This is a genomic window from Gryllotalpicola reticulitermitis, assembly GCF_042651345.1.
GTDB classification, from domain to species: Bacteria; Actinomycetota; Actinomycetes; order Actinomycetales; family Microbacteriaceae; genus Gryllotalpicola; species Gryllotalpicola reticulitermitis.
On sequence record NZ_JBHSCN010000005.1, the window covers coordinates 679,833 to 905,740 of the forward strand.

Here is a 225,908-nt window from a genome sequence, read left to right on the forward strand (position 1 = left end):
ACATACGCGGTCGCAGCACCACGAGCGGCCGCGAACGGCTCGATGCGATCGCGCAGCTTCGCGTAGGCGGTGGCGGAGCCGTCTTCACTCAGGTCGCCGCTCACGACGACGAGCCCGACCCCCTCGATGACCGCGGCACGCTCGAGAACGCGGTCGAGGGCGGCCGTCGTGTCGACGCCGTTGTGGCGCGCGTCGGCGTCGGCGAGCAGGTGCGTGTCGGAGAGGTGGAGGATGCGCAAGCTCATGGGCCGCACGTTAGCGCGTGCCGGTGACATTGCGGGCCGGAGTCACCGGCAGGCGTCGCGGGCGACGGTCACGGCGCTCAGCGCGTGGGCAGCTCCGAGTGCTGAACGACCCACGCGTGCATGGCGATGGCCGCGGCCGCACTGGCGTTGATCGAGCGGGTCGAGCCGAACTGCGCGATCTCGACGACCGCGTCGGCGGCGGCGATCGCGGCGTCCGTCAGGCCCGGACCCTCCTGCCCGAACAGCAGCACGCACTCGCGCGGCAGCGTGAACGTCTCGATCAGCACGGAACCGGGCACGTTGTCGATCGCGATGATGGGCAGCGAGCGATCGGACGCCCAGGCCACCAGGTCTTCGATCGTGTCGTGGTGCAGCACGTGCTGGTAGCGGTCGGTCACCATTGCGCCGCGCTTGTTCCATCGGCGGCGCCCGACGATATGCACGGTGTCGGCAAGGAACGCGTTCGCGCTGCGCACGATCGAGCCGATGTTGAGGTCGTGCTGCCAGTTCTCGATGGCGACGTGAAACGGATGCCGGTGCGCGTCGAGGTCCGCGACGATGGCCTCCATCGTCCAGTAGCGGTACCGGTCGATGACGTTGCGGGTGTCGCCGCTGCGGAGCAGCTCTGCGTCGTATTCCGCCCCCGTAGGCCAGTCGCCGACCCACGGTCCCACGCCGTGCGTCGTGAGCTCTGGCGTGGGGGACGGCTCGGGGGTGGTCACCGACTCAGGGTAAGGGAGAGCTTCGCTACGCTCGTCGTATGCGCGAACGCGGCGAAGTCGTCTCCTGGCTCACCGACATGGACGGCGTGCTCGTCCACGAGAACAAGGCGCTGCCGGGTGCGGCCGACCTGCTCGCGCAGTGGCAGGCCGATGGCACGGAATACCTGATCCTGACCAACAACTCGATCTTCACGCCACGCGACCTCGCCGCACGTCTGCGGCAGTCGGGCATCTCCGTGCCGGAGGAGCGCATCTGGACCTCGGCGCTCGCCACCGCCGACTTCTGCTCGAGCCAGATGCCCGGCGGCAGCGCCTTCGTCATCGGCGAGGCCGGTATCACGACGGCCCTGCATGAGGCCGGGTTCATCATGACCGAGACCGACCCCGACTTCGTGGTCGTCGGCGAGACCCGTAACTACAGCTTCGAGGCGATCACGAAGGCGATCCGCCTCATCATGCGCGGATCGCGCTTCATCGCCACGAACCCCGATGCGACCGGCCCGAGCACCGAGGGCCCGATGCCCGCGACGGGGGCGATCGCCGCGCTCATCACGAAGGCGACGGGCCGCGAGCCGTACATCGTCGGCAAACCGAACCCGATGATGTTCCGCTCGGCGATGAACAAGATCGGCGCCCACTCCGAGACGACGGCGATGATCGGCGACCGCATGGACACCGACATCGTCGCCGGCATCGAGGCGGGCCTCTACACGGTCCTGGTCATGTCGGGCATCACGGCCGACGACTCCGAGATCTCGAAGTACCCGTTCCGACCCGACGAGGTGCTGTCAGGAGTCACCCAGCTGGTGCGCGCGGCCGAGTAGGCAATGCGCCGCGGTCCACCGATCGGTGGATGCCGGATTCCACCACTCAGGCGCTACCGAACCGAGTGCCCGCGGAGCACTCTGGTCGCATGGCATCCGAATCCGTCATCGAAGTCTCCGGGCTGCGCAAGAGCTACGGCGTCGGCCAGAGCGCGGTGCTCGCGGTCGACGGCATCGACTTCAGCATCGGCCACGGCGAGGTCTTCGCCCTGCTCGGGCCGAACGGCGCGGGCAAGTCGTCGACGGTCGAGATCCTCGAGGGCTATCACGATCGCAGCGGCGGCGAGGTATCCGTGCTCGGAGCCGACCCGCAGCACCTGCGCGGCCGCGCCCTGCTCGACTGGAAGGCGCGCATCGGGATCGTGCTGCAGTCGACCAACGACGAGAACGTGCTCACCGTGCGGCAGACGCTCGCTCAGTTCGCCTCCTTCTACCCGCGCCCGCGCGACGTCGACGAAGTGATCGCGGCCGTCGGCCTCACCGAGAAGGCGAACGCGCGGGTGCAGAAGCTCTCGGGCGGCCAGCGGCGCCGCATCGACGTCGCCCTCGGCGTCATCGGGCGCCCTGAGCTGCTGTTCCTCGACGAGCCGACGACCGGTTTCGACCCGGTGGCACGCCGCGAGTTCTGGGGGCTGGTCAAGGGCCTGCAGGCCGAAGGCACGACGATCCTGCTCACGACGCACTACCTCGACGAGGCCGCGCAGCTGGCGAACCGTGTAGGGATCATCGCGGCCGGAAAGCTCGTCGATATCGGGCGCGTCGACGAGATCGGCGGAGCGGAGGCACGGGTGCCGTTCGTGCGCTGGCGTGAGGGCTCGGAGGTCCGAGAGCAGCGCACGCACGAGCCCGGCCGTCTCGTCACCGAGCTCGCCGCGCGCTTCGACGGCGAACCGCCAGGGCTCGAAGTGATCAGACCGAGCCTCGAGGACATCTACCTCGAGCTGATCCGGCACACCACAGACGATCCGCAGCATGATTCGCAGCACAGTGAGGAGCTCGTGGCATGAGTACCGTTTTCTCTGCGCTCGGCACCGCCGAGCGCGCCGAGGCGGCGCGATCATGAGTACCGTTTTCTCTGCGCTCGGCACCGCCGAGCGCGCCGAGGCGGCGCGATCATGAGTATCGTTTTCTCTGCGCTCGGCACCGCCGAGCGCGCCGAGGCGGCGCGATCATGAGTGTCGTCAACCTCGGCGCCGTCCGCACGAAATACGAGTTCATCTCCTACTTCCGCGAATTCGACGCGGTCTTCTTCACCTTCCTGTTCCCGGTCATCATGCTCGGCATCTTCTCGGCCGCATTCGGTGCGATGGGCGGCATCGGGCCGCGCGGCCACGAGGTCAACTTCGCGACGTATTACCTGCCGGCCATGGTCGCTGCGGGTATCTTGCTCTCAGGTGTGCAAAATCTTGCGGTGAGCATCGCGCAGGAGAAGAGCAACGGCACGCTCAAGCGTCTCGGCGGGACGCCGCTGCCGCCTCTCTCGTACTTCATCGGCAAGCTCGCGTCGACCTTCGTCACGGGCGCGATCCAGTTGCTCGTACTGCTCGCGTTCGCCGCCGTCGTCTTCGGGGTCAAGCTGCCGACCGAGCCGGCCAAGTACCTGCAGCTGCTGTGGATCTTCGTGCTCGGCCTGCTCGCCTGCGGCCTGCTCGGAATGGCGCTCTCGGCCGTGCCGCGCAGCGGCCGCAGCGCCACGGCGGTCGTGATCCCGCTGCTGCTCTTCCTGCAGTTCATCTCTGGCGTCTACCTGCCGTTCTCGCAGCTGCCGAGCTGGATGCAGACTGTCGCCAGCTTCTTCCCGCTGAAGTGGATGGCGCAGGGCATGCGCTCCGTCTTCCTGCCCGACCAGTTCAAGTCGCTGGAGGTCGGCGGCCAGTGGCACCTCGGCTACATCGCGCTCGTGCTCGCCGGCTGGCTCGTCGTGGGTCTCGTCGTGACCAGGTTGACCTTCCGCTGGATCCGGAAGGATGCCTGACTAGACGCATGATCGTTCAAGCGCGCTGGTGGGACGGCGTCATGGCCGCGGGGCTCATCGCCTGCGCCGTGCTGCTCGCCGCGTCGTCGCCGTTCAACCGCAGTTTGGTCAGCTGGGGCGCGCTCATCGCGTTCGCCCTCGTCTACGTGCTGCTCGCGCGTCGCCAGTTCGGCTGCCCGGAAGGCCCGATGACCCTCAGGCTGTTCCTTTCGGCCGCGCTTCCGATCCTGATCCTCGGCATCGCGGTGTACAGCTATCCGGCGCTCGCAACGCTGCAGTGCGTCGCGTATCCGCTGGTCTGGACGCTGCCGTGGCGCCTGCGTGCTGCGATCGTCGCGAACGGCGCGATCGGAGCGGCCGTCTTTCTCGGCTACGGGCTCAGCCCGGCGACCGGGGAGGGTCTGGCCGGCTGGCTGACCGCGCTCGGGGTCGCCGTGCTCTCGGTGATCTTCTCGCTGGTGATCGGCATCTGGATCAGCAGAATCGTCGACTACGGCACCGAGCGCGCACGCCTGCTCGACCAGCTGACCGCCGCGCAGGACGAACTCGCCGCCATGCACCGCGAGGCGGGCGAGACCAGCGAACGCGCCAGGCTCGCTCGCGAGCTGCACGACACGGTGACGCAGACGCTCACGGGGCTCGTGATGCTCGCCGAGCGCGCCGGCACGTCGCTGCGCGCGCAGGGGCGAACGGATGCCTCGGCCCAACTCGACCTCATCGAGGCCACCGCGCGCGAGGCGCTCGCGGAAGCCCGCGCTCTCGTCACCACGATGACGCCGGCCACCCCCGGGTCCGGGCTCGCGGACGCGCTCGGCCGACTCGCTGCGCGCTTCGAGCGCGAGACCGGCGTGGTCGTCGAGACGCGCGTCTGCGAGCGGCGGCTGCCGCGCGAACAGGAGGTGGTGCTGCTGCGCTGCGCGCAGGAGGGCCTCGCGAACGTGCGCAAGCACGCACGCGCGAGCCACGTGGCGGTCGAGATCGTCGCGCGCGAGGCCGGCGCCGAGTCCGCGATCTCCCTTCGCGTGATCGACGACGGCGTCGGGCCGGATGCGGCGTCGTCGTTCACCGACGGCGGCTTCGGAATCGCCGGCATGCGCGAGCGCGTGGGGATGCTCGGGGGTCGGCTCACCCTCGCCGCGCGGCCGGGCGGGGGCGCCGAGCTCGCGGTCACCATGCCGCTCGTGCCCGGAATCGCGGGCGGCGTCGCATGACGCCGATCCGGGTCCTCGTCGCCGACGACCACCCCATCGTTCGCAGCGGGGTCGTCGCGACCCTCGCCGCTGCCCCTGACATGGATGTCGTCGGTGAAGCGGTCGACGGTGTCGACGCGCTGGCTCAGGCCGAAGCATCCGCCCCCGACGTCGTTCTCATGGATCTGCGCATGCCCGCGCTCGGCGGAGCGGCCGCGACCGAACGCCTGCTCGCCACCGCGAACCCGCCGCGCGTGCTCGTGCTCACGACATACGACACCGATGACGACATCATCGCGGCGATCGAGGCCGGGGCGAGCGGATACCTGCTGAAGGCCGCGCCTGCGGAGGAGATCCTCGCCGCGGTGCGAGCGGTCGCGGCGGGCAGAACGGCCCTCGCGCCGTCGATCGCCGCAGCACTCGTCGGGCGGCTCCGGTCGGCGAAGACCACGCCGAGACTGTCAGCGCGCGAGCTCGAGGTGCTGAAGCTCGTCGCCGCCGGCCACAGCAACGCCCGAATCGCCGCCGAGCTGTTCATCTCGGAGGCGACGGTGAAGACGCACCTGCTGCACGTGTTCGAGAAGCTCGACGTGACGGCCCGCACCCGTGCCGTGACCCGCGCGCAGGAGCTCGGGGTCCTGTGACCGTTACTGGCCGGGCCCGGGGCCCTGCACCGAGCTCGTGAGCGGCTGGCCGGACGCGCGCGTCACGAAGCAGTAGTAGTTGCGCTGACCGGCGGCCCACTGCGCCGCCGTCACGGGGTAGCTCGCCACGAGCTGCACGTCGCTGTAAGCACCGGCGGCCGTCATGTCGACGACGCCCGGCTTGCTGCACAGCAGGTTGATCTGACTCGCGATCGCCGCCTCGCCGGGGAACGCCGCGGCGGGGTCGGCCGAATACGGCGCCGTGTAGACGAGCTGCGCGGCGTGCTGCGAGTCGCAGTCGACGACCGCGTACTGCTGGGCCCATGCGCCACCGAACGGGTCGATGCACTCGCCGCCGCGCAGCTGGTCCCACTGGTAGGTCTGGCCGGCCGGCAGCGTTCCCGTCGGAGGCAGCGCCGGCGTGTCGCTCACCGCGGGAGTCGCGCTCGGCGTCACGACCGGTGACGGCGTCACGCTGGCGCTCGGCCGCGCCACCGCGGAATGGCTCGTGGCGGCCGCCGGCGTCTGCTGCCGCCCGCTCGCGACTGCCCGGCCGACTGTGAACAGCACCACGGCGATGAGCACGATCGCCAGCACGATCACCACGATCAGCAGCCAGCGATTCACCGGCGGCCGGCGGCGCGGCGCGGCCGGCTCGATATCGGACCCAGCGGATGCCTGGCGCGCCGCCACCACGGGCCCGACCGCCTGCGCGAGCACATCGGCCGCGGGCGCGACAGCCTGAGCGAAGCCTTCGAACGTGCCCTCGGGCGGCGGCCATTCGGGAACGATCGAGTTCTCGACCGTCTCGGGGTGCGCCCCGAGCATGTCGGCGATGTCGGTCCACTCGGAACTCACCTGCGCGTCGCGGTCCGCCGCAGCGCGCGCCCCGTCGGCCTCGGCGCCGGGCCCCGACGCCGCGGCCTGCTGCGTCGGCGCGTTCCCCGCCTGCGGGGCCCCTGCCGGCGAGCCCTGCGTCGGCATCGCCTGTGTAGAGACGGATGCCTGCGCTTCGCGCTCCTCGTCGGGAATCGTGAACTCGTCGACGGACGGCACGGGCGTACCCGTCGCAGCCGGGGGCGCGAAGAGGTCCTGCGCGAACGGATCGAACTCGTGCGCCGTCGTTCCCGGCGGAAGCGGCGGGTGCGGCGGCCCTGCGGGCGGCGGGATGAGCAACGGGGGCTGCGGCAACGCATCCTTCTGCGCATCCGCATCCGCAGCCGGCGCTGCGTCCGCAGTCGGCACGGCGTCCGCCGCTGGTGTCGCGTCCGCCGTCGGCGCTTCGTCTGGCACGTGTGCTGCGTCCGCGGTCAGCGCGGAATCGGGTGCCGGGGCGGCCTCCGCCGGGAAGATCGGCTTAGGTGCGATCAGGGGCGCCGCCGCCGGCACCGCGAGCGTCGGTGCGGGTCGCGGCGGGTCGGGCAGCTCGATCCTCGGGTTGAGCGCGGGGTCGGCGTCGGCCGTGGGCAGCAGGTTCCACCGGAACGGCACCTCGGTCTCGTCACCCGCTGCCGGGTCCGCGGGAGCCGAGTCCGGGGCGGTGGGCGCCGAGAAGGTCCGGTCGAAGGTCAGATCCGGTGCCTGCGGGGCATCGAGTCGGCCGTCATCGGCCTCGGGCGCGGTCGCGGGCTCCGGGTCGCCGTCGGCCTGCCGCCCCTCGGTCGCATCGGGTTCGGCCGGTTCGACCGCGTGCAGCGTGCCGGTCTCCCACGAGAATCGCGCCTTCGGGCGTTCATCGGACGATGCGGGGGCAGTGTCGTTCACCGCGCCGGGCGCCGCGTAGGCAGTCGGCGACTCATCGGCAGTCGGCGACTCACCGGAATTCGGCCCGGCATCATCGTCGAGCGACGGCAACGAGATCGCACCGGTGATCGTCTCAGGCAGTTGCACGCCCCGCGCTTCGAGCGCCGCCTCGGCCTCACGCCGCTCACGTCGTGAGTCGATGCGGCCGCCGCTCAGCTGAGCGAGAAGCCATTCCGTGCTGCCCGGAACGGGCTCCTGCTGCGGATCGTGCTCGTCGGTCACGCCAGCCCCAGGTCCTCGAGGGAGATCGCAGCGTAATAGGGGTAACCCTCGGCCTCGATGGTCTCTTTCGCACCGGTCGCGCGATCGACGACGACGGCGACAGCGGCGATCTCGGCGCCGACCTTCTTGAGCGCTTCGATCGCCTTGAGGGGCGACCCGCCGGTGGTCGACGTGTCCTCGACGACGACGACCCGCTTGCCGGCGAGATCGGGACCCTCGACCTGGCGGCCGCGACCGTGGTCCTTCGGCTCCTTGCGCACGACGAACGCGTCATAGCCGTAGCCCTGCGACGCACCCTGGTGCAGCACGCTGGCGGCGATCGGGTCGGCGCCCATGGTCAGGCCGCCGACGGCCGCGACGCCCGGAATGTCTTTGATGAGCTCGAGCATGACCTGGCCGATCAGAGGTGCGACGCGGTGGTCGAGGCTCACCTTGCGCAGGTCGACGTAGTAGCTGGCCTTCTTGCCGCTCGTCAGCGTGAAGTCGCCGTGGAAGACGGCGTCAGACTTGATGAAGTGGATCAGCTGCTGGCGGGTGTCGGTCACGCGCCCGATTCTAATAGGACGCTAGCTGTGAGACAGGTGCCCGGTAAATCGACGCCAGCGACTCAGCTCGCGTGAGCGAGTACGCCGGCCAGAACAGCCTCGTAGTGACCGAAGCCTTCCGCCACCTCGTCTTCGGTGATGACGAGCGGCGGGACGACATGGATCCGGTTGTTCTGCACGAAGGGCAGCAGTCCGCGCTCGAGCATCGCGGCGCGCAGCCGCGCCATCACGTCGTCGGGCGGCGGGGCGCGGCTCTCCGCGTCGGCGACGAGCTCGATCGCCCAGAAGCAGCCCCGACCGCGCACGTCGCCGACGAGGTCTGGGTACTTCGCCTTCAGCGCCTCCGCAGCCGGCCCGATGGCCTGCTTCCCGACACGCGCCGCATTCTCGACGATCCCCTCGTCGCCCATCGCTTCGATCGCCGCGACGATCGACGCGACGCCGAGCGGGTGGCCGCTGTAGGTGAGCCCGCCGGGAAAGGGCTGGTCGTCGAAGCGGTTCGCGATCGCCGGCGGGATGACGACGCCGCCGATCGGAACGTAACCCGAGTTCACGCCCTTCGCGAACGTGATGAGGTCGGGGATCACGCCGTCCTCCTGGTGCGCGAACCACCTGCCCGTGCGCCCGAAGCCCGCCATCACCTCGTCGGCGATCATGACGATGCCGTAGCGCGTCGCGAGGGCGCGCACGCCCGCAAGGTAGCCCGCCGGCGGCACCAGAATGCCCGCGGTGCCCGGGATGCTCTCGACCAGGATCGCTGCGATGGTTTCGGGGCCTTCGGACTCGATAACGCGCTCGAGGTGGCGCACAGCGCGGGCGGACTCCTCTTCCGGCGTCGACGCCCAGAATTCCGAGCGGTAGAGGTACGGGCCGAAGAAATGCACGTGCCCGCGGGCGTACTGATTCTTCGTGCGCCGCGCGTCGCCGGTCGCGACGATCGCCGCACCCGTGTTCCCGTGATAGCTGCGGTAATGGCTGAGCACGGTGTCACGGCCCGTATAGAGGCGCGCGAGCCTGATCGCGTTCTCGTTGGCGTCGGCGCCCCCGTTGGTGAAGAAGACCTTCTCGAACTCGCCGCCCGTGAGGTTCGCCTTCTCGACGACGAGCTGCGCCGCGCGCCCCCGCGCGAGGATCGCGTGCTTCGGGTCGGCGGTTGCGAGGGCATCCGCCTGCCGCTTGATGGCGTCGATGATCCGCGGATGCCCGTACCCGACGTTCGCGTTGACGAGCTGGCTCGACATGTCGAGATACTGCTTGCCGTCGAAGTCCCACAGACGCACGCCCTTGCCGCCGGCGAGCACGACCGGGTTCCGTCCGGCCTGCGCGGACCAGGAGTGGAAGACGTGCTGTCGATCGAGCTCGAACGCGAGCTGCTGGTCCCCCGGGGCGAGTTCAGGCATAGCCCTATCTTGGTGCCGATCTCTGCCTAATCGGTGAGATGCAGGGCGCCAACAGCGCCCGCTGCGCGCGTTGTGGCGGCGAAGAGGCGGCACCCATATGCACTCCTTAGGCTCAAGGGATGCATATGCAGAACATCGTCGTGCTCGTCGGGGGCGTCGGAGGGGCGCGATTCACCCGTGGTCTCGTCTCCGAGCTGGAGCGCAGGTATCCGGCAGCCGAGGACCGGCCGCGCGTCACGGCGGTCGTCAACACGGGCGACGACTCGTGGATCGCCGGCCTGCGCGTCACTCCCGACCTCGATTCGATGATGTACACGCTGGCTGGCGTCAGCGACGACGAGCGCGGCTGGGGCCTGCGCGACGAGAGCTATCGGGTGTCGGCTGAGCTGGAGAAGTACGGCGTCGGCTGGCCCTGGTTCACGCTCGGAGATCTCGACATCAGCACGCACATCGCCCGCACCTCGATGCTGCGTGATGGAATGTCGCTCACCTCGGTCGTGGAGAAGCTGACGGCGCGCTGGCACGACGGCGCCGGCCTGCCGGTGCGGCTGCTGCCGATGAGCGACGAGCACGTCGAGACGCACGTCGAGATCGATCTCGGCTCCGGGCCGGAGCTCGTGCACTTCGAGGAGTGGTGGGTGAAGCACCGCGCCGGCGTGCCCGCGCGGCGATTCGTGCAGGTCGGCATCACCGGCGCCTCCGCCACCTGGGAGGCGCGGGACGCGCTCGAGCAGGCCGACGTCGTGCTGATCGCTCCGTCGAACCCGGTGGTGTCGATCGGCACCATGCTGGCGGTGCCCGGCCTGCGCGCCGCGCTGGACGCGTCGGCGGCTCCCGTCGTCGGCGTCTCGCCGATCATCGGGGGCGCGGCAGTGCGCGGCTATGCGGATGCCTGCCTCACGGCGATCGGCGTCGAGACGTCCGCCCGCGCCGTCGCGGCGCACTACGGCGCACGCCGAGACGGGGGCCTGCTCGACGGCTGGCTCGTCGGTGAGGAAGACGCGGTGGCCGTGCCGGAGGTCGAGGCTCTCGGCATCCGCGCGCGCGCCGTCCCGCTGTGGATGCGCGACGTGGCTACCTCCGCAGCGCTCGCCGGCGATGCGCTCGACCTCGCGCAGGGCGTGCGCGATTCCGCCGGCTAGCCCAGGCCGCCGCCACCGGCGACGACGATGTTCTGCCCGGTGAGGTACGCGGCGCCGTCAGAGGCGAGGAACGCGACGGTCTCGGCGATCTCCCGAGCGGTCCCGAAGCGCCCGAGCGGGGTGCGCGCCGCGATCGCCGCCTTACGCGCGGCGACCGCCTCGGCCGGCGCGGCGGACTTGCCCCAGATCGGCGTCTCGATCGCACCGGGGCTGACGGCGTTGACGCGAATCGCGCGCGGCGCGAGTTCGAGGGCGAGGGACGACACCATCGCGATCAGAGCACCGCGGCTCGCCGCCGTCGCGCTTCCGCCGGCGATGCCGAAGGGCGGCGTGGCGCCGAGGCCGCCGGTGAAGATCACGGATGCGCCGTCAGTGAGGAGCGGCAACGCCTGCTGCAGGGTGAAGTAGGACCCTTTCGTGTTCGTGTCGTGGATCTCGTCCCACGTGGCCTCGTCGACGGTCCCGAGCGCGGCGGCGCGCGTGATCCCTGCGTTGATGAAGAGCGTGGTCAGGTGCCCGAAGCGCTCGCCGACCTCGGCGATGGCGTCGGCCGTCTCGCTGACCCGGCGCGCATCGGCACGGATCACCAGTACGTCTGCGGGCAGCTCTTCCCGCGCCTGCGCCACGCTCTCCGGGCTGCGCCCGGTGACGGCCACGCGGTAGCCGCGCTCGTGCAGCAGCTCGGCCGTTGCACGACCGATACCGCTCGTGCCGCCAGTGATGAGCGCCGATCCAGAGAATGTAGTCATGAGCTACATTGTGTGACGGTGATACTGTGTTGTCAATGTCTACATCTGAGACGCGAGACGCGAGCCCACGCCCGTACCACCACGGCAACCTGCGCCCCACGCTGCTCGACATCGCCGAACAGGTGCTCCGCGATGACGGCATCGAGAGCGTCACCCTCCGCGAACTGGCACGGAAGGCGGGCGTCAGCCACGCGGCGCCCAGCAGGCACTTCGCCGACCGCAATGCGCTGCTCATCGCACTCGCCGCGGCCGGGTACCAGCGCCTCGGCGAGCTCGTCATCGCCGCCGTCGACCACGCGGGCACGGACTTCAACGCGCAGTTCCGAGCCCTCGCGTCCACCTTCGTGCGCTTCGCGATCGACAACTCCGCGCTGCTCGACGTCATGTTCACGATCGGAAAGAACCGGGAGGCTGAGGAGCTTCGCACGGCGACAGCACCGCTCTACGCGGCATTCGGCGCCCTCGTCGATCGCGGCCTGGCACTCGGCGCGCTGAGGGGCGGCGACGCCGATCGGGTTCGCCCGCTCATCATCGCGACGATGCAGGGGGTTGCGGCCTTCGCCGCCGCCGACCGAATCGCGGCGACGCGGGTCGATGCGATGGTCGAGGACGCCTGCCTGCTGTTCACCATGTGACAGCCCGTGCCCGTCCGACGCGTGACGACTCGAAGCGGTCTGTGTGCGAGGACGCACCCCGGGTTAGGCTGGTGAAATCGGCAGCGGCCTGGATTTGGGCCGTCGGGACGCGGCGATCCAGCTTTGATCGGGTGCGGGACCGGCATCCGTATTCGTTCCCTTATCTATAGGTGACCCATGGCTGTCCCGCTGCTTCTGCGTACCCCCGCCGCGCCGTATGTCCGCCCAGACGGTCTCGACGCCGCCCTCGCCCGTCTTGAGGGCACGGCCGAACCGTGGTTCGCGCTGACACATGACGAAGCCGAGACGCTCCTCGCCGCTCGCGAAGCCGATCTCGACCGGCTGCTGGCCGTAGCCGGCCGCATCCGCGACGCGGGGCTCGCCGACGCCGGCCGCCCGGGCGTCATCACCTACTCACGCAAGGTGTTCATTCCCCTGACGCATCTGTGCCAGGACCGATGCCACTACTGCATCTTCGTGCAGACCCCGGGGAAGCTCGCCAAGGCCGGGATCTCGCCGTTCATGGAACCCGAGGCGGTGCTCGAGGTCGCCCGCCAGGGCGCGGCGCTCGGCTGCAAAGAGGCGCTGCTCACCCTCGGCGATCGCCCCGAGAATCGCTGGCCCATCGCCCGGCAGTGGCTCGACGAGCACGGCTACGCCTCGACCCTCGACTACGTCGCGGCGATGGCGAAGCTGATCCTCGACGAGACCGGACTGCTGCCCCACCTCAACCCGGGCGTCATGTCGTGGGCCGAGCTGCAGCGGCTGCGCCCCTACGGCCCGTCGATGGGCATGATGCTCGAGACCACCTCGGCGCGCATCTGGCAGACGCCGGGCGAGGCGCACTTCGGCTCGCCCGACAAGGACCCGGCCGTGCGCCTGCGCGTCATCGAGGATGCCGGCCGCTCGCGCATCCCGTTCACCACCGGCGTTCTGCTCGGCATCGGCGAGAACGCGTCCGAACGCATCGACGCGATCCTCGCGCTACGCGCGGCCCACGCCCGCCACGGCCACATTCAGGAAGTCATCGTGCAGAACTTCCGCGCGAAGAATGCCACCGCGATGATGGGCGCGATCGACCTCGAGACCCAGGAATACGCGGCGGCCGTCGCCGTCACGCGCGTGCTGCTCGGGCCCGGCATGCGCGTGCAGGCACCCCCGAACCTCACGGATGCCGATGAGCTGGCGCTCCTGATCAGAGCAGGTATCGACGACTGGGGCGGCGTGTCGCCGCTGACACCGGACCACGTGAACCCCGAGCGGCCGTGGCCTCAGATCGAAGAGCTGGCGCGTCTCACTGCGACAGGCGGCTACACGCTGCGGGAGCGGCTCACGGCGCACCCGCACTACCTGCGTGAGGCGCGGGGTGCTCGCCCGTACGCGGGCGCCGACGACGCTGTCGCCAGTGGCGCCGGGCACGCCGCGTACGGCGCCGACTGGTTCGACGACCGGCTGCGCCCGCGCCTGCTCGAGCTCGCCGACGACTACGGCCTCGCCGCGCACGACGCCTATCTCGAGTCGGTGCTGAAGCGCGCTGCGGCCGACCCTGCGGGGCTGACGGATGCCGAGTACACGGCCCTGCTGCACGCGGACGGCGCCGACCTCGAAACCCTCACCGAGCTCGCGGATCGCGTACGGCACGAGCACGTCGGCGACACGGTCACCTACGCCGTGAACCGCAACCTCGACCCGTCGCTCGGGCTTCCGCTCGACCGCATCGAGGCTCTCGCCGACGAGGCGGCCGCGCTCGGCGCGACGGAGATCTGCGCCCAGGGCGTGCCGCTCACTCGCCTCGGCGCCGACGGCTATCTGGACTTCGTCCGCGCGATCAAGCGGGCGCAGCCGGCGCTGCACCTGCATGCCTTCCGCCCCGCCGAGGTGATCGATGGCGCGGCCCGCGCCGGGGTTCCCCTCGCGGAGTGGCTCGAACGTTTGCGTGACGCCGGCGTCGACACCGTGCCGGGTACCGCGGCCCGGATTCTCGACGACCGCGTCCGAGGCGTTCTCACGGGGGGAGCCGACATCCCGGCATCCGTCTGGATCGACACCATCGAGACCGCCCACCGAGTGGGTCTGCGCTCGACCGCGACGATGGTGTACGGCCACATCGAGACCGCCGCCGACCAGGTCGCGCACCTGCGCAAGATCGCCGAACTGCAGGACCGCACCCATGGGTTCACGGAGTTCATCGCCATGCCATGGCTGCCGAGCGAGTCGCCGGTGCGCGTTCCCGGCGCCCGCCCCGGCCCGACTGTGCGCGAGTCGCGCGCGCTGCACGCCGTGGCCAGGCTGATGCTCGCCGGGCGCATCGATCACATCCAGGCGGCCTGGACCAAGCTCGGCCTGCGCGGCGCCCAGCTCGTGCTGGCGGGCGGTGCCGACGATCTCGGCGGCGTGCTGCTTGACGGAACCCTCGACCCGAACGCCGGCCCCGAGCAGGGCAGGCAGCTCACCGTCGCCGACGTGACCCGCCTCGCGGCCGAACTCGGCCGCCCGGTGCGCCAGCGCACGACGACCTACGAGGAAGTGGCGTGACGCTGCCGACCTCGCCCGCGTGCACCGAACGGACCGAGGTGCGCCGAACGGCGGCCCACCGGGCGCACCTGAGTCCATCCGGCGCCGCTGGCGTCGAGCACTCGGTCGCGGTCATCGGAGCGGGCATCGCCGGGCTCGGCATGGGGGCGCGATTGAAGCGCGCCGGGCGTGACGACTTCGTCATTCTCGAGCGCGCGGCCGACCTCGGCGGCACCTGGCGCGACAACGTCTACCCCGGCGTCGCCTGCGACATCCCGAGCCGGCTCTACTCCTACTCGTTCCGCCCCGCCCACCCGTGGTCGCGGGTGTTCGCCCCCGGCGCCGAGATCCTCGCCTACCTGCACGACACTGCGCGCGCGGAGGGACTTGAGCCGCACCTGCGGCTGAACGAGCCGCTCGAGCACGCGAGCTGGGACGAGACGAGCGGATGCTGGCGCCTCACCACCCCCCGCGGCGAACTGGCGGTGCGAGCTCTGGTGATGGCCGCCGGGCGCCTCAGCGAACCGAAGACGCCGCGCATCGACGGCCTCGACACCTTCCCGGGTCGAGCTTTCCACTCGGCCAGGTGGGACGACCGCCCGCTCGACGGTCTTCGCGTCGGCGTCGTGGGAACCGGGGCGAGCGCGGTGCAGCTGCTGCCTGAGGTCGCCGAGCATGCGGCATCCGTCACCGTCTTTCAGCGCAGCGCCGCCTGGGTGCTGCCGCGCGGCGACCACGCTGTCGCGCCCGGCGACGACGAGCCCGACCGCGCCGAGCTCGCGGCCGAGGCCGAGCGCCTCTTCGATGCGCGCATCGCCGGCTCGCCCGCGCTCGATGCGCTGCGCCACCGCGCCGATGAGCATCGCGCAGCTCAGGTCGCCGACCCGGCCCTGCGCACCGCCCTCACGCCCGACTATGAGATCGGCTGCAAACGCGCGGTGTTCAGCGATGACTATTTCGCGACGTTCGCGCGACCGAATGTGGCGCTCGAGCCGAGCGCGCTCACGGCCGTCGCCGGGGGAACCGTGATCGCGGCATCCGGCGCCACCTACGAACTCGACGTACTGATCTTCGCGACCGGATTCGAGACGACACGACCGCCGTTCGCGCGCCTCGTCACCGGGCGCGACGGCCAAACCCTCGCCGAGCACTGGCAGGACGGCATGGTCAGCCATGCCTCGACAGTGGTCAACGGCTTCCCGAACCTGTTCGTGCTCGATGCGCCGAACGCGGCGCTCGGTCACACCTCCGCGTTCGAGATCATCGAGGCGCAACTCGACTACGTGCTCGGCGCGCTCGACCACGTCGATGCGACCGGCGAGGCCCTCGACGTCAGCTCGGAGGCCGAAGCCGCCTACTCGGCCGAGATCGATCGGCTCGCGAGCCGTACGGTGTGGACGCGGGGCGGATGCTCGAGCTGGTACCTCGACGAGGCATCCGGTCGCCTGACCCTGCTCTGGCCCGCCCGCGTCGCCGATTTCCGCGAACGCTACGCCACCTTCGACCCGGCCCCGTTCGCGCGGGTGCCCGCGAGTTCGGGCGCGGCCGTCAGCTGAGAGCGCCGACCGTCGCGCTCAGGCCCGCCGCACCGGGGATCTCGCTCGAGGTGTGGTAGCCGCCGTCGATGCTCACCGCGACGATGAGCAGGATTCCGACGACCAGAGCGATCACGATCCAGACCAGCAGCCAGTTCGTCCCGCGGCCGCTGTGGGTTCCTTGAGCCATAGTCGTCACGTTACTCGCCTCGCTCCTGGCGACGCTGCGTCGATCAGCGACTCGCGACTGGCGAGTGGAGACGTGGCGGGAGAGCGCGGCGATGCCGAGCCGGGAAAGCGGTGCGAGGGAAACGGATCACGCTCCGGTTATGTTAGAGTCGGCCATTAAGCGGAGCGTAGTCCGTTTCGACGTACTCTCTCGACTCGAAGGAGACCAGCACACATGGGCGAGCACAGCGTTGAGATGCCGGAAAGCACGAGCAGGGCTGTTCTGCTCGATTTGTTCGGCGGTCCTGAGGTCCTCAGACTCGCTGACGTGATCGCACCGCGTGCCGGCGCCGGCCAGTTGCGCGTGAGGGTGACGGCAGCCGGGCTGAATCCGATGGACTGGTTCATGACCTCCGACGCGGGCACCGCCGCACGGTTCGGCCTCAGCCTTCCCGCCGGGTTCGGAACGGACTACGCCGGTGTGGTGGACCAGGTCGGTGACGGCGTCGCCGGGTTCGCGGTCGGCGAGCGCGTCTACGGGGCGGCGCTCTCCCGCGCGGTCGCGGACTTCGTCGTCATCGACGCCGCCGGGACCGCCACGTCGGGTGGCGACATCCACCACACGCCCGATGGCCTGGATGACCGCACCGCTGCCACTCTCGCGATCGCGGGCAGCACCGCCGCTGCGGCGCTCGCCGTCATCGGCGCAGGAGCCGGCGACACCGTGCTTCTCGGCGGCGCCGCGGGCGGGGTCGGGGTCTTCGCCCTACAGCTCGCGCGTCGTGCCGGTGCACGGGTGATCGGAACGGGCTCGCCGGCCTCATTCGACTTTCTGCGCAACCTGGGGGCTGAACCCGTCGCCTACGGTGAGGGTCTGGCCGAGCGCGTTCGCGAGGTGGCACCGAGCGGCATCACCGCAGCCGCCGACCTGTATGGAACGGAGGCGGCGCTCACGGCGCGCGAGCTGGGCGTCCCGGATGCGCGGATCACCGCCATCGCCGCTCTGATCGACGGCATCACCGCCGCGAACGGCGCGAACGCCGCACCCGGCGCCCTCGATGAGATCGCCCGCCTCGTGGCGGCGAAGGAGCTGCGCGTGCCGATCGCCGCGAGTTTCCCCGTCGAGCAGATCCGCGACGCCGTGGAAGTGCAGGCCGGACGGCACGTACACGGGAAGGTCGTCATCGACCTCTGACGCCCCTGCTGTCCGCGGGCACCGGACGACACGCCCGGTGCGGGCTGATAGGCATCCGCGCGGAATGGGAACCCCTCCTCACGACTTGACCACTACGAGAACACCTTGAGGAGGGACTCGTTTTGACTGATACCCAACTGACCGCAGCAGCCTCCGGCACCTTCACGCTCGGCGGCGACCTCACCATCAACCGCCTCGGCTTCGGCTCGATGCAGCTGACCGGCAAGGGCGTCTGGGGCGACCCGAAGGATCCCGATGAGGCCGTGCGCGTGCTGAAGCGCGCCGTCGAGCTCGGTGTCAACTTCATCGACACCGCCGACTCGTACGGTCCGGTCGTTGCCGAGCAGCTGATCAAGAAGGCCCTGCACCCCTACAACGACGATGTCGTGATCGCGACCAAGGCGGGCCTCACCCGCCAGGGCCCCGACATCTGGACGCCGGTCGGCCGCCCCGCCTACCTGCGCCAGCAGGCCGAGCTGAGCCTTCGCAACCTCGGCGTCGACCGCATCGACCTCTTCCAGCTGCACCGCATCGACCCCGAGGTTCCCGTCGAGGACCAGGTCGGCGAGCTGAAGAAGCTGCAGGACGAGGGCAAGATCCGCCACATCGGCCTCTCCGAGGTGTCGATCGCCGAGGTTCAGGCCGCGCAGAAGGTCGCCACCATCGTCTCGGTGCAGAACCTGTACAACGTGACGAACCGCCAGTCGGAGGAGCTGCTCGACTGGTCGACCGACAACGGCATCGGCTTCATTCCGTGGTTCCCGCTCGCGACCGGCAAGCTCTCGGAGCCCGGCGGTCCGCTCGCCGCCATCGCGGAGAAGACGGGCGCGACGCCGTCGCAGCTCGCTCTCGCGTGGCTGCTCAAGCGCTCGCCCGTGATGCTGCCGATCCCCGGCACGTCGAGCGTCGCGCACCTCGAGGACAACCTCGCCGGTGCGTCGGTGCAGCTGTCCGACGAGGACTTCGAGGCGATCGCCGCGGCCGCGTAGGTCACCGCCTCCGGCTCAAGTGCGCCGGGCGGACCCGAGTGCGTGGAACGGACATCCGTTCAGCGCGCCCGAGTCCGTCCGGCGCACTTGGCGTCTGGCCCTAATGCGCGAGCGCCGACGCGAGCGCATCGACGCCCGCGAGCACGACAGGCGCACCGAGCAGCGTCGCGTTGCGCTCACGAACCTCGAGCCACGTCGCCCGAGGCATCCGATATCGGTTCACCACGGCGGCCACGCCTTCGCGGGCGCGCCTGTCGACGCCGTCGGGCAGATACCCCGTCTTGACGGACACCGCATTGGATGCGGCGTTGTCCGCGAACGCCCCTGACGTCACCTCGTCGGCGCCGAGTCCCTCGAAGAGCAGGTGCAGCATGAGGGCGCGCATGCGCGTGCCGATTCCGCGCCCCTGATGCTCACGGCCGAGCCATGAGCCGGTCTCGACGCTCTTCAGCACGGTCCAGTCCGCGCCACCGGCGCCCTGGCTGCCCACGACGACGCCGTCGACGAGCACCGCCAACTCGAGCGAGAACGGCCCGCGCGCGGCGATGCGCGACCGGATCGACCACTGGTAGGCGAGCACACTGCGCGCGACCTGCTCGGGAGTGCCCCGGGTCCAGGCCGTGTAGAACGGCATGGCCGCCTCATCGTGGACTCCGCGAGCGGCGAGCTCGGCGAGCTGGACGAGCAGCTCGTCATCGATCCACCGCAGTTCGAGGTCGCCGGCCCGCGCGCTCACTCCAGCCGCCGGCCACAATCTGATCAGCGCTTCGGACACCACGCCCCCATCCTGGCAGGCCGCCGACGCCCACGACGCGTGACAGCTGCGGCCGCATCGCCGCTCGCTTAGTTAGCCCTTTGACAGTTTGATCTCTAACAGTTAGAGTTCTGACTATGGATGCACGAGACGAACTGCGCACGGGGCCGCTGACCCAGCTGCGCTGGATCGGGTGGGCGCAGCGCAAGGCCGCTGAAGACTGGATTCGCGAACGCGAGATCAGCTTCGAACAGGGCTTCACGCTCGGGTACCTGGTCGAGAACCCAGGCTCCATTCAGCGCGATATCGCGCAGATCACCCGCACGAGCGCGGCGAGTGTCTCGAGCCTGCTGCAGGGGCTCGAGAAGCGCGGCCTCATCGAGCGGCGCACCGAAGCGGGCAACGAGCGCAGCAAGCGCGTGTACGCCACCGAGGTCGGCAAAGAACTGATCCACGGATTCGACGCGGCCATGGCCTCGGCCGATGACACGATCCTCGCGCCGCTCAGCTCGACCGAGCGCGCCACCCTCCAGAAACTTCTCACCAAGATCACCGACTCCCTGCCCACCCCGAGCAGGGACTGATCTCCGGCGCCCCGAACCCCGCTCTCATCGAAGGAGCACAGCCATGTCTACAACCGCGCCTTCACAGGCATCCGTCACGTCCGATGCATCCGTCACCCCCGACGCCACCGGCACCAACCGCTGGTACCTCTCCGCCGCGCCGATCGCCCGCGCCCTCGTGCACCTCGCCGTCCCGATGGCCGCTGCGATGGTCGTCAGCGCCGTCTACAACGTCATCAACGCGGGCTTCATCGGCTCGCTGCACAACTCGGCCCTGCTCGCGGCCGTCACCTTCGGCACCCCGCTGCTCGGCCTCGTCATGGCCATCGGCGGCGTGTTCGGCGTCGGCGGCGGCGCCCTCATCTCCCGACTGCTCGGCGCAGCCGAGCACGAACCCGGCAAGGCGGCCGAGATCAAGCGCGTCTCGTCCTTCGCCGTCTGGGGGTCCGCGCTCGTCGGTGCCGTGTTCGGGGGAGCGGGGCTCCTCCTGCTGCACCCGCTCGTCACCCTGCTCGGCGCGAACGGCGCCGCCATCGGCCCGACGACGAGCTTCGTCGCCGTCATGCTCGTCTCGGTGCCTGTGCTCGCGGTCGCGTTCTGTCTCGAACAGCTCGTGCGAGCAGAGGGAGCCGCACGGCAGGCCATGATCGGCCTCATCGCCTCGACCGTCGCGAACCTGGTGTTCGACGTGCTGTTCATCCTGATCCTGCACTGGGGCGTCGCCGGCGCGGCGCTCGCCATCGGCCTCTCGAACGCCGTCGCCGTCGTCTACTTCGCAACGTGGCTCACCCGCCGCAGCGAGCACATCAGCCTCGCGCCGCGCTGGTTCACGCTTGCGCCGGCCGTGCTGAAGCCCGTGTTCGGGGTCGGCGTCGGCGAACTGCTGCAATCCGCCTTTCTCATCGTGACCTCGCTCGTGCTGAACAACCTCGCCGCCGCGTACGGCGACGGGCCGCTCGCCGCAATGGGCGTGGCGGTGCGAATCGCGCAAGTCCCCGAGTTCCTCGTCATGGGGGTCACGATCGGTGTCCTGCCGCTGCTCGCCTACGCCTTCGGCAAAGGGGACCGGGCTCGGCTGAACGCCGCGGTGAAGGCATCCGCCGTCGCGGTCGGCGCCATCTCACTCACCTTCGCGGTCGTCGTATTCCTGTTCCGCGACCAGCTGCTCGGCCTGTTCCTCGCGAACCGCTCGTTGTTCGCGGTCGGCATCACCATCCTCGTGGCGCAGCTGACGGCGATGATCGTGAACGGATTCACCGGTCTCATCACCTCGCTGTTCCAGGCCACGGGGCGTGCGACGCCCGCCATTGTGATGTCCATGGCGCAGGGCGTGCTGTTCATCCCGATCGTGATCTTCGCCAACCTCTGGTTCGGGCTGCCCGGCATCATCTGGGCGCTGACGGTCACCGAGATCATCGTGTTCCTCGTCGGTGCGGTGCTGTGGCTCGCCTCGCGCGGCGCCATCGCGCGGGGCCTCGCCGAAGACAACCCCGAGCAAGCCGGAGCCCCGCTCGAGGCCGTGCAGGACTAAAGTCCCGCCCCGCGGTGGCCCCGAGCGAGGGAAACTCGCGTTAACCGCCCACTGCTGCGAACGAGGCGCAGTGGTGGGGCGGCGAACATAGTGGTTCCCCAGCGTTGAGCGCGGCTGCGGCGAGGGAGTAGGACGATGAAACGGGTTGCGCCTTGCGAGACCGCGAGCGGCGGCTGGCAGGTCGAGCGTCGTGGCGACAGACTGTACCGGGTGCTCAGCGAGCGCGGCGTCGAGGGCTACATCGAACGGGTCGGCCCGGTGTGGGTGACTCTCGAGGGTTCGCGCCTCGACCGCTGTGTCGAGGTCGGTCAATCCCTGACACTTGAACGAGCAACCAGCAAGCTTCTGCGTCAGGCAGAGAAGCAAAGCTGACGCGACCCAGTGTCTGGTGATTCTCGGATTGCGAGCGCATGCGGCAATCCTGCTCGGCGATCTGGCGCTGGCCTGGCTGGTATTCACCCCGAAGCGATGGCGGGGCGTGTTCCGTCGCGCGCGGTGCTAGCGCGAGAGCGCGAGCACGGCGCGAGTGTGCGCGCCCGGGGCGCGCAGCGCGTCGAGATCTTGCGGGGCGTCGACGTCGCGGCGCAGTCCTGACGACGCAGGCACGTCGAGCCGGCTGAAGCCCGCGGCGGCGTGGGCGGCGGCCGAACCGACACCGAAGCGCGGGTCGGCCGTGACTCCGGGAGCGAGCGCGATCATGGTGGTGCCGGTGCCCGAGGCATCCGCTGTATAAGCGAGCGGATGCCTGGCCGCCGCACCCAGCGCTTCCGCCAGCTCGTCCGCCGTCAGCTCAGGCAGGTCTCCCAGCAGCACCGCTACCGACGCATCGGGGTCGGCGGCGCGCGCGGCGAGGATGCCCTGGGCGATCGCCGCGTTCAATCCGTCGCCCGGGTCGGGCACGATCTCGACGCGCGCCCCCGTCTCGGCCTCGACGGCGAAGAGCGCCGTCAGTCCGGGCTCGTTCGAGACGATCAGCACGGATGCCACGTCGGCCGTGCGGCGCACGGCGCTCACGGTGTCCTGCAGGAATGCCACGGCGAGCGCGTGCCGCGACGTGTCGTTGAGGCGCTCGGCGAGGCGCGACTTCGACAGCGGAGCGCCCTTGAACGGGATCGTGACGTACCAGGTCACGATGCGCTCGCCCCGGCGGAAGCCGGATCGGCCGAGCGCCCCGCGACCGCGTCCGCGTAGCCCACGGCGTACGCCTCGTCGGTGCCGAGCCGGAACATGTCCGTGGGGCCCGTGCGCGGCAGGGTGCGGGCGCCGGGGGAATCCACTTCGTCGGCGACGAGTCGCCCCATTCCGCGGACGACCGCTACGGGGCGCCCCGACGCCTTGCCCTTCACGAGGTCGCCGAGGGCGGCGAGCTCGTCGGCGACGACCGGCACCGTGACCGCGAGCGGCCGCCCGAACCCGTCGGTCGAGCCGCGCAGGTCGTCGATGACGAGCACGCCCGCGGCTCCGATCGCGACATCCGTCTGCCCGATCCGCCACGCGCGGCCGAGGGTGTCCGACACGATCACCCCGAGCCGCACCCCGAATCGCGCCCGCAGCTCATCGGCCAGACGCCGCGCCGAGGCGTCGGGATCGACCGGCAGCAGCAGCACCGTGCCCTCCGGGGTGTTGGACGCGTCGACCCCGGCGGCCGCGCCGACCACTCCGAGGCGGTTCTCGACGATGCGGGTCACGCCGCCGTCGTAGGCGCGGGTCGCGACGACGCGCACTGTCTCGGCGGTGATCGCGTCTTCCCGATCGGATGCCTCGATCACCCGCCCCTCGGCCTTGGACATGATCTTGCTGGTCACGATAAGGATGTCGCCGTCGACGACGCCCGACGGGTCGTCGGCGAGCGCGTCGCCGATCAGCGCCGCGAGGTCCGCACCGGGCGCGATCTCGGGGATCCCGTCGAGCGCCCACGCGGTCACCCGCTCCGCCGGGAGCGCCGCTGCAGGTGCAGCCGAAGCCGCAGGCGCAGCTGCTCCCGCCGCCGACGCAAGCGACGTGACCGCCGCGTGATCGATTTCCGACATGCCGTCACCACCTCACTTTCGGAAGAACCTCGCGGCCGAACTCGTCGATCCACTCGCGCTGGTTGCGGCCCACGTTGTGCAGGTAGATGCGGTCGAAGCCGAGGTCGACGTAGCGCTGGATCGCCGCCCGATGAACCTCGGGGTCGGCGGAGATCAGCATGCGGCCGGCGAAATCCTCGGGTCTCACCATCTTGGCGAGCTGCTCGAACTCGTAGGGGCTGCGCAGGTCGGCCTTCGGGAACCGCATGCCGCCGTTCGGCCACTCGGTGATTGCGTTCCGCATCGCCTCGTCATCACTCGCCGCCCACGAGAGGTCGAGCTGCAGCACCTTGGGCGCGCGCTCTGCGCCGCGGCCAGACTCGCGCCGCCCCTCGGCGAAGCGCTCGAGAAGGGTTGCGAGCTTGTCGACCGGCGCGCCGACCGTGATGAGACCGTCGGCGACCTTGCCCGCGCGCTTCGCGGTGACGGGGCCGCCGGCCGCGATCAGAATCTCCGGCGGGGTCGCCGGCATCGACCACAGGCGCGTCGACTCGAGCTTGAAGTAGCGACCGTCATGTTTCACATCTCTGTGACGGATGCCTGATGCGAACAGCTTCTGAATGATCTCGACCGCCTCGAACATGCGGTTGATGCGATCGGGTGCCTCCGGCCAGTACTCGCCGACGATGTGCTCGTTGAGCGCCTCGCCCGAGCCGATCCCGAGCCAGTGCCGCCCGGGGTACATGAGCCCGAGCGTGGCGCTCGCCTGCGCCACCATCGCCGGGTGCCACCGGAACACCGGGGCAGTGACGCCCGGCCCGATGTCCCCGGTCGTGCGCTCGGCGACCGCGGTCAGCACGTTCCAAACGAACGATGAGTTCCCCTGCTGCGGCACCCACGGCTGGAAGTGGTCGTCGGCCATGGTGCCCGAGAATCCGCGGCTCTCGGCGTACGCGGCGAGCGCGACCGCCTCGACGGGGTCGAACTGCTCGAGGGCGGCCGAATAGCCGATGGTCCCGCTGGCGCCCCGGCGCACGAGCGAAGAGGCGGGTGCGGCAGCCGCCCGACGGCCGGCGGGCGCCGGGCGCGGCGCATTCGCCGGCGTCGGCCGGCCCCCGACTGCCCCTGTCACGCGAGCAGTTTCTGGATCTCAGGGTGAAGCGTCTCAGCCGGCTGGTGCTCGGCGAGGGCGGCGGCGAGCTCGGCCTTCGCGGCACCCCGCGCCTCGAACATCCGCCGCACGCTCACTCCGTGCGCGGGTCGGTGAATCACTTCGATCTCGTCGCCTGCGGCGATCGCGCCGTGTCTGATCACGCGGAAGTACGCGCCGACGCGCCCCGCCTCCGTGAATCGCTTGATCCACTGCTCCTCACCCATGCGGCGCTGGAATGTGGCGCACGGCGTGCGCGGCGATGTCACCTCGAGCAGCAGGGCGCCGCCGATCAGCCAGCGCTCGCCGATCTCGGCGTCCGACACCGGCAGGCCGATCGTGCGCAGGTTCTCGCCGAAGAGGCCGGCCGGAATCTCTCGGCCGAGCTCGCCGGCCCACCAGTCGGCGTCCTCCTGGGCGTACGCGTACACCGCCTGGAAGAGGCCGCCATGGTTCTTCCGGTCGGCCTGGACGTCGCCGTAGACGCCGTACGCCTTCACCTCGAGCGAGTCCGCGACGGGCTGCTTGTCGATCGCGGTCACACCGACCGAACCCGAATCGGGCATCAGCTTGTCGACGCGACAGAGCGCAAGCAGGGTGGCCATATCTACATTCTGAACCGCGGATGCCTGAACTACGGAGTCGGGGTCACCGGCGGGTTGGGCACGAGCGTGACGCCGGGGTTGTACAGGCCGCCCGGCCCCTTCGAATACGTCGGCGTCGGCACCACCCGCGCGAACTCCTGCGGAGAGAAATGGAAGTAGATGAGACCGCCGATCACGACGATGGTGAGGCATCCGATCAGCAGCGACAGCCAATAGGCGGCACCTCGCCGCGCTCGACCGCGCTGTCCCCCCGGCATGCGCGCCAGTATGGCAAATAGTCTTGCCCTATGCGTGTCGCGACCTGGAACGTGAACTCGATCCGCACCCGTTACGGTCGCGTCGTCGACTGGCTGCTGCGCGAGGACATCGACGTGCTCGCCATGCAGGAGATCAAGTGCAAGCCCGAGCAGTTCCCCCGCGAAGCGTTCGAAGACGCGGGGTACGAGCTCGCGATCCACGGCCTCAACCAGTGGAACGGCGTCGCGATCGCCTCACGGTTCCCGCTCGACGACGTCGTGACGAGCTTCCCGCGCCAGCCCGGCTTCCTGAAGGGCGCCGAGGGCCCCGGCCAGCCGCTCGAGGCGCGGGCGCTCGGGGCCACCGTGGAAGGCATCCGTATCTGGTCGCTGTACGTGCCGAACGGCCGCGCGCTCGGCGACCCGCATCTCGCGTACAAGCTCTACTGGCTCGCGACGCTCGCCGACGACACGCGGCAGTGGCTCGCCGACGAGCCGCGGCTGCCGCTCGCCCTCATGGGCGACTGGAACGTGGCACCGCTCGACTCGGATGTCGGCGACCCCTCGTTCGTGCAGGGCGTCTCGACGCACATCTCGCCCCCCGAGCGCAGTGCGTTCGAGGCGTTCGAAAGCCTGGGACTGAGCGATGTGGTGCGGCCGCTCGTGCCCGCCGGCTACACCTTCTGGGACTACAAGCAGCTGCGCTTCCCGCGCAACGAGGGCATGCGCATCGATTTCATCCTGGGCTCGCCGTCGTTGGCGGAACTCGTGACGGACGCGTCGATCCACCGCGACGAGCGCAAGGGCGACGCGCCCTCCGATCACGTGCCAGTCGTCGTCGACCTCGCGGTCGAGACCGAGGACGACTACGACCGCCCGATGGTGCTCGGCTGACCCTCGCCGCGGTCGTCGCCCCGGCGCTCAGTACAGGCGCTCAGTACAGGCGCTCAGTACAGGCGCTTGAGCATGTTGAGCTCCCGGCGCGTGCGATCGAGCGGGTAGGGCATGGTCTGCCCGGTCTCGACGAACCCGCGGGACGCGTAGTAGCGCCGGGCGCGCGCGTTGTCCTCGTGAACGTCGAGCTGGATCAGGTTGCCGTACCCGCGCGCCCAGTCCTCGATCGATGCCAGCAGGCGGTCGGTGACGCCCAGCTCCCGCCCGCGGTGGGTCGGCGACACGAACACCGCGACGAGGAAGGGGGCGCCGCCGCCGTGGTCGAGCGCACCGCCCATCATGCCGACGAAGGCATCGGATTCCTCGTCCACCGCGACGATGAAGGTGCGGCCCGCCTCTTGGCCGCGCCCGGCGTAGGCGCGCCACTCGGCCTCGGACATGCGCAGCGCATGAGTGATGGTCTGCCCGAACGCGATGGGAGTGTCGCGCAGCGCCTCAAGGCGCAGGGTGCGCAGCCGCTGCCAGTCGTCGCGCTCGGTGCGCTTCAGGGTGATCCCCATGCTCCCATCTTCGCCGGAACGCCGCGCTACACCTACGCGCTGGAGCGACACCCGTAGGTGGCGCGCCGGCCCGTAGGTGTAGCGCGAGCGCCGCTCAGGTCAGCAGCACCGCGAGCAGGAAGATCACCGGCACGGCGACGACGGTCGTGAGCAGCACGGCGTCGCGGGCGATGATCTCGCCGCGTTCGTAGCGCGCCGCGAAGTTGTACACGTTCTGTGCCGCGGGCAACGCCGACAGCACCGAGGTGACGAACAGCTGGTGCCCCGTGATGCCGAACCCGAAGCGTGCGATCGCCCAGCCGGCGAGAGGCATCAGCACCACCTTGAACGCCGTGGCCACGAGCACCTCGGCGCGCGCACCCGTCGCGCGCAGCGGCGCGGCCCCGTGGAGCGACATGCCGAACGCCATCAGTACCACGGGCACGGCGGCGCCCGACAGCAGCGTGAACGCGCTGTCGACGGGGCCGGGCAGTTTCCACCCGAGCGCCGCGACCACGACGCCCGCGACCGACGCGACGATCATCGGGTTCCGCACCGGGTTCAGCACGATGTCACGGATGCTGGCGCGCCCCCGGCTCGTCACGTCGAGCACCGTGAGCGCGATGGGCGCGAAGACGATCAGCTGCACGAGCAGTACCGGCGCGACGTAGGTTGCGCTTCCGAGCACGTACACGGCGACCGGGATGCCGATGTTGTTGAAGTTCGAGTACGACGCCGACAGCACGCCGATCGTGGTGCGCGCGGCGTCACGGCGGAAGAACAGGCGGGACATCAGCAGGAACGCGCCGCCGCTCACCACCGCAGAGAGATTGGCGGCGAGGCCGACGCCCGAGAACACGATGTGCAGGTTCTCTTTGGCGAGCACCACAAAGAGCAGGGCCGGGTTGGTGACGAAGAAGGCGATGCGGTTGAGCGCGTAGCCGGCCTGCGGGCCGCCGATGCCGATCCGCCCGACGAGGTAGCCGACGGCGATGACGAACGCGATGATCCCGAAGCCCGTCAGCACGCCCAGCATGGCTACAGCGTATTGGTATACCAACCTCGGTGCCGTGACGTGTCCCGCGTTACGGATCGCGTCACCGCGATTGGCCGAGCCGCGCGGCATCTGCCTACCGTGACAGGGCCATGACGACCGCCGAGCCCACCACCCCGATCTCGAACCTCCTGACCGAGACGCGCCGATTCGAGGTCGACCCGGCGTTCGCGGCCGCCGCGAACGTGACGGCCGACGACGCGGCTCGCCTCTATGCCGAGGCGGATGCCTCGCCCGTCGGCTTCTGGGAGGACAAGGCGCGCCGGCTCGACTGGCACACCCCGTGGCACACGGCCCACACGTCGCGCGCGCCCGAGCCCGGCCCTGCCGGCCACGGCGAGCCCGGCGGCACGCCGCCCGAGGCCCGGTGGTTCGAGGGCGGCACGCTCAACGTCGCGGTGAACTGCGTCGACCGTCACGTCGAGGCCGGGCATGGCGACAAGGTCGCGTTCTACTTCGAGGGCGAGCCCGGCGATCGCCGCACCCTCACCTACGCCGAACTGCAGCGCGAGGTGGCGCGCGCCGCCAACGCCCTCACCGCTCTCGGCGTCGGCCAGGGCGACCGTGTCGTCGTCTACCTGCCCGTGATCCCCGAGACGGTCATCATCACGCTCGCGATCGCGCGCATCGGCGCGGTCCACTCCCTCGTCTTCGGCGGCTTCAGCGCCGAGGCCGTGCGGTTCCGGGTCGAGGACACGGGCGCGAAGCTGCTCGTCACGACCGACGGTCAGTACCGGCGCGGGGCCGCGGTACCCGTGAAAGAGGCCGCCGATCAGGCGGTGGAGGGCATCGCATCCGTCGAGCACGTGCTCGTGGTGCGTCGCACCGGAAGCGACATTCCCTGGACGCCCGGCCGCGACGTGTGGTGGCACGAGACGGTGGGCGAGGCATCCGATCAGCACAGCCCCGAGTTCTTCGACGCGGAGACGCCGCTCTTCATCATCTACACGAGCGGTACGACCGGGAAGCCGAAGGGCCTGGTGCACACGAGCGGGGGCTACCTCACGCACGCGAGCTGGTCGCACTGGGCGCTGTTCGACCTGAAGGACGACGACGTCTACTGGTGCACCGCGGATCTCGCCTGGGTGACGGCGCACTCGTACGCGCTCTACGGCCCGCTGTCGAACGGGGCGACCTCGGTGATCTACGAGGGCACCCCTGACACGCCGTCGCGCACGCGCCATCTCGAGATCATCGAACGCTACGGCGTCTCGATCTACTACACGGCACCGACCCTGGTGCGCACGTTCATGAGCTGGTGGCCGGAAGGTCTGCCCGCAGGCTTCGACCTGTCGCGGCTGCGCCTGCTCGGCTCGGTCGGCGAGGCGATCAACCCCGAGGCCTGGGTGTGGTTCCGCGAGAACCACGGTCGCGGAACAGCCCCCATCGTCGACACGTGGTGGCAGTCCGAGACGGGCGCGTCCGTGATGTGCCCGCTGCCGGGTGCGGACACGCTGAAGCCGGGGTCGTCGCTGCGGGCGATCCCGGGGCTGCGCACGCTGGTCGTGGGCGAGGACGGCGAGCGCGTGCCGAACGGCTCCGGCGGCTTCCTCGTCGTGGCCGGCACCTGGCCGGGACTCGCGCGCACCGTGTGGGGCAAGCCGCAGCGCTACTACGACTCGTACTGGGCGAAGTTCTCGCGGCAGGGGTATTTCTTCTCGGGCGACGGCGGCAAGTACGACGCCGATGGCGACATCTGGGTGCTGGGCCGCGTCGACGACGTGATCAACGTCTCGGGGCACCGGCTCTCGACGATCGAGATCGAGAGTGCGCTCGTCTCGCATCCGCACGTGGTCGAGGCCGGCGTCGTGGGCGTCGCCGACGCGCTGACCGGGCAGGCGATCGCAGCGTTCGTCATTCCGACCAGGCGACCGGAGAGCGAGTCGCCTGATGCGTGGGTCGCGGCGGGGGAGGAGCTGGCGGATGCCGTGCGCGCGCACGTCGCGCACGAGATCGGTCCGGTGGCCAAGCCGAAGCACGTCTTCGCGGTGCCGGAGCTGCCGAAGACCCGCTCGGGCAAGATCATGCGGCGCCTGCTCGCGGACATCGTCGACGGGCGCCCCCTCGGTGACGCCACCTCACTCCAGGACGAGCGCTCCCTCCCCGCGATCGCGGCCATCGTCGCCGCGTCCAGAACCGCGTTAAGAACCGCGTCGAAAACGGAGTAGTTGCGTTCTCGGACGCCTCTAGCCCGCGACTACTCCGTACTCGGCGGCGGGGCATGATTGAGCCATGGCCTTCGAGCGGTTGCACGATCCTTCCCTCATCAGCTTCGCGAGTGACAACTACGCCGGGGTGATGCCCGAGGTGCTCGACGCCATGTTCGTCGCGAACGGCGGCCACCAGTCGAGTTACGGCGCGGACGCGTACACGAAGCGCCTCGAGGCCCTCATCAAAGAGCACTTCGGCGCCGCGGCAGAGGCTCACGTCGCGCTCAACGGCACCGGGGCGAACGTGCTCGCGCTGCAGTCCGTGACCGAGCGGTGGTCGGGCGTGATCTGCGCAGCATCCGCTCACATCAACACCGACGAGAACGGCGCCCCCGAGCGGGTCGGCGGACTCAAGCTGCTGCCGATCGAGACGCCGGACGGCAAGCTCACACCCGAGCTCACCGACCGCCAGGCGTGGGGCTGGGGCGACCAGCACCGCGCGCAGCCGAGCGTCGTCAGCATCACGCAGGCCACCGAATTCGGCACGGTCTACACGGCGGCAGAGATCGCAGCGATCGTCGAGCACGCCCACCACCGCGGCATGACCGTGCACCTCGATGGCGCGCGGATCGCGAACGCGGCGGCCAGCCTCGGCCTTCCGCTCGCCGCGTTCACGACCGAGCTCGGCGTCGACGTCGTGAGCTTCGGAGCGAGCAAGAACGGCGGAGCGTTCGGCGAGATCGTCGTGCTCGTCGACCCCGAGGTCACGCTCGGCATCGAGTACCTGCGCAAGGCCGACATGCAGGTCGCGAGCAAGCAGCGTTTCATCTCTGCGCAGCTGGTGGCGATGCTCGAGGACGGCCTGTGGCTGCGCGCGGCCGCGCACGCGAACGAGATGGCGGCGCTGCTGCGCGAGACGCTCGACGAAGCGGTGACGGATGCTGCGGCGCCCGGCCTGTCCTTCACCCAGCCCACGGAGTCGAACGCGATCTTCGCCCTGCTGCCGAAGGTCGCGGCCGACCTCGCGCGCTCGCGCTTCGCGTTCTACGACTGGGATTCGAGGCGCAGCGACGGGCTGGCCGAGGTGCGCTGGATGACCGCGTGGGACACCACGGAGGAAGACGTCGAAGCCTTCGCCGACGCGATCATCGACGCCTTGCAAACCACTGACCGTTAGGCGCACTGCGGAATAGTCGGCTGCGGCATGTTGTCGTAGACACCATGTCTTTGATCGCTGACCACAAGATCGCGCAGACGGGTGCTGAGATCCTCCCCGTCCTCGCGGAGCGCTGGAGCCCCCGCGCCTACACCAACGACCCCATCGACGAGGCCAAGCTCGCCGCCGCCCTCGAGGCCGCGCGCTGGAGCCCCTCGGCCGGCAACTCGCAGCCCGCGCGCTTCATCGTCGCGCGCCGCGGCTCGGCGGCATTCGAGAAGGTGGCCGAGTCGCTGATGGGCTTCAACAAGGCGTGGGCGCCGCAGGCATCCGTGCTGCTCGTCGGCCTGTACACCGAGCTGCTCGACGGCGAGGGCAAGCCGCGCGCGACGCCGCTCTACGATCTCGGTCAGGCCATGTCGCACCTGTCGGTGCAGGCACACCACGACGGTCTGCACGTGCACCAGATGACCGGGTTCGTCGCCGATCAGCTCGCCGCCGCATTCGAGCTGCCCGCCGACGTCACGCCGTTCGTCGTCGCCGCGGTCGGCACGGTCGGCTCGGCGGACGACCTCGACGAGGTGCTCGCCGAGCGCGAGCGCCAGCCGCGCACCCGGCGCGCGATCGACGAGATCGTGCTCGTCAACGAGTAAGCAGCCCACACAGCACAGCCCCGTCGACCTCGGTCGACGGGGCTGTTTTCATGCGCCTCGGCCTACGGCTGCAGCAGAACCTTGATCGCGCGGCGCTCGTCCATCGCGGCGTACGCCTCGGCGACCTCTGACAGCGGCAGGGTGAGGTCGAAGACGCGGCCCGGCGTGAGCGAACCGTTCCAGACCTCGGGCAGCAGCTCGTCGATGTAATTGCGCACAGGCGCCACCCCGCCGCGAACGCCCACATTGCTGCGGAACAGCTGACTGATCGGCAGCTCGGCGCCACCGGCCGGAACGCCGACGAAGCCGACCTGACCGCCGGGGCGCGCCGAGCGCAACGCCTGGTCCATGGACTCCTTCGTGCCGACGCATTCGAGCACCGCATCCGCTCCGATGCCGTCGAACAGCGCGGTCACGGCCGCGATGCCGTCGTCGCCGCGCTCGGCGACGATGTCGGTCGCGCCGAAGTCACGACCGAGGTTCTGCCGGTCGGCGTGGCGCGACATCAGCACGATGCGTGCGGCGCCGAGCCGGCTCGCGGCCAGCACGCCAGAGAGGCCGACGGCGCCGTCGCCGACGACGACCACGTTCGAGCCCTGCGTGACGCCGGCCGAGATGGCGGCGTGGTGGCCGGTGCCGAACACGTCGGCGAGGGTCAGCAGCTGCGGGATCAGTTCCTCGCTCGGCTGCTCGGGCGTCGCGACGAGAGTGCCATCGGCGTGCGGAACGCGCACGTACTCGCCCTGGCCACCATCTGCGAATGCGCCGAAGTGGTCGCGGGCGCCCCACGCACCGCGCTCGAGGCACGACGTCGAGAAGCCGTTCCGGCAGTTGATGCACGTCATGTCGCAGTCGTAGAACGAGGCGATCACGAAGTCGCCGACCTTGATCTTGCCGACCCGGTCGCCGATCGACTCGACGATGCCCACGAACTCGTGACCGATCCGTGTCGGCTCCTTGACGGGCTGGACGCCGCGATAGCGCCACAGGTCCGAACCGCACACACACGACGCGACGACCTTCACGATCGCGTCGGTTCCGGTGCTGAGCTGGGGGTCGGGCGCCTCTTCGTAGCGCACATCGTTCTTGCCGTAGATCGTGGTCACGAACATGGAGCAGAGCCTATCGATCCACGATGGGCCGAGGCTTCGAGTCGATCCGTCACGCCAGCGCGTCGCCGCCGAAGCCCTCCCGGGACAGAGTGATCGGGTCCTCGATGAGCCGCGGTCTGGGCCATTCGCCGGACGCAGGCGCCGGAACCGTGCTGCCATCGCTCGCCCGGTCGAGTCGCCACAGGTGCGTCGACTCGTCGGCGACGAGCGGGTAGACGGTGAGCAGATCGGTCTTCGGGTCGAGATGGAGGCGCAGGAAGCCCTTGCCGTCCTCCCAGGCGAGACCCGTCGCCTTGAAATCGCCCATCGCGCTCGGCGGTGCGAAGAGCACGACGAGCGCGAAGGCCTGACTGCCGAGCAGGCCGCCGATCACCGCGATGATGCCGATCCAGGCGATGCCCCACAGGTGCCACGCGTCGATGGCGGAGAGGAAGAAGAGGCCGCCGACGATCACGAGCAGAGCGAGGTAGGCGACGATGAGGCTCAGCGCACCGACTCCCTGCTCCCGCTGCACCTGGGCGCCGCGTCGGCGACGTGCGCGGCCGTGCCGGAACGCGGAGTACCCGTTCGCCACCCCGAGCGCGAGCGGCACCGCGACGAAGACCACGCCGAGAGCGATCAGCGCGTCGCCCCACGGCACCTGGCCGGGGCCCCGCCATGGCACGTGAAACGACCGCACGACGAAGTCCGCGAGCCAGAGCACGCCGACAAGCAGGAGCATCGCGATACCCATGGAGGTGGCGAAGAGCGGATTCCTGCGAGGCAGCCAGTACTTCGTGAACGGCCACGCGAGCAGCCAGCTCATCCGCCGCGCGAGGTGCGGCCCGGGGAAGCGCGTGGGCCCCGCGTCGAAGTCGACGACCTCTTCCGGCGCCGGAGCCTGCCGTGCCCGAGGGTCCGGCAGCTGCAGGCTGGGAGCGAGGCGATCGATGCCCATCGTGTACGCACCGCCGAGGCCGTTGGTGATGAGCTGAGTGCGGCGGGGGTCGGGCTTCGACGGGTCGCCGGCACCGGCATCCGCACTCACATCCGCACCCGCGCCTGGAAGCCGCTGCTCGTATCGGTCGTAGTGATGGTGATCGCCCGAGAGCCAGAGCCGCACCTTCGCTCCCGTCGGCACGAGCGGGCTGTCGGGGTCGTCCGGATCACTCAGCTTGCCGCGCAGGATGTTCTTCTCGAACCACCCGGTGGTGTCGAACGCGTCGGCGTCGTAGGGCGTCGTCTCCCAGTAGGGCGACGCCGTGCACAGGATGATCGCGTCGCCCTGCGCGAGCTCGGGCCAGAGCGTGTCGCGGAAGTACTGGAGCTGCGGCTCATCGATCGTCGTGCCGAGCTGGGCGTCGACGGCGACGAGCCACCACTTCGGCCTGAGCTTGACGGCGAAGTAGCTGCGGCGCTGCACCGTGCGCCACGCACCGAAGTCGTACCCGCGCGCGAACAGCCGCAGGAACGACGCGAGGCCGTCGTACCAATCATGGTTGCCGGGCAGCACGAGCAGCGTGCCGCTGCGTCGCGGCAGCTCTGCGGATGCCGCGCGATACGGCCCGAGCGTGCGATCGGCATACGCGCCGTCGGATGCCGTCGGGTACACCTCGTCGCCGCCCATCACGAGCACGGCGCCGCGCGGCAGCACGTGTTCGTCGCCATGCGTGTCGGTGACGGTGTGCTCCGGTTCGGCGAGGAGGTGCGCGAGCGTGTACGTACCGTCGAAACCGTCGCCGAGGTCGGCGACGAAGTCGAACCACAGCTCGTCGTCGCCGTCGCTCCCGTCCACCGCGATGACGCCCTGCTCGTACGCGTCCTGCACGTCGCGCCGGTCGGCGAAGTCCGCGAACTGCTGGGCGATCACGACCTGAACACCCGAGGTGATCAGTTGCGACGGTGACAGCCAGCGCACCGCCCGACGAGGCTCGAAACCGAGCTCGTCGGCGTGCAGTGCGAGCTGTTTCTGGGTCAACCGCGAGCGGGCTCGCGGGTTCTTGGGCTGGCCTGACGGCGACACCATGTCCCCGACGTTAGCGTGATGGCATGGCCTTCACCACGCCCGGACCCTTCACCACGCGTCCGCTGCTGCGCGGCACGTTCGGCATGGCCGCGTCCACGCACTGGCTGGCGACCGCAACCGCACAGTCGGTGCTCGAACGCGGCGGCAACGCCTTCGATGCGGCGGTGGCTGCGGGCTTCGTGCTGCACGTCGTCGAACCGCACCTGAACGGCCCAGGCGGCGACTTGACCGGGCTGTATGCGACGGATGCCTCGGCGCCGGCCGTCTTCATGGGGCAGGGCCCGGCGCCCCGCCGCGCGACGCTCGAGCACTACCGCGACACCGAGGGGCTGAGCGACGTGCCGGGCGCCGGCGCGCTGGCCGCCGCCGTTCCCGGTGCGGTCGACGCGTGGCTGTGGCTGCTCGCGGAGCACGGCACCTGGGAGCTGTCGGACGTGCTGAGCTTCGCCATCAGGTACGCCGCGGACGGGCATCCGATCTCGCCGGCCGTCGTCACCACGATCGAACGCATCGCGCCGCACTTCCGCGAGCACTGGCCGTCGTCGGCCGCACGCTGGCTCGACGACGCCGGCACCCCGCCGCGGCCCGGCGATCTCGTGAAGAATCCGGCCTACGCCGCTGTCCTCAGGCGCCTCATCGCAGCCGGCCCCGACGACGGCTCGCGCGTTGAGCGCATCGACGCTGCGCGCGCCGTGTGGAAAACCGGCTTCGGCGCACAGGCGATGGAGCGCTTCGCGGCCGAACCGCATCGCCACTCGGACGGGCGGGATCATGCGGGCGTGCTCGAGGCATCCGATCTCGCCGCCTTCGAGCCGGGTGAGGAAGAGCCGGTCACCATCGACTTCCGCGGCTTCACGGTCGCGAAGACCGGACCGTGGGGGCAGGGGCCGACGCTGCTGCAGATGCTCGCGATCCTCGACGCCTACGGTCGCCTGAACGGGCTCGGCGATGAGCATCTGGACCCGTCGACGGCGTTCGGGATCCACGTCATCGTCGAGGCCGAGAAGCTCGCGCTCGCCGACCGCGACGCCTGGTACGGCGACCCCGACTTCGTCGACGTGCCGCTCGAGGCGCTGCTCTCGCCCGCCTACGCCGAGTCGCGCGCCGCGCTCATCGGCGGGCGCGCCAGCGCCGAGCTGCGCCCCGGATCGCCCGACGGGCGCCGCCCGATCGCCCTCAGCGGTGAGACGGGCGCCGGCAAGTCGGGCCTAGCCGAGCCCGACGAGGACAGCGAGCACCCGGGCGAGGCGGCGCCGGCGGGTGTCGGTGAGCCGACAGTCGACCGCAACGGCCAGACCCGCGGAGACACCTGCCACCTCGATGTCATCGATGCGCGCGGGAACCTCGTGACGGTGACGCCGTCCGGCGGCTGGCTGCAGTCGTCGCCGACGATCCCCGGCTTGGCTTCTGCCTCGGCACGCGGCTGCAGATGGCGTGGCTGGACCCTGAATCGCCCAGCGCGCTGCGGCCGGGCGCTCGGCCGCGCACGACGCTTTCGGCCACGCTGGTCTCAGACGCCGGCGGCCGCGCCGTGCTGGGCATGGGCACGCCGGGCGGCGACCAGCAAGAGCAGTGGCAGCTGCCCGCGTTGCTCCGGGTGCTGGTCGGCGGGTGGAACGCGCAGGCGGCGATCGATGCGCCGGCGTTCCACACGACGAGCCACCTGTCGAGCTTCTGGCCGCGGGTGTGGGAGCCGGCGGGTCTCGTCATCGAGGAGCGCGTCGGGGCCGGCGTCATCGCCGAGCTCGAGGCTCGCGGCCACCGCGTCACGGTCGCCGGGGACTGGACGCTCGGCCGCCTCTCGGCTGTGGGTCGCGAGCCCGCCACCGGCACCCTGTGGGCCGCGGCGAACCCCCGGGGAATGCAGGGTTACGCCGCGGGTCGCTAGTCATGTCGGCGCCCGCCAGGTGCGCCAGACAGACAGAGGTGCGCCAGACGGGATGCCGTCTGGCGCACTCGGGTCCGTCCAGCGCACGTCGGCGCGCGCACAGGCTTAGAGAGCGGATGCCTCGGCGTCGAGGTCCAGCGGGGGAAGGCTTTCCCCTGCCTCGATGGTGAGGCCGTCACCGTCGAGCGCGACATCCACCCGCACCACATCGCCGTCCTTGATCTGCCCCTTGAGCAGCGCGGTCGCGAGCTTGTCGTCGATCTCGTGCTGCATCAGGCGGCGCAGCGGGCGGGCGCCGTACGTCGGGTCGTAGCCGCGCTCGGCGAGCCACGCACGCGCGTCGGGGGTGACGCCGACGTCGAGGCGGCGCTCCTGCAGTCGCTTCTGCAGCCGGTCGACGTAGAGCGAGACGATCTCGCCGAGCTGCTGCTGACTGAGCGCATCGAAGATGACGATGTCGTCGAGGCGGTTGATGAACTCCGGCTTGAACGCCTGACGCACCATGGCGTTCACGGCGTCTCGCTTCTCGGTGGCGGAGAGCGCGGCATCCGTCAAGAACTGCGACCCCAGGTTCGAGGTGAGGATCAGGATCGTGTTGCGGAAGTCCACCGTGCGGCCCTGCCCGTCGGTGAGCCGGCCGTCGTCGAGCACCTGCAGCAGCACGTCGAACACCTCGGGATGCGCCTTCTCGACCTCGTCGAGCAGGATCACCGAGTACGGCCGACGCCGCACGGCCTCAGTTAGCTGGCCGCCCTGCTCGTAACCGACGTAGCCGGGAGGGGCGCCGACGAGACGCGAGACGGAGAACTTCTCGCCGTACTCGCTCATGTCGATGCGGACCATGGCCTTCTCGTCGTCGAACAGGAACTCGGCGAGCGCCTTGGCGAGCTCGGTCTTCCCGACCCCCGTCGGACCGAGGAACAGGAACGACCCGGTCGGGCGGTTCGGGTCGCCGATGCCGGAACGGCTGCGGCGCACAGCATCCGCTACCGCCGTCACGGCCGTCTCCTGCCCGATCAGCCGCCGGTGCAGTTCGCCCTCGAGGTTGATCAGCTTCTCGGTCTCGCCCTGGGTGAGCCGGTCGACAGGGATGCCCGTCCACTGCGCGACCACGGCCGCGATGTCTTCGTCGGTCACCTGCTCGTTGACCATGCGCGGGCCGGTCGTGTCGGCCTGCTCGGCCACGCCGAGCGCCTTCTCGATGCCGGGAATCGTCTCGTAGTTGAGCTTGGACGCCTTCTGATAGTTGCCCTCGCGCATGGCGCGGTCGAGTTCGATGCGCGCCTCGTTGAGCTGGGTCTTGAGGTCGCCGACGGAGTGCAGCGACGCCTTCTCGGCGTCCCACCGCGCCTGCAGCTGGTCGAGCTGGCTCTGCCGCTCGGCCATGTCCTCGCGCAGTTTGGCGAGTCGCTCTCGGGAGGCGTCGTCCTTTTCTTTCTTGAGGGCGAGCTCTTCGATCTTGAGCCGGTCGATGGCGCGCTTCAGCTCGTCGATCTCGACGGGGCTCGAGTCGATCTCCATCTTGAGGCGGCTCGCGGCTTCGTCGATCAGGTCGATCGCCTTGTCGGGCAGCTGGCGGCTCGTGATGTAGCGATTGGACAGAACCGCGGCGGACACGAGCGCCGAGTCGGCGATCGCCACGCGGTGGTGCGCCTCGTAGCGCTCCTTGAGGCCGCGGAGGATCGCGACGGTGTCTTCGACGCTCGGCTCACCGACGTAGACCTGTTGGAAGCGGCGCTCGAGCGCGGCGTCCTTCTCGATGTACTCGCGGTACTCGTTGAGCGTCGTCGCGCCGATCAGGCGCAGTTCGCCGCGCGCGAGCATGGGCTTCAGCATGTTGGCAGCGGCGACGGAACCCTCGCCACCACCCGCGCCCATCAGCGTGTGCAGCTCGTCGATGAAGGTGATGACCTTGCCGTCGGATTCGTTGATCTCCTTCAGCACGGCCTTGAGCCGCTCTTCGAACTGGCCACGGTACATCGCGCCGGCGACGAGCGCAGAGATGTCGAGGCTGACCAGCTCTTTGCCCTTCAGCGAGTCGGCGACGTCGCCCGCGACGATGCGCTGAGCGAGCCCCTCGACGACGGCCGTCTTGCCGACGCCGGGCTCGCCGATGAGCACGGGGTTGTTCTTCGTGCGGCGGGTCAGGACCTGGCTGATGCGACGAATCTCGGCATCGCGCCCGATCACCGGGTCGAGCTTGCCCTGGCGGGCGATCTCAGTCAGGTTGATGCCGAACTGCTCGAGGGCGGACTTCCCCTCGTCCGTGGTCGGCGGCACGCCCTGCATGTTGGCCATGTTGACGCTGGTTCCTTCTGCTGTCGGTCTGTGGTGGCGGATGCCTCAAGCACCCGTTGCTCAAAGTTGAGTCTACTCGGCTCAACTTGGCGTGGCCAGAGGATATTCCGGGGTGGGGTGGGTGTCGGTTGTAAGGCGCGGTGAGACTTGTGAACGTTGAGATGAGACCGCCGTTAACCTCCGGCGGCTGGCGATGAGGTTCTGACCCTGCCGAGAAAGTGGCACCGCCGCGCCCGACCGCGCCCCGGGCGCGGTAAACGTGCATTGATACAGACGACAACCACGCAACGCGCAGTTCCACGTCCAGGTCGCACCGCGAGCCACCGGCTGTCGGGCGGGGGACCTCCGCGGTCCGACTGATAACCTCCCCGAGATGCGGAATCTGGACTGGGACGGGCTGCGTAACGTCCGTGATCTCGGTGGGCTGGCGACACGGTTGTCTCCGACGGGCACAACGATCATGGGACGGGTTGCGCGCGGACCACGCCGGGAGCTTCTCACTTCAGCTGGCTGGATTGCTGCGGCTCGGTGGGGACTGCGCTCGATCGTGGATCTGCGCAGCGCGGATGAGACTGGGCCGCGAGATGCCGACCCGGCTGCGCCGCCTCCAGCGGACCTGACGATCACTCTGGCGCCAACGGAAGACCAGACACATCCTGAGTTCCGCGCCGTGTGCCTTCCGATTCTCGACTCACCGGAGTACTGGCAGCACAACGTCCGCATCCTGCCTGAACTCATTCGCCAGACGCTCGAGGCGATCGCCTCATCTGAGCCGGGGGTGCTCGTTCATTGCGCCGCCGGACGCGACCGGACCGGCATGATCAGTGCCCTGCTGCTCGCCAATGCCGGCGTCTCAAGCGACGACATCATCGCCGACTATGCCGAGTCCGTCTATGCCATGGCGGGGGCAGCTCCACATGGCAGTCCGACGCACGACCGGCAGGCGTCATGGACCCGGGAGCAGACGACGGCTTGGCTTGGCACGGTGACACCGCACGTGCGCGCGTTCGTGGCGGACCGTGGCGCCGTACTGGACGCGCTCGATGTCAGCGCACAAACCCGCAAGACAATGCGTGAACTGCTGATCGCATAGCCGCGGCCGCTCTATCTCTCGCGCAGAGACTTGGAGGCAGACCGCGCAGCGACACCATTCAGACGAGGGGTGCGCCCCATAGCCGGTCGCTAAGGCCCTGTGAATCGGGGTAGATCGAGGCGTGATTGTGCCCGAACTGGGTTTCCAGGACCTCGCGAATCTCACTCTTCGCCGCAGCTGTGATTCTGAAGGTGAATGTCGCGGCAATCCCGCTTCGGTGCAGCTTCGCGGTAACGCGCGGATTAGCCAAACGCACAACGGTCGCAGGCTACGCGGGCGCCATCCGTCTGCTTGGCCGCAGCGCGATGCTCGCACCGAGAGCTGCACAGATCGCGCCCGTGACCAGGCACGCGGCGAGGATCAGCGCGAGTGTGCCCACGGGGACCACGGGCGAGATCCCTACACCGACGACGTGAAGTGCCGTGCTCGTGCGCGCGTAGACGAGCGCCGTGATCACGATGGCGAGGATCGCCGCGGTTGCTGCGGTGATGGCGGATTCCGCGACGATGGTCGCGGTTGCGGAACGCCGCCTTGCGCCGATCGTGGTGAGCAGTTCGAGCTCCCGGCGGCGTTCGCGGACCGAGGTCAGCGTGGACTGCGCGAGGCTGAAGATCGCCAGGACCGCGGCGCTTCCGAGGATTGTCAGGATGGCCGTGCGCTGGGTTCCCACGGAGCGGGCCACGGTCGAGTTGATCCACGCGTCGCGGGTCATCACGCTCGAGGGCGGCGCGACACGTCCGAGCGCCGCCACGAGCTGATGATCGGGGACACCAGGCGCGGGCTGGGCGAGCCAGAGATCTTGCGTCGCTGCTTCGTTGGTCAACGGCAGGCCGTTTTCGTCGACGAGGAGGCTCCCGTAGACGAAGCTGCTGGAATCTACGACCGCGACGACGTGAACGGTGATGGGATCGCCTTCGGGGGTCGACAGCTGAAGTGTGTCTCCGAGCTCCGCCGTCCCGAGGATCGCCGCGACATCGGTGCCTTTCACTCGAGCGAGGCTGCCCTGGTCCACCTTGACCGGGACGAAGTGGGAGAAGGTCTGGGGGCTGATGCCCATGAGGGTGAGGGAGTCATCGGCGGGGACCGAAGGATCGTTCCAAGACCAGTCCTCGATGCGCTGCACTTGAGTGATCGCAGCCACCTGAGGAAGCCGCGTTGCTTTCTCGAACGCGGCGGAACTTCCTTTTTGCTGGGGGAGTTGCACGACGGCGTGGGTGTTCGTGAGTTCGCGAAGGCCGAGCAGGCTGTCGGCGCGACCCGTCTGCGCGATCATCGCGAACACCGCGCCGAGCCCGAGCAGCATCACGATCGGGGTGGCGAGCGCGGCCGTGCGGCGAGCGTCGTGAATGGTCTGCTCTCGGGCGACGAGTCCGGAACCTGGGGCGAAGAGAGTCACAAGAGACCCCAGCGTCCGGGCCAGTGCGGGGACGACGAAGGGAGCCAACGCGGTGACGAGGAGCACAGAGCCTGCACCGACGGCTGCAGTCATGGCCTGCCAGTTCACGCCGCGGGCGGGGATCGCCAACATGGCACCGACCGCCACAGCTCCAAGCCCGGCGAGCACCCACCGCAAGGCAGACATGCGCCGATTGGCGGCGCTGACTGCGCGCACCGCATCGACAGGAGGAATGCGACCGATCCTCAGTGCGGCGACGAACGCACCGAGGACAGTGACCAGCGTCATCACAATCACGCACCCGATCAAGGCCCCCACGCTCAACTGCACGGGCAGCTCCTGCGGCCAGTTATTCGAACGAATGAGGAGAGCGGAATACGGCGTCGCCAACGGAATGGCGACGAGTGCGCCCGCGAGGGAGCACCCGAAACCCAAGATCAGGCTCTCCACGAGCACCATGCTGGTGATCTGCCAGCGACCCGCGCCGGAAAGCCTCAACAGCGCCAATTCGCGGCGGCGCGCTTCAATGACGAATCCCATGGTCTGCAGCACGAGGAATACGGAGACGAACGCGCCCAAGCCGACCATGAATCCGGTGACCAAATGCGCGTTTTCGACCAGTAGCAGCAGATTCGCGGCCTGGTTGCGCGTCAGGCCGGAAGTATCGACTCGGCCCGCGCGAGCGGCGTTGAACAGGATGACCGACGAGCCGACCACGGCAGAGGCCGCGAACACGACGACCGCAAGGCCCAGATACGACCAGCGGTGCTCGCGAAGCATGTTCCAAACAAGCCCGAGTCGCATCAGACGGCATCTTCCAGTGACGCCAAATGCGCCGCGATATCCTCCGTGCTCGCGGCGGTCATCTCATCGACGATGCGCCCGTCCCTCAACCAGACGATGCGGTCGGCACGAGCTGCTACACGCGGATCGTGGGTGACCATCAAGACCGCCGTGCCTTGCTGGACGAGCTCGTGCACCAGCTCAAGCACTTGATCTGCCGACTTGGAGTCAAGGGAACCGGTGGGCTCATGCGCAAACACCACCGCTGGTCTCGAGACGAGCGCCCGTGCGATGGCGACTCGCTGGCGTTGACCGCCCGACAGCTCATCAGGGCGCGAACGCGCTTTGGGCTGCATGCCAACGCGATCCAGCACGGCATGAATCTCCTGCCGTTTGCGACGGATGCCACCGAATCGCGCCGGCAGGCCCACGTTCTGCTCGGCCGTCAGCGCTGGCACCAAGTTGAACTCCTGAAACACGAAGCCGACGCGGTCACGCCGCAACCGCGTCAGCTGCGCTTCTGACGCGCCCCCAACATCGACGCCGTCAAGCGTCACCGCCCCTGCGCTCGTACGCAACAGTCCGGCCGCGCAGAGCAAAAGTGTCGACTTGCCGGAACCGGACGGGCCCATCACTGCAACCCACTCACCCACGCCCACGGTCAAGTCGACATCGTGGAGAACCGGCGCCGATCTCGCTCGCGAGGCATATGAATACGAAACCTGAGACACCGCGAGCGGTGCCGCATCCACTGCGATCATTCGGTTCCCCCCGGACACGACTTGGCTGTCACGCTACCCCTCGACCAGCGAGCCCGAACAGGCTGAGCGCTCCCAGGCTGCGTATCTTTTGCCGAGCGGGCAGGTGCATGTCCCACCACTACCGATATCTGACCCGCACCTTTCGGTTTGGGCGTCAACGGCCTGTACGTCGGCGGGAAGGCGGTCCCGACCGTGACGGCAACCAATCCGGCGCCGGCCATCGTCGCGGGTTGCCACACCTCAGAGCTGGACGAGACGCGCTCCGCCGTCGACCGGGACGATGGTGCCGGTCATCGACGTGTTGGTCGCGAGCAGCGCGACGGCCTCGGCGATCTCGTCCGCCGACGACACGTGGCGAACCGGCAGCTTCGCTGCGGCCGAGGCGAAATAGTCGGCCCGCGCCTGGTCCGGCATGCCGCTCCACCATGGCGTGTCGACGAGACCGGGAGAGACCGCGTTGATGCGCCGCGGCGCGAGTTCGACGGCAAGTGGCCGAACCAGCGACTCTACGGCGGCGTTGACGGCGCCGATGCCAGCGGTCCCGGGCATCGCGGCGTGCGCGCTGATTGCGCCGACGAGCGTGATCGAGCCCTGCGGGCGCAGGTGAGGCACGGATGCTTGAAGCACGGTCAGCATTGCGATGACCTTCTCGTCGAAGCCGCGTCGCAGCGAAGCAGGGTCCAGCTCCGCGAGAAGGCCCATGCCCGCCGAGCTCGCGATCGTCACGACGAGCGCATCGATCGGCGCGAGCGCGGCGGCGAGCTCCGCGACGGCAGCCCCGTCAGCACCGTCCAGCTGGTGAGCGACGAGTTCGGGAGCGCTGCTTGCGAGTGCCGCCACCTTGGCAGCGTCGCGGCTCGCGACGTGCACGGTGCCGCCCGCTGCGGCGAGCCGTCGTGCGGTGGCGAGGCCGATGCCGGAGGTTCCTCCGACGACGAGAGTGATGTGAGGCGAGGCCATGAGCGTCCTTTACGAATCGGTACGGTTCGGTTCGTTATTAGCCTAAGCACGTGCGCAGTCGATAACAAGGCGATACGTCTCGTCTCGTAATCGTTAGGCTCGGTTGCCGTGAGTACCGCAGCCGAAAGTGACAGCGAGGCCGCGCGGCCGAAACCCGGTCGCCGCCGCAGTGAGGACAGCCGCGAGGCGATTCTGCAGGCCGCGACCACGCTCGTCGTCGAGCTCGGCTATGCCGCAGTGTCGATCGAGAAGATCGCTCAGCGGGCCGGTGTCGGCAAACAGACGATCTACCGCTGGTGGCCCTCGAAAGGCGACGTGCTGCTCGAGGCACTCGCGGAGAAAGCATCCGTGTACGTCCCCCTGCCGGACGAAGGCAGCTGGAGTGCCGACCTGCGGCGCATGCTCGATGACAGCTTCACGCTGGCCGGCACGTCGCAGTTGGCGGAGCTGCTGCGCGCCCTGATGGTCGAGGCGCAACTCGATCCCGCGTTCGGCGCCCGTTTCCGCGCAGACTTCCTCGAGCGCCGCCGCGAGGCGCTCGGCGTGCTGGTCGATCGCGCTCGCTCCCGCGGCGACCTGCCACCCGAGCTCACCGCGGAGTTCGCCGCCGACGTGGTGTTCGGCGTGATCTGGTACCGCCTGCTGGCGATTCCGCGGCCATTCGACCGTGAATTGGCCGATCACATCGTCACGCTGCTGGGCGCGCGTGCCTAGCCTCGAAGACATGAGTGAAATGACCGCTGTCGTCGCCCGCGGTGGCGCCCTTGTCGAGACCCGCCTTCCTGTTCCCGAGCCGGGGCCGCGTGATCTGCTCGTGCGGATCGAGGCCGTGTCGGTGAATCCTGTCGACACGAAAGTGCGCGCCGATGCAGACGACGAGGTCCTCGGCTTCGACGCGGCCGGTGCGGTCGTCGCGGTCGGATCCGAGGTCACGCGCTTCTCCGTCGGCGACGAGGTGTATTACGCCGGCGACATCACTCGCCCGGGCTCGAATGCCGAGTTCCAGGCCGTCGATGAGCGGCTCGTGGGCCACAAGCCGGCGAGCCTGTCATTCACGGATGCCGCAGCGCTGCCGCTGACGACGATCACGGCGTGGGAGACACTGTTCGACCACCTCGGCGCGACTGCCGACTCGGAAGGCGAGCTGCTCATCGTCGGCGCGCCGGGCGGTGTCGGATCGATGCTGACCCAGCTCGCCCGCACCCGGACCCGGCTGCATGTGATCGGCACGGCGGGCCGCGCGGAGTCCGGCGAGTGGGTGCGCGCGATGGGTGCCCACGACACCGTCGACCATCACGAGCTCGTGCCGGCCGTCAAGCGGCTCGCTCCGAACGGGGTCGATTGGCTGTTCACGTCATATTCTGCGGGCCAGATCCCGTCCTTCGCCGAGGTGCTGCGCCCCTTCGGGCACATCGTCGCCATCGACGACGAGCACGACGACGTCTACCCGCTGAAGGCCAAGAGCATCACCTGGCACTGGGAGTTCATGTTCGCCCGCTCGAGCCACGGCTACGAGCTCGAGACGCAGGGCGCGCTGCTCGACGACGTCGCGCAGCTGGTGGACGCCGGGACGCTGCGCACCACCGCCACCCGTCGTCTCGACGGCATCACCGCCGAGACCCTCACCGAGGCCCACCGTCTCGTCGAAAGCGGTGGCACCATCGGAAAGGTCGTCCTCAGCCGCTGAGCGCGGCGGTCCCAGGCTGATGCCGGGGTGCGGTGACCTGGCGCGCCGAACCACGAAACCGCCACCACCCTCTTGAGCGATCGACGTCAGCGCATCGCGCCCAGCCGCCGCCCCAACTCCGCGGCGAACGGACGCAGTCGCTCGGCCACGTCGCGCCGCGTGGCTGGGTCGCGCGCCTCGCTCGGAAAGCTCGTTGCGATCGCCGCCTGCGGCCAGCCCTCGCGGTCGAGCACCGCGATCGCCACAGACGAGATTCCCGGCGTCACGTCGCTCTCCTCGAATCCGTAGCCGAGTTCGCGCACCCGGCCCAGCACCGCTCGCAGCTCGCGGTAGGTGCGCGGCCCCACCCCGGTCCGGCGCTCGAGCGCGCGGTCTTCGGCATACAGTGCACGCACGTGCGCGGCAGGCGCGGCACCGAGCAGCGATCGCCCGGTGGCCGTGAGGTGACCGGGCAGGCGCACCCCGACATCCGTCACCAGGGTCGGCCGATGGGTCGCGCGTTCCTCGACCAGGTAGAGCACGTCGCGGCCGTGCAGCACCGCGAGGTGTGTGCTCTCGCCGAGCCGGTCAGTGAGGGTGGCGAGCAGCGGGGCGCCGAGCCGGGTGATCGGCTCCTGCCGCAAGTAGGCGGAGCTGAGTTCGAACGCGCCGACGCCGAGCCCGTACTTGCGGTCCTCGGGGAAGTGCACGACGAGGCCCCGGGACTGCAGCGACGCGAGGAACTGGTACACGCTCGATCGCGGCAGTGCGAGATCGCGCGCGATCACGGCCGCGGCGACGGGCCCGCTCTGCGTAGCCAGAAAGCCGAGCACGTCGAGAACGCGGTCTGCCGCGGGCGAGAGAGCGCGGCGAGCGGATGCCTGCACCACGACCCCCTCTCGTATCGACCTCGTTGCGCGTCCGATATCTCAGACAGATTCTGCCAGAAGTGCCGTCGGCGAGCACCCGGGGCAGAGTCGAATCGAAGCATGCACTCGACATCGGCACAGGCATCCGTTCACGATGACGTGTTCACTGTTTCGGGCGAGGGTCTGGACTTCGATGCCCTCGTCAGCGTGGCGCGGGAGGGCGCGCGCATCCGTCTCGATGACGACGCGCTCGTTCGCGTGGCGGAGACGCGCGAGGCGATCGACGCGCTGGCCGCCGACGTCGTGCCGCACTACGGCGTCTCGACCGGCTTCGGCGCGCTCGCGTCGAAGTTCATCCCGGCCGACCAGCGCGCGCAGCTGCAGGCGTCGCTGATCCGCTCGCACGCCGCCGGCTCGGGTGACGCCGTCGAGACCGAGGTCGTGCGCGCCATGATGCTGCTGCGCCTGCGGACGCTGCTGACAGCCCGCACCGGGGTGCGCCCCGAAGTCGTGCGCCTCTACGCCGATCTGCTCAACGCCGGCATCACGCCGGTGGTTCACGAGTACGGCTCACTCGGCTGCTCGGGCGACCTCGCGCCGCTGTCGCACGTCGCGCTCGCCCTGATGGGCGAGGGGCAGGTCGTCGACCGCGAGGGTATACGGCGCCCCACGGCCGAGGCGCTCGCCGCCGCCGGACTCGAGCCCGTCACGCTGCGTGAGAAGGAGGGCCTCGCGCTCGTCAACGGCACCGACGGCATGCTGGGCCAGCTGATCATGGCGATCACCGACCTGCGTGCGCTGCTCGACACCGCCGACCTCGCCGCCGCCATGAGCGTCGAGGCGCTGCTCGGCACCGACCGCGTCTTCGCCGCCGACCTGCAGCGGCTGCGGCCGCACGCCGGCCAGCAGGTGTCGGCGGCTCAGATCGCGGGCGCACTCGCCGGCTCGCCGCTCGTCGCGAGCCACGCCGGTCCCGACGACCCGCGGGTGCAGGACGCCTACTCGCTCCGCTGCGCCCCGCAGGTGCACGGCGCTGCCCGCGACACCGTCGACCACGCCACTCGCGTCGCCGAGGTCGAGGCGATGTCGGCCATCGACAACCCCGTCGTGACGCCCGACGGCCGCGTCGAATCCAACGGCAACTTCCACGGCGCCCCGGTCGCCTACGTGCTCGACTTCCTCGCCATCGCCGTCGCCGACGTCGCCAGCGTCTCCGAGCGCCGCACCGACCGCATGCTCGACCCGGCGCGCAGCCACGGTCTGCCCCCGTTCCTGGCGGCGAACCCCGGCGTCGACTCCGGCCTCATGATCGCGCAGTACACCGCGGCGGGCATCGTGTCCGAGCTCAAGCGGCTTGCGGCACCGGCATCCGTCGACTCGATTCCGTCCTCGGCCATGCAGGAGGACCACGTCTCGATGGGCTGGGCCGCCGCGCGCAAGCTGCGGCGAGCGATCGACGGGCTCACCCGCGTCGTGTCCATCGAGATCCTGACCGCGGCCCGCGCGCTCGAGTTCCGCGCGCCGCTCGAGTCAAGCCCGACGATCACGACCGCGCGTGCGGCGATCCGCGAGGTCGTCGCCGAGGTCGGCCCTGACCGGTTCCTTGCGCCCGAGATCGAGAGCGTGGTCGGGCTGACCAGGAACGGCGTGTTCGCGCAGCTCGCGCAGCAGTAGCCGCGCTGCCTGACGGCAATGTGACGAATTCGAGAACTGTCTCGTATCCGAGACAGTGATGGCACGGCCTCGCCCCCGGCGGCAAGGCCGCCCCCGTTTCATGGGTCTATGCCGAAACTGGGAATCGAGCAGCGCTCGATCGACTTCGTCCCGCACGCCGAGCGCCACGGCTCGGCCCGCAGTCTGTTCGCCGTGTGGTTCGCCCCGAATATGCAGATCACCACGGTCGTCACGGGCAGCCTTGCGGTGCTCGTCGGTCTGTCCCTGCCCTGGGCGCTCCTCGCGATCGTCGTCGGCAACCTGTTCGGCGCGACGATCATGGCGCTGCACTCGGCGCAGGGGCCGAAGCTCGGCATCCCGCAGATGATCCAGAGCCGCGCGCAGTTCGGCGTCTACGGCGCGACCCTGCCGCTGATTCTCGTGCTGCTGATGTACATCGGCTTCTTCGCGAGCAGCGCGGTGCTCGGCGGTCAGGCGCTCGAGTCGTGGCTCGGGTGGCCGATCGTCCCCGCCATCATCGTCACGAGCGCCGTGTGCACGATCGTGGCGATCGTCGGCTACCAGCTCATCCACGTCATGGAGCGCATCATCAGCGTCATCGCCGCGCTCGCCTTCATCTACCTCTCGGTGCGGCTGCTGCAGGCGCCCGGCGTGGGTTCGACGTGGCACGCGGGCCACTTCCACTTCGGCATCTTCCTGCTGGTCGTCGCCATCGCGAGCACCTGGCAGATCACCTACGCGCCTTACGTCGCGGACTACTCGCGCTACCTGCCGGCGGACACCCCGATGAGCGGTCCCTTCTGGTGGACCTACTGGGGCTCGGCGATCGGCTCGATCTGGATGATGGCGTTCGGCTCGCTCGCCGCATCGATCGCGGTGAAGACCTTCGGCGCGACGCCGGTCGCGTACGTCGTCGATCTCGCCCCCGGCCCCGTGCGCTGGCTGTTCTACATCGTGCTGCTGCTCGGCGTCTTCGCCGTCAACACGATGAACCTCTACGGCGCGTTCATGTCGGCGACGACGACGCTCGCCGCGATCTTCCCGATGAAGCTGGGCGCCGCGGCGCGCACCGTCTTCGTACTCGCGGTCGCGGTCGTCAGCACGGGCGTCGCCATCCTCGGCTACGGCAACTTCGTCGCCAACTTCGAGAACTTCATCCTGTTCCTCGCGTACTTCCTCATCCCGTGGACGGCGATCAACCTCGCCGACTTCTACTTCGTCCGTCGCGAGCGCTACGACATCCCGTCGATCTTCGAGAGGAACGGCCTCTATGGCCGGTGGAACGGTCGCGCGCTGCTCGCTTACGCGATCGGCATCGTCGTCGAGGTGCCGTTCGTCAGCTCGACCTTCTTCACCGGGTGGCTCGTGAGCCACCTGGGCGGCGCCGACATCTCGTGGATCCTCGGGCTGATCGTCGCCGGCGGCGTCTACTTGCTGCTTTCCGGCCCGATCGTGCGGCGTGAGAACGCGTGGTTCGCGCAGCGTCAGGCGACGCCGGCGAGCGCCGAGAGCGTCGGCTGATCAGCGCGAAGCGCGAGAGCGGATGCCTCGGCGCCACGTCGCCCGTGTGAGCGGCACCCCCGGCCGATAGGGGAGGTGCGTCACCGACGGGGCGTCGAGCAGCTGCAGGTCGGCGAAGCCACCGACGCGCAGCGTGCCCGCGGCATCCGTGCCCGTGCTCAGCCCCAGCGCCTGCGCACCGCCTGTCGTCGCAGCCGCGAGCGCTTCCTCGAGGCTCAGCCCGTGCTGCAGCACCGCGGTCGCGACGCAGAACTGCATCGACGTCGTGAACGAGGTGCCGGGGTTGCAGTTCGACGCGATCGCGAGTGTCACGCCGGCATCTGCGAGGCGGCGCGCCGGCGCGAGCCGCTCGCGCGTCGACAGGTCGGCCCCGGGCAGGATCGTCGCGACCGTCGACGACGAGGCGAGCGCCTCGACGTCGGCGTCGGACAGGTGGTTCACGTGGTCGACGCTGGCCGCGCCGAGCTCGACTGCGAGTGCCACGCCCCCGGACTCGCCGAGCTGGTTGCCGTGCACCTTGAGGCCGAGGCCGGCGGCGCGACCGGCGAGCAGAACCTCGCGGGATTCGTCCGGGTCGAACGCGCCCGTCTCGCAGAACACGTCGATGAAGCGCGCGTACGGGGCGACCGCGGCGAGCATCGGGCCGGTGACGAGGTCGAGGTAGTCGCGGCGGTCGACGCCGGCCGGCACGAGGTGCGCACCGAGATAGGTGACGACGTCGGCCACCTCGGCCGACACGCGCGCGAGACGCGTCTCGCTCTCGACGTCGAGGCCGTAACCGGTCTTGGCCTCGAGGGTCGTCGTGCCGCCGTCCTCGGCCTCAGCTCGCAGGCGGCGCCCGTGCGCCAGCAGCTGCTCGTCCGACGCTGCGCGTGTCGCATCGACGGTCGTCATGATGCCGCCCGCGGCGTAGGGTCGGCCGGCCATACGTTCGGCGAACTCGGCCGAGCGGTCGCCCGCGAAGACCAAGTGGGTGTGCGAGTCGACCCAGCCGGGCAGCAGAGCGCGGCCCCCTGCCGAAACGGATGCGTCGGCGGCCGGCGCGCGGGATGCCGGGCCGATCCATGCCACCCGGGCGCCCTCGATGACGAGCGCCGCGTCGTGCAGCGTGCCGAGCTCAGGGTCTTGCGTCGTGAGTTCGCCGATGTCGGTGATCAGTTCTGAGGACACGTGCATAGTCTTTCCTGTGCGAATCCGGGCGACACCGATTCGGCTGCGGGTGGCCGTCGGGGCGGTGTGTCGCCGCGCGATTCACCGAATCGGTGTCGCGCGGCGGGGTCGTTACCGTGCCAGCCGGCGTAGCGACTGGTCGAGCAGCTCGGCCGGCCGGCGATCGTCGGCGAGGTGTCCGTTCCGGGCGACGACGCGGCCGCCGACCACGACGGTCGTGACGTCGGCGGCGGTGGCGGCGAGGGCGAGCTGGGCGAGTTCCGAACCGGCCGTGCGCGCCGACTCCGAGTCGACCTCGATCAGATCCGCCAGGCCCCCGACGGCGAGGCCGCCGGCCAGGCCGAGCGCGCGATAGCCGCCCGTCGATCGCGCGGCGTCGAGCTGCGCCGGGGTGAATCGGCCTCGGGCGTGCGTGCGCAGCCGTTCGCCGCCCTCGAGCGCCCGCACCTCGAGGAACGGGTCGATGACCGCGTTCTGATCGCTGCCGAGGGCGAGGGTCGCGCCCGCATCGGCGAGCGCCCGCGCGGGCCCGATGCCGTCGCCGAGGTCGGCCTCGGTCGTGGGGCAGAAGACTGCCGTGACGCCCGCATCACCCAGCCGGCGGACGTCGTCGGCCACCAGATGCGTGGCATGCACGACCGACAGACGCGGGGTCAGGGCACCGGCCTCGGCCAGCAGTTGCGTCGGCGTGCGCCCGTAGCGCGCCAGCGCATGCTCGTTCTCCGCCTGCTGCTCGGACAGATGGATGTGCAGCGGCACCTCGGCGGGCAGCAACGCCGCGACGCGGGCGATGTCCTCAGGCGCCAGGGCGCGCACCGAGTGCATCGCCGCGCCGATCGTGACCGTGTCGCCGCCGAGCTCGGCGAGCGCATGCCAGCGCTCGAGCCACGCATCGACGGTGCCGTCGCCGAATCGGCGCTGGGCGGGTTCGAGCGGCTTGTCGATACCGCCCGCGAGATAGCACGTGTCGAGGAGCGTGAGACGGATGCCCGCACTCCGGGCCGCCGCGATGAGCGCCGCGCCGATGGCGTTGGGGTCGTCGTACGGCGTGCCGTCGGGCCGGTGGTGCACGTAGTGGAACTCGGCGACGGCGGTCCAGCCGGCGGCGACCATCTCGGCGAACGTCGCCTCGGCGAGGGCGAAGTACGATTCGGGGTCGAGGGCGGCGGCCACGCGGTACATCTCCCGCCGCCAGACCCAGAAGTCACCGCCCTGGTCGTGCGTGCGGCCGCGCAGGGCCCGGTGGAAGGCGTGCGAGTGGGCGTTGCCGCTGCCGGCGAGGACCGTGCCGAGCCGCAGCGCATCGTCCGGCGCGCTGGCATCGGGGGTGATGCGAGCGATGCGGCCTTCGGCGTCGATGTCGATCAGCACGTCGGAGAGTTCGGCGCCCATGACGAGTGCACGGCGCGCGTGGATCGACCGAAAGGCGCCCGCTGCGCTCATCGTTCGCCACCCAGCTGGGACCGCAGCACGGCCTCGAGCGCGTCGACACCGGCGGCGCAGTCGGCGGCTTCGGCGAACTCCTCAGGCGCGTGCGAGATGCCGGTCGGGTTGCGCACGAACAGCATGGCCGTGGGCACGGATGCCGCGAGCACGCCCGCGTCGTGTCCCGCGCCGCTCGCCAGCGCGGGGACGCCCCCGAGCGCGCCCGACAGTGCCGTGCTCACGCCGGTGTCGAAGCGCACGCCGCCGGTCCACGACTCCTCCACGAGCTCGGCCGTGCAACCCTGATCAGCAGCGCACTGCTCCGCGAGCTCGCCGATCGCGGCAACGAGTGCGCGAGTGGTGTCGTCGCATTCGGCGCGCGCGTCGAGCATGACGTCGACGCTGCTCGCGATGACGTTCACGCCGCCGGGGGTCGCCGTGACGCGCCCGACGGTCGCACGCGAGCCGGGGTACGCGGCCGCGACGCCGGGAATTCCGGCGACGAGCGCCGACGCCGCGACCATCGGGTCCCGGCGATCCGACATCAGGGTCGCGCCCGCATGGTTGCCCTGGCCGTGGAAGGTGAGTCGCCAGCGACCGTGCCCGAGAATGCTCGCGGCGAGGCCGACGGGCGCGTCGCGGTGGATTAGGCCGCGACCCTGCTCGACGTGCAGCTCGACGAAGAGGCCGATGCGTCCGAGCGCCTCATCGTCGCGGCCGAGGTGGGCCAGGTCGAGGCCGGCACCGGCCGCGACCTCAGCGAGCGTGCGGCCAGAGGCATCCGTCAACCCACGCGCGCGCTCGGGCGACAGCTGCCCGGCCACGAGCTTCGAGCCAAGGCATGCGAAGCCGAAGCGTGAGCCCTCTTCTTCCGCGAACACGACGACGGCGACGGGGCGGTCGGGTCGGACCCCGCCGCGGACCAGCCGCTCGACCGCGTCGAGCGCGCTGACGACGCCGAGCGGCCCGTCGAACGCGCCACCGCCGGGGACCGAGTCGAGGTGCGAGCCGGTGACGAGCGCATTCGGGCCGGGCGCGCCCCACCAGGCCCAGAGGTTGCCGTTGCGGTCTCGCTCGACGCCGAGGCCGATACGGGTCGCGCGCTCGACGAACCACTCGCGAAGCTCGCGGTCGGCGTCGTCGAAGAGGTGTCGCGAGTATCCGCCGCGCTTCCGGTCGCGACCGATGTCGGCGATCTCAGCGAGGCCCGCGAGGCTCGTCGCCCCGGAGTCGGCCACGTCACTCCTCCAGCATGGGCACGCGCAGACCGCGCTCGCGCGCGACCTCGGCGGCGTGCTCGTACCCTGCGTCGACATGCCGCATGACGCCCGTGCCGGGGTCGTTCGTGAGCACGCGCTCGAGCTTCTCGGCCGCGAGCTCGGTGCCGTCGGCGACGATCACCTGCCCCGCGTGGATCGAGCGGCCGATGCCGACGCCGCCGCCGTGGTGGATCGACACCCAGGTCGCCCCGCTCGCCGTGTTGAGCAGCGCATTGAGCAGCGGCCAGTCGGCGATCGCGTCGGAGCCGTCCTTCATCGCCTCGGTCTCGCGGTAGGGGGAGGCGACCGAGCCCGAGTCGAGGTGGTCGCGGCCGATGACGATCGGTGCCTTGACGCGCCCCGACGCGACCAGCTCGTTGAACTTGAGGCCGGCGAGGTGACGCTCCTTGTAGCCGAGCCAGCAGATCCGGGCGGGCAGGCCTTCGAAGTGCACCTTGTCCTGCGCCTTGGTGAGCCAGCGCTTCAGGGACTCGTTCTCGGGGAAGAGCTCCATGATCGCGCGGTCGGTCTCGTAGATGTCCTCGGGGTCGCCGGAGAGCGCGACCCAGCGGAACGGCCCCATGCCCTCTTCGAACAGCGGGCGGATGTACGCGGGCACGAAGCCGGGAAAAGCGAACGCGTTCTCGAAGCCGCCGAGCAGCGCGCCCTGGCGCAGCGAGTTGCCGTAGTCGAAGACCTCGGCGCCCTTCTCCTGGAAGCCGACCATCGCGGCGACGTGCTTCGCCATCGACTGCTGCGCCTTCTCGGTGAACCCGGCCGGGTCGGCTGCTGCGGCCGCCTTCCACTCCTCGACCGAGATGCCCTCGGGCAGGTAGGCGAGCGGATCGTGCGCGCTGGTCTGGTCGGTGACGATGTCGATACGGATGTCTGAGCGCTCCAGGAACTCGGGAACGAGCGTCGCCGTGTTCCCGACGAGGCCGATCGAGAGCGGGGTCGAGGAGGCCTTCGCCGCGTTGGCGCGCGCGACAGCGTCGTCGATGTCGGTCGCGAGCTCGTCGAGGTAGCCGTGATCGATGCGGCGCTGCAGCCGGGTGACATCGACGTCGATGACGATCACGACGCCCTCGTTCAGCGTGACGGCGAGGGGCTGCGCACCGCCCATTCCGCCGCAGCCGCCGGTGAGGGTGATCGTGCCGGCGAGGCTCGCGTCGCCGTGCTCGTCGAGGCGGCCGTCGCGCGCCGCGATCTTGCGCGCGATGGCGGCGAAGCACTCGTAGGTGCCCTGCAGGATGCCCTGCGTGCCGATGTAGATCCACGATCCGGCCGTCATCTGGCCGTACATGGTGAGACCGAGTGCCTCGAGCCGGCGGAACTCGGGCCAGGTCGCCCAGTCGCCGACGAGGTTCGAGTTGGCGATGAGCACGCGCGGCGCCCACTCGTTCGTGCGGAAGACGCCGACGGGCTTGCCCGACTGCACGAGCAGCGTCTCGTCGGCCTCGAGGTCGCGCAGGGTGCGCACGATCGCGTCGAACGCCTCCCAGCTGCGTGCAGCGCGGCCCGTGCCGCCGTAGACGACGAGGTCTTCCGGGCGCTCGGCGACCTCGGGGTCGAGGTTGTTCATGATCATGCGCAGCGGCGCTTCGGTCTGCCAGCTCTTCGCGGTGATCTCGGAGCCACGCGGGGCGCGAACGGAGCGGACGGCGGGGTCGGCGGTGCTCATGAGGCCATTCCAGCCCGTCGGCGGCGCATCCGACATCCGATCTCGCTCACGGCAGTCTCGGATATGAGACATTTAACTGGCCCGCAACCCGTGGAGCGGCCCACACCCCTTCGAACGGCATCTCCCGTGCAGAGCACCCCACCCCCAGCCGCGAATCACACGCTCGAGATCCTGAGCTACCTCGCCGCGCAGCGTGGACCCGTGCAGGCCGCCGTCATCGCCTCGGCGCTCGGGCTGCCGCGGTCGTCGACCTACCGCATCCTGTCGGCGCTCGTCGAGCACGGCTACGCACTGCACTACCCCGAGCGACAGCGCTACGGCCTCGGCTACGCGGCGGCCGCGCTGGGCTCCGGATTCTCCCGTCAGGAGCCGCTCACGCGCCTCGGCGCGCCCGTGCTCGCCACGCTGGTTGCGCGCGTAGGCGAGACCGCTCACCTCACGGTGCTGCACGGCACCGACGTGATCTACCTCGTCGAGGAGCGCGCGAAGCACCGGCCGCCGCTCGTCACCGGCGTGGGCGTGCGGCTGCCGAGCTACTCGACGGCGAGCGGCCGTGCACTGCTGGCGTCACTGCCGAGCACGCAGCTGCACGCGCTGTTCTCGGGCTCCGACGCGTTCGACGGCGCACTGCCCGGGTACTCGTTCTCGCGGCTGAGCCGAGAGCTCAAGCAGGTGACGCGCGATGGCTACGCCGCGGAGGACGGCGAGGTGACGCCGGGGTTCGCCTCCGTCTCGGTGGCGATCCGCGACCACGCCGGCTGGCCGGCCGCCGGCATCACCCTCACCTACCGCCGCGACGACGTCGACGAGGCGGCGCGCGCGACCATGATCGAGGCGCTCACTCGGCACGCGGCCGAGCTGTCGCGGCGCATCCGCGGCTCGATGCAGCAGCACGCGTAGAGTCGGGCGGTTCGCGCTACAGCTACGGCTCGGCGCGCCTCCCGCGGCTGTCGCGCGGGCCCGCAGCTGTAGCGCGATCAGAGCCCCGGCGGCCGACCGGGCATGCTGGGCGTATGAGCAGCACCCTTCGCATCGTGCGGTTCGCCGACTCGCCGCCGTCTCGCTGGGCGAACGGTCTCGGCGAGACTGTCGAGCTCTGGCGGACGCCGGACGGCCCTGACTTCGAGCTGCGGATCAGCATCGCGACCGTCGACTCGGACGCCGGGTTCTCACCGCTGCCGGGCACAGAGCGCGCCCTGATGCCACTCGCACCCGCGGGGCTCACCCTTGACATCGACGGGGTGCGCACGCCGGTGGCCCGCTACGAGGTGGTGCACTTCGCCGGCGAAGCGGATGTCCGCGCGATCGACGTGGCCGCCCCCGGTCTCGACCTGAATCTGATGGTCCGGCGCGGCACGGGACAGCCGGTGCTACGGGCGCTTCGGGTCGACGGCTCGTATACGGATGCCCCGTTCGCGGTCGTCGTCCTCGACGGCAGCCTCACCGCCGACGGCACCCCGCTCGCGTTCGGCGACTGCGTGATCGGCACCGGCACCGGCACCGGCACCGGCACCGGCACCGGCACCGACCTCACCCTCACAGGCTCGGGTCTTGTCGCCGAGATCCGGTGGGAGTAGTCGCTCGCCTTCCGCACCGCCCTCAGTCCAGAACCGAGAGCGGCAGGTGCGCCGAGACGACGTAGTTCGGCAGGTCGACGATCTCCGAGATCTTGAGGTCGCCCGCGACGCTCGCCAGCACGTATGCCTCGACCGGCGCGAGGCGCGACCGCGCCACGATCTCGTCGATCAGGCCGCGCGTGGCATCGCGCGCCGCGGCCTCGAGGCTGGGCCCGATTCCTGTCGCGGCGATCGTGGCGCCTACGCGGTCGCTCGCCGGGTGAGTCGTGAACCGCGGAAAGGCGGGTGAAGCACCCGGGACCACCTGGATGCGCAGGCGAGTGCGTGCGTTGGTCTCGACCCCGGTGCCGCAGACCTCGCCGTCGCCCATGGCCGCGTGGGCGTCGCCGACCGAGAGCAGCGCTCCCTCGACCCCGACTGGCAGGGTGAGTGTCGCGCCCGCCGTGAGGTGCCGGATGTCGAGGTTGCCCCCGAACCGTCGCGGCGGAATGACGGAGTGCTGCCCCGCTTCCGGCAGCTCGACGCCGATCGTGCCGATCATCGAAACGGCCGGCAGCTCGACGCCGAACGGCAGCCGTACCACGCCGCCCACGATGCGGGACACGGCGAGGTACGGCTCGGGGAAGTCGGCCGCGAGCAGCCCGAACCCGGGCAGCACGCCGCTCCACCCCCATTCGTCGACGTCGAGCTCGAGGAACGAGATGACGAGGGCGTCGCCCGGGCGGGCGCCGTCGACACGGATTGGACCGGTGACGGGGTTGAGCCGAGTCCCATCCAAGGCGAGCAGATCGGATGCCTCGGACGACGGCGCGAGCTGGCCGCCCGACGCCTCGAGCAGGTCGAGCTCGATCTCGCCGCCGGGCGCGATGGTCGCCCGCGGCTCGATCGAGTTGTCCCACCCGAGGTGGATGTCGCCCCTCGAAAGGTGCACCCTCACCGCCCGATCGCGTAGGCGATCCGGCGCGGGTCGGCACCACCGCGCAGCACACCGCGCTTTGCATCGCGATAGATCGCGTTGATCGATCCAGCCGTGCCGGCCCAGTCCGGCCACTCGTAGACGTCGTGGCCGAGAGCCCGCAGCCCCTCGGCGACGCCCGGTTCGAAGCGGCCCTCGATCTGCGTGAAGCCGGGCGTATACGGGTGCGGGTCCGTCGAGCGCGGGAAACTGTACGTCGCGACGCGCGGCGCCTCGATCGCGGCCTGCACGTTCATTCCGAAGTCGATGAAGTTGACGAGGAACTGCACCATGGCCTGCGGCTGAACGTCGTTGCCGGGCGAGCCGTACGGCATCGCGAGCTTGCCGTCCTTGAGCACCATGCCCGGGCTCGGCGTGAGGCGCGGCCGCTTGTAGGGCGTGACGAAGAACGGATGCTCGGGGTCGAGCCACGACTGCGAGCCGCGCCCGGAGACGCTGAATCCGAGGCCGGGCACCACAGGGCCCGTCACGATGCCGTCGGACGGAGTGGCCGAGAATGCGTTGCCCTCGGCATCGACCACGCACAGGTAGCTCGTGTCGGGCCAGCTCGGGCCCTCTTTCGCGGTCGGCGGCGTCCATGGCCGGTGATCGGGCGTGAGCGACGAGAACGGCCAGGGGTCGCCCGGCTCGGGCATGCCGGGCTGCGCCTCGGTCGCCGAGAGGCGATCACGCCACAGACCGCCGTATTCCTTATTAAGGAGCCCGTCCATCGGCACGCGGGTGAAGTGCGGGTCGCCGAAGTACCGCTCGCGATCAGCGAAGGCCGCCTTGAGCGCTTCGAGCTCGAGGTGAATCAGCTCGACAGACCCCGGCTCGAGCGCCGAGAGGTCCCAGCCCTCGAGGATGTTCAGCGTCATCGGCACGACAGCGCCCTGGCACCACGTGTCGCAGGCATAGACCTGGTAGCCGTGGTAGTCGATCGAGACACCCGGCTCGACCTCGACGTGGAACTTCGCGAGATCGTCCATCGAGAGCCAGCCGCCCTCTTCTTGAATGAACGCGACCATCATCTCGGCGATGTCGCCCGTGTAGAAGCGATCGCGCGCCGCGCGGATGCCGTCTTCGCGGCTGCCCTCGCATGCCGACTCCGCCTCGACGAGCTTGCGCAGCGTGCGGCCGAGGTCGCGCTGCACGATGCGATCGCCGACCTGCGGGAACTCGCCGCCGGGCGCGAAGATGTCGCGGGTCGACGGCCACTTGAGCACCTGCTCGCGCCAGTGCCCGTTCTTGAAGCTGTCGTCCATCACCGTGTGCAGCGGGAAACCGTCCTCGCACAGTTCGATCGCGGGCGCAGCGACTTCGGCGAGCGTCATGGTGCCGTACCGCTCGAGCACCGTGAGCCAGGCATCCGCTGCCGCCGGCATCACCACGTCGAGAATGCCGCCGGTGATGCGGCCGCCCGTCTCGCGCCCGAACGCGCTGATGTCGACCTTCTCGGGCCACCAACCGAGCCCGCTGATCGTCTCGACGACACCGCGTTTGGCGTCGTAGATCGCGATCGGGGCGACGCCGCCGAGGTTCGTCATGTCGGCCTGCACGACGTTGATGCACAGCGCGGCGGCGACACCCGCGTCGAAGGCGTTGCCGCCCGCGTCGAGAATACGGATGCCTGCGGCGGAGGCGAGATAGTGGCCGGCCGAGACGACGTATTTCGTCCCGAGCACCTCGGGGCGGGTGGTCTGCGGAACCCAAACCGGGTCGATGCTCATAGTTCCTTCTCTCCTTTGTCGTGCGGGTGAAGGCGGAGCGACGCGATGTCGCCGTCCACCTCGGTCGGGGCGAATCGGGTGAAGTGGCATGCCGCCGTGTGGTCGGCGGAGTCGCCGACGTCGAGCAGCATCGGGTCGTCGGTGGCGCAGATCTCGGGGTTACCGAGCGCGGCTCGCAGCGGACACCGGCTGCTGAAGCGGCAGCCTTCCGGGCGTGAGAACGGGCTCGGCGGTTCACCCTCCAGCACGATGCGCTCCCGTGAGCGCTCGATCTCGGGAACCGGGATCGGCGCGGCCGAGAGCAGCGCTTGCGTGTACGGGTGCGACGGATGCTCGTAGATGCTCACCCGGTCGCCGTACTCGACGATGCGGCCCGAGTACATCACCGCGACGCGGTCGGCGAGGTGCCGCACGACGGCGAGGTCGTGCGAGATCACGATCATCGTGAGGCGCCGAGTGCGCTGCAGATCCTGCAGCAGGTTGACGACCTGCGCCTGAATCGAGACGTCGAGGGCGGCGACCGGCTCGTCGGCGATGATCAGCGCCGGCTCGAGGATCAACGCGCGCGCGATGCCGACGCGCTGCCGCTGGCCACCGGAGAGCTCATGGGCATACGAGTCGATGAGCGTCGGGACGAGTCCGACGTCGCGCATCGCGCCGAGCACGCGTTCGCGATGGCGGCGCAGGCTCCCGCCGTGGTGGATGGTCAGCGGCTCAGCGATGATCTCGCCGATCGTCATGCGCGGATCGAGCGACGCGTACGGGTCCTGGAAGATCATCTGCATACGAGAGCGCAGCTTCCGCAGAGCGCGGGACCCCATCGTCGTGAGGTCCATCCCGTCGAACCCGATCTCACCGCCCGACGCGGGGATGAGCCCGAGCATCGCCTTGCCGACAGTCGACTTGCCGGAGCCGGACTCGCCGACGATGCACAGCACGTCGCCCTCGCCGACCGCGAGGTCGACCCCGTCGACGGCGAGGAGGCGTTGGCCGCGCCGCGCTCGATAGCTCACGTGCAGGTGGCGCACGTCCATCAGCAGCCCGTCGCTCACGCCAGCTCACCCGCCTTCTCCTCGATCAGCCAGCCCGTGCCGTCGCCCGGCACGAGCCCCCAGCAACGCACCTCGTGCGGCACATCCGCTTCGGCGGCCTGGACGAGCGGCGGCAGCTCGGCATCGCAGAGCTCGCGATGGAACCGGCAGCGGGTCGCGAACCGGCACCCCGGCGGGCGCCGCCGCGGATTCGGCGGCTCACCCGGAATAGTCGAGAGACGGTCGGAGCGGTCCTCGTCGAGACGGGGCGTCGAACCCAGCAGGCCGACCGTGTACGGCACCATCGGGTGGTTCAGCAGTTCAGAGGTCGACGCGCGCTCGACGACCTGCCCCGCGTACATGACCTGCACCACGTCGCCGATGCGCGCGACGACGGCGAGGTTGTGGGTGATGAAGATCACCGCGACCCCGCGCTCTTTCGAGAGATGCGCCAGCAGTTCGAGGATCTGCGCCTGCACGGTCACGTCGAGGGCGGTCGTGATCTCATCGGCCAGGATGATGTCGGGCTCGCACGCGAGCGCCATCGCGATCATCACGCGCTGGCGCATGCCGCCGGAGAGCTGATGCGGGTATGCGTCGACCCGGGCCCGCGCGTCCGGCAGCCCCACTTGCGCGAGCAGCTCGGCCGCGCGTTCGCGGCGGTCGGCGCGCGTGCCGATGCCGTGCGAGCGCATCGTCTCGATGATCTGCGCCCCGACGGTCATCGAGGGGTTCAGTGCGGTCATCGGGTCCTGGTAGATCATTGCGATCCGGTTGCCGCGGACCTTCTGCAGTTCCCCGCGCCGCAGTTTCAGCACGTCTTTGCCGTCGAACACGATCGAGCCGGTGACCGTGCTGTTGTGCTGCGGCAGCAGCCGCATGATCGCGAGCGCGGTCACCGACTTCCCCGAGCCGGATTCGCCCACGAGTGCGAGGGTCTGGCCCGGCGCGAGCTCGAACGACACGTCCTCGACCGCCTTCACGGCGTCCGGCCCTGAGCCGAAGGTGACGCTGAGGTGCTCGACTTCGAGTACGGGCATGGTTGTCCTTTCCGACGCGGCCATCAGCGGTTCCGCAGTCGAGGGTCGAGCGCCTTCTGCATGCCGTCGCCGAGGAAGTTGATCGAGACGATGGTGAGGAGAATGGTGGCCGCGGGCGGCACCCACATCCACGGCTGGCCGGCGAGCACGCCGAGCGACTGGGCGTCGCTGAGCATGTTGCCCCAGCTCGGGGTCGGGGGCCGCACGCCGAGGCCGAGGAACGAGAGCGACGCCTCGATCAGGATCACGTTCGCGACGCCGAAGACGGCGTTGACGACGATCACGCCGACCGTCGACGGCAGGATGTGCTTCACGATGATGCGCAGGTCGCTCGCCCCGAGCGATCTGGCGGCGACGACATAATCCGCATCGCGCTGCGCGATCGCGATGCTGCGCACGAGGCGGCAGATCGTCGTCCACAGGATGCAGCCGAGCAAGACGATGAGCGACCAGATCCCGCTGCCGAGCACGGCGCCGGCGACGACCGCGAGCACGATGACCGGGAAGGAGAGCACAACGTCGGTGACGCGGCTGATGATGGCATCGAGCCAGCCGCCGAAGAATCCGGCAAGCGCCCCGAGCGGCACGCCGATCACGAGCGATACGACGACCGCACCCACACCGATGAGCAGGGAGGCACGGCCCGCGTAGAGCAGCCGGCTCAGAACGTCGCGCCCCTGCAGGTCGGTGCCGAGCAGGTGCCCATGCCCGGGCGCCGCGTGGGCGAGGTTCAGGTTGATCGCGTCGGGGTTGAACGGCGCGATCACCCCGGCGAACAGGGTCGCCAGAACGATGATGATGACGACGACCGCGCCGAAGACGGCGGTGGGGTTGCGCAGCAGGCTGCGGAGCACGGCGCTGCCCGACCTCCTCGAACGCGTGGTCGCCGGCACGGCCGTGACGGCTTCGATCGTGTTGCTAGTCATCGCGCACCTTCGGGTTGAGCAGCGTGTAGCAGATGTCGGCGATCAGGTTTCCGATCACCACGAGGATCGAGAAGACGAGGCTGAGGCCGAGCAGCGTCGGGTAGTCCCTGGCGAGCACCGAGTTGACGGCGAGCTGCCCCATGCCGGGCCACTGGAACACGACCTCGACGACGACTGCGCCGCCGAAGAGGCTCGGCAATGACAGACCCGCGAGCGTCACGAGCGGCGTGAGCGCGTTGCGCAGCGCATGCCGCACGACGACACGGGTCGCGCTGAGCCCCTTGCCGTTCGCCGTGCGGATGAAGTCCTCGGTGAGCACCTCGAGCATGCTCGCGCGCGTGTACCTCGTCACGATCGCGAGGTCGAAGATCGCGAGCGACACGACGGGCAGAACGAGGTGCTGCAGCAACCCGCCGCTGCCCGTCGTGCCGAGCGTCGTCATTCCGCTCGCCGGCAGCCAGTGCAGCTTGAGCGCAAACACGTAGATGAGCAACAGCCCCAGCACGAAGCTCGGAATCGAGATTCCGAGGACCCCGACGACCGAGCTCGCCGCGTCGATCCGGCCGTAGGGCCGTAACGCCGCGATGACGCCGATGGCGATGCCGACGACGTAGGCGAGCACGAGTGCGGTGCCGGCGAGCAGCAGCGTCGCCGGAAGGCGCTCGAGGATGTCCTGCACCACCGGCCGGTCGTTCTCGTACGAGAACCCGAGATTGCCGTGCACCGCGTTCCACAGCCAGGTCAGGTACTGCAGGGGCAGCGGCCGGTCGAGCCCGAGCCGCGCGGCCATCTGCTTCCTGACCGCCGGGCCGGCCTCGGGGTCGACGAGCGAGTTGAGGGGGCTTCCTGGCGCCGCGTTCACGAGGATGAAGTTCAGAACGGTCGCACCGATGACGACGGGAACCCCGATGGCGAGGCGGCGCAGGATTCGTCGTAGCAACACCTACGCGCTACCCCACTTCGCCGCCTGAAGCCACGCCCCACCGCGCTGCGGCACGACGTTCGTCACCTTGGCGGTGTCAACGGCGGCGATCGAGTCGCGGTACCAGAGCATCACGGTCGGCACCTCCTGGCTGATCAGCTGCTGGATCTGGTCGGTGAGCGGCTTCTGGTCGGAGAAGGCCGACTTGGTGACCGCTTGGGCCATCAACTGGTCGAGCTGAGGGTTGCTGTAGCCGCCCGAGTTGACGCCCGTCTTCCAGGCGGCGGTCGAGAAGCGACGGCTGACGTCGAGATTGTTGACGCCGACGTTCGCCAGGATCGTCAGGTCGAAGTTGTGCTGCTGGTTGGCGCGCGAGATCGCCGTGTTGTTGTCGACCTGCTGGATCTGCACGTTCATGCCGATGGTCTTCAGCTGCTGCTGAATGATGACGGATGCCTGCGTCACGGTCGTGTCACCCGTCGGCACGATGAAGTTCACCGTCTTGGACGCGTCCCAGCCCGCATCGGAGAGGAGCTGCTTCGCCTTCTTGACGTTCTGGGTGTACTTCGTGATGACCTTCGCGTCGTAGTACTTCGAGAACGGCGGGTACACCGAGTCGGCGACGATGCCGTCGCCGTCGAGCACGGTCTTGATCATGCCCTTGCGGTCGAGCGCGTAGATCACGGCCTGACGCACACGCTTGTCCGAGAACAGGGTGTGCTCGTTCATGTACAGCGTCTGGCAGGTGCTGTTCTGATACTTGACGACCTTGATCGCACTGTTCGACGAGAGCGTCTCGACATCGCTCGGCGCGATCTCGGCGACCGACTCGGCCGGAATCACGTCGACTTCGCCGGCGAGGATCGCGGTGACGCCGTTCGTCTCGGTCATGCTCTTGACGACGAGCTTCGCGAGGCCGACGGTGCCGCCCCAGAAGTGCGGGTTGCGCGCCATCTCCATGTCGTCGTCGCCCGACCGGCTCGTCATGTAGAACGGGCCGATGGTGACGTTCGGCGCCTGGGCGAACGTGCCCGTGTTGAGGTCGGTCGGCGCGATCTTCGAGACGATGTGGGCCGGCAGTGGCTGGAACTGGGTGCCGAACAGGTCGAGGAATGAGGCGTTCGGTGCCGAGAGCGTCACGGTGAAGGTCGTGTCGTCGACTTTCTTGTAGCCGATCGTCGCGCTCTTGCCCGCTTTGCGGTCGCTCGTGCCGGCGATCGGGCTCACGTAGGTGATCCAGTTGGTCGTCGTCTGCGGGTCGGTCATCGCGGTGATGGCCGCTTCGATGTCGTCCGCGGTGAACGGCGTGCCGTCCGACCATTTGACGCCCTTGCGCAGGTCGAAGGTGTACTGCGTGCCGTCGCTCGACACGGTGTACTTGCTCGCGAGCGAAGGAATGAAGTCCATCTTCTCGTCGTAGGCCAGCAGGCTCGACCCGAAGCACTGGGTGACCGCCCGCGCGTTGCCGTTGTTGGTGAGGTTCGGCATCAGGCACGGACCGATGCTGCCGAAGATCGCCATCGTCGCGGTGCCGGTTCCGGCCTTGACCGCCCCCGCGCTGGCGCTGCTCGTGGAGGCCGACCCGCCGCCGGAGGTGCACGCGGCGAGGACGAAAGCGGTCGCGGCGCCGAAGGCGCCCACGCCGGCCGCGCGCAGAACGGACCGGCGCGTCATGGTGTGGCGGATCAGGAGCGACGGGCAGTCGCTCCGACCACAGTCGGGGCATAGCTGAGCAGTCATGGCTTCTCCTCGGTGATGCGAAAACGCCCTGGGGTTGGGGGTGATACCTCTCAGTCGGGCGACTTGTGCGAATCGACCGACCGCTGTTGAATTTGGATCGTATACCGACGGCGGATGTTCGTATACCATCGCGATAAGGTTGTATACAATCTTGTAACATGAGCGTCTAGCTCCCGCCGACGTTCCGCGCATACCGAGCACGCGTCGAAGAACCCCGCGTCGTGCACAGCACCAGGAGAGTGAGGCCATGTGACCCCGCCGATCAATGACGGTGAAGCGCGCACGACGCCGCTCGCCATCGCTCAGGTGCTGCGCGCTCGGATCATCGGTGGGAATTACGCTCCTGGTGAGCAGCTCGTCGAGGACCGCCTCGCCAAGCACTTCGGCGTCTCGCGAATCCCGGTGCGGGAGGCATTGCGGATGCTTGAGGCAGAGGGCTTCGTCGACCTCGTGCCCTACCGCGGGGCATTCGTCGCCGAAGTAGACCGCGATGCGGCCGACCACACCCTCGAGATCCGCGCCGGACTCGAACCGATCGCCGCTCGTCGCGCCGCGGTCTATCGCACCGAAGAGAACCTCGATGTACTGCGCGACGCGCTGTCCCGTGGCGAGCACGCGACGGAGAAACAGCAGTTCGAGCTGCTGCCGTCACTCAATTCGGTCTTCCACTCCGAGCTGTGGAGCGCGAGCGCGAATGGTGAGCTCAAGAACCTGCTCGACCAGCTCAACTTCAAGATCGCGTGGGTCTACTCGCTCAATGTCCGCCGCAATGCGACGGAGTCGTGGCAGGGCCATCGCAGGATCCTCGACGCGGTCGAGGCCGGCGACGACCTCGGGGCCGAAGCCGCGATGCGAACGCACATCGACAACGCGATCGAAGTCCACCGCCGCTACCCGCACCGCTGACCGAGCGCCCCGGAATCGACCCCAGAGGAGAGCAGATGTTCACGACACGCCCCGAGCTGAGCGGCACATTCGGCATGGTCGCGTCCACCCACTGGCTCGCCTCGGCGGCCGGCATGGCGATCCTCGAGCGAGGCGGAAACGCCGCCGACGCAGCTGTCGCCGCCGGTTTCGTCCTGCAGGTCGTCGAGCCACATCTGAATGGGCTCGGCGGTGACGCGAACATCATGGCGAGCGCCGGGAGCGGGCCGGTGCGCGTGTTCTGCGGGCAGGGGGTGACGCCGGCCACGGCAACGCTCGACTCGTACCTCGCGCTCGGACTCGACCTCGTGCCCGGCACCGGCCCCCTCGCCGCGACCGTCCCGGGCGCCTTCGGCGCGTGGCTGCTTCTGCTCCGCGAGCAGGGCACGCTCAGTCTCCGTGACGTGCTCGAAGCGGCCATCGGCTACGCCGAGAACGGCTACCCCCTTGTTCCCAATATCGTGAACACCATCGCATCGGTCGAGGAGTTGTTTCGCACCGAGTGGCCCACGTCGGCGCAGACCTACCTCGCCGGTGGCCTTCCCAAGCCCGGGCAGCGCTTCACGAATCCGGCCCTCGCCACGACGTACCGCCGCATCCTCGCCGAAGCCGAAGCCCCGGGACGCGACCGAGAGGCGCAGATCGACGCCGCCCTCGATGCCTTCTACCGTGGCTTCGTCGCCGAAGAGATCGCGGCGTTCGTGAGCGCGAACGAGCTCATGGACAGCTCGGGCAACCGCCATCGGGGCTTTCTGACCGCCGACGATCTCGCCCAGTGGCAGCCGACCGTCGAGGCACCGCTCACCGTCGCCCACGACGGCATCGAGGTGCACAAGGCCGGCCCGTGGTCGCAGGGGCCGGTGCTGCTGCAGCAGCTCGCGCTGGTCGACCACCTCGGCATCGGCGGTATGGCCCATCTCAGTGCCGACTGGATCCACACGATCACCGAGGCGGCGAAACTCGCCTTCGCCGACCGCGAGGCCTGGTACGGCGACCCGGATGCCGGCGATGTGCCGATCGAGGCTCTGCTGAGCCCCGGCTACACGAGTGAACGCGCGTCGTTGATCGGTGACACCGCCTCGCTCGAGCTGCGGCCGGGGTCGCCGGGCGGCCGCACCCCCGTTCTCCCCACCCGCGGCGCAGTAGCCGCCGCCCCCGTCGACGCTCGCGGAACGGGCGAGCCGACTGTGCGCGGCAACGGCCTGACCTCAGGTGACACGTGCCACGTCGACGTCGTCGACAAGAACGGCATGCTGGTCTCGGCGACGCCGAGCGGCGGCTGGCTGCAGAGCTCGCCCGTCATCCCGTCGCTCGGGCTCAGCCTCGGCACGCGCGCACAGATGCTGTGGCTCGAACCGGGACTGCCGGCGAGCATGGCACCGGGGGTTCGCCCGAGGACCACCCTCACCCCGAGCATCGCCTCGATCGACGGCACGCCGTTCTTCGCGTTCGGCACACCGGGCGGCGACCAGCAGGATCAGTGGTCGCTCAGCTTCCTCCTTGCCTACCTCCATGGCGAGCGCAACCTGCAGGCCGCGATCGACGCGCCGATGTTCCACACGACCCACTTCCCGAGCTCGTTCTATCCCCGTGCCGCGCACCCGGGCCACATCGTGGTCGAGGACCGGGTCGACGCCGGGGTGTTGCGCGAGCTCGAGGCGCGTGGCCATGTCGTCGACGTCGCGCCGGCGTGGTCGCAAGGGCGACTGTCCGGCGTGCTGCGCGATCCGGTGAGCGGATTCCTGAAGGCCGGAGCCAACCCGCGGGGCATGCAGGGGTACGCGGTCGGCCGCTAGTGCCGGCGCCCCGCGCATCCGTTATCGAAACTGAAGGAGCACAGAAATGCCAGAGTTCTCAGTCGCCGTCATCGGATCGGGAATCGCGGGAGCGAGCACGGCCTTCGCTCTCGCCCGGCGCGGGGTCGCCGTGACCGTCATCGACGCCGGCCACGTCGGCCAGGCGACCGCGGCGAGCGCAGGCATCATTCAGCCGTGGTCGAGCGCCGTCGAGGGCGACTACTACTCGGTGTACGCCGCCGGGGCCGGGTTCTACCCCGACTTGCTGGAATTGCTGGCCGGCGTCGGCATCACTCACACCGACTACCGCAAGACCGGTGCGCTCGTCGTCAACGCCGACGAGGCGAAGCTCGAGGCGACCTATCGACGCGTGCTCGATCGGGCGCAGACCGCCGGCCCCGTGGTCGGCGACGTCGAGCGCATCTCCAACGCCGAGGCGCGCAAGCTCTTCCCTGCGCTCGCGGAGGGCCTTGACGCCGTCTACATCTCGGGCGGCGGCCGGGTCGACGGGCGCACGATGCGCGACGCGCTGCTGGCTGCAGCCGAGAAGCTCGGCGCGACGCGGGTGAGCGGCGATGTCTCGCTGGCGCTGCGCGCGGGCCGCGTGTCGGCCTTCGTCGACGGGGCGCCCGTGCAGGCCGACACCGTAGTGGTCGCCGCGGGGGCGTGGAGCAACGAGGTGCTCTCCGCCGTCGGCGCGGGGGTGCCGGTCGCACCCCAGCGCGGACAGATCACGCACCTGCGCCTCGAGGGCGTCGACACGACGCAGTGGCCGACGGTGCACCCGATCTCGCACCACTACATCGTCGCGTTCGACGAATCCCGCATCGCGGTCGGTGCTACGCGCGAGGTCGGCAGCGGCTTCGACCCGCGCGTGACGGCGGCCGGGCAGATGCAGGTGCTGGAGGATGCCCTGCGCATCGTGCCGGGTCTTGCCGACGCGACACTGATCGAGACGCGGGTCGGCCTGCGGCCGCTGCCCGATGGTCAGCTGCCGATCGTGGGCCCGATTCCCGGGCTCGACGGCACCTACGTCGCGACCGGCTATGGCGCGGGCGGCCTCACCATGGGTCCGCTGCTCGGTGACGCCGTCGCGCGCTCGATCGTCGGCGAGGCCGCACCTGAGCTCGAGCTGACTCCAGTCGCGGCGCGAGAGGGCACCGCGACAGCCGGCATCGAGGTGAGCTAGCGGCTACGCCCGGCCCACTTCGGCACACCCACTCTCGCGCAGGGCTCAGCAGCTCAGCAGCCCTGCAGCTCAGGAATCCGTCATCTCGCCCGAATCGAGGTGATCGCGCAGTCGCGCGGTCTGCAGCGCGATCTCCGCGAGCTGGGCCGGCGTGAACGCGTCGATGAACAGCTCGCGGACCGCCTTGAGGTGCGGCACGGAGCCGTGCCGGAACGCGGCCGCGCCGGCTTCCGTGAGCACGACCTCGGCGCCGCGACTGTCGCTGGCGCAGGGGTCGCGGCGGATGAGGTCACGCCGCTCCATGCGCCCGAGGTGGTGCGAGAGGCGCGAGCGCTCCCACCCGACCCGATCGGCGAGCTCGGATGAGCGCACCCGGTGCTCGTCGGCCTCGCTCAGCGCGAGCAGCACGGCGTAGTCGCCCATCGAGAGCGACGACTCGTCTTGCATGCGCGAGGCGAGCCGGGTGCGCAGCGCTTCCGCGGTCTCGATGTAGTCGCGCCAGACGGCGAGCTCGTCCTTCGTCAGCGTCGTGCGTCGCGTCGTTGCCACCTCGACACCTCCTGTGATTGACATGTCAATATTAACGGCACATCATTGACATGTCAATTAACGCGGGTGATGCCGCGAGGAAAGGTCGTGCAGAGATGACCGCGGAGGTTCCGCACTTCCAGCTCGGGCTCAACTCCTTCGGCGAGCTGCCCACTGACGGCGGCCGCGTGCTCCACGACGCGGACACGGTGCGCCTGCTCGTCGAAGAGGCGCAGCTCGCGGAATCCGTCGGCCTCGACGTCTTCAGCGTGGGCGAGCACTACAAGGACGGGCAGGTCGACTCGGCTACGCCCGTGCTGCTCGCCGCGGCCGCGCAGGCGACCTCGACCATCCACCTGGGCACCTCCGTGACGGTGCTCTCCACACAGGACCCGGTTCGGCTCTACCAGGAGTTCGCGACCGTCGACGCCATCTCCCGCGGCCGCACCGAGCTCGTGCTCGGGCGCGCGTCGGCGACCGAGTCGTTCCCGCTGTTCGGCTACGACATCGCCGACTACGAGGAGCTGTTCGAAGAGAAGCTCGCCCTGTTCGTGCGGCTGATGCGGGAAGAGCGCGTCACCTGGCGAGGTCGCTATCGCGCGCCGCTGACGGATGCCCGGCTGCACCCGCGCATGCCCGAAGGCGGGATCCCCGCCTGGGTCGGCATCGGGGGCAGCCCGGAATCGGTCGTTCGTGCGGCCCGCTACGGACTGCCGCTCATGATGGCCGTCATCGGCGGCAGGCCCGAGCGCTTCGCCGGCCACGCCGAGCTGTACCTGCGCGCCCTCGCCCAGTTCGGGCAGCCCGAGCTGCCCATCGCGCAGCACTCCCTCGGGCTCGTCGCCGAGACCGACGACGAAGCACGCGAGCTGTACTGGCGCCATTGGGAGCCCGTCGTCGCCCAGCTGAGCGCGGAGCGCGGCTTCTACCCGCCGACGCCTGATCGCTACGCACTCGAGGTCGAGACCGGCGCCCTGTTCGTCGGCACGCCCGAGACGGTCGCACAGAAGATCGCCTTCGTCGCCCGCGCGAACCACCTCTCGCGCTTCGACCTCAAATACGATCTGCTGCACCTGCCGCGGCAGGCCCGGGAGCGGACGATCCGGCTGCTCGGTGAGCAGGTGGCGCCCCGCGTGCGCGAACTACTTGCCCAGGAGCCCGCCCATTGGGCGGCCACCGGCCGCACGCCCGCGCAGATCACCAAAGACGGCAGAGCGGTGCACGCGTGAGCGCAGAGAGCCGGGGGATCTCTGGGCGAAGCATCCGTACTCTCGGCATTCTCGGCGCGGGCAAGCTCGGCACGGTCCTCGCCCGCCTCGCCGTGGCCGCGGGCTACGACGTGCTCATCGCCGGTTCGGGCGACCCGGGGAGGATCGCGCTCACGATCGACGTCTTCGCCCCGGGTGCGCGCGCCGTCGCGGCCGCTGAGGCCGCGCGCGATGCGGATGCCGTGATCGTCGCCCTGCCGCTCGGCAAGTACCGTGCGCTTCCCGTCAGCGAGCTCGCCGGGAAACTCGTGATCGACGCCATGAACTACTGGTGGGAGGTCGACGGGGTGCGCGAGGAGTTCACCGACCCCGCACGCTCCACGAGCGAGCTGGTGCAGGCGTTCTTGCCGGACTCGAGGGTCGTGAAGGCGTTCAACCACGTCGGCTACCACGACCTCGAGGACGAGGCGCGGCCGTCCGGCTCCCCTGAGCGCACGGCCGTCGCGATCGCGGGCAACGACGAGACGGACGTGGCCGCGGTGATCGGCCTCGTCGATGACCTCGGCTTCGAGCCCGTCGTCATCGGGCCGCTGGCTGCAGGAATCCGGTTACAGCCCGGAGCACCCGCCTTCGGCGCCGACGTGTCCGCCGACGAGCTGCGCACCCTCACCGTCGCCTCAATCAGCCCAACCACCCCAACCAGCCAGCAAACAGAATTGAAGGAGTCATCAAGATGACCAAGATCGGCATCATCCTCGGCAGCACCCGCCCCGGACGCAACGGCGAGGCCGTCGCCGAATGGGTGCTCGCGAACGCCTCGAACCGCACGGATGCCGAGTTCGAACTCGTCGACCTGAAGGACTTCCCGCTGCCCCACCTCGACGAGGCGCTGCCGCCGTCGATGGGCCAGTACCAGGGCGAGCACACCAGGCAGTGGGCGGCGAAGGTCGCAGAGTACGACGGCTATGTCTTCGTGACCCCCGAGTACAACCACTCGACGTCGGGTGTGCTGAAGAACGCGCTGGACTACGTCTACGCCGAGTGGAACAACAAGGCCGCCGGCATCGTCAGCTACGGCTCGGTCGGCGGCGCACGGGCCGCCGAGCACCTGCGCCTCATCCTCGCGGAGCTGCAGGTCGCGACCGTGCGCCAGCAGGTGCCGCTCTCGCTCATCACCGAGTTCGAGAACTTCAGCGTGTTCAAGCCGGGCGACTACAACGTCGCCGCGCTGAACACCCTGCTCGACCAGCTCGTCGCCTGGACCAAGGCGTTCGAGCCGCTGCACGCCAACACGGCTGCGTAGCCCGCGGCCGCAGCGGCGGCCGCAGCAACACGGTGCCTCACCGCTGCTCCAGCGCGCGCAAGAGCTCGCGCAGCGCCCGCGCGACGCGCTCGCGCTGGGGCACGGGGAGGCCCGCGAGCAGCTCCCGCTCCGCCTCGACGTTTGCGGGGAACGCCTCGTCGACCAGTGCGCTGCCGGCATCCGTCAGGCCGATCAGCGCTCCACGGCGGTCGCGGGGATTCGCCACGCGGGTCACCAGCCCGCGCTCCTCCAGCGACTTCAGGCGCTTCGACGTTCCGGGCGCGGTGAACAGCAGTTCGGAGGTGATGGTCGACGGCGACAGCAGCTCATCTCGACGCCGCAGCAGCATCAGCAGTTCGAGCTCGGGCCGCGACAGACCGAACTCGGCGAGCCGGGCGTCGCCGGAGCGCTCGACCAGTCGCGCAGAGCGCAGCAGCCGGACCACGATCTCGATCGGCATCGTGTCGACCCCGGGTGCGATTCGGGCCCACGCCTCGCGCGCCTCGTCGGCAGCATCCGGCTCCACGCATCAAATCTAGTCAAGTTATTTCACCAATCAACTATTTACGCGTAAACTAAATGGCATGTCGAACACCGCGCCCAGCCTTGTGCCGCGCTGGCGCGACCTCATCGACGTGCGTCCCCACGACCGCGACCACTGGGCGGCTTTGCGCGTGGGCCTTGCGGCAGCCGGCCCGCTCGTTCTGCTGTGGGCGATCGGCCGCGAAGATCTCGCGAGCTATGCCGTGTTCGCGGCGTTCGCGAGCGTCTACGGCCGCAACCTCCCTCACCTCTCGCGCCTGCGCATCCAATCCATCGCGGGTCTGGCACAGCTCGCCTCGGTGGGGCTCGGCGGCCTCATCGCCCTCTCTCCACACCGCTACGCGATCGCCATTCCGGCAGCCGCGGCGTGGGCGTTCTGCTCCTCGCTTCTCGCCGACTCCGTGCGCTGGACGCCACCGGGCCCGCTCTTTCAGATCTTCGGGCTGACGTCAGTGGCCGCGGTGGCCGGCACCCCGCAGCACCTCGGCGAGGGGCTCGTCACGGCCGTCGCCTCGGTCGCCTGGGCGCTCGCGATCGGCTACGTCGGCCGGCTCCTCTGGCGCAGCAGGGAGGGGCGACTGCACAACCCGTACACCAAGCCGATCGTCGTGCCGCCGGCACCACGCGGCCGGCTCACGCGGGCCGCGAGCTTCGGCGCGGCCTGTCTGATCGCCGGGACGATCCCGGGGCTGATCGGCATCGGCCACCCGTACTGGGCGATGGTCTCGGTCATCGCCGTGCTCTCGGTGCCCGACGGCTATGGCCGGGTGCTTCGTGCCGTCCATCGCTTCGCGGGCACCATGCTCGGACTTGCGGTCGGCGCAGGCCTGCTCGCGTTCCAGCCCAGCGGGCTCACCGCGATCGTCCTGATGATCCTGCTGCAGGCGGGCGTCGAGCTGTTCGTGATCCGCAACTACTCGCTCGCACTCGTGCTCATGACGCCGCTCGTGCTGCTCATGGGCCGACTGTCGACGGACCTGCCGCTCGGCGCGCTCGTCTGGCAGCGCGGCGTCGAGACCGCGATCGGCGTCGCCGTCGCCCTCGCGGTCGCACTCGTCACGGTCGCATGGTCGGCCTCGAGGCGCCGCGTCGTCGGCGCGGCACGCTGAGCTAGCCGCGCGGCTCGCCGTTACTGCATCCGGACCGCGCTCGGCACGAGCCTGGCGAGCAGCGCCTCATCGCCGTCGAGGCCCACTCCCGCGGCGGATGCCTGATCGCGGCTGATGAGGCCGGTGATCAACCCCATCACGGGGCGTGCCGGCCCGTCCACGGTGAGGCCCGCGTCGGGCGCCGAGCCGATCTCGGTGACGACGTCACCACCGCCGAGCCGGATCGCCACATCACTCGTGCCCTCGGCCGACGTGGTCGAGACCTGGATCGTCGCCGGACCGGCGTCGGGCTCGGCGTCGCTCGTGAACCACTCCGCGGCGTAGCCGAGCCACTGGGGGCGGAACGCATCGCCCGGGTGCTCGGCGGTCATGCAGCCGAGCCCCCACGCCCCGAGCGCCCGCAGGACGGGCTCGAGCGCGCGACCGCGAGCGGTGAGGGAGTACAGCGCCGTGGCGATCGGCGGCGGCGCGTCGTCGCGGGAGACCACGCCGGCCTCTTCGAGCTCCTTGAGTCGCGTGGAGAGGAGGTTGGTCGCGATTCCGGGGAGCCCGTTCTTCAGATCGGTGAAGCGCAGCGGGCCCTGGGTGATCAGCTCGCGAATCACGAGCAGCGACCAGCGGTCGCCGACGACGTCGAGGGCCCGAGCGATGGAACAGAACTCACCGTAGCTGCGCATGAGACCAGCGTAATCCGTCGTGGGTTTAGTTTCAAAATCACTAAGTTGAAAAATTCAACTGGAATGACTTACAGTTCTTCTCATGACTCGCACCCGATCGAAACCTCTGATCCTCGTGGCGCTGCTCGCGGCGTCCTTCCTCATCAACCTGGACACGACGCTCGTCAACGTCGCGCTGCCCGCGCTCACCCGCGAGCTCGCCGCGACCACCTCCCAGCTGCAATGGGTGGTCGACGCCTACAACCTCGTGTTCGCCGCGTTCCTGCTGACCGCCGGCAGCTTCTCCGACCGCTTCGGACGCAAGGGGATGCTGGTGGTCGGCCTGGTCGTCTTCGGCGCGGCGAGCGTCATCGGCGGCTACGTGGGCACTGCCGACCACCTGATCGCGACGCGCGCCGTGATGGGCCTCGGCGCCGCGATGACCTTCCCCGCGACCCTCTCACTGCTCACCGGCGTCTTCACCGGCCGCAAGGAGCGTGCGCTCGCGATCGGCCTCTGGGGCGCCACCGCCGGCGTCGCCATCGCGCTCGGGCCGATCGTCGGCGGCGCTCTGCTCGCGCACTACTCCTGGTCGAGCATCTTCTTCGTGCTCGGCCCGGTCGCCGCCGCCGTCATCGTGCTCGTGCTGCTCTTCGTGCCGCGTGCCGCGCCCGACCGGGCGCATCGCCTCGACCCGCTCGGGCTCGTGCTGAGCGCCGGATTCATGGCCGCGCTCATCTACACCGTGATCGAGGCACCCGACCGAGGGTGGAATTCCGCGTTCACCCTCACCGGCTTCGCCGTGAGCCTTGTGCTTCTCGTGGCGTTCATCGTGGGCGAGCGCCGCACGAGCGCACCGATGCTCGACGTTCGCCTCTTCCGCAACATGCGCTTCAGCGCCGCGAGCGCTGCTGTCACGATCTCGTTCTTCACCCTGCTCGGCTTCATCTTCCTGATGACGCAGTTCTTCCAGTTCATCCGCGGCTACAGCGCACTCTCGGCCGGTGTGCACCTGCTTCCCGTCGCCACGGCCGTCGCCGTGGGGTCGACACTCGGCACGCGACTCGCGGTGCGCCTCGGCAACAAGCTCATCGTCACGACGGGGCTCGTGCTGATGGCCGTCTTCTACTTCTGGGTCGCACGTGACCTCGACGCGTCGCTTAGCTACGGCGTGATCGCCGTGCAGATGGTCGTCTACGGTCTGGGCATGGGTCTCACCTCAGCGCCGGCGACCGAGGCGATCATGGGCGCCATTCCGCGCGCCAAGGCCGGTGTCGGCTCCGCCGTCAACGACTCGACGCGCCTGCTCGGCGGCACGCTCGGCGTCGCGGTGATGGGCAGCGTCTACGCGTCGCTGTACGCCTCCAAGCTCACCGCGACCCTTCCCTCGGCGCTGCCCGCCTCGCTCGCGGCGATCGCCCATCAGTCGATCGGCGCCGCATTCGAGGTGAGCGCCCAGCTCGCTGCACAGGGTCACGGCGCACTGGGCGCGGCGGTGCATGCAGCATCCGTCATCGCGTTCCAGCACGGCCTCAGCGTCGCGTGCATCGTCGCCGGAGCGGTCGCCGTCGGTGGCGCTCTGCTCTCCGTTCTGTTCATCCCGGCCCACCCCGAGGCCGAGCCGGTCGCGCCTCGACTGGAGTCAGTCGCGTGGTCTGAGGCGAGTGATCGGTAGCGGCGGGGCGGGCAACGGCGCGCGCTGCGCGGGCGGGAAGTCGCCGAAGAGATGCGGCTTCCCGGCATCCTCGGGGGCGGCGGCCTCGAACCCGAGCTCTGCTTGATACCGACGCCGGTACTCGACGACCTCCTCGTGAGTACGGCCCACGAAGTTCCACCACATCAGGATCTTCTCCCCGAGCGGCACCCCGCCGAGCAGAATGACGCGGGCTCCCGCCGCCCCCGACTCGATGACGACGGTGTCCGCGCCGGTCGGCACGTAGCTGAGCGCGCGGTGAGGCACGCGCATCGAGTTGACGGTGATCTCGCCGGTCTCGGCCAGCGCCGCATGCTCGAAGTCGGCGCGTACATCGAGGGTGACTGCGGTGTTCGGAGCGACGACGAGCTCCGCTCCGAGCAGGTCCGGGGTGCGGGTGCGCACCGGCGACCGCGAGCCGAGCAGCTCGCCGATGAACACCCGGGCCGTGAGCCCGGGTGCGGCGACGGGCGGCGGGGCATAGTGCTCGAAGTGGTTCGCGCTGAAGCGCGTCTCCTCGGGCAGCGCGTACCAGAGCTGCACGCCGTGGAGCACACGGGTGTCGGGGCGGCTGATCTCGGAGTGCGTGATGCCGCGTCCGGCGATCATCAGGTTCAGTTCGCCCGGCACGACCGTGGCCGCATTGCCGCCTGAGTCGAGGTGGTCGATCTGGCCCGAGAACAGCCACGAGACGGTGGCGAGACCCGTGTGCGGATGCCTCGGGACCTCCATGCCACCGGTCAGGGCGACGTCGTCGGGTCCGTAGTGGTCGAGGAAGCACCAGGCGCCCACCAGCGAGCGCCGCCGTTGCGGCAGAGTGCGGTAGACGGTCATCGCCCTCGGGCCGCCGAGGGGCACCTCGCGCGGGTCGAGCACCTCGACGTCAGTGCACGGCAGCCCTGAATCCAAGACTGTGACGCGCGGGTTCGACTCCCTGTTGCTCACGGCTCACCTGCCTCGCGGAATGCTCGCTCTGTCGTGCCAACGCCCAGTATGCGCGACCCGGCGGGGGGCTGCGGCAGCAGGATCGCGAACTCGGTGTGGCCGCCGGCCGTCGAGACCGTGATTCGGCCGCCGAGGCGGCGAGTGAGGCGGGCGGCGATGGAGAGCCCGAGGCCGGTGCCGACGGGCCTGCTGTTGCGATAGCGATTCGCGAGCACGCCGCGCTCGAACGCGTCCTTCACATCCTCGGGGCGGAGGCCGGGCCCGTCGTCGGCGACGCTGATCCGAACCGCCGGGTCGGCCTCGAGGGCGCCGGAGGCAACGCCGATACGGATGCGTGAGCCCGCCGGCGCAGCGCGCAACGCGTTCTCAAGGAGCCCGTCGAGCAGCTGCCTGACACGCATCGGGTCGGACATGACCGTAAGCGGCAGCGCGCCGGTCGGGGCACCCGTCTCAAGACGAACGGCCGCGTGAGCCGCCGTCGGACCCCACGCCTGGAGCGCCTGCTCCACGACCACGGCGACGTCGAACTGCTGGATGGCGAGGGGAAAGTCGTCGGCCTGAAGGCGCGCGAGCTCGAGGAGGTCGCCGACGAACGCGTCGAGTCTCCCGGCTTCCCGGCCGAGTGTCGTGCCCGCGTCGCGGACGCCGTCCGCGGGCACCAGCCCGTCCGCAAGCGCGTCCGCATAGCCGCGGATGCCGGTCAGGGGGGTGCGGAGCTCGTGAGAGATGGACAGAAGGAACTCGCGCTGCCGGCTCTCGGACGTCCGAAGCGCCTCATCGAGCGCGGCCAGCGCGACATCGATCGCGGCGATGTCGACCAGCGGCGTCGGCGGTGGAGCGGAGGTACCGCGCTCTCCCGCGGCGAGGCGTCGTGCGACCCCCGCCGTTCGTTTCAGGGGCCGGGCGATGCGGTCGGCGACGAGAGCCCCGAGTGCGGCCGCGAGAGCCGCGCCGATCCCGGCTGCGAGGAGGAAGCGGTCGAACAACCGCGCGATCGCCGCATGTACGAGGGAGAAGTCCTGCGTCGCGATCACCGCGTCGCCCTGCGAGACGCGCACCCCCTCGAACAGATACGTCCGCCCCGACGACCGGAATCGTCCTGCCGCCGCTCCCGCGGACCGGACGGAGTCGACGGCCGACTGGGGAATGTCGGAATGCGTCGGAACGGTCGTGCCGTTCGCGCGCAGGAGAAGCAGGCGGATGCCTCGCGTCTGAGCGCGGTCGAGGTTCTGCACCAGGGTTGCGCGCTCCTTCGGCGGCGCTTTCGCGACGACGCGGGCGGTGGAGCGCAGCAGCGACTGCGATTGCTCGACCGTCGAGGTCCTCACGAGCTGATACGCGACGCCCAGCGTGACGCCGGCCCCGAGCAGTGCGACGACGATCGCGGCGACGACCAGCCGCGCGGTGAGCGAGCCGGAGACCCGCTTCATGCGGGATCGACCACATAGCCGATGCCGCGCACCGTGCGCAGCCGGAGCGCAGTTCCGAGTTTCGCCCGCAGCTGGGCGACATGGACATCGACCGTGCGTGTTCCGCGGTAATCCGCGACGCCCCATACGGCGGAGAGCAGCTGGGCGCGCCCGAACACCTGTCCCGGGCTCGCCATGAGATAGGCGAGCAGGTCGAACTCGGTCGCCGTCAGCGTCACGGGGCCATCCGACGTCTCCGCCGCGCGGCCGCGGACGTCCAGGCGCACGCTGCCGAGCCGGATGATGTTGGCTCGCTGTGCGACGAGACTGCGCCTGACCAGGCCTTTGACGCGGGCCGCCAGCTCGCGGGCGGAAAACGGCTTGGTCAGATAGTCGTCCCCGCCGAGCTCGATGCCCAGGACTCGATCGACCTCGCTGTCGCGCGCCGTGACGAACACGACCGGTGTCCAGTCCTCCGCAGCACGCAGCCTGCGGCACACCTCGATGCCGTCGATGCCGGGCAGCCCGACATCGATGACCGCCGCGACCGGCGACAGCGTGCGGATCGCCGTCAACCCGGCCTCCCCGTCGCGGCTCACGTGCACGCCGAAGCCTGCATCGGCGAGGTAGAGCCGCTCCACCTCGGCGATCGTGGCATCGTCCTCGATCACCACCACGAGCCCGCCGCTTCCGCTCACGCCACCAGTCAACAGCCTCGCGTCCACGGCGGGCGGCGTGGGCGCCCGTCACTCGGGCACGCCTTACACGATCCGAACATTTCCCGAACACGACGATGCATGCCGACACCGATCCTTCTCGTGCGCGATCGAAACGCGACCGCGCTGAAAGGGGATCTCCTCATGAAGACCGTCACGTCCCGACTGCTCATCAGCGCCGCCGGCATCAGCGTCGCCGCGGGGCTCGCCCTCGGCGGCGGTATCGCCGCGAATGCCATCACGCCCACTCCCACCTCGTCTTCTTCTTCGTCGTCGTCGTCGTCGTCGTCGAAGCCTGCGCCGACCGGCGTCCCGTTCCGTGCCGTGTCCGCGAAGGCCATTCGCGCGCAGTTCGGCACGGTCCCCTCCGCGTTGCAGAGCGATCTGAAGGCGCTGCACGGCAAAAAAGGGGCTGACCGGAAGGCCGCCGTGGCGTCGATCGAGAGCAAGGCGCTCGCCGGAAGTTACGGCACCGACGTCAAGACCGCCGCAAGCGACGCGAAGGCCGCGTGGAAGTCCGCACCGACATCGTTGAAGAGCGCGCTGAAGGCGGCGCAGAGCGCCTCCAAGACGGACCGGACGAGTGACTTCGCCACGATCGAGACCCAGGCTCTCGCCGGCCACTACGGGGCCGCTGTCCAGTCCTGGGCGAAGACGGTCCAGAGCAACATTCAGAAGCAGCAGGCGGCGACCGTCGGCACGACCTCGGGCTCCATCATCTGAGCACGCTCAGCGACGAGCAGAAGCCTCGGCATCGCAGGCGGCGCGAACCAGCAACGCGACGCGCGGTAGATTCTGTTGCGCACTAGTGCGTGATGCGTAGTAGCGTGTGAAGCACACGAGCTACGGAGGCCCGATGGATTCGACCCAGCTACTCAAGGGCGTGCTGGACATGGCGGTGCTCGCCGTCGTCCAAGACGAAGACGGCTACGGCTACGACGTCGTGAGGAGACTGCGCGATTCGGGCCTCGACGGCGTCGGCGACGCATCCGTCTACGGCACGCTGCGCCGGCTCTACGCGGCCGGCGCGCTGTCCAGCTACGTCGTGCCGTCCGACGACGGCCCGCACCGCAAGTACTACGCGATCAACAAAGAGGGCCATGCGCTGCTGGCCCGGCAGAGGAGCACCTGGTCGCAGTTCGCGGCGACGGTCTCCGCACTCGTCGGCGCGGCCCCGGCCGCGTCGGGCCGCCCCCGCGCGATTGGAGCGAAGTGATGATCACCGCCGACGGCACTCGCGAGTCCGTCCACGCCTTCGCGCAGGCCGTGCGCGACGCCCTTGCCGACCTGCCCGCCGACGAGGTCGACGAGCTCACCGACGGACTCGAAGCGGACCTCACCGAGCGTGCCGATGAGGTCGGCGGTACGGATGCCTTCGGCGACCCCACCCTCTACGCCGACGAGCTACGCGCCTCAGCCGGCCTGCCGCCCCGGTCGGAGACACCGCGGCGCTCGATCGCCCGCGAACTGCGCGCAGCGATCGTCGCGAGCAGCGCGGCACTGGCGAATCGTCTGCGCGCCAATCCGCTCGCGTCGTGGCTGCTCGACATCGCCGTCGCCCTTCGCCCGCTGTGGTGGGCCGCCCGCGGCTGGGCGGTGTGGCAGCTCGTGACTCTCGTGGTCTGGCACACGAGCTACGGGCTCATCCCGGTCTATGAATCCGTCTCGGCGAACGCCGGGCAGTGGCTGATCCTCCTGGCTCTCGTGATCGTGAGTGTGCAGTGGGGCCGTGGGCGCTGGCTGCCTCGCAGGTGGGCCCCAGCGCTCACCGTCCTGGCCAACGTAGGAACGGTCCTCGTGATCCTGCCGGTCGCAGCGTTCGCCGTGAACGACTCGCACGCCTCATACGTCTACGCCTCGAGCGCCGAGAGCCAGCCGGCCGCCACGGGCCTCTACAGCTCCGGGCAGCAGGTGTTCAACATCTACGCGTACGGCGCCGACGGCCAGCCGCTCGACAATGTGCGCCTCTACGACCAGGACGGGCACCCGCTCTACACGGTGCCCGACCCGAGCAGCGCCTCGGCGTTCACGGTGTCCGACAACGGCAACGCCTACGACACGACTCGCAGCCCGCTCGCCGACGGCCTGCTCGGCTGGGCCGTGTACCCCCTGGCCAACTCGGGCGGTTCCACGCCGCCCGCGCCCTACGCGCACGTTCAGCCGTTGTCAGGCTCGGCGAGCGCCACACCGACACCCACACCCACACCCAGAGCCACGCCCACACCGACACCCACGCCGAGCGGGGCTCACGGATAGGTGACGAAGGCCCCCACCTTCATCAGCGAGTGCTGCGTCGAGGTGCAGGCATCCCACTTCTGTGCGATGAAGAGCGAGCTCGTGCTGCCCGGCGGGTACACGCGGACCCCGTCGGCGGTCTTCTGGTTGCACTCGGACGGCGCGTAGACCGCCGCATCGGAGTAGTCGATCGGCGCCTGCACCTTGGCACCCGGCGCGATCGTCACGGTCGGGTGGGGCGTCGTGCGATCGAAGGTGGCGGCGGCACCCAGCTGGGTGCCGTTGCCGTCGCCGACGAGCGAGACCCCCGGCCAGCCCTGCAGAGTGCAGGCGGTGCTGCCGGTGTTGGTGAGGATGATCGCGACCTGCTGCTGATTCATGCCGTCGCCGCTGCCGGCAGGCGCGCCGTTGCGCTCGCCGATGGCGCCGGTGAGGTGCGCCGTGGTGCAGCGGTTGCCGGCGGCGACCGGCGCGGATGAGCCCGTCGGCGTCGGCCTTGGCGTGGCGGTGACCGTCGCCGTCGCAGTCGGGGTGGCGGTCGCAGTGGTGGTGACCGTCGGCGCCGGCGTCGTGGTGTCCGCCGCCTTCGGCGACCCGCCGCCTGAGGTGCAGCCTGCGAAGAGAACCACACCGAGCAGCGCGGCTCCGATCGCGCCGAGCCGCTTCATCGTTCGAGTTGCCTTCGCTCCGTCGTCCATACCTTTGGGGGTACCCGGTTCTGCGAGTAACAGCAATCGGCCACGCCGCCCGGGGCGATGGAATGAACGGATGCCTCTTCGAGTTCACTCGGATGAAACCCGATGCCCAGCTAATCCGGAGATATGGGTTCCGGTTAGGGCGTACGCTAAGCGGAGTCCTTCTCTCCGAATCCAGCTCTAGCCTCGGGAGCCCCTATGTCCGACACATTGACCGCGCCGCAGATCAGCGCGGACCCGCACGCCGAGCACCATCACGCGCGACGCTGGATCATCCTCGTCGTGCTGGCACTCGCCCAGCTGATGGTCATCCTCGACTCGACCGTCGTGAACATCGCCCTGCCCACAGCGCAGAAGGCGCTCGCGTTCAGCGACAACGACCGCCAGTGGATCATCACCGGCTACACCCTCGCGTTCGGCAGCCTGCTGCTCTTCGCCGGCCGCCTCGCCGACCTCTTCGGCCGCAAGTGGGCCCTCATCATCGGCCTGATCGGCTTCGCCGGCGCCTCCGCCTTCGGCGGCGCGGCCACCAGCTTCACCGAGCTCGTCTCGGCCCGCGTCGTTCAGGGCGCCTTCGGCGCCGTCCTCGCGCCGGCCGTGCTCGCGATCCTCACCACCACGTTCCGCGACGGCCGTGAGCGCGCTCGCGCCTTCGGCATCTTCGGTGCCATCGGTGGCGGCGGCGCCGCGCTCGGCCTCCTGCTCGGCGGCGTCCTGACCCAGTACTTCTCGTGGCGCGCCACGATGTACGTGAACGTCTTCTTCGCCATCCCTGCCCTCATCGGCGCCTTCGTCCTGCTGCGCCACAGCGCGAGCGAGCAGCGCCCGCGGCTCGACCTTCCCGGCGCGATCACGATCACGGCGGGCCTGTTCGCGATCGTCTACGGCTTCTCGCTCGCCGACACCGACGGATGGACCGCGGGCAAGACCCTCGGCTTCCTGATCGCGGGCGGCGTGCTGCTGATCGCGTTCCTGCTCATCGAGGCCCGCTCGAAGCACGCGCTTCTGCCCTTGCGCATCCTCGGCGACCGCAACCGCGGCGGCGGCCTGATCGCCATGTTCCTCGCGACCACCGGCATGTTCGGCGTCTTCCTGTTCATGACCTACTACCTGCAGTCGAACCTCGGCTACAGCGCGGTCAAGACCGGCGTCGCCTTCCTGCCGCTGCCCGGCGCGATCATCATCATGGCGGCCGTCGTGATGCCGCGCCTGCAGCGCCGCGTCAGCCCGAAGATCCTCATCCCGTCCGGTATGATGCTCGGCGCCATCGCTCTCGCACTGCTGACGCGCATCGGCGTCGTCGGCCACTACGCGAGCGACATCCTGCCGAGCCTCATCCTCCTCGGCCTCGGCATGGGCACCCTGTTCGCGATCGCGATGAGCATCTCGACGCTGCGGGTGCGCGCTGAAGACGCCGGCGTCGCGTCGGCGACGGTCAACACGATGCAGCAGGTCGGCGGATCGATCGGCACGGCCCTGCTCAACACGATCGCGACCTCCGCCATCACGGCCTACATCGCGGCGCACGTGGCGAGCGCTGCCAGCAAGCCGGCGCAGCTGCAGCTCCAGGCGACCGCTGCCGTTCACGGCTACACCGTCGCGTTCTGGCTCGCAGCAGCGATCTTCGCGGGCGGCGCCGTCGTCACCGCGATCGTCCTTCGCCGCGGCGTGCCTGAGGAGTTCGTCCACTCCAGTGGCGAGCCTGCGATGATTGGGGCATAGGTCCAGCGATGACGCGGCCGGAAAGGAGACAGGTGTGACCAGCACCTCAGAGTCGACTTCCCGGCCGCTTCGTCGTGATGCGGCCCGCAACCGCCGAGCACTGCTCGACGCGGGCCGCGAGGTCTTCGCCGCGCGCGGGCTCGAGGCCACGCTCGACGAGGTGGCGCGTGCCGCCGGCGTGGGCGTCGGCACCGCCTACCGCCATTTCGCCAACAAGCAGGAGCTGGCCGCCGCGATCTTCAGCGACGACTTCGAGCAGCTGGTCGAGTCGGCGAACGGCGCCCTCGACATCGACGACCCGTGGGAAGCCCTCGTCACCTTCATCGAAGGAACGGTGGCACGGCACGCCAAAGACCGCGGGCTGTACGAGATCATGATGGACACCGGCCCCGCTATCGAGAAGCCGGTACACGTGCACGGCAGGGTCGAGACGATGCGCGATGCGCTGCTCGGCCCGATCACCGCCCTCGTGGAGCACGCGAAGAAGGCCGGCTGCCTGCGATCGGATGCCTCACCCACCGACGTCGCGGCCATCCTGCTCATCATGGGCGCCGCGTACTCGCCCAGCGAGGCGGTCGGCCGCCCCGTGTGGCGCCGTTACCTGTGGCTGCTGCTCGACGGACTCCGCTCGACCTCGTGCCCGAAACTCCCCGTCGGAGCACTCGAGGTCGAGGAGCTCGATGCGGCGTTCGCCGCTGCCGAGAAGCACAAGAAGCACTGACGCTGCCGGCCGGGCAGCCGCCGCGACCCGCCTAGCGGTCGGGCCACATCCATTCCATCTCGTCCTCGACGGCCGCGCGCAGCTCAGCGCCGGCGAGTTCCTCGATGATCGCGAGCGCCAGGTCGGTGCCGGCCGACACGCCCGCAGAGGTGCGGATCCGATCGGATGCCCGCACGAAGCGCGGCCCACGACGCACCGTCGTCGTCGGGGAGATCGCAGCGAGCTCGTCGAACGCGCCGTGGTGGGTGGTCGCCTCGAGCCCGTCGAGCAGCCCCGCGGCGCCTGCGACGAGCGCACCGGTGCACACGGTGAGCAGGAGCGAGGCATCCGCCGCGTGCCCGCGCAACCACCCGAGCACCCGCTCATCCTGCGCGAGAGCCCGCGTTCCGCGGCCGCCCGGGAAGATCAGGATGTCGGCGGCGGGCGCATTGTCGATGGTGAAGTCGGGCACGACACGAAATCCGCCGCGCCCGGCCGGCTCGGCCGTCACACCGACCGATGCGACTCGGAACCGGCCGCCGCTGCGCTCGCCGGCGACGTTGAACACCTCGTACGGTCCGGCGTAGTCGAGCACTTCCATGCCGTCGAAAGCGACGATCTGCACGTCACTCACGTCGGGGTGCGTCATGCGGGCTGCTCGTCGAAGTCGGTGCTGAGCGTCACGTGCGCCCACGCGTCGAACTCGGCCTGCTGGCTCGCGAGCTCGTCACGGGTGCGCGCGTAGGCGTCGCTGCCGAGGAGCAGTCGGAACGGCGGGTTCGGCTCGGCGACGATGTCGATGACCGCCTGCGAGAACTTCGTCGGGTCGCCGGGCTGGCGCCCGTCTTCGTCGAGGTTCTCCTTGCGGCGGGTGCCCGCCGTCGCGGCGTAGTCGGCGATGGGCTCGACCGATTGCCCGAGCGAGCGGCCCGCGAAATCGGTCCGGAATCCGCCCGGCTCCACGACGACCACGTGGATGCCGAGCGGTTCGAGCTCGAGCCGCAGCGACCCGGACAGCCCTTCGACCGCATACTTCGACGCGGCGTAATACCCGGACCCGAGCGGCGCGGCGCGGCCGGCGATCGACGAGAGATTGACGATCGTGCCCGAACGCCGGGCGCGCATGCCGGGCAGCACCTGCTTGGTCACGTCGACGAGCCCGAAGAAGTTCGTCTCGAAGAGCTCGCGGATCGCCTCTTCCTCACCCTCCTCGACCGCCGCGCGATAGCCGTGCCCGGCGTTGTTCACGAGCACGTCGATGCCTCCGAAGCGCTCCTCCGCGGCGGCGACCGCCGCGACGACCTGCTCGTGATCACCGACGTCGAGCGGGAGCGCGAGCGCGGTCGACGGATGCCGCGCCGCCAGCTCGTCGAGCGCGGTGACGTTGCGTGCGGTGATCACCGCCTGGTCGCCACGATCGAGGACAGCGGATGCGAGCGCACGCCCGAACCCGGTTGAGCAGCCAGTGATGAACCACGTCGTCATGATTACGATCCTGCACCCACGGCTTCAGTCGAACCACCCCATGAGCGCATCCGAGAGCCCCGCGGCGCCGCCGACGCACGCCCGACGCGGCGCGGGGTTCGTGCTCGTCGTGGTCGCCGGAGTGCTCTGGGGCACGAGCGGACTGGCCGGCACGATCGCGGCCACGCACAGCCACCTCTCGTGGGGCGCGATCTCGTCGCTTCGCGTGCTCGGCGGGGGTGCGGTGATGCTTGCCGTCACCGGGGTGACGGGTGAGCTGCGCAGGATCCCGCGCAGCCGCGAGGCGTTCCGCCACATCGCGCTCACCGCGGTGCTTGCGGCCGTCTATCAGGGCACGTACTTCGAGTCGGTCGCACTCGTCGGCGTCGCCGTGGCGACGGTGATCTCGCTCGGCGCGGCGCCGGTCGCGGTGGCGGTCGCGGCCGCCGTGCGGCGCCGGCGAGTACCGAGCGCGGGCGTCATCGCGGCGCTCGTCGCCGCCGTCGTGGGTCTCGTGCTGGTGTCGGATGACTCGGGCTCCGCACCTGACGGCGCGTCGACGGCTCTCGGCATCGGCCTCGCCCTGATCGCCGGCCTGTCCTTCGCGGGCACCACCATCGTCAACCGCCGCGCGGTGCCCGGCCTCGGCTCCTCTGCACTGATCGCGACCTCGTTCACCGCAGCGGGCCTGCTGCTCGCCGTGTGGGGAGCGTTCGCGGGCTTCGACCTCGCCAGCGCCGACGGTGTCGCCTGGGCCTGGATCGCCTTCCTCGCGCTCGTGCCCACCGTTCTCTCGTATCTCGCGTTCTTCGTCGGCCTGCGTCGTGGCGTCCCGCCGACGACCGCGGCGATCCTCTCGCTCATCGAGCCCGTGACCGCGACCGTGCTCGCCGTGGCCGTGCTGCACGAACGGCTCACGCTCGCGGCATCCGTCGGCATCGCTCTGCTGCTGCTCTCGGTCCTGCTCGTGCGCCCGCGCCGCGCGGGCGAGGGCGCGCTCGCCCAGCCCGACACAGACGAAGACCCGGACACAGACACAGACACAGACACAGACACGGACACGGACCGCGACGCTGGCACTGGCACTGGCACTGGCACTGGCACTGACACTGACACTGACACTGACACTGACACTGACATCCCCCGCGGCTGACGAGCGCGAACCTCTGGCGCCGCTCGACGCGCTCATTCGGCGATCGTGATCGGCGTGCCGAGCGGAAGCTTGTCCACCGCGGCGAGCGCTGCCGGGCTCAGCCGGAGGCAGCCGCGCGAGACGGCACCGCTCGCCTTCGGCCACCAGTGCAGAGCCACCAGACCGCCGCACCGCCCGCCGGCCGGGTCGTCGTCGGTCGTGGTGTGCAGGCTGGTGAGCTGGATCGGCGTGGTCCCGGTGCCGGCGGCGGAGTCCACGAAGCGCGCCTCGAGGTAGCCGGTGACTCCGGTGGGGGTGGGAGTGTCGGCGGCACCGATGGCGACGGGGAACCGCTGGTCGGGTGCGCCCTGGCGCTCGATCACGAGGCTGCGCGAGCCGAGGTCGACCCGGATGCGCGCCCCCGCCGGCCCCAGACCGGTGATGTATCTCGTGGGCATCCAGCCGGCGCTCTGCGCAGCGGCCGTGCCGTCGGCCGAGGTCGACGGTAGCGCCTGTCGCGCGGGCGTGAGCACCAGGGCCCAGTCGCTCGTCCGCGCGATCGCGACGATGGGGTTCGGGTCGCCGAATGGCCCCGCGACCTGCATGCGCGCGACCGGCTTCGTTCCGGCCGCGTCGAAGAGCGGAGCCGCGGCGGACAGCGCGCCGAGCTGCACCGCCTCGACCGCGGTCGACGCGACCGGCACCAGGCCGGCGATCACCTGGTCGTACGCCGCCTCCGGCAGGGCGGCGACCTGCGCCGCCGACAGCGGGGCCGCGGCCGCCCGCGGCGCGGCAGGCAGTGCGGGCAGGGCGCGAGCCGCCCCTGCCGGAGCGGGTCCAGGACGCGCGACGAAGGCCCAGCCGCAGGCCGCCGCGCCCATCACGACCACCACCGCAGCCGCGACGATCCACGTTCGCCGCAGCCCCCGTTTCACCGGGCGCCGAGCTCTGCGGTGCGCGACAGCACGCTCAGCGGGCCGGCCGCGAGCCGTGCGGTCGCGAGTTCTCCGTTCACGAGCCGCTCGTTCGCGCCCTCTGCGTTCGTGCCCCATCGCCTACCCGCTGATCGTGGGAAGCGACTTGATGCCGATCGGCGCGGGCAGCGTCGGCGCCTTCGCTCGCGGCGCCTGCGGGGCCGCGGTGGGCGGCCGCGTCGGCTCGGGAGCCCGAGTCACGGTCGTCTCGGAGGGAGTCGGCGTGACAGCCGGCTCGGCAGAGGGGGCGGGTTCCCGCGGCAGGTACTCGCTCGCCACTCCCGGCCTGCCGTGGGCCCGGACGTTCCCGTCGACATCGAGTGCGATCTCCCGGAAATACCGCGCGCCGTCGAATGCCGGGCACTGCGTCCAGGGCGTCGTCACGGTCACCCCGTTCGCGAGACCCTGAGGAATGCCGACCGCCTCGGTGGTGCACGCGATCTCGTCTCTGACCGACGCGACGTCGCCGGTCTGATCGTGAAGATTCGCGATCAGCTGCGACCCCGGTTCGACCGTGCCGAATACGTAGGCCGTGTCGCGCACCAGCCCGGAGCTGTTCTGCGCGGCCACGGTGTGAATGAGCAACTGCTGCTGCGCCGTCCACTCCGCCGGGTCCTGGCAGCTGGACTCCGGGCCGACCGGTGTTCCCGCCGCGGTGACGAACTGATGGGTGAAGGTGCCGAGGCCGTTTCGCGCGCTGGTGATCTTCCACGCCCGGTCGTAGCCGCCGGCGCGGGTGATCGCGATCGGCTCGCCGGTCACGTCGAGCGTCGCCGGCGTGCACTCGAGCGATCCGTTCTGCAGCATGCCTTCGGAGTCGATGGTTCCTGCCGTCGTGTAGTGGCGGGGAAGCACGTACAGTTCCTCGCTGTCGTCCACGTAGCCGTTCACCGTGTACGACTCGTACAGCGGCAGCCCCGCGCCGGTCGCGGGCACGTGCGCATCATTCACCTGCACCGTGAGCCCCGTCGCCGCCGAGGCCCGCGTGATGATCTCGGGCGGGATCACGGCCGATTCGCGTGGGTCGCCGAACGGAGTGGCGTACGACGCCGCCCAGCCGGCGGGCAGCAGTGCGGAGGTGTTTGCGGCGAGCTTCGCCGTGTCGACGGTGAGGACCACGGTGACGTGCCCGGAGAGCTCGGCCTGCGTTCCGGTCAGCTTCGACAGTGTGATGTCGAACCCGCCGTCCGTTGTGGGGTCCGTCTTCCCGCCGCCAACGGTCGCGGTGCCGCGTGCGACCGGCTTCGCTCCCGCGGGCACGGCCGCAACCGTCGCGAGCGGAGCCTTGAGCAGATACATGGTGGCGATGACGGGCAGCGGTGCGTAGACGCCGGCGCTCGACACCGGCCACTCATTGATGAGACCACCGGCCATCGGCGCCAGGTCGACGGTGAAGTGGTCCACGGGCGCATCGCCCGGGTGGTAGACGGGCTTGCCGAGCTGCGACGCGAACGCCGGCTGGAACGCCGCGGACGACTCTCTCGGCGATGTCCAGGCGAATGCGGTCGACGCGCTGCTGGGGGACTGGGCGCCGCCCACCACGATCATCTGCGCACCCGGGGTCGTGAAGGCGTGCAGCGTCGCGGAGTATCCACTCATACCCGTGACCGTGTAGCGACCGGCGGTCACGCCGATCTTGTACTTCTGCGTGCCCACGGGCGGAACGCCGCGCACGGCGAGCGTCTTTGCGCCGCTGAGCGTTCCGGAGAAGCGCGTCGAGCCGTCCGTGAGCTTCGCGTTGACCAGCTCGAACGCCACGTTCCCGCCGGCGACGCTCGGGGTGACGGTGACGGTGCCCCTGTAATTGTCGACGGGGTCGATGGTTCCGGTCACGGTCACCGTGCCGGCGGTGACGGTGTCGGCCGCCCGGTACGACATCGCTTCGTTGTAGTACCGCACCGCAAGATCGGCGACGTTCGTGCCCTTGAGGTCGGGGTCGCGGTTGATCGCCCAGCGCACGGCGGCGTGCAGGTCGGTGTTGCCGCCGAACTCCGCCGCGGAGATCTCGCCGCCCTGGAGAGCCCAGTGGGTGGCGCCGGAGACCGCCGCGACCTCGACCTGCTTCGACGGGTCCTGGCCATAGACGTGCTGCATGCGGTTCACGCCGGCGATCACGTTCGGAGTGAGGTCCGGCCTCATCGCGATCAGATTGTTCGCCCGCAACTGGCCGAGGTCGAGCTCGCCCAGGTCGCGCTGGTCGTCGGTCAAGGGCGCAGGAGCCGTGGCCGATGCGCAGTAGAACAACCCCGGGACGCCCGGGATCGAGAAGGCGGCCAGGACGAGCGAGTTGGTCGTGAGCTGCCAGTCGGTTCCCACCGGCGTCGCGGCCGAAGCCGGATCGATGCGGGCGCCCAGGGTCTGCGCCACCTGGGGCGGCGCGGTGACCTGCGCGACCGTGACCAGGCCGCCGCACAGCACTCCGGCGAGTGCGAGCGTGGCCACGATCCGCAGCCGGCCCCGCCTCGTCGCGCGCACTCGCCAGGGCCGCTCGGCCCGTTTCGTCCTTCGTGGCCCCATCAGGGCTCCCTTCCTGACATCGAACAGGGACGCGAGCGCGCCCCCTGAGAGCGACCATCTTGTCCCGACCGCCGGGCCGAGCATTCGTGCCCTGTGGACAACTCGCGCACGTCACCGATTCGCGCTCGGGCCGGCTTGCTTAGCGATTTCCCTGAAAGCGACTGCCACCATGTCGAGGTGAGTGAATCGACGGATGCCCGGGGCGCCGGCCCCGTGCGCGCGCATCTCGCGCGGCATCCGTTCAGCACCCTCATGGTGATGCTCTACCTGCTGGTGGCGCTCGTGACGGGCCCGTTCCGCGGCCCCGACGCGCTGCTGCGGGAGCGCTTCTGGGTCGTGCTCGGCACGGACGAGCCGGTGCGGCACTGGTGGACGCCGATGACCGGCATGCTCTTCGCCGGCAATCTGCCGGAACTCGCGCTGGCTGTCGTCGGCAGCATCGTGCTCCTCGGCGGGGCCGAGATCCTGATGGGCTGGCGCCGCACCGCCTTCGCGTTCGTCGTCACCGCCCTGATCGGCGTGAGCGTCGGCGCCGGACTCATCCTGCTCGGCGAGGCCGGTGACGTGTCGTGGGCGCGCAGCATCGGCCGCATCGCGACCGTCGACCCGCAGTCCGGCATCTTCGGGGCGATCGCGGCGGCGAGCGCCTTCGCCGGCCCGCTGTGGCGGCGACGCATCCGCCTGCTCTCCTCGCTCGTCGCGATCGTGTTCGTGCTGTACGCGGGCCAGCCGGCCGACATCTACCGCCTCGTCGCCACCGTCGCCGGCCTCGGACTCGGCCTCCTGCTGCCGCGCGCACGTCGACGCGCGACGTGGACCCGAAGCAGCCGTCACGAGTTGCGTACGCTCCTGGCCGCGGCCACCGCGCTGACCGCCGTCGGCCCCGTCATCGCACTGTTCTCGCCGACCCGCGTCGGGCCGCTGGGACCGATCGGCCTGCTGCTCGCCGCGCCCGCCGCCACCCCCGCCGGTCCGGTCACACGGTGCGAGCTGTTCTCACTCACCCACGCCTGTGTGGCCCAGCTCGCCGCGCGTCGCATCGACGGCCCCGGCCCGATCGTCGTCTCGGTCGTGCCGTTGCTCGTGCTGCTGCTCGCGGCCTGGGGACTCGCGCACGGCCGGCGCTTCGCCGTCTGGCTCGGCGCCGGAGTCAACCTGCTGCTCGGCGTGCTGGGAGCCGTCTTCTTCGGCCTTGTGCCCACGGCGACCGGCGGCCCGTCGCTCGGCGGCGGATACCGGAACGTGCAGTTCCAGCTCGACGCGGTCGTCTCGATCCTGTTGCCGTTCGCCATGGCCGCGGCGCTTCTCGTCGGGCGCCGGAACTTCCCCGTTCGCACCGGCACCGCGACCGTGGTGCGCTACCTGCTGACGACGGTGGGCGCCTTCGTCGCGCTGGCAGGGCTGTGTTTCGCGGTGCTCACCCTCGGACATGAGCACGTGCTCGGCGCCGAGCCGACTCCGGCCCGCCTCGCCGCATCGACCATCGAGCGCTTCGTGCCCGTGGCGTTCCTCGGCGGCGACGGGGCGCTCGTGACGCCGACCTCGTTCGGCGCTCGTGTGCTGATGCACGTCGTCGGCCCGGTCTTCTGGCTCGTCGCCGCGGGCGCTGCGCTCGCGCCGCTGTTCGGCGACGGCGTGCATGCCCCGCAGCAGGACTCGACACGGGCGCGCGGGCTCGTGCGCCGCGGGGGAGACAGCCTGGCGTTCATGACGACCTGGGCCGGCAACGAGTACTGGTTCGACCCGCGAGACCGGAATGCGGGCGTCGCCTACCGCGTGGTCGGCCGTGTCGCCCTCACCACCGGCGGCCCGATCGGCTCGCCCGCCGACGCCACAGCGACCATCGACGGCTTCGCGCACTTCTGCGACGAGAACGGCTGGGTGCCGGTGTTCTACAGCGTCGACGCGGCGCTCGAGGCCGCGTTCGACCGGCTGGGCTGGCACTCCCGCACGGTGGCCGAAGAAGCCGTGCTCTGCCCCGCCACGTTGGACTTCGCGGGGCGACGCTGGCAGAAGGTTCGCTCCGCCGTGAACCGAGCGAACCGCGAAGGCATCCGTGCCCTGTGGTGCTCGCCGCGCGACCTGCCGCGTCACCTGGGCCGTCAGCTCGCCGCGATCTCAGAGGAATGGGTCGCGGCGAAGGAGCTGCCCGAGATGGCCTTCACGCTCGGGTCGCTCGCCGAGAATCGCGACCCGGCCGTGCGCCTCATGGTGGCGATCGGCCCGAACGAGCGTGTCGAGGCGTTCACGAGCTGGCTGCCCGTGTACCGCGACGGCGTGGTCGTCGGCTACACCAACGACCTCATGCGCCGCCGCGACGGAGCGACACATGGCGTGATGGAGTTCACGATCGCCGAGGTCGTCGCTCGACTTCGCGCTGACGGCATCGAACAGCTGAGCCTGTCGGCCGCCCCGCTCGCGCGCTCGCAGCAGAGCGCCACCGACGGCATCGACGGTCTGCTCGACCGCCTGTCCGAGCGGCTCGAGCCCGTCTACGGGTTCCGCAGCCTGCTCGACTTCAAGCTCAAATTCCAGCCCGCGCTGCGGCCGCTGCTCATGGCCTACCCCGACGCGGTGGCGCTCCCGGCGATCGGTCTCGCTCTCGTTCGCGCGTACCTGCCGACGCTGTCGCTGCGGCAGGCGACACAGCTCGTCCGTGGGCTCGCAGGTCGCGATGCGGCCCTCACTCAGCGGGTCACACAGCGCAACACTGTTGGCACGGGCGCCGCTGAGCATTGAGGCTGACAATGAGATAAACGGATGCCTTCGCGCGTGCACCACGCGATCGACGCCCGTGTGTCGAGAGGAGCATCACATGGCAGCGGAAGCAGAACGGCTGCACCGACTTGAGAACGAGGCAGAGGCGACGACCCTGGGCGGTCTGTCGCCGAGCGAGTTCAAGCTCGCCTTCCGCCACCACCCGGCGGGGGTCGCGCTGATCACCGCCGACGCGGGCGACGGCCCCGTCGCCATGACCGCGACGTCGGTGTTCTCCGTCAGCGCCGAGCCGCCGCTGCTGGTGTTCTCGATCTCGGACCAGTCCTCGGCCTCCGAGACCATCACCCGCGCCGAGACGCTCATCGTGCACCTGCTCTCGGCCGATCAGCTCGACCTCGCGCGCCTCGGCGCGACGAGCGGCATCGACCGCTTCGCCGACACCTCCAGCTGGGACCGGCTCATCACCGGCGAACCATACTTCCCGGCCGTGCGCACCTGGATCCGCGGTCGCGTCATCGACCGCATGCGCGCGGGCAGCTCGACCGTCGTCGCCGTGCACGCGCTGCAGGCGCGCCTGCCCGAGACCGACGAGGCCGAGAAGGCCGCGCCGCTCGTGTACTGGAGCCGCACGTGGCACGAGCTCACCGAGGCGTCGGAGATCGGCCACCAGTAACCACCGCGACCGCCTCGAAGAAGAGGCGCGCGATCTCGATATGGTCGACGTCGGCGTGGCTCGCGATGAGCGCCGAGCCGTCGATCGAGTACTGATGACCTGCGGCGAGCGCGAAGTGCGTCGCGCCTGGAACAAGCGGCGGAAGCACGCCGGCGGTCGGCACGGACGGGTCGAAGCCGAGGCCTTCGGCACCGATCGCGGCGGCCCGCGCCGGCTGGCCCGGTGCCGCCGCCGCGTAGCTGCGCTGCAGCACGAACTCCATGCCGAGGCGGTACCAGACGCCGAGCGCCTCATCGTGCGTCGAGCGCGTCGCGACGAGCGCGCCGTCGACCAGTCCCTCATCGACGACCGCGTGGTACTTCCCCGTTCCGCCGGTGAGGAATGGCGCCCGTGCCGAGAACGCCCACGACGACTCGGCCGCCTGGGCGAGGAAGAGAGTGGCAGCGTGCGGCCCCTGCGCGGCGCCGGCGGCGGAGAGCGCGCCGGAGAGCGCGATGCAGCCGAGACTGTGGCCGACGAGATGCAGGCGGATTCCTGTGCCCCCCGCGGCGCTGCCCGCCGAGAACACCCGTGAGACGAGCCTGGCGAGCCCTGTCGGCGACGACCCGAGGGTGATGGCGCGCTGCCGCATCGTCCAGAAGCTCAGGAAGTCGGCGATGTCGGAGCCGGCGTTCGCGACCGCCGTGGCGAGGGTGCCGTCGGCGAGATGGGCTTCGAGCTCGGCCGGCACATCGGGCGGTTCGCCCGTCGCGAGCGGCGTGCTCGGCCAGTGCGCCCCGATGACGAGAGGGGGCACCGGGCCAGGCCAGGCGAGGGGATGCGCCGTCTCGAGCCACGCGTGATAGGCCGATTCCGCGTCGGCGAGGGCGTCGAGCCAGCCGTGGCAGAGCAGCACGACATCCGTCACCCCGCCCGCCGCGATGCGGGCCGCGACGCTCTCGCTCAGGGCCGACCCGTCGGCCTCGGCGACCTCGCGCCCCTCCGCGTCGAAGACGACGAGCGGATACTCGGGGGTAGTGGGCGTGGGCGCGATGACGGGCACGATGCGACCCTATGGGCCCCCACGGACATTCGGTCCCGGCCGGTGCGAGACAAGCCCTCGAGTGCTCGATCAGCCCTTGATCAGCCCGGACTCAGTCCTCGACCTGGCGCGTGGCGCGCGCCGCGGTCTCCTCCGCATCGAGGATGTTCATCACGGCGCGCACGGCAGCCTCCTGGTAGCGCCCCTCCGAGCGCGCGACCAGCACGGCGCGACGCTCGGCCTGGAACAGCTGAATCCGCAGTCGCGCGTACGCGGTATTGAGGGTGTCGCCGGCTGGTGTCGGGCCCTCGTCGACCGAGGACGAGACGAACGCGGCGTCGGCGGTGAGCCGCTCGAGCACCCTCTCATCGACCGCGTCGGCGGCGCAGTCCCGCACGAGCTCGAGCCCGGCGGACTTCGCCTCGGCCATGAGCAGCTCGGCCTCGATGCGCTCCTGATCCGTCGCCGTCACCACGAGGCCGGAGGCCCGCAGCGCGAGCGGGAGCGGCACGGCGAGCAGCAGGGTGCCGATCACGACCGCGAACGCCAGCAGCTGCAGCACGGAGCGGTCGGGCGTCGCATCCGGCAGCAGGAAGACGGCGGCCAGCGTGACGACGCCGCGCACGCCGGCAAGGGTCCACGGCCCGACGGTGGCCCACGGCCACCCCACCCGGCGCATCCGACCGGGCCCGTAGCGGAACAGCGGCGTGACGGCGACTCCCCAGATGAGCCTGGTGAGCACGACCGCGAGCAGCAGGCCGAGCGCGATCAGCACGAGCTTCCACACCGGGATGCCGCTGCCCTGCGCCCCCTCGACGGCCCGCGGCAGCGAGAGCCCGATGAGCAGGAACACCAGGTTCTCGACGATGAACTGGATCGTGCGCCAGTTGAGCGACTCGGCGACGCGGGCCTGGGCCGACTGGAAGTACGGGGCGCGATAGCCGAGGAAGAGCCCGGCGACGACCACGGCGAGAGCTCCGGATCCATGCACGTACTGGGCCACGACGAATGCGAGGAACGGTGTGACGAGCGACAGGCTCGTGTCGAGCACGGGTGCCGCGAGCACGCCGCGGGCGCGGCTCAGCACCCACCCCACGAGCAGCCCGACGGCGACGCCGCCGACCACCTCGAGCACGAAGGACCCGCCGATCGCGAGCGGCGAGATCGTCGCCGTGATCGCGATGATCGCCGAGTTCAGCGCGACCAGCGCGGTCGCGTCGTTGAGCAGGTTCTCGCCCTCGAGCACGGTGCTGAGCATCCGCGGCAGCCGGGCACGACGTGTCACCGCCTCGACGGCGACCTGGTCGGTCGGTGCGACGACCGCGCCGAACGCGAGCGCCGCGGCGATGCTGATGCCGGGCACGAGCCACCACCCGACGGCGCCGACCGCGAGCACCGTGAACGCGACGAGCCCGATCGAGCTGAGCAGGATGGGGTCGCGCCGCGCGCGCAGATCGATGAACGAGGCGCGCGTCGCAGCCGCGTAGAGCAGCGGCGGCATGACACCGTACAGCACGACGTTCGGGTCGATCGTGACGCGCGGGATGCCGGGCATGAGGGCCGCGATCGCACCGATCGCGACGAGCATCAGCGGTGCCGACCAGCCCAACCGGCGAGCCAGCACCGCGACGGCGACCGCGAGCACGACAGCCACGACGACGGCGAGCACGATGAGCGCGGCGCCCGATTCCATGCGGGAATTGAATCACGCCCGCGCCCCCGAGCTATAGCGCGCACATAGCGCAGACACAGTCACCCCGACCGGGACCACGACCGACCCGATCACGCCCGCGCCCCCCAGCTATAGCGCGCACATAGCGCAAGCACAGCGAACCCGCCCGAGACCGTGACTGAATAGAGTGATGGCCGCCATGCATCCGCTCGACCTCCCCCCGCTGCGCCGCGCCGACGGCACCCCCGCGCGTGCTCTGGTCGTCGACGACGAGGAAGCTCTCGCCGACGCCGTCGCGCTGGCCCTGAGCAGCGACGGGTGGGACGTCGAGACCGTCTATCGCGGCCGTGAGGTGCCGCATCTCGTGCGCGACCAGCGGCCCGACGTCGTCGTGCTCGACATCATGCTTCCCGACCTCGACGGGCTCGAGGTGCTCGACCGCATCCGCGCGATCAGCGACGAGGTGCGCGTGCTGTTCCTCACCGCGAAGGATTCTCAGCAGGACCGCATCGACGGCCTGCGAGCAGGCGGCGACGACTACGTCACGAAGCCGTTCGACATCGCCGAGCTGCTCGCGCGGGCGCGCGCGCTGGTTCGGCTCGCGCCGACGATGACGGATGCGTCGCCGCGCAGCACCATGACGGTCGGCCGTCTGGTCATCGACGAGGACGCGCGCACGGTCGCCTGCGACGACGCGCCGCTCGAGCTCACTGCGACCGAGTTCGAGGTGCTGCGCGTCTTCGCGCGATCACTCGGCAAGGTGCTGCGCCGTGACCAGCTGCTCACGACGGTGTGGGGCTACGACTTCGGGGCCGAGTCGAACCTCGTCGAGATGTACGTGTCGACGCTGCGCCGCAAGCTGCCCCCTGACTGCGGCGCCTCGATTCAGACGGTGCGCGGCGTCGGCTACATCCTGAAGGCGGAAGGCGCCGCGCCGGAGGACGCATGACCTTCCCGCCGTTCCCCCGCAGGCGTTTCGCGCTGCTGCACAGCCTGCGGTGGCGCATCGTGCTGATCGCCGCCGCTCTGGTCGCGGCGTCGAGCCTCGTGATCGGCGGTGTGACACTGCTTGCGGTGCGCGGCTACCTCGTGGGCCAGCTCGATTCGGGACTCGTGCGCTCGGCGCAGCGCGTCGACCGGATTGGGGGCCAGCTGTATCACAGGGCGCCGCAGTCGCCTTCGCAAGCGGGTGTCACGAGCCGCACCGGCGGGACGACCCAGCTGGGCACGGGTGGGCCAGCTGGCACGACCCAGCCCGGCACGACCCAGCCGGGCACGACCCGGCCGCCCGGGGGCGGTGAGGCCGGCGACTTCGTCGGCGTGCCCGGGCAGGCCGCGCAGACGATCGTCGCGGTGGTCGACGACGGCAAGGTCGTCGTGAACGGATTCGTCGACTCCACCGGCAAGCGCCACGAGCTGTCGGCGACCGAGCGGGCGACGCTCGAGCGCTTCGACACCGCGACGAAGCCGACGAGCGTGAACCTCGGGCCCGACCTCGGGCACTACCGCGTCGCGAGCAGGTCCGTGGCCGGCGGCGCGACGGTCATCACGGGGGTGCCGCTCGCTGCGGTCGATGCGACGGTGTGGCGGGTCGCGTGGGTGATTCTCGGCGTCGTGGTGCTCGCCGTTGCGGCGGCCGCGGCGACCGGCGCGATCGTCATCGGGCGGTCGCTGAACCCGTTGCGGCATGTCGCGGCGACGGCGTCCGCCGTCACGGACGTGCGCCTCGATCGCGGTGACGTGCGCCTCGGCGAGCGCGTCGCGCCCGCCGACCTCGCCTCGACCGTCGAGGTCGGCCAGGTGGGCGGTGCCCTCAACGCACTTCTCGAGCACGTCGCGGACGCGCTCGCCGCGCGGCAGGCGAGCGAGGAGACGATGCGGCGCTTCGTCGCAGATGCGTCGCACGAACTGCGCACGCCCCTCGCCACTGTGCGTGCCTATGCCCAGCTCTCGGCCCGTGAGCATGAGCTCACCGACGATCTCGAGCGCAACATCTCGCGGATCGATCGCGAATCGGTGCGGATGAGCGAGCTCGTCGAGCAGCTGCTGCTGCTCGCGCGGCTCGACGCGGGTGCCCTGGTCGCAGCGGGGGCTGCACAGACATCCCAGACCGAAGTGAACCTCTCGCTGATCGTGGCGGAGGCGGCGGGGGATGCCCGGGCTGCAGCATCCGATCACGAATGGCACCTCGACCTCGATGCCGAGCCCGTCGTGCTGCACGGCGACGAGTCGCAGCTGCGTCGCCTCGTGGTGAACCTGCTCGCCAACGCGCGCACGCACACTCCGCCCGGCACGCGTGTCGACATCTCGGTTCACGCCGCTCAGGGCGTGAACACGCTGACGGTCGCCGATGACGGTCCCGGCGTTCCGCCCGCGCTGCAGCCGACGGTGTTCGCCCGCTTCGCGCGGGGCGACACGGCGCGCAACCGCGATGGTGATTCGACCGGTCTCGGGCTCGCGATCGTGAAGGCGATCGCCGAGGCGCATGGCGGCACTGTCAGCCTCGACAGCGCTCCGGGCCGCACGGTCTTCACGGTGGCTCTTCCCCCCTCGTGATCCGGCGCCTATCACAATCCCAGTTTTCTCAGGCTAAAATTAGAAGCGTGCTGGCCTGGGTCGAGTCTCCGTTTCAGCTGCTGAGTGCCGCTGAATGGGCCCACGCAGCCGGTCGGCGCATCTCCGTCGCCATGCGCCTCACGGGCCCTCAGATGGAATCGACGGCCGCCGAGCTGCTGCGCCGCGACGCTCCGTTCGACGAGGTCACGCCGTGGGTCGGCATTCCGTGGGGCAAGCTCAGCGACGATCGCGACTGGCTCGTCGGCGACGGATTCAGCGGCCAGTTCCGCATGGCTGCGACGGCGCTCAAGCCGAAGCGCGTGGTCCTGCTCGACGACGGCGCCAACACTCTCGCTCTCGCGGACGCCGTGCTCGAGCGCACGCCCTTCCGCCGCCCCCGCCGCACCGAGGGTCGCATGAACCGGGTGCTCGGCGACTTCGCCCTGCGCCGCCTGCATTCGCTCGCCGCCCGCGACGCGGTCGAGCTCTTCACGGTCTTTCCGCTCGGCGAGCAGCGCATCGAGGCGCTGGCCGCGCGTGGCATCCGCACCACGCGGCACGACTTCACGTGGACGAGGCACGCCGCCGACCCGCTGGACATCCCGGGTGACCGCATCCTGCTCGGCAGCGCGCTGCCGACCGACGGCCACGTTCCCGTGCCCGACTATCTGCGCTGGGTCTCGCAGCAGGCCCGCGAGTCGTCCGTGATCTACCTGCCGCACCGCCGCGAGCTGTCCGATGTGCTCGACGCCGTGCGCAACATGGCGGGGGTCGAGGTGCTGCAGACCGGCCTGCCGGTCGAGCTGGTGCTCGCCGGCATCCGCCGCCCCATCGAGCTGGTGTCGCTGCAGACCAGCGCCTCGACCACGCTCGAGCTGCTGCTGAGCGGTACGGGCAGCACGTTCCGCCAGAGCGTCCTCGCGTAGCGGGCCCCGCGCCGCCAGCACGGACGCGGGGCCCCTCTCGGGTCAGCGCGCGAGGTCCTCGAGTGCCGCTCGCGCCCCCTGCTCGTGCAGCAACTGCAGCGTGCGCAGGTACGGCCCGGTGAACGCGGGTTCCGCGGCGAGCGACCCGAAGAGACTCTCATCTCGCAGGAATGCCAGCGGGTCGGTGGCCTGTTCGAGCGCTGCGGCGTGCCGCGAGTCGGCGAGCCGATCGACGATCGTGATCGGATTCCCCGACTCATCGACTCCTTCGGCGTACCGCGCCCAACTCGCGACGATCGCCGCCGACGCGTCCACCTCCCGGCCCGCCGCGAGCTGCTCGCGGATCACCGGGACGAGCCACTTGGGGATCCGGTCGGACGACTCGGCAGCGAGCCGCGCCAGTGTGTCGCGGACATTCTCGTTCCCGAACCTCGCGACGAGCTCGTCCGTGTAGGCGTCGAGGTCGACGCCGGGCACCGCGCGCAGCGTCGGGCGCCCCTCGCGGGACCAATAGCGGCGCAGCAGTGCGACGAACAGCGGGTCCCGGGCGGCCTCGTGGGCGTAGGTGTAGCCGGCGAGCACCCCGAAGTACGCGATCGCCTGGTGACCCGCGTTGAGCAGGCGCAGTTTCATCAGCTCGTACGGCTCGACGTCGTCGACGAGCTGCACGCCGACCTCGTCGTAGGCGGGGCGGCCGAGTCCGAAGTCGTCCTCGAGCACCCACTGCTCGAACGGCTCGGCGACGACGGGCCACGCGTCCTCGATGCCCCACTCGTCGCGCACGAGCGCGCGGTCGGCGTCGGTCGTGGCCGGCGTGATGCGGTCGACCATCGAGTTCGGGAAGTGCACGGATGCTTCGATCCACTCCGCCAGCTCCGCGTCCTTCAGACGAGCGAACGAGGTGAACACCTTCTTCGCCATCTCACCGTTGCCGGGGATGTTGTCGCACGACATCACCGTGAACGGCTCGATGCCGCGTTCACGGCGCAGCGCGAGACCCGCGACGACGAGGCCGAACACCGTCTGGGGCGCGGCGCCCGGCGCGAGATCCGCCTGGACCGCGGGGTTCGATGCGTCGAACTCGCCGGTGATCTGGTCGAAGTTGTAGCCGCCTTCGGTGATCGTGAACGACGCGATGCGCACCGCCGGGTCGGCGAGCTTCTCGATCACCGCCTGCGGGTCATCGGGTGCGAGCAGGTAGTCGACGATCGAGCCGATGACGCGCGCCTCGAGCGTTCCGTCAGGATGCTTGAGGACCAGCGTGTAGAGGTGGTCCTGATCTTCGAGCGTCTGTTTCATGCGCCGGTCGACTTCGAGCACGCCGACGCCGCAGATGCCCCAGTCGCGGGCATCGCCGGCCTCGAGCAGCCGGTCGACGAACATGGCCTGGTGTGCGCGGTGGAATCCGCCGACGCCGAAGTGCACGATGCCGGCGGTGATCGCTTCGCGCTCGTAGTCGGGCACCGCGACGTCGGCGGGGAGTTCAGTGAGTGAGCTACGGGAAAGATGCACCATCGGTCAGCTCAGCACCGGACCGTCTTGGGTGTTCTCGTCACCGGGATGCGTCGTGGCCTCGACCTCGGTCTCGACGATGGTGCCGTCGGGGCAGCGGCGGAAGACGCGGTTGGTGCCGGGCTCGACCTCTTCGGTGTGGCGGCTCATGGCGTGATGGCACACGGGGCACAGCTCGTCGGTGACGCCGGGCCTGGGGTCCTCGGCGCGGTCCGACTCGAACGGCCCGTTCGGGGCCGGGCCGAGGATCGGGACCAGCTTGTCGTCGAGCCATTCTGTTGCACGCTGAACGCCATCTTTGCCATCGTTCATGTTCCCGATGCTAGGGCCGTTGTGCTCTATGCGGCCCCCGGTTGACAGAGTAATTTCGCCCATTGGGCGGGCGTCTCGACCAGGCTCGCCTCGGAGGATGCCATGAAAGCGCTTGTGTACCACGGGCCCGGGCAGAAGGCCTGGGAAGACGTTCCCGACCCCACGATTCTCAAACCGACCGATGCCATCGTGAAGATCGACACGACCACGATCTGCGGCACGGATCTGCACATTCTCAAGGGCGACGTGCCGGCCGTGACCCCCGGCCGGATCCTCGGCCATGAGGGTGTCGGCACCATCACCGAGGTCGGCTCTGCGGTCACGGACCTCGCCGTCGGCGATCGCGTCATCGTCTCGTGCGTCTCCGCCTGCGGAAAGTGCGACTTCTGCAAGAAGGGCGTCTACTCGCACTGCCAGGCCGACGAGGGCGCTCCCGGCATCGGCTGGATCTTCGGTCACCTCATCGACGGCACGCAGGCCGAGCTGGTGCGTGTGCCGTTCGCCGAGACGTCGCTCTACCGCGTGCCGGAGGGCGTGCCCGACGAGCTCGCCGTGCTGATCAGCGACATTCTGCCGACGGGCCACGAGATCGGCGTGCGCTACGGCGCCGTCTCGCCCGGCGACGTCGTCGCGGTCGTGGGCGCCGGTCCCGTGGGCCTCGCGGCGATCACGACGGCGGCACTGTACGGCCCGTCACGCGTCATCGCCGTCGACCTCGACGCGAACCGCGTCGAGCAGGCGAAGCGCTTCGGCGCGACGGACGGCGTCGTGTCGTCCGACGCCGACTGGAAGGAGCAGGTCTTCGCCCTCACCGACGGCCTCGGCGTCGACGTCGCGATCGAGGCGGTCGGCGTTCCCGCCACGTGGGACATGTCGCTCGAGATCGTGCGGCCCGCCGGTCACGTCGCGAACGTGGGCGTGCACGGCAAGCCCGTGACGTTCAAGCTCGACGAGAAGTGGATCGAGAACCTCACCATCACAACCGGCCTCGTCAACACGAATACCTCGCCGATGCTGATCAAGCTGCTCGCTCAGGGCAAGCTCGATGTCGCCGGGTTCGTCTCGCATCACTACGCGCTGTCCGACATCCTCGACGCCTACGAGACCTTCGGCAACGCGGCCGAGACGAAGGCGCTGAAGGTGGTCCTCACGGCATGACCGTCACCCGTCGAGCTCGATGAGCGGGGTCTGCTCGTCGAGCTCGACGGTGAGACCGATGTCGATGAGACGGATGTCTCCCGCGTAGTCCCGCGCCGGCGGCAGCAGCAGGCCCGCCTTGCACCCGCCGAAGGTCACGGTCACGTCCGCGCGCAGGACCGCGGCAGGCTCGGGCACATGACCCGTGTCCGGGTGAATGCCGCTCGGAATGTCGACGGCGACGACCGCCGCGCTCCGCCGCACGGCCACAATGCCGGCCACAACTTCGCGCGCCTCGCCGCGCAGGCGGGCGTCGACACTCGTGCCCGTGCCGAGGATGCCGTCAACGATGAGGTCGCTCGACGCAGCGCGCGTCGCGAGCCTCGCGGTCGGCCCTGCGACCACCGTGGCGCCGCCCGCGAGCGCGGCGGCGAGGCCCTCCTCATGCACCCGGCTCGAGGTGCGGACCAGCTCGACCGTGACGCCCTTCTTCGCCAGCGCCTCGGCAGCGTAGAGCGCGTCACCGCCGTTGTTTCCGCCGCCGACCAGCACCACGACACGCGCGTGGCTGAGGGACACGCCCTCAGTGACAAGCATCCGCTCGCACTCGCGCGCGAGCGCCGCCGCGGCACGCGCCATCAGCGGCTCGCCTGCCGCGAGATGCGGTGCTTCCGCATCGCGGATCTGCTGTGCGCCGTAGCCTCTCATCAGCACAGCCCCGTCATCAGCACAGCCCGCTCACGCGCGCTTCACGGAGCTCGTGATCGTGAACTTGCTGTTGCGCGCGACCTGGCGGGTTTCGCCCACGAGCCTGCGCAGTGTCGGCTGGTAGTGCACGTGTGAATTGAACACGACTCGCAGCTCACCGCCTGGCAGGAGCACCCGCGCGGCGTCGGCGATGAGGCGCAGGCCGACCTCGGCCGTCACGGTCGTCCCGGTGTGGAACGGGGGGTTGAGCAGGATCAGCTCAGCGCTCGCGTCGGGCAGCGACTCGAGCGCGTCGTCGCGCGCAACGGTCACGCGATCGGTGAGGCCGTTCAGCCGCATCGTCTCGCGGGCGGATGCCACGGCCGCTGCGGACTGGTCGGTGGCGAGCACTCGCACCCCGGGCCGCGCGGCGGCGATCGCCGCCGCGACGACACCGGTACCACACCCCAGGTCGATCGCTGTGCGGGCTGCGGGTCGCGCGTCGCCGAGGTGTTCGAGCAGGAAGCGCGTACCGATGTCGAGCGATGCCCCCGCGAACACGCCGCCGTGCGCCGCGACGGTGATACCGGGCGGATCGACCCGAGCGGTCCTCGGCCAGGCAGCACCGGCAGGGCCGGCAGCATCACGCGAGCCGACAGCGTCACGAGAGCCAGGCGCGCCGGCACCCGCGGCCGTGACCACGCGTGCCTTCTGCCGCGCCAGACCCGCCTGCACCGAACCGAAGTGCTTCGCGAGGACCTCGTTCTGCGCGAGCGTCATGTGCTTCACCATGCCGCCGGCGTACACGACGACGTCGGGCGCGGCGTGGGCGGCGATCAGGCCGGCCCATTCGTCGAGCTGGTCGAGGGACTTGGGAAGACGCAGCAGCACGAGCGAGGCATCCGTCACGAGGTCTGCTTCGAGGTTCAGCGATGCAAATCCGGTCATGCCGAGCTCGGCCGCGTTCGCCGCGAGGGCTCGCTCGGCGAGCAGCGCATCCTGGTGCACGCGCACGTCTCGCGCGCCCGACGCGATGGCGCCGAGCGTGAGGGCACCGAATCCGTCGCCGATCACCGCCACCGAGCCGGGCCGCGACGCCGTGAGCGCTGCCGCCGCCGTGTCGAGCATCAGCCGGTCGGCGGCGTCGACCGCGACCAGGTTCGGTGCCTCGATGTCGGGGCGCCGACGCAGCGCACCCAGGTCGAGCGAGGTCATCCGCCCACGCTAGCGGGCGCCCGCGCTACCGCGTCGAGACCTTGTACTGCGCGCCGCGATGCTCGGCGGGGAGCCGGTCGCCCTTCCCGTGCAGCTTCTGCCGCAGCGTGCCGGGCTCGTACTCGGTCGGGTAGACGCCTCGTGCCTGCAGGACCGGAACGACGTATTCGACGATGTCCTCGAAGGTGCCCGGCGTGACCACGTACGCGAGGTTGAAGCCGTCGACGTCGGTCTCGTCGACCCACGCCTGGAGTTCGTCGGCGACCTGCTCGCCCGAGCCGACGAAGTAGGGGCCGAGTCCGCCGATGGCGCCCTCGCGGGCGATGTCGCCGACGGTCCACTCGCGGCCTTCGCTGTTCTTCGCCTGGAAGTTCGCGACGGTGGACTGAATGGCGTTGGACTTCACGTTTCCGATGGGCTCGTCGAGTCCGTAGGTGGACAGGTCGACGCCCATCCAACCGGACATGAACGTCAGTGCCCCCTCTTCGCTGACGTAGCGGCGGTAGTCGGCGAACTTCGCCTGCGCCTTCTCGGGGGTCTCGTCGGTGATCACGGTCAGCAGGGTGTAGATCTTCGCCGCGTAACGATCGCGCCCCGCCGCCTCGAGAGCGTCGCGGAGCTTCGTCACGACACCGGCGACGACCTCTTTCGTCGACCCGGCGATGAAGATCGCCTCGGCGTTCTCGGCGGCGAACTTCACGCCCCGGCTCGATGCACCGGCCTGGTAGATCACCGGCGTGCGCTGCGGCGACGGCTCGCTGATGTGGATGCCAGGCACCTTGAAGAAGCGGCCCTCGTGGCCGATCTCGTGCACCTTGGCGGGGTCGGTGAAAACGCCCTTCTCGGTGTCGCGCACGACCGCGTCGTCCTCCCAGGATCCCTCCCACAGCTTGTACAGCACCTCGAGGTACTCGTCTGCGTGGTCGTAGCGATCGTCGTGCTCGAGCTGGTCGTCGGCACCCATGTTGCGCGCGGCGGATGGCAGATAGCCCGTGACGACGTTCCACCCGACGCGCCCGTTGGTCAGATGATCGAGCGTCGACATGCGGCGCGCGAATGGGTACGGATGCTCGTACGCAGTGCCTGCGGTGACCCCGAAGCCGAGGTTCTCGGTGACATAGGCCATAGGCGGGATCACGAGCAGCGGATCCGCGACGGGCACCTGCGCGCCGTTGCGGATGGCGGCCTCGTTCGTGCCGCCGTAGACGTCGTAGGTGCCGAGCACGTCGGCGATGAAGATGCCGTCGAAGCGGCCGCGCTCAAGCAGCTTCGCGAGCTCGGTCCAGTAGCCGATCTCCTTGTAGCGGTACGCCTGGTCCTGCGGGTGCCTCCAGAGGCCGCTGCTCTGGTGGGCGACGCAGTTCATGTCAAAGGCGTTGAAGCGGATCTGGCGAGACATGGGACCTATCGTGGCAGTTCGAGCAGGCCCCTGAGGTCATCGGATGTCAAAGTATTACTGAAGACGCCGTCGTCGTCGAGCACCTGATCGAAGAGCTCGGACTTCTCATCGCGCAGCTTCATCACCTTGTCTTCGATCGTTCCGTCGGCCACGATCCGGTACACGTTGACGGCCGCCGACTGGCCGATGCGGTGCGTTCGGTCGACGGCCTGCGCCTCCGACGCCGGGTTCCACCACGGGTCGAGCAGGAAGACGTAGTCGGCCTCGGTCAGGTTGAGGCCGAAGCCCCCGGCTTTGAGCGAGATGAGGAAGACCGGCGCCGTGCCGGTCTTGAACCGCGCGATCACCTCGGGCCGGTTCGCCGTCGAGCCGTCGAGGTAGTCGTAGGCGATGCCGGCCTCGCCGAGCCTCTCCTCGACCCGTGCGAGGAATGAGGTGAACTGGCTGAACACGAGCGCCCGGTGGCCCTCGGCGACGACGTCGTCGAGCTGCTCGAGCAGCGCGTCGAGCTTCGCGTTCGGGATGCCCTGATATTCCTCGTCGATGAGGGCGGGATCGAGGGCGAGCATGCGCAGCAGCGTGAGTGAGCGGAAGAGAATGAACCGCTGCCGGTCGAACTCTTCTTTCACAAGCCCGAGCAACTTCTGTCGCTCCCGTTGCAGGAACTGCTCGTAGATGCGGCGGTGCTTGGGCGACAGCTCGACCCGCAGCACCTGTTCCTGCTTCTCGGGCAGCTCGGGTGCGACGACCGCCTTGGTGCGGCGCAGCAGGAAGGGACGCACGCGCCGTCGCAGCCGTGCGATCACGCGCTGTGCGTCGGCGTGGCTGATGCCGGCGGGCAGCGCGTCGGGCTCGCGCACGTGCGACAAGGGCCGCACGTACTGCTCGGTGAACCGGCGGATGCTCGGAAAGAGCCCGGGCGCCACGATGTCGAGGATCGCCCAGAGCTCGAGCACGTTGTTCTCGAGGGGCGTGCCGGTGATCGCAAGTTTGAACGGCACATCGAGGGCTTTTGCGCACTCATGAGCCCGGCTGCGATGGTTCTTGACGAACTGCGCCTCGTCGAGCACGAGCCCCGCCCAGCGCTGGTCCTCGACGTCGTCGAAGTCGAGGCGGAACAGGTTGTACGACATCACGATGACGTCGTTCTCGGCGGCGAGCTGGGCGAGCTTCTGCTTCTCGCGCAACTGCGAGCGGGTGACGGAGGCGACGCGCAGGCCGGGCGCGAACCTCGCCGCTTCCGCGCCCCAGTTGCCGACGACCGACGCGGGCGCGACGACGAGCCAGGGGTCGAGACCCGCTGAAGGCGACGACCCAGTGGGTCCTCGCCGCGCCTCGGCCCCGCGCGAGTGCACGATCAACGCGAGCGTCTGCACCGTCTTTCCGAGCCCCATGTCGTCGGCGAGGACGCCGCCGAGTCCGTGCTCATAGAGGTACGCGAGCCACGCGAACCCGGCCAGCTGGTACGGCCTGAGCTCCGCCGTCAGGCCGTCGGGCGCTGGCGGGGCATCCGCTGGGGCATCCGTCAGTGCCGCGACCTGCTCGCGCCACTCGACCGCCGCGTGCGAGGCATCGGCGAGGTCCTCGAAATCGGACCACAGCGCCACCTGGGTGCGGTGGATGCGCGGCCCGGCCTCCCACTCGCGAAGGGTGTCGGCCTCGGCGATCAGGTCCATCAGCTTCGCGAACACCGGCTGATTGAGTCTCAGATACGAGCCGTCGACCAGTCTCAGGGACTTGCGGCCGCCGGCGAGCGCTTCGAAGAGGCTGCTGAACGGCACCTCCCGACCGTCGACACGCACGGCGAAGCCGAGCTCCAGCCAGTCGCGGTCGTCGGTCGGCACGAGGGTGACCTCGAGCTCGGGCACCGCGTCGAGGAAGTCCTCCGGCAGCACCGGCTCGCCCTCGGGCCGCCCGCTCGGCGGCGTCTGTGCGGGTGGCGCCTCGACGGGCTCGGGAAACCCCAGCGACGCGTCGGCGCTGACGAGCGGCACGGTGAGCGCGAGCTGCGGCAGATAGTCCGCGATGAACTCAGCGCGCTCGCGCGCAGGCACCTCGATGGGCGCGGATGCCGCGAGCCGCAGCACCTCGGCGGTCACCTCGCGCGCGCTCGGCGCGAGCCGCACGACCGGACCCGGCCACTCGACCGCCCAGAGACCGTGGGTCCCGAGCGCGCCGAGTCGCTGCCCCGTGACCTCCGCTCCGTCGATGCTCACCCGCGGCGCCAGCATGACGGCCCCGGCTTCATTCGCCGTCGCGTCGAGCTGGACGACCCCCCGCTCGCCGACGCGGACCACGGGCTCACGCCCGGCCCCGACGAACGCGACGCCGAGTTCCCTCGCTTCGTCGAGCAGCGGCCAGAGCAGCGCTGAGCCGAAGTCGTCGAGCGCAATGCGCACGCCGTCCTGGCCGAGGAAGCTGCCGCTGCTCGCGCGCGCCAGCGCGGCGAAGTCGGTGAACCAGCGCACCTGCTCGCCGTCGAGGCCGAGCTGGTGCACCTGGTACTGCAGACCGGCCCAGGCAAGGTTCGCGCCCACCCAGTTGCCGGCGCGACCGGGCATGACGGGCCGCGCGGTGAGCTTCAGCTCGCCGGCCGATTCCGCGGTCGCCGCGACCGTCGTGTTGCTCGTGTGCTGCCACCGCCCACTGCCGCGGCGCACGACCTCGCGGACCTCGAACTGCACGCCGAGCGGGGTGCGACGGCCTTCCGCGGGCGCCGCGCTTGAGGTCTCCGCGACGTCATCGGCGCGCGCAAGCCCGCGCAACGCGCGCTTCCAGTCGCTCTCGCCGCCCGAACTCACTCGGTCATGCTTTCACGCGCGACTCAGTCGACGGGCCCCCACGGGCGCCAGATCACGACCTGGTCGCGGCGCTGCGCCCGCGTTCCCGCGCGCATGGGCACGACCTCGCCCGAGACGTCCGACGCGAAGACCCGCCGGCCGGGGCGCTGCAGCAGAGCGTCTGCCAGCGCCGACTCGAGCTCGCGCACGCGGCCCTGAAGCGCCCGCACCTCGTTCTCGAGGGACAGGACGCGGCGGATGCCCTCGAGCGAGACGCCCTCGCCTGAGAGCCGAGCGACTTCGCGCAACTGAGCGATGTCGCGCAGCGAGTACCGCCGGGACTTGCCCGCGGTGCGTTTCGGCTCGACCAGCCCGAGCCGGTCGTACTGCCGAAGCGTCTGCGGGTGCAGTTCGGCGAGTTCCGCCGCCGCGGCGATCGCGAAGAGCGGCGTGTCCTGGTCGACGTCCATGTTCACAGCCGGCTGCCTTCCTCTCCCTGGCGCCCGCGCCGGCGGGTGCCGCTCGGACCGTTCCCCGAAGCTACTCGCGCGCCCGCGCCAGCAGATCGTCGCGCGGATTCTCCGCCGGCAGCTTCGCGGCGAAGTCGAGCAGGGCGTTCTCGGCCTCGGCCGACATGTGCGACGGCACAGCCACCTGCACCTCGGCGAGCAGGTCGCCGGTGCCCTTGGCGGTCTTCACGCCGCGCCCCTTGACGCGCAGCACCCGGCCGGAGGGCGTTCCCGCCGCGACCTTGAGCTTCACGGTCGGCCCGTCGAGCGTCGGAACCTCGATGGTCGCGCCGAGCGCGGCCTCGACGAAGGTCACCGGCACGTTGACGCGCAGGTTGAGCCCGTCGCGCTCGAATACCGGATGCTTGCGCACCGCGACCTGCAGGATGAGGTCGCCCGCCTCGCCGCCGTCGGGGCTCGGATGCCCGCGGCCACGCAGCCGGATCTTCTGCCCGTCTGCGACGCCCGCCGGGATCTTCACCTTGATGGGCTTGCCGCCGGCGCCGCTCAGCGTGACCGTCTCGCCGCGGACGGCGTCGACGAAGTCGATCGAGGTCGACGCGTCGATGTTCTGCCCGCGCGTGGGGGCGCCGTAGCCGCGGAACCCACCGGACGAACGCCCGAACCCGCCGCCGCCGAACAGGCCGCCGAGCAGGTCGTCATAGTCGGCGCCCCCGTTCTGGTAGCTGAACCCGCCCGGGCGGCCGCCTGCGGCGCCGGCACCACCGTTGAACATCGACCCGAAGACGTCCTCGAAGCCGCCGGCGCCGCCGGACCCGGGCGCCGTGAAACGCGCGCCCGAGCCCATGGCCCGCACCTGGTCGTACTCCGCGCGCTGCGCGGAGTCGGAGAGCACCGAGTACGCCTCGCTGATCTCTTTGAAGCGCGCCTCAGCGGCCGCGTCCCCCGGGTTCGAGTCGGGGTGGTACTGCCGCGCAAGCTTGCGATAGGTCTTCTTCAGATCGGCCGCTGAGACGTCTTTGCTGACGCCCAGGGTCGCGTAGAAGTCCTTGTCGAACCAGTCCTGACTGGCCAACGCGCCTCCTTGTAGTAACTAATCGGCGGGGGTGGCGACGACGACGCGCGCCACACGCACCAGGGTCGACCCGATGGTGTACCCGGTCTCGACCACGTCGAGGACGGTCGTCTCGGTCGCGCCCGGGGTGGGCTGCTGGAAGATCGCCTCGTGCCGCTGCGGGTCGAAGACCTCCCCGACCTCGCCGAACGGCTTCACGCCGAGCCTCTCGACCGCGCTGCGCAGCTTCCCGGCGATGGTCGGGAACGCGCCGTCGCCGTCGAGGTCGCCGTGCTTCTGGGCCCGGTCGAGGTCGTCGAGCACCGGCAGCAGCGCGCGCACCGCGTCGCCGACCGCACGCTCACGGACGACCTCGCGCTCGCTCTCGGTGCGGCGGCGATAGTTCGCGTACTCGGCCGTCACACGCTTGAGGTCGGCGAGATGCTCGGCACTCGGATCGCTCTCCTCCGCCTCGGCGGCGGCGAGGATGTCGTCGACGAACAGCTCGTCGTCGCCCTCGCCGTCGCTCTCAGCGGATGCCTCTTCGACCGGCTCTTCGATGGGTTCTTCGGGCTCGGAGCCCTCGGGCTTCTCGTCCGTCATCGCTTAGTTCTTCTCGTCCTCGTCGTCGACGACCTCGGCATCGACCACGTCCTCGTCAGAGGCGTCGCCGGCCGGGGCATCCGTCTGCTCGCCCGCCGCCTGCTCGGACTGGGCCTGCGAGTAGATCGCCTGGCCCAGCTTCTGCTGGCTCTGCGAGAGCTTGTCGAACGCGGTCTTCACGGCGTCGTCGTCATCGCCGGCCAGCGCGGTCTTCAGCGCGTCGACGTCGCCCTGCACGTCGGACTTGACGTCGGCGGGGACCTTGTCCTCGTTGTCCTTGATCAGCTTCTCGATCGAGTAGACGAGCTGCTCGGCCGTGTTGCGGGTCTCGGCGGACTCGCGGCGGCGCTTGTCCTCCGCAGCGTTCTCTTCCGCCTCGCGGACCATGCGCTCGATGTCCTCCTTCGGCAGCGACGAGCCGCCGGTGATGGTCATCGACTGCTCCTTGCCGGTGCCCTTGTCCTTCGCGGACACGTGCACGATGCCGTTCGCGTCGATGTCGAAGGTGACCTCGATCTGCGGGATGCCACGCGGCGCCGGCGCGATGCCGGTGAGCTCGAAGGTGCCGAGCGCCTTGTTGTCGCGGGTGAAGTCGCGCTCGCCCTGGAAGACCTGGATCGCGACCGACGGCTGGTTGTCGTCGGCGGTGGTGAAGGTCTCGGACCGCTTGGTCGGGATGGCCGTGTTGCGCTCGATGAGCTTGGTCATGATGCCACCCTTGGTCTCGATGCCGAGGCTGAGCGGGGTGACGTCGATGAGCAGAACGTCTTTGCGCTCGCCCTTCAGCACGCCGGCCTGCAGGGCCGCGCCGACGGCGACGACCTCATCGGGGTTGACGCCCTTGTTGGGCTCCTTCCCGGTCTCCTTCTTGACGAGCTCGGAGACGGCGGGCATACGGGTCGAGCCGCCGACGAGCACCACGTGCGCGATGTCGCCGACCTTGATGCCCGCCTCGCGGATGACGTCCTGGAAGGGCTTCTTCGTGCGGTCGAGCAGGTCGGAGGTCATCTGCTCGAACTGGGCGCGGGTCAGCGTCTCGTCGAGGTTGGCCGGCCCCGACTCGGTGAGCGAAAGGTACGGCAGCTGGATGCTCGTGGACATCGAGCTCGACAGCTCCTTCTTCGCCTGCTCCGAGGCCTCCTTGAGGCGCTGCAGCGCGATCTTGTCCTTCGAGACGTCGACGCCGGTCGTGTCCTTGAACTTCTTGATCAGGTGCTCGACGACGCGCTGGTCCCAGTCGTCGCCGCCGAGGCGGTTGTCGCCGGCGGTCGCGCGGACCTGGATGGTCGAGAAGTCATCGTCTTTGCCGACCTCGAGCAGCGAGACGTCGAAGGTGCCGCCACCGAGGTCGAAGACCAGGATGAGCTCGTCTTCGCGGCCCTTGTCGAGGCCGTAGGCGAGCGCCGCCGCGGTCGGCTCGTTGATGATGCGCAGCACGTTGAGACCCGCGATCTCGCCGGCCTCCTTCGTGGCCTGGCGCTCGGCGTCGTTGAAGTAGGCCGGCACCGTGATGACCGCGTCGGTGACGGTGTCGCCGAGGTACTGCTCAGCGTCGCGCTTCAGCTTCGCGAGGATGCGCGCCGAGATCTCCTGCGGGGTGTACTTCTTGCCGTCGATCTCCTGCTTCCAGTCGGTGCCCATGTGGCGCTTGACGGACGAGATCGTGCGGTCGACGTTGGTGACGGCCTGGCGCTTCGCGGTCTCGCCGACGAGCACCTCGCCGTCTTTCGTGTACGCGACCACCGACGGGGTGGTGCGGAAGCCTTCTGCGTTCGCAATGACGGTCGGCTCGCCACCCTCGAGAACAGCGACGACGGAGTTGGTGGTTCCGAGGTCGATACCTACTGCACGTGCCATGTGTTGGCCCTCCTGCGTTTGTTGCCTGGCTTGTTGCTGAAGTCTGCTTGCGGCATTGAGCCGCGTTGACTCAACTTTATCGGGGTACGGATGCCCGGTCAACCGCATCCATCAAAACTTGAGTCCGCTCGTATCAACTTCGCAAGTGCCGCGCACATTCCGCGCGCTCATCGCTAGGCTCGACAGCAGTGACACGGGGTGCGCCGACTGCGGCGCTGAGATCACACCCGTCGAACCTGATCTAGTTCGGACTAGCGAAGGGATGTCGCGAATTGAGTATTCGCACGCCAGAAATCGGCGCGGACGCCGCCGCGCAGCTGCTCGAGACGGTGCGCCAGAGCGCGCCGCTCGTGCAGGCCATCACCAACTCCGTCGTCATGGGGTTCACCGCGAACGTGCTGCTGGCGCTCGGTGCGGCGCCCGCCATGGTCGACCTCCCGGGCGAGGCCGGCGGTTTCGCGGCGCACGCCGGCGGTCTGCTCGTGAACCTCGGCACGCCGCACGCCGAGCAGCGCGAAGCGGCGCGGGAGGCGGTCGCCGCCGCGGCCGACTCCGGAACCCCGTGGGTGCTCGACCCGGTGGCCGTGGGCGCCCTGCCGGTGCGCACGGCACTCGCGGCCGAGCTGCTCGAGCGGCGCCCGGCGATCGTGCGGGGCAACGCGAGCGAGATCCTCGCCCTCGCCGGCCAGGGGGCCGGCGGCCGCGGCGTCGATGCGACGGACGACCCGGAATCCGCGCTCGACGCGGCACAGGAGCTGGCCCGTGGCTACGGCAGCGTGCTCGCCGTGAGCGGCGCCGTCGACGTGCTCACCGACGGCGAGCGTGTCGTGCGCGGCCACAACGGGCATCCGCTGCTCACTCGCGTCACCGGGGGAGGGTGCGCGCTCGGCGCGGTGATCGCCGCGTTCGCCGCGGTGGAGGCCGACATGCTCGCCGCCACGGTCGCCGCCGTGACCGCGTACAACCTCGCGGCGGAAGACGCTGCGACGCGCGCCACCGGTCCCGGCTCGTTCGCCGTGGGGTTCCTCGACGCACTCGCCGCGCTCACCCCCGACGCGCTCCAGGCCGGGGCCCGACTGGCATGACCGGCACGACTGTCACGAGCGGAACGACTGGCACGACTGGCATGACCGGCTTCGACCTGAGCACCTATCTGGTCACGGACTCCGCCTCGGCGGGGTCGCGCGGCGTCCTCGACATCGTGCGCGCCGCGACCTCCGGCGGCGTGACCGCCGTGCAGCTGCGCGAGAAGAACGCGTCGGCGCGAGGCTTCTACGAGCTCGTCCTGCGCGCGGCGGAGCTCACCGCCGGCCGCGCCGCCCTGATCGTGAACGATCGCGTCGACGTGTTCCTCGCCGCGCGCGCCGCGGGCGCACGGGTCGACGGCGTGCACGTCGGCCAGTCGGATCTTCCGGTCACGCTCGTCCGCAGGCTCATCGGCCCCGCGGCGATTCTCGGCCTTACCGCGAACACACCGGCGCAGCTCCGCGCCGTTGCCGCGCTGCCCGATCGAACCGTGGACTACCTCGGGGTAGGGGTCATCCGTGCTACGCGCACGAAGCCCGACCACCCCGAGCCGCTCGGCACGGCCGGTTTCGGCGCACTCGCGGCCACCACCCCACTTCCTTGCGTCGCGATCGGCGGTGTCACGGTCGCCGACACCGTCCCGCTCCGACGTGCGGGCGCGGCCGGGCTCGCCGTCGCGTCGGCGGTGTGCGCCGCGGAGGACCCGCAGGCGGCGGCGCGCGAGCTCGCGCACGCGTGGCGGGCGGCCGCATGACCAGCAGCACCACCCCGCGCGTGCTCAGCATCGCGGGCAGCGACCCGAGCGGCGGCGCCGGTGTCCAGGCCGATCTCAAGTCGATCGCCGCGAACGGCGGATACGGCATGGCCGCTATCGCGGCCCTGACCGCACAGAACACGGTGGGCGTCACCGGCGTGCATGTACCGCCGCCCGAGTTCCTGCGCCTGCAGCTCGACACCGTGGCCGACGACATCCGCATCGACGCCGTGAAGATCGGCATGCTCGCCGAGGCATCCGTCATCGACGTGGTCGCCGACTGGCTCGCACGGCGCCGACCCCCGATCGTCGTGCTCGACCCGGTGATGGTCGCGACCAGCGGCGCGCGCCTGCTCGCGCCCGCCGCCGAAGACGCGCTGCGCCGCCTGCTGCGCCACGCGGACGTGGTGACCCCGAACCTGCCCGAGCTCGCGGTGCTCGCCGGCGAACCGGAGGCGAGCGGGTGGAACGACGCGCTCGCGCAGGCCGCCCGGCTCGCGACAGAACACGGTGTGCGCGTGCTGGTCACCGGCGGTCATCTCGGGGGCGCGTCGTCACCCGACGCGCTGGTGAAGCCCGGCGGGGCCATCACCGAATTCCCGGGTGCCCGCCTCGAGACGGCCGCCACGCACGGCACGGGCTGCTCGCTGTCCAGCGCGCTGGCGACCCGCCGAGCGCGCGGCGAGGCCTGGGAGATCGCGATCGACACGGCGAAGACCTGGCTCACGGATGCGATGCGAGCCGGCAGTGCGCTCGCCGTCGGCCACGGCAACGGGCCCGTCGACCACTTCGCGCGACTGCACGACGAGCAGCCCGAGGACCACGCCGCGGCGTGGTGGCGCGACTGCGCCGACATCCGCGCGCAGATCGACGCGCTGCCGTTCGTCACGAGCCTCGGCGACGGCACGCTCGACCGCGAGCGGTTCCGCTCCTACCTCGCGCAGGACGCCCTGTACCTGCGCGAGTACGCGAAGGTCCTCGGCCGTGCGAGCGCGCTGGCGCCGAGCCCTGAGGAAGAGCTGTTCTGGGCGCGGTGCGCGCGGGGATGCCTGGAGAGCGAACTGCAGCTGCACACCTCGTGGCTCGGCGCAGAGCGCGGCGGATGCACGCCGCTCAGTCGCGTCAACCGGGCGTACCTCGATCATCTGTCAGCCGCAGGGCCCGACTACGGCACCATCGTCGCCGCGGTGCTGCCGTGCTTCTGGATCTATCGCGATGTGGGCGAACGCCTCGCCGCGCGCAGCCACCCGGAGCATCCGTATGCCGCGTGGCTCGCGACGTACGCGGACCCGTCGTTCGCCGAGTCGACGATGGCGGCGATCCGCTGGGCCGGCCTGGCGGCGACGCGAACGGATGCCGGGGGCCGCGCCCGCATGGCGCGGGCGTTCCGCCTCTCGGCGCACCACGAGCTCGCATTTTTCGCACAGTAACGTTGCCGCATGACGACGACCCGGTCCCGCGTGTGGCGCGACGGCAAAGAGGTGGCGCGGGACTTCCCCTTCGAACAGATCTCGGACCACCTCGCGCAGAAGGACGAGTTGACCTGGGTCGACATCTGCGCCCCCGATCACGAGCTGCTCGAGAACCTGGCCGGTGAGCTCAGTCTCGAGCCGCTCGCCGTGGAGGACGCGCTGGCGCGCATCGAGCGCCCGAAGGCACTCCGCTACGCGTCGCACATGTTCTTCACGGTCTACGCCGCCGAGATCGACACGGACGCCGCCGACGACCCGGCCGATGGCGTCGCCGACCGCGTCATGATGCACAAGGTGTCCGCGTTCATCTTCCACAACGGGGTGATCACCGTGCGCAGCCCCGAGTTCGACATCGACGACGTGCTGCAGCGGTGGGAAGACAATTCCGACCTGCTGCGCTACGGCGTCGGGGCGCTCACGCACGGCCTGCTCGACGCCGTGGTCGACAGCCACTTCACTGCGGTGCAGGTGCTCGACGACGCGATCGAAGATCTGGAGGACGTGCTCTTCGACGAGTCGGCGGTCGGCAACCGGGTGCAGCGCGCCACCTACCGGGCTCGGAAAGACCTGGTCGACCTGCGCCGCATCGTCCTGCCCATGCGCGAGGTCGTCAACGGCGTGCTCCGGCACCGCCGCGACGAGAACGCCCCGCGCGAACTCGACGCGTCGTACGACGACCTCTACGACCACGTGCTGCGCGTCACGGAATGGACGGAGTCGCTGCGCGACATGGTCTCGGCGCTGTTCGAGACGAACCTGTCGCTGCAGGACTCGCGGCTCAACAACGTCATGAAGAAGCTGACGAGCTGGGCGGCGATCATCGCCGTGCCGACCGCCGTCACCGGGTATTTCGGGCAGAACGTGCCGTACCCGGGCTTCGATCAGTGGTGGGGATTCCTGCTCAGCTCGGGCGTCATCGTCCTGCTCGGGGCGATCCTCTACGTGGTGTTCCGGCGCAAGAACTGGCTCTGATCCGGGCTTCAACGGGCGCCTCACCCGCGTGCGGGGGCGCCCCGGCCTGGTTCCGTTCAGCATCGGCCTGTTAGGCTCGCCGGGATCGCGTCGCACCTCAACCGTTCTGGTGCGGCATGGAAACAACGCAAGCATGGAAACAACGCAAGGCGATACCTACCCCATCGCCAACCCGAAGCAAACATGACTGATTACCCAACTCGCCGCGCTGCCCGTGAGGCCGAAGCGCGAAACGCTCGCAGTTCCCGCACCCACCGCGGCGCCCGGCCCGCCAGCGCACCCCACGCGCCGCGCGCAGCTCAGGCGGCCCACGCACCTCAGGCGGACCACGCGCAGCATCGCGCGCACCACCACCTGATCCCTCGGTCGAAGACGACCGTGGGCGTGGCATCCGCCGCCGCGCTGCTCCTCGCCGGGAGCGTGCTCATCGCGACGCCGGCGAACGCCGCGACCACGCAGGGGCAGACCCTGTATGCGAGCCAGCTGCTCGACAGCACGCAGGTCTTCACGGTCGGCTCCGACGTGCGGAAGGCGACGGTCGAGATCGACCCCTACGACTCCAACGCGCCGGCCGCCGCCAGCGTCGCGACCGCGTCACCGACGTCGAAGGTGACGTTCACGGTCAGCGGTCAGACCAACGCCGACTGGGCGGCGCTCGTCCTGCAGGACGCGTCGTTGCCGGTGACGAAGAACAACATCACCGTCATGCTGCAGTGGATGGACTCCGAGAACTCGCCGCAGGACTGGTGGCTGCGCAACAACCCGCTGAACAATGGCCTCGGCTCGGGCGGCGGCGCCGGTTTCGGCAGCTACGACAACCTCAACACAGCCGCGTCGTATGTCGCGCAGCAGTTCGATCGGTCGCTGTTCTCGGGCATCCGTTCTGCTCTCGCCGCCGACTCGGACCCGACGGTGACCGCCCAGGCGATCCAGGCCTCGGCGTGGGCCGGCAGCCACTACGGCTACGGCTCGCTGTGGCACGCCGTCGACGTGCCGATCGTCGCGGCTCCGTCCTTCGACTGGTGAGCTGAGCCCCGAGGTGGCCTGGCAGACCCGTACGACGCGCACCGCGTATGAGAATCCCTGGATCCGCATCCGTGAAGACCAGGTCATCCGCCCCGACGGCAGCGACGGCCTGTACGGCGTCGTCGAACTGCGGCCGGCGGTGTTCGTGGTCGCGCTCGACGACGAGGATCGGGTCGCGCTCATCGAGATCGACCGCTACACGGTCGGCGCCTCACTCGAGGTGCCCGGCGGCGGCAGCGACGGGGAAGAGCCGCTGCTTGCAGCGCAGCGCGAGCTGCGGGAAGAGACCGGGCTCGAGGCATCCGATTGGACTGAGATCGGCGACGTCTGGGCGCTCAACGGTGCCGCCCACGCACGCGAGCACGTCTTTCTTGCGCGCCGACTGACGCGGGCGACGGATGCGGCGGCCTCCCAGCTCGAGGAGGGCATCTCCGAGGTGCGGTTCGTGCCGTTCGGCGACGTGGTCGCGATGATCGGCCGCGGCGAGATCCGCGACAACGAGACGATCGCCGCACTCGCGATCGCAGCGATCCGCCTCGGCCGGCTCGCCTGACCCGCTCGGCCGCGTCGCTCGCCCCGCTGGGCCGCCTCGCCTGACCAGCTGGGCCGTCTCGTCTAAACCTCTGACCCGCTACCTACGCGGCGACCTGCTCGGCGACCGGGGTGCGCAGCTTCACGAATGAGAGCACGGCCGCGCCGACGCCGGCGCCTACAGCGACCCACAGGATCGCGATCGCCGCCGACGCCTGCTCCGTGACCGACCCGGCGGCCGCCCCGCTCAGCACGAGTGCCATGGACACCGCCGCCGCGCCGGCCGACTGGCCCACGGTGCGGTTGGTGTTGAGGACGGCCGAGGCGGACGCCGCGAACTTGATCGGCGCCGCGCCCATCATGTCGCGGTTGTTGGGGCTCTGGAACGTTCCGAAGCCGAAGCCGCAGACCCCGGTCGAGAGCAGCACGAGCCAGATCGGCGGATGCATGCCGAGCAGCGCGCACATGGCGAGCCCGACGGTCAGGATGATGAGCCCCGTCACGGCGAGGTACGCGGGGCGGACCCGGTCGGCGATGCGCCCGGACAGCGGCGCGACGATGACGATGACGAGGGGCCACGGGGTGAACAGCAGCGCCGACTGCAGCGGAGTGGCGCCGTACGCGCTCTGGAACAGGAACGGCAGCGCGATGAACGCGATTCCCTGCCCGAGGAACGACACCCAGGCGGTGGCGACCGACAGGCTGAACACTCCGGTGAAGAGTCCGAGCGGAATGAGCGGCCGGATCGCGCGCCGTTCGCGACGGAGGAACAGCCACACGAAGGCGGCGCTCGCGACGAGCAGGACGACGCCCTGCCAGAGCGTGGTCAGGGCGGCGAGCTGGCGGACCCCGATCAGGAAGCAGGCGATCGCGGCGGCGGCGAACACGGCGCCCGCTGTGTCGTAGTTGCCGCGGTCGCTGGTGCGGCCAGGAACGAAGAAGATCGCGAGCACGAAGGCGATCACGCCGATCGGCACATTGATGAGGAACAGCCACGGCCACGACAGCGTCTGCAGGATCACCCCGCCGAGCGTCGGCCCGATCGAGGTGCCGAGGGCGACCGTCATGGCGTTGATGCCGAAAATCTGCCCGAGCTTGTCGGGCGGGAAGATGTTGCGGAACAGCGGCAGCGCGACCGCCAGGATCACGGCCGAGCCGAGCCCCTGCAGGACACGGAACGCGACGAGCGTGCTGAGGGTCGGCGCGAGCGCGCAGCCGAGCGAGGAGAGCGTGAAGACGGGCACGCCGATCAGGTAGAGCCGGCGACGCCCGAGCTGGTCGCCGAGGGCGCTCGTGGCGGGAACGGCGCACGCCACGGCGAGCAGGAACGCGGTCGCCACCCACACCGTCTCGGACGGCGCGACGTGCAATTGCTTCGACAGCTGCGGCAGCGCGACGTTGACGATCGAGGTGTCGATGGTCGCCATCAGCGTCGAGAGCAGGATCGATACGACGGCGAGGTTGCGCCGCAGCGGCGAGGCGGTGAGGTTGAGGGCCGCGGTGGAGACTGTCATCGCAAACAGTTTAGCCTTTGCTAACTATCTGATGCTTAGAGCCTGCTCAGCGGGCAACGCCCGGTCGCGCTTCCACTCAGCCGGCAACCGCCGGTCGCACGCCCGAAGCGAGGACCGCGGACAACTCGAAGTGCAACAGGCCGTCTGCCCCCGTGAGCGCCGGCGTGCGGGCGTCGTAGGCGGCGCGCATCCGTTCCCGCGTCTCGGGCGCGGCCGCCGCATACGCGTAACCGATCACCGCGATTCCGGCCTCGACGCCCGACCAGAGGTCGTCCGCGGCAACCCGCCACGTGAAGCGCACGCGGCGAGCGCGGACGTCCTCGAAGCCGCACTCGGCGAGCAGCCCGGCGAGGCCGTCCTCGCTGCGGTCGAAGTCGCTGCCGGCCGGCAGTCGGTCCGCGGGCGGCGGATAGGCGCCGGTCTCGTCCTGGATCTCGCGCCACAGCCGCCCGGTCGGCGTCGACTCCCAGGGCCACACGGTCGCGACGAGCCGGCCCCCCGGCACGAGCTTCTGCCAGAGCTCGGCGAGGCACTCGCGCGGGTGGTCGACGTGGTTGATCGCGAAGTTGGCGGTGACGGCGTCGAAGGCCTGGTCGGGGTACGGGATGCCCGGCAGGGTCGCGGTCGTGAAACGGATGCTTGAGGCATCCGCTCTCGCCCCCGCGCTCTCGGTGGCGAACGCGATCATCGAGGGCTCCGCGTCGAACGCGTCGACCTGCCACCCGGCCGCTGCGGCCGCGATCGCGACCTCGCCCGTGCCGGTTCCCGCATCGAGGACGCGCCCCGGTGCGTGCCCGCCGACGCGCGCCTCGGTGAGGACCTCGGGGATCGTCGACGCGCAGAGCGCACCGAAGGAACGGCTGTACGGGGCTGCGATTCCGGCCCATTCCGCGTAAGACACCTCGCCACACTATGGTTTGCGCGTGAGCACAGCGTTTATACCGTTCGGCGCCCCGGCCGAACGCGCCGACGAGGCGCGCCCATGAGTGCGGCCGCCGTTCCCGATGCGCCGGCCAATGCGTTGCCGGTGATCCCTCGTTCGCAGATCGTCTCGTGGGCCCTGTGGGACTGGGCGTACTCGGCCTTCAACGCGGTCGCGACGACCTTCGTCTTCACCCGCTACCTGACCAGTTCGTCCTTCGGCGACCCGAATCACAACTCGGCTCTGCTCGGCTGGTTCCTCGGGGTCTCCGCGGCGCTCATCGCGCTGATCGCGCCGGTCGCCGGCCAGCGCACCGACGCGTCGGGGCGGCGCAAGCTGTGGCTCGCGATCAACTCGGGGGTCGTCGGCCTGTGCCTGCTCGCGACGGTGTTCGTGAAGGACACGCCTGCGTACCTGTGGCTCGGCCTGCTCGCGATCTCGATCGGCACGATCTTCTACGAGTTCGCGAGCGTGAGCTACAACGCGATGCTGCGCCAGGTCTCGACGCCCGCGACGGTCGGCAAGGTCAGCGCGTTCGGCTGGAGCATGGGGTATTTCGGCGGCATCGTGCTGATGATCATCGTCTACGTGCTCTTCATCGTCGGTTCGGGCTCGCACGTCGGTCTTCTGCACGTGCCGACCGCGGGCGGCTGGTACGTGCGCCTCACGATGCTCGTGGCCACGGCGTGGGCGGTCGGATTCTCCATTCCGATCCTCATCGCGGTGAAAGAGCCCAAGGTGCCCACCGAGATCGCCGCCGAGCGCACCAGCTTCCTCGGCTCGTACCGGGTGCTGTTCCACTCGCTCTCGACGCTCTGGCGCGAGAGCCGCAACACCGTCTGGTTCCTGCTCGCCTCGGCCATCTTCCGCGACGGCCTCACCGGCGTGTTCACCTTCGGCGGCATCCTCGCGGGCGTCACCTTCGGCTTCTCGACGAGCGAGGTGCTGGTCTTCGGAATCGCCGCGAACGTCACTGCCGGCATCGCGACCGTCTCGGTCGGCGCCCTCGACGACCGCATCGGGCCGAAGCCGCTGATCGTGACCTCGCTCGCCGGCATGATCGTCTGCGCCCTCGTGCTGTTCTTCCTGCACGGCGACGGCAAGACGGTGTTCTGGATCTTCGGCCTGATCCTCAGCCTCTTCGTCGGACCGGCGCAGTCCGCGTCGCGAACCTTCCTGTCGCGGGTCATCCCTGACGGGCGCGAGGGCGAGGTGTTCGGTCTGTACGCCACGACCGGTCGCGCCGCGACGTTCCTCGCGCCGGTGCTGTTCTCGTTGTTCATCACGATTGGCGGCAAGCAGGTCTGGGGCATTCTGGGCATCACGATCGTGCTGGTCGTGGGTCTCGCCGTGCTGATTCCGGTGAAGCCGGTGGTCGAGAAGGCTGTGATCCGCAAGGGCGCCTGAGCGCTACTGTGCACCCGGGACCGCCCGATTCCGCTCTAAGCGACGCAGGGGCGGTTAGGGGCATCCGTACAAACTCGCTGGATAGATTCGCCTGCGTGTCTGACGTCATCCCCGTGACTCCCCAGCCGTTCGGTGGGTCCGACAAGCGCATCGTGACGGAGCGGACGGAGTCGGCGCTCGAACAGCTCGACGACAACGCGCTGAATGAGATCTACGCCCTCCGCGACGACTTCGCGCGGTTCATGATGCCGTACAAGTTCGCAATCGACGAGGTCATGACGAAGATCTCGATCCTGCGCGAGGAGTTCGCGGCGCTGCACGCCGAGAATCCGATCGAGCACGTGGGCTCGCGGCTGAAGAGCACCGAGTCGGTGCTCGAGAAGGTGGCGCGCAAGGGCGTCGACCCGTCGTACGCGGCGATCCGTCAGGCGATCACCGACATCGCAGGCATCCGCGTCGTGTGCTCGTTCGTCAGCGACGTCTACCGGGTGTTCGAGGCGCTCACCAAGCAGTCCGACGTGCGCGTCATCATGGTCAAGGACTACATCGAGCATCCCAAGCCGAACGGCTACAAGAGCCTGCACGCGATCATCGAGGTGCCCGTGTTCCTCTCCGACGGGCCGGTGCCAGTGACCGTCGAGGTCCAGCTGCGCACGGTCGCGATGGACTTCTGGGCGAGCCTCGAGCACAAGATCTATTACAAGTACGACCGCGAGGTGCCGAGCGCACTGCTGCGGGGGCTACGCGATGCGGCGGATGTCGCGGCAGATCTCGACACGAAGATGGAGATACTGCACGACCAGGTGCGCCGAGACTAGCGCCGCTCGCCTTCGGCGCCACTCACGTCTGCACCACTCACGTCAGCACGGCTTGGGTCTGCACTCGTCACATCGGTGCGGTGGAAGTTGAGGTAGCTGCGGCTCGCGGTCGGGCCGCGCTGACCCTGGTAGCGCGAGCTGTACGCGGCCGAGCCGTAGGGCTTCTCGGCGGGGGAGGTAAGCCGGAAGAAGCACATCTGCCCGATCTTCATGCCGGGCCACAGCTTGATGGGCAGCGTCGCGACGTTGCTCAGCTCGAGTGTGACGTGACCCGTGAAGCCGGGGTCGATGAAGCCGGCGGTCGAGTGAGTCAGCAGGCCGAGACGGCCGAGCGAGCTCTTGCCCTCGAGTCGCGCGGCGATGTCGTCGGGCAGGCTGACGCGTTCGAAGGTCGACCCGAGGACGAACTCGCCCGGGTGCAGGATGAACGCCTCATCGCCGTCGACCTCGACGAGGCGCGTCAGGTCGGGCTGGTTCTCGGCCGGGTCGATATAGGGGTACTTGTGGTTCGAGAACAGCCGGAAGAAGCGGTCGAGGCGCACGTCGATGCTGGACGGCTGGATCATCTCGGGGTCGTAGGGCTCGAGCGCGATCCTGCCCCCGTCGAGTTCGGCCTTGATGTCGCGGTCGCTGAGCAGCACGCGGCCAGCCTATCCAAGACAGGCAGGGGCGCCCGGTTTCCCGGAGCGCCCCTGCCTGGTGGATCGGATGCTTAGAACCTGGTTCCCGGCGTGAACGAGACACCGCGAACCGTCGTGCCGTACTTCGGCGCCTTGACGGCGTGGAAGGCCTCCGTGCCCGACGCGGCGGTGGAGGAGAGCCGGTCGGTGACCGAGACGAGTGCGTTCGGGTCTGCACCCTGGTCGCCGCTGCCGCTGACGGTCGAGGTGACGCCCCAGATCGTCACGGTGCCGTTCGCGTTGACGCGACCGCTGATGTTGCGCAGACCGTCGGTCGCGGGCGCCCACGGCAGCCCGGTCGCGGCGTTGTCACCCTTCGGGTAGCCCGCCACCGTGTAGGGCGTGCCGAGCTTCAGGCCGCTCTGCAGCGTGTAGTCGAGCTTCCACGACTTCGTCGCGTTGTCGAAGGAGTACTTCTGCAGGCCCGCGGTCGCGGAGGACGCCGCATCCGTGTAGCTGTTCGTCGTCGTGCTGTAGGTGTTGCTGCCGTCACCCTCCTGCGCGACGTAGAGCGTGTCCTTGTTCGCAAACCAGAGGCCGAACGGGAAGAAGTCGGTGTCGGACTTCGCGGTCGTGGTCGGGAATCCGGCGAGGACGCACATGTTGTTCGGGGTGAGCCCGTTCTCGGCATCGTAGGTCACCGCGGCGGTCGGAAGCTTCGCACCGGCGGCGGGCACGCCGACGCCGTTCGGGCACGCGGTGCCCGTCGTGTCGAGGAAGTAGACGGTGTTGACGCCGTTGCTGCCGCTGCCCTTGGTGAAGTAGAGGACGTTGTTCGAGATCGTGAGACCGCGGAAGTTGGTGTCCTTGCCGATCTTGTCGGCCTTGTCGCCGAGCTGGGTCACGCTGAACGCGCCGACCGGCGTGGGCAGCCCCGGGGTCTGCTTCGACTCGGGCAGCTTCGACGGGCTGAGGAGCTGAGCGCCCGCACCGAGCACGACGTTCTCGGGCTGCGGGTTCGAGCCGTTGCCCGCGTTGCCCGCGGTGTAGAGCTCGTCGAGGCCCTTCGTGTCGGCGAGCACGGCGGCGCGGCCGTTGTTGCCGCTGTACGCGTTCGTCTCGGTGAAGTGGAACTTGCCGTCGGCGCCGAGCTCGACGACCACGCGATAGTCGCTGCCCGGAACCGGGTTCGTCGGGTCGATCGCGCCCGGCGTGTTCGAGTTGGAGACGTCGACCGCGTCCTGAGGCGCCGCGTAGCCCATGAAGGTGACGTACTTGCCGCTCGTCGACTGATTGAGGGCGAGCTCGGACTTCGACGAGAAGCTCGTGACGGCGCCGCCGACCTCGGGGACGGTGATCGAGCCGAGCTGGCGGCCGCTCGGGCTGAGCTCGTCGAGAACGATCGGCGACGTGACGCCGAACGAGGAGTCGGAGAGCACATTGTTGAACACCGTCGGGTAGCTGCCGTCCGCCGTGGCGGTGACGCAGTTGCTCCCCGTGCAGTTCGGCGGCAGCTGCGTCTGACCGGCCGTGATGTTCGGCGTGCCGACGTAGTCGCTGGTGCTCACGAGCAGGTTCCCGGGCTCGAGTCGCGTGACGCCGTATCCGTGGCCGCGATCGAAGCCGCTGTCGTGGCCGCGGACCGGCTGCGCGAGAGCGGGGCTCGCGACGGCGACGACGGTCGCTCCCGCGAGACCGAGGGCGATGAGGCTGCGGCGCAGGCCCCGGGGTTTCGACGACATGGTTCTCCTTCGATGTGTCGTTCCGGCCGGCGGCAGGAGGCACGGCCATGTGCCACATTCGAGGGGCATGCTGAATTCGGCGCCACACGCAAGCGACGCCGAGGTGAACGCGGCCGAGCAAATCGCTGGAGAAAATATGCTGATCAGCGATGCTAAATCGCTTAGAGCTTTCTCAGAGCGGATGCGTCAGGCTGAGGGGTTCGACCCCGCACACCACGCCGGTCACCGTCACCGCGGGGCACGCATCAAGGGCAGCACGACCTCATCGACGATCGACTCGATGACCTCCTCCGGCACCGGTTTCAGCGTCATCAGCAGCTCGTGGCGATAGAGGTCGAACGCGAGCCCACGAATCCGCGGCGTCAGTCGGGTGGCATCGATGTCGCCGCGTTCGGCCGCGCGGTCGAGTACGGCGTCGAGCGCGCTCGTGCGCCCCGAGAGGAACGTCTCGCGCAGGTCGGCGAAGCTCGTGCCCGTCTCCGCGTAGTAGGCACCGAGTCGTGCGCTCATCAGCATGGCGTAGGGCGCTCGCGTGCGGTTGGTGCGACGGAAGATCGCCAGCAGATCGCCGCGCAGGGACCCGGTGTCGGGAACGTCGACCTGCGCGCCACTCGCCCAGTGCCCGACGGCCGCGGTGACGACCTCGGGCTTCGACGCCCAGCGCCGGTACACGACGGCGCGGCTCGTGCGCGCGCGCTCGGCCACCGACTCGATCGTGAAGCCGTCGTAGCCCTTCTCTTCGAGCTCCGCCCATGCGGCGTCGAGCAGCGCGTTCTCGAGCGCCACGCCTCGGCGCCGCTGAGCGGGCGGAGCCTCGTGCAAGTTCTGCGAATCCTGCGAATCCTGCGAATCGTCTTTAAGGGTCATTGTGTTTCTTATTCTACCTTCGTACCCTTTAGGTACAGAGTGTTTCTAAAGGAGCGCATGATGTCCACCACTCAACCAGGCCGCGCCGCGGCGCCCGGCCCCGCCACAGACGCGGAGAGCACCAAGATCGATCCTGCCGTCTGGCGCACCATCTGGGCGGTGCTGGTCGGCGCGCTGGCGGTGATCTTCGACACGACCATCGTCTCCGTCGCACTGCACACCCTGTCGACCGATCTGCACGCATCCGTTTCGACCATCCAGTGGGTGAGCACCGGCTATCTGCTCGCGCTCGCGGTCATCATCCCGATCACCGGCTGGGCGCAGCGGATGCTCGGCACGAAGCGCCTGTGGCTCATCGCCCTGTCGATCTTCCTCGGCGGCTCGATCCTCTCGAGCCTCGCCTGGTCGGCGCCGAGCCTCATCACCTTCCGGGTCGTGCAGGGCATCGGCGGCGGCGTCATGCTTCCCCTCATGTCGACGATCGTGATGCAGGCCGCGGGCGGAAAGGCGCTCGGCCAGATCATGTCGATCGTGAGTCTGCCCGCCGTGCTCGGGCCGATTCTGGGGCCGGTGATCGGCGGCGTGATCCTGACCCACCTGCACTGGTCGTTCCTCTTCTGGGTGAACGTGCCGTTCTGCGTCGTGGGGCTCGTGCTCGCCTCGATCATGATCCCGAAGGACGGCCCGGTGCACCGCGCAAGCTTCGACATCGTCGGATTCGTGCTGCTCGCGCCCGGACTCGTGGGCATCCTCTACGGCCTCTCGAACACGAGCGGCACCGGCGGCTTCACGCGCGCCGACGTGCTCTGGCCCCTGATCGGCGGTGTCGTGCTGCTGCTCGCCTTCGTGCTCTGGGCGCTGCGGCGCCGCACCAAGGCGCTCATCGACATCCTGCTGCTGCGGCACTGGGCGCTCAGCTCGTCGTCGGTGCTGCTGTTCCTCTCCGGCATCGGGCTCTATGGCGCCATGCTGCTGCTCCCTCTTTACTTCCAGCAGCTGCGCGGCATGACACCGCTCGATGCGGGCCTCCTGCTCATTCCGCAGGGCGTCGGCACCTTCCTCAGCCGCTCGATCGCCGGCCGCCTCTCGGACACGATGGGCGCACGCTGGCTCTCCGTGATCGGGTTCGCGATCGTCGCCGTGAGCACCGTTCCGTTCGCGTACGCGGGGGGCCAGACGAACGAGATCTGGCTCATGGTGGCGCTTCTCGTGCGGGGTCTCGGGCTCGGCGTCGTCACCGTTCCACTGATGGCGCTCGCGTTCCGGGGTCTCGAGCGCCCCGAGATCCCTGACGCGAGCATCATCAGCCGCATCGCGACCCAGGTCGGCGGCGCCTTCGGCAGCGCGGTGCTCGCCGTGATCCTCGCCGGCGCGCTTGCCACCGCGACGACCGCAGGGGGAGCCGCGGGCGCGTTCCAGACCGCCTTCTGGTGGTCGGTCGGCTTCTCGGCGGTCGGCGTCGTGCTGTCGCTCATGCTGCCGGGCAAGCCCCCCGCAGTCGCTCCCGCGCCGGAGGCCTGAACCGCGACGCCCGTCAGCCCAGCGGCACTTCCCACACGAGGTGTGTTCCGGCGCCGCCCGAGTCGATCCGGAGCGACCCGCCGCGTGCTTCGGCCCGGGCGCGCAGGTTGGCGAGTCCCGAGCGGCGGCGCGACGCCTCGACCCCGCCGCGGCCGTCGTCGCCGACCTCGACGCGCAGCACTTCGCCCTGAAGGCCGACCGACACGCTCGCCGTGCGCGCCCGTGCGTGCTTCACGACGTTGGCGACCGCCTCGCGCACGACCGCGACCACGTCGTCGGCGAGCTCCACAGGCACGGCGGAGTCGAGGGCGCCGCGGAAATCGATGCGGGGGCTGCGGGGCAGGTCCTGACGGAACTGCTCGACGGCGTCGATGACGCGGTGCCGCAGTGATGAGGCATCCGCCGGGCTCGAGGTCATCGCGAAGATCGCGAGCCTGATCTGGCTGATCGCCTCGTCGAGCTGCTCGGTGACCCGCGCGATACTCACGTTGACGGCGTCGGGCAGCCCCGTGCCGAGCAGCCCCTGGAGTTCGAGCCCCGACCCGAACAGCTGCTGGATCACGTTGTCGTGCAGCTCGCGCGCGATGCGCCCGCGGTCGCGGACGAGCGCCATGCGCTGGCGGGCGTCACGCGCACCGGCGAGAGCAAGGGCGACGGATGCCTGATCGGCGAAGTCCGACGCGATCTCCTGTGTGCCCGGGCTGAACATGGCGCGCCCCGGTTCTCGTGCGATGAGCAGCACTCCCGTGCTCGCGCCCTCCGTCGACAGCGGAAGTGCGAGGGAGGGGCCGAGCGCCTGCTCCGGCGAGAATTCGTTCGCGAGGTCCTCCGCCAGCTCGGCGCGCCCCGTGCGGTAGACCCGGTCGACGAGCGTGCCGTCGCCGGACAGCACGCGTCCGCGAAACCGCTCCCAGCCCGCACCCGATGCCGCGGCGAGTTCCAGGTGTGCCGGCTCACCGGCATCCGTACCGCCGCCACGGGTGCTCGGCACCAGAACCGCCGCGACGAACGCGTCGGCGAGATCGTGCACGCGCTCGGCGATCATGCCGAGCGGGTCGCGCTCGTCGCCGGCAAGCAGCGCCGCGGTGATCTCGGCGGATGCCGCCGTCCATGCGCGCCGGCGCTCGGTCGCCGCGAAGAGCCGCGCGTTCTCGATGGCCAGCCCGGCGGTCGCAGCGAGTGCGACGACGATCTCCTCGTCTTGAGCGGTGAAGCCGCCCTCGCGGTTGGTCAGGTAGAGGTTGCCGAAGATCGTGTCGCGCGAGTGCACCGGGACGCCGAGAAACTCACGCATGGGCGGATGCTTCGGCGGGAATCCGACTGAACGGATGTCTGCGCCGATCTCATCGAGCCGGATCGGCGCGGGCGTGTCGATCAGGGCGCCGAGCAGACCGTGACCGTCGGGAAGATGGCCGATCGCCCGGGCATCGTCGTCACCGATCCCGACGTGGATGAACCGCTCGAGCCGCTTGCCGCCCGGCGTCGTCGGCGCGTTGGCGGACAGCACCCCGAGCGCACCGTACTGCGCGCCCGACAGCTCGATCGCCAGCTCGACGACACGGCGCAGCACCACGTCGAGATCGAGCGCGGAGACGAGATGCTCGTTCGCCTGAATCAGTGCGCGCAGGCGGGCTTCGACCGACGTCGCGGGGGACACGCGTCCAGGCTAGCCGCGCCGCCCCGGCTACGGGTGCTGGTTGTCCCTGTCGGGCGCCGCGCGGACTATGAGTCCGCGATGCAGGCGATGGCTCGCTGCGTGGAGCAACGGGTGCCTGGGACGTCAGTGCTATTGCATCCCAGCCAGCATGATCCGAAGCTATTCGACTGGAGTTATTCATATCAGCGACCCAGCAGCCGCACGGATATGTCCGCTGAGGGTGCTGACGCCACGCCGGGTTCGATAGCGCCGAGCGTGGTCGAGTCGATCTCCCCGTCGCTTGGCGACGCCGACTCGGCTCATACAAAACCGGCCAACATCGTCGCGTTGGAACGCGGGGTGGGCCAGTGTCAGCTCGCGCACGCCGCATACGTGGAGGACCGATGGAGGCAGCAGCAGGTGCTCAGTGCTGCGGAGGAGAAGGTACAGAAGCCGCAGTTCCTGCGATGTCTGACGGCCGCCGGGGTTGACCTGCCCTCCGATACAAGCGACGGCAACCTCAACAAATGGCTGATGACGCCAGCGTGGTTCGAAGGCCTCAGCGCCGAACGGCGCAGTCAGGCGGATGCGTGCATGAGCGAGTTCGCCGATCTCGTCAACACCTTTGCGAAGTAGCCCGAAAATGTCCGACGACCATCACCCGACTGACGCAAGCGGCGCCCCGAGTGGTCAGACATGGATGTTGCCGGTGTGCCTCGTCGTTGCGATCGTGCTGCCCGTCGCGATCCTCGCCGCGTTGATCTGGGTCATTCCACCCCCGCCGTCGGGCTTCGAAGCCGCCGCTCGCCCGGTGGGAACGCCGGTGCAGACCGCCACCGATTCAGGTCTCGTCGGGGCGGTGGGGGTCGTCACCTGGCGGAATGGCCCGACACTATTCGCCCCGGAGTGGTCGGGACTCGTGACAGAAGTTCGAACGCACTCCGGGGCGACGGTCACGACCGGCTCGCCGGTCGCCGTTGTCGACGGCGTGGTGCGCGTTGCCGTTGCAACGACCACCGCGTTCTATCGTGCGCTCTCCGTCGGGGACAACGGCGCTGATGTGACCATGCTGCGGCAGGCGCTCGACGCATTGGGGATAGGCAGCTACGGTCAACGCTCCGTTTTCGATTCTCGGCTCGAGACCGGAGTCGGCAGGCTCTGTCGGCAACTCGGCTGCGACCCCGCATGCGACGACGTTCGAGCCGTCGTGGTTCGTTTACCTACCTGTCGCCGAGCTGACGGTTGGCGCTACCCGGCTCGCCACTGCTCAGCCCGCGCCGCCACCCGGCGACACGATCCTGACCGCGAGAGGCACGATTACCAGGCTTAGCGCCGAAGCCCCGAGCGACGACTCAAGCTCGGGCACGGATTCCGCGGGCCCTGGGTTCGCGCAGTTCCCTGATTCCGGCACCGGCTACGTGTTCGCGCCGTTATCCCAGCCGTCGATCGCAATCCCCCTCACTGCCGACTTCACTGCGATTGGTCCATTGCCGGATTTGTCGAATCTCGTGCCCTCCGGCGACGATTCCATCGCAGGACCAGTTCGGCTCGCGCAACCCCGCAATGTGTCAACGATTGCCACGAGCGCACTTGTCACCGGGCCTAGCGGCAAGGTCTGCGTCTACCCGCACGGTACCCATCCGGCCGTGCTTGAGCCGATCAGCATCAAGGTGCTAGGCGGGGAACCGGGGCTCACGAAGGTCACGCCGATCGCACTCCATCAGGTGCTGGCCAATCCTGCCGAACTAGCTGGGCTGATGCCATGCACGTGACGCCTTTGCAACCCGCGGCCCGCGCGACAACCGAGCGCACGGGGAGCCGCGCGCAGGATTTGGTAGCCAGAGGAATCTGTTACCGCTACCCCCAAGCGGCGGACGAAGTGATTCACGACTTCAGCCACCGCTTTCTCCCTGGCACGCTGACGGCTCTAGTCGCACCGAGCGGCGCCGGAAAGTCCACGCTTTTGTCGCTCCTCTCTCTGCTGCTTGCACCCCGTACCGGAACGATCTCGCTTGGCGACGTAGTCGTGGAGCGGCACCGCACCAGCACGGTGCGCACGCTTCGGAGAACCCACTTCAACCAAATCCTGCAGAACAATGCCTGTTTCGAGTCAAGGACCGCCGTCGACAACGTCGCCACCGCCCTGCTGTCGTCGGGGGTGACGATGTCCTCAGCACGAAGAGCGGCCGGCGCAGCCCTCGCGTCGGTTGGACTCTCGTCTCGCGCGGAGATGCCAGCGAGGCTGTTGTCCGGCGGCGAACAGCAGCGGATGACCATCGCACGCGCACTGCTGACCGACCGACCGTATCTCCTCGCCGACTGCCCCACGCGATGAGCGATGGCCTGGTTGGTACTCGTCGGCCACATCAACGAGGTACCGTGCCACGGCATCCAGCTCGGGCTGCGCGCCGCCGCCAGCACAACACTCGTGGCGGACGCACTGATACCCCTCGCAGTCGGCTGGCTGTTTCGCGCCAACCTTCACCGCCTACTGCGCGAACGTGGCGACTGAGTCGCCTAGGTCTCCGGGGCGCTACGGCCAGGCAGCGCGACTACGCGGCGCGCTGCGACGCGAGCTCGAACGCACGCCACATCGACGCGTACTGGCCGTCGGCCTCGAGCAGCTCATCGTGCGAGCCGATCTCGGCAACGCCGCCGCCGGCGAGCACCACGATGCGGTCGGCCGCGCGGGCGGTCTGCAAGCGGTGCGCGATGAGCACGGTGGTCCGGCCTGCCGACACCCGATTCATGGCCGCGGTGACGCGCGCTTCGGCCGCGAGGTCGAGGTTCGACGTCGCCTCGTCGAGCAGAAGGATCGCCGGGTCGACGAGCTGGGCGCGCGCCAGCGCGATGAGCTGGCGCTGCCCGGCCGAGAGCGAGCGGCCGCGCTCCGAGATCTCCTGCAGGTATCCGTTCGGCAGGGTCGCGATGAAGTCGTGCGCGCCGACGGCGCGGGCAGCGGCCTCGACGTCGGCATCCGTCGCCGCCGGCCGGCCGTACGCGATGTTGTCGCGCACGCTGCCGGTGAACAGGAATGCCTCTTGCGGCACGTAGCCGAGCTGGGAGCGGTAGGCGGTCAGATCGAGGTCGCGCACATCATGACCGTCCACGCGCACGGCGCCGCGGTCTGCGTCGTAGAAGCGCGCGAGCAGCTTCATGACGGTCGACTTCCCCGCGCCGGTCTCGCCGACGAGCGCGATCGTCTCGCCCGCGGCGATATCGAGCCGGATGCCGCGCAGCGCCTCCGGGGGCTTCGTCGGCCTCACCTCGAGCTCCTCGACCCGCGCGTCCTGCGGGCCGCGTTCCTGCACTCCCGGCCGGGCGGGAATCGCGGGGTACGCGAAGTGCACGTCGTCGAGGGTGAGCGCGCCCGACAGCCGGCCTGAGTCGACCGGATCGGATGCCTGCGGCGTCAGGCTCTCGAGCTTCATCAGCTCGGCGATCCGACGCACCGACACCGTGGTCTGCTGCCACGCGTCGAACACCTGCGAAAGCTGCTGGATCGGCGAGAAGAACATGTCGACGTAGAGCAGGAACGCGATCAGCGCACCCGTGGTGAGCTGGCCGTGCAGGATCAGCCACGCGCCGAGCCCGAGCACGATCGCGTCGGCGACCGACGACAGGAACTGCACGAACGGGAAGTAGGTCGCGACGAGCTTCTGCGCGGCGACGCGGGCCTGGAGGTACGAGCCGCCCAGGCCGTGGAAGTGCTTCTTCGTGGCCTCCTCGTGCACGAACGCCTGCGCCTCGTGCACGCCCGACAGGCTCTCCTGGAAGTCGGCGTTGACGATCGCGATGCGGTCGCGCGCCTGGTCGTAGAGCGAGGCGGCGCGGCGTCGGAAGACGACCGTCGCGAACGCGAGTGGAATGACGACGAGCAGGACCGCCCCGCCGAGCAGCGGGTTCACGAGGAGGATCGCGACACCCACCCCGACGAAGGTCACGAACGCGACGAGCGCCGACAGCAGACCGTTCTCGACCAGCTGCTCGAACTGGTCGATGTCGGTCGTCATGCGCGTCATGATGCGACCGGCCATCTCGCGCTCGTAGTAGTCGAGCGACAGACGCTGCAGTTGCGCGAACACGCGGATGCGCAGGTTCATCATCACGCGCTGCGCCGTGCGACCCATCACGAACGTCTCGGCGATCTCGTCGAAGAGGTCGACGAGCGTGACGAGCAGGAAGAGACCGGATGCCCCGAGAATCGCGTATGTCGATCCAGTCACGACGCCCTGGTCGATGCCGTTCTTGACGAGCACCGGCCCGATCAGCCCCGCCACCGCGTCGATCACGACGAACAGCAGACCGAAGAGCAGCGGCCACCTGTAGTCGGCGAGCAGCGAGCGGAGCGAGAAGTTCGCGCGGTGGGCGCCCTCACGGTCGATGTCGACCTCGGGCACGTCCTTGACGGGCGGCAGCTTCGCCACGCGGGCGAGGAGCTCCGGGGTCGCGGCAAGTGCGCGGCGCATGCCGCCGCCCTTCCCGCCACCGCCGCCGCCGAGGCCGGGACCGAGGCTCGGGGCTCCGGGCACCTGTGCGCGGGCGCCGTAGCCCGAGGCATCCGTTTGCGGCTTTCGCCATGCGCCGGCAGTGACACCAGCTTTGCCGGCGTACGCCGCGACCGAGTCGATGTCACCGCTCGCGGCCGCGCCGCCCGCCGGCGCCTCGCCGTCTTCCATGCCTGCGAGCAGCATGCGATAGGCCGGGTTGCGAGCCATCAGCTCGTCGTGAGCGCCCTCGTCGACGACCTTGCCCTCATCGACGAGCACGACGCGGTCGGCGAGGTGCAGCGTCGACTGCCGGTGCGCGATGAGCAGCACGGTGCGGTCGGCCATGACCTCGCGCAGACCCTCGTGGATCGATTCCTCGGTGCGGGAGTCGATGGCGCTCGTGGCGTCATCGAGGATCATGATGCGCGGGTCCGCGAGGATCGCCCGGGCAAGCGCCACGCGCTGCCGCTGGCCGCCCGAAAGCGACAGACCGCGCTCACCGACGACCGTGTCGTAGCCGCGGGGCAGGCGGTCGATGAATCCGTCGGCCTGCGCGATGCGGGCCGCGCGCGCGATGTCCTCATCGGAGGCATCGGGCCTGCCATACGCGATGTTGCTGCGCACCGAGTCGCTGAACAGGAAGCTCTCTTCGAAGACGACACCGATCTGGGAGCGCAGCGAGTGCAGTGTGAGGCGGCGCACGTCGATGCCGTCGACGCGCACGCTGCCGCGAACGGGGTCGTAGAAGCGGGGGATGAGCATCGCCGCAGTCGACTTCCCCGAGCCGCTCGCCCCAACGACGGCCACGCGCTCGCCGGCGCCGATCCTCAGGCTGAAGCCGGTGAGGGTCTCATGCTCGGGGTCGTCGCCGTAGGCGAAGTGCACGTCGTCGAACTCGATCGCACCGCGCGTCGTCGGCAGCACCGTCGCGTCGGCGGCGTCGGCGATCGCGGGCGGCGTGTCGAGCAGCTGCGCGATGCGCTCGACCCCGGCGCGCGCCTGCTGCGCGATCGCCATCATGCCCGCGAGCTGCCTGGCCGGCGCCAGCATCTGCGCGACGTAGGTCGAGAACGCGAGAAAGGTGCCGAGCGTGATGTTGTGGTTGAGGGCGAGCCAGCCGCCCAGTGCGAGGATGCCGACCTGGCCGAACGCCGGGATCGACTCGAGCAGCGGCTGGAACCGCGACTGGATGCGCGTCGCGCGCATCTGCGAGCCGTACAGCTTGACGGCAGAGCCCGTCAGCCGCTCGAGCTCACGCCGCTCCTGGCCGAACGCCTTCACGACGCGCACGCCGCCGGTGTCCTCGTCGACGATCTGCACGAGCTCGCCTTCGCGCTGCTGGCTGTCCCACGTGGCGGGGAACACCTTCGAACGCATGCGGTAGCTCACAGCGATCAGGGCCGGAATCATCGCGAGGCCGACGAGCGCGAGCAGCGGCGACAGCACGAACATCACGACGAGTGACATGACGAGCAGCACGACGTTGCCGCTCACGATCGGCAGGAAGTTGAGGAGCATCATCACGAGGCTCGAATCGGAGCTCGCGCGCGCCACGAGCTGGCCCGTGGGCATGCGGTCGAGGTTCGTGAAGTCCATCTTCTGCAGGTGATCGTGCATGTCGTTGCGCAGGTCGTTCTGCACCTCGAGCGCGACCTTCCCGCCGCGGTAGCGGCGCAGGTAGCTGAAGCCGAAGTTGGCCGCCGCGAGCACGATCAGGATCACGAGCCAGACCACGAGGTTCCCTGCGTGCTGACCGATCACCCGGTCGACGATCTGGCGTGCGACGAGGGGGGTGAGCACCTGGCACCCGCTGCCGAGCAGGGCCGCGCCGAGCGCCGTGAACAGGCCGACGCGATGCCGCAGCACGTATGACCACAGGCGACGGGTCCAGCTGATCTGTGCGGGCTCGGCTTGGCTGCGCTGAGCTTGCGTGCGCTGGCCCTGCGCGCCTCCCGTCGGCGGCGTGGCGGCGCTCACGCAGTCACCCCTGCTGCTGAGGGCGTGGTTGCTGTTGCTGGTGCTGTTGCTGGTGCTGGTGCTGTTGTTGCTGGTGCTGTTGTTGCTGATGCTGCCGCCTCTCGGGCGGCTTGCACCCGCTCGATGGCCTCACCGAGTTCAGCAAGAGTGCGGATGCTCGCCGCGGGGTCATGCGTGGCATCCGTCACTGCGCTGACCCGCGCCACCAGGCGCTCTTTCGCGAGCGCGAATTCTGCGGCGCCCTCTTCGGTGAGCGCGAGCGCGATCACCCGCTGGTCGTCCTCGAACTTGGTGCGCAGGATCAGCCCGCGCTTCGCGAGCGAGTCGACCGTGGCGCTGATCGCCGGCTTGCCGACGGCGAGACGCTGGGCGAGGCGACTGGCGCGGACCTCGCCGGCCTCGATCGAGCTGAGCACGCGGAAGTCGGCGAGACTGAGCGGCGCCGCGGCGCGCTCAAGCATGCGCGAGAGGCGAGCGACCGCGTCGGCGGCAGCGAAGATGTCGTTCACCCTCCGAACTATACATGGTTCGGGGGGTGAACGATCTCGGATGCCGCATCACTGGTTTGCGGCTCAGCTCGCCACTCGGCGCCGGAACACCCAGTCGACCGTGCCGCGCCACGTGTCTCGCAACTCGCGATCGCGACGCCACTCGCGCCACGTCAGCCAGATGATGACGAGGTCGAAGACCGTGAGCAGGACAAAGCCGATGCTCGGCGCGGTGATGAGCTCGTACAGCTGGAACAGCACGAAGGCGATCAGGGCGGCGATCGCCCACGGGTAGACCCGCTTCGAACCGACTAGAAGCGCGATGACGATCGCAAGTTTCACAATGCCGTGCAGCAACAGGTAGATCGCGAGGAACACCACGCTGTTGCTGTCGAGGTGCGCCGCTTCGTGCCGGATGAAGTTGGCGATCGTGTCGTCGGGGTCCTGCGACAGCTCGTGGGCAGTGACTGCGTTGGCCATTCCCTTGAGCTGGGCCGGCCCGATGAAGAGCAGGATCGCGCCGCCGAGCAGCTCGCCCACCCCGTCGATGCCCTTGAACAGCACGCCGACGAGGAAGACCAGGTCGAGAATCCGATCCTTCACGAGCACCTCCCATCGCCGTCTCAATACCCAGCCTGCACGCCGGCGCTCTAAGAGACGACTCAGAGCGCTGCTCAATCGTCGTCGGCAGCTTCATCGCTGTCGTCGACGTCGGGAAGGTCGAAGGGAGCCGGGTCCCACTCGTCGGGCGGCGGTTCGGCCGGGAGGACGAGGCCGGGCTCGGTGAGGTAGTGCCGCTTCGTGGGACTGGTCCACTCGAGCACGCCGTCGGCATGCTGCACGAGTGACCACCCTGCTTCGTGCTTGAGGTGGTGGTGATTGCGGCACAGGCCAGCGAGATTGCCGCGGCTGGTGGTGCCGCCGCGGGCGAACCCGACGGTGTGGTCGATTTCGATGATCGGCCGGGTGCAGCCCGGGGCACGACAGTGCAGGTCTCTTCGCATGATCACGCGCTTGAGCTCGGCGGGTACCCGATAGGTCCTGCGGTCGAAGTCGAGGACGGTGCTGGCAAGGGGATCGGTGAGGATGCGTCTCAAACTCGGTGCCCGGGCCACCAGTTCACGGGCTCTGCGCGGATCGATCATGCCGATACCCGGAATCAACGCGGGCGCCGCATCATCGCCAGCGAGAGTGGCGGCGGGAATCAGCACCTCGACGCTGATCGGCGCCCGGTCTCGCACACTACGGGTGGCCCCCGCGACGTGGCCGATGGTGATCTGACCAGCCGCGAGCACGTCGACGAAGAGGTCGGCCTCGACCTGGCGCCGCGTGCGGGCGTCACCCGCGGCCCGGGCGTCTTCGGCTGCGTTGTGCAGCCCCGAGGCGATCACCGCGGCATCGGCAGCATCGAGATATGCCGTCAGCCACGCCATGCCGTCTCTCGCGCCCTCGACTTTCAGGTGCCGATCTGCAAACGCGCGGCGGTGCCGGTCAGCGAGCTTGTCAGGGTCGCCGCGGTCGAGCAGCTGCCGCGCCTTGCGCGCGAACAGGCCGACCGAGAACTTCTGCGCCTGCGGCAGCAGGATCTCTTGCGCGTCGAGCGCAGCAAACGCGTCGAGGTCGGCGACTTCCCGGGCGATCGTCTGCGCGTGGCCGAACGAGATCTCACCCGCCTCGAGCACCTGCAAGGTCGGCTCGCACTTCTCTGTGAGCGTCCATGCTTCGGCCAGCTGCCGTGTCGCGCTCTCGGCCCCGAGCTTCGCGGCCGCGGCCAGCTCCATCGCTGCCGATCGCCACTGCAGCCGCACCCACCGGTCTGGGTCGTCGTCAGGGTTCCGCGCCGCGTCGAGCTCGGCCTGCATCAAGGCTTCTTCGCCGAGACGGCCCAACAGTCGAATCCGCTCGGCCTGCAGCCTGGCGATCTCGGCATCCGTCTCGCGCAGCCGCTCGAGGATGCCCGGTCGACCCGCCTCGGCGAGAAACCCCGCGCGCGCGTTGGCCACGGGGTCGGGCCCCGGAAACAACTCGCGCATCTCGCTGATCGACATAGCCAAACGCTATGGGCGACCACCGACATTCAGTCGAACACAGCTACGGTTATCTACAGGCGACGTGCGCGCATGCAGGCCGGCGCGCGGGACGGCCGCGAAGCACGCCGGGCCCCATGCCACTCGAGGCCCGGCGCGGCCGCTCAGCTACCCGAATGGGGGCGTGACCCCTCTTGCAGCGGACGGTTGACTCCCTATGTGAGCGACGAGGCCGAAGCAAGGACCTACATCGACGGCACGGCCGGCGCATCTGCGCGACGTGAATACGAGCGGCGCCTCGCTAAAGACGAGGACAAGATCCGCGAGAAGTGGGGCAACGGGCGACTCGGGAAGATCGCCGTCGCCCTCAGCGACGAACGCCAGTCAACGGATGCCTGACGCACCGGTGCAGCCGGGGAGCTGCGTGTCGCGGCCGAGCTGGAGAAGATCGCTTCGGAAGGAATCCGCGTGTTGCATGACCGGCGGATTCCCGGACGTCGCGCCAACATCGACCACATCGTTGTAACGGCCGGTGCGGTATGGCTCGTCGACGCGAAGAAGTACTCGGGCCGGCCTGAACTACGCGTCGAGGGTGGGCTCCTGCGACCGCGAGTCGAGAAGCTCGTCGTCGGCCGACGCGATCAGACGAAGCTTGTCGATGGCGTCCTCCGGCAGATCGACATATTGCAGACTCACTTTCCCGAGCTTGCTGTGCGCGGCGCCCTCTGCTTCGTCGAGGCCGACTGGCCGCTCATCGGCGGATCATTCGCAACCCGCGGCGTCGCCGTCGTGTGGCCACGAAAGCTCGCGGAACTGATTCGGAAGCAGGCGCCGGGGACGGGCGATGTTGAAGCACTGACCGCCCTGATCGCCCGGGCGTTCAGGGCCGCATAGGCCGCCATCGGCCTGGGAGGCAGCGCGCCCCACCGCTCCGGCAGCGTGCTTTTTTGGACCAAGCCGATGGTGTGGGCGCGGTAGACGTTCCAGAGGTACAGTGCGAGACCACTGACGCCGAGCACGATGCCACTGATCGACCAGCCCACTCCGGACCCCTTACCGCCGCTCAGTCGACCAGCGGTGGCGACTCCGACGGACCCGAAGGTGATGGGTTGGCCCAGCCAGCAGTTTCGAGGGCCGCGCTCACGTGCCCCCCCAATCGCTCCCGTATGATTGCAAGCAACGTCCGGCTCGCCGGACGGAGCGTGGTCGTGTACTCGACTGCGTATTCGCCGAGATGACACGGGCCGCGATCCCAGTGTTTTCAAGGCAACGCCGATGTAGTTCAATGGCAGAACTTCTGCTTCCCAAGCAGACAGCGCGGGTTCGATTCCCGTCATCGGCTCCATTTGGTACGACTAGCGTCTCGGCAAGCTACGACCCGCAACCCCTGGCGGCGCGCGACGCAGGAAACCTACGATGCCGCAATGGAAGCTGATCGGGGACAGCTGCTGGCGATCTGCGAACGCGTGCAGACGGACTGGTTCCAATTGCGCGCCGAACGTCTCGGCGGCACCGTGTGGGACGACGGCCCGCTGCACTGGACCGACGGACCCGACGGGCAGAACCTCATGTTCCCGCGATCCATCCCGCTCGATGCAGTCGAACGCGGCGTCGAACGCGCACGGGCGAACGGGCACGAGCTGGTCGGCTGCTGGGTCGAGAACGACACGGATGCCTCACCGCTCGCCGAACTCGGCTTCGAGCGCGGCTGGTCGCCCTGGTGGATGACCGCGTCGCTTGAACGGATTTCCCAGTCGATCGACCCTCGCGTGCACCTCGGCGCGCTCCCGGGCGACGTGAGCGACGAGCAGGGCGGCTACGGGCGCCTCCTCGAACTGGCGCAGATCGAGCCCGACCGCACCTTCTACGCCGCCGCACGCGTCGACGGCGTCCTCGCCGGCCACGCGTGGTCGTTCATGTCCGGCGAGAACGCCGGAATCTTCGACCTCGACGTGTGGCCGCCGTTCCGTCGCACCGGTCTCGGCGCAGGGCTCCTGCACGCCGTGGTCGCGGCCGCCCGCGAGGCCGGCGCCAAGACCGCGATCATCGGCACGAGCCCGCAGGGCGCCCTGATCTACCGCGCGCAGGGGTTCACCCGCATCGGCCAGGGCTCGACGTGGTGGCTCGAGCTCGCCGCCGACTCCGACTCCGCCGCGGGCGCCGCCCCCGAGCTCAGCGCAGCCGCCGGCTCCCCGGCGGTGTGATCCTCAACCAGCGGTACCCGTATCCGTCGACCGGCACCTCGGCGTGGCCGTCGCTCGACACGGCGCTGTCGCCACCCTCGAGCAGGTCGACGAGCAGCGTTCCCTCCGGAAGCCCGTCGAGTGACAGGGACACCGTGGTCGAAGCATCCGTGAAGTTGTGCAGCGTCACCATGCCCGAGTCTTCCCAGTCGTAGAGCAGCCCGAGCACGCCGGACTCCGCCAGATCGAGCACCTCGGCGTCGCCCCACCCGAGCTCCGGGCACTCGCGGTACCGGTGCGCCAGGTGGTTGATATGGCTGAGCAGCGACTCCGGGTCCTGCCGCTGCGCCTCGACGTTCACGTTCTCGGGCCCGAACCGCCCCTCGACGACTTTCGCGACGAGCCGGTCGGGCGCGGCCGCGGAGAAGCCGGCGTTCGGCGCATCCGCACTCCACTGCATCGGCGTGCGCACGGCGAGGCGGCCGTCGGCGTCGAGATCCTCGCCGAGGCCGATCTCCTCGCCGTAGAACAGCACCGGCGTGCCGGGCAGCGCGAAGAGCAGGCTGTAGACCATACGGATGCGACGCTGATCGCCGTCGAGCATCGGGGGCAGGCGTCGGCGCAGCCCGCGCCCGTACGCCTGCATGCGCTCTTCCGGCCCGAAGGCGTCGAACACCTCCTGCCGCTCCGTGTCGCTCAGCTTGTCGAGGGTCAGCTCGTCGTGGTTACGCACGAAGTTGGCCCACTGGCTGTCGGCGACGAGCTTCGGGCGCCCGCGCAGGGCCTCGCGCACCGGCCCGGAATCCGATCTCGCAAGAGCCAGATACAACGCCTGCATTCCGATGAAGTCGAACTGCATCGTGAGCTCGTTGGCCTCGTCGCCGCCGAAGTACTCGATCTGGTCCTCGCGCGGCAGGTTGACCTCGCCGAGCAGCACCGAGTCGCCCTTCCGCCGCGAGAGGAACGCGCGCAGTTCACGCAGGTATTCGTGCAGCTCCTCGTGGCCCTCACTCGGGTCCTCGCCGCTCAGCAGGAACGGAACGGCGTCGACGCGGAACCCCGAGATGCCGAGCTCGAGCCAGAAGCCCGCGAGCTTCGCGATCTCGTCACGCACCTCAGGATTCGTCAGGTTGAGGTCGGGCTCGTGCGAATAGAACTGGTGCCGGTAGTAGTGGCCCGTCGCATCGTCGCGCGCCCACACGCCCTGCTCGGCGCCCGGGAACGCGTTCTCGCTCGGCCGTTCGGGCGGGCTGTCGGTGCGCCAGACGTAGAAGTCGCGGAACGGCGATTCGACGCTCGCGCGCGAATCCTGAAACCAGGGATGCCCGTCCGAGGTGTGCTGCACCACGAGGTCGAGGATGACCCGCATGCCGCGATCTCGCGCGACCCGCACCATCTCGACGAAGTCGCCGAGCGACCCGAGGCGCCCGTCGACCGAGTAGTAGTCGACGATGTCGTAGCCGTCGTCGGAGTGACCCGCCGGGTGGATCGGCATCAGCCAGAGGCACGTGACGCCGAGGCTCGCCAGGTAGTCGACGCGCTGCGCAACCCCGTGGAAGTCCCCCACCCCGTCGCTGTCCCAGTCGAGGAAGGTCTTCACATCGAGGCAGTAGACGATCGCGGTCTTCCACCAGAGGTCACCCGTGTCGGTAATCTTCACGGGCGAACGGTTCCCAGTTGCGCAGCTGCGGAACCGTCGAGTCAGACCGGGGTGACCCTCAGCGTCGCCGCGAGCGAAGCGCCCTCGACCATCGGCTGCCGGAACTGATCGGGCTGCGCCGCGTACTTCTGGTTATACGCATCCGTCACGGCCTGGTTCTGAGCCCCCTCGCCGACCGGCTCGAACGCGACCTCGCGCGTCACGTCGCCCGCCGTGAACGTGCCACGCGCCGACGCAGTCGCGTGGCGCCACCAGCGGGCCTTCGTGCCGCGCACGGAACGCACGAACACCTCGTCGCCCACCGTCACGGCCCACATGACCACGCTCTGCAAGGGCGCACCGTCGGCGTCGGCCGGCGTGACCTCGACCTCTTCCGCCGCAGTGACCGCGCTGAGTTCCTCAGTTGTCCAATCGCTCATGGTGGAAGTGTCGCGCAGGCCTACGACATCCGCATCCCCTTGCGTGCTGCTGTGATTGCGAAGCGCAATGGGGTGGATGCTTCGCCGCCCGCCTGCCTAGCCTCAAGTCATGACGGACTCGACCCCAACACTCACGCTCGGCGACGGCACCACCATTCCCGCGATCGGCCTCGGCACCTACGGGCTGGTGGGCACCCACGGCGCGGACTCGATCGCCGGGGCGATCGGCCTCGGCTACCGCCTGATCGACACCGCGTACAGCTACGAGAACGAGGATGCCGTCGGGGAGGGCATCCGTCGATCGGGCATCGACCCGGCCGAGCTGGTCGTCACGAGCAAGGTGCCGAACGGGCATCACGGCCGCGATCGCACCCTCGCCGCGTTCGACAAGTCCATGCAGCGCCTCGGTCTCGACAAGCTCGGCCTGCTGCTGATCCACTGGCCGGAACCGCACGACGGGCTCTACGTCGAGACCTGGCAGACGCTCGTCGAGCTGCAGCAGCAGGGACGCGTGCGCTCGATCGGGGTGTCGAACTTCGACGGCGAGCAGCTCGACCGCGTCATCGACGCGAGCGGCGTCACGCCGGCGCTGAACCAGGTGCCCGTCGATCTCGCTCGCCCGAACCGTGTCGCGCGCGAGGCTGACGCCGCCCGCGGGATCCTGACCGAGAGCTACAGTCCGCTGAAGTTCAGTGACGAGCTGGCGAGGCATCCGCTCGTGACCCGCATCGCGGGCGCGCACGGGGTCACGACCAACCAGGTGATCCTGCGCTGGCACATCCAGTCGGGCAACCTGCCGATCCCGCGCTCGCGCTCACTCGAGCACCAGCGGGAGAACTTCGACGTGTTCGGGTTCGAGCTGAGCGCGGACGAACTCGGCGACCTCGACGAGATCTCAGGCACGGCCGGCGGCATCGGCGGCTGAGAAGGCGCCGATAATCTGGTCGAATGAGCGAAGCGATCTCGGTACCCGGCGTGCCGCGGCGCTTCGCCGCACTGCGCAACAGGAACTCACGGCCGTACCTGTTCACCTCCGGCCTGTCGATGATGGCCGACAACACCGAGCACGTGATCACGTACTGGGTGCTGTGGCAGACCTTCCACTCCGCGACCCTCGTCGGCTTTGAGGTCATCAGCCACTGGCTGCCGTTCCTGCTGCTCTCGGTGTGGGCCGGCTCACTCGCCGAGCGCTTCGACTGCCGCAAGCTGATCCAGGCGTCGCAGGGCCTGTTCATGCTCGTCTCCGCCCTCTGGGGTGTGCTCTTCCTCACCCACTCGCTGCACGTGTGGGAAGCCTGCGTGCTGCTCGTGCTGCACGGCACGGCCGGGGCGATCTGGGGCCCGGCAGAACAGCTGATGCTGCACGATTTCGTCGACCGCTCCGAGCTGCCGAGCGCTGTGCGGCTGAACGCGACGTTCCAGAGCCTCGGCCTGCTGTTCGGGCCGGTGGTCGGCTCCGCGCTGCTCGTCGGCCTCGGCCCGACGGCCGGCATCTTCGTCAACGTGCTGCTCTACCTGCCGATGCAGATCCTGATGATGCGCACCTCGTTCACCGGGCACCGGCGCGACGCCGAGCTGGCCGGTGCGAGCGGCGGGGCCCGGTCCGGCCGGAGCGTGACCTTCAAGGACACGATGCGGGTGCTGCGCAGCATCCGCTCGAATCACCTGATCATCGCAATGATCATCATTTCGGGCCTCACTGCGATCACCATCGGCAACGCGCTGCAGGTGTCGATGCCGGTGTTCGCCGATCGGCTGGGCGCGGGCTCGTCGGGGGATCTGACGTACGGCATGCTCCTGTTCGCCATGGGGTTCGGCGGGGTGGCGGGCGGATTCCTGCTCGAAGCGACCGGGCTGGTGCGCCCGAGTCTGCGCTCCGCGGTCATCGCCACGGCCGTGTTCGGCGCCGCGACCCTCGCCTTCGCGCTGACCGGCAGCTATGCGCTCGCGCTGCTCGCGCTCGTCGTCGCAGGACTTGGCGAGATCGCCTCGCTGTCGATCACGCAGAGCGTCGTGCAGCTCGAGGCGCCGGCCGGCGAACGCGGCCGCACCCTCGGCCTCTACGGAATGTTCGCCTCGGGGCTGCGCGCCGGCGGCGGCGTCACGCTCGGGGTTCTCGGCGCGGCGGTCGGAGTGATCCCGGCCGTCGGAACGTTCGCGGCGGTGCTCGCCGTCGGCGCTTTCGGCGCGTGGTGGTACGCGGCGCGCGCGGGTCGAGCGACGCCAGGGGCTCAGCCCACACGCTCTGCGTCGTGACGAAGGCGATCCCAGTCGCGGCGCACCCAGGGACTCAGCCCACGCGCTCTGCGTCCTGACGAAGGCGATCCCAGTCGACTTCGATGCCGAGTCCGGGTGTGTCGGGTAGGACCAGCTCGCCGTCGACCACCGGCAGGGTCGTGACGTAGTCCTCCTGCCACGGTCGCAGCCCGGCGTAGCTCTCGACGATCATGCCGTTGTCGACCGCGGCCACGGCGTGCGCGCCCACGTACTGGTCGCCGTGGGGTGCCATCGGCAGATGACGCGCCGAAGCGAGGGCCGCGATGCGCACCCACTCGGTCAGGCCGCCACCGGTCTGCGGGTCGGCCTGCACGATGTCGACCGCCCCGCTCTCAATGAGGTCGCGCGCGCCCCACCGTGTGTACTCGATCTCGCCGGACGCGATCGGCACCGCCGTGGCGCGCCGCAGCTCGGCCATGCCCGCGAGGTCGTCGGGCCAGCACGGCTCCTCGAACCACATCGGGGTGCAGTCCTCGACGGCGCGGATGAAGCGCAGCGCCTCCGCCGAGTTCCACGCGTTGTTGGCGTCGATCATCAGCCCGACGTCGGCGCCGACGGCCTCACGCGCGGCGTGGACGCGCTCGACATCCTCCGCGAACGACGCGCCACCGATCTTCATCTTGACGTTCTTGTAGCCGGCCGCGACGAACCGCTCCAGCTCGGCGACGAGCCCGTCGATGCCCTTCCCCTCTTCGTAATAGCCGCCCGCGGCATAGACCGGGACCCGGGAGCGGAAGCCGCCGAGCAGACGGTAGACCGGGAGCCCGAGCAGCTTGCCGCGCAGGTCCCAGAGCGCATTGTCGACGCCACCGATCGCTGCGATCGCGTCGCCCTTCGCGACGGGCTTGCGCCACCCCGTGAACATGCGGTGCCAGAGCCGCGCCGAATCGAGCGGGTCCTGGCCCAGCAGCCGCTCGCGCAGCGGCCCGGCGTACGCCGCGGTGCGCCCCTCGGCGAGCGCAAGCCCCGTCTCACCGGAATCCGTCTCGACCTCGACGAACGTCAGGGCGCGATGCCGCGTCGTGAGGATCGCGTTCCAATACGGCCGCTCGTAGTCCGCGAGCGCGAAGCTCGTGACGCGAACATCGGTGATCAGGGGCATGCGTGACCTTTCAGAGCTCGACGATCTCGAATTCCAGCAGGCTTGCGCCCGTCGCGACCGGCGGCTTGCCGCTGGCGTGAGCACCGTGCGCACCGTGGCCGCCCTCGCCGCCGCCGTGCGCGGCCGCAGCACCGTTCTCGCGCCAGGCCTGGAACGACTCTTCCGAGTCCCACGTCGTCACGACGAAGTAACGGCTCTCACCCGACACGGGACGCAGCAGCTGGAAGCCCTCGAACCCCGCAGCGGAGTCGACGGCGTGCTTGCGCGCAGCGAAGCGTGCTTCGAGTTCTGGGCCCGCGTTCTCGGGCACTTCGATGGCGTTGATCTTCACGACAGACATGCGATCATCCTTCCGACCGAGCCGGTGCACCGGCTGAGAACCTGCACGGCGGGCTCACGCACCCGCCGCCGCAGCGGCGGCCGAATCGGGCGCCGAATCGTGCACGACGTCGCCGCCGGCGCTCAGCATCGCGACGCCGAACGGCGGCAGCTCGATCGTCTGCCCCGCGACGGTCAGCTCGCGCGACGTGTTGAGGTGGTTGATGACGAACCGAACCCCGCCGCGCTCGGTCGTCTCGGCGCCCGTCGTCGGCTCGGCGAACGGCGTGTCGATCTCGGCGTCGATCAGAAGCCGGTCGAGGAGCTCGTCGAGCAGCTCCGGCTCGGGGAGCGTCGCGACGTACCAGGCGGCGCCGCGTCCAGGTGCGCCGCCGGCCCCGTCGGATGTGCCCTCGGCCCCACGGGACGCGCGCCGCGTGATCGCCGCCGCGCCGGCGGCCGCACCGTCGTCGAACCGGGCGAGCACCTCGGCGTCGTCGACGCGGGTGAAGTCCTGCCACTGGGTGGCGGTGCCCGCCAGCTCGCCGACGAGTGTGGTCGTCGTGGCGCGCTGCCCGAGCGGTGCGAGCTCGTCGATCCTGAGGCCGAGCGAGCGCTGCAGGGCTGAGTTCTCGCCGCCGAGATATCCGCCCAGGTAGGCGTGCAGGTCGCGGTCGAGCACGCCGGTCTGGTACCCGACGACCAGCTGGCCACCGGCCTCGGCGTAGGCGGCGAGCGCGTCGAGTTCGTCGGGTGCGGCCACCTGCAGCGCGGGGACCACGACCAGGCCGTAGGCGTCGAGGGGCGCACCGGGCCGCACGAAGTCGACGACGACTCCTCGGCGCAGCAGCGCGCGGTACCAGGCGAGCATGACCCCGTGGTAGTCCGTGGCGGCGGGCACGGCGCTCTGCCCGAGCGCCCAGAGCGACTCCCAGTCCCACACGATCGCGACCTCGGCCGGAACGCGCGACCCGGGCAGCGCGCCCGTGGAGAGCTCGGCGAGCTCGGCGCCGAGCGCCTGCACCTCGCGGTGCACGCGGGTGTCGGGGCCGGCGTGCGGCAGCATCGCGGCGTGGAACTTCTCCGCGCCGGCAGCGGCCTGCCGCCACTGGAAGTACAGGATGCCGTCGGCTCCGCGGGCGACGCACTGCATTGAGTACATCCGGTTCAGGCCGGCCGGCTTGACGACGTTCCGCTCGCGCCAGTTCACGGCGCTCGGGCTCTGCTCCATGAGCAACCACGGGCGTCCGCTCCCGAGCGACCGCATCAGGTCGCGTTCGGCGGCGAATTGCGAGGGCGCGTCGGGGTCCTCGGGGTCGGGGTAGGTGTCGTCGCTGATGAAGTCGAGCTCGGCCGCCCAGGTCCAGTAGTCGAGCATCGGGAAGAAGCCCATGAAATTCGTCGTGACGGGCACGCCGGGGGAGAGCTCGGTGACGATCGCCTTCTCCATCCGGAACAGCTCGAGCAGCGCGTGATTGCCGAAGCGCCGCCAGTCGAGCAGCTGCGTGGGGTTCAGGTAGGTGGGCGCGGCGCGGGGCGCGTCGATCTCGTCGAAGCTCCCGTAGGACTGCGACCAGAACGCCGTTCCCCAGGCGCGGTTCAGCTCGTCGATCGTGCCGTAGCGATCGGCAAGCCACGTGCGGAATGCGGCGACGGATTCGTCGTCGAAGGACTCAGCGACGTGGCATCCGTATTCGTTGTTGATGTGCCACGCCTGGAGCGCGGGGTGCGCGCCGTACCGCGCGGCCAGCTCGCGCACGAGCCGCTGCGCGTGCTCGCGGTAGGCGGCGGAGCTCGGGCTGTACTGCTGGCGCGAGCCGAAACCCAGGCGCGTGCCGTCGGCCGCGATGGGAAGCGACTCGGGGTGCTGCTTCGCGAGCCACGCGGGCGGCGAGGCGGTCGCCGTCGCGAGAATGACACGGATGCCCGCACCGTGCAGCTTGTCGAGCACCGCGTCGAGCCAGCCGAACTCGAAGCGCCCCGGTTCCGGCTCGAGCTTCGCCCACGAGAAGACGCCGACGGTCGCGGTCGTGACGTGCGCGCCGCGCATCAGCCTGACGTCGTCGTCCCAGACTTCCGGTGCCCATTGCTCGGGGTTGTAGTCGCCACCGAAGCTAAACATCTGTTCCCTCTCGATCCACATTGACTGAGATACGTTCCGCGGGCTCCGCGCGCGTGCGCCCTGCGTTCTTCGGAATCCAGACCCACAGGGCGCCCGCGGCGGCGAGCCCTACGAGCGCGCTCACCTCGATGCCCATCGCGAGACCGGCGAGCGCGGTGACAGCGGAGAGTATGACAGGGCCGATGCCGCTGCCGGCATCCGCCAGCTCGCGCCACACGCCGAGGAAGGTAGGCCGCCCGACGGACGGCGACGTGTCGGCGCCGAGCGTCATCACGATGCCGGAGCCGATCCCGTTGCCGAAGCCCATCACCATCGCGGCGATCGCGAGCGTCGTGACGCCGTGGGTGAGCGGCATCAGCGCGAACGAGATGCCGAGCACGAAGGTCGATGGAACGGCGACCCACTTCCGGCCGTAGTGGTCCATCACCTTGCCCGCCGGGTAGAAGGTGAGGGCGTCGATCGCCCCCGCGACACCGTAGATGATCGACGATGTCGTCGGGGAGAGGCCGAGGTGCGCGGCCCACAGCGGAATGACGATCTGGCGGGTCTGGCGGATCGCCGAGAGCAGCAGCACCCCGGTGCCGAGCGTCAGGAACAGACGCCAGTACTGCTTGACGATTCCAGTCGTCGTGACCGTGGCGGCAGCTGCGCGACGCGATTCGTTCAGTTCGAGATCGGGCGAGCGGTAGACGATGACGCCGGCGGCCGCGATCGCGACGAGCGCGATGTAGTACGCGCCGTCGATGCCCCAGAAGTGCATGGCGCCGGCGGCGATGAACGGGCCGACGAAGACGCCGATGCGCATCGTGCCGCCGAGCGTCGACAGCGCCCGGGCTCGCATGTGCGGGGGCACCATCTCGGTCAGGTAGGACTGCCGCGCGAGGTTGTAGACGGAGCTCGCCGCGCCGATGAGGAGCACCCCGAACGAGTAGGTGAGCAGCGAGAGCTCTTTGTCGGCCAGGTCGATGAGGCAGAACGCGAGGCCGATGGCGGTGATGACCGAGGCGATCAGCATCGCGTTGCGCTCGCCGAGCCGCGTCGCGAGGATTCCCGACGGGATGTTCGTGACGATCGACCCGATGCCGATCAGCGCCGCGACGAGGGCGGCGATCGACGTGGTCGCGCCGCGATCGATGGCGCTGAGCGCGATGACGGGGAAGATCGCGCCTTCTGCGAGTCCGAAGAGAGTGGCGGGCCCGTATGCGGGGACGATGATCGAGCGCAGCCGAAATTCTTCACTCACGCTAACTATCTTGCGCCTTCTTCGGGGTTCACCGGGAGCGCTGCGCCCAGGTGCGCCAGCCGGACTGAGCGGCGCCGAACGGTCGTCCGCCGGGCGCAGCCGGGTCCACCCGGCGCACTTGGCGCCCTCAGGCGAGCAACGGCAAGCCGCCGACGAGGCGGTCGATGCGGTTGCGCGGGCCGATGAGACTCAGCGCGAGGTACTCGTGGCGGTCGGTGTCGGCGGCCTCGATCGCGTCGCGATAGTCGGCGTACACGCGGGTCGCCTGGGCGGCGGCGGGCATGTCTGCGACGAAGACCTCTTCCCGAGCGGATGCCTTGGCCCGCAGCTCGGTGATCCGCGGGCCCGGCGCCCCCAGGATCGCGCAGCCGGCCCACGGCAGGCCCGGGTGGGCGCTGCCCGAGGCATCCGTGACGTCCGGCCCGAGCAGCCCGGTGACCCGGCCCTGCGTCGCGGCCGCAACGCAGACGGCCGCGTTGACCGCGCGGCCCGCGGGCAGCGCGTCGTCGACCACGATCACCCACTTGAGGTGCGCCTCACGGGTGGAGACGGTCGGGTCGAACAGCTCAGGATCGAAGCCGATTGTGAGGGAAGTCATGCATCAAGCGAGGCATATCGACGGATTCCTCGCAAATCGCCCGAATTTCGTACGGATAAACTCGACGAGTGGCCGAACTCGATGAACTTGATGCGGCGATTCTGGGCGTTCTGCAGCGAGACGCGCGGACGACGAATCGCGACGTCGCAGCGTCCGTCGGCGTGGCGCCGACGACAGCGCTCGAGCGCACTCGGGCGCTCCGCGAGCGGGGCGTCATCACCGGCGCAAGCCTCGATCTCGACCTCGCGCAGATCGGGCGGCCGGTGCAGGCGCTCGTGTCGGTGCGCATCCGGCCGCCATCACGCAAAGTGATCGAAGCGTTCCAGAACTGGGTCGTCACTCTCCCCGAGACGCTCGGGCTGTTCGTGACCTCCGGCGATCAGGACTTCATCATCCAAGTGGCCGTGCCCGACAACGACGCGCTCTACGCGTTCGTGATCGACAAGCTCACGAGCCGCCCCGAGCTCGCCGACGTGCGCACCTCGGTCGTCTACGAGCACGTTCGCCGCAAGGCGGTGGCGCCGGCATCCGTTCGGCCGCGCCAGCGCTGAGCCGCGTCGGCGCCAGCGCCAGGCCGTGCCCGCGTCAGGCCGTGCCGGCGCAAGCCCGCGCCGGCACTGAGCCGCGCGGCCTAGTAGCCCGACTCGCCCGTCGTCGCAGCGCCGGCGAGCAGGGCGCGCGCGCCCGAGACGCCGAGCCGGGTCGCTCCCGCCGCGATCATCGCGCGCGCCTGCTCGATGGTGCGCACCCCGCCGGACGCCTTCACCCCGACAGCGCTGCCGACGGTGTCGCGCATCAGCCGGACCGCGTGCTCGGTCGCGCCGCCGCTCGGGTGAAAGCCCGTCGACGTCTTGACGAAGTCGGCGCCGGCGCGCACCGCGGCGGTGCAGACGGCGACGATCTGCTCGTCGGTGAGCGCAGCCGATTCGATGATGACCTTGAGCACGACCGGGTTCGGTGCCGCGGCGCGCACCGTCGCGATGTCGTTCTCGATGTAGGCGAAGTCGCCCTCTCGCGCCGCACCGACGTCGATCACCATGTCGATCTCATCGGCGCCGTGCTTGACCGCCTCCGCCGCCTCGACCGCCTTCACCGTCGACGAGTGCTTCCCGCTCGGGAAGCCGCACACGACCGCCACCTTGAGATCGGCCTCGAGGGGCACCTCGACCGGCAGCATCGACGGCGAGACGCACACGGCGTAGGTGCCGAGCTCGATCGCCTCGGCGATCAGCGCTGCGACGTCGGCATGCGTGGCCTCCGGCTTGAGCAGCGTGAAGTCGATGTAGCGCGCGACGTCGGCCGCAGAGAGCTCGTTGTCAGTCATGCTTCGATTCTGCCGCCTCCCACCGCTGGCCGTACCGGACGAGCGGCTGAAGGGCAGCCATCAGGTCGCGGCCGCGAGCGGTGAGCACGTAGCGCACCGTCACCGGAGTGGTCGGCTCGACGATGCGGTCGACGAGGCCGACGCGCTCGAGCTCCTTGAGGCGCAGCGCGAGCATCCGATCGGAAAGGCCGGTCACCGACGCGAGGATGTCGCTGAACCGGCTCGCGCCACGCGCGATGCCGAGCATGATCGCGCTGCTCCAGCGGCGCCCGATCAGCTCGACGTTGCCGGCGGCGCGGCGGCACTCATCGTCATCGATCTGTTCCCACCCGGTGCGCAGGTCTTCGATAGTCACTTACCTATCGTAAGTCACTTATGCACGGATTGCGGCGACAGGATCGACAACGGATGCTTGCACCATGCCCGACTACGGCCACCCGCTTCGCTTCGGAACGTTCATCACCCCGACCAACTCGCCGGCGCAGAGACCGGTCGAGCTGGCCGTGCTCTCTGAGGAGCTCGGCTTCGATCTCGTCACCTTCCAGGACCACCCGTACCAGCCGGGATTCCATGACACGTGGACCCTGCTCACCTGGGTCGCCGCACGCACCGAGCGGATCCACCTGAGCGGCAACGTGCTCAACTCTCCGCTGCGGCCCCCGGCCGTGCTCGCGCGCAGCGCTGCGAGCCTCGACCTGCTCTCGCGCGGCCGGTTCGAGCTCGGACTCGGGGCCGGCGGCTTCTGGGACGCGATCGTCGCGATGGGCGGCCCCGCCTGGACACCTGGCCAGGGTGTCGACGCGCTCGGCGAGGCGATCGAGATCATCCGCGGGGTGTGGGACGCGGCCGAGCGCCGACCGCTGCGCGTCAACGGCGAGCGCTGGCACGTCGACGGGGCGAAGCGCGGCCCCGCGCCCGCGCACGACATCCCGATCTGGCTCGGGGCGCTCAAGCCGCGCATGCTGCGCCTGATCGGCCGCGTGGGCGACGGGTGGCTGCCGAGCCTGCCCTACCTGCAGCCGGGTGACCTCCAGCGCGGCAACCAGACGATCGACGAGGCGGCGACGAAGGCGGGGCGTCAGCCGAGCGAGATCGTACGACTGCTCAATGTCGGCCCGCAGACCACGCCCGACGAGCTCGTGCGCTACGCGCTCGACGACGGCATCAGCACCTTCATCTTCATGGGCGACGACCCCGGCATGCTGCGGCAGATCGCCGGCGAAGTCGTGCCCCGAGTACGCGAAGGCGTCACCGCAGGGCGTGCGCGCAGCGGAACCGGGGTGACCGCGCGGGTGCGCTCCTCGATCGCGCTCGCGAAGCGCAAGGCCGGCATCGACTACGACGGCCTGCCCGCCTCACTCACGTCGCGGGCGATCGAGCCCGGTGACGCGAGCTACGCCCGCTACACCTCGGGGTACCTGCGCGGCGGCGCGCCGGGCCTCGTGCTGCGCCCGCAGACGTACGACGAGGTGGCGGATGCCGTGCACTTCGCCGCCCGCCACCGCGAGCTGCCGCTCGGCGTGTTCAGCGCCGGCCACGGGCTCTCGGGTCGCTCGCTCAACCACGGCGGCCTCGTCATCGACGTCGGCGCGTTCAACGAGATCGAGGTGCTCGACGCCGATTCCGGCCACGTGCGCATCGGCCCTGGCGCCCGCTGGCTCGACGTCGCGCGGGCCCTCACACCGTACGGGCTCGCGCTCACGAGCGGCGACTACGGCGGGGTCGGGGTCGGTGGCCTCGCCACCGCGGGCGGCGTCGGCTGGTTCGCCCGCGAGCACGGGCTGACGATCGACCACCTGCTCTCAGTCGACGTGGTGCTCGCCACCGGCGAGCTCGTGCATGCGAGCGCAGACGAGAACCCCGAGCTGTTCTGGGCGATGCGCGGCGCGGGCGCGAACTTCGGCGTCGCGGTCTCGTTCGAGTTCACCGCCGATCGGGTCGAACAGCTCGGATTCGCCCAGCTCGCCTTCGACGCCAGTGACACCGCCGGGTTCCTCACTCGCTGGGGCGCAACGGTCGAGGCATCCGATCGCCGCGTCACGGGAAGCGTCATTCTGAGCGGCCGCCGCGGCAGCCGCCAGCTCGCCCAGGCGATGATCGCGGTGGACAGCGCCGACCCGGACACCATCATCGAGCTGCTGCAGCCGTTCGCGGAGATCGCGCCGCTCGTCGACCAGTCCGTCGCGCTAGCGACGTACGAGCAGGTCATGGCGGCGTTCGTCGACGAGGGGGCGCAGCAGGCGCAGGGGGAGCCGCTCAGCCACTCCGCGCTCCTCACGCATCTGACGCCCGAATTCGCGGCCGACGCGGCCGCACTGCTCGAGGCGGGTGCGAGCTACTTCTTCCAGCTGCGGGCGGTCGGAGGCGCGGTCGCCGACGTTCCCAGCGACGCGACCGCATACGGCTGGCGCGACGCGAACTTCTCACTCGCCGCATTCGGCACCCGCTCGTCGGGCCTCGACGAATGGTGGCGCCGGCTCGCACCGCACTTCGAGGGCATGTACCTCAGCTTCGAGACCGACCTCGGCCCCGAGGTCGTGGCCCGCGCGTTCCCGCCCGCGCACCTTGATCGCCTGCGCGAGCTCAAGGGTCGCTTCGACCCGACGGGGCTGTTCCGCGACAACTTCTACATCGAGCCTGCGCCGGTGTCCCAATCGAGCGCGGCCTGACGTCGAGGACTGCCCGACGCTGGGTAGGGAATAACTAGCCAGGTGCCTGAGTTGGAGGTGACTATCTAGCTTCGAAACGCGAAGCGCCAACCCGACGGGAACGACGATGAACCGCATCGCACGCACTCTGCCCCGCGCAGCCTCGTATTGGACCGCCGCCGGCGTCGCCGCCATCGCCCTATGGACGAGCGGCGCACCCAGCACCACCTACCCGCTCTACGAAGCCGACTGGCACGTCACGCCGGCCGTCACGACGACCGTCTTCGCCGTCTACCCCCTCGCGCTCGTCATCGTGCTGCTCCTGTTCGGCGACCTCGCCGACCACATCGGGCGACGCGCAGCCATCCTGCTCGGCCTGGCCGCCATGCTCGTCGGTGCGCTGCTGTTCGCGGTCGCGCCGGGCATCGGCCTCGTCTTCGTCGGCCGGGTGTTCATGGGCATCGGCGTGGGCCTCGCGCTCAGCCCGGCATCCGCCGCGGTGGTCGAGTTCAGCGCGAAGGGCCGCGAGCGCGCCGCAGGGTCCGTGACCACGGCGGGCACCGCGCTCGGCCTGGCCCTCGCGACCCTCGTCGGCGGCGCGCTCATTCAGTACGCGCCGTTCCCGCTGCACCTCGACTTCTGGGTGCTCGTCGTGGCCATCGCGGTCGTCGGCGGAGCGGTGTGGTTCCTGCCGCGGCACACCCGCGACGAGTCGCGCGGACCGTGGCGCCCGCGCGGAGTCGCGGTGGCGCCAGGCATCCGCTTTCTCTACACCGTCGCCGCCCTCGCGGTGAGCGTCGCGTACATGTTCGGAGCCGTCTTCCTCGCGCTCGGCGCTCAGATCGCCGAAGAGGTCACCCACACCACGAACGTCTTCGAGGTCGGCGTCATCATCGCGATCATGTCCGTCGTCATCGGCATCACCGCGATCGCGACACGCTCGGTGCGCCCGCAGACGACCATTGCGATCGGCAGTATCGCGACGCTGTTCGCCTTCGCGCTGCTGCTCGCGTCCGACTTCAGCGGATCGCTCGGCGTGTTCATCATCACGACGCTGGTCGCCGGCGCCGCCTACGCGATGATGTTCGCTGGCGGCCTCGCGCTGATCGGGCAGAACGCGCCGGCCCACCACCGTGCGGGCACCATCTCAGCCGTCTACCTCGTCGCGTACGTGCTGCAGGGCGCGATCGCGGTCGTGCTCGGCATCGTCGCGACGGACAACGGACTGCGCGCGGCCCTCGAGCTCGGCGCCGGAACCGTCGCGATCTTCGCGCTCGCGTCGCTCGCCGCGGCGCTGGCGTTCGTCCTGCGCAACCGCGCACGGGTAGAACATCGAGTGACGGATGCGCCGACGTGGGCCTCCGTCATGGAGGAGTGACGGATGACTGACGAAGCCGGCTACAACTTGACGTGCACCATCGCGCGCAGCCTCGAGGTGCTCGGTGCGCGCTGGAACCTGCTCATCATGCGCGAGGCGCACAACGGCATCACCCGGTTCGCGGACTTCCGTCAGCTGCTCGGAATCGCGCCCGACGTGCTGAGCGATCGCCTCGCGCAGCTGGTCCGCGCGGGGGTGCTCGAGCGCCGGCCGTACCAGGCGCCGGGCGAGCGCCCGCGCGACGAATACGTGCTCACTCAGCGCGGCCGCGACCTGAAGATCGTGCTCGCCGCGCTGCAGGACTGGGGCGACAAGCACATGGCGTCGGAGTTCGGGCCGACCGTCGTGCGACGCCACGGCGGCGAGCACGGCGATGACAGCGAGGTGCACGTCGCGTTCGTCGACCCCCGCGGCGAGCGCGTGCCCGAGAACGAGGTGTACTCGCAGCCGCGCACCGGAACGCCCGCCGAGCCGTTCTTCGAGCACCGCGAGGAGCTCGTCGAGCGGGCGGCGGCGTGCCGGTCCTAGCGGCGCCCGGCGTAACACTGAGTTAATCAATTAGTTCGATCTTCTGGAATACAGAACAATTGCATACGCTTGCATGAGTTCGGCAGGGGAGAGACCCACTGCGACGTAGCTCTAGGAGAACCATGACCGACACGATCAGCATCCCCGGGTACCGCGCCGGCACCTGGACCGTCGACACCGCGCACAGCGAGGTCGCCTTCAGCGTCCGCCACCTCATGATCGCGAAGGTGCGCGGCAAGTTCGAGAAGTTCGAGGCGACGTTCGTCACCGCAGAGAACCCGCTCGAGTCATCCGTCACCGCGAAGGCCGAGGTCGCGTCCGTCAGCACGAACGACGCGAACCGCGACAACCACCTGCGCACGGGCGACTTCTTCGAGGCCGCGACGCACCCGTACATCGAGTTCGTGTCGACCGGCGTTCGCATCGCCGGCAACGACTTCAAGGTCGACGGCGACCTGACCATCAAGGGCGTCACCAAGCCCGTCACCTTCGACTTCGAGTTCGCCGGCTTCCAGACCGACCCGTACGGCAACTACAAGGCCGGTGGCACCGCGACCACGAAGATCAACCGCGAGGACTGGGGCCTCACCTACAACTCCGCCCTCGAGGGCGGCGGCGTGCTGATCGGCAGCGAGGTCACGATCACGCTCGAGCTCGAGGCGGCCCTTCAGGCCTAAGGCGGCCGGGCTCCGCCCAAAGCTCCATCGAAAACGGAGTAGATGCGCGCATTTCCACGAATGCGCAGCGTCTACTCCGTTTTCGGCGTTACGGGCACGGCGAGCGAGCGTAATGAACAGGCAAACTTGCAAGGTTTCCTTGCTATAGTGAGTGGGTGAGCACGAAGACCACCCCCGCCGAGCTCGCCGACCGCATCGGCGAGATGATGGACGGGCTGCGCCGCGCCATGCGCAGCGGCCGCCCCGTCGGCGAGCTGTCGCCACGGCACGAGGCCGCACTCGCGTGGCTGCGCCGCAAGGGTCGCCTGACGACGGCCGAGCTCGCGCGCCGCGAGCAGATCACGCCGCAGTCGATGGGTGCCGTCGTGGCCGAACTGGTCGAGCGCGGCTGGGTCACCAAATCGAAGGACCCGAACGACGGGCGACGCGAACTCCTCGCACTGACGGATTCCGGCGCTGCGACGGTCATGCAGACCGACGCGACACGGCACGGAGATCTCGTGGAACTGCTCACCACGCAGCTCAGCGACGACGAGCGCGATCTCGTCGCGCGGGCCCTCGACGCGCTGATGAAGATCGACCCCCGGCCTGAGGAAGGTGCCGCACAGTGACCTCGACCGAAACCACCCAGACCGGCGGAAAGTTCACCTGGCGCTTCACGACGCCCGTGCTGGTCGGCCCGGTGCTCAACCCGATCAACACGAGCATGATCGCGGTCGCCCTCGTACCGATCAGCCGCGATCTGCACGTCGCCACCTCGGTGGTCGTGTGGCTCGTCGCCGGGCTGTATCTCGCGAGCGCCATCGCGCAGCCCACCATGGGCAAGCTCGCCGATGTCTTCGGCCCGCGGAAGGTCTACATCGTCGGCCTGGTCGTCGTCATCGTCGCGGGGGTGCTGCCGAACATCTGGCATGACTTCAGCGCCGTTCTCGTCGCCCGCGTGCTGATCGGCATCGGCACCTCGGCCGCCTACCCGTCGGGCATGGCCCTCATCCGCGACCAGAGCCTCCGGCTCGACCGGCAGACGCCGCCGTCGCTGCTCTCCGGCATCTCGATCGCCGGGCAGACGACCGCGGCGATCGGCCCGGTTCTCGGCGGCGTGCTCATCGGCGCTTTCGGCTGGCAGTCGATCTTCCTCGTCAACATCCCGCTCGCCGCGATCGCGCTCATCACGACCCTGATGTGGGTGCCCTCCGACAAGAATCGCCCGGCGCGAACGGGCCCGGCGCCGACCCTGCGCGACATCGACCCCATCGGCATCGTGCTGTTCGCCGCGACGCTCGCCTCGCTCCTCGTGTTCCTGCTTGACCTGCACGTCGACATGCTGTGGCTGATTCCGGTGACGCTGGCGCTCGCCGCGGCTCTTCTCTGGTGGTCGCTGCGGCACGAGAATCCGTTCATCGACATCCGCATGCTGCGCCGCAACGGCGCCCTGAGCCGCACGTACCTGCGCATGCTGCTCATCTATTTCGGCGCGTACACGATGATGTACGGCTTCAGCCAGTGGGTGCAGGGCTCGGCGGGCTACTCGGCCGACCAGGCGGGCTTCGTGCAGCTGCCGACCGCTGTCCTCGCGGCAGTCACGTCGGTCATGGTCGCCAACAACCGGCGCCTCAAGCTCCCGCTCGTCCTCTCCGGGGCCATCCCACTCATCGGCGGCGTGCTCCTGATCTTCCTGCACGCATCGAGTCCGCTGTGGATGCTGCTGCTCGTCGCTGCGATCTTCGGCGTGCCGCAGGGCCTCGCGTCGGTCAGCAACCAGCAGGCGATGTACCGGCAGGCGCCGGGGGAGCAGCTCGGCACGGCATCCGGCCTCTCGCGCACCGCGGTGTATCTCGGCTCGATTCTGTCCTCCGCGGCCATCGGCCTCGCATTCCCGCACTCGCCGACCGACGGCGGCCTGCACGTGCTCGGCATCGCGATCGCCGTGATCGTCGGTGCCGCCGCGCTGCTCGCGCTCGTCGACCGTTCGCTCAACTCGCCGAAGTCAGAGCGTGTGGGTGAGGCCCTGCAGCCCAAGTGAGGTGAGCGCGACCAGCACCCAGAGGCTCGCGCCCAACGCGAGCGGCCGGTACCCGGCCTGACGCAGCACCGCGATGCGGGTTCCGAGACCGATGCCGACGAGGGCGACGGTGATCATGAACGTGCCGAGCTGACTGAGATACGGATGCCACGCCGCCGGGATCACGCCGAGCGAGTTCACGATGACCGCCACGACGAACCAGATCAGGAACGCGGGCACGATGGCGGTCCAGCGCAGGCGATCATGGGCGGCGCTCTCCGGCGCTGGGCCGGGCGCGGTTCCGGATGTCGAGTCGGATGTCGAGTCGGAGGCAGCGCCGGATGCCGCGCCGGCTTCGGCGAGCACCGCGAGACGCGCGCGCCGACGGCGCCAGAGCGCGATGGCGATCGTGATGGGGATGATCATCAGCGTGCGGGTGAGCTTGACGACGATCCCGTAAGAGCCTGCCGCCGCACTGAAACTGAATGACGCGGCGACGACCGACGAGGTGTCGTTGATCGCCGTCCCCGCCCAGAGGCCGAAGGAGTGGTCGCTCATGCCGAGGGCCCGGCCGATGAACGGGAACGTCAGCACGGCGATCACGTTGAAGGTGAAGATCGTGCCGATCGCGTACACGACGTCGGCGGACTTCGCGCGGATCACCGACTGCGTCGCCGCGATCGCCGAAGCCCCGCAGATGCCGGTGCCGACACCGATCAGCGTGCGCACGTCGGCGGTCAGCCCGAGGGCGCGACCGATCGCCCAGGCACCGAGAAGCGCGACCGCAAGCGTTCCGAGCATCACGGGCAGCGACTGCCAGCCGGTGTGCACGACCTGGCCGATGGACAGGCCGCTGCCGAGAACGACGACGGATGCCTGCAGCACCCGTTTCCCGGCCCACCCGGCCCCGGCATCCGTCACCGCGCCCGACCGCAGGAACGCGGCGACGATCGCACCGATCACGATCCCGAAGACCGGCGCGCCGACGACCGGCACGAGCGCGCCGAGCCCGGTCGCGACGAGCGCGATGCCGACGCTGAGGGCGAGGCCCGGCGCGAGCTTCCTGATCATGACCACCTGACCAGCGTGCGCCGGGCATCCGCAGGCGGAGTAGCGTCAACTACTTGTGGATGCACAAGCAGAGCTTGTAGCTGCAGCGCGCGCCGACCTGGTGTCGCTGCGGCTGCTCTCAGCCCTCGCGGCGAGCGGCTCGATCTCGGGTGCGAGCCGCGCGGCCGGGATCTCGCAGCAGGCGGCCTCGGCGCGACTGCGGGAGCTGGAGCAGCGCATCGGCATCCCGCTGCTGCATCGCCAGGCCCGCGGGACCACTCTGACGCCAGACGGCGTGCTCGCCGCGCAATGGGCGTCCGAGGTCGTCGAGGCGGCCGACCGGTTCGAGGCGGCTGTCGCGGCGCTCCGCGGTCGCACGGAGCCGCTCGCCGTCGCATCCAGCCTCACGATCGTCGAGTACCTGCTTCCGCGCTGGCTGATCAGCATGCGCCACGAACCCGGGTCACCGGAGCGTGCGCTCTCGGTGACGGCGACCAACAGCACGGAGGTCATCCATCTCGTCGAGTCCGGCAGCCACCAGCTCGGCTTCATCGAGTCGCCGCAGGACATCGGGGAGCTCGTGGCCCACCCCATCGGCCGCGACGAGCTCGTGGTCGTCACCGCCCCCGGCCACGACTGGGCAAAGCGGGCCCGGGTGACGCTGCGCACACTCGCCGCCACGCCCCTGATCGCCCGCGAGCAGGGGTCCGGCACACGGCTGAACGCCGAGCAGGCCATGACAGAGGCCGGGTACCCACCCGTGGCGCCACTCGTCGAGCTGCCGACGACCTCCGCGATCCGGACCACCGTCGCGTCCGGCGCGGGGGCGGCGATCCTCAGCATCCTCGCCGTGCGTGACGACCTCGCGTCCGGTCGACTGGTGCGGATCCGCGTACGCGAACTGCGTTTCATTCGCGAACTGCGCGCCGTCCACGCTGCGGGAACCGCGCTGCCACCGGCCCTCGAGCACCTCATGGCGGTCGCGGCGCGCGGTGACTGACGCGCCTATCGAGGCCCTAAAGAAAGTCCGATTCCCGCGAGCGCTCGCAGCAGGCGCGCGCAGGATAGAGACGTGACCCCGACCGCGATCGATGCCGACGCCGCCTATCGCGCGGCCTCTGGCCGGGACCCGCGATTCGACGGCCGCTTCTTCCTCGGTGTGACGACCACCGGCATCTACTGCCGGCCCTCGTGCCCCGCGCGCAAGCCGCTGCGCCGCAACGCCGTGTTCTTCCCGAGCGCCGCGGCGGCCGTCGCCGCCGGGTTTCGCGCCTGCAAACGCTGCCGCCCCGACTCGCTGCCGGGCTCCCGGCACTGGGACGCGAGCGGCGACCTCGCCGCCCGGGCCGTGCGCGCGATTCGTGACGGCGCGGTCGACGAGCTGGGCGTCGCGGGGCTGGCCAGGCGCCTCGCGGTGAGCGAGCGGCACCTGCACCGCGTCCTCGTCGCGGAAGTGGGGGCCTCGCCCGTGCAGCTCAACCGCACGCGCCGGGCGCAGACGGCTCGCACCCTCGTCGAGCAGACCGAATTGCCGCTCGTCGACATCGCTTTCGCGGCCGGCTTCGGCAGCGTGCGCCAGTTCAACGATGTGATGCTGTCCGAGTTCGGGGCGCCGCCGTCGAGCTTCCGACGGCCCGTGCCGAGCGCGGGCCGGGTCGCTCGGGCGGCTGCCGACGAGCTCGGCGACGACGCTCCCACTGCCGACGCAGCCCCGACCGTCGTGCTGCGCCTGCGCCACCGCGCCCCCTACGACGGCCTCGCGATGCGCGCGTTCCAAGCCGCGCATGCCGTTCCCGGCATGGACCTCATCGACGACGGCTCGTTCACGACCCCGGTGCCGGCCGCGCACGGGCCGGCCCTGGCGACCGTCGACTGGGCCGCCGGCGCAGAGGACCACATCACGGTGCGCATCCGGCCGGCCGACATCGCCGATCTCACCGGAATCGTCTCGACGCTGCGCCGCTGGCTCGATCTCGACGCCGACCCGCAGCTGATCATCGACGCGCTCGGCGCCGACCCGATCATCGGCCCCCTGGTCGGCCGGCGCCCTGGCCTGCGGGTGCCCGGGGCCATCGACGGTGGCGCCACGGCCCTGCTCACCGTCATCGGGCAAGCGGTCTCGCTGGGCGCGGCGCGCGTGTTCGCGGGCCGACTCGTCGCGGCGCTCGGCACACCCGTCGGTGACGGCGGGTTGCGCACGTTCCCGACGGCACAGCAGGTGACGGATGCCGGGTTCGAGGCCCTGCGCGGAATCGGCCTCACCTCCTCACGCGCGTCGGCGCTCCACCGCCTCGCGAGTGCGCTCGCAGACGGTCTCGACGTCACGCCCGGCGCCGATCGGGCGGCCACGCGTGCCGCGCTGCTGGCGCTGCCCGGCATCGGCCCGTGGACGGCGGACTACATCACCCTGCGTGCCCTCGGAGACCCGGACACCTTCGTGCCCGACGACCTCGTGCTGAAGAAGACGCTGGGGGCGAGCAACGCGAGGCAGGCATCCGCCATCGCCCGAGCGTGGTCGCCGTGGCGCGGCTATGCCGCGATGCACCTGTGGACGGCGTCGGCCTACTTGCCGTGACCGGCGTCGGCCGTGTCGGCGAGGCGCTCCCGGGCCGCCGGCACGTCGACCGCGAGCGCGCCGAGCAGAACCGCGGCGGGGTCGGGCTCGTGCCGTTCAAGAATCGCCAGCATCATGTGCCGCGGCGTGATGGATCGCGCCTTCTCGGCCGCGGCCTGGGTGAGCGTGTCGCCCATGAATGTCTTGGCACCCGCGGTGAGGGGCATGTGGCGCCCGGCCGGCGGGCGCCCGCTCGTGCCGAACACGTCCGCATCGACCCCGACTGCGGCGAGGGCCGCGCGATCGAGCCCGTCGGCGGCCGCCCGCGCGGCACCCGCGTCGACGCCGAGCGCCGTCGCATTCGATTCGTCTTCCAGCAGGCTGATCAACAGGTGGTCCGTGCCGATGCGGCGGTCACCGCGGCGGGCGGCCTCGTAACGGGCGTCGTCGACGGCGACACGCGCCGCCTGTGCAAAGCGTTCAAACATCTTTCTTCCCATATTTCGCGTGGACGGACTGCCGCGTGACGCCGAGCGCATCGCCGATCTGTTCCCACGACCAGCCGGCGCGACGCGCGGCGGTCACGTGGGCGGCCTCGACCCGTTCGGCGAGGCGGTGCAGCGCACCGACGGCGCGCAAGCCGACCGCGGGCTCCGTCTCGGTCAGGCGCAGGTTCAGCGGCGCCTCACTGTCAGTTTCGATTGACATGTTTCAATTGTCAGGCCAGCTTGACAGTTTGTCAACGTGAATTGACACATAAGATTTTGCATCTCTCCTCAGCCCTCCGCCGTACCGTAGAACGAATGCGAGCCGGACGGATGCGAGCTCGACACATGCGAGCACGACGAGAGTTGCAAGCACGACTGCTGCCTGCACGGCGGTTGTCAGCACGGTGGATGCCAGCACGGTGGATGTCAGCACCGTGGAAGCGGATTCGGCGGCTGCCCGTCGCGGCCACGGCCGCACTACTCGGGCTCACGCTGACCGCCATGAGCCCGACCGTCGCAGGCGCCGCGGGCGCGACCCCGGCTCCGACCCCGCCCGCGCTCGATGTCCCCGCGGCGAGCGCGCCACCCACCCCGGTCCCTGCGCCGAAGACCGCCCCGACCCCTTCAGCCGGGAACACCTGCCCCGACTTCGAATTCATCGGCGCGCGCGGCTCGGGCGAGGACAACGAGTACAGCGCGAGCACGCGTTACACCGCGAAGAACCCGACGTTCGGCATGGGCGGCGAGCTGAACGACGTGTACCAGCGCGTCGCGCAGGCGGCCGCTCAGAACGGCGAGACCGTCACCCCCTACGGAGTGCCCTACCCGGCGGTGGGCATCGATGTCGTCAGCGGGGAGACGCTCGCTACCGGCGACCTCAGCGTCTACACGAAGTCCGTCGACCTCGGTGCGCACGCCGCGACGGCGGAACTCGAGCGCGTGAGCCGCGCCTGCCCGAACACCGGCGTCATCGTGGGCGGCTACTCCCAGGGTGCGCAGGCGATGGTCGATGCGGTGCTCGCGGCGACGCCGAACGCGCGGGCCGCCGTGGTCGCCGCGGTGTTCTTCGGGAACACCTACTTCGACGCATCCGATCAGGCCGACGACTACGGCAGCTACGACCCCGATCTCGACGGTTACCTCGTGAACAGCGGTCTGCTGCCGTCGAGCGCGATCGGAGCCAACGGGCCCGTAGGCAGCGACTGGGCCAAAGCCTTCGGCACCGCCGCCATCTTCGACTACTGCCACAACGGCGACCCGATCTGCGGCCTCGTGGACGAACGCAGCGTCGGCGGCAAGAGCTACCCCGTGCGCGACTTCGCGCACATCGTGTCGGCGAACGGTGCGACGAACCCGAACATCCTGACTCAGCACACGGCGTATTCGAGCGCCGGCGACACCGCGAATGCCGCGCAGCAGCTGAAGAGCCTGCTGGGGCTGCCGCTCGGCGCGCCGTCCGCCCCGACCACGGCGGAGCTGACCGTCGCGGGCACGGCGACCGTGGGCACCCCGACCACACTCAATGCCGGCGGATCGCTCAGCGACCCGGCGGACCCGATCCTGCGCTACGAGTGGTCGGTCGACGCCGGCACGGCGCTCGCACACACCGCGACGACGGTGAGGCCCCGCTACACGACGAGCTTCGACACCCCCGGCGCCCATCGCGTCACCGTGACCATCACCACCGCGAGCGGCACGACCAGCTCGGCGAGTGAAACGCTCCAGGCCGTCGCGGCGCCGGTGGCGACGCCCGCACAGCCGACGAAGGTCCAGGGCGTGCCCGGCGACGGCGCCGCGACGCTGAAGTGGCCGGAGGTCTCCGGCGCGGACTTCTACGCCGTGACCGATGGCACCGGCAAGCTTCTGACGGCGTTCACCCCGCTCGTTCCCGGTCAGAACCCCGTCTCGTGGACGGATACGGGACTCAAGAACGGCAGCGAGCGCACGTACCGGGTATATGCCGTCAACGGCATGGGGCAGAGCCGCGCGTCCACCGTGGTGAAGGTCACGCCGCATGCAGCCTCCCAGCGGCCCGTCGCACCGCCGGTCGCACTGCCCATGCCGAACACGACGCTGATCGACCCCGAGCTCGTGTGGTCGCTCGGGCTGGGACTCATCGTCGTGGTGGTCGGCATCGCGATGTTCGCGGCGCAACCCCGATCGCGGCGTCGACGCCTGCGGTAGAGCAAGCGCGCTTCGACGCCTGCGGAACCTCGAGCGGGGCTAATACCTCGGGCCGATGGCGGCGATCTCGGCGAGGGCGCCGCTCGACGGCTTGCCGGCCTTCGCCTTGCAGCCTGTCTCGTAGGGCAGCACGCTCTCCAGCTGGCTCAGCGACCAGGGCAGCGCCAGCGCCGGCAGCTTCTTTCCCTGCGACGGCGGCGCCTTCGAGCCGATGGACGCCAGCTCGAGAGCGACGAGGCGCGCGAAGTTCGCGCCGGGCGTCGAGTTGTTGACCACCACGACGACCGTGAGGCCCGTGGTCGGGTCGCTGTAGGCGGCACTCGAATAACCCGGAACGGCGCTTGCGTGCCCGACCAGGGGACCCATCGTCTCGACGCCGAGCCCGTACTTCGCCCACGACGGCATCGAGCCGGAGATGCGGCGCGCCTGCTGCTGCTGGGCTGCGTAGCCCTTCGGCAGCAGCGCGCCCGACGCGACCGCATGGATCAGCGAGGCCGTGTCGTTCAGCGTGCTGACGAGGCCACCGGCCGTCTGCAGCGCCGACGGCGAGAGTGCCGTGTCATCGACGGTGGTGGAGCACTCGGTGGCGCCGGTCACGATGTCGTGGTCCGCGGCGTAGCCCCGGAGCATCGGTGACGGCAGGCTCGTTCCGGTCGGCAGCGTGGTCGTCGCGCTGATGCCCAGGCGGTCGGTCACGTACTTCGCGTACAGGTGCTGCCAGTTCTCGCCCGTCGCCGCCTGAAGCGCGACGCCGAGCAGCACGAAGCCGGCGTTCGAGTAGCTCCACGTATGCCCGGGCGCCTTCGGCGCGGACTCGCCGAGCGCCGTGTTGACGAGCTCGATCGGGTCCCACGATCGACCGGGGTTCGTGACGATCTGCGGGGTCAGGGCGCCCCAGTAGTCGGCGAGCCCGGAGGTGTTGTCGCACAGCTCGCCGAGGGTGACGTCGTTCACGCCGACCATGCGGGGCAGGTACTTCGAGACGCGGTCGGTCAGCTTCACCTTGTGCGCTGCGACGAGGTCGAGCAGCACGGTGCAGGTGGCCGGCTTCGTGATCGAACCGATACGGAACGACGAATGAGTGGTGACGGATGCCGACCCCTTCGCCTTCGAGGCCGTGCCGGATGCTGCGGTCCAGGTTCCCGACCACGGCGCCCACACCCCTGCGATGCCGCCGCTGGCGCCCGAGATCTTCACCGCGTTGTCGAGGACCCCCTGCAGCTGCTTCGCGATGGCCGCAGGCATCCGCGTGCCCGTTTTGGCGCCGATCGCTGTGACGTGGGGGGCATCGCTCGTGGTGCTGCACCCCGCGAGCAGCGCCGCGGTGAGCGTCACAGCAAGCACCGCGACCGCCCGCCGGATGCCACGACGTCGGCCGCCCCCGGAACTCACACCAACCACCCCTTTTACCCCCCTGATCGGCAACGAGTCTATGTTGCGACGGCCGGCCGCGCGGACCGGCCCTCGCGACCGAGGCGGCTCAGCGCGGATCGTGCATGAATCTCTCGACGTCCTTGTCGACCCAGACGTCGGCCGGTCGCAGTGGCCGCGTCAGGTACAGGCCTTCGAGCGCCGTGATGCGGCTGAGCGCAACATAGGTCTGACCGGGGCTGAACGCACGCGATCCGAGGTCGACGATCGCCTGGTCGTAGCTCTTGCCCTGCGACTTGTGGATCGTGACCGCCCACGCGAGACGCAGCGGGAACTGCGTGAACTCGGCGACCACCTCTTTCGTGAGCTTCTTCTGCGCGGCGTCGTAGCTGTACTTGTGGCGCTCCCACGTGACGGGCTCCACCTCGTAGCGTGCGCCTTCGACCTCGACCTGCACGTTGGCGGTGATGCGCGTCACGGTGCCGATCGAGCCGTTGACCCACCGAACCTCGCCCTGCCCCTGCGTGTCGTTGCGCAGGAACATCACCTGAGCGCCGACCTTCAGCTCGAGCGCCTCGTCGGCTGGGTAGTTGCGGCCGCCGAAGTCGCCCGAGATCTCGGCCTTCGCCGTCTGCAGCCGGCCGTTCAAGCGCTTCAGCTGAGCCTGGTTGATGCGGTTGACCGAATCGTTGCGGCTGGCGAGCGTGATCGCCCCGTCGCTCGGAGCGGGGCGCGCGCCGACCGAGTTCAGCCGGTCGGCGATCTGCTTCGTCACCATGCCGTGCCGCACCGCGTTCAGCATGTACTTGAACTCGGACTCGTGCTGCCGATGCACGTCGACCAACTCGACGATCTTCAGCTCGGCGTCCTGCCACACCCGCGCATCGAAGAACCACATCGAACGGTACGTGTCGGTGAAGTACTGCCGCTCTTCGGCGCTGCCCGGCACCGGAGCGAGCTGATACGGGTCGCCGAACAGCACCACCTGCACCCCGCCGAACGGCGTCTGCCGCTTGCGGGCCTGGCGCAGGCTGCGGTCGATGGCGTCCATCAGGTCGGCGTTCACCATCGACACCTCGTCGATGACGAGCGTGTCGATGGTGTTGAGCAGCTTCTTCAGGTCATCGGACTGGTCGATCGCGTGGTCGGCGATCACGCCGATCGGCAGACGGAACAGCGAGTGGATCGTCTGACCACCCACGTTGAGCGCGGCGACACCCGTCGGCGCGCAGATCACCAGCTGTTTCTCGGTGTTCCACGCGAGGTGGTTCAGCAGCGTCGACTTCCCGGTGCCGGCGCGGCCGGTGACGAACACGTGCTCGCGCGTCTTCTCGATCAGGTCGAACACCGCCTGCTGTTCGCGAGAGAGAGCTACCACCGTGCGAGTTTATGGCGCGGCGGCGCCGACACACTGAGCGCATGCCGATCACGACCGAGACGAGGATTCGGCACGAGCCCTAGTGACGGGCGGCGTCGCGGTCGGCCATGCGCTGCAGCATCGCGTTGTACTCCTCGATGTCGGCGTTGCCGGTCCGATCGGATGCGCGGTCCTTCCGCTTCGTCTCGCGGGCGTCGCTGTGGCTCCACTGCACGGCCACGATGATCGCCAGCGCGAGCGTCGGAATCTCGCCGATGCTCCAGGCGATACCGCCCGCGAGGTACTGGTCCTGCATGGGCGTCTCACCCCAGGTGCGGCCCATCGCGCCGAACCAGTCGGGCAGGAAGAGACCGGAGGCCGTCATGATCGTGAGCCCGAAGAACGCGTGCAGCACCATCGTGCCGAGCAGCAGCACGAGACGGAACGGCCACGCGAGACGGAACGGCACCGGGTCGATGCCGATCAGCGACTGCACGAACAGGTACCCCGTGACGAGGAAGTGCGCGATCATCCACTCGTGACCGATGTGGTTCTCGGTCGACCAGCGGAACAGCGGCGAGTAGTAGAACACCCAGAGGCTGCCCGCGAACAGCACCGCCGCGACGAACGGGTTCGCGAGCGCACCCGCGTAGCGGCTGTGAACGATGAGCAGGATCCACTCGCGACCACCGCGCGAGCCATCCGTTCTGCGCTTGATCGCCCGCGCCGCAAGCGTGACGGGTGCGCCGGGCACGAGCAGCAGCGGAACCAGCATGGTGAGCACCATGTGCATCGCCATGTGCGCCGAGAACAGGTAGTCGACGTACACCGCGAGACCGCCGCTCGTGATGTATGCCAGAACGAGCATGCCGCCGATCCAGCTCAGCGTGCGGCCGATCGGCCACTTGTCGCCGCGCCGGTGCAGGCGCCAGACGCCCGCGAGGTAGAAGAAGAGGCCGAACACGCACACGAGCAGCCAGATCGGGTCGACGTTCGCGCCGACGATCAGCCGCCACAGCGTCTCAGGGGGCGGCAGCGGCTGACCGGTCAGGATCTCGGCCGGTGTCGTGCCGGTCGGCACCTGCTGCACCGGCGTTGCCGTGCGGGCGAGCGCCGCCGCGATGCCGGACGCGAGGCCCATGAAGGCCAACTCGGCCGTCACCATCAGCCAGAACGGACCGCGGCCGGCTGAGGTCTGCAGCCGGGCGATCAGCCAGCGGCGCTGCAGCACGCCGAACAGGCCGAGCACCACGAGCACCGTCGCCTTGCCGATGACGAGCACGCCGTAGGGCGTGAGCAGCGCTGACCAGGTGCCCACCCGCAGTTCCGCGCTCAGGTAGCCGCTGAAGCCGACGATCACGAAGCACATCAGCGCGAAGCTCGAATAGCGCGACAGCACGATCGGCAGGCGCTCGCGATCGAGGGAGTTGCGGATGAGCACGAGCGTCAGCAGGCCGCCGATCCAGACCGCGGCGGCCACGATGTGGAGCCCGAGTGCGGAGATCGCGAGGTTGTGTCCGCTCGTACCGGCCGCGTGGCCCTGCAGCGCGATCGGCACGAGCGAGCCGACCGCGAGCACCGCAACCAGGACGAGCCAGCCCTGGCTGCGAACCGCGAAGCACAGCACCGTGACGACGGCGGCGGCGAGCGTCGTGATCAGCCACGCCTGGCCGAGCGCGATCTGACTGATGAACTGGATGAACTGATTGCTGAAGTCCTGCGTCGCGGCAAGCGGCGTGCCGGTCGCGTCGCTGAACGAGAGGACGGTCACGATACCCGAGGCGATGGTCATGACGGCAGCGGATGCCGCGGCGACATCGATCGCCTTGTCGAACTCGGGCTTCTTCGGGCTCAGCGCGAACAGCGAGAGCAGCAGGGCGCCGATCGTGCCCGCCGACGACAGGTCGACGAACATCTTGGCGATCGGAAGGCCCCAGCGCACCGCCGGACCGGGGTCGCTCAGCGCGAGCGGCGCGCTACCGCCGCCGAATGCGAGCGACGCGACCACCGCGACGAGAGCGGCGGCGACGAGAGCGATGGGCCCCGCGACGCGCTGCACTCGGTTCACCGAACCAGCGTAGGCCGTCGATTCTGTGCTTCTGCCGCGCTGTGCGACGGCAGGGGCGCCACGGGGACGCCGACGAAAAAGGCGCCCACCATCGGGTGGGCGCCTCATCGGTAGGTGCGTCTTACTTGACGGCAGCCTTCAGCTTCGAGCCGGCGGTCAGCTTGACGCGCTTGCCCGCCGGGATCTTGATCTCGGCGCCGGTCTGCGGGTTGCGGCCCGTGCGGGCGGCGGTGTCGGTGCTCTCGGCGGCGAGCCAGCCGGGAATGGTGACCTTGCCACCGTCTGCGACGGTCTTGGCGATCGTGGTGAAGAACGCGTCGACGACGCCACCGACGGCGGCCTGGCTCTGGCCGGTCTCACCGGCGATCGCAGCGACGAGTTCGGTCTTGTTCAGCGACTTGTCAGCCATAGGGTGTCCTCCTCGGACCTACTGCTGCGTCAGCAGCGTGTTCTGTAGTCGAGCGGTCGCTCGCGCGGACCGCGTGTGGTGGCCTCTCAGGCCAGGGCCAAAGTAGCAGAGAACCGCGGAAATACGCGGAATTCCGGCGTGTTGCCGCGGTGAAAGGATGGCCATATGACGTCTAAGGCAGCTCAGAATCCGATTTCCACGGCACGCGGAAGCGTTGCCATCACGAACGCGCGCCTCGTACCCGTCACCGGTCCGGTGATCGAGAACGGCACGATCGTCGTCGTCGACGGGGTCATCAGCGCCCTCGGCGCCGACGTCGCCGTGCCGGACGGCGTCGCCGTCGTCGACGCGGCCGGCAAATCCGTCTACCCCGGTTTCATCGAGGCGCACGGTCACCTCGGAGTGCACGAGGAGGCCGAAGGCTGGGCCGGCAACGACACCAACGAGATGACCGACCCCAACGGCGCGGGACTGCGCGCGATCGACGGCATCAACATCGAGGACGAGGGATTCCGTGACGCTCTCATCGGCGGCGTGACGAGTGCGGTGATCAAGCCGGGTTCCGGGAATCCGATCGGCGGGCAGACCGTCGCGATCAAGACGTGGGGCGGTCGCACCGTCGACGAGCAGGTGATCACGGATGCCGTCTCGGTGAAGTCGGCGCTCGGCGAGAACCCCAAGCGCGTCTACGGGGACAAGAAGCAGCTGCCGTCGACGCGCCTCGGTGTGGCATCCGTCATTCGCAAAGCGTTCGTCGAGGCGCAGAACTACCGCGCCAAGCGTGACGCCGCCGCCGAGAAGGGCGACCCGTTCGAGCGCGACCTCACGAAGGAGACCCTCGTCCGCGTCCTCGACGGCGAACTCGCCTGGGACCAGCACACCCACCGCGCCGACGACATCGCAACGGCGATCCGCCTCGCCGACGAGTTCGGATACCGGCTCGTCGTCAACCACGGCACGGAAGGCGCCGAGATCGCCGACGTGCTCGCCGAGCGCGACATCCCCGTGATCTTCGGCCCGCTGTTCACCTCGCGTTCGAAGGTCGAACTGCGCCGCCGCGCGATCGCGAACCTCGGCCGCCTCGCAGCGGCCGGCGTGCGGGTCGCGATCACGACGGACCACCCCGTCGTCCCGATCAACTTCCTGATCCACCAGGCGTCGCTCGCTGTGAAGGAGGGCCTCGACCCGATCATCGCGATCGAGGCGCTCACGATCAACCCGGCGCGGTTCCTCGGCCTCGACGAGCGCGTCGGCGCCCTCGCGCCGGGTCTCGACGGCGACCTCGTGATCTGGTCGGGCGACCCGCTCGACGTGAACTCGCGCGCCGAGCAGGTGTTCATCACGGGCACGCGCGTCTACACGTGGGACGCCGCCGCCGGCGGCCAGGTGGTCGAGCGCTCAGCCCGCTTCGCCGGCTGACGCCCCTAGCGCTACAGCTGCGGCACTGCGCCACGCCCAGGGGAGGCGCGCCGTCCCGCAGCTGTAGCGCGCCCGCGGCGGCGGCACCCGGGTCGGCCGGGTGCCGGGCACGACGCAGGCCCCCTGGAAACCAGGGGGCCTGCGGACGAGAACTGCTTACCAGCTCGACTTCGTGATGCCGGGCAGCTCACCGCTGTGCGCCATGTCGCGGAAGCGGACACGCGAGATGCCGTACTTGGCGAGGACACCGCGGGGGCGGCCGTCGATCTGGTCGCGGTTGCGCAGGCGCACCGGCGACGCGTTGCGCGGCAGCTTCTGCAGGCCGACGCGAGCGGCCTCGCGCTCGTCGTCGGTCGCGTTCGGGTTGACGAGCTGCTTCTTCAGCTCGGCGCGCTTGGCGGCGTAGCGGGCGACGACGACCTCGCGCTGCTTGTTGCGGGCGATCTTGCTCTTCTTAGCCATATTCCTTAGCGCTCCTCACGGAACTCGACGTGCTTGCGGATGACCGGGTCGTACTTCTTCAGCACGAGACGGTCGGGGTCGTTGCGGCGGTTCTTCTTGGTCACGTACGTGTAACCGGTGCCGGCCGTCGAGCGGAGCTTGATGATCGGGCGAATGTCCTGCTGCTTGGCCATTAGATCTTCTCCCCACGGGCAAGGATGTCCTTGACGACGGACTCGATGCCGCGGACGTCGATGACCTTGATGCCCTTGGCCGAGACGTTCAGGGTGACGTTACGGCGAAGCGACGGCACGTAGTACGTCTTCTTCTGAACGTTCGGGTCGAACCGGCGCTTGTTGCGTCGGTGCGAGTGCGAAATGCTGTGACCGAAGCCGGGAACGGCGCCGGTCACTTGGCACACTGCTGCCATGTGATTCCTCCATCACTACCGATGCCAAAAGGCATCCCAAGATCTCTTGTCGGCACACACCAGTACCGCTCTTCGGGCGAAAAGGGCTTGGAATGTGCGAACCGGCTCGAGGAGTCCGAGCCAGACAAACGACCAGTCTACCCGACGGCGTGTCGGCGGCAAAATCGAAGGCGACACGCTAGTGGCCTACGCTGGCGATCAGTACGGCGGATGCCGCGACCGCACGGCGCCTGGAGGCGGAGGAGACCATTGTCCGAGCTCAACCTTGACAGCCCCTTGACGCCGCCGGAGGGCAGTGAGCCCGAGCTCGTCCTGACGCCGCCGGCGGCCGTTCCGAGCGTCGAAGACGACAAGGCCCTCGGCCTGGTCCCGGTCGCGGACGACGCCAAGAACGCACTGAAGGAACGCGCCGGCTCGTTCGTCTCCGAACTCGCCGCGCTCCCGCCGAGCAGTCCCGACTTCCAGCGCAAGGTCGACGACCTGACCCGCATGGGGGAAAAGGAGATCCGGTCCTCGTCGGAGCTCTCCAGCACCCTGCTCGCCAGGCCGTCGACGTCGCTCGCCGCGGCCCGATCGAGGGGTGAATCCGGGTCCGCGCAAGCCGAGGTGGTGCGGACCCTGCAAGACCTGCGCACCACCGTCACCGACCTCGATCCGAGCCGCGCAGACCTCAGCGGCGGCAAGCGCTGGCTCGCCATACTGCCCGGCGGCAACCACCTGGTGCACTACTTCCAGCGCTACCAGTCGGCGCAGAAGCATCTCGATGCCATCCTGACCGCACTGCTGTCCGGTCAGGATGCACTGCGAAAGGACAATGCCGCGATCGACCAGGAGCGCTCGAACCTCTGGGCCACGATGGGCAAGCTCGCGGAATACGCGACTCTCGCCCGCGCGCTCGACGACAACATCGCAGCCCGCGCCGCGGCCGCCACCGATCAACGGGTGGCCGACGCACTCACCTCAGACGCGCTGTTCCCGATCCGCCAGCGCCGCGAGGATCTCGCAACGCAGCTCGCCGTCGCCGTTCAGGGCTATCTGGCCCTCGACGTGATCCGGAAGAACAATCTCGAGCTCATCAAGGGCGTCGAACGCGCACGCACCACCACGATCGCGGCCCTGCGCACCGCGGTGGTCGTCGCTCAGGCGCTCGCCGATCAGAAGCTCGTGCTCGATCAGATCACCGCGCTGAACCGCACGACCAACGCCCTCATCGAGGGCACCTCCGAGCGGCTGCAGCAGCAATCGGCCGCGATCCACGAGCAGGCGGCGGCCCCGGCGATCGGGATCGAGACGCTGCAGCGCGCCTTCGACAGCGTGTTCGCCACGATCGACGCGGTCGATTCGTACCGTTCGGCGTCCGTCGCGAACATGGCGGCGACGGTCGACGCACTCGAGGGCCAGGTCACGCGGGCCCGCGGGTACCTCGAGCGCTCTCACGCTCAGGATCCGTCGAACCAGGGCGACTGAGCGCGGATCACCCGAGGTCGAGACTCGAGGCACCGAACCGGTCCTCGAGGAATCGCCCGTTGACGCGCAGCGCCTCTGCGTCGTCGTTGAGCGCAGCAGAACGGATGCTTTCCACCGCGGTCTCGATCACCCCCAACTGCCCGATCAGCTCATCAGCAGCGCTCGAGCCGTTCGCGAACCGGTGCTGCGCGCGCCAGTCCTCGGGCAGTGCGAGGAAGCCATTGAGGGTGTCGGGGAGATAGGTCGTCGCGGCGCGCCGAAGGGTGAAGTCGGCGTCGGTTCCCTGCGCGACGCGCGGCAGGGCCTCGCGGATCGCGTCGGCGATGCGCTGCACCGCACCGACCGCGGCCTCGGGAACCTGACCGCGGAGACGAAGGGGAAGCGCGCTCAGCTCCGAGTCGAGCGTGGCGTCGCCAACGCGAACGCCGCTCGCGGCAGTGCTGACGCCGAGCGCCCGCAGCGCGCGGGCGGCCGCGCCCTGGTCCTGTGCGGCATCGGCCGCGATCGCTGCGACACGACCGGCGAAGGCATCCAGCCACTCGCCGAGAGGCATCCGTCGCCGCGAGATGATCACCCCGCCCGAGACCCGCGCCGTCTCGGCGACCCAGGCGCCGTGCTCCTGCGCGAGGCGCAACGTCTCCGCGGCGCTCGCCAGCTTCAGCTCGGCGATGGCCCCCGGCCGGCCGCTCATGCGGTCCGACAGCGATCGGCGACGCGTCACGGTCAGCGCATCACCGGGCACGACGCGCGCCGCAGTCTCGGCGATGTGTTCGGCGACGACCGCCGGGTCGCCGGCGCTCACCCCGCCCACTGCCGGATCCGTCATCGCGCGGCTACCGCGACCCGTCGGTGAGCGGCAGGACGAGACTCGGCGTCGCGATCACGTGATCGTCGCGCAGCGGACGCACCGCGCTGCCGATCGCGAAGAACTCGGTCGTGTGGCCGCCCCAGCGGTGCGGAAGGGAGAGCAGCTGCACGCCGACGATCCCCTCAGCCGACAGCGCCTCGGCCTCGGCCTGCATGCGACCCATCGCGAGCTCGCGCGCGTCGTAGAGCGCCTCGGTGAACTGCGGGATCTCGGTATTGGCGCCCCACGTGCTGATGCCGGACTTCATGCCCCGGTGAGCGATGTGGTACACGCACGAGCCCATGACGAGGCCCAGTGGCGCGTAGCCCGCCTGGATCAGCGTCCAGAAATCCTGGCCCGAGAGGTCGGAGGTGAAGGGCAGCCCCTTGGCGTTGCGCCACGTGCCGGTCGGCGGGGCGTCATCGGCCACGACTGCGGTGCCGACCGCCACGAACTCGGCGAGGTCGTTGCCGTACTCCTTGAACTCGATCTCGAGGCGGACCCCCACGACGCCGTCGGCGCCGAGCGCCTCGGCCTCGGCTTCCATGCGGGTCATCGCCAGCTCTCGGGCGTGATACATCGCCTGACTGAGCTTGTCGAGCTCCATGTTCTGGCTCCATTTACCGATCTGGATGCCCACGTGGTACACGCTCGAGCCGAGCACCAGGCCGACCGGCCGGAAGCCGGCCTGCCGGACGAGCAGGAACTCGTTGACCGAAAGGTCGGACGTGAACAGGTTCTGACGGCCGTCAGCGAGACGCGCCCGCGCGTCACTCGGCAGGGTGACGCTGGACGTCGGATCGGTCATTTCGAGGGTGTCCTTTCGGGGCTCAGCTGAGCGGGATGACGGTGAGCGCGGAGGCGGGTGCACGCCGGTGCGTCGCGGGGAGCGGGACCAGCGTCGTTCCGACGATGGTGGCCTCGGCATGCACGTCCTTCTCCTCCTGCGAGCAGACGGTGTCGAACTCCTGCACCCACATGTCGGTGACGATGAGCTGCCCCGGGCCGTCACGCAGCGCCTTGTCGGTGATACGACGTCGCACGTCCTGCCGCGCGGCCTGGAGCACGGCGGTCATGCCCTCGATCTCGACGTTGCCCGCGAACATCGTGGTCTGCTGCTGCATCAGCCAGTCCTCGTGCTTCGTCGCGATCGAGAGCGCCATCAGGTGCCTCTCGGGGCGGAATCCGGCGAGGATCGCGGATGCGGTGTGCTCCGCGTCGAGGGAGGTGCTCCACACCGCACCCTTGCGGGTCGGGTACGGCAGCAGGATCGGGTCCGTCGAGCGCACGGCGGTGCCGACAGCCGTGTACTCCCACACCGAGACGTCAAGACGACGGCGCGTGACCGAGACGCCGACGACGCCGTGGGCGCCGAGGTACGCGGCTTCCGTCAACGCGCGGTCGACCGCGGTCTCCCACGCGCCCTCTGTCATGCGAACGTATGGTGTGAAGCTCGCGTAGCTGCCCCGGCCTGAGACCAGCACCGGGGACTGGCCCCGCATGCCGAGGCTCGCGGTGCTCCACCAGCCGCAACCGCCGCCGTTGAACGAGATGTCGACGACACTGCAGCCGAAGACTTCGCCGACGCTCTCGAAGCTGGCCGCACGGGCGCTCGCCGCGGCGGGCGCCGAGAAGAGTGAGCTGGAAGTCCGCGATGACAGCTGATGCTCGATGCGTCGGTTCGCGGCCGGGGGAAGGCCGTGCTCCCAGTTGGTCACGCGATCATCAAAGCACGTCATGGTGGCACCCTGCGTCACCCGTTCGGGGAACTCCCGGCGTGCGCCATCCCCGCACTCTCCCTGAGCGTCATGCGCTCAGGCCAGGCCGTAGGAGCTACATCAGTGACACTGTCGTCACGAAGCGGCCGACAACCACCGGGCTACGAGCATGCGAAGCGCTACGCCGATCACGAACGGCGGCACGCTCAGCAGTAGGCACCAGAGCCACGGTGCGCGCAGCCCCTCAGTGCCAAACACCATGAGCCCGCAGCCGACCCCGAGCACCAGCATGCGCGCGACATGCCAGCCGACCTTGACCCTGGTCTCGGAAGGCGCCTCACCGTCGGCGGTGCGCTCGAACGCGCCGCCAAGGGCGGCCCCAAGCAGAGCAGACGCCCCCGCAAGACCGAGCATCGAGAGGAAGGCCATGAACCCCGTCACGGCGAACCTTCACTTCGTCGTAGCCGGCGCATAGCAAGAACCTAGCCGACGCTTTCGCCCGCCGGTCGGTGACTATGCGGAGCAGGCCGCGCAGAGGCCGAAGACGTCGACGACGTGCTGGGGCTCGGTGAATCCGTTCGCGCTCGCTACGCGCTGGGCCCACTCTTCGACCTCATCGGCCTCGATCTCGATGGTGAGACCGCAGTTCCGGCAGATCAAGTGGTGATGGTGACCGATCGTCGTGCACGCACGGTAGAGCGCCTCGCCCTCCGGTGACTGCAGCGAGTCGGCGTCACCCTCGACCGCGAGCGACGCGAGCGCCCGGTACACCGTCGCGAGCCCGATGGGGGACCCGCCGTCGCGCAGCGTCGAGAACAGGCTCTGTGCGCTGATGAATCCGTCGCATTCGGACAGAGCTGCGCGCACAGCCTCGCGCTGCCACGTGTTCCTCTTCACAGCTGTCATGCCGCCACCCCTTCGAGAGCCGCCTGCTCCGCCACCCGTCGGCCAGAGACTCCGCGCCGCACACGCACCATCGCGATGACGCGGCACACGACGTAGATCGCGAACGAGATCGTCGTGACGTACGGGCTGATCGGCACCGAGCCGCCGAGCGCGAGCAGGATGCCGCCGACCATCGAGACGACCCCGAAGCACACGCTGAGCAGCGGCACCGTGATCGGAGACGCAGAGAGCTTGAGCGCGGCCGCGGCAGGCGTCACCAGGATCGAGAGCACGAGCAGCGCACCGACGATCTGCACGGACACGGCGACCGTCAGGCCCAGCAGCAGCATGAACACGATCGACAGCGCCCGCACCGGCACCCCGCGCGCAGCGGCCACGTCGGCGTCGACGGATGCGAAGGTGAGCGGCCGCCACACGATCGCGAGGCCGATGGCCACGACGATCGCGATCGCGATCAGCCAGCCCAGCTGCGGGTTGTCGATCGCGACGATCTGACCGGTGAGCAGCCCGAACTTGTTCGCGCTGCGCCCGGGGTACAGGGCGAGGCACAGAATGCCGAGACCGAGACCGAACGGCATGATGACGGCCGTGATGCTGTTCCGGTCCCGCGCGCGTGAGCCGAGAACGCCGATGAGGAGCGCGGCAACGAGCGAGCCGACCAGCGAGCCCTGCACGACGCCGACGCCGAGCAGAAGCCCGGCCGAGGCGCCCGCGAATGACAGCTCGCTGATGCCGTGCACGGCGAACGCCATGTCGCGGGTCATGACGAACACGCCGATCAGTCCGCCGATGAGACCGAGGACGGCACCGGCGATGATCGAGTTGCGCAGCAGCACGACCAGCTGGCCGTAGTCGGCGAAGTCGAAGATCTGACCCCAGAAGTCGGTTGCGAGATGCATCACAGCACCACCGCTTCCGTGTCGGGGTCGTGCTCGCACACCGCGGCATGCCCGGCGTCGTGACTCTCATCGTGAGGCGTGTGGCCGCCATCGGGAGTCCCCGCCACGATGATGCGCCCACGCGCGCGGATCACATCGACGGGTGAGCCGTACAGCTCGCTCAGGACCTCGCTGCGCAGCACCTCATCGGGCGGGCCGATGCGGAAGCGGCCGCCGGCGAGATAGAGAACCCGGTCGACCATGCCGAGCACCGGGTTGATGTCGTGGGTCACGAACAGCACACCGAAGCGGCGTTCGCGGCGATGGCGATCGATCAGCTCGCTGATCGCGCGCTGGTTGTTGAGATCGAGCGAGGCGAGCGGCTCGTCAGCGAGCAGCAATCGGGGATCGGATGCCAGTGCCTGGCCGACCCGCAACCGCTGCTGCTCGCCGCCGGAGAGGGTCGCCACGGGCACGTCGGCGTAGTCCAGAGCGCCGACGTCGGCGAGCAGCCGGTCGACGCGCGCCCGCTTGGTGCGGCTGGGCCAGAACCCCCAGCTGCGCCCGTCGATGCCGAGGCCCACCAGGTCGCGGGCCCGCAGGGGCGTGCCCTCGTCGGCGAGCTTCTGCTGCGGCACGTAGCCGATGCGCGGATTTCCCGCCGACACCTCTTCGCCGGCCACGAGAACCTCACCGCTGGTGAGTCGCTGCTGGCCGAGGATGACCCGCAGCAGGCTCGTCTTGCCCGAGCCATTTGCTCCGAGCACGGCGATGAACTCACCCGGCTGCACCTCAAGATCGACCCCGCCCCAGAGGGTGCGGTCGTCGAACCGAAGTGTCGCATCGCGAAGGCTCAGCACCGAGTCGGCAGCGGTCGCCCCCGCCGGGCGGCTGCCATGACTCTCGAGGGGCGCGCTCACTTGAGGGCCTTCGCGATCGCGTCGAGGTTCGCGGTCATCCACCCAATGTAGTTCGTGCCGGCCGGCAGGGTCTCGGTCACCGGCACGACGGCCACGCCGTTCTTCTTGGCCGCCGCCAGCACGAGTGCGGTCTGCGCGCCCGTGGTCTGCTCGTTGTAGGCGATCAGCTTCACCTTCCCGCTCTTATAGAGGTCGAGGGTCTGCTCCAGCACCGTGGGCGCGACATCCGTATCGTTCTCGATCGCTTCGCTGAACTTCTGCGGCGTCACGTTGGTGAGTCCGATCGCGTCGAGCATGTACAGCGGAACGGGTTCGGTGATCGTCACGTCGGTTCCGGCATACGTCGACTTGAGCCGCGCCTCGGTGGCCTCGAGGGTGTGCAGCTTCGCATCGAACGCGGCTGCGTTGCTGCGGAAGCTCGCGGCGTCACTCGGATCTTCCTTCGCGAAGGCATCGGCCATCGCCTGCGCGACTTTCTGCACGGTCGGGAAGTCGTACCAGAGATGCTCGTTGAAGTCGCCGCTGGCCGGATGCTGGTCGTAGCCCGAGAGCTCGGCTGCGGTGAGTACCGCCGGGTGGGTGTGCGCGGCGCTCACCATCGTCGAGACGAAGTCGTCGTACCCCCCGCCGTTGTCGATCACGACACTCGCCTTCGAGATCGCGAGCTGGTTGCGAGCGTCGGCCTGATAGTCGTGCGGGTCTTTGTTGGGGTCGTCGATGATCGAGGTCACTGCGACGTGCCGGCCGCCGATCGCGCTCGCGACCGAACCCCAGACATCGGTCGACGCGACGACCGGGATGACGCCGGTCTTCGCCGGGCTCGGAGCCGATTCCGCCGCCGAGCAGCCCGTGAGCGCGACAGCGGCGATGACGACAGCGGCGAAGGGCGCGAAAAAGCGAGATGCGGGCACCCCGCAACTCTACGTTTTATTGATAATGATTGTCAAAAGCAGTATCACAGATACGACCTCATCGCGGCAAGGCCCCTGTGACGGCGAGGATCCGGTCGATCGACTCGTGCTCGCCGACCGTGATGCGGATCCCCTCGAGCCCGAACGGTCGCACGGCGATATCGGCCGCGAAGAACGCCTCGGTCGCAGTGGGGGTCTGCTCGCCGGTCGGCAGCCAGAGAAAGTTGCCTTGAGCGGCCGGGACCGCCCAGCCCTGCTCGAGAAGCAGCCCGCGCAAGCGATCGCGACGCCGCACGATCTCGGTCACGCGCTCGTCGAGTTGCCGCTGATGCTGCTCCTCAAGACTCGCGAGTGCCGCGGCGAACCCGAGCTCGGTCACCGCGAACGGGATGGCCGTCGCGCGTGCGGCGGAGAGGATTCGCGCCGGACCGATCGCGTAGCCGACGCGCAGGCCGGCCAGCCCGTACGCCTTCGAGAAGGTGCGCGTGATCACGAGATTCGGATAGCGACCGAGGTAGTGCTCGCCGTCGACGGCGCCCGAATCGGTCACGAACTCGCGATAGGCCTCGTCGAGGATCACGAGCACGTCGGCCGGCACGCGGGTCATGAACTCTTCGAATGCCGCGGCGCGCACGGCGGGACCCGTGGGGTTGTTGGGCGAGCAGACCACGACCACGCGAGTGCGCTCGGTCACCGCCCCCGCGAGCGCATCGAGGTCGTGCTCGAGGGCGGCGGTCAGCGGCACCTGCACACTCGTGGCGCCCGCCACGGTGACGAACCCCGGGTACGCCTCGAAGGAACGGTGCGCGTAGACGATCTCGTCGCCGGGGGCCGCCGCGGCGAGGAACAACTGCTGCAGCAGGGCGGAGGATCCCGCACCGACGACGACCTCGTCGACGACGACGCCGAAGCGCTCGGCGAGCCGGGTGCGCAGGGCGACCGCCGCGCCATCGGGGTAGCGATTGATCTCGGCATGGCGCGCTGCCGCCTCGAGGACACCGGGCAGAGCCGGGTACGGATTCTCGTTGCTCGACAGCTTGAATCCGTCGGGCGAAGGGGACCGCCCCTGCGAGTACGCGGCGAGCGCGGCGATCTCGGGCCGCAGCTTCACATTCTCGGACACCCTTCAAAGGTAGCGGCGCGCCTGCCAGACTTTCGCCATGCGCTTCGTCGTGAAACTGCTGATCAACGCCTTCGCGCTGTGGCTGACGACCTACATCGTCGCCGGGGTCCACGTCACCGCCTGGCATCACGAGGGCGGCTGGCCGATGTTCTGGACCTACATCGTGCTCGCGCTGATCTTCGGCGTGGTCAACGGCATCGTCGGCACGGTGCTGCGCATCGTCGCCTTCCCGCTCTATGTGCTGACGCTCGGGCTGTTCTCGCTCATCGTGAACGGCATCCTCTTTCTCATCGTCGACTGGATCAGCGAGCACTGGCTGCACTTCGGGCTTCAGGTGGACGGGTTCTGGTGGGGCGTGCTCGGCGCCCTTGTGCTCGGCATCATCAGCTGGATCGTCGGGTTGTTCGTGCGGCCGCTCACCCGCCCGCAGCGGGCTTAGCGCGCGGCTCGCGCTCACCGCGCCACATCGTCACCTCGGCCTGGCCGCCGCCGGTGAACTGCGCCAGCGTGGCGCGCGCGGCGACCAGGCGCTCGTCGGTCGACGCATCCATCGCCTGCGCCGTGAGACCGTAGCCGGGCATCGAATGCGACGCGAGTCCGTCGCGAGGCCCCGCCTTCGGCGCCGTCTCCCGTACCAGCAGGCGCGAGTCATCGAGGCGCGCGCTGCCGCCGAGAGCTGGCACGGGGTCGTCGCGATGCTCGACGGCGACGTCGAGAGTGCGCCGCGGCACAGCGACCCCGGCGGTCGGCGAGCCGAAGGTCACCAGCATGGGCACCGGCGCGAACGCACTGGCCGCGAGCGCAGTGGCGACGATGCCGCCCTGCGAGTGGCCGACCGGAAGCACCGCCTCGCCGGGGCGCCACCCGGCCTCGCGCAGGGCCGCGACCGTCGCTCGGGTGGAACCCGCGGAGCGCCCGGCCAGCCCGACGACGTTGGACGTGTCGTCCCACGGCTCGTCACCCGGCACGATCCCCCAGTCGCTCGTGCCCGCTACGTAGACGACCCAGCGCGCGTCACCTTCCGCGGACAGGTAGCGCTCGACACGGACCTGAGGCTCGCCACGCACGGCGGGCGGAATACGCCCAGCCAGTTCGCCGAATCCGCCCGGCGGCGGCGCGATGCCGGCCACGGATGCGTCGCCCTCGCGCACCGCGCCCACCGGAGTCTCTTCGAGCGCACGCCCCGGCACCGCCTGCACCACGGCGAGGAGCGCTGCGAGGTCGACGGAGTCGGCGACTCCGCGCAGGGCCGTGACGAACCGGGGATCGTCCAGAGCGAGCCCGCCCGCCTGCGCGCTGCTCGCGGCGAGCACTGCGGCCGCAAAGGGGACGGTCACCCGTGGGCCGGCCATAGTGGCCAGCCACCGCTGCTCGGCGAGCGCGAATCGCTCGGCACCCCCGTAGACCTCGGCAGCGATGCGGAGCTCCATCGACAGACGCGCAGCATCGACGGCGAGCTCGCCGAGTTCATGAACTGCCGCCCGCAGAGCCCACGAGGCGGGCGACATGGATGCGAGCCAGCCGTCGGAGGCGACGAACGCGGCGGTCGCGACCGCGGACTCACGTGCCTGCCCGGCCCGGCGGGCAGCGCGATCGAGCGCGCGCTCGGCTTCGAGCAGCGCCTCGGTCGTGACCGCGAGCGAGCTGCCGCCCGATACCTCCATGCTCACAGCGCGAGCTCGGCCGCCTCGATCGCGGCGAGCGCGGCGCCGAGGCGCAACCGAACTCGCGCCAGACGCAGGCGATACATCGCGTTCGCCGGGCCGTGCCACGGTCCCACGCTCGGCAGGCTCGCATCGATCAGCTGACATTCCGCGCGCAGCGCGCGCACGCGAGCGCGCGTCGCCGCACGATCGAGCTCTCGCTGAGGTGCGCTCACGGCAGCGTCGTACATCGTCATCCACTCCGGCGCGGGGTGGGTGCGAGCAAGCCTGCCAGCGCTCACCGAGCCGCGGGACGAGCGGAGAAGCATCCGTGCACATCAGCGGAAAGCGGCCACCTGTGCAGGGCGAGATCCCTTGCGGGGTGCGGCAGAATAGGCGGGTGACGTTCGCCTCGACCACCGACGACGAGGTCACCCCCAACCTCTTCCGGGTGTGCTTCGTGTGCAGCGGCAACATCTGCCGCTCGCCGATGGCCGAGGTCGTCTTCCGCGAACTCGCCGACAAGGCCGGCGTCGGGGGGCGCGTGAGCTCAAGCTCCGCCGGAACGGGTGACTGGCACGTCGGCGAGCCGGCCGATGCGCGGGCCGTCTCGGCGATGCGCCGACGCGGCTACGACGGCGAGCTGCACCGCGCCCGGCAGTTCGACCCCGAGTGGTTCGCCGACCTCGACCTCGTCGTCGCGCTCGACCGCAGCCATCGCCGCATCCTCGACCACTGGGCGACGACAGCTGACGACCGGGCCAAGCTCACGATGCTGCTCGACTTCATGCCGCACCACGGCGACAACCGTGACGTGCCCGACCCCTATTACTCCGACGACGCCATGTTCGACGTCGTGCTCGATCTCGTCGAGCGCGCCTGCGCCGGCCTCGTGCGCCAGCTCGAACCGGCGCTCAAACACGAATTCCGCCACTAAGGACCTGAACCAAATAGATGAACGACCAGCTGCCCGCTCTTCCGCCCCAGCCGATCAGCCCCCTCGACGGGCGTTACCGTGCGGCGGTCACCGCGCTCGGCGACCACCTGTCGGAGGCCGGGCTCAACCGGGCGCGCGTGCACGTCGAGGTCGAGTGGCTCATCTACCTGACCAGCCGCTCGATGTTCGGCTCGATGCCGCTCACCGCCGAGCAGACGCAGCAGCTGCGCGCATTCGCAGCGGGCTTCGGCGACCTCGAGATCTCGGCACTCGCTGAGATCGAGGCGACCACCCGCCATGACGTGAAGGCCGTCGAGTATCTGATCCGCGCCGAGCTCGACCGCCTGGGGCTCGCCGCGATCGCCGAGCTCACCCACTTCGCCTGCACCAGCGAGGACATCAACAATCTGTCCTACGCGCTCACCGTGAAGGCAGCCCACGAACAGGTCTGGCTGCCCAAGCTCCGCACTGTCGTCGCCGCTCTGGGCGAGCTCGCGCAGGAGCACAAGGGCGCCGCGATGCTGTCCCGCACCCACGGGCAGCCGGCGACGCCGACCACGATGGGCAAGGAGCTCGCGGTGTTCGTCTACCGCCTCGAGCGCGTGATCGGGCAGCTCGAGCAATCCGAGTATCTCGGCAAGTTCAGCGGCGCGACCGGCACATTCGCGGCACACCTCGTCGCCGATCCCGACACCGACTGGCCCGCGGTGAGCCGCGAATTCGTCGAAGGGCTCGGGCTCAGCTGGAATCCGCTCACCACCCAGATCGAGTCGCACGACTGGCAGGCCGAGCTGTACGGCAAGGTCGCGCACGCGAACCGGATCCTGCACAACCTTGCGACAGATATCTGGACGTACATCTCACTCGGCTACTTCCGCCAGATTCCCGTCGCCGGTGCCACCGGTTCGTCGACGATGCCCCACAAGATCAATCCGATCCGGTTCGAGAACGCTGAGGCGAACCTCGAGATCTCGTCCGCCCTCCTCGACTCGCTCGCCGCGACGCTCGTAACCACGCGACTGCAGCGCGACCTGACGGATTCGACCACCCAGCGCAACATCGGTGTCGCGTTCGGCCACTCGCTGCTGGCGCTCGACAACCTTCAGCGCGGGCTGCGCGAGATCTCACTCGATACGGATGCTTTGACCGCCGACCTCGACCGCAACTGGGAAGTGCTCGCCGAGGCGATCCAGACTGTCATCCGGGCCGAGGTGACCGCGGGGCGCTCGACGATCGAGGATCCGTACGCCGTGCTGAAGGAACTCACTCGCGGGCACCGGGTCGGCCCCGCCGAGCTGGCCGAGTTCGTCGCAGGACTCGACATCGGCGATGCGGCCAAGGCTCGCCTGCTGGCCCTCACCCCGGCCACCTACATCGGCGTGGCCCCGGCGCTGCTCGCCTACCTCCGCTGAGCGCGCGGCGCCCCCTCGCCCGTCGCCGGCCGCCCGTCGCCCGTCGCCCGTCGCCCGTCGCAGGCGGCGTGACTGTGCCCGATTGGCGCAACTGTGCCCGGTGTAGCAGCCACAGTTGCGCCATTCGGGCACAACAACGCGCCGTTCGGGCACAGCGGCGTGACGAACGGGCGGCGTGACGAACGGGCACAGATAGGCACCGTTCGAAGACGGACGGGGCGCTAGTGGCCCTCTGGGCCGTGCCCCTCGGCCGGCTTCTCGGGCGGGTCGATGAGGACCGGGCGGCTGCCGCCGTGCCGTGCGTCCTGCTCAGCGATATCGGCCTTCTCGTCGTCGGTCGGCTTGATCGACTGCACGAACAGCGCGGTCACCACGAGCGCGATGATGAACACGACACCGCACCCGACCACGGCGACGATCCACGAGCGCGATCCCATCCACATGATCAGGCCCGCGAACACCGCGAGAATCGCCGAGCCGCCGACCAGCTCGGCCGGGCGCAGCACCTCGCGACGCGACGGCTTACGGCCGGCAGAAGGGCGGGACTTTCGGGCGCTCATGCGTGGGACTCCGTGTTCTCAGCGGCGCTGGCCTGCTGCGTCGGGTTCGCCCACTTGAGGGAGAACGCGCCGATCGCGAGGTAGACGCCGATGACGATGGCGTAGGCGCCGAACAGACCGACGGCGAGCCGGTTGTCGGCGGGGATGATCAGGTAGAGGATCGCGAGCACGACCGTCGCAGCGCCGACCAGCATGCGGTCGCGGGCGGCGACGACAACGGATGCTTCGACCACGCCGCGCCGCGCGCGCCACCCGCCGAACAGCTCCGTCACACCCGTGAGCAGCGCCCAGACGCTGACACCGTAGAGCAGCGCCCCGAGGGCGCCCGTGTGCACGATCAGCGTCACGATGCCGGCGGCCACGCCGAGCGCGCCCTGCACGATCCAGAGCGATCGCTTTCCGGCATCCGTCACGAACCAGAACGCGCCGACCGCGAGCCCGCTGACGATCGCGAACAGAGCGAACATCGCGATGCCGAAGGCGGCGGTGTGGTCCTGGTTCAGTGTGATGACGAAGCCTGCGGCGAAGGCGATCACGGCACGCACCAGCTGGGCGAGCCAATACCGAGCGGCCACGTACACCTTCTTCGCGAGGACAGGGGGGATCGTCTCTCAGTCTACGTGCGGCCCTCTTGTGCCTTTTCTGCGAGCCGCTCCCGGGGCGATGTCAGGCGCGCCCGCTATGACCCCTGCGTCGGCACGACGACCGGCATCGTTCCGGTGGTCGGCGCCGGGTCGTCGGCCGCGAGCGTCGGGATCGACGCCGTCATCACCGAGCCGTCGGGACGCAGTTCGCCCTTGATCGCGCTGGTGCTCGGCGATCCGTGGCGGATCGGCCCCTGACCGTCGAGCGGGATCAGCACGGGCTCGTCGCGCCGCACCTCGTACTCCTCGCCGCGAACGCTGACCAGAACGCTTTCGCCCTCCTCGACCCGCAGCTGCACGCTCTCGCGCCGCAGCTCGACCCGCAGGCGGCTGCCGCGAACGGTGAGCCGATACCGGATGCCTTCCCACTGCGACGGCAGGCGCGGGTCCATCGAGAGCTTGCCCAGGTAGTCCCGAAGGCCCCCGAAGCCCCACACGAGCGAGGTCCACACGCCGCCGGCCGACGCGACATGCGCGCCGTCGACGGCGTTGTGGTGCAGATCGGCGAGGTCGACGTACGCGGCGTCGAGGAAGTAGTCGACCGCGAGCTGGCTGTAGCCCACCTCGGCGGCGATGATCGATTGCGCGACCGCCGAGAGCGTCGAGTCGCCCGTGGTCAGCGGGTCGTAGTACTCGAAGTCCGCGAGTTTCTGCTCCTGCGAGAACTCGTCGCCCTGCAGCACCAGCGCGAGCACGACATCAGCCTGCTTCAGCACCTGGAAGCGGTAGATCACGAGTGGGTGGTAGTGCAGCAGCAGCGGCAGCTTGTCGGCCGGCGTGTTCGGCAGATCCCACAGCTCCTTCTCGAGGAACTGCGCGTCCTGCGGATTGATGCCGAGCGCCTCGTCGTAGGGAATGTGCATCGCCTCGGCGGCACGCGCCCACTCGGTCACCTCGTCGTCGACGAGACCCAGGCGCGTCACGACGCGGCGGTACGCACTCGGGTCGTGCTCCTTCACGGCGCGCACCGCACTGACCGCACGGCGCAGGTTGGACCTCGCCATGACGTTCGTGTACAGGTTGTCGTTCACGACGGTCGTGTACTCGTCCGGCCCCGTCACGCCGTGGATGTGGAAGATCTCGCCGCCGTTGTACCGCCAGAATCCGAGGTCGGCCCACATCCGCGCCGTCTCGACGAGGATGTCGATGCCCTCTGAGTCGAGGAACGCGTCGTCGCCGGTCGCGTTCACGTACTGCGCCAGCGCGAAGGCGATGTCGGCGTCGATGTGATACTGCGCCGTGCCTGCGGCGTAATACGCCGACGACTCCTGCCCGTTGATCGTGCGCCACGGGAACAGCGCGCCGCGCTGGCTCAGCTCGTTCGCGCGAGACCGGGCGTCGTCGAGCAGCCCGTGCCGGAACCGCAGCGCGTTGCGCGCCGCGGTCGGACACGTGTAGCTCAGGAACGGCAGGACGTAGATCTCCATGTCCCAGAAGTAGTGGCCGCCGTAGCCCGAGCCCGTCACGCCCTTCGCGGGAATGCCGAGCCCGTCGGCGCGAGCGGTCGCCTGCGCGAGCTGGAACAGGTTCCACCGCACAGCCTGCTGTTCGGACGGACGGCCGAAGATCTCGACGTCGCTGCGCTGCCAGAACTGGTCGAGCCAGACCCGCTGGTCCTCGAACAGCTGGTGCACCCCGCGCTCGCGGACCCGATCGAGGGTGCGGTCGCAGCGGTCGGCGAGTTCACGCACCGGCACCGCGCTCGAGGTGTGGTAGCTGATGAACTTCGTGAGCCGGATGGGAACGCCGGCCTGCGCCTGCACCCGGTACTCCTGCTTCGCGATGTCGTCCTCAAGCAGGTATGACTGCGTCACCTCGTTATCGGTGTCGATGACGTGGTCGGCCGCCACAGCGATCGTCATGCGCGAGTTGGTGCAGCGGTAGCCGAGCAGGCTGCGGCCGCCGGAGTTGCGCTTCAAACGCGGCTGCAGCACGCGCTCGGTGAACGACTCGGCCTTGCGGGGGTCGAACCCCGCGTCGCTGAGGGCAGGGCCACCGATGCCGTAGTCGTCCTTGCGGTCCTGCCGGTTGATCAGCTGACTCGACAGCACGACCGACGCATCCGCATCGAGCACCGTCACCTCGTAGTCGACGACCGCGAGGTGACGGTCCGTGAACGACGCGAGACGACGCGAGGCGATCCGCACCCGGCGCCCCGACGGCGTGCGCCACTCGAGCTCGCGGACCAGCACGCCCTCGACGAAGTCGAGCCGCCGCTCGTACGACAGCAGCTCGGCATCCGAGATCGTGAACGGCACGTCGTCGACGTACACGCGGATCACCTTCGCGTCCGGCGCGTTCACGATCGTCTGACCCACATGGGCGAAGCCGAAGGCGTCCTCGGCGTGCCTGATGGGCCAGGTCTCGTGGAATCCGTTCACATAGCTGCCCTGGATGGCGCCCTCGCGCGCCTCCTCGTAGTTTCCGCGCATGCCGAGGTAGCCGTTCCCGACGGCGAACAGCGTCTCGGTGCGCCCGAGATCGAGCTGCGAGAACTCGCTCTCGACGATCGCCCACTCGTCGATGGGGAAGCGGTCACGGTCCAGGGGGTCGGTCGCGGAACGTCTCATTGCTCTCCCTTAACGTCGATGGATGCTGCGCCAGGTCTCGACCAATTCGGCGAGGTCGCCGACCACGATGTCGGCGCCCTCCCGCAACAGTGCGTCGCGGCCCGTGCCGCGATCGACGCCGACCACGACGAAGCCGCCCGCGCGGCCCGCCGCGACGCCTGAGGTGGCGTCTTCGACGACCACCGAGTGCGCCGCATCCGTGCCGAGGAGCTTCGCCCCGTACTCATACGTCGCGGGCGACGGCTTGCCCGCCAGACCCTGCGCCCGCGCGACCTTGCCGTCGACGACCGTGTCGAATCGGTCGCCGAGTCCGGCTGCGGCGAGCACATCGACCGCGTTGGCCGAGCTGGAGACAACGGCAGAGCGGATGCCTGACGCATCGACAGCGGCGAGGAACTCGAGCGAACCGGGGTACGGCCGCACGCCCTCGCTCGCGAGAACCCGGTTGAACTCGGCATTCTTCCGATTCCCGAGGCCGCACACCGTCTCAGCGTCGGGGCCGTCGCTCGGGTCGCCTTCGGGCAGCGTGATGCCGTGCGCAGCGAGCTCGTCGCGCACGCCGTCATACCTCGGCTTGCCGTCGATGTGCGCGAAGTAATCGGATTCCTGATAGCGCCCGGCGCCGACCCTCGCGAAGTACTCGTCGAACAGGTTCGCCCACGCGTGCATGTGCACCGCGGCGGTGGGCGTCAAGACGCCGTCCAGATCGAAGAGGACGGCGTTGACGTCTGCGAACAGGTCTGGACGCGACATGGTTCGAGCGTACCCACAGATGGGGTGCGGATCACCTCCCTCGACGCCTATCGGGTTACTCGAATATGCGCCCAGTACGGCAGACGGTTTTCGTGAGGATCAACCGTCACCCGTAGTGATACTCGCAGGCAGCGATTCGTAGTCTTCGAGCGAAACGATGGCGACCCGCTCGTGGCGTGGAGCGGATGCCTGCCAAGGAGCCGGTGCCGCGCGCAGCCATCACCGCAGCACTACATCGCGGCCATGTCGGCGAAGCGCGAATAGGCGCCCTGGAAGGCGACCGCGACGTCGCGGGTCGGACCGTTGCGGTGCTTCGCGACGATCAGATCGGCCTCACCCGCGCGCGGGCTGTCTTTGTCATAGACGTCTTCGCGGTGCAGCAGGATCACCATGTCGGCGTCTTGCTCGATCGAGCCCGACTCGCGCAGGTCGGAGAGCGCGGGGCGCTTGTCGGTGCGCTGCTCCGGACCACGGTTGAGCTGCGACAGGGCGATGACCGGCACCTGCAGTTCCTTCGCGAGCAGTTTGAGCGCACGTGAGAACTCGGAGACCTCCTGCTGGCGCGACTCGACGCGCTTGCCGCTCGTCATGAGCTGCAGGTAGTCGATGACGACCATCTTGAGACCGATGCGCTGCTTCAGCCGGCGGCACTTGGCCCGGATCTCGACGAGGGTCATGTTCGGGCTGTCGTCGATGTAGAGCGGTGCGTCGTTGATGCGCCCGCGGGTCGACGCCAGCTTCGTCCAGTCCTGCTGCTCGAGACGCCCCTTGCGCAGCACGTGCAAGGGCAGCGACCCCTCGGCGGAGAGCAGACGCATCGCGATCTCGGCGCGCCCCATCTCGAGGCTGAAGAAGATCGTCGGCATCTCGTTCTTCACCGCGGCACTGCGCGCGAAGTCGAGGGCGAGGGTCGACTTGCCCATCGCCGGTCGTGCGGCCACCACGATCATCTGACCCGGGTGCAGACCGTTCGTGAGTTCGTCGAGATCGGCGAACCCGGTCGGCACGCCGGTCATCGTTCCGTCTTTGTGGCTGGCGGCGTCGATCTCGTCGCTGGCGGCGTCGATCGCGATGTTCAGCGCGACATAGTCTTCGCTGTCGTTCGTGTTCGTGAGGTCGTAGACCTCGGCCTGCGCGCGGTTCACGAGATCGGTGACCTCGCCTTCCGCCGAGTAGCCGAGGTGCGCGATGCGCTCACCGGCGGTCACGAGGTTCCTGAGCACGCCCTTCTCGGCGACGATCTCGGCGTAGAAGCCGGCGTTGGCCGCGGTCGGCACCACGCTCGTGAGGGTGTGCAGGTACTCGACGCCGCCGGCGCGCTGCAGCTCGCCGGTCTTGATCAGCTCGTCGGTGACTGCGACGACATCGGTCGGCTCGCCGTGCGAGTAGAGGCGCAGGACCGCCTCGTAGATGACCTCGTGCTTCGGCAGGTAGAAGTCGCGGCCCCGAACCACCTCGACCACATCGGCGACGGCGTCTTTGCTCAGCAGCATGCCGCCGAGCGTGCTCTGCTCGGCGAGCTCGTCGTACGGCGGGGTGCGCCCGCCGGGGTACGACCCCGCGTCGCCGCCACGGCCGCCGTTGCGGTCATCGCGGTGGTCTTCCAGGTGCGCGATCGACAAGCCGTCTCCTCCATATGTTCCGAAACCGGGCGCAGGACTACCCGGACCCCACCCTGCTGGTGACCACCGACATCGGGGTGAACTGACTGTGCGGCGCCCCGAGCGGCGGCTTCATTGCCCCACCGCGAAGCGGCTCCCGCCACGATAGGGAAGCCGGATGACGGGTTCAACACGGCTTGTGGATAACCCTGGGGACGAACAGTGCGAAACGCCGCGGAGCGTGTGGACGGTTCCTGTGGAAAACTGTGGATTCAGAAATCCATCATTGCCGTAAAACGGCTTTGACCAGCAGTTTCACATTCGCCACCCTGTGTGTAGAAACTTGTTTAGAGTTCGGGTCGAGGGTTTGTGTTTCGGGCCTGTTGCCTGTGCACAACACTGTTGAAAACAGCCCTATTAAATGGCGATAGCGGCGGGAGGCGTCCCGCCGCTATCGGCCAGTGTGCACCTAACGGTTACCTGCTCGCAACCACCTTGAGCGTGATCGTGGCGACGATGTCGTCACGCAGCTTCACGGTCGCTTCGTGCGTGCCGGTCGACTTGATCGGCGTGACGATCTCGACGCGGCGCTTGTCGACCGCACCGAGGCCGGCGGCCTCGACTGCAGCGGCGATGTCGCCGGGCTTGACCGAGCCGAACAGGCGGCCCTCGGCGCCGGCCTTGACGGCCAGCGTGACGGGGTTCGCCTTCAGCTTCAGCGCCAGGTCCTGCGCCTCTTCGATGCTCGCGTGCTCGCGGGCGACGCGGGCGGCCTTGATGGCCTCGACCTGCTTCTGGCCGCCGCGGGTCCACGGGGTGGCGAAGCCCTGGGGCACGAGGTAGTTGCGGGCGTACCCGTTCTTGACCTCGACGACGTCACCAGCCGAACCGAGGCCGGAGACCTCGTGGGTGAGAATGACCTTCGACATTCCGTGCCTCCTTAGCGGCCAGCGCCGGCGTAGGGGAGCAGCGCCATCTCGCGTGCGTTCTTGATCGCCTTGGCGATGAGACGCTGCTCTTGAACCGACACGCCGGTGATGCGGCGGGCGCGGATCTTGCCGCGCTCAGAGATGAACTTCCGCAGGGTTGCGACGTCCTTGTAGTCGATGACACCGACGGTCACGGACTTCGCGGGAGCGGCGTTCTTGCCGTCCTTGCCCTTGCGGATCGGCTTGCGGCGGTCGCCGCTCGACTTTCCAGCCATGATGAAGATTCCTTGTTAGTAGAAAAAGAGAGTTTTAGAAGGGCGTGTCGTCGCTGTAGCCGCCCGGGGTCGACCACGGGTCGTTCGACGAGTTGTCGGCGGGCGCAGCAGGAGCCCACGGCTCTTCGACGGGAGCGTTGTTACCGCCGCCGCCGTAGTTCGAGCCGCCACCACGAGGGCCGCCGCCCGACGACTGGGCCCGCGTGATCGACGCGGTGGCGTAGCGCAGGCTGGGGCCGATCTCGTCGATCTCGAGCTCGATCGACGTGCGGTTGTTGCCGTCGCGGTCCTGGTAGTTACGCTGCCGCAGCCGGCCCTGAGCGATGACCCGCGAACCCTTGGTCAGCGTACCCGCCACATGCTCGGCGAACTCGCGCCAGACGCTCGCGCGCAGGAACAGAGCCTCACCGTCTTTCCACTCGTTGCTCGCTCGGTCGAACGTGCGCGGGGTGGAGGCGATGGTGAAGTTGGCGACCGCCAGACCGTTCTGCGTATAGCGCAGCTCGGGGTCGGCCGTCAGATTGCCGACCACAGTGATGATGGTCTCGCCGGCCATGGGACTAGGCGCCGACCTTCTCGGCGGGCTTCTTGGCAGCCTTGGCGGCCTTCGCAGCCTCGATCTTCGCGACGCGTGCCACGGCCTCTTCCGCACGCAGCACCTTGGTGCGCAGCACGGCCTCGGACAGCTTCAGCTGGCGGTCGAGCTCGGCCGTCGCCTCGGGGCTCGCGTGGAAGTCGACGACGGCGTAGATGCCCTCGGCGCGCTTGTTGATCTCGTAGGAGAGACGACGGCGGCCCCAGACATCGACCTTGTCGATCGTTCCGTTGTCGTTACGAACGACGTTGAGGAACTTGTCAAGGCTGGGAGCAACGGTGCGCTCATCGATCTCGGGATCGAGGATGACCATCAACTCGTACTGATGCATGACTAACCCACCTCCTCTGGACTCGAACGGCTGCAGTCTTTCTGCAGCAGGAGGGTATGTGCATCTGTCGTGCGCTCTACCGGGCTGAGCCGGTGGGCAGACCACAACAACCTTCATAGGATACCGGACGGAGGCTTCGCTTGCGAATCGGTCTGGTCGCGCTGCACACGTCGCCGCTCGATGCGCCCGGTCAGGGCGACTCGGGCGGCCTTAACGTCGTGGTCCGAGCGCTGGCCGACGAGCTGGCGCGGGCGGGGCACGGCGTCGAGGTGCTGACGCGCGCGACATCCGATCACGATCTCGGTCGCGTCGACACGCTCGACTCGGGCGCGCGCGTCCGCTTTCTCGAGGCGGGACCGGCCGAGCCACTCGCCAAGGAGGAACTGCCGAGGGTGACGGATGCCTTCGCGCAAGCCCTGGCTGCGCTGCCGCGCTTCGACGTGCTGCATGCGCACTACTGGCTCTCCGGCCGCGCCGCGCTGGCCGTCGCGCACGACACGCGCGCCGCGCACGTACTCAGCCTGCACACTCTCGCCGCGGTGAAGAACGCGCGACTCGCGCCCGGGGACAGCCCGGAGCCGCAGCAACGCATCGATGTCGAACGGATGCTTTCCGCCCGCTCCGACGCGGTGATCGCCTCGACCCGCAGCGAGCGCGACGCGATCGTCGCGGCGTACGGGGCGTCGCCGGAGCGCGTCGAGATCGTCGAGCCGGGCGTCGACACCCGGATCTTTCGGCCCGCGGCTCCGGCGCTCACGGCCGGCGAGCGCATCTCGGTGCTCGTCGTCGGCCGCGTGCAACCCCTCAAAGGGCAGGACATCGCGGTGCGCGCGCTCAGCCGACTCGCCCCCGGCATCCGTCCTCGGCTCTACATCGCCGGCGAGGCGAGCGGGGCCGCCGGGCAGAGCTACCGCGAGGGACTCGACCGGCTCGTCGCCGCGCGTGGGCTCGTCGACGACGTGACCTTCCTCGGATCCCTTCCCCGCGACGAGCTGGCGGAGCTGATGCGGCGCTGCGCGCTCGTGCTCGTGCCCTCCCGTTCGGAGACCTACGGCCTCGTCACGCTCGAGGCGGCCGCGAGCGGCGTGCCGGTGCTCGCGAGCGCGGCGCCGGGCCTCGTCGACTCTGTGCGCGACGGCCTGACCGGCGTGCTCGTGGAAGGTCACGACGAGCATGTCTGGGCCCGTGCGATCGAACGGATGCTTCGCGCTCCCGCCCTGCGCGCGCGGATGGCCCGCGCATCCGTCGACCACGCTCGCGCCCGCAGCTGGGAGGCGACCGCAGCGCTTCATGTCGACGTGTATCGCCGGGCCTTCCGCAATCGAATCGTTTCGACCTAGATTGAGAGCATGGCTTCGACTTCGACGAACGTGCCCACGATCACCCTCAACGACGGAAAAACCATTCCGCAGCTCGGCTTCGGCGTCTTCCGGGTCGAGCCGGAGCTGACCGCCGGCGTCGTCACGGACGCCCTCGAGGTCGGCTACCGGCACATCGACACGGCGACCGGCTATCACAACGAAGAAGGCGTCGGTCAGGCGATCGCCGCCAGCGGCATCGCGCGGGACGACATCTTCGTCACCACGAAGTTCCCCAACAACGGCGAGGCGAGCGCTGCCGACACCCTGCGCCAGAGCCTCGACTTCCTCGGCTTCGACCACGTCGACCTCTACCTCATCCACTGGCCGCGGCCGCGCCTCGGCACCGCGCTGTCGGCGTGGCAGGACCTGATCGAGCTGCAGCGCGAAGGCCTCACGACGTCGATCGGCGTCTCGAACTACCGTCTGCAGGACCTCGAGCAGATCATCGGCGAGACCGGTGTGACGCCCGCTGTCAACCAGATCGAGCTGCACCTCGAGTTCCAGCAGCGCGAACTGAAGAAGTTCCACGAGGAGCACGGCATCGCGACCGAGTCGTGGTACCCGCTCGGCGGCGGCGAGCTGTCCACGGCGCCGGCCCTCGGCGAGGTCGCGAAGGCACACGGCGTGACGCCGGCGCAGGCGATCCTGCGGTGGCAGCTGCAGACGGGCAACATCGTGATCCCGAAGTCGAGCCGACGCGAGCGCATGGCCGAGAACTTCGACCTGTTCGGCTTCACGCTCAGCGATGCCGAACTCGACGCGCTGGCCGCGATCGACCAGGGCGAGGGCGGCCGCCGCGGCTCCCACCCCGACAAGCTCTAGTCGAGCGATTCAGCCGCGACCAGCTCGACCTTGAACCGCTCAGCGTTCTCAAGGTACGCGGCGTAGTGCTCGGTTCCGCCGGCCCACGGATGACGGTCTGCATAGAGGTGCGACCACCCGTGGGCCGGCGAGGCCTCCCAGAGCTCGTCGACCTGGCGGCGCGTGCCTGCGTGGAACGCGAGGTGGCTGAGGCCAGGCATCCGTCTGTCGTGTTCGCCTGCCATCGGCGCGCGCTCGATAACCAAGTACGTCGCGCCCAGCCGCCAGCTGCGGCCGTCGCCCCATTCCTGATACGGCTCGTACCCGAGCTGCCCGAGCAGCCACCCCCACCCAGCGCTCGCACCGTCGAGGTCGCGCACGCGCAGTTCGATGTGGTGCAGGGTGCCGCGCTCGCTCATGCCCTCTATCTTGGCGGAGCGCGAATATGCCTCGGTATACTTCTGGTATGACCACCACGATCAAGGTGAGCGACGAGCTGCGCGACCGCCTGAAAGAACAGGCGTCCCGCGATGGCCTCACGCTGGGGGCACACCTTGCTCGGCTGGCTGACGCCGAAGATCGCCGCCGCCGACTTGAGGCGCTGAAGTTCGCCATCGCGAAGACGCCTCACGACCTGCTCGGCGCCTATGGTGTCGAGGCCTCCGAGTGGGAGCGCACCGAGCTCACCGACTCGACGTCGTGACCGACCTCGAACTCGCGCCCGGCGCGGTGGCCTGGGCTGCCCTCGAACCCGTGAGAGGCCGCGAGCAGGGCGGCCACCGGCCCGTGCTGGTCATCGCGTCCCATGGTTACCTCGACGCGGTGACCAGTCTTCTTATCGCATTGCCGATCACCACCACCGACCGCAACTGGCCGAACCGCGTTCGAGTCGAGGGCCCGAGCGGGCTCGACATGCCTTCATGGATCATGACCGAGCAGCCACGCACCCTCTCGCGCCATCGCCTCACTGGCATCGCAGGCGAAGTCACGCCCGCGTGCCTCGCGGCGGCTCGCACCTGGCTCGGTGACTTCCTCGACCTCTGACGCCGGCCGGGCTCAGGCCGGTCACGAGTCACCGAGCCCGAACCGGAAGAGGAATCAGTCGGGCGGTACGGTGGCGACGTGAGCGAGCTCGACGAGTGGCAGAGGCGGGTCGACGCGTTCTGGGCGGCCTTCGATGACAGCGAGCCTGAGCGGATGCGTGCGGAAATGCGTGCGCTCGTCGGCGAACGCCCCGCTGAAGACGCGACTGCGCTGGCCGAATGGGGCAGCGTGCACGACGCACTGGGACTCGAGGCGGATGCCGTCGGCCCATACCGCTCCGCTCTCGCCGCAGGGCTCGACCCCGAGAGGGCCCACCAGGTGACTCTGCAGCTCGCGAGCACGCTGCGCAATCTCGGCGAGTACGAGGCGGCCGTCGAGTTGCTCACCGACCTCGAAGCGCCCGAACTCGGCGACGCCCCAGCAGCCTTCCTCGCGTTGGCCCTGCACAGCGCGGGTCGCGCCGACGAGGCACTCGCGACCGCTTTGACTGCGCTTGCACCGCACCTGCCTCGATACGGCCGAGCGGCCGCCGCCTACGCGGCCGAGCTCGTGGGAGACGCCCCCGAATAAGTAGCGGCGGCCGGCGCTGACCCCGGCTACACCGCGAAGTCGGCGATCGCGCGCCGCATCGCGGCCCAGCCATCCGGGCCGCCATGACCGTCGTCGGTGATCACCAGGCTGCTGCCGGGCCACGCCTGGTGCAGCCGGTACGCGACGACGGCGGGCCCGGAGATGTCACGCCGACCGTGCACGAGCACCCCGGGGATGCCGCCGAGGCGCGGCATCCGTTTGATGATGTCATCGCCGCCGAAGCCCGAGTTCGACCAATAGTGCGTCACCAGCGTCGCTAGCACGTCTCGGGTCAGGGGGTCGTACCAGCGCGGATCCGACGCCCAGCCGGGCCCGAGCGAGACGTGCGTGTCCTCCCAGCGCCCCCATGCCGCGGCGGCCGCGGCGCGTACCGCAGGGTCCGGGGCGCGCAGGGCGCGAGCGTACGCGTCGACGATCCGCTCGCCGGGGTCTCTAGCGACGGCTGCCGCGAACCGGTCCCATTCCTCGGGGAAGACGCGGCCCATCGACTCGGTGATCCACTCGACCTCGGCTCGCGAGGTGGTGGTCACGGCGAGGAGCGCGATCGCGGTCACGCGCTCCGGGTGGGCCTGCGCATAGGCGAGCGCGAGAGTCGCGCCCCACGATGCGCCGGTCACCATCCAGCGCTCGATCCCGAAGTGCTCGCGGACGGCCTCAATGTCATCGATCTGCGCGGAAGTCGTGTTCGAGTCGAGCAGGTCGAGACGGTCGGTCACCAGCGGTGTGCTGCGCCCGCAGCCGCGCTGGTCGAACGCGATCGCGTGCTGGCGATCCGGGTCGATCCGCTTGCGATACGCAGTGCCGGCGCCGCTTCCCGGCCCGCCGTGCAACCACAGCACGGCCGGGCCGCTCGGATCGCCGACGGACTCGACGTACAGCTCGTTGCCGTCAGCGACCTTCAGGCGCCCGGAGCGAATCGACACGGCATCCGTCACCCCGTCAGCCTAGGCACACGCCTCAGCTCAGATGCCGGTCACCAGCCTCACGCCGGTCGCGAGTTGGCTCAGCAGGTGACCCGGAAGGCGCCCGACGGCGAATTGCTGCAGGTCCGCACGGCTGACGGGGCCGAGTTGCGTCACGAGAGCGACGGAGTCCCTCTCGAGGCCGGAAGCGACAGCAGGAACGAGCACGTTGCCGGGGAATGCCTCGAGCGCGAGATTCGACGTCAACGGAATCACCTGCACCGTGTTGATGGCGGTGGCGAGAAGCCAATCCTCCTGGAGCACGACGGCGGGGCGCACCTTTGCGGGCTGCGAGCCGCGTGGCTCCCCGAAGTCGACCCACACGACGTCGCCGCGACTGATCACCAGTCTGAATCCGTGTCCATGATCCGCCGCGATTCGCCGAGGAAGAGGCCGTCCTCCGAGGGCTGCCCGTGGTGCGCGAGCACAGCAGCGGCGATAGCCGTCAGCGCGCTGCTTCCTTCTAGTTCATCAGCGAGCTTCCTTCCGGCGCGCCGGTAGAACTCGGAGCGGCTCATGCCGTTGCGTGCCGCGACCCTCTCGAACCGCTGGAAGTCGTCATCGGGGACAGAGATCGCGGTCTTCATTGTCAAAGTATAACTAGTATAACTACCATCTGGCAGCGATTCCGACAGAATCGTCGGATGGGCGACTTCGTAGTAGTATGAGACGACGACCCGCGGGCGGTGTCGCTTCAACGAGACGGGTATCGCGTCGTCGCGACGTCGTGGGGGGCCCGACTCGAACTCCCCGACGGCTTCAACGATTCCGCCTACCGGAACCGCCTCGGACGCGCCCGCTCGCTCGGCTACGGCGTGGCCGAGTTGGACCGCGGCTGCGTCAATGCGCTCTACCGCCTCGAGACCGCCGCGGCGGCCGACTACCCCGTGACGCCCGCGACGCCGGCGCCCGAAGTGACGCTCGAGGGCGAGCGTGCGCTCTGGGACGAAGGCTGGCGCGAGACGTGGCTCAGCCTCGCGCCACCATGCGCCGCACCGTGACGGCGAACCCGCTTGGCGACGCATCCGATCTCTGAGAGCGTGGGGGTGATGTCACGCACCCGAAACCGCCACCGCCTTCCCACCCTGTTCGCCGGAGCCTGGCGCGTCTTGTTCTTCCACGCGCACCCCGATGACGAGTCGCTGTGGACAGGCGGGCTGATCGCCAGATTGACGGATGCCGGGGTCACTGTGCGCGTCGTGACCGGTACCCGCGGCGAGCGCGGCGAGGTCGTGCCGGGGCCTCTCAAGTGGCTCGAGGGCACCGACGAGCTCGCCGATTACCGCGTCGGCGAGCTGACGCGTGCCCTGCGCGAGCTGGGTGCGGGCACCCCCACGTTCCTCGGCGGTGTGAACGCCCGCGAGTACTACCGCGGGCCCGGTTTCCGCTACGTCGACTCGGGTATGGCCTGGGGCGAAGACGGCAGGGCTGTCGCCGCGCCCGACGCCCCACGCGGCAGGTTCTCGGAGCACGCGTGGTCCCTTCGTGATGCGAGCGCCGCGGCGAGACGATTCAAGCCGGATCTTGTCGTGAGCTATGACGAGACCGGCGGCTATGGGCACCCCGACCACAAGTGGGCCCACGTCATCGCGAAGGCTGCGGCCGAGGGGCGCGGGGTGCCGTTCATCGAAGTGCTCGAGGGCGAGGCATCCGATGTCGACGCTGCGATCGCGGTCCCCATCGATCTCGATCGCAAACGGCGCGCTCTCGCGGCCCACGCGAGTCAGCTCACGCTGACCGACGACGGCTTCGTTCTCTCCGGCGGTCAGCATCACGAGCTGTCGCCGGTCGAGCACTACCGCGTCTCGCGAACCTCGGCCTAGGGCTGCTCACGCCGCCCGCGCAGGACCGCGGGGCAGCTTGCGCGGCCCCGCGTCACCCCTTGACCGCCCCGCTCGCGAGGCCCGCCACGTAGTAGCGCTGCAGGGCGGCGTACAGCACGATGCACGGGATCATCGCGACGACGGCGCCAGCGGCCAGCAGCCCGAAGTCGATCTGCCCGTAGGCGCCCTGCTGCACGTTCACGAGCGCGAGGGGCAGTGTGTAGAGCTTCGCGTTGGTGAGGAACGTGAGGGCGCCGAGGAACTCGGTCCACGCGGCCAGGAAGGCGTAGAGCGCCGCGGTGGCGAAGCCGGGCAGGATGAGCGGCCGCAGCACTGAGACGAGCATCCGGAACGTGCCGGCACCGTCGACGAAGCCGGAGTCCTCGAGCTCAGCCGGAATGGACTCGAACGCATTGCGCATCACGAACACGCCGAACGGCAGGTTGACCGTCGTATAGAAGAGGATCAGCCCGATGCGGCTGTTCGTCAGATGCATGCTGTTCAACTGCAGGTACAGCGGCGTCAGAATCGCCTGGAACGGCACCATCATCGTCACGATGATCAGAGCGAAGAGCCAGTTCGAGATGCGGAAGCGGAACTTCGCGAAGCCGTAGCCTGCGAGGGTCGACAGCGCGGCGGTGAGCGCCGCGGTCACGATCGCGACGATCGCCGAGTTGAGGATCGCCGCGCCGAGGTGTGCCTCTGTGCCCAGGTGCGCAAAATTATGCACAGTCAAGTGAAAGAACGTCGCGGCACTAGGCGCTGTCTGGATCACGGTCGCGGGCTGGAACGCGCGGAACAGCGCGAACACCAGCGGCACCGTGAAGACGATCACGGACAGGACGAACCCGGCGGTGTAGAGAGCGACCTTGCCACGGGATTCCTCCCGGCCCGAGACGGTGATGGTGGTCATGCGCGTGCTCCCTTGTCGCTCGCAGCTCGCGGGGTGCGAGCGCCGGTGCCGGTGCCACTATCGCTGTCGCGCAGCAGCCAGAACTGGACCGCGGTGATCACCGCGATCACGATGATGAGCAGAACGGATTCGGCGCTCGCAGCGCCCAGCTGCAATTGCACGAATGCCTTGTTATAGATGTGCAGCACCGCTGTCGTCGTCGCAGTGCCCGGGCCGCCCTGCGTCAGGATGAAGAACTGGTTGAACGCGAGGAACGACCCGATCACCGAGATGATGAGACTCAGGATGATGGTGCGCCGCAGCATCGGGATGGTGATGCGCCGTTCGGCCTGCCACCAGGTGGCGCCGTCCATCGCGGCCGACTCGTAGACGTCGGCGGGAATGCCCTGCATGCCTGACATCAGCAGCACCATGGTGAGCCCGCTCGCCGCCCACACGACGAGCGTGCAGATGAGACCGGTGGCGAGCGGCCCGGACACGAGCCACGCGGTCTGCCCACCGGTGATGCCGAGCGCGTGCAGCACGATGTTCACGGCACCCGACCCCGGCTGCGCCTCGAGCACGAGGAAGAAGCTGAGGGTCGTGAGTCCGACGACGTACGGAATGAAGAGCAGCGTGCGCAACAGCGTGGTGGCGCGCCGACGACGCCGCACGAGCACGGCGAGCACATAACCCAGCACGAGGATCGGCACCGTCACGATCGCCGTATAGATCAGCGTGTAGAGCAGCGCGTGCAGGAACTCGGGGTCGGTGAGCGCCGACACGTAGTTCGCGATGCCGATGAAGCGGTAGCTGCCGATGAGCGGGAAATCCGTCAGCGAGATGTAGACCGCGACGACGAGCGGTGCGAGCACGAACACGGTGACGAACGCGACCGCGGGCAGAACGAGCGCGAGGCCGACGCCTCGTGGGTGGGTGAGCGACCCGGCGCGTGTGCGCGGCCTGGGCGCGCTGCTGCGTGCGGGGCGAGCGGATGCGTGAAGCGTCGGCTCGTGGCGTGTGCTGAGCGTGGTCATGCCTGCGTCTCCTTCAGCAGCCGGTCGAGGCTGGTCTGGGCCTGATCGAGGGCTCCGTCGACGTCGCCGTCGAAGACCGCCTTCCGGAACATCGCGAGGAACGGTCCGTCGGCCTGGTTGATCGCCACGTTGTATGCGAGGGTCTGCGGCGCGTAGCCGAGATCGAGGTTCTCGAGCGGCGTCGTGTCGAGGGGGTACTGCGTGCGGAACGATGTCGTGTCGGCGTCATTGCGGATCGGCGTGTAGCCGCCGGCGGGCATGCTCTGCTGCTGCGCGGTCTCGAGCGTGAACTTCATGAACTCCCACGCCGCCGACGGGTTGTTCGCACCGCGCGGCATGCAGAGGTTGTCGCCGCCGTCGAAGAATGCCCTGCCACCGCCCGGGCCCGGAATGACGACCGGCTTGAGCTTCGGCAGCATGCTCTTCGGCGCGGGCGTCACGACCGTGGCGTAGTTGGCAGGGAAGATGGCGATCTTGCCGGCCAGGAAGTCGCTGCCCCAGTGCGTCGCGGCGTCGGAGTAGCAGCTGGGTGGCGCCCACTTGTTGCTCCACATGGTGTGGAAGAACTGGAGGGTCTCTTTGAGTGGCTGGTTGTCCGCGACGTAGCCGGTCTGGGCGCCGATCTTGCCCTTGAACACGTCGGCCTTCTGCGCCCAGATGTGCGGCAGGAAGGTGAAGGCGAGCGCGCCCTGCCCGTTTCCGGGGAACGACCAGGCGTAGATGCCGTCTTTCGCCGAGGTCAGCTTCGGGAGCGCCTCGTGCAGCGTCTCGAGCGATTGGGTGGATGCCTCCGGGTCGACTCCCGCCTTTTCGAACAGCTCCGTATTGAGCCAGAGCAGCGAGTTGTCGGCGAGGAACGGCACGCCGTAGATCCGGCCGCCGATCGAGGCGAGGTTGAGATGCCCCGGCGACAGGCGCGAGCGGTACGGCAGCGCGTTGACGAGGTGGGTCAGCTCGGTGAACGTATCGCGGTAGATGAACAGGCTCGAGTTGATGTCGTCCATGTCGACGAGATCGGGAACCTCGCCACCGCGGATCGCCGTCGCGAGCTTGGTCACATACTCGGCGTCGAGCACGGGCGTCAGCTCGACTCGGATCGCACTCTGCGCCTTGTGAAAGCGGTCGATGATCGTCTGCATGCCGGTCTGTGTGGCGGACCGGGACCATACGCTGACGGTGCCCTTGGCGCCCGAACCGAAGCCGGCAGCACCGACATCCGCTTCGGGCAGTGTGCTCGAGCATCCGCTCAATACGCCTGCGATGGTCGCGGCTGCGCCTGCCCCTGCGAGGCCGAGCAGTCGTCGGCGGCTTATCTCCATTGATAGCTCCTTCGACGTGCCGTGCGGCCCGGTCAGGCCGTCGGTATCCAGACGCGCATCGGGGCGACCCCCCGGTTCGCCCACGCGAAATACGGGATCGCGGTCGCGCTGAGGTCTCCGCCCGAACCCCTGACGGGAACGGAGAGCACGTTGACGCCCCCGAGCAGCTCAGGGCGATGGTGGGCGGTGATCGGCGCCGCCGGGTCGACTCGCAGCTCGTCGAGCACGACCCCCGGCTGGTCGGCCTGCTCGATCGCGTAGACGAGCGGCCCGAGACGCAGCGCGACGCTGGATCGCGTCGCGTCCACGCGTGGGTGCGACGAGATGACGGATGCCTCGAACGGCAGTTCCAGCACGACCTCGTCACCCGCCTGGAACGTTCGGCGCGCCCGGGCGTACTCGCCGGCCGCCACCGGCACACCGTCGACCGTGGCTCCGGCCGCCCATGCCGGCACGCGCAGCGCGAGCTCCACGTCGCCTGTCGGGGCGGTCTCCACGACGACGCGCACGTTGCCGTCCCATGGGTATCGCGTGCTCACGGCGACGGTGAATTCGCCGCCGGGCAGCTCGGCCGTGATGCGCGAATCCGTGTACTGCTGCAGCTGCAGGCCCGCGTCACTCGTCGTCGCGAGGTAGCCGCCGAGTTGGGCGACGGTCCGCATCACGTTCGGCGGGCAGCAGGCGCAGTCGAACCACCGGTGCCGGCCGCCGGCGGCGGTGCGCTCGTTGTCGGCGTGGGAGCCTTCGCGCAGGTGCAGCGTGTTGACGTAGAAGTACTCGTCTCCGCTGAGCGAGATGCCCGGCATCACCGCGTTGTAGAGCAGCAGCTCGATCTGGTCGGCGTAGCGGGCCTCGCCCGTTGCGAGCAGCATCCGCCACGCCCACTGCGCCGCACCGATTCCGGCGCACGTCTCGGCGTATGCCCGGTCCGACGGCAGCTCATACGGGTCGCCGAACGCCTCGCCCTCCCAGCGGGCGCCGAGGCCGCCGGTCACGTACTGCTTGCTCTCGACCATGGCCGCGTACTGACGGCCGAGTGTCTCGATGAGTTCGGTGTCGCCCGTCTCGACCGCGACGTCCGTGGCGCCGGCGGTGAGATACACCGCGCGCACCGCGTGGCCCTCGACCGTCGTCGCCGCGCGCACGGGCACCCGGTCGGAGAGATACGTGGCGTTGCCGCCGTAGCGCGTCGTGAGGCCGTGGCCGCGTGCCTCGACGAAGTAGTGCGCGAGGTCGAGGTAGGCGCGGCGGCCGGTCTGCCGGAACAGCTCGACCAGGCCCATCTCGACGACGGGATGCCCGTCGACGTCCTGCCGCCGGCCGGGGCCGAAGGTGTCCACGAGGTGGTCCGCGAAGCGCGTCGCGATGTCGAGCAGCTCGTCGCGCCCCGTGCACCTCGACTGCGCCACGGCGGCCTGGAACAGGTGCCCGGCGCAGTAGTGCTCGTGGTCGCGCGCCGGGTTACGGTAGCGATCGCCACGGACCTGGATCACCGTGTTCACATACCCGTCGTCCTGCTGGGCGGCGGCGATCAGGCGCGTGATCTCGAGCTGCGCGTCGAGAAGGTCGGCGTCGGGCTGCCGCGCGTACTCCCAGGCGGCCGCCTCGAGCCATTTGTAGACATCCGAATCTGCGAACACCGGGCCGCGGATCTCGGCGCTCGACGCGCCCGCCGCCACGCGGAAGTTCTCCAGGTTGCCCGCCTCTTCGAGTTGACGCCGGCCGTCGGGGATCGAGACCTCGCTGATCCGGCGCTGCCGGTGGGCCCACCAGCCGCCCGTCACTAGCGCCGCATCGACACCGAGGGGGCGCACTGCGCTGACAGCGGCCGCCGTGACGCCGGTCGGCGACGCAACGGGGCGCGCAGACGAGATGGTCTCCATGGACTCTCCCTTGAGTTCACCTCACCCGGAAGGCGAGTTCGGAATACGCTTTCTGCCACGCTAGGCACCTGATATCTCGCGGTCAACGGATTCCGCGGATATCCTAGATGTTCCGTAATGCGGAAACGTTTCTGAATCGAGATTCAATGACTCCACCTGCTCCGAAGCGGCGCGTGACCGTCAACGACGTGGCGCGCGAAGCGGGCGTCTCGCCGGCAACGGTGTCCAAAGCGCTGAACGACACGGGCCAGCTGCGACCCGCCACTCGGCAGAGCGTGCGCGAGGCAGCCGAGCGGCTCGGCTTCGTGCTCGACGGCGTCGGCCGATCGCTCGCCTCCGGGCGCACGTATTCGGTCGCCGTGCTCACCGGGGACGCCATCGGCCGGTTCTCGATCCCGATCATGCTCGGCGCGGAGAACGCACTCGCCGCCGGCAAGATGCTCGTCTTCCTGTGCGACAGCCGCGACGACCCGCTGCGCGAGCAGCACTACCTGCGCAACCTGCTCGAGCGCCGCGCCGAGGGCGTCATCGTCACGGGCCGGCGCACCGAGCCGCGAGCCCCGATTGACGCGGCACTCCCGGCCGTCTACGCGTTCGCGCCGTCCGCCGACCCCGCGGACTGCTCGGTCATACCCGACGATGAAGCCGGCGTCACCCTGGTCGTCGACCACCTCGTAGCGCTCGGCCGCACTCGCGTCGCCCACATCACAGGCCCCGCGAGCCACCTCAGCGCGCGGACCCGGGCCGAGTGGGGCGCCGCCCGGCTCGCGACTCACGGGCTGGAACCGCACGGCGCGGCCCTCTTCGGCGAGTGGAGTGAGGCGTGGGGCCGCGCGGCGACCGAGGCGCTGATCGGGCACGGACCGACACTGCCCGACGCGATCATGTGCGGCAGCGACCAGATCGCGCGCGGCGTCACGGAGCGCTTGCGCGAGCGTGGTGTTCGGGTCCCGGCAGACATCGCGGTCACCGGCTACGACGACTGGGATGTCATGGTCGACGGATCGCGCCCGACGCTCACCACGATCAATCCGCGGCTCGGTCAGATCGGCAGACGCGCCGCGGAGCTCCTGCTCGACAAGATCGCCGGGCGTGAGCGACCGGGCATCGAGCGCATCGCGCCCCAGCTGGTCTCGCGCGCCTCGACGCTCGGCGAGCTCTGACTCGCAGCGCCGCGCCACCTACGCGCTCTGCGCAGCCCACCACTCGCGCAGGCGGCGCTCCGCTTCCTCGCGTCCGAGCGGGCCGTCGTCGAGCCGCAGCTCGAGCAGGAACTTCATCGCACGCCCGACCTCTGGCCCGGGCGCCAGCCCGAGCAGCCGCATCACCTCTTCGCCGTTGAGATCGGGGCGAATGGCGTCGATCTCCTCCTGCTCCTGGAGTTGCGCGATGCGCGCCTCGAGGTCGTCGTAGGCGAAGGCGAGGCGGTCCGCCTTCCGCTTATTACGCGTCGTCACGTCGCTGCGGGTCAGGATATGCAGGCGCTCGAGCTGATCGCCTGCGTCACGCACATACCGACGCACGGCCGAATCCGTCCACTCGCCGCCCGAATACCCGAAGAAGCGGAGGTGCAGCTCGATCAGCCGCGCGACGTCGTCGATCGTGCTGTTGTCGAAGCGCAGCGCCTTGAGCCGTTTGCGGGCGAGCCGCGCGCCCACGAGGTCATGGTTGTAGAAGCTGACGGCGCCGCCCGGCTCGAGCTTGCGCGTCGCGGGCTTGCCGATGTCGTGGAGCAGGGCGGCGAGCCGCAGCGTCAGGTCCGGAGCAGTGCCCGGGTGGCGGGAGTGCTCGTAGCCGATGGCCTGGTCGAGCACCGTGAGCGAGTGCTCATACACGTCTTTGTGGCGGTGCTCCGCATCGATCTCGAGCTGCAGCGCGGGAAGCTCGGGAAGCACGATGTCAGCGAGCCCGGTGTGCACGAGCAGCTCAAGACCCGGGCGCGGCGTGTCGGAGGAGAGCAGCTTGACCAGTTCGTCGCGGATGCGCTCGGCACTCACGATGTCGAGCGACTGACGCATGCCGCTCATGGCATCCATCGTCTCGGAGGAGACCTCGAACCCGAGCTGGGCGGCGAATCGGGCCGCCCGCAGCATTCGCAGCGGGTCGTCACCGAACGAGACGGATGCCTCGATCGGAGTCCTGAGCAACCGCGAGATCAGGTCGTCGACGCCCCCGGACGGGTCGACGAGGGCGATTTCCGGCACGCGCAGTGCGAGCGCGTTCACGGTGAAGTCGCGCCGCACCAGGTCGCCCTCGAGGCTGTCGCCGAATTCGACCGTCGGCTTCCGCGTCTCGCCGTCGTAGCTGTCGGCGCGGTACGTGGTGATCTCGACGGATTCGCCACCGACTCGCGCGGCGATCGTGCCGAAGGCACGCCCGACGTCCCACGTCGCCTCGGCCAGCGGCGAGACGATCTTCAGGATGTCGTCGGGGCGGGCATCCGTCGTGAGATCGAGATCGTGCACCGCCCGACCGAGCAGCGCGTCGCGCACGGGACCGCCGACCAGAGCCAACTCGAAACCCGCTGCCTCGAAGGCTCGCGCGAGCCGCGCGACCACCTCGGACTCGGCGAGGGTACGCAGGCGCGCAAGGGAATCGGCCACGCTCTGCATGCGGGCGAGTCTACCGGCGGCCCCGCGTTCGAATCCGGGGACCCGGTGTGCGCCGGGGGCGCCCCCCGGCGCCGTCACAGGGACGCACCCGGTCGCGCCCATAAACTTGCGTGCATGCCGGGTAAGGAGGTGCTGTGCGCCGACGCACGCTCCTGACGAGCCTCATCGTCGCGGCGACCGTTCTGCCCGTAGTCACGATGACGGCCGAGGCCCAGCCATCGCACGCGGCGCAGCGCACGACGATCGCCTCGCCCGCATCTGCGGCGACCAGCGCGGCGCCGACTGCGGCCGCCACGTCGCCGACCGTGCAGGTCTACGCCGCCGGCGACGGCATCGTCTCCGAGGGTTCCGACCTCGCACTGTCCATCGTGATCACGAACCCGAGCGACGCGGCCGTCGCCGGCGGCAAGGTGACGGCCGCGGTCACCGATCGCCCGATCGCCACAACGGCGGCGCTCTCCGACTTCGAAGAGAGCCCCAAGACGGCCGCCACCCGCACGCTCGGCTCCGACGAGACCGCGGGCATCGCGGCGGGAGCCACGGCCGTTGTCGGCACCATCACCGTGCCCAAGGCATCCGTGCGCCTTCCCGCCTCCACGCCGGGCGTCTTCGGCCTCACCGCGACCGTCACGACCACCTCCGGCAGCATCATCACCGGCGTCGGCACTCTGGTCGTGGCCGGGACCCACCCCGCGACCGTCGGCGTGGCCGCCGTGATGCCGATCACCACGCCGCCCAGCACGAACGGCCTGATCTCCGCGCAGGACCTCGCGAGCGACACCGGCCCCAACGGCGTGCTGTCGAAAGAGCTCGAGGTCGCACGCCGCAACCCGGGCCTCACCCTCGGCATCGATCCGATGATCCTCGCGTCGGTGCGCGTGCTCGGCCAGGCCGCGCCGGCGTCGGCACAGGCGTGGCTGCTGGCGCTCGATGAGCTGCCGAACCCCACCTTCCCGCTGCAGTACGGCGACGCCGACCCGGGCCTGCAGATCCAGACCGGGCTCGCGAAGCCGCTCGGGCCGCTCGACTTCACCTATGCGATGTCCGCGTCGAACCTGGCCACTCCGCCCACGATCGGCGAGCCGGACGGCGCATCGCCCGCACAAGCCGCCACTCCGACGCCCAGCCCGACGAGCGGTCCGCAGCTGCTGTCGCTCGCCGCGCTCACCGCGTGGCCCTACAGTCTCGGGGGCATCGCGTGGCCCGCGCCGAGTTCCGTGCGCGCGGCCGATCTCGCGGCGTTCAGTCGTGCGGGGCTCCCGACCACGATCGTGAGCGGCGGGAACACCAACGCGGCGTCGCTCGCCGGTACGCCCGACGCCGCGCTCTCGGTCAACGGCGGGACAGCGCTCGTCACCGACGACGCCGTGAGCTCCGCCATGATCGCCGTCGCGACCGCGTCCGGAGCCGCCGCGTCGGGCATCGCGAATGCGCAGCTCAACGCCCAGCTCGCGCTGGCCGCGCAGAACGCCCAGAACGGCGGCGTCATCATGGTCTCCCTCGGCCGCATCTGGCCGACGGACACCACGCGTACCTCCTCCGCGATCGCCGCAGCACTCGACTCGCGCTTCTCACGCGAGTCGACGGTGCGCGATGCACTCACCGCCCCGCCCACCGCGGGTCTGAAGCTCGTCGACAAGACGAACCCGGCAGAACGCGTGAAGACTGCCGGTGCACTTCTCGATCTCGCCGGCGAGACGCGGGCGGGCGGCGCGGAGCCGCCCACGAGCATCGCCGCCTTCTCCACCGCGCTCACGACACCCGTGCTCCTCACCGGCGACATCCGAGCACGCGTGCTCGACCTTCTGTCCGTCGGCTGGGGCGACTCGAGCGATTGGGCCGCGGCTGCGAGCAAGCAGATCGCCTCGATGAACTCGACCCTGTCCGCGGTGCAGATCGCATCGCCGGGCTCGATCCGGCAGGCATCCCATCAGGCTCTGATCCCGATCACCGTCATCAACAAGCTCGCCCAGCCGGTCGATGTGGTCCTGCGGGCCACCCCGTCCTCGGCACGCCTCGACGTCGCGAGCGACACCGAGAAGACGATTCCGGCGGGATCGAGCACGAAAGTGCTCGTGCCGGTCAAAGCCCAGCTCAGCAACGGCACGGTCTGGCTCAGCCTGCAGCTGTACAGCACGGCCGGCGTGCGTATCGGCGACCCCGAAGGCGCCTCGATCGTCGTGCACGCCGACTGGGAGGGCATCGGTGCCTTGATCTTCGGCCTCGTCGTGCTGGCGTTCTTCGGTTTCGGCCTCGTGCGCACCATTCAGCGCCGTCGCCGCGAGCGTGCCCAGAGCGGCGCCGACACCGTGTCGGCCGCGCCCCTACCCGGTGGAGGCGCAGAACGTGGCGAATAGCAGCATCCGCCGTGCCACCGCGATGCTCGCGAGCGGAACGCTCGTCTCGCGTGTGCTCGGTTTCGGGCGGCAGTGGCTGCTCGTGCAGGCCATCGGGGCGACCGGATTCGTCACCGACGCGTTCAACACCGCCAACAGCGCCCCCAACACGGTCTACGCGATCATCAGCCAGGGCATCCTCAATGCCGTCCTGATCCCGCAGCTGGTGCGCGCGGCCAAGCACCGCGACGGCGGGCAGGCATACATCAACAAGCTCGTCACGCTCGGCATGGTGGTGTTCGCCGCAGTCACGCTGATCGCGACCCTGCTGTCGCCGCAGCTGATGGTGATCTTCGGCATCCGTCGCGAATCCCTCGACCTCGCGATCGCGTTCGCCTACTGGTCGATGCCGCAGGTGTTCTTCTACGGGCTGTACTCGCTGCTCGGCGAGGTCCTCAACGCGCGCAACTCGTTCGGGCCGTTCACCTGGGCGCCAGTGCTCAACAACGTCATCTCGATCGCGTCGCTCGCGGTGTTCCTGTGGGCCTACGGGCAGCACCAGGTCGCCGGGATCGGCGACTGGCCGGGGCTGAAGGTCTTCATTCTCGCCGGCGGCGCCACGCTCGGCATCGTCGCGCAGGCCGTCGTGCTCTTCGCGTTCTGGGGGCGCATCGGGCTGCGCTTCCGCTTCGACTTCGCATGGCGCGGCATGGAACTGCGATCGGTCGGCAAAGCGGCCGGGTGGACGTTCGCGATGCTGCTGTGCACGCAGCTCGCCGGCACCTACCAGACCTTCGTCGCCAACAGCGCCTCGGGTGCGCATCGCGTCGGCCCGCAGGGTCTCGCCACGACCTGGCTGATCTTCATGCTGCCGTTCTCGATCATCGCGGTCTCGGTCGTCACCGCGTACTTCACCCGCATGGCCGAGCACGCTCGCGATGAGGACTTCGTGTCGTTCCGCGCCGACTACGCGGCCGCCGTGCGCTCGATCGTGCTGCTCATCTCGATCTGCGCCGCGGTGCTGATCGTGACCGCGTTCTCGTTCTCGCGGGTGTTCACCCCGGATTACCTGCCATACGGATTCGTGCTGATCGGGTACCTGATCGGCCTGGTGCCCTCGGTGGTGGGATTCGTCACCCTGCGCGCCCTGTACTCGCTCGGGGACACCCGCTCGCCGTTCGTCTACACCCTCGTGCAGTCGATCATCGTCGCGATCGGCCTGAGCATCTGCCTCGTCCTGCCGCTCGACATCCGCGCGGTCGGCATCTCGCTCACCGTCTCGATCGCAGGCACGGTGCAGACGGCGCTCTCGATGATCTTCCTCCGGCGGCGCCTGCAGGGCCTCAACCTCGATGTCGTCGTCCGGTCGATCGTGCAGGGCTTCGCCGCGTCGCTCGTCGCGGTCGGGCTCGGCTGCCTCGCACTGTTCGGCGCCGACCACTTGAACGGCGGCCACGGCGGGTTCGCGGTCGCGTCGCCCCTCAGTGCGATCGCGTCCATGATCATCGTCGGCGTCGTCATGCTCGGCACTTACATCGTCATTTTGCGTGCGTTCCACGTGCCGGAGCTGCTCGCCGCATTGCGCTCCGTGCGACGCCGCCTCGGTCGGTGATCACTGAGCGCGTTCGCGGAATAGATCGACCTAGGATGTGTTCTACCCATCGGCGCCTATTTCATGAGTGGGCGCGCAATGTCAGGGAGTGTTCTGAGTGACTACAAGTGCCGTGCGTGACGTCATCATCATCGGCTCCGGCCCCGCCGGCTACACCGCGGCGATCTACGCCGCCCGCGCCGAGCTTGCGCCCCTGGTCATCGCCTCCTCCGTCGAGGCGGGCGGCGAGCTGATGAAGACCACCGAGGTCGAGAATTTCCCCGGTTTCCCCGAGGGCGTGATGGGTCCCGACCTCATGGTCAAGATGCAGGAGCAGGCTGAGAAATTCGGCGCAGAGGTCGTCCTCGATGACGTCGTCGCGGTCGAGCTCGACGGCCCGGTGAAGCGGGTCGTGCTCGGCTCGGGCGACACGCATGAGGCGCGCAGCGTCATCGTCGCGACCGGCTCCGCCTACCGCCACCTCGGTCTCACCGACGAGGAGCGCCTCTCCGGCCATGGCGTCTCGTGGTGCGCGACCTGCGACGGCTTCTTCTTCCGCCAGAAGAACATCGCCGTCGTCGGCGGCGGCGACTCAGCAATGGAAGAGGCGACGTTCCTCACGCGCTTCGCCGACAAGGTCACCGTCATTCACCGCAAGGACACGCTGCGCGCATCGAAGATCATGCAGGAGCGCGCCTTCGCGAACGAGAAGATCGAGTTCGCGTGGAACAAAGAGGTCGTCGCGATCGGCGGTACGGATGCTGTGACCGGGGTGACCCTGCGCGACACCGTCGACGGTTCCGAGAGCGAGCTCGCTCTCGATGGGCTGTTCATCGCGATCGGCAACGACCCGCGCGTGCACCTGTTCCACGAGCTCGAGCTGACGTCGCAGGGCACGATCAAGGTCGACGGCCGTTCGTCGAAGACCAGCCTCCCCGGCGTGTTCGCCGCCGGTGACGTCATCGACCCGACGTATCGTCAGGCTGTCACCGCCGCCGCTTCGGGCACCGTCGCGGCCCTCGATGCCGAGCACTTCCTCGCCTCGCTCGAGGACGAGCTCCACGCATCCGTCGACGCCGTTCTCGAGCCCGCCAACTAATACCCTCAGGCGCCTCGTTCGAGGCCCTTCACAAGGAGAGAAGAAAATGTCCGCTGCCAAGGCTGTGACCGACGCCTCGTTCGAGGCCGACGTCCTCAACTCCGACAAGACGATCCTGGTCGACTTCTGGGCCGAGTGGTGCGGCCCGTGTCGCGCCGTGTCGCCGATCCTCGACCAGATCGCGTCGGAGCACTCCGACAAGATCGAGATCGTCAAGCTCAACGTCGACGAGAACCCGGCGACGGCGGCAAAGTACCAGATCACGTCGATTCCGGCGATGAAGGTGTACCGCGGCGGCGAGGTTCGCAAGACGGTCATCGGCGCGAAGCCGAAGCCGGCTCTCGAGCACGATCTCGCTGAGTTCCTGGCCTGAGCTAGCGATCCACTTCGCAGCAACTGGCCCCGTTTCACATGAAACGGGGCCTTTTGCCGTTAAGCGCCTGGATACGATTGACCAAATATCGAGATTGGATGGACGTGATCGAGAGCTCGCCCGTGCAGGGCAACAACTTGGACCCCTGGTATGACTCCTACGCCGGCCGCACCGCAGGCCTGGCAGCCAGCGAGGTTCGAGCTCTCTTCGCCGTCGCGTCGCGACCCGAAGTGGTCTCGCTCGCCGGCGGCATGCCGTTCGTCTCGGCGATCCCCGAGGACCTGCTGGCGGGCTCGATCCAGAAGGTGATGGCCGAACGCGGCCCGGTCGCACTGCAATACGGTTCCGGCCAGGGCGTGCCGGCGCTGCGTGAGCAGATCCTCGAGGTGATGGCCCTTGAGGGAATCCGCGGTTCTGCTGACGACGTCGTCGTGACGACCGGCTCGCAGCACGCACTCGAGCTCTTCAGCAAGCTGTTCCTCGACCCCGGCGACGTCGTGATCGCTGAGGGCCCGAGCTACGTCACCGCCATGGTGATCTTCAACTCCTATCAGGCCGACGTCGACCACGTGCCGCTCGATGAGCACGGCCTGATCCCGGGTGCCCTGCGCGAGCACATCGCGCGGCTGAAGGCTGCCGGTCGGCGGATCAAGTTCCTCTATACCGTGCCGAACTTCCACAACCCGGCCGGCGTCACACTCACGTGGGAGCGCCGACTCGAGATTCTCGAGATCTGCAAGAGTGAGGGGATCCTCGTCCTCGAGGACAACCCCTATGGGCTGCTCTACTTCAACGAGCGGCCGCCGGCCGCCATGCGCTCGATCGAAGAAGAGGGCGTCGTCTACCTCGGCACTTTCTCCAAGACGCTCGCACCAGGCCTGCGGGTCGGGTGGGCTCTTGCGCCCCATGCCATTCGCGAGAAGTTGATCCTGGCCAACGAGGCCGCGGTACTTTCGCCTTCGTCGTTCACTCAGCTCATCGTGTCCGAGTACCTGAATCAGGCCGACTGGCGTGCCCAGATCGACACCTTCCGCGGCATCTATCGCGAGCGCAAAGAGGCTATGGTCGCCGCCTTGCAGGAGCACCTGCCCGAGCTGTCGTGGACGAACCCTACCGGCGGGTTCTACGTCTGGGTCACGCTGCCTGAGCCGCTCGACTCGAAGGCGATGCTGCCGCGCGCGGTGAAGGAGCTCGTCGCCTACACGCCCGGCACCGCGTTCTATGCCGACGAAAACGGTCGCCAGAATATGCGGCTGTCGTTCTGCTACCCCACTCCGGAACAGATCAAGCTCGGCATCCGCCGCCTCGCCAATGTCGTGACCGGCGAGCTCGACCTCCTCGACACCTTTGCGGGCACGGGCGAGCTCAGCCAGCTGCGCCTCGCCCGCGGAGCGTTCCCGCCCAGCGACCTGCGCTAGTCACTCAGCTCAGCAACGACACGTCGCGCTTTGGAGAAGAATCCCAGACCATGAACGGTTTCGAACGCCTCAACGTCCTCGTCCTGGCCGGCGGAATCTCCCACGAGCGCGACGTGTCGCTGCGCAGCGGCCGTCGCGTCGCCGACGGCCTGCACGCGCATGGGCACAGGGTCACCCTTCGCGAACCGGATGCCGACTTGCTCGGCTTCCTGAAGTCCAACCGCCCTGATGTCGTCTGGCCCGCGTTGCATGGGGCGAGCGGTGAGAACGGGGCACTTCGCGCGCTGCTCGAAGCTGCCGGCGTACCGTACGTCGGCGCCGAGCCGCAGCCGGCGCGCGTCGCGTGGTTGAAGCCGATCGCGAAGACCGTCGTCGCCCGTGCGGGTGTGGTCACTCCGCAGTCAGTCACCCTCCCGCGTGAGACCTTCCGTGAGCTCGGCGCCAACACAGTCCTCGCAACGCTGCGCGAGTTCCTCGGGGCGCCCCTCGTCGTCAAGCCATCCCAGGGCGGCAGCGCTCAGGGCGTCACTATTGTCGCCGACCCGGCCGAACTCCCGCGCGCGATGGTCACCGCGTACACCTACGCCGATGTCGCGCTGCTTGAGAAGAAGGTCGAAGGCACCGAGATCGCCATCACCGTCCTCGACCTCGGCGATGGCCCTCAGGCGCTGCCCGCGGTCGAGATCGCGCCGAATCAGGGCGTGTATTCATTCGAGGCGCGGTACAACGCGGGGGAGACCCACTTCTTCACCCCCGCCCGCCTGACCGGCGAGGTCGCGGCGCGCGCGGCGCAGGCTGCTGTATCGGCCCACGAGGCGCTCGGTCTTCGACACATCTCTCGGGTCGATCTCATTGTCGACGCCGACGGCACCCCGTGGTTCCTCGAGGCGAACGTGCTGCCGGGCCTCACCGAGACGTCTCTCGTACCCCTTGCGATCCAGGCCGCCGGGTTCGATCTGGGCGCGGTTTACGTGGGGCTGGCCGAGCAGGCAATTCGCGACTTTGACGCCGCATTGCTCCGCAACTAGCGGCGTTTCACGTGAAACGTCAGTCGCCCTCCGTTTCACGTGAAACAGTGGCGGCCATGCACGCCGCATTAAACACGAGCCGTTCCCGCGCGCCCACAGGCATCTGCGGTACGTGTTTCACGTGAAACGGTGACACCCTCACGTTTCCCACGAAACGCCAGCCGCCCACCTCTCCGCCAAGCGTCCCTGCGTGCACGTTTCACGTGAAACATCGCTAGCCCGCGTAGCCAGGCTCACCGATCTCGCCGAGGATGCGATTGAGGTCCTGAATCGTCGCGAAGTCGATCGTCACCTGCCCCTTGCGGGCAGACAGCGAGATCCTCACCCGGGTGTTCAAGCGGTCTCCGAGCCGTTCCGCCACCTCATCGAGGTGACCCTTGTGCCGCCCCGCCGTCGGCTTGGTCCTAACCGGCTGCTGCTGTCTGGTCGCGGCGGCCTCCGCCTGCCGCACCGACAAGTCCTCGTTCACGATCTTGTCCGCGAGGTGAACCATCGCCTCATGCTCGCCCGCCGCCAGGATTGCGCGAGCGTGCCCTGCCGAAAGCACACCGGCCGCCACTCGTGACTGCACCGACGCTGGCAGCTTGAGCAGACGGAGTGTGTTCGAGATCTGCGGGCGCGAGCGGCCGATGCGACCAGCCAGCTCCTCCTGCGTGATCCCGAAGTCGGCAAGGAGCTGCTGGTATGCGGATGCTTCCTCAAGGGGATTCAGCTGCGCGCGGTGCAAGTTCTCAAGAAGCGCGTCGCGCAGCATGTGCTCGTCCTGCGTGTCCTTGATAACGGCCGGGATGGTGTCGAGTCCCACCGCCTTCGTGGCCCGCAACCGCCGCTCACCCATGATGAGCTCGTACTTGTGATCCTCGCCGCCGATAGGTCGCACAACAATCGGCTGCAGCACCCCGACCTCGCGGATCGAGGCGATGAGCTCCTCAAGCAGTTCCTCATCGAACTCAGTGCGCGGCTGGTTCGCATTGGGCACGATATCTGCCGGGTTCAGGGCCGCAAGACGGGCACCCGGAACCGCGACAAGATCAGGTGTTTCTCCCTGAGCGGCGATCTCAGAGCCATTCTCCGGGCGCTCCGCCGCGACAGCGTCCGGTGATCCGAAGAACACGTCGGCCGGTCGACCGCCCGTTTCTGTCGAAGCTGTGGGAATGAGGGCCCCGATGCCGCGTCCGAGACCTGTGCGCTTCGCCATTACCGGGGTACTCCTCTTCGTGCGATTTCAACTGCGGCTTCGAGATACGCGAGTGAGCCGGACGACGAATAGTCGTAGGCGATCACGCTCTGCCCGTAACTCGGCGCCTCGGAGATGCGCACAGAGCGGGGGATGACGGTGTCGAGCGTCTCTTTCGGAAAGTGCTCGCGCACATCGGCGGCGACCTGATGCGCCAGATTTGTGCGCGAGTCATACATCGTCAGAAGGATCGTCGAGAGACGAAGCTTGGGGTTCAAGTGCTTCGCGATCAACTGAATGTTCTTGAGCAGCTGGCTCAGGCCCTCAAGCGCGTAGTACTCGCACTGGATCGGAATGAGCACCTCGTTCGCCGCGACGAACGCGTTGATGGTGAGCAGCCCTAGCGACGGCGGGCAATCGATCAACACATAGTCGAAGTCGACGTCGTCCAGATACTCCTGAAGTGCACGGGAGAGGCGCTGCTCGCGCGCGACCATAGAGACGAGCTCGATCTCGGCACCGGCCAGGTCGATCGTGGCGGGCACGCAGAACAGATTCTTCGACTCGGGGCTCGGCTGCACGACATCTTCCACCGCGGTCTCGCCGACAACGACGTCGTACACACTCGGGGTACCCTCGCGATGCTCGACACCGAGGGCGGTGGACGCGTTGCCCTGAGGGTCGAGGTCGATCACCAGGACCCGCGCGCCGTACTTGGCCAGAGCGGACGCCAGGTTGACGACCGTGGTGGTCTTTCCCACGCCACCCTTCTGGTTCGACGTGGTGAAGATGCGGGTACGCGACGGCAGCGGCAGAACCTGTTGTTCCGCCACGACGCGGCGCCGATTCGTATCGGTGAGTTCGCGCAGTAGCGGGGGAGTGGAGACGTCGTTGTCTTTATCGCGCTCAGGCTGTTTCACGTGAAACGGTGGCCCTTCTGATCGGCGGAAGCGGAGTGTGGGCGTCTAGTTCACTGTAGCCCGGATGACCCTGGTGACCTCTGCAAGCAGTCCCTCACCGAGGGTCTCGACGATGGCATTGCTGACGCGGTACTTGCGTAGCTCCTTCGCGGCGGCGTCGATCTCAGCCTGCGCGTTCGCGCCCTTCATGAGGACCAATTCGCCCCCGGCGCGTACAAGAGGCGCCGTCAGTGGAATGAGCTTACGCAGGGCACTCACGGCTCGCGCCGTGACCTGGTCGAGCGGATGCTCGAGCTGGAGCTCCTCCGCTCGCGCCCGCGTCACCACAACGTTGTCGAGCCCCAGGGCGGAAACCTCCTCCTCGAGCCAGATCACCCGACGCTCCATCGGCTCGATAAGCGTGAATGCGACATCCGGCCGCGCGATCGCGAGAACGATCCCGGGGAGCCCTGCGCCGCTGCCCACGTCACCGACACGGCCTGGCCGAAGCAGCGGGGCGACGACAGCGCAGTTCAGTATGTGCCGACTCCACAGCCGAGGGAGTTCCAGCGGGCCGATCAGTCCGCGCTGCTCGCCATGCTGCGCGAGCGCGCCCGCAAACCGGCGGGCAAGATCGAGCCGCTCTCCGAAGAGCTCCGCCGCGACCGCCGGCTCGTCTTCTACTTCTGTCACCTGTGCGTCAATGTTTCACGTGGAACGCTACGAGCGTGAGATCACCGTGTGGCGATCAGCGCCCTCACCGTGAGACTCCGACACGAAACCGCGCTCAGCAACGAGATCGTGGACCAGTTTCCGCTCGTAAGACGACATCGCAGGCAATGATGCCTTGGCCGCACCGCCTTCGATTCGCGCGATCGCACCCTCGACGAGAGCGGTCAGCTCTTCCTGGCGAGCGTCGCGAGAACCCCCGATGTCGAGAATGAGGCGCGAGAAGCCACCGGTGCGACTCTGCACGGCGAGGCGCGTCAGTTCCTGCAGCGCGCGCACGACGTCCTGCTTGGAAAGCGGTGCGAGCTGGCCGCCCTCAGCGGTGACGGTGAGGTAGACGCGCCCATTGCGGGCCTCGATCTCGAGGTCACCATCGAGGTCGGCAATATCGAGCAACTCCTCGATGTAGTCGGCCGCAAGGTCGCCTTCGTCGAGCGCGACGGAGTTCTCGGGAGTAGTGGTGTCACTCATGACGTCGGTCCTTTCGGCTGCGTCTAGCGACGCTTCTTCTTACGCTTAGTGCTCACCGGCTGCGTGCGCTGGGTGTTCACGCGCTTCACCTCGGGCTCGGCGCCCTCGATCGCCGGCGTGGTCACGACCAGCCGGCCGGCGGCGATCTGCGCGTCACGCTTGCGCGCGAGACGGTCTTCCCGCAGTCGGGCGGCCTCACTGCCGGGGGTCGGCATCGCGCGAATGACGAGGAACTGCTGCACCATGGTCCAGATGTTCGTCGTCAGCCAGTAGAACATGACGCCGAGCGGGAAGGCGAAGCCTGAGAACAGGAAGATGAACGGCAGGAAGTACATCATCGTACGCTGCTGCCGGAACTGCGGGCTGTTCTTCGTCTCGTCGGAGATGTTCTTCGACATGATCTGCAGCTGCGTATAGAACTGCGATGCGACCATCAGTGCCACCATGATCGCGGCGACGACCATGACCGGGACGACATGGTCGGCGAGGGCGCTTCGGAAGCTGTCGTGCAGCGGCGCGAAGTCGAACAGCGACGCAGAACCGAACGAATGCGACAGTGGGGCATTGAGCAGACCAACGCCCACCTTCCCGTCCTGCGCATTGTTCAGCACCGCGAACAGAGCACCGAAGATCGGGATCTGGATGACGAGCGGAATACACGACGAGAGCGGGTTGGTGCCCGAGGTCTTATAGAACTCCATCATCTCGCGGCTCATCGCCTCACGAGAGAGCTGGTCCTTCTTGCCCTTGTACTTGTCTTGGATCTTCTTGATCTGTGGCGCGACCTCCAGCATCTTGCGCTGGTTCCTGATCTGACGCACGAAGACGGGGATCAGAGCGGCCCGGATCACGACCACGAGGCCAACGATTGACAAAACCCAGGTCAGACCAGAGTTCGGGTCCATGCCGATGTTCGAGAACAGCCAGTGCCACGCCACGAGGATCAGCTCGACCACCCACCGCAGCGGCCAAAGGATCGTGTAGTAGAAGTTCATCGGTTTTGGGTCAGCCCTTTCCTTGGCCCGGTTCGGAGCCCTGAGTCACGACGAAGCCGAGGTCGTTCACGTGGAAGTGGTGCGAGTGGGCGGGCGGCACATCATCGACGCCGCCTTCTGCCCAGGGGTGGCACCGCGCCAGCCGACGAGCAGAGAGAACACCGCCCACGACGACGCCGTGCTGCTGCACCGCGCCCAGCGCATAAGCCGAGCACGACGGGTAGTAGCGGCACACGTCACCGTAGAGGGGCGAGATGACCGCCCGATAGAGCCGCAGTAACGCGACAACGATGTTGCGCGGCAGAAGCACGATGCCGAAGACGACTTCACGCCAAACCGGGGACCCAAGCCGCGGGGAGCGAGGCGCGTGCGCGGTGGTCATCGAGTTCCTGCCCTATGGACGGCGTTGGAGATTTCTTCATGGAGAGTAGTCCACGACGCCTGCGCAGAGGCTGGAAGCGCCCGGATCACGACGTCGGCGCCGGCCGGGACCTCACCGAGCAGTTCGAAGGCAGCCGCCTTCAATCTGCGCCGAACGAGGTTCCTGACCGGCGCCGAGCCGACTGTCTTACCCACGATGAAGCCGAAGCGCGCTGCCTCCTGCCCGGGAGTCACGCGAACGTAGCTCAGGGTGTGAGGTGCGGGGAACCGAGTCCCGCGCCGCACGACCGCCCTGTAGTCGTTCGCCCGGACGATGCGGTTGGCCTTGGCGAGCACCGCGAGCGAGGGCGCTTACGCCGAGAGCTCGGTGCGGCCCTTGCGACGACGGGCGGCCAGGATGGCGCGGCCGGCGCGGGTGCGCATGCGGAGGCGGAAGCCGTGCACCTTGGCGCGGCGGCGGTTGTTCGGCTGGAAGGTACGCTTCGTCATGTTCGTCTCTCGATCAGTGCACAGGCCGCTGCCGGGTCACGACAGCACGTTCCAGAACGCGATGGCCAGAAGGAAAAGGGAGCAACCGAAAGCGGCTGCAGTCAACCAATTAACTGTACGTGCCGTGTCCCTGGAATTCAAACCGGCACGAGCTCTCACAGTGGTTTGGCCGAACCAGACATTCTCTCGACACATTCCCGGCTGGCCACATACGACACGCCGAAGCCCCGGCTCTATGCCCCATTCGGGATTTGTCCACAGGCTTCCGGTTCACTACCGTGGCACTCACAGTTATCCCCAGGCCCGTCAGGTCACCCCGGCGGGCCGCCCGTGTTCTTGCGAGGCTTAAGTGGATAAGGCTGTGCATAACTTTCAGGGGACCACGGGGCGGACATGATTGACGGCGACACCATGATTGGCCAAGCCTGGGGAACCGTGCTCACCGTCCTTGAGAATGACGAGCGCATCACCCCGCAGCTGTACGGCTTTCTCAGTCTGGTCGAGCCCAAGGGCATCATGGGCGGCACCTTCTATCTCGAGGTTCCGAACGAGTTCACCCGCGTCATGATCGAGCAGCGCAGCCGGGTCCCGCTGCTGGCCGCGATCGGCGCTCTCGGCGCGGACTTCGAGGTTTCGACCTTCGCGATCGTCGTCAACCCTGACGTCGAACAAGAAATCCTGCATACTCCGGAGCCGATCGAAGAGCGACGTCCGGTCGAGGCGCCGGCGCCGGCCGCATTCGCAGAGTTCACGTCCGTCGCACCGCCGGTCCCGGCATCCGCCGAAGCCTCCGGAACACCGCAGCGCCCCGGCGACTCTCGACTCAACCCCAAGTACAGCTTCGACAACTTCGTCATCGGGCAGTCCAACCGCTTCGCGCACGCCGCCGCGGTCGCCGTCGCCGAGGCGCCGGCGAAGGCATACAACCCGCTCTTCATCTACGGCGACTCCGGCCTCGGCAAGACGCACCTCTTGCACTCGATCGGGCACTACGCGATGAGCCTGTACCCAGGCATCCGCGTTCGCTATGTCAGCTCGGAAGAGTTCACGAACGACTTCATCAACTCGATTCAGAACAACAGAGGCGCCAGCTTTCAAGCGCGCTACCGCAACATCGACATTCTGCTGATCGACGACATCCAGTTCCTGCAGCGCGCGGTCGAGACGCAGGAGGCGTTCTTCCACACCTTCAACACGCTGCATGACCACAACAAACAGGTGGTCATCACCTCCGACCTGCCGCCGAAGCACCTGACCGGGTTCGAAGACCGCATGCGTTCCCGCTTCGAGTGGGGTCTCATCACCGATGTGCAGGCGCCCGACCTCGAGACCCGAATCGCGATTCTGCGCAAGAAGGCACAGAGCGAGAAGGTGATGGTGCCGGACGACATCCTCGAGTTCATGGCGACGAAGGTGTCCAGCAATATTCGCGAACTCGAGGGCACGCTCATTCGGGTCACCGCCTTCGCGAGCCTCAATCGCACGCCCGTCGACATGTCCCTCGTGCAGACCGTGCTGAAGGACCTGATCACGCTCGACGATGACAACGTGATAGCGCCGGTCGACATCATCTCTGCGACGGCCGAGTACTTCAAGCTCAGCGTCGACGACCTCTACGGATCCTCGCGGTCCCAGGCGATCGCCACCGCGCGCCAGATCGCCATGTATCTGTGCCGGGAGCTCACCAACCTCTCGCTGCCGAAGATCGGGCAGCTGTTCGGCAACCGCGACCACACGACCGTGATGTACGCGAACAAGAAGATCAGCGAGCTGATGAAAGAACGCCGCTCGATCTACAACCAGGTCACCGAGCTGACCAGCCGCATCAAGCAGCGTTCGACGCGCTGAGGCCACGACTCGGCGCATCGTCCGCGCACGTCCAACGCCGCGCGAGCTCCGCTCGTTCGCGCGGCTCCGCAGCAAGAGTTGTCTTTTGCTCGCTTTTTCACACTGTGGATAACCGTGTGGAGAATTAAGGCATAACCCTCGCCGGCATGTGGGCTGGGATCGGATGCTTGTGAATCACACGCTCCGACCCGGATTCCTTGTCATTCCGCGCCCGGGCGCGTCGCCACAAGCTGCTCACAACTCACAGGAATGTAGTTCCGGCTCGTTCACTGGCATCCACCGAGTTATCCACATTCTCCACATGCGTTAAGACCGTTAAGAGTTATTTCTCTTGTCATGGGCTGCCGACAACCTTGAGCGACAGGCCCGGGTGGAATCACACGTTCTCGGCCGCACGAAACCCGGCGCTAGCATGGTCACGGTTTCCGTCCGTCGAATCACCAGGGGTGTGTCTTGCGCTTTCAGGCCAATCGCGACGTTCTGAGCGATGCCGTCTCGTTCGCCGTCAAGCTCCTGCCGCAGCGCACCACCTTGCCGATCCTGTCCGGCGTGCTGATCCGCACCACCGACTCCGGCATCTCGCTCTCATCGTTCGACTATGAGGTCTCGTCGCAGACCGAGATCGACGCCGAGGTGGGTGAGCCGGGAACGGTACTCGTCTCCGGCCGGCTGCTCGCCGACATCGTCTCGCGTCTGCCGAACGCGCCGGTTCAGTTCGCCACCGATGAGGGCAAGATCACGGTGAGCTGCGGATCATCGCACTTCACACTGCTGTCGATGCCCGTCGAGGAATACCCGACGCTCCCGCAGATCGAGCAGCTGAGTGGTGTCGTGCCGGCGGATGCTTTTGCTCAGGCCGTCGCGCAGGTCGCGGTGGCGGCCTCCCGCGACGACGTCACCCCGGTGATCACGGGCGTGCAGCTCGAGATCAGTGAGAACGCGCTGAGTCTCGTCGCTACCGACCGCTACCGGGTCGCCGTCCGTGAGATCGATTGGGACGGGTCGGCGAGCGGTACCGAGACGGCGACTGCCCTGGTGCCCGCGCGCACTCTGCAGGAGATCGGCAAGACGCTCGGCCACTCCGGAACGATCTCCGTGACGATCCAGAACAACGACGAGCGCGAGCTGATCGCTTTCACCGCAGACAAGAAGACGGTGACCTCGCTGTTGATCAAGGGCAACTTCCCCCCGGTGAAGCGCCTCTTCCCGGAATCCGTTGACAACTACGCCGTGCTCAACACCGCCGAGCTCATCGAGGCGACTCGTCGTGTGCAGATCGTGCTCGAGCGCGAGGCGGCGCTCCGCTACACCTTCACGTCAGAGGGCCTGACGCTCGAGGCCATCGGGTCCGAGCAAGCACAGGCCTCCGAGAGCGTCGATGCGCTCCTGAATGGGCAGGACACCGTGGTCTCGCTCAAGCCCCAGTTCCTGCTGGACGGTCTGAGCTCGGTGCACTCGGAATTCGTGCGCATCTCGTTCACGAAGACCGAGAACCCCAACAAGCCCGGCCCGGTGCTCATCACGAGCCAGACCAGCAGGGAACAGGCCGGAAGCGACACCTACCGGTATTTGCTGCAGCCGAATCTGCTGCTGCGCTAGTCGTTGAGAGAGGACCATCCCTAATGCACATCGGTCTCGTTGGTCTCGGCAGGATGGGCAACAACATGCGTGCCCGCCTCGAGAAGAGCGGCATCACGGTCACCGGGTACGACACGAACCCGGCCGTGTCTGACGTCGCCACACTCGCTGATCTGGTTCAGGCCCTGCCCGCGCCCCGCACGGTGTGGGTCATGGTCCCCGCCGGCAAGATCACGGATTCCGTGGTCACCGACCTCGGCGGTCTCCTCGAAAAGGGCGACCTGATCATCGACGGCGGCAACTCGCGCTTCACCGAGGACTTCCGCCACGCCGAGGAGCTCGCCGTGAAGGGCGTCGACTTCATGGACGCCGGCGTCTCCGGAGGCATCTGGGGTCTCGAGAACGGTTATGGCCTGATGGTCGGCGGCTCTGACGCCCAGGTGCAGCGTGTGCTTCCCGTCTTCGACGCCCTGCGTCCTGAGGGCCCGCGCGAAGAGGGCTTCGTTCACGTCGGTGAAGTCGGCGCCGGCCACTACGCGAAGATGGTGCACAACGGCATCGAGTATGCGCTGATGCAGGCGTACGCCGAGGGCTACGAGCTGCTTGACACCCGCAAGGACATCATCAAGGACGTCACCGGCACGTTCAAGGCGTGGCAGCGTGGCACCGTGGTGCGCTCCTGGTTGCTCGACCTGCTGGTGCGCGCGCTCGAGGCCGACCCCGAGTTCGACAACATCGAGGGCTACGTCGAAGACTCGGGTGAGGGCC

At 69.3% G+C, this 225,908-nt stretch carries 216 protein-coding genes, 1 tRNA gene, 2 pseudogenes and 1 riboswitch (2 of these 220 cut by a window edge); of the genes and pseudogenes, 97 read left to right on the plus strand and 122 right to left on the minus strand.

The features are described 5' to 3' along the window. Positions 1 to 245 carry the 5' portion of a metallophosphoesterase gene (locus ACFOYW_RS10295; RefSeq protein WP_390228842.1) on the minus strand. The gene continues 583 nt to the left of window position 1, outside the view, so only the first 245 of its 828 coding nucleotides appear in the window; its start codon is at positions 243 to 245; its stop codon lies off the left edge, out of view. 77 nt (positions 246 to 322) lie between these two features. After that, the gene (locus ACFOYW_RS10300) at positions 323 to 967 is read right to left on the minus strand and encodes a TrmH family RNA methyltransferase (RefSeq protein ID WP_390228843.1); all 645 of its coding nucleotides are present in this window, start codon (positions 965 to 967) and stop codon (positions 323 to 325) included. Positions 968 to 1,005: 38 nt separating this feature from the next. Here ACFOYW_RS10300 and ACFOYW_RS10305 point away from each other — a divergent pair, with 38 nt between their 5' ends. The 5 genes from ACFOYW_RS10305 to ACFOYW_RS10325 all read left to right on the plus strand — a co-directional run bounded on the left by ACFOYW_RS10305 (position 1,006) and on the right by ACFOYW_RS10325 (position 5,600). Continuing rightward, a complete protein-coding gene (locus ACFOYW_RS10305; protein WP_390228844.1) occupies positions 1,006 to 1,791 on the plus strand; it encodes an HAD-IIA family hydrolase in 786 nt (261 codons plus the stop codon). An 89-nt stretch (positions 1,792 to 1,880) separates the two neighbouring features. Continuing rightward, entirely contained in the window at positions 1,881 to 2,798 is a 918-nt protein-coding gene (locus tag ACFOYW_RS10310) for an ABC transporter ATP-binding protein (protein WP_390228845.1), read from the plus strand. A 164-nt stretch (positions 2,799 to 2,962) separates the two neighbouring features. Next, positions 2,963 to 3,766, plus strand: coding sequence for an ABC transporter permease (locus ACFOYW_RS10315; protein ID WP_390228846.1), 804 nt, complete (start codon positions 2,963 to 2,965; stop codon positions 3,764 to 3,766). 8 nt (positions 3,767 to 3,774) lie between these two features. Further along, positions 3,775 to 4,977 (plus strand): sensor histidine kinase, encoded by a 1,203-nt coding sequence (locus ACFOYW_RS10320; RefSeq protein WP_390228847.1) that lies wholly within the window; start codon positions 3,775 to 3,777, stop codon positions 4,975 to 4,977. Then, positions 4,974 to 5,600 (plus strand): response regulator, encoded by a 627-nt coding sequence (locus ACFOYW_RS10325; protein ID WP_390228848.1) that lies wholly within the window; start codon positions 4,974 to 4,976, stop codon positions 5,598 to 5,600. Before ACFOYW_RS10320 ends, ACFOYW_RS10325 begins: the two co-directional genes overlap by 4 nt. A gap of 3 nt (positions 5,601 to 5,603) precedes the next feature. On the opposite strand, the gene ACFOYW_RS10330 is transcribed toward ACFOYW_RS10325, so the two are convergent. The 3 genes from ACFOYW_RS10330 to ACFOYW_RS10340 form a co-directional block, all read right to left on the minus strand. After that, positions 5,604 to 7,625 (minus strand): hypothetical protein, encoded by a 2,022-nt coding sequence (locus ACFOYW_RS10330; protein WP_390228849.1) that lies wholly within the window; start codon positions 7,623 to 7,625, stop codon positions 5,604 to 5,606. Next, positions 7,622 to 8,170, minus strand: a complete 549-nt coding sequence (pyrE, locus tag ACFOYW_RS10335; RefSeq protein WP_390228850.1) for an orotate phosphoribosyltransferase — start codon at positions 8,168 to 8,170, stop codon at positions 7,622 to 7,624. The genes ACFOYW_RS10330 and pyrE overlap by 4 nt, the downstream gene beginning before the upstream one ends. Before the next feature lie 62 nt (positions 8,171 to 8,232). Further along, complete coding sequence (locus tag ACFOYW_RS10340) at positions 8,233 to 9,570, minus strand: aspartate aminotransferase family protein (RefSeq protein ID WP_390228851.1); 1,338 nt, start codon at positions 9,568 to 9,570, stop codon at positions 8,233 to 8,235. A 119-nt stretch (positions 9,571 to 9,689) separates the two neighbouring features. On the opposite strand from ACFOYW_RS10340, the gene cofD reads away from it, so the two are divergent. Continuing rightward, positions 9,690 to 10,712: a 2-phospho-L-lactate transferase gene (cofD, locus tag ACFOYW_RS10345; RefSeq protein ID WP_390228852.1), complete on the plus strand. Its 1,023-nt coding sequence runs from the start codon at positions 9,690 to 9,692 to the stop codon at positions 10,710 to 10,712. Here cofD and ACFOYW_RS10350 read toward each other — a convergent pair. Then, the gene (locus tag ACFOYW_RS10350; protein WP_390228853.1) at positions 10,709 to 11,461 is read right to left on the minus strand and encodes an SDR family oxidoreductase; all 753 of its coding nucleotides are present in this window, start codon (positions 11,459 to 11,461) and stop codon (positions 10,709 to 10,711) included. The two genes, cofD and ACFOYW_RS10350, sit on opposite strands and share 4 nt — an antisense overlap. Positions 11,462 to 11,496: 35 nt before the next feature. Here ACFOYW_RS10350 and ACFOYW_RS10355 point away from each other — a divergent pair, with 35 nt between their 5' ends. From ACFOYW_RS10355 to ACFOYW_RS10365, 3 genes are all read left to right on the plus strand, one after another. After that, a complete protein-coding gene (locus tag ACFOYW_RS10355; RefSeq protein ID WP_390228854.1) occupies positions 11,497 to 12,096 on the plus strand; it encodes a TetR/AcrR family transcriptional regulator in 600 nt (199 codons plus the stop codon). 177 nt (positions 12,097 to 12,273) lie between these two features. Beyond that, positions 12,274 to 14,631: a 7,8-didemethyl-8-hydroxy-5-deazariboflavin synthase CofG gene (gene cofG, locus ACFOYW_RS10360; protein ID WP_390228855.1), complete on the plus strand. Its 2,358-nt coding sequence runs from the start codon at positions 12,274 to 12,276 to the stop codon at positions 14,629 to 14,631. After that, entirely contained in the window at positions 14,628 to 16,166 is a 1,539-nt protein-coding gene (locus tag ACFOYW_RS10365; protein ID WP_390228856.1) for a flavin-containing monooxygenase, read from the plus strand. Before cofG ends, ACFOYW_RS10365 begins: the two co-directional genes overlap by 4 nt. Here ACFOYW_RS10365 and ACFOYW_RS10370 read toward each other — a convergent pair. Next, positions 16,159 to 16,335: a hypothetical protein gene (locus ACFOYW_RS10370; RefSeq protein ID WP_390228857.1), complete on the minus strand. Its 177-nt coding sequence runs from the start codon at positions 16,333 to 16,335 to the stop codon at positions 16,159 to 16,161. The genes ACFOYW_RS10365 and ACFOYW_RS10370 overlap by 8 nt on opposite strands. A gap of 306 nt (positions 16,336 to 16,641) precedes the next feature. Between ACFOYW_RS10370 and ACFOYW_RS10375 the strand changes: the two genes are divergently transcribed. Together ACFOYW_RS10375 and ACFOYW_RS10380 are read left to right on the plus strand one after the other, a co-directional pair. Beyond that, positions 16,642 to 17,508, plus strand: a complete 867-nt coding sequence (locus ACFOYW_RS10375) for an alcohol dehydrogenase catalytic domain-containing protein (RefSeq protein WP_390228858.1) — start codon at positions 16,642 to 16,644, stop codon at positions 17,506 to 17,508. A 122-nt stretch (positions 17,509 to 17,630) separates the two neighbouring features. After that, entirely contained in the window at positions 17,631 to 18,497 is an 867-nt protein-coding gene (locus ACFOYW_RS10380; RefSeq protein ID WP_390228859.1) for an aldo/keto reductase, read from the plus strand. Between the two features lie 100 nt (positions 18,498 to 18,597). On the opposite strand, the gene ACFOYW_RS10385 is transcribed toward ACFOYW_RS10380, so the two are convergent. Beyond that, positions 18,598 to 19,275, minus strand: coding sequence for a GNAT family N-acetyltransferase (locus ACFOYW_RS10385; protein ID WP_390228860.1), 678 nt, complete (start codon positions 19,273 to 19,275; stop codon positions 18,598 to 18,600). 113 nt (positions 19,276 to 19,388) lie between these two features. On the opposite strand from ACFOYW_RS10385, the gene ACFOYW_RS10390 reads away from it, so the two are divergent. From ACFOYW_RS10390 to ACFOYW_RS10400, 3 genes are all read left to right on the plus strand, one after another. After that, positions 19,389 to 19,835, plus strand: a complete 447-nt coding sequence (locus ACFOYW_RS10390; protein WP_390228861.1) for a MarR family winged helix-turn-helix transcriptional regulator — start codon at positions 19,389 to 19,391, stop codon at positions 19,833 to 19,835. Between the two features lie 43 nt (positions 19,836 to 19,878). Beyond that, positions 19,879 to 21,345: an MATE family efflux transporter gene (locus tag ACFOYW_RS10395; RefSeq protein WP_390228862.1), complete on the plus strand. Its 1,467-nt coding sequence runs from the start codon at positions 19,879 to 19,881 to the stop codon at positions 21,343 to 21,345. 135 nt (positions 21,346 to 21,480) lie between these two features. Then, positions 21,481 to 21,717: a hypothetical protein gene (locus tag ACFOYW_RS10400; protein ID WP_390228863.1), complete on the plus strand. Its 237-nt coding sequence runs from the start codon at positions 21,481 to 21,483 to the stop codon at positions 21,715 to 21,717. A gap of 126 nt (positions 21,718 to 21,843) precedes the next feature. On the opposite strand, the gene cofC is transcribed toward ACFOYW_RS10400, so the two are convergent. The 5 genes from cofC to ACFOYW_RS10425 form a co-directional block, all read right to left on the minus strand. After that, complete coding sequence (cofC, locus tag ACFOYW_RS10405) at positions 21,844 to 22,476, minus strand: 2-phospho-L-lactate guanylyltransferase (protein WP_390228864.1); 633 nt, start codon at positions 22,474 to 22,476, stop codon at positions 21,844 to 21,846. Further along, complete coding sequence (gene cofE / locus ACFOYW_RS10410; RefSeq protein ID WP_390228865.1) at positions 22,473 to 23,375, minus strand: coenzyme F420-0:L-glutamate ligase; 903 nt, start codon at positions 23,373 to 23,375, stop codon at positions 22,473 to 22,475. Before cofE ends, cofC begins: the two co-directional genes overlap by 4 nt. Before the next feature lie 4 nt (positions 23,376 to 23,379). Continuing rightward, positions 23,380 to 24,390 carry a TIGR03557 family F420-dependent LLM class oxidoreductase gene (locus ACFOYW_RS10415; RefSeq protein ID WP_390229613.1) on the minus strand — a complete coding sequence of 337 codons (1,011 nt, stop codon included), beginning with the start codon at positions 24,388 to 24,390 and terminating at the stop codon, positions 23,380 to 23,382. A 92-nt stretch (positions 24,391 to 24,482) separates the two neighbouring features. After that, positions 24,483 to 25,109, minus strand: a complete 627-nt coding sequence (locus ACFOYW_RS10420) for an MOSC domain-containing protein (protein ID WP_390228866.1) — start codon at positions 25,107 to 25,109, stop codon at positions 24,483 to 24,485. Between the two features lie 29 nt (positions 25,110 to 25,138). Further along, the gene (locus ACFOYW_RS10425) at positions 25,139 to 25,366 is read right to left on the minus strand and encodes a hypothetical protein (protein WP_390228867.1); all 228 of its coding nucleotides are present in this window, start codon (positions 25,364 to 25,366) and stop codon (positions 25,139 to 25,141) included. Positions 25,367 to 25,396: 30 nt separating this feature from the next. Between ACFOYW_RS10425 and ACFOYW_RS10430 the strand changes: the two genes are divergently transcribed. Continuing rightward, positions 25,397 to 26,239 carry an exodeoxyribonuclease III gene (locus ACFOYW_RS10430; RefSeq protein WP_390228868.1) on the plus strand — a complete coding sequence of 281 codons (843 nt, stop codon included), beginning with the start codon at positions 25,397 to 25,399 and terminating at the stop codon, positions 26,237 to 26,239. 53 nt (positions 26,240 to 26,292) lie between these two features. Here the strand turns inward: ACFOYW_RS10430 and ACFOYW_RS10435 are convergent, their stop codons facing one another. Both ACFOYW_RS10435 and ACFOYW_RS10440 read right to left on the minus strand, forming a co-directional pair. Then, entirely contained in the window at positions 26,293 to 26,799 is a 507-nt protein-coding gene (locus tag ACFOYW_RS10435) for a GNAT family N-acetyltransferase (RefSeq protein WP_390228869.1), read from the minus strand. Positions 26,800 to 26,893: 94 nt separating this feature from the next. Then, on the minus strand, positions 26,894 to 27,814 hold the full coding sequence (locus tag ACFOYW_RS10440; protein WP_390228870.1) for an AEC family transporter: 921 nt from the start codon (positions 27,812 to 27,814) through the stop codon (positions 26,894 to 26,896). Between the two features lie 110 nt (positions 27,815 to 27,924). Here ACFOYW_RS10440 and acs point away from each other — a divergent pair, with 110 nt between their 5' ends. The 3 genes from acs to ACFOYW_RS10455 all read left to right on the plus strand — a co-directional run bounded on the left by acs (position 27,925) and on the right by ACFOYW_RS10455 (position 31,791). Continuing rightward, positions 27,925 to 30,000 carry an acetate--CoA ligase gene (acs, locus tag ACFOYW_RS10445; RefSeq protein ID WP_390228871.1) on the plus strand — a complete coding sequence of 692 codons (2,076 nt, stop codon included), beginning with the start codon at positions 27,925 to 27,927 and terminating at the stop codon, positions 29,998 to 30,000. A 64-nt stretch (positions 30,001 to 30,064) separates the two neighbouring features. After that, on the plus strand, positions 30,065 to 31,159 hold the full coding sequence (locus ACFOYW_RS10450) for a threonine aldolase family protein (RefSeq protein WP_390228872.1): 1,095 nt from the start codon (positions 30,065 to 30,067) through the stop codon (positions 31,157 to 31,159). A 44-nt stretch (positions 31,160 to 31,203) separates the two neighbouring features. Further along, positions 31,204 to 31,791, plus strand: a complete 588-nt coding sequence (locus tag ACFOYW_RS10455; RefSeq protein WP_390228873.1) for a nitroreductase family protein — start codon at positions 31,204 to 31,206, stop codon at positions 31,789 to 31,791. Positions 31,792 to 31,853: 62 nt separating this feature from the next. Here ACFOYW_RS10455 and ACFOYW_RS10460 read toward each other — a convergent pair whose 3' ends face one another. Together ACFOYW_RS10460 and ACFOYW_RS10465 are read right to left on the minus strand one after the other, a co-directional pair. Next, positions 31,854 to 32,903, minus strand: a complete 1,050-nt coding sequence (locus ACFOYW_RS10460) for a zinc-dependent alcohol dehydrogenase family protein (protein ID WP_390228874.1) — start codon at positions 32,901 to 32,903, stop codon at positions 31,854 to 31,856. A gap of 49 nt (positions 32,904 to 32,952) precedes the next feature. Further along, positions 32,953 to 34,908, minus strand: a complete 1,956-nt coding sequence (locus tag ACFOYW_RS10465; RefSeq protein WP_390228875.1) for a hypothetical protein — start codon at positions 34,906 to 34,908, stop codon at positions 32,953 to 32,955. A gap of 23 nt (positions 34,909 to 34,931) precedes the next feature. Here ACFOYW_RS10465 and ACFOYW_RS10470 point away from each other — a divergent pair. Continuing rightward, positions 34,932 to 36,796: pseudogene (locus ACFOYW_RS10470) on the plus strand (gamma-glutamyltransferase family protein). A gap of 105 nt (positions 36,797 to 36,901) precedes the next feature. Here ACFOYW_RS10470 and ACFOYW_RS10475 read toward each other — a convergent pair. Next, entirely contained in the window at positions 36,902 to 39,094 is a 2,193-nt protein-coding gene (locus ACFOYW_RS10475) for an ATP-dependent Clp protease ATP-binding subunit (RefSeq protein WP_390228876.1), read from the minus strand. 373 nt (positions 39,095 to 39,467) lie between these two features. Here ACFOYW_RS10475 and ACFOYW_RS10480 point away from each other — a divergent pair, with 373 nt between their 5' ends. Continuing rightward, the gene (locus tag ACFOYW_RS10480) at positions 39,468 to 40,187 is read left to right on the plus strand and encodes a tyrosine-protein phosphatase (protein ID WP_390228877.1); all 720 of its coding nucleotides are present in this window, start codon (positions 39,468 to 39,470) and stop codon (positions 40,185 to 40,187) included. Between the two features lie 268 nt (positions 40,188 to 40,455). Here the strand turns inward: ACFOYW_RS10480 and ACFOYW_RS10485 are convergent, their stop codons facing one another. The 3 genes from ACFOYW_RS10485 to ACFOYW_RS10495 form a co-directional block, all read right to left on the minus strand. Further along, entirely contained in the window at positions 40,456 to 42,387 is a 1,932-nt protein-coding gene (locus ACFOYW_RS10485) for an ABC transporter permease (RefSeq protein WP_390228878.1), read from the minus strand. Further along, positions 42,387 to 43,127, minus strand: coding sequence for an ABC transporter ATP-binding protein (locus tag ACFOYW_RS10490; protein ID WP_390228879.1), 741 nt, complete (start codon positions 43,125 to 43,127; stop codon positions 42,387 to 42,389). The genes ACFOYW_RS10485 and ACFOYW_RS10490 overlap by 1 nt, the downstream gene beginning before the upstream one ends. Positions 43,128 to 43,367: 240 nt before the next feature. After that, the gene (locus ACFOYW_RS10495; RefSeq protein ID WP_390228880.1) at positions 43,368 to 44,087 is read right to left on the minus strand and encodes an SDR family oxidoreductase; all 720 of its coding nucleotides are present in this window, start codon (positions 44,085 to 44,087) and stop codon (positions 43,368 to 43,370) included. Positions 44,088 to 44,195: 108 nt separating this feature from the next. Between ACFOYW_RS10495 and ACFOYW_RS10500 the strand changes: the two genes are divergently transcribed. Together ACFOYW_RS10500 and ACFOYW_RS10505 are read left to right on the plus strand one after the other, a co-directional pair. Continuing rightward, entirely contained in the window at positions 44,196 to 44,801 is a 606-nt protein-coding gene (locus ACFOYW_RS10500) for a TetR/AcrR family transcriptional regulator (protein ID WP_390228881.1), read from the plus strand. 10 nt (positions 44,802 to 44,811) lie between these two features. Beyond that, on the plus strand, positions 44,812 to 45,774 hold the full coding sequence (locus ACFOYW_RS10505) for a zinc-binding alcohol dehydrogenase family protein (RefSeq protein ID WP_390228882.1): 963 nt from the start codon (positions 44,812 to 44,814) through the stop codon (positions 45,772 to 45,774). Between the two features lie 86 nt (positions 45,775 to 45,860). Here the strand turns inward: ACFOYW_RS10505 and ACFOYW_RS10510 are convergent, their stop codons facing one another. Next, on the minus strand, positions 45,861 to 46,643 hold the full coding sequence (locus ACFOYW_RS10510; protein ID WP_390228883.1) for an IclR family transcriptional regulator: 783 nt from the start codon (positions 46,641 to 46,643) through the stop codon (positions 45,861 to 45,863). 99 nt (positions 46,644 to 46,742) lie between these two features. On the opposite strand from ACFOYW_RS10510, the gene hutH reads away from it, so the two are divergent. Together hutH and ACFOYW_RS10520 are read left to right on the plus strand one after the other, a co-directional pair. Beyond that, positions 46,743 to 48,296 carry a histidine ammonia-lyase gene (gene hutH / locus ACFOYW_RS10515; protein ID WP_390228884.1) on the plus strand — a complete coding sequence of 518 codons (1,554 nt, stop codon included), beginning with the start codon at positions 46,743 to 46,745 and terminating at the stop codon, positions 48,294 to 48,296. Between the two features lie 108 nt (positions 48,297 to 48,404). Beyond that, positions 48,405 to 49,817 (plus strand): purine-cytosine permease family protein, encoded by a 1,413-nt coding sequence (locus ACFOYW_RS10520; RefSeq protein WP_390228885.1) that lies wholly within the window; start codon positions 48,405 to 48,407, stop codon positions 49,815 to 49,817. Here the strand turns inward: ACFOYW_RS10520 and hutI are convergent, their stop codons facing one another. From hutI to hutU, 4 genes are all read right to left on the minus strand, one after another. Further along, entirely contained in the window at positions 49,818 to 50,987 is a 1,170-nt protein-coding gene (gene hutI, locus ACFOYW_RS10525; protein WP_390228886.1) for an imidazolonepropionase, read from the minus strand. It abuts the gene before it with no gap. Between the two features lie 111 nt (positions 50,988 to 51,098). Continuing rightward, positions 51,099 to 52,430 carry a formimidoylglutamate deiminase gene (locus ACFOYW_RS10530; protein WP_390228887.1) on the minus strand — a complete coding sequence of 444 codons (1,332 nt, stop codon included), beginning with the start codon at positions 52,428 to 52,430 and terminating at the stop codon, positions 51,099 to 51,101. After that, positions 52,427 to 53,650 carry an allantoate amidohydrolase gene (locus tag ACFOYW_RS10535; protein WP_390228888.1) on the minus strand — a complete coding sequence of 408 codons (1,224 nt, stop codon included), beginning with the start codon at positions 53,648 to 53,650 and terminating at the stop codon, positions 52,427 to 52,429. Before ACFOYW_RS10535 ends, ACFOYW_RS10530 begins: the two co-directional genes overlap by 4 nt. A gap of 1 nt (position 53,651) precedes the next feature. Further along, positions 53,652 to 55,352, minus strand: coding sequence for a urocanate hydratase (hutU, locus tag ACFOYW_RS10540; RefSeq protein ID WP_390228889.1), 1,701 nt, complete (start codon positions 55,350 to 55,352; stop codon positions 53,652 to 53,654). A 126-nt stretch (positions 55,353 to 55,478) separates the two neighbouring features. Here hutU and ACFOYW_RS10545 point away from each other — a divergent pair, with 126 nt between their 5' ends. Next, complete coding sequence (locus ACFOYW_RS10545; protein WP_390228890.1) at positions 55,479 to 56,252, plus strand: IclR family transcriptional regulator; 774 nt, start codon at positions 55,479 to 55,481, stop codon at positions 56,250 to 56,252. 113 nt (positions 56,253 to 56,365) lie between these two features. Next, positions 56,366 to 56,929 (plus strand): HutD/Ves family protein, encoded by a 564-nt coding sequence (locus ACFOYW_RS10550; protein WP_390228891.1) that lies wholly within the window; start codon positions 56,366 to 56,368, stop codon positions 56,927 to 56,929. A 22-nt stretch (positions 56,930 to 56,951) separates the two neighbouring features. On the opposite strand, the gene ACFOYW_RS10555 is transcribed toward ACFOYW_RS10550, so the two are convergent. The 7 genes from ACFOYW_RS10555 to ACFOYW_RS10585 are packed head-to-tail and all read right to left on the minus strand — an operon-like array spanning position 56,952 to position 65,273. Beyond that, a complete protein-coding gene (locus ACFOYW_RS10555) occupies positions 56,952 to 57,866 on the minus strand; it encodes an acetamidase/formamidase family protein (protein WP_390228892.1) in 915 nt (304 codons plus the stop codon). Continuing rightward, on the minus strand, positions 57,863 to 59,614 hold the full coding sequence (locus ACFOYW_RS10560; protein ID WP_390228893.1) for a gamma-glutamyltransferase family protein: 1,752 nt from the start codon (positions 59,612 to 59,614) through the stop codon (positions 57,863 to 57,865). Before ACFOYW_RS10560 ends, ACFOYW_RS10555 begins: the two co-directional genes overlap by 4 nt. Next, positions 59,611 to 60,666: an ABC transporter ATP-binding protein gene (locus ACFOYW_RS10565; protein ID WP_390228894.1), complete on the minus strand. Its 1,056-nt coding sequence runs from the start codon at positions 60,664 to 60,666 to the stop codon at positions 59,611 to 59,613. The genes ACFOYW_RS10560 and ACFOYW_RS10565 overlap by 4 nt, the downstream gene beginning before the upstream one ends. Further along, positions 60,663 to 61,685: an ABC transporter ATP-binding protein gene (locus tag ACFOYW_RS10570; protein ID WP_390228895.1), complete on the minus strand. Its 1,023-nt coding sequence runs from the start codon at positions 61,683 to 61,685 to the stop codon at positions 60,663 to 60,665. The genes ACFOYW_RS10565 and ACFOYW_RS10570 overlap by 4 nt, the downstream gene beginning before the upstream one ends. Positions 61,686 to 61,708: 23 nt before the next feature. Then, positions 61,709 to 62,611 (minus strand): ABC transporter permease, encoded by a 903-nt coding sequence (locus tag ACFOYW_RS10575; protein WP_390228896.1) that lies wholly within the window; start codon positions 62,609 to 62,611, stop codon positions 61,709 to 61,711. After that, positions 62,604 to 63,554, minus strand: coding sequence for an ABC transporter permease (locus ACFOYW_RS10580; protein ID WP_390228897.1), 951 nt, complete (start codon positions 63,552 to 63,554; stop codon positions 62,604 to 62,606). The genes ACFOYW_RS10575 and ACFOYW_RS10580 overlap by 8 nt, the downstream gene beginning before the upstream one ends. Further along, positions 63,555 to 65,273, minus strand: a complete 1,719-nt coding sequence (locus tag ACFOYW_RS10585) for an ABC transporter substrate-binding protein (protein WP_390228898.1) — start codon at positions 65,271 to 65,273, stop codon at positions 63,555 to 63,557. Positions 65,274 to 65,522: 249 nt separating this feature from the next. On the opposite strand from ACFOYW_RS10585, the gene ACFOYW_RS10590 reads away from it, so the two are divergent. From ACFOYW_RS10590 to ACFOYW_RS10600, 3 genes are read left to right on the plus strand one after another with little or no spacing between them, the layout of a single operon-like run. After that, the gene (locus ACFOYW_RS10590; protein WP_390228899.1) at positions 65,523 to 66,179 is read left to right on the plus strand and encodes a GntR family transcriptional regulator; all 657 of its coding nucleotides are present in this window, start codon (positions 65,523 to 65,525) and stop codon (positions 66,177 to 66,179) included. A gap of 35 nt (positions 66,180 to 66,214) precedes the next feature. Then, positions 66,215 to 67,993, plus strand: coding sequence for a gamma-glutamyltransferase family protein (locus ACFOYW_RS10595; RefSeq protein WP_390228900.1), 1,779 nt, complete (start codon positions 66,215 to 66,217; stop codon positions 67,991 to 67,993). A gap of 46 nt (positions 67,994 to 68,039) precedes the next feature. After that, positions 68,040 to 69,182 carry an NAD(P)/FAD-dependent oxidoreductase gene (locus ACFOYW_RS10600; protein WP_390228901.1) on the plus strand — a complete coding sequence of 381 codons (1,143 nt, stop codon included), beginning with the start codon at positions 68,040 to 68,042 and terminating at the stop codon, positions 69,180 to 69,182. A 69-nt stretch (positions 69,183 to 69,251) separates the two neighbouring features. Here ACFOYW_RS10600 and ACFOYW_RS10605 read toward each other — a convergent pair whose 3' ends face one another. Next, the gene (locus tag ACFOYW_RS10605; protein WP_390228902.1) at positions 69,252 to 69,755 is read right to left on the minus strand and encodes a MarR family winged helix-turn-helix transcriptional regulator; all 504 of its coding nucleotides are present in this window, start codon (positions 69,753 to 69,755) and stop codon (positions 69,252 to 69,254) included. Between the two features lie 71 nt (positions 69,756 to 69,826). Here ACFOYW_RS10605 and ACFOYW_RS10610 point away from each other — a divergent pair, with 71 nt between their 5' ends. The 3 genes from ACFOYW_RS10610 to ACFOYW_RS10620 are packed head-to-tail and all read left to right on the plus strand — an operon-like array spanning position 69,827 to position 72,221. Beyond that, the gene (locus tag ACFOYW_RS10610; protein WP_390228903.1) at positions 69,827 to 70,939 is read left to right on the plus strand and encodes an LLM class flavin-dependent oxidoreductase; all 1,113 of its coding nucleotides are present in this window, start codon (positions 69,827 to 69,829) and stop codon (positions 70,937 to 70,939) included. Then, entirely contained in the window at positions 70,936 to 71,655 is a 720-nt protein-coding gene (locus ACFOYW_RS10615) for an NADPH-dependent F420 reductase (protein ID WP_390228904.1), read from the plus strand. The genes ACFOYW_RS10610 and ACFOYW_RS10615 overlap by 4 nt, the downstream gene beginning before the upstream one ends. Then, positions 71,652 to 72,221: an NADPH-dependent FMN reductase gene (locus tag ACFOYW_RS10620; RefSeq protein ID WP_390228905.1), complete on the plus strand. Its 570-nt coding sequence runs from the start codon at positions 71,652 to 71,654 to the stop codon at positions 72,219 to 72,221. Before ACFOYW_RS10615 ends, ACFOYW_RS10620 begins: the two co-directional genes overlap by 4 nt. A gap of 37 nt (positions 72,222 to 72,258) precedes the next feature. Here ACFOYW_RS10620 and ACFOYW_RS10625 read toward each other — a convergent pair whose 3' ends face one another. Continuing rightward, positions 72,259 to 72,747, minus strand: coding sequence for a MarR family winged helix-turn-helix transcriptional regulator (locus ACFOYW_RS10625; protein ID WP_390228906.1), 489 nt, complete (start codon positions 72,745 to 72,747; stop codon positions 72,259 to 72,261). 58 nt (positions 72,748 to 72,805) lie between these two features. Between ACFOYW_RS10625 and ACFOYW_RS10630 the strand changes: the two genes are divergently transcribed. Then, positions 72,806 to 73,873, plus strand: a complete 1,068-nt coding sequence (locus ACFOYW_RS10630; RefSeq protein WP_390228907.1) for an FUSC family protein — start codon at positions 72,806 to 72,808, stop codon at positions 73,871 to 73,873. Positions 73,874 to 73,893: 20 nt separating this feature from the next. Here ACFOYW_RS10630 and ACFOYW_RS10635 read toward each other — a convergent pair whose 3' ends face one another. Continuing rightward, entirely contained in the window at positions 73,894 to 74,550 is a 657-nt protein-coding gene (locus tag ACFOYW_RS10635; RefSeq protein WP_390228908.1) for a winged helix-turn-helix transcriptional regulator, read from the minus strand. Between the two features lie 82 nt (positions 74,551 to 74,632). Here ACFOYW_RS10635 and ACFOYW_RS10640 point away from each other — a divergent pair, with 82 nt between their 5' ends. Beyond that, positions 74,633 to 76,204: a DHA2 family efflux MFS transporter permease subunit gene (locus ACFOYW_RS10640; RefSeq protein ID WP_390228909.1), complete on the plus strand. Its 1,572-nt coding sequence runs from the start codon at positions 74,633 to 74,635 to the stop codon at positions 76,202 to 76,204. Here the strand turns inward: ACFOYW_RS10640 and ACFOYW_RS10645 are convergent. The 3 genes from ACFOYW_RS10645 to ACFOYW_RS10655 are packed head-to-tail and all read right to left on the minus strand — an operon-like array spanning position 76,172 to position 79,274. Then, positions 76,172 to 77,167: a pirin family protein gene (locus tag ACFOYW_RS10645; RefSeq protein WP_390228910.1), complete on the minus strand. Its 996-nt coding sequence runs from the start codon at positions 77,165 to 77,167 to the stop codon at positions 76,172 to 76,174. The two genes, ACFOYW_RS10640 and ACFOYW_RS10645, sit on opposite strands and share 33 nt — an antisense overlap. Further along, positions 77,164 to 78,597, minus strand: a complete 1,434-nt coding sequence (locus ACFOYW_RS10650; protein WP_390228911.1) for a sensor histidine kinase — start codon at positions 78,595 to 78,597, stop codon at positions 77,164 to 77,166. The genes ACFOYW_RS10645 and ACFOYW_RS10650 overlap by 4 nt, the downstream gene beginning before the upstream one ends. Beyond that, positions 78,594 to 79,274 carry a response regulator transcription factor gene (locus ACFOYW_RS10655; RefSeq protein ID WP_390228912.1) on the minus strand — a complete coding sequence of 227 codons (681 nt, stop codon included), beginning with the start codon at positions 79,272 to 79,274 and terminating at the stop codon, positions 78,594 to 78,596. The genes ACFOYW_RS10650 and ACFOYW_RS10655 overlap by 4 nt, the downstream gene beginning before the upstream one ends. A 162-nt stretch (positions 79,275 to 79,436) precedes the next feature. Here ACFOYW_RS10655 and ACFOYW_RS10660 point away from each other — a divergent pair, with 162 nt between their 5' ends. From ACFOYW_RS10660 to ACFOYW_RS10670, 3 genes are all read left to right on the plus strand, one after another. Further along, positions 79,437 to 80,015 carry a hypothetical protein gene (locus ACFOYW_RS10660; RefSeq protein ID WP_390228913.1) on the plus strand — a complete coding sequence of 193 codons (579 nt, stop codon included), beginning with the start codon at positions 79,437 to 79,439 and terminating at the stop codon, positions 80,013 to 80,015. A 133-nt stretch (positions 80,016 to 80,148) separates the two neighbouring features. After that, positions 80,149 to 80,508 carry a PadR family transcriptional regulator gene (locus ACFOYW_RS10665; protein ID WP_390228914.1) on the plus strand — a complete coding sequence of 120 codons (360 nt, stop codon included), beginning with the start codon at positions 80,149 to 80,151 and terminating at the stop codon, positions 80,506 to 80,508. Further along, a complete protein-coding gene (locus ACFOYW_RS10670) occupies positions 80,508 to 81,548 on the plus strand; it encodes a hypothetical protein (RefSeq protein ID WP_390228915.1) in 1,041 nt (346 codons plus the stop codon). Before ACFOYW_RS10665 ends, ACFOYW_RS10670 begins: the two co-directional genes overlap by 1 nt. On the opposite strand, the gene ACFOYW_RS10675 is transcribed toward ACFOYW_RS10670, so the two are convergent. Then, positions 81,539 to 82,195, minus strand: coding sequence for a DUF4232 domain-containing protein (locus tag ACFOYW_RS10675; protein ID WP_390228916.1), 657 nt, complete (start codon positions 82,193 to 82,195; stop codon positions 81,539 to 81,541). The genes ACFOYW_RS10670 and ACFOYW_RS10675 overlap by 10 nt on opposite strands. A gap of 225 nt (positions 82,196 to 82,420) precedes the next feature. Between ACFOYW_RS10675 and ACFOYW_RS10680 the strand changes: the two genes are divergently transcribed. Continuing rightward, on the plus strand, positions 82,421 to 83,944 hold the full coding sequence (locus ACFOYW_RS10680) for an MFS transporter (RefSeq protein ID WP_390228917.1): 1,524 nt from the start codon (positions 82,421 to 82,423) through the stop codon (positions 83,942 to 83,944). A gap of 34 nt (positions 83,945 to 83,978) precedes the next feature. After that, positions 83,979 to 84,665, plus strand: a complete 687-nt coding sequence (locus ACFOYW_RS10685) for a TetR/AcrR family transcriptional regulator (protein WP_390228918.1) — start codon at positions 83,979 to 83,981, stop codon at positions 84,663 to 84,665. A gap of 31 nt (positions 84,666 to 84,696) precedes the next feature. Here the strand turns inward: ACFOYW_RS10685 and ACFOYW_RS10690 are convergent, their stop codons facing one another. Together ACFOYW_RS10690 and ACFOYW_RS10695 are read right to left on the minus strand one after the other, a co-directional pair. Further along, positions 84,697 to 85,293: a DJ-1/PfpI family protein gene (locus ACFOYW_RS10690; RefSeq protein WP_390228919.1), complete on the minus strand. Its 597-nt coding sequence runs from the start codon at positions 85,291 to 85,293 to the stop codon at positions 84,697 to 84,699. Continuing rightward, a complete protein-coding gene (locus ACFOYW_RS10695; protein ID WP_390228920.1) occupies positions 85,290 to 86,129 on the minus strand; it encodes an oxidoreductase in 840 nt (279 codons plus the stop codon). The genes ACFOYW_RS10690 and ACFOYW_RS10695 overlap by 4 nt, the downstream gene beginning before the upstream one ends. A gap of 40 nt (positions 86,130 to 86,169) precedes the next feature. Here ACFOYW_RS10695 and ACFOYW_RS10700 point away from each other — a divergent pair, with 40 nt between their 5' ends. Then, a complete protein-coding gene (locus ACFOYW_RS10700; RefSeq protein WP_390228921.1) occupies positions 86,170 to 87,261 on the plus strand; it encodes a DMT family transporter in 1,092 nt (363 codons plus the stop codon). A 32-nt stretch (positions 87,262 to 87,293) separates the two neighbouring features. On the opposite strand, the gene ACFOYW_RS10705 is transcribed toward ACFOYW_RS10700, so the two are convergent. Then, the gene (locus tag ACFOYW_RS10705; RefSeq protein ID WP_390228922.1) at positions 87,294 to 88,175 is read right to left on the minus strand and encodes a L,D-transpeptidase; all 882 of its coding nucleotides are present in this window, start codon (positions 88,173 to 88,175) and stop codon (positions 87,294 to 87,296) included. Positions 88,176 to 88,295: 120 nt separating this feature from the next. Then, entirely contained in the window at positions 88,296 to 90,656 is a 2,361-nt protein-coding gene (locus ACFOYW_RS10710; protein WP_390228923.1) for a hypothetical protein, read from the minus strand. 252 nt (positions 90,657 to 90,908) lie between these two features. On the opposite strand from ACFOYW_RS10710, the gene ACFOYW_RS10715 reads away from it, so the two are divergent. After that, entirely contained in the window at positions 90,909 to 93,470 is a 2,562-nt protein-coding gene (locus ACFOYW_RS10715) for a bifunctional lysylphosphatidylglycerol flippase/synthetase MprF (protein ID WP_390228924.1), read from the plus strand. 76 nt (positions 93,471 to 93,546) lie between these two features. After that, positions 93,547 to 94,122 carry a flavin reductase family protein gene (locus ACFOYW_RS10720; RefSeq protein WP_390228925.1) on the plus strand — a complete coding sequence of 192 codons (576 nt, stop codon included), beginning with the start codon at positions 93,547 to 93,549 and terminating at the stop codon, positions 94,120 to 94,122. Here ACFOYW_RS10720 and ACFOYW_RS10725 read toward each other — a convergent pair. Both ACFOYW_RS10725 and ACFOYW_RS10730 read right to left on the minus strand, forming a co-directional pair. Then, a complete protein-coding gene (locus tag ACFOYW_RS10725; RefSeq protein WP_390228926.1) occupies positions 94,091 to 95,164 on the minus strand; it encodes a hypothetical protein in 1,074 nt (357 codons plus the stop codon). The genes ACFOYW_RS10720 and ACFOYW_RS10725 overlap by 32 nt on opposite strands. A 91-nt stretch (positions 95,165 to 95,255) precedes the next feature. Continuing rightward, positions 95,256 to 96,836, minus strand: coding sequence for a cation:proton antiporter (locus ACFOYW_RS10730; RefSeq protein WP_390228927.1), 1,581 nt, complete (start codon positions 96,834 to 96,836; stop codon positions 95,256 to 95,258). Between the two features lie 178 nt (positions 96,837 to 97,014). Here ACFOYW_RS10730 and ACFOYW_RS10735 point away from each other — a divergent pair, with 178 nt between their 5' ends. From ACFOYW_RS10735 to ACFOYW_RS10745, 3 genes are read left to right on the plus strand one after another with little or no spacing between them, the layout of a single operon-like run. Continuing rightward, positions 97,015 to 97,764: a response regulator transcription factor gene (locus tag ACFOYW_RS10735; protein ID WP_390228928.1), complete on the plus strand. Its 750-nt coding sequence runs from the start codon at positions 97,015 to 97,017 to the stop codon at positions 97,762 to 97,764. Beyond that, entirely contained in the window at positions 97,761 to 99,371 is a 1,611-nt protein-coding gene (locus ACFOYW_RS10740) for a sensor histidine kinase (protein WP_390228929.1), read from the plus strand. The genes ACFOYW_RS10735 and ACFOYW_RS10740 overlap by 4 nt, the downstream gene beginning before the upstream one ends. Positions 99,372 to 99,418: 47 nt before the next feature. Next, positions 99,419 to 100,297 carry a hypothetical protein gene (locus ACFOYW_RS10745; protein ID WP_390228930.1) on the plus strand — a complete coding sequence of 293 codons (879 nt, stop codon included), beginning with the start codon at positions 99,419 to 99,421 and terminating at the stop codon, positions 100,295 to 100,297. Positions 100,298 to 100,339: 42 nt separating this feature from the next. On the opposite strand, the gene ACFOYW_RS10750 is transcribed toward ACFOYW_RS10745, so the two are convergent. Together ACFOYW_RS10750 and ACFOYW_RS10755 are read right to left on the minus strand one after the other, a co-directional pair. Then, positions 100,340 to 101,812: a mannitol dehydrogenase family protein gene (locus ACFOYW_RS10750; RefSeq protein ID WP_390228931.1), complete on the minus strand. Its 1,473-nt coding sequence runs from the start codon at positions 101,810 to 101,812 to the stop codon at positions 100,340 to 100,342. 3 nt (positions 101,813 to 101,815) lie between these two features. Further along, positions 101,816 to 102,121 (minus strand): hypothetical protein, encoded by a 306-nt coding sequence (locus ACFOYW_RS10755; RefSeq protein ID WP_390228932.1) that lies wholly within the window; start codon positions 102,119 to 102,121, stop codon positions 101,816 to 101,818. Positions 102,122 to 102,223: 102 nt separating this feature from the next. Here ACFOYW_RS10755 and ACFOYW_RS10760 point away from each other — a divergent pair, with 102 nt between their 5' ends. Beyond that, a complete protein-coding gene (locus tag ACFOYW_RS10760; RefSeq protein WP_390228933.1) occupies positions 102,224 to 103,279 on the plus strand; it encodes a zinc-dependent alcohol dehydrogenase family protein in 1,056 nt (351 codons plus the stop codon). A 3-nt stretch (positions 103,280 to 103,282) separates the two neighbouring features. Here ACFOYW_RS10760 and ACFOYW_RS10765 read toward each other — a convergent pair whose 3' ends face one another. The 8 genes from ACFOYW_RS10765 to dnaK all read right to left on the minus strand — a co-directional run bounded on the left by ACFOYW_RS10765 (position 103,283) and on the right by dnaK (position 113,323). After that, a complete protein-coding gene (locus ACFOYW_RS10765; RefSeq protein WP_390228934.1) occupies positions 103,283 to 103,966 on the minus strand; it encodes an NAD(P)H-hydrate epimerase in 684 nt (227 codons plus the stop codon). A 30-nt stretch (positions 103,967 to 103,996) separates the two neighbouring features. Next, on the minus strand, positions 103,997 to 105,160 hold the full coding sequence (locus tag ACFOYW_RS10770) for a class I SAM-dependent methyltransferase (protein ID WP_390228935.1): 1,164 nt from the start codon (positions 105,158 to 105,160) through the stop codon (positions 103,997 to 103,999). Positions 105,161 to 105,185: 25 nt separating this feature from the next. Then, positions 105,186 to 106,559 carry an LLM class flavin-dependent oxidoreductase gene (locus ACFOYW_RS10775; RefSeq protein ID WP_390228936.1) on the minus strand — a complete coding sequence of 458 codons (1,374 nt, stop codon included), beginning with the start codon at positions 106,557 to 106,559 and terminating at the stop codon, positions 105,186 to 105,188. A gap of 5 nt (positions 106,560 to 106,564) precedes the next feature. Continuing rightward, on the minus strand, positions 106,565 to 109,360 hold the full coding sequence (locus ACFOYW_RS10780) for a DEAD/DEAH box helicase (protein WP_390228937.1): 2,796 nt from the start codon (positions 109,358 to 109,360) through the stop codon (positions 106,565 to 106,567). Between the two features lie 23 nt (positions 109,361 to 109,383). Further along, positions 109,384 to 109,809, minus strand: coding sequence for a heat shock protein transcriptional repressor HspR (locus ACFOYW_RS10785; RefSeq protein WP_390229616.1), 426 nt, complete (start codon positions 109,807 to 109,809; stop codon positions 109,384 to 109,386). Positions 109,810 to 109,879: 70 nt separating this feature from the next. Then, positions 109,880 to 110,884, minus strand: coding sequence for a DnaJ C-terminal domain-containing protein (locus ACFOYW_RS10790; RefSeq protein WP_390228938.1), 1,005 nt, complete (start codon positions 110,882 to 110,884; stop codon positions 109,880 to 109,882). Positions 110,885 to 110,902: 18 nt separating this feature from the next. Continuing rightward, positions 110,903 to 111,466, minus strand: coding sequence for a nucleotide exchange factor GrpE (locus tag ACFOYW_RS10795; protein ID WP_390228939.1), 564 nt, complete (start codon positions 111,464 to 111,466; stop codon positions 110,903 to 110,905). A 3-nt stretch (positions 111,467 to 111,469) separates the two neighbouring features. Further along, on the minus strand, positions 111,470 to 113,323 hold the full coding sequence (gene dnaK / locus ACFOYW_RS10800; protein ID WP_390228940.1) for a molecular chaperone DnaK: 1,854 nt from the start codon (positions 113,321 to 113,323) through the stop codon (positions 111,470 to 111,472). A 184-nt stretch (positions 113,324 to 113,507) separates the two neighbouring features. After that, positions 113,508 to 113,603: riboswitch (TPP riboswitch) on the plus strand. Here dnaK and thiM point away from each other — a divergent pair. From thiM to ACFOYW_RS10830, 6 genes are all read left to right on the plus strand, one after another. Beyond that, complete coding sequence (gene thiM / locus ACFOYW_RS10805) at positions 113,596 to 114,408, plus strand: hydroxyethylthiazole kinase (protein WP_390228941.1); 813 nt, start codon at positions 113,596 to 113,598, stop codon at positions 114,406 to 114,408. (Overlaps the previous riboswitch by 8 nt.) Next, on the plus strand, positions 114,405 to 115,103 hold the full coding sequence (gene thiE / locus ACFOYW_RS10810; RefSeq protein ID WP_390228942.1) for a thiamine phosphate synthase: 699 nt from the start codon (positions 114,405 to 114,407) through the stop codon (positions 115,101 to 115,103). The genes thiM and thiE overlap by 4 nt, the downstream gene beginning before the upstream one ends. Continuing rightward, complete coding sequence (thiD, locus tag ACFOYW_RS10815) at positions 115,100 to 116,533, plus strand: bifunctional hydroxymethylpyrimidine kinase/phosphomethylpyrimidine kinase (protein ID WP_390228943.1); 1,434 nt, start codon at positions 115,100 to 115,102, stop codon at positions 116,531 to 116,533. Before thiE ends, thiD begins: the two co-directional genes overlap by 4 nt. A gap of 9 nt (positions 116,534 to 116,542) precedes the next feature. After that, complete coding sequence (locus tag ACFOYW_RS10820; RefSeq protein ID WP_390228944.1) at positions 116,543 to 117,547, plus strand: magnesium transporter CorA family protein; 1,005 nt, start codon at positions 116,543 to 116,545, stop codon at positions 117,545 to 117,547. A gap of 183 nt (positions 117,548 to 117,730) precedes the next feature. Continuing rightward, positions 117,731 to 118,573, plus strand: a complete 843-nt coding sequence (locus ACFOYW_RS10825; protein WP_390228945.1) for a hypothetical protein — start codon at positions 117,731 to 117,733, stop codon at positions 118,571 to 118,573. A gap of 13 nt (positions 118,574 to 118,586) precedes the next feature. Next, positions 118,587 to 119,126, plus strand: coding sequence for an NUDIX domain-containing protein (locus ACFOYW_RS10830; protein ID WP_390228946.1), 540 nt, complete (start codon positions 118,587 to 118,589; stop codon positions 119,124 to 119,126). A gap of 82 nt (positions 119,127 to 119,208) precedes the next feature. Here the strand turns inward: ACFOYW_RS10830 and ACFOYW_RS10835 are convergent, their stop codons facing one another. Both ACFOYW_RS10835 and ACFOYW_RS10840 read right to left on the minus strand, forming a co-directional pair. Then, entirely contained in the window at positions 119,209 to 120,618 is a 1,410-nt protein-coding gene (locus ACFOYW_RS10835; protein WP_390228947.1) for an MFS transporter, read from the minus strand. 76 nt (positions 120,619 to 120,694) lie between these two features. Further along, on the minus strand, positions 120,695 to 121,519 hold the full coding sequence (locus tag ACFOYW_RS10840; RefSeq protein WP_390228948.1) for a class I SAM-dependent methyltransferase: 825 nt from the start codon (positions 121,517 to 121,519) through the stop codon (positions 120,695 to 120,697). Between the two features lie 81 nt (positions 121,520 to 121,600). Here ACFOYW_RS10840 and ACFOYW_RS10845 point away from each other — a divergent pair, with 81 nt between their 5' ends. Then, positions 121,601 to 122,947, plus strand: a complete 1,347-nt coding sequence (locus ACFOYW_RS10845; protein ID WP_390228949.1) for an MFS transporter — start codon at positions 121,601 to 121,603, stop codon at positions 122,945 to 122,947. Between the two features lie 242 nt (positions 122,948 to 123,189). Beyond that, entirely contained in the window at positions 123,190 to 123,765 is a 576-nt protein-coding gene (locus ACFOYW_RS10850; RefSeq protein ID WP_390229619.1) for a GTP pyrophosphokinase, read from the plus strand. Here ACFOYW_RS10850 and dcd read toward each other — a convergent pair. The 3 genes from dcd to ACFOYW_RS10865 form a co-directional block, all read right to left on the minus strand. Then, positions 123,762 to 124,406, minus strand: a complete 645-nt coding sequence (gene dcd / locus ACFOYW_RS10855; protein WP_390228950.1) for a dCTP deaminase — start codon at positions 124,404 to 124,406, stop codon at positions 123,762 to 123,764. The two genes, ACFOYW_RS10850 and dcd, sit on opposite strands and share 4 nt — an antisense overlap. 71 nt (positions 124,407 to 124,477) lie before the next feature. Further along, entirely contained in the window at positions 124,478 to 126,127 is a 1,650-nt protein-coding gene (locus ACFOYW_RS10860) for a hypothetical protein (RefSeq protein WP_390228951.1), read from the minus strand. 228 nt (positions 126,128 to 126,355) lie between these two features. Next, positions 126,356 to 126,994: a TetR/AcrR family transcriptional regulator gene (locus tag ACFOYW_RS10865; protein ID WP_390228952.1), complete on the minus strand. Its 639-nt coding sequence runs from the start codon at positions 126,992 to 126,994 to the stop codon at positions 126,356 to 126,358. 60 nt (positions 126,995 to 127,054) lie between these two features. On the opposite strand from ACFOYW_RS10865, the gene ACFOYW_RS10870 reads away from it, so the two are divergent. After that, positions 127,055 to 128,515 carry an MDR family MFS transporter gene (locus ACFOYW_RS10870; protein WP_390228953.1) on the plus strand — a complete coding sequence of 487 codons (1,461 nt, stop codon included), beginning with the start codon at positions 127,055 to 127,057 and terminating at the stop codon, positions 128,513 to 128,515. A 13-nt stretch (positions 128,516 to 128,528) separates the two neighbouring features. Here ACFOYW_RS10870 and ACFOYW_RS10875 read toward each other — a convergent pair whose 3' ends face one another. Further along, the gene (locus ACFOYW_RS10875; protein WP_390228954.1) at positions 128,529 to 130,172 is read right to left on the minus strand and encodes a sensor histidine kinase; all 1,644 of its coding nucleotides are present in this window, start codon (positions 130,170 to 130,172) and stop codon (positions 128,529 to 128,531) included. A 255-nt stretch (positions 130,173 to 130,427) separates the two neighbouring features. Here ACFOYW_RS10875 and ACFOYW_RS10880 point away from each other — a divergent pair, with 255 nt between their 5' ends. The 4 genes from ACFOYW_RS10880 (at position 130,428) to ACFOYW_RS10895 (ending at position 132,663) form a co-directional block, all read left to right on the plus strand. Continuing rightward, complete coding sequence (locus tag ACFOYW_RS10880; RefSeq protein WP_390228955.1) at positions 130,428 to 130,787, plus strand: hypothetical protein; 360 nt, start codon at positions 130,428 to 130,430, stop codon at positions 130,785 to 130,787. Positions 130,788 to 130,794: 7 nt separating this feature from the next. After that, positions 130,795 to 131,481, plus strand: coding sequence for a hypothetical protein (locus ACFOYW_RS10885; RefSeq protein WP_390228956.1), 687 nt, complete (start codon positions 130,795 to 130,797; stop codon positions 131,479 to 131,481). Positions 131,482 to 131,913: 432 nt separating this feature from the next. Next, the gene (locus ACFOYW_RS10890; RefSeq protein ID WP_390228957.1) at positions 131,914 to 132,486 is read left to right on the plus strand and encodes an ATP-binding cassette domain-containing protein; all 573 of its coding nucleotides are present in this window, start codon (positions 131,914 to 131,916) and stop codon (positions 132,484 to 132,486) included. Positions 132,487 to 132,489: 3 nt separating this feature from the next. Continuing rightward, a complete protein-coding gene (locus tag ACFOYW_RS10895) occupies positions 132,490 to 132,663 on the plus strand; it encodes a hypothetical protein (RefSeq protein WP_390228958.1) in 174 nt (57 codons plus the stop codon). Positions 132,664 to 132,703: 40 nt separating this feature from the next. On the opposite strand, the gene ACFOYW_RS10900 is transcribed toward ACFOYW_RS10895, so the two are convergent. The 4 genes from ACFOYW_RS10900 to ACFOYW_RS10915 form a co-directional block, all read right to left on the minus strand. Continuing rightward, a complete protein-coding gene (locus tag ACFOYW_RS10900; RefSeq protein WP_390228959.1) occupies positions 132,704 to 136,618 on the minus strand; it encodes an ABC transporter ATP-binding protein in 3,915 nt (1,304 codons plus the stop codon). After that, a complete protein-coding gene (locus tag ACFOYW_RS10905; RefSeq protein ID WP_390228960.1) occupies positions 136,615 to 137,127 on the minus strand; it encodes a MarR family winged helix-turn-helix transcriptional regulator in 513 nt (170 codons plus the stop codon). The genes ACFOYW_RS10900 and ACFOYW_RS10905 overlap by 4 nt, the downstream gene beginning before the upstream one ends. 63 nt (positions 137,128 to 137,190) lie before the next feature. After that, positions 137,191 to 137,733 (minus strand): DUF2127 domain-containing protein, encoded by a 543-nt coding sequence (locus tag ACFOYW_RS10910; protein WP_390228961.1) that lies wholly within the window; start codon positions 137,731 to 137,733, stop codon positions 137,191 to 137,193. A gap of 47 nt (positions 137,734 to 137,780) precedes the next feature. Further along, positions 137,781 to 139,154, minus strand: coding sequence for an HNH endonuclease (locus tag ACFOYW_RS10915; RefSeq protein WP_390228962.1), 1,374 nt, complete (start codon positions 139,152 to 139,154; stop codon positions 137,781 to 137,783). Between the two features lie 198 nt (positions 139,155 to 139,352). On the opposite strand from ACFOYW_RS10915, the gene ACFOYW_RS10920 reads away from it, so the two are divergent. The 4 genes and pseudogenes from ACFOYW_RS10920 (at position 139,353) to ACFOYW_RS10935 (ending at position 141,337) form a co-directional block, all read left to right on the plus strand. Further along, positions 139,353 to 139,532: a hypothetical protein gene (locus ACFOYW_RS10920; RefSeq protein ID WP_390228963.1), complete on the plus strand. Its 180-nt coding sequence runs from the start codon at positions 139,353 to 139,355 to the stop codon at positions 139,530 to 139,532. Between the two features lie 18 nt (positions 139,533 to 139,550). Continuing rightward, positions 139,551 to 140,027, plus strand: a pseudogene (locus ACFOYW_RS10925) (nuclease-related domain-containing protein); the annotation flags it as partial. Between the two features lie 377 nt (positions 140,028 to 140,404). Next, a tRNA-Gly gene (locus tag ACFOYW_RS10930) sits at positions 140,405 to 140,478 on the plus strand. Between the two features lie 79 nt (positions 140,479 to 140,557). Further along, positions 140,558 to 141,337, plus strand: coding sequence for a GNAT family N-acetyltransferase (locus ACFOYW_RS10935; protein ID WP_390228964.1), 780 nt, complete (start codon positions 140,558 to 140,560; stop codon positions 141,335 to 141,337). Here ACFOYW_RS10935 and ACFOYW_RS10940 read toward each other — a convergent pair. Next, the gene (locus tag ACFOYW_RS10940) at positions 141,306 to 142,976 is read right to left on the minus strand and encodes an alpha-amylase family protein (protein ID WP_390228965.1); all 1,671 of its coding nucleotides are present in this window, start codon (positions 142,974 to 142,976) and stop codon (positions 141,306 to 141,308) included. The two genes, ACFOYW_RS10935 and ACFOYW_RS10940, sit on opposite strands and share 32 nt — an antisense overlap. A 41-nt stretch (positions 142,977 to 143,017) precedes the next feature. Further along, positions 143,018 to 143,395 (minus strand): DUF2255 family protein, encoded by a 378-nt coding sequence (locus tag ACFOYW_RS10945; RefSeq protein ID WP_390228966.1) that lies wholly within the window; start codon positions 143,393 to 143,395, stop codon positions 143,018 to 143,020. A 109-nt stretch (positions 143,396 to 143,504) separates the two neighbouring features. On the opposite strand from ACFOYW_RS10945, the gene ACFOYW_RS10950 reads away from it, so the two are divergent. Continuing rightward, positions 143,505 to 144,320, plus strand: coding sequence for an aldo/keto reductase (locus tag ACFOYW_RS10950; RefSeq protein ID WP_390228967.1), 816 nt, complete (start codon positions 143,505 to 143,507; stop codon positions 144,318 to 144,320). Between the two features lie 23 nt (positions 144,321 to 144,343). Then, positions 144,344 to 145,651, plus strand: coding sequence for an MFS transporter (locus tag ACFOYW_RS10955; RefSeq protein ID WP_390228968.1), 1,308 nt, complete (start codon positions 144,344 to 144,346; stop codon positions 145,649 to 145,651). Positions 145,652 to 145,685: 34 nt separating this feature from the next. Here the strand turns inward: ACFOYW_RS10955 and ACFOYW_RS10960 are convergent, their stop codons facing one another. The 5 genes from ACFOYW_RS10960 to ACFOYW_RS10980 form a co-directional block, all read right to left on the minus strand. Further along, entirely contained in the window at positions 145,686 to 146,774 is a 1,089-nt protein-coding gene (locus ACFOYW_RS10960) for a mandelate racemase/muconate lactonizing enzyme family protein (RefSeq protein ID WP_390228969.1), read from the minus strand. A 10-nt stretch (positions 146,775 to 146,784) separates the two neighbouring features. Beyond that, complete coding sequence (locus ACFOYW_RS10965; protein ID WP_390228970.1) at positions 146,785 to 147,114, minus strand: antibiotic biosynthesis monooxygenase family protein; 330 nt, start codon at positions 147,112 to 147,114, stop codon at positions 146,785 to 146,787. Between the two features lie 54 nt (positions 147,115 to 147,168). Further along, complete coding sequence (locus ACFOYW_RS10970; RefSeq protein ID WP_390228971.1) at positions 147,169 to 149,214, minus strand: beta-galactosidase; 2,046 nt, start codon at positions 149,212 to 149,214, stop codon at positions 147,169 to 147,171. Next, positions 149,207 to 150,457: an MFS transporter gene (locus ACFOYW_RS10975; RefSeq protein ID WP_390228972.1), complete on the minus strand. Its 1,251-nt coding sequence runs from the start codon at positions 150,455 to 150,457 to the stop codon at positions 149,207 to 149,209. The genes ACFOYW_RS10970 and ACFOYW_RS10975 overlap by 8 nt, the downstream gene beginning before the upstream one ends. A 127-nt stretch (positions 150,458 to 150,584) precedes the next feature. Continuing rightward, positions 150,585 to 151,055, minus strand: a complete 471-nt coding sequence (locus ACFOYW_RS10980; RefSeq protein WP_390228973.1) for a DUF2000 domain-containing protein — start codon at positions 151,053 to 151,055, stop codon at positions 150,585 to 150,587. A gap of 68 nt (positions 151,056 to 151,123) precedes the next feature. On the opposite strand from ACFOYW_RS10980, the gene ACFOYW_RS10985 reads away from it, so the two are divergent. Beyond that, positions 151,124 to 151,606, plus strand: coding sequence for an Lrp/AsnC family transcriptional regulator (locus ACFOYW_RS10985; protein ID WP_390228974.1), 483 nt, complete (start codon positions 151,124 to 151,126; stop codon positions 151,604 to 151,606). Between the two features lie 80 nt (positions 151,607 to 151,686). Here the strand turns inward: ACFOYW_RS10985 and deoC are convergent, their stop codons facing one another. Further along, positions 151,687 to 152,379, minus strand: coding sequence for a deoxyribose-phosphate aldolase (gene deoC / locus ACFOYW_RS10990; RefSeq protein WP_390228975.1), 693 nt, complete (start codon positions 152,377 to 152,379; stop codon positions 151,687 to 151,689). Continuing rightward, complete coding sequence (locus tag ACFOYW_RS10995) at positions 152,372 to 152,734, minus strand: winged helix-turn-helix transcriptional regulator (protein WP_390228976.1); 363 nt, start codon at positions 152,732 to 152,734, stop codon at positions 152,372 to 152,374. The genes deoC and ACFOYW_RS10995 overlap by 8 nt, the downstream gene beginning before the upstream one ends. Positions 152,735 to 152,798: 64 nt before the next feature. Between ACFOYW_RS10995 and ACFOYW_RS11000 the strand changes: the two genes are divergently transcribed. From ACFOYW_RS11000 to ACFOYW_RS11025, 6 genes are all read left to right on the plus strand, one after another. Beyond that, positions 152,799 to 155,048, plus strand: coding sequence for an LLM class flavin-dependent oxidoreductase (locus ACFOYW_RS11000; protein WP_390228977.1), 2,250 nt, complete (start codon positions 152,799 to 152,801; stop codon positions 155,046 to 155,048). A gap of 106 nt (positions 155,049 to 155,154) precedes the next feature. Further along, the gene (locus tag ACFOYW_RS11005) at positions 155,155 to 156,405 is read left to right on the plus strand and encodes an MFS transporter (protein WP_390228978.1); all 1,251 of its coding nucleotides are present in this window, start codon (positions 155,155 to 155,157) and stop codon (positions 156,403 to 156,405) included. A 3-nt stretch (positions 156,406 to 156,408) separates the two neighbouring features. Further along, the gene (locus ACFOYW_RS11010) at positions 156,409 to 156,933 is read left to right on the plus strand and encodes a winged helix-turn-helix transcriptional regulator (RefSeq protein ID WP_390228979.1); all 525 of its coding nucleotides are present in this window, start codon (positions 156,409 to 156,411) and stop codon (positions 156,931 to 156,933) included. Positions 156,934 to 157,055: 122 nt separating this feature from the next. Next, a complete protein-coding gene (locus ACFOYW_RS11015) occupies positions 157,056 to 157,610 on the plus strand; it encodes a YceI family protein (RefSeq protein WP_390228980.1) in 555 nt (184 codons plus the stop codon). A gap of 155 nt (positions 157,611 to 157,765) precedes the next feature. Further along, complete coding sequence (locus ACFOYW_RS11020; protein WP_390228981.1) at positions 157,766 to 158,221, plus strand: MarR family winged helix-turn-helix transcriptional regulator; 456 nt, start codon at positions 157,766 to 157,768, stop codon at positions 158,219 to 158,221. Continuing rightward, positions 158,218 to 159,633, plus strand: a complete 1,416-nt coding sequence (locus ACFOYW_RS11025) for an MFS transporter (RefSeq protein WP_390228982.1) — start codon at positions 158,218 to 158,220, stop codon at positions 159,631 to 159,633. The genes ACFOYW_RS11020 and ACFOYW_RS11025 overlap by 4 nt, the downstream gene beginning before the upstream one ends. Here ACFOYW_RS11025 and ACFOYW_RS11030 read toward each other — a convergent pair. After that, positions 159,598 to 160,683 (minus strand): YeiH family protein, encoded by a 1,086-nt coding sequence (locus ACFOYW_RS11030; protein WP_390229622.1) that lies wholly within the window; start codon positions 160,681 to 160,683, stop codon positions 159,598 to 159,600. The genes ACFOYW_RS11025 and ACFOYW_RS11030 overlap by 36 nt on opposite strands. A 55-nt stretch (positions 160,684 to 160,738) precedes the next feature. Between ACFOYW_RS11030 and ACFOYW_RS11035 the strand changes: the two genes are divergently transcribed. Further along, entirely contained in the window at positions 160,739 to 161,662 is a 924-nt protein-coding gene (locus tag ACFOYW_RS11035; RefSeq protein WP_390228983.1) for a LysR family transcriptional regulator, read from the plus strand. Positions 161,663 to 161,734: 72 nt separating this feature from the next. After that, positions 161,735 to 163,237, plus strand: a complete 1,503-nt coding sequence (locus ACFOYW_RS11040; protein ID WP_390228984.1) for a DNA-3-methyladenine glycosylase 2 family protein — start codon at positions 161,735 to 161,737, stop codon at positions 163,235 to 163,237. On the opposite strand, the gene ACFOYW_RS11045 is transcribed toward ACFOYW_RS11040, so the two are convergent. Together ACFOYW_RS11045 and ACFOYW_RS11050 are read right to left on the minus strand one after the other, a co-directional pair. Continuing rightward, positions 163,225 to 163,704, minus strand: coding sequence for a Clp protease N-terminal domain-containing protein (locus tag ACFOYW_RS11045; protein ID WP_390228985.1), 480 nt, complete (start codon positions 163,702 to 163,704; stop codon positions 163,225 to 163,227). The two genes, ACFOYW_RS11040 and ACFOYW_RS11045, sit on opposite strands and share 13 nt — an antisense overlap. After that, on the minus strand, positions 163,697 to 163,924 hold the full coding sequence (locus ACFOYW_RS11050; RefSeq protein ID WP_390228986.1) for a helix-turn-helix domain-containing protein: 228 nt from the start codon (positions 163,922 to 163,924) through the stop codon (positions 163,697 to 163,699). The genes ACFOYW_RS11045 and ACFOYW_RS11050 overlap by 8 nt, the downstream gene beginning before the upstream one ends. A gap of 203 nt (positions 163,925 to 164,127) precedes the next feature. On the opposite strand from ACFOYW_RS11050, the gene ACFOYW_RS11055 reads away from it, so the two are divergent. Then, a complete protein-coding gene (locus ACFOYW_RS11055) occupies positions 164,128 to 165,888 on the plus strand; it encodes a cutinase family protein (protein WP_390228987.1) in 1,761 nt (586 codons plus the stop codon). Between the two features lie 39 nt (positions 165,889 to 165,927). Here ACFOYW_RS11055 and ACFOYW_RS11060 read toward each other — a convergent pair whose 3' ends face one another. The 4 genes from ACFOYW_RS11060 to ACFOYW_RS11075 form a co-directional block, all read right to left on the minus strand. Continuing rightward, a complete protein-coding gene (locus ACFOYW_RS11060; protein ID WP_390228988.1) occupies positions 165,928 to 167,280 on the minus strand; it encodes a serine hydrolase domain-containing protein in 1,353 nt (450 codons plus the stop codon). A gap of 88 nt (positions 167,281 to 167,368) precedes the next feature. Beyond that, on the minus strand, positions 167,369 to 168,637 hold the full coding sequence (locus tag ACFOYW_RS11065) for an ATP-dependent DNA helicase (RefSeq protein WP_390228989.1): 1,269 nt from the start codon (positions 168,635 to 168,637) through the stop codon (positions 167,369 to 167,371). Positions 168,638 to 168,716: 79 nt separating this feature from the next. Beyond that, a complete protein-coding gene (locus ACFOYW_RS11070; protein ID WP_390228990.1) occupies positions 168,717 to 170,684 on the minus strand; it encodes a cytochrome c oxidase assembly protein in 1,968 nt (655 codons plus the stop codon). A gap of 121 nt (positions 170,685 to 170,805) precedes the next feature. Further along, positions 170,806 to 171,093: an HU family DNA-binding protein gene (locus tag ACFOYW_RS11075; RefSeq protein ID WP_390228991.1), complete on the minus strand. Its 288-nt coding sequence runs from the start codon at positions 171,091 to 171,093 to the stop codon at positions 170,806 to 170,808. A gap of 165 nt (positions 171,094 to 171,258) precedes the next feature. On the opposite strand from ACFOYW_RS11075, the gene ACFOYW_RS11080 reads away from it, so the two are divergent. Beyond that, positions 171,259 to 172,512, plus strand: a complete 1,254-nt coding sequence (locus ACFOYW_RS11080) for an amidohydrolase (RefSeq protein WP_390228992.1) — start codon at positions 171,259 to 171,261, stop codon at positions 172,510 to 172,512. A 156-nt stretch (positions 172,513 to 172,668) separates the two neighbouring features. On the opposite strand, the gene rpsN is transcribed toward ACFOYW_RS11080, so the two are convergent. The 3 genes from rpsN to rpmB are packed head-to-tail and all read right to left on the minus strand — an operon-like array spanning position 172,669 to position 173,383. Then, on the minus strand, positions 172,669 to 172,974 hold the full coding sequence (gene rpsN, locus ACFOYW_RS11085; protein WP_390228993.1) for a 30S ribosomal protein S14: 306 nt from the start codon (positions 172,972 to 172,974) through the stop codon (positions 172,669 to 172,671). Between the two features lie 5 nt (positions 172,975 to 172,979). Further along, a complete protein-coding gene (gene rpmG, locus ACFOYW_RS11090; protein WP_390228994.1) occupies positions 172,980 to 173,147 on the minus strand; it encodes a 50S ribosomal protein L33 in 168 nt (55 codons plus the stop codon). Further along, positions 173,147 to 173,383: a 50S ribosomal protein L28 gene (gene rpmB / locus ACFOYW_RS11095; RefSeq protein ID WP_390228995.1), complete on the minus strand. Its 237-nt coding sequence runs from the start codon at positions 173,381 to 173,383 to the stop codon at positions 173,147 to 173,149. Before rpmB ends, rpmG begins: the two co-directional genes overlap by 1 nt. Positions 173,384 to 173,632: 249 nt before the next feature. Here rpmB and ACFOYW_RS11100 point away from each other — a divergent pair, with 249 nt between their 5' ends. Continuing rightward, positions 173,633 to 174,850 (plus strand): toxic anion resistance protein, encoded by a 1,218-nt coding sequence (locus tag ACFOYW_RS11100; protein WP_390228996.1) that lies wholly within the window; start codon positions 173,633 to 173,635, stop codon positions 174,848 to 174,850. A gap of 7 nt (positions 174,851 to 174,857) precedes the next feature. Here ACFOYW_RS11100 and ACFOYW_RS11105 read toward each other — a convergent pair whose 3' ends face one another. The 9 genes from ACFOYW_RS11105 to ACFOYW_RS11145 all read right to left on the minus strand — a co-directional run bounded on the left by ACFOYW_RS11105 (position 174,858) and on the right by ACFOYW_RS11145 (position 182,153). Then, complete coding sequence (locus ACFOYW_RS11105; RefSeq protein WP_390228997.1) at positions 174,858 to 175,676, minus strand: hypothetical protein; 819 nt, start codon at positions 175,674 to 175,676, stop codon at positions 174,858 to 174,860. A 7-nt stretch (positions 175,677 to 175,683) separates the two neighbouring features. Further along, positions 175,684 to 176,505: a heavy metal-binding domain-containing protein gene (locus ACFOYW_RS11110; RefSeq protein ID WP_390228998.1), complete on the minus strand. Its 822-nt coding sequence runs from the start codon at positions 176,503 to 176,505 to the stop codon at positions 175,684 to 175,686. A 22-nt stretch (positions 176,506 to 176,527) separates the two neighbouring features. Beyond that, positions 176,528 to 177,436 (minus strand): heavy metal-binding domain-containing protein, encoded by a 909-nt coding sequence (locus tag ACFOYW_RS11115; protein WP_390228999.1) that lies wholly within the window; start codon positions 177,434 to 177,436, stop codon positions 176,528 to 176,530. Positions 177,437 to 177,550: 114 nt separating this feature from the next. Then, entirely contained in the window at positions 177,551 to 177,856 is a 306-nt protein-coding gene (locus ACFOYW_RS11120) for a hypothetical protein (protein WP_390229000.1), read from the minus strand. Between the two features lie 72 nt (positions 177,857 to 177,928). Beyond that, on the minus strand, positions 177,929 to 178,321 hold the full coding sequence (locus tag ACFOYW_RS11125) for a Fur family transcriptional regulator (protein ID WP_390229001.1): 393 nt from the start codon (positions 178,319 to 178,321) through the stop codon (positions 177,929 to 177,931). After that, positions 178,318 to 179,220 (minus strand): metal ABC transporter permease, encoded by a 903-nt coding sequence (locus ACFOYW_RS11130; protein ID WP_390229625.1) that lies wholly within the window; start codon positions 179,218 to 179,220, stop codon positions 178,318 to 178,320. The genes ACFOYW_RS11125 and ACFOYW_RS11130 overlap by 4 nt, the downstream gene beginning before the upstream one ends. Then, entirely contained in the window at positions 179,220 to 180,119 is a 900-nt protein-coding gene (locus ACFOYW_RS11135) for a metal ABC transporter ATP-binding protein (protein WP_390229002.1), read from the minus strand. The genes ACFOYW_RS11130 and ACFOYW_RS11135 overlap by 1 nt, the downstream gene beginning before the upstream one ends. Then, positions 180,116 to 181,030, minus strand: coding sequence for a metal ABC transporter solute-binding protein, Zn/Mn family (locus tag ACFOYW_RS11140; RefSeq protein WP_390229003.1), 915 nt, complete (start codon positions 181,028 to 181,030; stop codon positions 180,116 to 180,118). Before ACFOYW_RS11140 ends, ACFOYW_RS11135 begins: the two co-directional genes overlap by 4 nt. Before the next feature lie 58 nt (positions 181,031 to 181,088). Further along, entirely contained in the window at positions 181,089 to 182,153 is a 1,065-nt protein-coding gene (locus ACFOYW_RS11145; protein ID WP_390229004.1) for a histidinol-phosphate transaminase, read from the minus strand. A gap of 37 nt (positions 182,154 to 182,190) precedes the next feature. Here ACFOYW_RS11145 and ACFOYW_RS11150 point away from each other — a divergent pair, with 37 nt between their 5' ends. After that, the gene (locus ACFOYW_RS11150; protein WP_390229005.1) at positions 182,191 to 182,592 is read left to right on the plus strand and encodes a phage holin family protein; all 402 of its coding nucleotides are present in this window, start codon (positions 182,191 to 182,193) and stop codon (positions 182,590 to 182,592) included. On the opposite strand, the gene ACFOYW_RS11155 is transcribed toward ACFOYW_RS11150, so the two are convergent. Then, the gene (locus tag ACFOYW_RS11155) at positions 182,570 to 183,823 is read right to left on the minus strand and encodes a hypothetical protein (protein WP_390229006.1); all 1,254 of its coding nucleotides are present in this window, start codon (positions 183,821 to 183,823) and stop codon (positions 182,570 to 182,572) included. The two genes, ACFOYW_RS11150 and ACFOYW_RS11155, sit on opposite strands and share 23 nt — an antisense overlap. Beyond that, complete coding sequence (locus ACFOYW_RS11160) at positions 183,820 to 184,032, minus strand: hypothetical protein (RefSeq protein WP_390229007.1); 213 nt, start codon at positions 184,030 to 184,032, stop codon at positions 183,820 to 183,822. The genes ACFOYW_RS11155 and ACFOYW_RS11160 overlap by 4 nt, the downstream gene beginning before the upstream one ends. Before the next feature lie 164 nt (positions 184,033 to 184,196). Between ACFOYW_RS11160 and ACFOYW_RS11165 the strand changes: the two genes are divergently transcribed. Both ACFOYW_RS11165 and purB read left to right on the plus strand, forming a co-directional pair. Continuing rightward, positions 184,197 to 184,733 carry a low molecular weight protein-tyrosine-phosphatase gene (locus ACFOYW_RS11165; RefSeq protein WP_390229008.1) on the plus strand — a complete coding sequence of 179 codons (537 nt, stop codon included), beginning with the start codon at positions 184,197 to 184,199 and terminating at the stop codon, positions 184,731 to 184,733. Between the two features lie 29 nt (positions 184,734 to 184,762). Beyond that, the gene (gene purB, locus ACFOYW_RS11170; RefSeq protein ID WP_390229627.1) at positions 184,763 to 186,145 is read left to right on the plus strand and encodes an adenylosuccinate lyase; all 1,383 of its coding nucleotides are present in this window, start codon (positions 184,763 to 184,765) and stop codon (positions 186,143 to 186,145) included. Positions 186,146 to 186,366: 221 nt separating this feature from the next. Here purB and ACFOYW_RS11175 read toward each other — a convergent pair whose 3' ends face one another. From ACFOYW_RS11175 to rpsF, 9 genes are all read right to left on the minus strand, one after another. Next, the gene (locus ACFOYW_RS11175; protein ID WP_390229009.1) at positions 186,367 to 186,705 is read right to left on the minus strand and encodes a hypothetical protein; all 339 of its coding nucleotides are present in this window, start codon (positions 186,703 to 186,705) and stop codon (positions 186,367 to 186,369) included. Continuing rightward, a complete protein-coding gene (locus tag ACFOYW_RS11180; RefSeq protein ID WP_390229010.1) occupies positions 186,702 to 187,280 on the minus strand; it encodes an HdeD family acid-resistance protein in 579 nt (192 codons plus the stop codon). The genes ACFOYW_RS11175 and ACFOYW_RS11180 overlap by 4 nt, the downstream gene beginning before the upstream one ends. A 104-nt stretch (positions 187,281 to 187,384) precedes the next feature. Continuing rightward, positions 187,385 to 189,919: a glycoside hydrolase family 65 protein gene (locus ACFOYW_RS11185; protein WP_390229011.1), complete on the minus strand. Its 2,535-nt coding sequence runs from the start codon at positions 189,917 to 189,919 to the stop codon at positions 187,385 to 187,387. 9 nt (positions 189,920 to 189,928) lie between these two features. Further along, positions 189,929 to 190,672, minus strand: coding sequence for an HAD family hydrolase (locus ACFOYW_RS11190; RefSeq protein ID WP_390229012.1), 744 nt, complete (start codon positions 190,670 to 190,672; stop codon positions 189,929 to 189,931). A gap of 230 nt (positions 190,673 to 190,902) precedes the next feature. Next, positions 190,903 to 192,294 (minus strand): replicative DNA helicase, encoded by a 1,392-nt coding sequence (gene dnaB / locus ACFOYW_RS11195; protein WP_390229013.1) that lies wholly within the window; start codon positions 192,292 to 192,294, stop codon positions 190,903 to 190,905. A gap of 455 nt (positions 192,295 to 192,749) precedes the next feature. Next, positions 192,750 to 193,202: a 50S ribosomal protein L9 gene (rplI, locus tag ACFOYW_RS11200; protein ID WP_390229014.1), complete on the minus strand. Its 453-nt coding sequence runs from the start codon at positions 193,200 to 193,202 to the stop codon at positions 192,750 to 192,752. Between the two features lie 11 nt (positions 193,203 to 193,213). Next, positions 193,214 to 193,477 carry a 30S ribosomal protein S18 gene (gene rpsR, locus ACFOYW_RS11205; RefSeq protein ID WP_120789059.1) on the minus strand — a complete coding sequence of 88 codons (264 nt, stop codon included), beginning with the start codon at positions 193,475 to 193,477 and terminating at the stop codon, positions 193,214 to 193,216. Between the two features lie 34 nt (positions 193,478 to 193,511). After that, positions 193,512 to 194,033 carry a single-stranded DNA-binding protein gene (locus ACFOYW_RS11210; RefSeq protein ID WP_390229015.1) on the minus strand — a complete coding sequence of 174 codons (522 nt, stop codon included), beginning with the start codon at positions 194,031 to 194,033 and terminating at the stop codon, positions 193,512 to 193,514. A 4-nt stretch (positions 194,034 to 194,037) separates the two neighbouring features. After that, positions 194,038 to 194,403: a 30S ribosomal protein S6 gene (gene rpsF, locus ACFOYW_RS11215; RefSeq protein WP_390229016.1), complete on the minus strand. Its 366-nt coding sequence runs from the start codon at positions 194,401 to 194,403 to the stop codon at positions 194,038 to 194,040. A gap of 140 nt (positions 194,404 to 194,543) precedes the next feature. On the opposite strand from rpsF, the gene ACFOYW_RS11220 reads away from it, so the two are divergent. Then, positions 194,544 to 195,743 carry a glycosyltransferase gene (locus ACFOYW_RS11220; protein ID WP_390229017.1) on the plus strand — a complete coding sequence of 400 codons (1,200 nt, stop codon included), beginning with the start codon at positions 194,544 to 194,546 and terminating at the stop codon, positions 195,741 to 195,743. 9 nt (positions 195,744 to 195,752) lie between these two features. Further along, on the plus strand, positions 195,753 to 196,586 hold the full coding sequence (locus ACFOYW_RS11225) for an aldo/keto reductase (protein WP_390229018.1): 834 nt from the start codon (positions 195,753 to 195,755) through the stop codon (positions 196,584 to 196,586). On the opposite strand, the gene ACFOYW_RS11230 is transcribed toward ACFOYW_RS11225, so the two are convergent. Beyond that, positions 196,583 to 196,984, minus strand: a complete 402-nt coding sequence (locus tag ACFOYW_RS11230; RefSeq protein ID WP_390229019.1) for a VOC family protein — start codon at positions 196,982 to 196,984, stop codon at positions 196,583 to 196,585. The genes ACFOYW_RS11225 and ACFOYW_RS11230 overlap by 4 nt on opposite strands. A 47-nt stretch (positions 196,985 to 197,031) precedes the next feature. On the opposite strand from ACFOYW_RS11230, the gene ACFOYW_RS11235 reads away from it, so the two are divergent. The 3 genes from ACFOYW_RS11235 to ACFOYW_RS11245 all read left to right on the plus strand — a co-directional run bounded on the left by ACFOYW_RS11235 (position 197,032) and on the right by ACFOYW_RS11245 (position 198,179). Continuing rightward, entirely contained in the window at positions 197,032 to 197,268 is a 237-nt protein-coding gene (locus ACFOYW_RS11235) for a hypothetical protein (RefSeq protein WP_390229020.1), read from the plus strand. Then, positions 197,265 to 197,609 carry a type II toxin-antitoxin system PemK/MazF family toxin gene (locus ACFOYW_RS11240; protein ID WP_390229021.1) on the plus strand — a complete coding sequence of 115 codons (345 nt, stop codon included), beginning with the start codon at positions 197,265 to 197,267 and terminating at the stop codon, positions 197,607 to 197,609. The genes ACFOYW_RS11235 and ACFOYW_RS11240 overlap by 4 nt, the downstream gene beginning before the upstream one ends. Positions 197,610 to 197,687: 78 nt before the next feature. Next, complete coding sequence (locus ACFOYW_RS11245; protein WP_390229022.1) at positions 197,688 to 198,179, plus strand: tetratricopeptide repeat protein; 492 nt, start codon at positions 197,688 to 197,690, stop codon at positions 198,177 to 198,179. Positions 198,180 to 198,205: 26 nt separating this feature from the next. On the opposite strand, the gene ACFOYW_RS11250 is transcribed toward ACFOYW_RS11245, so the two are convergent. From ACFOYW_RS11250 to ACFOYW_RS11260, 3 genes are read right to left on the minus strand one after another with little or no spacing between them, the layout of a single operon-like run. Then, complete coding sequence (locus tag ACFOYW_RS11250; RefSeq protein WP_390229023.1) at positions 198,206 to 199,135, minus strand: alpha/beta fold hydrolase; 930 nt, start codon at positions 199,133 to 199,135, stop codon at positions 198,206 to 198,208. A 27-nt stretch (positions 199,136 to 199,162) separates the two neighbouring features. Beyond that, complete coding sequence (locus ACFOYW_RS11255) at positions 199,163 to 199,507, minus strand: type II toxin-antitoxin system PemK/MazF family toxin (RefSeq protein ID WP_390229024.1); 345 nt, start codon at positions 199,505 to 199,507, stop codon at positions 199,163 to 199,165. Continuing rightward, entirely contained in the window at positions 199,504 to 199,749 is a 246-nt protein-coding gene (locus ACFOYW_RS11260; protein ID WP_390229025.1) for a CopG family transcriptional regulator, read from the minus strand. Before ACFOYW_RS11260 ends, ACFOYW_RS11255 begins: the two co-directional genes overlap by 4 nt. 99 nt (positions 199,750 to 199,848) lie before the next feature. On the opposite strand from ACFOYW_RS11260, the gene ACFOYW_RS11265 reads away from it, so the two are divergent. Further along, the gene (locus ACFOYW_RS11265; RefSeq protein ID WP_390229026.1) at positions 199,849 to 200,163 is read left to right on the plus strand and encodes a hypothetical protein; all 315 of its coding nucleotides are present in this window, start codon (positions 199,849 to 199,851) and stop codon (positions 200,161 to 200,163) included. Between the two features lie 48 nt (positions 200,164 to 200,211). Beyond that, positions 200,212 to 200,985, plus strand: a complete 774-nt coding sequence (locus tag ACFOYW_RS11270) for a PIG-L family deacetylase (protein ID WP_390229027.1) — start codon at positions 200,212 to 200,214, stop codon at positions 200,983 to 200,985. Positions 200,986 to 201,037: 52 nt separating this feature from the next. On the opposite strand, the gene ACFOYW_RS11275 is transcribed toward ACFOYW_RS11270, so the two are convergent. The 4 genes from ACFOYW_RS11275 to ACFOYW_RS11290 are packed head-to-tail and all read right to left on the minus strand — an operon-like array spanning position 201,038 to position 206,116. Continuing rightward, the gene (locus tag ACFOYW_RS11275; protein WP_390229028.1) at positions 201,038 to 201,898 is read right to left on the minus strand and encodes a carbohydrate ABC transporter permease; all 861 of its coding nucleotides are present in this window, start codon (positions 201,896 to 201,898) and stop codon (positions 201,038 to 201,040) included. Next, positions 201,895 to 202,914: a carbohydrate ABC transporter permease gene (locus tag ACFOYW_RS11280; RefSeq protein ID WP_390229029.1), complete on the minus strand. Its 1,020-nt coding sequence runs from the start codon at positions 202,912 to 202,914 to the stop codon at positions 201,895 to 201,897. The genes ACFOYW_RS11275 and ACFOYW_RS11280 overlap by 4 nt, the downstream gene beginning before the upstream one ends. Continuing rightward, positions 202,911 to 204,233 carry an ABC transporter substrate-binding protein gene (locus ACFOYW_RS11285; RefSeq protein WP_390229030.1) on the minus strand — a complete coding sequence of 441 codons (1,323 nt, stop codon included), beginning with the start codon at positions 204,231 to 204,233 and terminating at the stop codon, positions 202,911 to 202,913. The genes ACFOYW_RS11280 and ACFOYW_RS11285 overlap by 4 nt, the downstream gene beginning before the upstream one ends. Before the next feature lie 32 nt (positions 204,234 to 204,265). Continuing rightward, positions 204,266 to 206,116: a glycoside hydrolase family 127 protein gene (locus tag ACFOYW_RS11290; RefSeq protein WP_390229031.1), complete on the minus strand. Its 1,851-nt coding sequence runs from the start codon at positions 206,114 to 206,116 to the stop codon at positions 204,266 to 204,268. A gap of 146 nt (positions 206,117 to 206,262) precedes the next feature. On the opposite strand from ACFOYW_RS11290, the gene ACFOYW_RS11295 reads away from it, so the two are divergent. Beyond that, a complete protein-coding gene (locus ACFOYW_RS11295) occupies positions 206,263 to 207,279 on the plus strand; it encodes a LacI family DNA-binding transcriptional regulator (RefSeq protein ID WP_390229032.1) in 1,017 nt (338 codons plus the stop codon). Positions 207,280 to 207,297: 18 nt separating this feature from the next. On the opposite strand, the gene ACFOYW_RS11300 is transcribed toward ACFOYW_RS11295, so the two are convergent. Beyond that, complete coding sequence (locus tag ACFOYW_RS11300; protein WP_390229033.1) at positions 207,298 to 208,728, minus strand: CCA tRNA nucleotidyltransferase; 1,431 nt, start codon at positions 208,726 to 208,728, stop codon at positions 207,298 to 207,300. A gap of 134 nt (positions 208,729 to 208,862) precedes the next feature. Here ACFOYW_RS11300 and ACFOYW_RS11305 point away from each other — a divergent pair, with 134 nt between their 5' ends. From ACFOYW_RS11305 to ACFOYW_RS11330, 6 genes are all read left to right on the plus strand, one after another. Next, the gene (locus tag ACFOYW_RS11305) at positions 208,863 to 211,085 is read left to right on the plus strand and encodes a DUF6049 family protein (RefSeq protein WP_390229034.1); all 2,223 of its coding nucleotides are present in this window, start codon (positions 208,863 to 208,865) and stop codon (positions 211,083 to 211,085) included. After that, positions 211,075 to 212,676, plus strand: coding sequence for a murein biosynthesis integral membrane protein MurJ (gene murJ, locus ACFOYW_RS11310; RefSeq protein ID WP_390229035.1), 1,602 nt, complete (start codon positions 211,075 to 211,077; stop codon positions 212,674 to 212,676). Before ACFOYW_RS11305 ends, murJ begins: the two co-directional genes overlap by 11 nt. A 112-nt stretch (positions 212,677 to 212,788) precedes the next feature. Then, entirely contained in the window at positions 212,789 to 213,754 is a 966-nt protein-coding gene (gene trxB, locus ACFOYW_RS11315; protein WP_390229628.1) for a thioredoxin-disulfide reductase, read from the plus strand. Between the two features lie 46 nt (positions 213,755 to 213,800). Next, the gene (gene trxA, locus ACFOYW_RS11320) at positions 213,801 to 214,127 is read left to right on the plus strand and encodes a thioredoxin (RefSeq protein WP_390229036.1); all 327 of its coding nucleotides are present in this window, start codon (positions 213,801 to 213,803) and stop codon (positions 214,125 to 214,127) included. Positions 214,128 to 214,225: 98 nt separating this feature from the next. Next, positions 214,226 to 215,545: an aminotransferase-like domain-containing protein gene (locus tag ACFOYW_RS11325; RefSeq protein ID WP_390229037.1), complete on the plus strand. Its 1,320-nt coding sequence runs from the start codon at positions 214,226 to 214,228 to the stop codon at positions 215,543 to 215,545. Between the two features lie 50 nt (positions 215,546 to 215,595). After that, complete coding sequence (locus tag ACFOYW_RS11330) at positions 215,596 to 216,573, plus strand: D-alanine--D-alanine ligase family protein (protein ID WP_390229038.1); 978 nt, start codon at positions 215,596 to 215,598, stop codon at positions 216,571 to 216,573. Positions 216,574 to 216,787: 214 nt separating this feature from the next. Here ACFOYW_RS11330 and ACFOYW_RS11335 read toward each other — a convergent pair whose 3' ends face one another. Genes ACFOYW_RS11335 through rpmH form a run of 8 tightly spaced genes read right to left on the minus strand, consistent with a single transcriptional unit; the run spans position 216,788 to position 221,714 of the window. Next, positions 216,788 to 217,771 carry a ParB/RepB/Spo0J family partition protein gene (locus ACFOYW_RS11335; protein WP_390229039.1) on the minus strand — a complete coding sequence of 328 codons (984 nt, stop codon included), beginning with the start codon at positions 217,769 to 217,771 and terminating at the stop codon, positions 216,788 to 216,790. Beyond that, positions 217,771 to 218,670, minus strand: coding sequence for a ParA family protein (locus ACFOYW_RS11340; RefSeq protein WP_390229040.1), 900 nt, complete (start codon positions 218,668 to 218,670; stop codon positions 217,771 to 217,773). The genes ACFOYW_RS11335 and ACFOYW_RS11340 overlap by 1 nt, the downstream gene beginning before the upstream one ends. 45 nt (positions 218,671 to 218,715) lie before the next feature. Beyond that, a complete protein-coding gene (gene rsmG, locus ACFOYW_RS11345; protein WP_390229041.1) occupies positions 218,716 to 219,342 on the minus strand; it encodes a 16S rRNA (guanine(527)-N(7))-methyltransferase RsmG in 627 nt (208 codons plus the stop codon). A gap of 27 nt (positions 219,343 to 219,369) precedes the next feature. Next, positions 219,370 to 219,849: a Jag family protein gene (locus ACFOYW_RS11350; RefSeq protein WP_390229042.1), complete on the minus strand. Its 480-nt coding sequence runs from the start codon at positions 219,847 to 219,849 to the stop codon at positions 219,370 to 219,372. Between the two features lie 23 nt (positions 219,850 to 219,872). Next, a complete protein-coding gene (gene yidC / locus ACFOYW_RS11355; protein ID WP_390229043.1) occupies positions 219,873 to 220,844 on the minus strand; it encodes a membrane protein insertase YidC in 972 nt (323 codons plus the stop codon). Positions 220,845 to 220,854: 10 nt separating this feature from the next. Further along, positions 220,855 to 221,226: a membrane protein insertion efficiency factor YidD gene (yidD, locus tag ACFOYW_RS11360; protein ID WP_390229044.1), complete on the minus strand. Its 372-nt coding sequence runs from the start codon at positions 221,224 to 221,226 to the stop codon at positions 220,855 to 220,857. Further along, positions 221,223 to 221,561, minus strand: a complete 339-nt coding sequence (gene rnpA / locus ACFOYW_RS11365) for a ribonuclease P protein component (RefSeq protein WP_390229045.1) — start codon at positions 221,559 to 221,561, stop codon at positions 221,223 to 221,225. Before rnpA ends, yidD begins: the two co-directional genes overlap by 4 nt. 15 nt (positions 221,562 to 221,576) lie before the next feature. Continuing rightward, on the minus strand, positions 221,577 to 221,714 hold the full coding sequence (gene rpmH, locus ACFOYW_RS11370) for a 50S ribosomal protein L34 (RefSeq protein ID WP_199224450.1): 138 nt from the start codon (positions 221,712 to 221,714) through the stop codon (positions 221,577 to 221,579). Positions 221,715 to 222,125: 411 nt separating this feature from the next. On the opposite strand from rpmH, the gene dnaA reads away from it, so the two are divergent. From dnaA to gnd, 3 genes are all read left to right on the plus strand, one after another. Further along, the gene (gene dnaA, locus ACFOYW_RS11375; RefSeq protein WP_390229046.1) at positions 222,126 to 223,562 is read left to right on the plus strand and encodes a chromosomal replication initiator protein DnaA; all 1,437 of its coding nucleotides are present in this window, start codon (positions 222,126 to 222,128) and stop codon (positions 223,560 to 223,562) included. Positions 223,563 to 224,015: 453 nt separating this feature from the next. Then, entirely contained in the window at positions 224,016 to 225,161 is a 1,146-nt protein-coding gene (gene dnaN / locus ACFOYW_RS11380) for a DNA polymerase III subunit beta (protein ID WP_390229047.1), read from the plus strand. A gap of 23 nt (positions 225,162 to 225,184) precedes the next feature. After that, positions 225,185 to 225,908, plus strand: partial view of a phosphogluconate dehydrogenase (NAD(+)-dependent, decarboxylating) gene (gnd, locus tag ACFOYW_RS11385; RefSeq protein WP_390229048.1) — the 5' portion only. 164 nt of this gene lie beyond the right edge of the window; 724 of the gene's 888 nt are visible here — the first part of the coding sequence; the start codon lies at positions 225,185 to 225,187; its stop codon lies beyond the right edge, outside the window.

Coding starts and splice junctions, on each gene's coding strand:
- ACFOYW_RS10305 (WP_390228844.1), top strand. CDS start 1,006: ATGCGCGAACGCGGCGAAGTCGTCTCCTGGCTCACCGACATGGACGGC.
- ACFOYW_RS10310 (WP_390228845.1), top strand. CDS start 1,881: ATGGCATCCGAATCCGTCATCGAAGTCTCCGGGCTGCGCAAGAGCTAC.
- ACFOYW_RS10315 (WP_390228846.1), top strand. CDS start 2,963: ATGAGTGTCGTCAACCTCGGCGCCGTCCGCACGAAATACGAGTTCATC.
- ACFOYW_RS10320 (WP_390228847.1), top strand. CDS start 3,775: ATGATCGTTCAAGCGCGCTGGTGGGACGGCGTCATGGCCGCGGGGCTC.
- ACFOYW_RS10325 (WP_390228848.1), top strand. CDS start 4,974: ATGACGCCGATCCGGGTCCTCGTCGCCGACGACCACCCCATCGTTCGC.
- ACFOYW_RS10340 (WP_390228851.1), bottom strand. CDS start 9,570: ATGCCTGAACTCGCCCCGGGGGACCAGCAGCTCGCGTTCGAGCTCGAT.
- cofD (WP_390228852.1), top strand. CDS start 9,690: ATGCATATGCAGAACATCGTCGTGCTCGTCGGGGGCGTCGGAGGGGCG.
- ACFOYW_RS10350 (WP_390228853.1), bottom strand. CDS start 11,461: ATGACTACATTCTCTGGATCGGCGCTCATCACTGGCGGCACGAGCGGT.
- ACFOYW_RS10355 (WP_390228854.1), top strand. CDS start 11,497: ATGTCTACATCTGAGACGCGAGACGCGAGCCCACGCCCGTACCACCAC.
- cofG (WP_390228855.1), top strand. CDS start 12,274: ATGGCTGTCCCGCTGCTTCTGCGTACCCCCGCCGCGCCGTATGTCCGC.
- ACFOYW_RS10370 (WP_390228857.1), bottom strand. CDS start 16,335: ATGGCTCAAGGAACCCACAGCGGCCGCGGGACGAACTGGCTGCTGGTC.
- ACFOYW_RS10390 (WP_390228861.1), top strand. CDS start 19,389: ATGGATGCACGAGACGAACTGCGCACGGGGCCGCTGACCCAGCTGCGC.
- ACFOYW_RS10395 (WP_390228862.1), top strand. CDS start 19,879: ATGTCTACAACCGCGCCTTCACAGGCATCCGTCACGTCCGATGCATCC.
- ACFOYW_RS10400 (WP_390228863.1), top strand. CDS start 21,481: ATGAAACGGGTTGCGCCTTGCGAGACCGCGAGCGGCGGCTGGCAGGTC.
- cofE (WP_390228865.1), bottom strand. CDS start 23,375: ATGTCGGAAATCGATCACGCGGCGGTCACGTCGCTTGCGTCGGCGGCG.
- ACFOYW_RS10420 (WP_390228866.1), bottom strand. CDS start 25,109: ATGGCCACCCTGCTTGCGCTCTGTCGCGTCGACAAGCTGATGCCCGAT.
- ACFOYW_RS10425 (WP_390228867.1), bottom strand. CDS start 25,366: ATGCCGGGGGGACAGCGCGGTCGAGCGCGGCGAGGTGCCGCCTATTGG.
- ACFOYW_RS10430 (WP_390228868.1), top strand. CDS start 25,397: ATGCGTGTCGCGACCTGGAACGTGAACTCGATCCGCACCCGTTACGGT.
- ACFOYW_RS10435 (WP_390228869.1), bottom strand. CDS start 26,799: ATGGGGATCACCCTGAAGCGCACCGAGCGCGACGACTGGCAGCGGCTG.
- ACFOYW_RS10440 (WP_390228870.1), bottom strand. CDS start 27,814: ATGCTGGGCGTGCTGACGGGCTTCGGGATCATCGCGTTCGTCATCGCC.
- acs (WP_390228871.1), top strand. CDS start 27,925: ATGACGACCGCCGAGCCCACCACCCCGATCTCGAACCTCCTGACCGAG.
- ACFOYW_RS10450 (WP_390228872.1), top strand. CDS start 30,065: ATGGCCTTCGAGCGGTTGCACGATCCTTCCCTCATCAGCTTCGCGAGT.
- ACFOYW_RS10455 (WP_390228873.1), top strand. CDS start 31,204: ATGTCTTTGATCGCTGACCACAAGATCGCGCAGACGGGTGCTGAGATC.
- ACFOYW_RS10460 (WP_390228874.1), bottom strand. CDS start 32,903: ATGTTCGTGACCACGATCTACGGCAAGAACGATGTGCGCTACGAAGAG.
- ACFOYW_RS10465 (WP_390228875.1), bottom strand. CDS start 34,908: ATGGTGTCGCCGTCAGGCCAGCCCAAGAACCCGCGAGCCCGCTCGCGG.
- ACFOYW_RS10475 (WP_390228876.1), bottom strand. CDS start 39,094: ATGGCCAACATGCAGGGCGTGCCGCCGACCACGGACGAGGGGAAGTCC.
- ACFOYW_RS10480 (WP_390228877.1), top strand. CDS start 39,468: ATGCGGAATCTGGACTGGGACGGGCTGCGTAACGTCCGTGATCTCGGT.
- ACFOYW_RS10485 (WP_390228878.1), bottom strand. CDS start 42,387: ATGCGACTCGGGCTTGTTTGGAACATGCTTCGCGAGCACCGCTGGTCG.
- ACFOYW_RS10490 (WP_390228879.1), bottom strand. CDS start 43,127: ATGATCGCAGTGGATGCGGCACCGCTCGCGGTGTCTCAGGTTTCGTAT.
- ACFOYW_RS10495 (WP_390228880.1), bottom strand. CDS start 44,087: ATGGCCTCGCCTCACATCACTCTCGTCGTCGGAGGAACCTCCGGCATC.
- ACFOYW_RS10505 (WP_390228882.1), top strand. CDS start 44,812: ATGAGTGAAATGACCGCTGTCGTCGCCCGCGGTGGCGCCCTTGTCGAG.
- hutH (WP_390228884.1), top strand. CDS start 46,743: ATGCACTCGACATCGGCACAGGCATCCGTTCACGATGACGTGTTCACT.
- ACFOYW_RS10520 (WP_390228885.1), top strand. CDS start 48,405: ATGCCGAAACTGGGAATCGAGCAGCGCTCGATCGACTTCGTCCCGCAC.
- ACFOYW_RS10530 (WP_390228887.1), bottom strand. CDS start 52,430: ATGAGCGCAGCGGGCGCCTTTCGGTCGATCCACGCGCGCCGTGCACTC.
- hutU (WP_390228889.1), bottom strand. CDS start 55,352: ATGAGCACCGCCGACCCCGCCGTCCGCTCCGTTCGCGCCCCGCGTGGC.
- ACFOYW_RS10550 (WP_390228891.1), top strand. CDS start 56,366: ATGAGCAGCACCCTTCGCATCGTGCGGTTCGCCGACTCGCCGCCGTCT.
- ACFOYW_RS10560 (WP_390228893.1), bottom strand. CDS start 59,614: ATGAGCATCGACCCGGTTTGGGTTCCGCAGACCACCCGCCCCGAGGTG.
- ACFOYW_RS10570 (WP_390228895.1), bottom strand. CDS start 61,685: ATGCCCGTACTCGAAGTCGAGCACCTCAGCGTCACCTTCGGCTCAGGG.
- ACFOYW_RS10575 (WP_390228896.1), bottom strand. CDS start 62,611: ATGACTAGCAACACGATCGAAGCCGTCACGGCCGTGCCGGCGACCACG.
- ACFOYW_RS10585 (WP_390228898.1), bottom strand. CDS start 65,273: ATGACTGCTCAGCTATGCCCCGACTGTGGTCGGAGCGACTGCCCGTCG.
- ACFOYW_RS10595 (WP_390228900.1), top strand. CDS start 66,215: ATGTTCACGACACGCCCCGAGCTGAGCGGCACATTCGGCATGGTCGCG.
- ACFOYW_RS10600 (WP_390228901.1), top strand. CDS start 68,040: ATGCCAGAGTTCTCAGTCGCCGTCATCGGATCGGGAATCGCGGGAGCG.
- ACFOYW_RS10605 (WP_390228902.1), bottom strand. CDS start 69,755: ATGTCAATCACAGGAGGTGTCGAGGTGGCAACGACGCGACGCACGACG.
- ACFOYW_RS10610 (WP_390228903.1), top strand. CDS start 69,827: ATGACCGCGGAGGTTCCGCACTTCCAGCTCGGGCTCAACTCCTTCGGC.
- ACFOYW_RS10620 (WP_390228905.1), top strand. CDS start 71,652: ATGACCAAGATCGGCATCATCCTCGGCAGCACCCGCCCCGGACGCAAC.
- ACFOYW_RS10630 (WP_390228907.1), top strand. CDS start 72,806: ATGTCGAACACCGCGCCCAGCCTTGTGCCGCGCTGGCGCGACCTCATC.
- ACFOYW_RS10635 (WP_390228908.1), bottom strand. CDS start 74,550: ATGCGCAGCTACGGTGAGTTCTGTTCCATCGCTCGGGCCCTCGACGTC.
- ACFOYW_RS10640 (WP_390228909.1), top strand. CDS start 74,633: ATGACTCGCACCCGATCGAAACCTCTGATCCTCGTGGCGCTGCTCGCG.
- ACFOYW_RS10650 (WP_390228911.1), bottom strand. CDS start 78,597: ATGAAGCGGGTCTCCGGCTCGCTCACCGCGCGGCTGGTCGTCGCCGCG.
- ACFOYW_RS10660 (WP_390228913.1), top strand. CDS start 79,437: ATGAAGACCGTCACGTCCCGACTGCTCATCAGCGCCGCCGGCATCAGC.
- ACFOYW_RS10665 (WP_390228914.1), top strand. CDS start 80,149: ATGGATTCGACCCAGCTACTCAAGGGCGTGCTGGACATGGCGGTGCTC.
- ACFOYW_RS10670 (WP_390228915.1), top strand. CDS start 80,508: ATGATCACCGCCGACGGCACTCGCGAGTCCGTCCACGCCTTCGCGCAG.
- ACFOYW_RS10675 (WP_390228916.1), bottom strand. CDS start 82,195: ATGAAGCGGCTCGGCGCGATCGGAGCCGCGCTGCTCGGTGTGGTTCTC.
- ACFOYW_RS10680 (WP_390228917.1), top strand. CDS start 82,421: ATGTCCGACACATTGACCGCGCCGCAGATCAGCGCGGACCCGCACGCC.
- ACFOYW_RS10690 (WP_390228919.1), bottom strand. CDS start 85,293: ATGACGCACCCCGACGTGAGTGACGTGCAGATCGTCGCTTTCGACGGC.
- ACFOYW_RS10695 (WP_390228920.1), bottom strand. CDS start 86,129: ATGACGACGTGGTTCATCACTGGCTGCTCAACCGGGTTCGGGCGTGCG.
- ACFOYW_RS10700 (WP_390228921.1), top strand. CDS start 86,170: ATGAGCGCATCCGAGAGCCCCGCGGCGCCGCCGACGCACGCCCGACGC.
- ACFOYW_RS10720 (WP_390228925.1), top strand. CDS start 93,547: ATGGCAGCGGAAGCAGAACGGCTGCACCGACTTGAGAACGAGGCAGAG.
- ACFOYW_RS10730 (WP_390228927.1), bottom strand. CDS start 96,836: ATGGAATCGGGCGCCGCGCTCATCGTGCTCGCCGTCGTCGTGGCTGTC.
- ACFOYW_RS10735 (WP_390228928.1), top strand. CDS start 97,015: ATGCATCCGCTCGACCTCCCCCCGCTGCGCCGCGCCGACGGCACCCCC.
- ACFOYW_RS10740 (WP_390228929.1), top strand. CDS start 97,761: ATGACCTTCCCGCCGTTCCCCCGCAGGCGTTTCGCGCTGCTGCACAGC.
- ACFOYW_RS10750 (WP_390228931.1), bottom strand. CDS start 101,812: ATGGTGCATCTTTCCCGTAGCTCACTCACTGAACTCCCCGCCGACGTC.
- ACFOYW_RS10755 (WP_390228932.1), bottom strand. CDS start 102,121: ATGAACGATGGCAAAGATGGCGTTCAGCGTGCAACAGAATGGCTCGAC.
- ACFOYW_RS10760 (WP_390228933.1), top strand. CDS start 102,224: ATGAAAGCGCTTGTGTACCACGGGCCCGGGCAGAAGGCCTGGGAAGAC.
- ACFOYW_RS10765 (WP_390228934.1), bottom strand. CDS start 103,966: ATGAGAGGCTACGGCGCACAGCAGATCCGCGATGCGGAAGCACCGCAT.
- ACFOYW_RS10770 (WP_390228935.1), bottom strand. CDS start 105,160: ATGACCTCGCTCGACCTGGGTGCGCTGCGTCGGCGCCCCGACATCGAG.
- ACFOYW_RS10775 (WP_390228936.1), bottom strand. CDS start 106,559: ATGTCTCGCCAGATCCGCTTCAACGCCTTTGACATGAACTGCGTCGCC.
- ACFOYW_RS10785 (WP_390229616.1), bottom strand. CDS start 109,809: ATGGACGTCGACCAGGACACGCCGCTCTTCGCGATCGCCGCGGCGGCG.
- ACFOYW_RS10795 (WP_390228939.1), bottom strand. CDS start 111,466: ATGACGGACGAGAAGCCCGAGGGCTCCGAGCCCGAAGAACCCATCGAA.
- dnaK (WP_390228940.1), bottom strand. CDS start 113,323: ATGGCACGTGCAGTAGGTATCGACCTCGGAACCACCAACTCCGTCGTC.
- thiE (WP_390228942.1), top strand. CDS start 114,405: ATGACCGGCACGACTGTCACGAGCGGAACGACTGGCACGACTGGCATG.
- thiD (WP_390228943.1), top strand. CDS start 115,100: ATGACCAGCAGCACCACCCCGCGCGTGCTCAGCATCGCGGGCAGCGAC.
- ACFOYW_RS10820 (WP_390228944.1), top strand. CDS start 116,543: ATGACGACGACCCGGTCCCGCGTGTGGCGCGACGGCAAAGAGGTGGCG.
- ACFOYW_RS10825 (WP_390228945.1), top strand. CDS start 117,731: ATGACTGATTACCCAACTCGCCGCGCTGCCCGTGAGGCCGAAGCGCGA.
- ACFOYW_RS10835 (WP_390228947.1), bottom strand. CDS start 120,618: ATGACAGTCTCCACCGCGGCCCTCAACCTCACCGCCTCGCCGCTGCGG.
- ACFOYW_RS10845 (WP_390228949.1), top strand. CDS start 121,601: ATGAGTGCGGCCGCCGTTCCCGATGCGCCGGCCAATGCGTTGCCGGTG.
- ACFOYW_RS10850 (WP_390229619.1), top strand. CDS start 123,190: ATGATGCCGTACAAGTTCGCAATCGACGAGGTCATGACGAAGATCTCG.
- ACFOYW_RS10860 (WP_390228951.1), bottom strand. CDS start 126,127: ATGTCGTCGAAACCCCGGGGCCTGCGCCGCAGCCTCATCGCCCTCGGT.
- ACFOYW_RS10865 (WP_390228952.1), bottom strand. CDS start 126,994: ATGACCCTTAAAGACGATTCGCAGGATTCGCAGGATTCGCAGAACTTG.
- ACFOYW_RS10870 (WP_390228953.1), top strand. CDS start 127,055: ATGTCCACCACTCAACCAGGCCGCGCCGCGGCGCCCGGCCCCGCCACA.
- ACFOYW_RS10885 (WP_390228956.1), top strand. CDS start 130,795: ATGTCCGACGACCATCACCCGACTGACGCAAGCGGCGCCCCGAGTGGT.
- ACFOYW_RS10890 (WP_390228957.1), top strand. CDS start 131,914: ATGCACGTGACGCCTTTGCAACCCGCGGCCCGCGCGACAACCGAGCGC.
- ACFOYW_RS10895 (WP_390228958.1), top strand. CDS start 132,490: ATGGCCTGGTTGGTACTCGTCGGCCACATCAACGAGGTACCGTGCCAC.
- ACFOYW_RS10915 (WP_390228962.1), bottom strand. CDS start 139,154: ATGTCGATCAGCGAGATGCGCGAGTTGTTTCCGGGGCCCGACCCCGTG.
- ACFOYW_RS10935 (WP_390228964.1), top strand. CDS start 140,558: ATGGAAGCTGATCGGGGACAGCTGCTGGCGATCTGCGAACGCGTGCAG.
- ACFOYW_RS10945 (WP_390228966.1), bottom strand. CDS start 143,395: ATGAGCGATTGGACAACTGAGGAACTCAGCGCGGTCACTGCGGCGGAA.
- ACFOYW_RS10950 (WP_390228967.1), top strand. CDS start 143,505: ATGACGGACTCGACCCCAACACTCACGCTCGGCGACGGCACCACCATT.
- ACFOYW_RS10955 (WP_390228968.1), top strand. CDS start 144,344: ATGAGCGAAGCGATCTCGGTACCCGGCGTGCCGCGGCGCTTCGCCGCA.
- ACFOYW_RS10960 (WP_390228969.1), bottom strand. CDS start 146,774: ATGCCCCTGATCACCGATGTTCGCGTCACGAGCTTCGCGCTCGCGGAC.
- ACFOYW_RS10965 (WP_390228970.1), bottom strand. CDS start 147,114: ATGTCTGTCGTGAAGATCAACGCCATCGAAGTGCCCGAGAACGCGGGC.
- ACFOYW_RS10970 (WP_390228971.1), bottom strand. CDS start 149,214: ATGTTTAGCTTCGGTGGCGACTACAACCCCGAGCAATGGGCACCGGAA.
- ACFOYW_RS10980 (WP_390228973.1), bottom strand. CDS start 151,055: ATGACTTCCCTCACAATCGGCTTCGATCCTGAGCTGTTCGACCCGACC.
- deoC (WP_390228975.1), bottom strand. CDS start 152,379: ATGACTGACAACGAGCTCTCTGCGGCCGACGTCGCGCGCTACATCGAC.
- ACFOYW_RS11000 (WP_390228977.1), top strand. CDS start 152,799: ATGCCCGACTACGGCCACCCGCTTCGCTTCGGAACGTTCATCACCCCG.
- ACFOYW_RS11005 (WP_390228978.1), top strand. CDS start 155,155: ATGAACCGCATCGCACGCACTCTGCCCCGCGCAGCCTCGTATTGGACC.
- ACFOYW_RS11010 (WP_390228979.1), top strand. CDS start 156,409: ATGACTGACGAAGCCGGCTACAACTTGACGTGCACCATCGCGCGCAGC.
- ACFOYW_RS11015 (WP_390228980.1), top strand. CDS start 157,056: ATGACCGACACGATCAGCATCCCCGGGTACCGCGCCGGCACCTGGACC.
- ACFOYW_RS11030 (WP_390229622.1), bottom strand. CDS start 160,683: ATGATCAGGAAGCTCGCGCCGGGCCTCGCCCTCAGCGTCGGCATCGCG.
- ACFOYW_RS11045 (WP_390228985.1), bottom strand. CDS start 163,704: ATGTTTGAACGCTTTGCACAGGCGGCGCGTGTCGCCGTCGACGACGCC.
- ACFOYW_RS11050 (WP_390228986.1), bottom strand. CDS start 163,924: ATGTCAATCGAAACTGACAGTGAGGCGCCGCTGAACCTGCGCCTGACC.
- ACFOYW_RS11055 (WP_390228987.1), top strand. CDS start 164,128: ATGTCAGCACCGTGGAAGCGGATTCGGCGGCTGCCCGTCGCGGCCACG.
- ACFOYW_RS11075 (WP_390228991.1), bottom strand. CDS start 171,093: ATGGCTGACAAGTCGCTGAACAAGACCGAACTCGTCGCTGCGATCGCC.
- ACFOYW_RS11080 (WP_390228992.1), top strand. CDS start 171,259: ATGACGTCTAAGGCAGCTCAGAATCCGATTTCCACGGCACGCGGAAGC.
- rpsN (WP_390228993.1), bottom strand. CDS start 172,974: ATGGCTAAGAAGAGCAAGATCGCCCGCAACAAGCAGCGCGAGGTCGTC.
- rpmG (WP_390228994.1), bottom strand. CDS start 173,147: ATGGCCAAGCAGCAGGACATTCGCCCGATCATCAAGCTCCGCTCGACG.
- rpmB (WP_390228995.1), bottom strand. CDS start 173,383: ATGGCAGCAGTGTGCCAAGTGACCGGCGCCGTTCCCGGCTTCGGTCAC.
- ACFOYW_RS11105 (WP_390228997.1), bottom strand. CDS start 175,676: ATGACGGATCCGGCAGTGGGCGGGGTGAGCGCCGGCGACCCGGCGGTC.
- ACFOYW_RS11110 (WP_390228998.1), bottom strand. CDS start 176,505: ATGACCGATCCGACGTCCAGCGTCACCCTGCCGAGTGACGCGCGGGCG.
- ACFOYW_RS11115 (WP_390228999.1), bottom strand. CDS start 177,436: ATGACGTGCTTTGATGATCGCGTGACCAACTGGGAGCACGGCCTTCCC.
- ACFOYW_RS11125 (WP_390229001.1), bottom strand. CDS start 178,321: ATGACAGCTGTGAAGAGGAACACGTGGCAGCGCGAGGCTGTGCGCGCA.
- ACFOYW_RS11130 (WP_390229625.1), bottom strand. CDS start 179,220: ATGCATCTCGCAACCGACTTCTGGGGTCAGATCTTCGACTTCGCCGAC.
- ACFOYW_RS11150 (WP_390229005.1), top strand. CDS start 182,191: ATGCGCTTCGTCGTGAAACTGCTGATCAACGCCTTCGCGCTGTGGCTG.
- ACFOYW_RS11175 (WP_390229009.1), bottom strand. CDS start 186,705: ATGAGCGCCCGAAAGTCCCGCCCTTCTGCCGGCCGTAAGCCGTCGCGT.
- ACFOYW_RS11185 (WP_390229011.1), bottom strand. CDS start 189,919: ATGAGACGTTCCGCGACCGACCCCCTGGACCGTGACCGCTTCCCCATC.
- ACFOYW_RS11190 (WP_390229012.1), bottom strand. CDS start 190,672: ATGTCGCGTCCAGACCTGTTCGCAGACGTCAACGCCGTCCTCTTCGAT.
- rplI (WP_390229014.1), bottom strand. CDS start 193,202: ATGTCGAAGGTCATTCTCACCCACGAGGTCTCCGGCCTCGGTTCGGCT.
- rpsR (WP_120789059.1), bottom strand. CDS start 193,477: ATGGCTGGAAAGTCGAGCGGCGACCGCCGCAAGCCGATCCGCAAGGGC.
- ACFOYW_RS11210 (WP_390229015.1), bottom strand. CDS start 194,033: ATGGCCGGCGAGACCATCATCACTGTGGTCGGCAATCTGACGGCCGAC.
- rpsF (WP_390229016.1), bottom strand. CDS start 194,403: ATGCATCAGTACGAGTTGATGGTCATCCTCGATCCCGAGATCGATGAG.
- ACFOYW_RS11225 (WP_390229018.1), top strand. CDS start 195,753: ATGGCTTCGACTTCGACGAACGTGCCCACGATCACCCTCAACGACGGA.
- ACFOYW_RS11230 (WP_390229019.1), bottom strand. CDS start 196,984: ATGAGCGAGCGCGGCACCCTGCACCACATCGAACTGCGCGTGCGCGAC.
- ACFOYW_RS11235 (WP_390229020.1), top strand. CDS start 197,032: ATGACCACCACGATCAAGGTGAGCGACGAGCTGCGCGACCGCCTGAAA.
- ACFOYW_RS11260 (WP_390229025.1), bottom strand. CDS start 199,749: ATGAAGACCGCGATCTCTGTCCCCGATGACGACTTCCAGCGGTTCGAG.
- ACFOYW_RS11270 (WP_390229027.1), top strand. CDS start 200,212: ATGTCACGCACCCGAAACCGCCACCGCCTTCCCACCCTGTTCGCCGGA.
- ACFOYW_RS11275 (WP_390229028.1), bottom strand. CDS start 201,898: ATGACCACCATCACCGTCTCGGGCCGGGAGGAATCCCGTGGCAAGGTC.
- ACFOYW_RS11280 (WP_390229029.1), bottom strand. CDS start 202,914: ATGACCACGCTCAGCACACGCCACGAGCCGACGCTTCACGCATCCGCT.
- ACFOYW_RS11285 (WP_390229030.1), bottom strand. CDS start 204,233: ATGGAGATAAGCCGCCGACGACTGCTCGGCCTCGCAGGGGCAGGCGCA.
- ACFOYW_RS11290 (WP_390229031.1), bottom strand. CDS start 206,116: ATGGAGACCATCTCGTCTGCGCGCCCCGTTGCGTCGCCGACCGGCGTC.
- ACFOYW_RS11295 (WP_390229032.1), top strand. CDS start 206,263: ATGACTCCACCTGCTCCGAAGCGGCGCGTGACCGTCAACGACGTGGCG.
- ACFOYW_RS11300 (WP_390229033.1), bottom strand. CDS start 208,728: ATGCAGAGCGTGGCCGATTCCCTTGCGCGCCTGCGTACCCTCGCCGAG.
- trxA (WP_390229036.1), top strand. CDS start 213,801: ATGTCCGCTGCCAAGGCTGTGACCGACGCCTCGTTCGAGGCCGACGTC.
- ACFOYW_RS11325 (WP_390229037.1), top strand. CDS start 214,226: ATGGACGTGATCGAGAGCTCGCCCGTGCAGGGCAACAACTTGGACCCC.
- ACFOYW_RS11330 (WP_390229038.1), top strand. CDS start 215,596: ATGAACGGTTTCGAACGCCTCAACGTCCTCGTCCTGGCCGGCGGAATC.
- ACFOYW_RS11335 (WP_390229039.1), bottom strand. CDS start 217,771: ATGGCGAAGCGCACAGGTCTCGGACGCGGCATCGGGGCCCTCATTCCC.
- ACFOYW_RS11350 (WP_390229042.1), bottom strand. CDS start 219,849: ATGAGTGACACCACTACTCCCGAGAACTCCGTCGCGCTCGACGAAGGC.
- yidC (WP_390229043.1), bottom strand. CDS start 220,844: ATGAACTTCTACTACACGATCCTTTGGCCGCTGCGGTGGGTGGTCGAG.
- yidD (WP_390229044.1), bottom strand. CDS start 221,226: ATGACCACCGCGCACGCGCCTCGCTCCCCGCGGCTTGGGTCCCCGGTT.
- rpmH (WP_199224450.1), bottom strand. CDS start 221,714: ATGACGAAGCGTACCTTCCAGCCGAACAACCGCCGCCGCGCCAAGGTG.
- dnaA (WP_390229046.1), top strand. CDS start 222,126: ATGATTGGCCAAGCCTGGGGAACCGTGCTCACCGTCCTTGAGAATGAC.